The sequence below is a fragment of the Cutibacterium namnetense genome (assembly GCF_001642025.1).
Lineage (GTDB): Bacteria > Actinomycetota > Actinomycetes > Propionibacteriales > Propionibacteriaceae > Cutibacterium > Cutibacterium namnetense.
In genome coordinates this window covers 442,978-670,654 of the sequence record NZ_LWHO01000003.1, presented here as the reverse complement: position 1 = coordinate 670,654, position 227,677 = coordinate 442,978, and the positions used below count along the sequence as shown (strand labels likewise).

The window sequence follows — 227,677 nt, the reverse complement described above, 5'->3', positions numbered from 1 at the left end:
TGGCGAGCATTCCCCCGAGAATGCCTGCCAGTGACCCCGTGTTCACCATGCCGCACACACGGGCGTATACGCGGGCACGGCCACACCCCCACAAACACCACCCACCAGCCAGTTCGCCATGAACCCTATCTGTGCGGGAGAATGTCAGTATGGCAGATTCTTCGTCCCCTAATAACGGTCGCTCTGGCGGAGGCCGTCGAGGCCCGGACCGAAACGGATGGTCCAGCAAGTCTGGCGGACGCGGTGGTTGGAACTCCAAGTCTGGTGGCTGTCGCGGTGACGGTCCGTATCGTGGAGATAGGGGTCGTCGTTGGGACGATGACCGGAAATCGCGGCGCAGGGGTGACTCAGAGCGTGCGTGGCGTGACGACCGCAGCTCCAGGCGAGACTTCCGTGGCGATCGCCGGTGGGACAAGGATCGTCAAGACGGTCGCCGGGATTTCCGGAAGGATGGTCGCAAGGACGGGCACCGCTCCGGCAATCGCGATGATCGCTGCGGCAAGGACGATGCCGTCAATCCTACGCACACCCAAGCATATGATGAGCCGATGGCTCCGCTGGACTTCGATGAGAAGGCCCTTCCGGCGTCGGTGCGTGCTGAGCTGCGTGGTGTCCCGACTGATACCGCGCACATCATTGAGGGACATCTGGTTGCCGCTGCTGAACTTCTCGACGAGGATCCGGCTCAGGCTAACGCCCATGCTCAGGCGGCTCGTCGACGCGCCCCGCGACTACCCGTCCTACGTGAAGTGGCTGCCGAAGCCGCGTATCAGGCGGGCGAATATGCTTCTGCCCTCAATGACTACCGCGCGCTTCGACGGATGACTGGTAACGACAACTTCCTCCCAGTGATAGCCGACTGCGAGCGAGCGCTGGGACGCCCGCAGACTGCCCTTCGTCTCATCCGTGAGGGTCAGGGAGCAGATCTTAGCCCGGCCCAGCAGGTCGAGCTCGTGCTCGTCCAGGCCGGTGCACGTCGTGATCTTGGTCAGAGAGATGAGGCTGTTCGCTTGCTTCGCGACGCCGTCAAGAGTCTTAAAACACCAACTGAAGCAACCGCTCGACTGCACTACGCTTACGCCGAGACCCTGCTGGAGGACGGCGACACGGCTGGTGCTCGGACGTGGTTCGTCTCGGCCCAGAGCCACGATCCTGCCAATTTCCTTGACAGTCAGGCCCGCATTGACATCATTGATGGTCGGGAACCAAGCGGGGATCCTGATGACGGCATGATCTTCATCGAAGACGGAGATGAGGACGAGGGGACAGACCAGTGAGCGCTGCCCTCATCGACGGACATGACGCAGCCCTCTTCGACCTGGACGGGGTGGTCTACCTGGGGCCGGACCCGGTTCCGGAAGCTCCTGGCACCATTGCCGAATTGCGGCAGCGGGGCATTAAGATCGGTTTCGTCACCAACAATGCTGCTCGTTCCGCTGAGGTAGTTGCTCAACACCTGACCGATATTGGCATCCCGGCTGGTCCTAATGATGTCGTCACTTCAGCGCAGGCGATCACCGATCTTGCTGCCGGTGCATTACCTGCTGGCGCCCGGGTACTCATCGTCGGCACAGAGTCGTTACGCGACGAGGCGCGAGCGCGCGGACTGCAGCCGGTGGAGTCCGCTAAGGATGATCCGGTCGCTGTCATTCAGGGGTATGACTCACAGATCGCCTGGCCACTGCTTGAGGAGGCAGGATTCGCTTTGCAAGCGGGTGCCAAGTGGTACGCCGCTAACCCAGACATCACTCGTCCAACCGATCGCGGCATTGTTCCGGGCATTGGCGCTCAGCTTGACGTCGTCGCGTCTACCTGCGATGTCGATCCTGTTATCGCTGGGAAGCCTTACCGCCCACTGCTGGAGGCTACTATTTCCCGATTAGGGTCTACCTCACCAATCTTTGTCGGGGATCGCTTAGACACCGACATTCGTGGCGCGAATGCGATGAAAATTGACTCGCTATTCGTCTTCACCGGTGCTCACGGTGTCGCTGACCTGCTAGCTGCCGTTCCTGAGGATCGACCGCAGAATATTGCTGCCAATCTATCCGGGTTGCTTGGCCCCAAGCGAGAGGTCGATGTGTCCGGCGACCGCGCGCGTTGCGGTGGGAGCACCGTGTCGGTGCACGCCGGCCGAAAGGTCCGTGCGGAGAATATCCCCGATGATATTTTCGGGCAGCTCGATGCCTTGACGGCCATGATGGCCCTCGTCTACGAGTCGAATGTGACCATTCCCGACGAGGCTAGCCGGCTCTTCGACAAGCTTCACTGAACGGTGTTCAATTGATCCCAACGGCTGCCCTCTTGGGCGGCCGCGCTATCTCGTCATGGGAAGGAACCCGATGTCGTCACGCAATGGTTTCCAGGCCACCGACCTGGCCCTTATCGCGGTCTTTGCAGCTCTCATCGCTGTACTAGCCGTCATCCCACCGATGTTCATGGTGGGGGCGGTCCCTTTTGCACTTCAGATGATTGCCGTCATGTTGACACCGATGGTGCTGGGAAGTATCCGTGGCGGATGTGCGGTAGGCCTGTATATTCTCGTAGGCGCGCTGGGTCTGCCCGTCTTTAGCGGTGGAGGTAGTGGGGTCGGCGTCCTAGTGGGCCCCACTGGCGGGTTTCTATGGGGATGGCTAATCAGCGCTTTCGTTGCGGGTTCAGTAGCTACTTCCGTGCTGCGTCGACGCCCACGTAAGTCGATGCTGCCGGTATGGCTTTTTGTCGTCGTATTGGTAGATCTGGTGTGCGTCTACCTCGGCGGCATCTTCGGGCTAATGGGCTTCGCGAAGCTGAGCTTAAAGGCAGCCCTGACAGCCAATCTTGTCTTCTTTGGCCTCGATGTAGTGAAGGGGATCTTGGCCTGTCTCATCGCTACTGCGGTGCTGACTGCTTTTCCCCGCCTTATGCCGTGATTGAGTTCAACAATGTCGGCGTTGACGTTGACGAGTACGACGTTGAGGGCCGCCACCGTCGAGTGACGATTCTTAACACGATGAACCTCATCCTGCCCGAGCGTAGAGTTGCCGTTATCGGCCCTAATGGGGCGGGCAAGTCGACTCTTCTCAAACTCGTTAACGGGTTAGTCGAGGCGACGAGTGGCACCGTCACTGTCGATGGAATTAACCCCTCTCAGGATGGTCGTGCGGTCCGACGCCACGTCGGCTACATCTTTACTAATCCGATGAGCCAACTCGTCATGTCGACCCCAGTGGCCGACGTCGAACTGTCCTTGCGCCAGCGCATCCGTAACCGGACTGAGCGCCATAAAATGGCCATGCAGATCCTTGCCGATCAGGGATTGGACGCCGTCGCTGGACGCAGTGTGCACGCTCTATCAGGAGGAGAACGCCAATTGGTGTCCCTGGCGAGTGTGCTGGCTGTCGAACCATCAGTCATCCTCGCCGACGAGCCAACGACCCTGCTGGATCTGCGAAACCGGGAGATGGTGCGGCACGCGTTTGAACGCTTGGACCAGCAGATTCTGTGCTGCACCCACGACCTGGAATTGGCGGCTTCCTTTGACCGAGTGCTGGCTGTCGAAGACGGTCGAGTTGTCGACGACGGCGACCCGGGGGAGGTCATTGCCGGCTACCGGGCCCGGATGATGTCCGATCAAGGCGGTGTCCTGCCTCGACGCGGTGGACAGGATGAGCGTTGATGACGTCTGACGCTTCGGCCTTCTTAGGTGGGTACCGAGCTGGGAACAGCCCTGCACACCGAATGCCAGTCTGGTCGAAGTACCTACTCGTCTTACTCGTCGGCGTAACCCCGTTTTTCGTCAAGCAATGGTGGTTTTCCCTGAGCTGCCTGGTGCTGGCCGTTGTCATTGACCTGGTTGTCGCCAGGTTACCGGTGCGCACGGCCTTATCCATTGGCGTACCGCTATGGATCGCGAATGCTCTCATACTTGCGTATCACTGTCTTTTCACGACGTGGCAGCGCGGTGTGATTTATGTTGCCGGATTGCTGGCCTGTCTTTACATTGCTCGGCTGGTGACATGCACTACGGATCCCGGTGCGCTCATGGACACCATTGTGACCTTGGCTCGGCCACTACAGCCGTTGGGTGCTAAACCGGAGAAATTTGCACTCACCATCGCCTTAATGTGGACCACGATCCCGTACCTCGTCGGATCCATAGGCCAGGTCAGGGAGGCCGCAAAGGCACGTGGGCTGGAACGGTGTAGCTGGAGGTTCCTTATTCCGATGTTCGTAGGGGCTGTCGGTCATGCCCTAGAGATGGGGGAAGCCCTCAAAGCTCGGGGGCTGGGGGATGAAGACCCCTTCTAATATCCAATATCGAGATAGCAATACTCGCTAAGCAGGACGTGCTTTCCGATGACCTGCATTATCACATAGCCCTAATTACTCAATGCCTGCTACGTCGAAGGATGAGGTTACCGCCGATGGATGCGCCAAGTGCCTGAGAGGTGGCAATCTGTCCCCGTGAGACTCGACCAGGCCCTTGTTGAAGCCGGACTGGCACGTTCCCGCACCCTTGCCACACGCCTAGTGCGGGAAGGCAGAGTGGCGGTCAATGGGGCCGTCGTCACTAAACCAGCGATGAAGGTGCGCGCCTCTGACAAGCTGGTTGCTGACGAGGAGGTGTGGGTATCTCGCGCTGCACACAAACTCCTAGGTGCCCTAGATACCCTCGGCGTCCAAGTGCCGTCAAGAGTGCTCGATGCGGGGGCCTCTACCGGTGGGTTCACTCAAGTTGTGCTGTCGCGGGGAGCCGAACGTGTGCATGCCGTTGATGTCGGTCACGACCAGATGTCTGCGATACTGCGGAATGATCCCCGCGTCATTGTTCATGAAGGCTTGAACTTGCGCGATCTTCAACCTGCCGACCTGGCGGTTGATGGCGTTGTTGAGCCAGTGGAGCTCGTAGTCGGAGATGTCTCCTTTATCTCCTTGACGATGATCCTTGAACCCATGTCAGCTGTTGTTAGCCCAGACGGCCTCATGCTGCTACTGGTGAAGCCTCAATTTGAGGTTGGTCGCAAGGCCCTGGGGCCTCATGGCGTTGTCACGGCCCCTGCCTTGCGCTCTCAGGCTGTCGCTGGGGTCATAGCAGCGGCAGTAGATCTGGGCTGGCGTATGCGCGCCGAGTGCGATAGCCCGTTGCCCGGACAGGACGGAAACATTGAACACTTCATCCTGCTGGAACGTATGAGCCGATGACAGACATCTGGGGAGGCTAGGGCCGCTACTGTGGTCTTGTGAACGACACGAGCCCTTCCAGATACGTTGTCGTCGTCACCCATGCCACGCGGGACGACGCCTTTGACGCGGCTGCCGAATTCATTTCTGAAATGGCAGGGCGAGGCATTGGTTGCGCGGTTCCGGATGACCAGGTGGAGCCGATGTCGGCTAAGTTGCCACAGATCGGTCTTGAAGGCCTGGAGGATTTCGCCCACGAAGCCGAGGTGGTCGTCGTCTTTGGTGGCGACGGCACGCTATTGCGAGCTGCCGAATGGTCGTTACCTCGTCACGTTCCGATGATTGGCGTCAATCTTGGCCATGTTGGTTTCCTGGCTGAGTTGGAGCGCTCTGACATGGCGGATTTGGTGAATAAGGTGTGTTCGCGCGACTACACCGTCGAAGACCGCCTGGTGCTTAAGATCACAGTCACTGAGCATTCCGGGCAACAGCGGTGGGGTTCATTTGCCGTCAACGAGTTATCCCTGGAAAAGGCAGCCCGGCGGCGGATGCTCGACGTGTTAGCGTCTGTTGACGAGTTGCCGGTGCAACGCTGGAGTTGTGATGGGATCCTGGTCTCGACCCCGACCGGATCGACGGCCTACGCGTTCTCAGCTGGGGGGCCGGTCATGTGGCCTGACCTCGACGCCATGCTCATGGTGCCGTTGAGCGCCCATGCTCTTTTTGCTCGACCGCTGGTCATGAGTCCAGCCGCTCGAGTGGACCTCGACATCCAGCCAGATGGCTCGGAATCGGCGGCTTTGTGGTGCGACGGACGCCGATCGTGCACCGTAAGGCCGGGGGAGAGAATCACCGTCGTCCGTCACCCCGATCGCTTGCGCATTGCTCGTCTGGCCGCGCAGCCTTTCACCTCACGTCTGGTCAAAAAGTTTGAACTTCCGGTCAGCGGGTGGCGTCAGGGCCGTGGTCGTCATCACCCAGAGGAGACTTCGTGATACGTAGTGTGCGTATTCGTGGACTCGGTGTCATCGATGAGACGGTACTCGAGCCCTCATCCGCGCTGACGGCGGTCACCGGCGAGACCGGTGCCGGAAAGACCATGGTGGTGACCGGTATTGGTTTGCTGCTCGGCGATAAGGCTGACACCGGGTTGGTTCGGCATGGCTGTGATCGCGCCGTCGTCGAAGCCGTCCTTGACGCGCCTGATGACGGTCTCATCAGCGAGCTTGGCGGAACAGTCGAGGATGGCGAGGTGATCTGCGCCCGACACATCACGAGTCATCGCTCTCGAGCGCTGCTTGGAGGGGCTCAAGTTACCGCTAGCCAGCTGGCCCGCATCGTTGGGGATCAGGTGACCATCCATGGCCAGTCCGAGCAGGTGAGGTTGGTCGATGCATCGCGGCAGCTCGACGTCGTTGACCGGGCCGCCGGAGATGAATTGGCAGATGACTTGAGTCGGCATGCACAGCTGTGGGCGGAGTTTCGCGCTGCATCCCAGTGCCTTCACCGTCTCAACGAGGATCGCGCTGGGGCCGAGATGGAACGCGAGGTGCTCACGCGCCGGGTCGGCGAGGTTGATGCTGTTGATCCTAAGCCCCGTGAGGATGATGACCTCATTGCCGAGATGGCGGGGCTACAGGCTGCTCAGTCGATCCGAGAGTCCTTGAGAAAGGCTGATGTTCTGCTCAATGGGGCAGAGACGTCGACCGGTCCGCAGCCGGGAGCGCTTGCTTTGCTGGAACAGGCCGTACACGAGCTGGATGGCACGGGGGATGCTGATCCGCAGGCTGCGGAGCTGGCTGAGCGTGCCCGCCAGATGTCGTATGACCTCACTGACCTAGCTGCTTCGGTCGCTGGCCATGCCGCCCGGGCCGAGGCTGATCCCCAAAGGCTTGAGGAATTGGGGGGTCGGTTGGCAGCTATTCAGCGGCTGCTAAGGGCACGCACCACTACTCTCGACGATCTGATCGAAACCACCGCCGCAGACCGGCGACGACTTGCCGAGCTTGATCCTGCTGGTACCGATCTTGAGTCATTGGGACAACAGGTTGAACAACTGCGATCCGAGTTGAGGCGATCCGCTGACCACATAAGCGCGGTGCGCCGTCGCACGGCCGTCAGGTTAGCTGCCCAGGTGCGTCCTGAGCTGGCTGCGCTGGCGATGCCGCATGCCCAACTGGAATTTAGTGTCGAGCCTGCACCGATGGGGCCACGCGGTGCTGATTCGGTGACGATAATGTTGGCGGCTAACCCCGGTTCCGATCCGGTTCCGTTGGCCAAGGCCGCCTCGGGCGGGGAACTCTCTCGGGTGAGACTGGCCTTAGAGGTCGTCGCGGCGCAAACCCAGACTCCGCAGACTTTCGTTTTTGACGAGATCGATTCGGGCGTCGGAGGTGCGGTCGGTATTGAAATCGGACGGCGACTGCGTCAGTTGGCGCGACGCCACCAGGTCATTGTTGTTACCCACCTGGCCCAGGTGGCGGCATTCGCGGACACGCATGTCGTCATCACCAAGGCCTCTGACGGAGCCGTCACCAGTTCGGGGCTGCGCGAGGTCATTGGCGCGGATCGGGAAATCGAACTGTCACGGATGATGAGTGGCATGGTGGATTCGGAATCGGGGCACGAACACGCCCACGACCTGTTGCGTGAAGTTCGTCAGAGGGATTGACGACGGCCTTGGTTATGAGACAACCGGTCCAGCTTGAAAAAGCCACGCTTCAACCGGGGAGATGGCGTCTGACCTTGCAGGAGTTGTCAGGTGGATTCGTGGCGCAGATGGGATCTTGACCCAGAGGCCGGGTGATCAGTTAGGCTGGAGGCCCGTGGGTACCGACAATCACTGCAGCAAGCACGTTTTCGTCACCGGAGGGGTCGTCTCCTCCCTAGGAAAGGGGCTCACGGCCTCTTCCCTAGGGTCTCTTCTGAAGGCGCGTGGCCTCAAAGTCACGATGCAAAAGCTAGACCCCTACCTCAACGTCGATCCGGGGACGATGAATCCGTTTCAACACGGCGAGGTGTTCGTCACCGAAGACGGTGCCGAGACTGACCTCGACATCGGCCACTACGAGCGCTTCCTCAACGAGAACTTATCCGGACAGGCCAATGTGACCACTGGCAAGGTGTATTCCGCTGTCATCGCCAAGGAGCGCCGCGGTGACTACCTGGGAGACACGGTCCAAGTGATTCCTCACATCACCAACGAGATCAAGGAACGCATGTTGGCGATGGAGGAGGGCCATCCCGACGTCGTCATTCACGAGATCGGTGGCACCGTCGGTGACATCGAGTCACTTCCCTTCCTGGAGGCCGCCCGTCAAGTGCGTCACGAGATTGGCCGGGAGAATGTGTTCTTCTTGCACGTCTCGCTCGTTCCCTACATCAAGCCTTCTGGTGAGATGAAGACTAAACCCACTCAGCATTCGGTGGCCGCGCTACGCGAGGTCGGCATCCAGCCCGACGCCATCGTGTGTCGATCAGAGCGTCCGTTGGGCAAAGGCATCAAGTCAAAGATCGCCCTCATGTGCGACGTCGAGGGCCCGGCTGTCGTCTCGTGTCCGGACGCTCCGTCGATCTACCTCATTCCGAAGGTTCTACACCATGAGGGACTTGACGCCTACGTCGTGCAGAAATTGAGCTTGTTTTTCCGCGACGTTGACTGGACGACGTGGGACGATCTGCTGGATCGCGTCCGTAAACCTCGCAGCGAGGTGACGGTGGCCTTGGTCGGCAAGTACATCGATCTTCCTGACGCCTACCTGTCTGTTACCGAGGCCCTGCGTGCAGGCGGGTTCGCCAATAAGGCCAAGGTCAATGTGGTCTGGGTTGCCTCTGACTCGTGTGCTACCCCCGAGGGTGCCGCCCAGCAGCTAAAGGACGTCGACGCCATCTGTGTACCGGGTGGATTCGGTATTCGTGGTGTTGAGGGCAAGATTGGTGCCATCCGTTATGCCCGCGAACGCAAGGTCCCCTTCCTCGGACTGTGCTTGGGTATGCAGTGCGCAGTTATTGAGGTGGCTCGCGACCTAGCTGGCATTGAGAATGCCGCATCCAGCGAGTTCGACCCACAAACCCCAGATCCGGTCATCGCGACGATGGCAGAGCAGGTCGAGGCGGTGTCTGGTAAAGCTGATCTAGGTGGAACGATGCGTCTGGGGGCTTATCCGGCCAAGCTTGCCAAGGATTCCCTGGTTGCCGAGTTGTACGGCACGACGACAGTTACCGAACGCCACCGCCACCGTTACGAGGTCAACAACGCTTACCGCGACCGTCTAGAACAGGCTGGACTGCGCATTAGCGGCACCTCCCCAGATGGCGGTCTTGCCGAGTTCGTCGAACTGGATCGTCAGACCCATCCGTACTTCGTGGCTACCCAGGCTCATCCTGAGCTTAAGTCCCGTCCGACTCACGCCCACCCGCTGTTCCGGGGACTCGTCGCAGCGGCTGTCGGGCACGCTAAAGCGGTATCGAAGGATGCGGCCAAAGAGACCGCCAAGGAGGTTGACAAGTGAGTCAGGAGCGCTGGGATAAGGACGAGTGCTGGCAGGTCGTTGACCACCAGGTGAAGGCTGCGGGACGGGTGTGCGATTTCGTTGATGATGCGGTTCTTACCCCGTCGGGGGAGCGGATCAACCGTCAGTACACGAGCCACCCCGGTGCGGTCGGCATCATCGCCCTGGATGCCCAGGATCGTGTCGCGGTCGTAAGACAGTACCGCCACCCGGTGCGCATGGTGTTGGTCGAACCGCCGGCTGGCCTGCTCGACGTCAAGGGAGAGGATTTTCTAACGGCTGCCCAGCGTGAATTGGCCGAGGAGGCCATGCTGTCGGCCGATGATTGGCGGGTTCTCGTTGACGTCGTCACCACTCCGGGAGGATCCCAGGAGTCCTTGCGGATCTACCTGGCCCGAGGCCTCCACGAGGCACCGCGCCCTGAGGGATTCGTGCTAGAAGGCGAAGAGGTGTCGATGAAGGCTGGGTGGGAGCCGTTAGATGACCTCGTCGAGGCAATCTACGCCGGGCAATGTCAGTCTCCGACCCTCGTAACGGGTGTGCTGGCCTTGGAACTGGCTCGTCGCACTGGTCGCATTGACCAGCTGCGCCCGGCTCATTCGTCGTGGCCTATTCGGGAGCGCTCTGGCGGTCTTAATGGGGCTTTCGCTAAGTGACCTCGTCTATCGGTGGCCAGACTGAGGATTACTTGCGTCATCTTGTAGTGGAGCGAGGTCTGTCCGATAACACGGTGCAGTCCTACCGACGTGACCTGTTGCGTTACCAGGAATACCTCCGCTCGCGCGGGATCGGATCGTTAGCCGAGGTGACCCGTGTCGACGTCGAGGAATTTCGACGCCACCTGGACCAGATTGGCTTGGCCCCCGCGTCTGTTACGCGTTGTGTGGTTGCAGTACGAAATCTGCACCGTTTTGCAACGGGGACTGGTCAGGTCCAGACCGATGTCACTGCTGGGATTTCTCCAGGCACCCGTTCCCGTCGGCTCCCGAAGGCCTTGACAATGGATCAAGTTGAGGCATTGCTTGCCGCGCCTGATACCAGCACCGTTGAGGGGCTACGGGATGCCGCCCTGTTGGAACTGCTTTACGGTACGGGGGCACGGGTTTCCGAGGTCTGTGCCCTGGACGTTGATGACATCCGTCCTGTGCTGGATGACCCTGACCTCGGTTTGAGGCTCATTGGCAAGGGGGATAAGGAGCGCATCGTTCCGCTGGGCAGCTACGCCGCTCAAGCTGTGGATGCCTGGTTAGTAAGGGGACGTCCTGCGTGGGCTAAGGCTGGCAACGGCGAACATGCCCTACTGCTCAATACCCGCGGTCGGCGGCTGTCACGACAGTCAGCATGGGCTGTTATACGTCGTGCCGGTGAGGGCGCCGGGCTCGACGTCGAGCACCTATCCCCGCACAGTCTTCGACATTCCTACGCCACCCACCTATTAGACGGTGGTGCCGACGTCCGCGTCGTGCAGGAGTTGCTGGGGCATTCTTCCGTGACGACGACCCAGATTTATACCCTCGTGACGGCCGATCATTTGAGGGAGGTCTACCGCGCGTCGCACCCCCGGGCCATCTAAGGTCAGTGTTGAGGGTAGGTGTGGTTGTCGGTTGTGCCCACTATCGTTAATGCGAGCGCAGTATTGTCGCGACGTTGAGAGGAAGGTCAGCACGTGTCCGAGACAGCCACCGAGCCGTTGTTCCGCGTCCCTGGTCCGGGCCGGGAGGCCGAAGAGGCCGCCGAGAACTCGATCGGTCCGACCGGACGCCCGCTTCCTGATCTTCCCGAGCCGACGCCGATCCCTGACGGCCCGAAACATGCCACTGTCATCTCGATGTGTAACCAAAAGGGTGGTGTTGGTAAGACGACGACCACCATCAATCTGGGAGCGGGGCTGGCTGAGTACGGACGGCGCGTTCTGCTGGTGGACTTCGATCCGCAGGGCTCTCTCTCGGTGGGCTTGGGAATCAACCCCCATACTCTCGAGAACTCTATTTACACCCTGCTGATGTCGCCTCATGATGACATCTACGACGTCATCCAGCCCACCGAGACTGAGGGCATGGACCTGTTACCGGCCAATATTGACTTGTCAGCTGCTGAGGTGCAGCTTGTCAGCGAGGTGGCCCGCGAGCAGACCCTCAAGCGGGTTATTGACCGGGTTCGCAGCGAATACGACATGATTCTCATTGACTGTGCGCCGTCGTTAGGTCTGCTCACTATCAACGCCCTGACCGCTTCCGACTACGTCATCATGCCGTTGGAGTGTGAGTTCTTTGCCCTGCGTGGTATTGCTCTGCTCACCGACACCATTGAGAAGGTCCAGGACCGTCTCAATTCCGACTTGGAGGTCCTCGGCATCCTCGGAACCATGTTCGATCCGCGTACTGTGCACGCCCGAGAGGTCATGGAGCGGGTGGTGCAGGCTTTTGGTGACGTCGTATTCCACACCGTCATCAAGCGCACTATCAAGTTCCCTGAGACCACTGTCGCCGGGGAGCCCATCACGAGCTACGCTTCCTCATCCCCGGGGGCTCAGGCCTACCGTGATTTGGCGAAGGAGGTACTGGCTCGATGCCGCGCCGAGTGAGCTTGCCAGGGGCTAACGAGCTCTTCCGCCCAACGGTTGGTAGCCACGAATCCGAGTCGGTTGAAGCTAGTCAACAGCCTGAGGTACGCACACCGCGTAAGTCCTCTCAAGACGCCACCTCTGGTGGGAAGCGTGCCGGTAGTGGGCGTGTGCGCCATGATGAGAAGATCACCGTCTATGTCTCTACCGAGGAGCTCATCGCTCTGGAGACTGCGAGACTGACAATGAGATCCCAGGGCATTAATGCTGACCGAGGCAGAATCGTGCGCGCCTCAGTGGCGATGGCTCTGGCCGATTTTGAGGAGAACGGTGAGGAATCCGTTCTCGCGCATCTCCTCGCTACTGACTGAACACTTTAAGGATAGAAATATGAGTGACGAGCAAGGTATCCGGTTGCAGAAAGTGCTGGCCCAGGCCGGACTGGCGTCCCGCCGTGCCGCTGAAGACATGATCGCGGCTGGAAGGGTTGAGGTCAACGGTGAGCTCATCGTTGAGCAGGGACGACGTGTTGATCCTGAGCGCGATGAGATCCGGGTCGATGGCTCCCGCATCCCGACTGCGCGGCGTCACGTCTATTACGTACTCAATAAGCCGCAGGGAGTCGTCTCCACCATGGACGATCCGGAAGGCCGCCCTTGCCTGTCCGACCTCGAAGGGGTGCCGCGCGGTATCCGCCTGTTCCACGTAGGTCGGCTCGACACTGAGACCTCGGGCCTCATCTTGCTGACCAACGACGGAGAATTCGCTAACCGGATGGCCCACCCGTCTTACAAGGTTCTCAAGACCTACTTGGCCGATGTTGAGGGCCGCGTTGATGACAAAGTCATCCACCGCCTCTCGAAAGGGCTGACCCTCGAAGATGGCCCTGTCAAGCCCGACGCTGTGCGTCTGGTTCAGGCCGGCGACGAGCATTCCCTGGTCGAGGTGAGTCTTCATGAGGGCCGCAACCGGATCGTGCGTCGCATCATGGATTCAGTCGCCCACCCAGTGCGTCGGTTGTCTCGCACCGCAATCGGCCCGGTTCGATTAAAGCGGTTGGGGCGCGGCGATATGCGTGAGCTTACTCATGAGGAGTTGGGTCAGCTCCTCGACCTCATCGAACTGTGAGTTCTTGCGCATGGCTTCAATTGTCTTGAAGCGTCGCTCGGGTAACCTCAGGCAAGTGAGTTCGAACAAGTATCGTCCGGTCAGTGCCGCGGCACTAACCGTCGCCCTGTGCGTGTCGTCGCTGGCCCTCGCCTCCTGTAGCAAGTCGTCGTCGGATCCGAAGCCATCAGTGAGTGCCTCCAGTACTCCGGCTTCCGCTTCTGCCAGCGCCGAGGCTTCCTCCTCCCCGACGAAGAAGCCGACTATGGTCACTAACCTTGACCAGATTAAGGTTTCCGGCGAGGACGGCAAGGCGCCGAAGGTTGATGGAGCCTGGCCGCTGGTTATCGCTAAGACCGAGTCCAAAGTCCTCAAGGAGGGCAAAGGCGAGAAGGTCGACAAGAACGCCACTATCAAGGTGAATTATGTCGGTGTCAACGGTCGTACCGGCAAGGAGTTCGACTCTTCCTATAAGCGTGGCGCTGCCGCTACCTTCCCATTGGCTCAGGTGGTTCCTGGTTTCGCTAAGGGCCTTGCCGGAAAACATCAGGGTGACCGAGTACTCATCATGCTGCCTGGATCTGACGGCTATGACTCCCAAGGTGGTTCACCACAGGCTGGCATTATGAAGGGTGACTCCCTTATTTTCGTCGTCGATATCGTCGGCCTTCCTTTGTCGAAGGCCACGGGTGAGTCCGTCAAACCGGCTGCTGGTCTGCCCGCTGTCAAGGAGGTGCAGGGCGCTCCCGCGGTGACCATCGGCAAGGCCGTCAAACCGAACAAGCTCGTCGTCCAGCCCCTCATCAAGGGTAAGGGTCCTGCGGTCGCTGCTAATGACGCTATTGACGTCAAGTATCGTACCTATGCTTGGTCCTCTGGGAAGCTTATTGAGGACGGATACTCCGGGGAACCTGTGACTGGATCCATGAGTTCCGCCATTCCTGGGTGGAAGAAGGGATTGACCGGTCAGACCGTCGGTTCTCGGGTGATGCTCATCGTGCCGCCTGCGGACGCCTACCCCAGCGGCAGCACCAACCCGCTGGTAAAGAAGGGCGAGACCCTGGTCTACGTCATCGATATCCTCTCGGCTCAAAAGGAATCCTGAGTGACGATGGCTTTGCGCGAGACATGCCGGCCGATAGGTGTCTTAGAGCCGACGGGTCTCGCGCAGCGCCGCCACATCGAGAACTGCATCACTCCACCATCCCGTCGCTCCGCCAAGAGGCCCAGGATCTAAGCGGTGAATGCCCGCTGCAGGGGTGGGTGGAGTCAGAGACGCGTTGTTGACGAGCTCATGGGGATCAGCAACCTCAGGGAGTCCGAGAGAACGACAAAGCCATGCCACGACTCGGTGGTGATCGATACCTGAATCCGCGAGATCGGCTAGCCCCGCTGCTCCCGCCGACTTTGACAGGCGTATCCCTCCTGGACCGGTGACAAGGCCAGTGTGGGCGTAGTTCGGGGGGTCAAAACCGAGGAGCTCGGCCAACTGTGCTTGACGAGGGGCCGAGGACCATAAGTCTCGGGCTCGAACAATTTGATCAACCCCTTGCAGACCATCGTCGACGACTACCGCGAGGTTGTAGGCTGGCGTGCCGTCATTGCGCACCAGAACAAGGTCGTCCACCTGTCCCCGGGCGCGGCCACGAGCGAGGTCGGTTGCTTCGGCCGCGTCCAGGTGACTCGCTAGTCGGGTGGCTGGCATTCGGTTGGCTGCACGTTCGCATCTCTGCTGGGCGGTGAGGAGGCGGCAGGTGCCTGGATACGGGCGCCAATCGGCTTCATTGGGGGCGGTGGCGGCCGCCGCGATTTCCTTGCGGGTACAAAAACACGGGTAGGTTTCGAGCCCCGCTACTGCGTCGGCGTACAAGTCGAGACGCTCAGACTGTCGGATGACCGGGCCGTCCCAATCCAGACCCAGGGATTCCAGATCGCGCAACTGGGTTGAGGCGATGTCTCCGGCTGCGGCTACTCGCGCGTGATCTAAATCCTCGATGCGCACCACGAATCGACGATCCGTCGAACGGGCCAAGAGCCAGGCTGCTAACGCGGTGCGGAGGTTCCCCAGATGCAATGCTGAGGTTGGGGAGGGTGCGAAACGGCCAGCTGCGTGTACCGGACCGGAATGAATGGTGGCGAAATCGGTCACGGGCGGCAGTGTAGGCAACAATTGGGGTGACGGGACAGGTATGCCCCGTCCAGATGGGTAGGCTGGGACGCTGGAAGGAGGGTGCCGATGGCTGCACAGCGTTCGGAGAGGTTGGTTAACCTCGTCATCGCTCTTCTGGTCACCGACCGCCCCCTCACTCGCGCGCAACTGCGCGACATGATTGAGGACTACCGCAAGGTTTCCGAGGTGGCGTTTCAACGGTCCTTTGAACGGGACAAAGAGGAGCTGCGTCGGATCGGTATCACCGTCGAATCCGTCACCCTCGACACCTTCTTCGGTGACGAAGTCGGCTACCGCATTCCCCGTGCCGACGTGGAGCTTCCTCCCGTTCAGTTCACTCAAGCGGAGGCTGATGCTTTAGCGACCGCAGCCCGGGTGTGGCGTGAGTCTGTTCTCGACGAGTCCTCCACGTCTGCTCTTGTGAAGTTGCGTGCTGCCGGAGTTGAACCCGACACGGAGGCGGGTATTGCGACCCAGGTCGTCACCGGCGCAGATGCGCCATCGTTTTCTGATCTGTGGCGGGCCACCATCGATCGGTCCAGGGTCCGTTTCGGTTACCGAGGAGGAAAACACCGCACCGTAGACCCCTGGCGCATGGCTTTGCGACGTGGCCGTTGGTATCTCGTCGGGCGAGACGTCGACCGCGATGAGCCACGACTATTCCGGCTGTCGCGTATCAGTTCTGCCGTGACGACCGTGGGGGAACCTGGCACCGTTACAAGCCCCGAACCCGAGGTGATCGAGGCTCATCTTGATCGTCTCGAGCCACCTGAACCGGAAGAAGTTGACGTCACGATGGCCGTTGCCCCCGGAGTGCGTCTAGGGGTTATGACTACCCGCGCCGAATGGGATGGGCCAGTTCCCGACGGTTATGAGGTTGTTACCGGTGGGTTTGGTGGATACGACGAGGCTGCGACAGCCGTGCTGCGTGCCGGCGGTCGTATCATCCTGCTTGCCCCCCAACAGGCCCGCGCTGTATTAGCTGAGAGGATCAATGCCGTGTTGCGGTTGGAGGAGAACGCCTCATGACCGCTCGCACCGATACTGCCCGTCTGCTGGCGCTCATACCCTATCTGCGCTCCCACCCTGGGGTGGCCGTCACCGAGGTTGCCCGGGTATTTGGCGTCAGCACTGATCGGGTGATCGCCGATCTTAAGATTTTGTGGATGGTTGGTCTGCCCGGTGGGATGCCAGACGACCTCATCGACATCGACATGGACGCTGTCGATTCCGACGGCACGATCACCATCACTAATGCCGATGCTCTGCCACGGCCCATGCGTCTGACCCCCGACGAGGCGTGGTCCCTGCTGGCCGCTCTGCAAGTCATCGCCGATCTAGCTGACGACACCGTTCGCCCAGCAGTGGAATCCGCGGTGGAGAAGCTGCGCCAGGTCTGTCCGCAGGCCGGCCCCGATCCGGTGGAGGCCAGCGTCGAGGCCGATTACGATCCGCGGTCGGAATGGTTCACTGGGGCCTGCGCCAATAAGTGGCGCATTGAGATCATCCATCGACGCGGCGACGACCCCACTCCGCACACCCAGATCGTCGATCCCGTCCGTGTCGAGGTTCGCGACGGTCATCGCTATCTCGTCGGATGGTCGATGGCTCGCAAGCAGTGGCGCACGTGGCGGCTTGATCGCATCGTCACTGGCAGACGAGTTGGGCACGCTACGAATCACGGACGTCCGCCCAAAACCCTCGAATGGTTCTCTGATGTCGTGGACGAAGTGACGCTGACCCTTGCCCCGCGCGCGGGCTGGGTTGCTGAGTACCACCCGGTGCGCCATGTCGAGAAGGATGGGGACGCGTGGAAGGTGACTTTTGCCGTCGCCTCTGCGACCTGGCTTGCTGAGCTCATGGTGGGGCTTGGACCAGATGTTCTCGCCGTCGATCCGCCTCATGCTGCAGCTCCTGCCATTCAACTGGCGCGTGCTGCGGCTGCCGCAAATGGCATCGAGATTCCGAACCGCGAGGTGGTAGAGAAGTCCTGATGTGGTGGATCTGGGTGTTGGCCTTCGCGGTTGTGTTGCTTGTCGTGGAGATCGTTGTTGGTACGATCTGGTTATGGCGCAAGCTCGCGGCTGTTTTGGGTGAGGTTGAGCGGGCAGTCGGTCGACTCGATGAGTTGGCTCACATTCTGGCCCTTGCTGACACCACTGTTGGCAAGGGCACGAGAGCTCCCGAAGTGTCCTGATCATCGTGGTAGCCTGAACGCCGATCGTCGAGCTGGCGGCCTTCCTGTGTGGTACGGGGATGGGATGCCAGCCAAGTCTGGAAGGAGAGCCTCAATGGCTCCTCTGCTCATTGCGAATGAAGCGACCATCATCATCATTGTGCTTCTCGCACTCGTGCTCTTCGGTGGCTCCCGTATTGCTGGCGTCGGTAAGGGAGCTGGCCGCGCTATCCGTGAGTTCAAGGAAGAGACGGCGGGGCTGGACAAGGGCAAAGACGCGAAGGTCGAAAAGGACATCAAGGCTACCGAGGCTGACGTCGCCAAGGACGAGACCAAGCCAACTGAGTGACGTTTATGGCCACGGATACTCGGCAGCCCGGCGATGAGAATCACCGCCGGTTTGCCCGATTCCGTCCGCCCCAGGCTGGGGAGGGCGGCACGATGTCGCTCCTGGACCACATCCGGGAGCTCCGTTACCGGATCATCGTGTCGTTTATCGCTGTGGTCATCACGAGTTCCGTGGCCTTTGTCTTTTACCGTCCGCTGGTCGAGATCGTCATGTATCCGTATCAGCAGGCGAGCTTTGCCATCAAAGCAAAAAATCCGACGGCCTCCCTTCAGGTGGTCAATACTGGTGTTGCCGCTCCGTTCGTGCTGAATATGAGGGTGGCAATTGTTGCTGGACTCATCGCGGCGTGCCCTATCTGGCTCTATCAGGTCTGGGCCTTTATTGTTCCGGGTCTGCTTGTCAACGAGAAGAAGTGGGCTCTGCGATTCCTCGGGTCGGCTATCCCCCTGTTTCTAATAGGATCGGCACTGGGATATTGGGTGCTCCCTAAGGGCATCGCCTTGATGCTGAACTTCACACCTCACGGCATGGGTATTACCAACCTGCTCGACATGAATGCGTTCCTGGCCCTGGAGATTCACGTCATTTTGCTCTTTGGAGTGAGCTTCCTGCTCCCGGTGATCTTGGTCTTACTCAATCTGGTCCACGTTTTGTCGTCTGCGCAGCTGAAGTCGGCACGCAAGTGGTCCATTTTTGGCTTCTTCTGTCTGGGTGCTTTTGTGAACCCATCTGGGGACCCAATTTCTATGTGTGCCTTGGCTATTCCGCTGAGTGTCATGTATGTCATTGCGGAGTGGATTTGTCGCAGCAACGAGCGTAAGCGCTCGATCGACAAGATGGGTATCGATAAGTCTGAGTTCGACATTCAGATCGACTGAGTGGTGTCAGTCACGCACCGGCGTTCAGGATGCTGTTATTGCGCTCACTTGATTCATGGCTTCTTACGGTGAATGTGACCGGCTCGTTGCCAAGACTGGTGACGGCTTGCGGATATGTTCGCAGGCCGGCGTCGTCGCTCAACCCTCGTCGGGCTGCCTGACGGTCGTAACCTCCCGCTAGGTTGGAGGTATGAGCGAGACTCTCGACCGGTTCATCGCCGGGCTGTCCTTTGAACCTGACGACTACCAGGTGAAGGCCTGCCAAGATCTCGACGACGGCGCGGGTGTTTTGGTAGCCGCTCCGACTGGAGCTGGCAAGACGGTGGTGGGGGAGTATGCCACTGATTTGGCTCTGGCATCGGGGCAGAAGTGTTTCTACACCACACCCATTAAGGCGCTGTCCAATCAAAAGTTCCATGACCTTGTGGCCCGACACGGTGAAGACCAAGTAGGCCTGCTTACCGGTGATGTCACCATCAACTCGCAGGCGCCAGTCGTCGTCATGACGACTGAGGTGTTGCGCAATATGATCTATCGCAATTCTCACACCCTCAACACCTTGGGATGGGTGGTGCTGGACGAGGTGCACTACCTCGCAGACCGGTTTCGTGGCCCGGTATGGGAAGAGGTCATCCTTGGCCTCGATTCCCGCGTCAAGATCGTTGGTCTTTCGGCAACCGTCTCCAACGCTGAGGAATTTGGCGAGTGGCTCGACGAAGTACGTGGCGGTGTCCGGGTCGTCGTGTCCGAGCGTCGCCCGGTACCACTTACTCAACACGTGGCGGTGGCGCGGCATCTTCACAACCTCTTCGATTCGCGTCGTCCTACCGACGTCAACCCCGAGCTGGTCTCCATCGCCAAAGAAGAGGCCCGATTCCAGCGTGACGACTCCCGACGTCCCCGAGGGAGGTCTGGCAAAGGGAAACGCAACGTGTCCTATGGGACTGGCCGATTCGGCGGGGCCTCAGCACAGCGTCGGGGCCGTAGCGATCGACCTCGTGGTCCTCGCAACCAGCCGAGTCGGATCCAGGTGGTGCGTTCCCTTCATAAGGCCAGCCTGTTGCCGGCCATCATCTTCGTTTTCTCCCGGAGCGGGTGTGACGCCGCTGTCAGCCAACTACTTAATACCGACGTGGTGCTCACAAATCAGCAAGAAGCCCGTCAGCTACGTCGCATCGCTGAACACCACGGCGAAGGGTTGACCGATGAGGAACGCCGGGCGGTTGGCTGGAACCATTTCGTGGCAGCCTTCGAACGTGGCATTGCTGCTCATCATGCCGGTCTGCTTCCGGTGATCAAGGCGATCGTCGAGGAAGGGTTCGTGGCGGGATTGCTCAAGGTTGTCGTCGCTACTGAGACCCTCGCCCTGGGCATCAATATGCCGGCTCGCACCGTCGTGCTGGAGAAACTCGTCAAATATAACGGTCAGACTCATGCTGATATCACCCCCGGGGAGTACACCCAGCTCACCGGCCGTGCCGGACGCCGTGGGATCGACACCCAGGGGCATGCTGTCGTTTGTTGGCAGCCAGGTATGGATCCGCGGGCGGTAGCCGGACTGGCGTCGCGTCGTACCTACCCACTCAATTCGGCGTTTGTGCCGACGTACAACATGGCCGTCAACCTCGTCGGATCGATGGGGCGAGGTAAAGCACGTGACCTGCTGGAGCATTCCTTTGCGCAGTTCCAGATCGATCGCAGACTGGGGGGCTCGGCGGTTCGCAACCGGCAAGCCCAGGCTGACATCGACGCCTACCTTGAGGCGTCCCATTGTGAAAAGGGAGACTTCACCGAATATGCCCGGCTGCGGGAAGAGATTAGGGAGCTGGAACACCAGCAGGCAAGACTGCGCAAAGGTGAACGCCCTAGTCAGATCGCCGACTCGCTGTCCCGCCTCGATCCTGGTGACATCATTGCCGTGCCGTCTGGGCGTCACGCTGGGTGGGTCGTTGTCATCGACCCGGGCACCCACGGTAAACGGGGTCAGCGACCCCACCCCCTTGTCATGACCCCGGACCGGACGGTGATTCGTCTGGGTCATCAAGACATTGACGCCCCCGTCACGCGAGTGGCCGGTGTGAAAGTACCGCGCCATTTTCATCCCGGGAACCAGGCCGATCGACGCTGTCTCGGTAACGCTTTTGATCGGGTCCGTGACGGGCTGGGGAAGCCGGTGGAGCAGCCGCGTCGTGCTGCGGTGGATGCTGAGCTCGCCGACCAGATTGCCGAACTGCGCTCCCAGATGAAGGCTCATCCCTGCCATTCCTGCCCTGATCGCGAGTCCCATGCGCGTTTCGCTGAACGTGCCATGAGGCTTAACCGTCGCAGTGAGAGAGAGTTGGCGAAATCACGAGCGAAGGCGACCTCGATTGCGACCAAGTTTGAGCGAATTGTGTTGGTGCTGGAGGCTTTGGGATACCTCGGTGAGGGCGGGGAGACCGTCACCGACGCTGGCCGGATGCTTGCAGGGATCTACTCCGAACTCGACTTGGTGACGACTGAAGCAATTAGGCGAGGAGTTTTTGACAGCCTGGACTGTCCACAGCTGGCGGCGGTGTTGTCGACTATCGTTCACGAGTCGAGGCCGGGGGATCGGAGCCACCTTCACCGCATGCCTGATCGGGACAGTGAAGCGGCGGAGTCGCAACTGCGTGCAATCCGAGCCGAAATTGGTCTGCTCGAACGTGATCACCGCATTGAGCGCCCCCGAGACCTCGATATTGGGTTTGCCGAGGCCAGCTATGCCTGGGCTGCTGGTGCCGGTCTTGACACCGTCCTCGATGATATGAGCGCTGGTGATTTTGTGCGCCGGGTGCGTCAGGTGTGCGACCTGGCTGGACAGATCGCCCATGCTGGGGTTGGGGAGAACCTGGCCCACACTTGCCGCCAGGTGGTGGGTGCCATGCAGCGTGGAGTTGTCACCATGGACCGCGAAGAGGACTGAACCGTTCGCCCACTGAGGGGGATGCGCGCCCCAGTATCCTGAGGTTATGGCTGTGGCGGTACGTGTCATCCCGTGTCTGGACGTTAAGGATGGACGGGTCGTTAAAGGGGTTAACTTCGTTGGTCTGCACGATGCCGGTGATCCAGTGGAGCTAGCTGAAGAATATGGACGGCTTGGTGCCGATGAGGTGACTTTCCTTGATGTCTCCGCCTCGGCACAGGGGCGCGCCACCACTCGCGAGATGGTGACAAGGTGCGCTGAGACAGTTCTTGTTCCCCTCACCGTCGGTGGCGGGGTTCGCGGGGTCGATGATGTCGATGTCCTGTTGAGGTCGGGAGCTGACAAAGTTGGTGTCAACACCGCAGCGATTGCTCATCCCGGGATAATCGACGACGTTGCTGACCGGTTTGGTAATCAGGTCATTGTGTTGTCAGTCGATGCTCGCCGCGAGCCAGGTCAGCCGTCTGGTTTTGGGGCGACGACCCATGGTGGCAGCCGTTCGGCAGGGCTGGATGCCGTTGATTGGGCTCGCCAAGCTGTGGAGCGCGGGGCGGGTGAGATTCTGCTCAACTCGATGGACGCCGATGGTACGACTGACGGCTTCGATATTGAGATGATCGAGGCAGTAAGGGCAGCTGTTGGCGTTCCCCTCATCGCTTCAGGTGGAGCTGGAAAGGTCGCAGATTTCGTCGACGCGGTACGCGCCGGAGCTGACGCGGTGCTGGCAGCGTCAGTTTTCCACTATCACACCTTGACGATCGCGCAGGTTAAGAACGGCTTGCGCGATGCTGGCTTTGAGGTTCGTTGAGTGAACACTTACCGCATGCCCAGCTGGTGTGGTAGTCATAGCTCATGGACTGTCTTTTCTGCTCAATTGCTGCGGAGAATATCCCAGCGACGATCATTGACTCAGACGACGTCTCAGTCGCATTCCTCGACATCGAGCCTTTCCAGGATGGTCACACCCTCGTCATCCCGCGTAAACACGTCACGAGCGTCCTCGACGATGGTGGTGAGCTGGGGCGTATCAGTCCGATGGTTACGAGGGTGGCCCGTCGCCTGGTGGACTCTCTGGGGGCTTCTGGGGTCAACGTCGTCTCAAATGCCGGTGCGGTTGCCGGCCAAAGTGTCCAGCATCTGCATGTTCATGTTATTCCCCGGTACGACCGTGAGCCGGGCATCAACGCCATTCGATCGACTATGCCTCGTCGCCCCATTGAGGAGGTTGCTGCCATGGTGACTGGGGAACCAAATCGCAAGTAGCTCGTGATGTGCGCCGTTCGTCTGAAACTGTTGACCGTTGGTCGTGGCAGGTCGCCAAGCACAACGTCCTCGTCACTTGTGTGAAGGACCCCACACGGTGGTCGTCTCATTTCCCTGGCCCACCCAGCACAACTTGCCCGGGTACATATTGACGTAGCCTCCCCAGATTGAACAGATTGAGGGGACCTTCGACCTCATCCGATCTATTCATCTCCCCATGCTGTATGTCGGTGAGGGAATGGCTCATGCCCTCGGGGTGACCTGCTCATTGTGGGCTGCCGGTCTAACGATTGCGTGACCTGGCATCTCGACGCCGTTGTTCTGGTTGGCTCAAGGCTATGGGCGTCTCAGTGGAATCGCTGATGATCGCGGATACTCGGGCGTGAGAAGCTGGATGCGTTACTACAGATCTGAAACCCTTCGGAATCATCGAGCTTTTTCAATCCGGACAACTGGCCCTCAACCGTGGTGCCGCTGCTCTCGGGGCGAAGCCCTAGGTGACAACCCCTAAATACAGCCCAGACGACCTCAGTAAGGAGAGAAATAGGCCATGGCAAAGATTTACTACGACGGCGACGCCGACTTGTCCATCATCCAAAATCGTCAGGTTGCCGTCATCGGTTACGGCTCCCAGGGACATGCCCACGCTCTCAACCTGCGTGACTCCGGCGTCGACGTGCGTGTCGGTCTACGCGAGGGCTCCTCGTCTATCGCCAAGGCTGAGGCCCAGGGCCTGCGGGTATTGCCCATTGAGGATGCCTGCGAGGAAGCCGACCTGGTTATGCTACTCGCCCCCGACCAAAACCAGCGCCAGCTCTACGCTGAGCAGATCGCCCCGCACCTTAAGGACGGCGACGCCCTCTTCTTCGCTCACGGCTTCAACGTCCATTTCGGCTACATCAAGGCTCCCAAGGGCGTCGACGTTTGTATGGTTGCCCCGAAAGGCCCCGGCCACACTGTGCGCCGAGAGTACTGTGACGGTCGCGGAGTCCCGGTGCTGGTGTGCGTTGAGCAGGATGCCTCTGGCACCGCCTGGGATCTCACGAGGTCCTACGCGAAGGCTCTTGGTGGTTTGCGCTCCGGCGGCATCGAGACCAGCTTCCGTGAGGAGGCTGAGACCGATCTCTTCGGTGAGCAAGCGGTGTTGTGTGGTGGCCTGTCCCACCTTATTCAGGCCGGTTTCGAGACTCTCGTTGCCGCCGGTTACCAGCCGGAGATGGCCTATTTTGAGGTTTGCCACGAGATGAAGATGATCGTCGACCTCATCGTCGAAGGCGGTGTCTCCAAACAGCGCTGGTCAATTTCTGATACCGCCGAATATGGCGACTACGTGTCTGGCCCACGCGTGATCGACGACCACGTCAAAAAGAACATGAAGGCCGTCCTAGCCGACATCCAAACCGGTGCCTTCGCCAAGCGTTTCATTGACGATCAGGATGCCGGCGCTCCGGAGTTCAAGAAGCTTCGCGAGGAGGAGGCAAAGCACCCGATCGAGGCCACCGGTAAGGAACTTCGCAAGATGTATTCCTGGCTAGCGGCTACCGATGAGGACTACACCGAGGGCAGCGCGGCTTGCTGAGCAAGCTGCCCCGACAGTGAGGGGCCATGGATATCCACGGCCCTCACTTCGGTATCTCTTTGTTTGTCAGCCTCGGGCAGATAGTCGACATGCCACGATGGCCGCCATGTCGGGGGCGAGCTGAATCTCGGTGGCGTGCACCTTCGGATGGGTCAGCCAGCTCAGCCTGGTGGTATCGACGGTGCCGTTGATGTCGTGGGGAGGAAAGCCGTGGCTGGGGGGCATGTCGTCGATGACGACGAGGCCTCCAACCGAGACCGCCTTGAGGATCTCGTCAACGTCGCGCACCCGCGCGACCCGGATCGGCACCGAGAGCAGGCCGAAGGGACCGTGGTCGAGCAGGTCATCCCAGGTGCCCTCAAGGATCTCGATATCGAGGTCAGCTAAAACCTCGCGAGCTCGGGCACAGATTGTGGGATCTGGCTCATAGCTGACAACCTTGGTGCGTTTTCGTGCCCCCAGCCGCAGCCAGGCAGCTCCTGCCCCAGACCCCGTTTCGCACTCACCAATAGCACCATGTGCCCCGGCCGCTAGGGTGGCCATGAACCGGCCGGTCTCATTGCGGGTTGTGGTGAAGTAGCCCATTTCCAATGCGTTATGGAGAGCTTTCGTCACTGGCTCAGGTGTCTCGGGAATAGGCAGCACAGACCCATTCTGCCAGTTGGTGGCGTCGAACCATTGTGAGGGTGGTCAGCTGGCGGCCGATTGGGTCAGATGCGCTGGGTGATGTCAGCCGAAACAGTGTCGCGGCCACGTTGCCATCTTCGGGGTCAGCACCGCTGTCGCTGAGGGCGGTGGAGCTGTGCGACGTCGTCAGTTATGGGGAAACATACCCGGAAGGTCCACGATATGATTTATTGATTCACAGAATGGAACAGCTGCCAGGGCTTGGGTGTAGCGTGTGGCCATGAGTTTGCGCTTTGCTTCTGCTGACGATCTGACGTGGTCCTCCGACGAGCGGATCGCGCTGGAACATGCCAATCCACGATTTGGTGCGGTCCTTGCCGACCATATGGCCGTTGCCACCTGGCAGGCCGGTGAAGGGTGGGGCGACGACGCCGTGGTCAACTACCACGGACTTGATATCAACCCTGGCAGCGCTGTGCTGCATTATGCCCAGGAGATTTTCGAGGGCCTCAAGACTTACCGTCATGCTGACGGTTCTATCTGGCTTTTCCGTCCTGATCAGAACGGTGAGCGCTTTGTCCGATCGGCCGAGCGTCTCGCCTTGCCTACGCTGCCTGTAGAAGACTTCGTTACTGCTTGTGTGCGCATGGCGAAGGTCGACTCCCGTTGGGTCCCTGAGCCCGGTGAGGGTGGAGAGAAGTCCCTCTACCTGCGGCCATTCATGATCGCTTACCAGGACTTCCTCGGCCTTGCCGCGGCAAGTACCGTACTGTTTTCCGTCATCGGTTCTCCCGTCGGCGCTTACTTCGTCAGCGGGGTGAAGCCGCTGCGACTCCTCGTCGAGCGTAAGCAGGCTCGAACGGCCCCCGGTGGCACCGGTGAGGCGAAGTGCGGAGGCAATTATGCAGCTTCGTTGCACTCTCAGATCGAGGCCAAGGCTCGTGGCTGCAACGAGGTGCTCTTCGTTGATGCAGTCGAACATCGTTGGATTGAGGAGCTGGGGGGTATGAACTTCATGGCCGTCAGTAGGGACGGTCAGCTCGTCACGCCCGAGCTCACTGGCACCATCCTGCGTGGTGTCACCCGTAAGTCCATTCTGGAGGTTGCTCCCGACCTCGGTCTTGAGCCAGTAGAGCGCAAGATCGGTATTGACGAGCTACTTGACGGTGTACGCTCTGGCGAATTCCCGGAAGTTTTCGCTTGTGGTACCGCCGCGGTCGTTACACCGATCGGTTCTTTCTTGGACGGAGATACCGAGGTAAAGGTCTGTGAGCCCACCGGAAAGACCACGATGGAGATTCGTCGCCGTCTGCTAGATATCCAGTTCGGACGCGCCGAGGACACCCGCGGCTGGTTGAAGCGAGTCTGCTGACGAGGTGCACTATCATCGGGGCCGGCTCAGCGAACCGGCCCCGATGATGTGGTTCATGATCCGGCCGTGATGGTGTCAACGACGATGTCTTGAGGCTGGAAGGATTGCCCGACGGTGAAAGCGTCGGCCATGGCATCCTCGGCCCGCACAATGGAGCCAGGGGTGTCGGTGAGTAGGGTGGCCAATGGCTGGCCTTCGACAACGCGGTCTCCGGGACGAACTCGTAACATCACGCCGGCCGCAGCTTGCACCGGATCCTCCTTGCGGGCGCGTCCGGCACCTAAGCGCCAGGCGGCTAGGCCCACCGACATGGCGTCAATCCTGGTGATGACGCCAGTCTTGGTGGCGACGACGTCCTGCGAGTGGCGGGCCACCGGCAGTGGAGCGTCAGGGTCACCGCCCTGGGCGCGAACCATGTCGCGCCAGACATCCATCGCCTGGCCACTGGCCAGTACATCGGCCGGATCGATGACGTCCAATCCAGCCGCTTTCACCATGTGACGAGCTAGGGCGACGGTGAGCTCAACGACGTCGGAGGGGCCTCCGCCGGCCAACACCTCAAGGGATTCGGCGACCTCGATGCCGTTACCGCAGGCGTAACCCAATGGGGCGTCCATGCGGGTCAGTAGAGCGGTGGTATGCACCCCGGCAGCCTCACCCAGCCCGACGAGACGCCGGGCAAGCTCGCGGGCGTCCTCTTCGGTCTTCATGAAGGCTCCCGAGCCGGTCTTGACGTCGAGGACGAGACTGTCGGTCCCTTCGGCGATCTTCTTGCTCATGATGGACGAAGCGATCAGCGGGATGGATTCGACGGTGCCGGTAACGTCGCGCAGGGCGTAGAGCTTCTTGTCAGCAGGAGCCAATCCCGGCCCGGCCGCGCAGATGACGGCACCGACTTTCTCGAGCTGAGCGACCATCTCGTCGTGAGAGAGATCCGCTCGCCATCCGGGAATGGCTTCCATCTTGTCGAGGGTGCCACCGGTGTGGCCCAGACCCCGGCCAGATAGCTGTGGTACGGCAGCACCGCATGCGGCAACCAAGGGAGCCAGCGGCAACGTGATCTTGTCGCCCACGCCACCAGTGGAGTGCTTGTCGACGGTGGGGCGGGACAGCCCAGCGAAAGACATCCGCTCGCCCGACTCGATCATGGCGGTCGTCCAGGTCGACAACTCGGCGTCGTCGAGCCCCTGGAAATACACCGCCATCGCCATGGCAGACATCTGTTCGTCGGCGACGACGCCGTCGGTGTAGGCGCGGATAAGCCATGTGATCTGGTCGGAGTTGAGAGTCTGGCCTTCGCGCTTGGCACGGATGAGGTCGACGACGGAATACGTGCTGGTCATGGCGCAAGTATGGCAGGGCTTGCCCTCTTTCGGTGCATGGATGCTCCCGTTATGTCCCGACACGCCGATAGTCTTGACCCATGCGTATTGCCCGGTTTGTCACCGCTGGTTCCGACCCTGCCTTCGGGATCGTTGAGCTTGCTGCCGATCATGGAGATCATCCCGATACCATCGCCGTCATCACTGGAGATCCAGTGGCGGCCCCGGTTCAATACACCGGTGCCCGCCACGACCTCACTGACGTGCGGCTGCTCTCCCCGGTGATTCCACGGTCGAAGGTCATTGGGATTAGTCGCAATTACGCTGAGCATGCCAGCGAGCTGGGCAATGAAGTTCCTAGCCAACCGCTTCTTTTTGTTAAGCCGAATACCTCTGTCATTGGTCCCGACGAGCCCATTGTGCGACCGGCTGCGTCCTCCAACCTGCATTATGAGGGGGAGCTAGCGATCGTTATCGGACGGATTTGCAAGGATGTGCCAGAGCAGAGGGCTCAGGAAGTCATCTTTGGTTTCACGGTTGCCAATGACGTTACCGCTCGTGATCTGCAAAATTCTGACGGTCACTGGCTGCGCGCCAAGGGGGCTGACACCTTCTGCCCGCTGGGGCCGTGGATGGTCACCCACTTCTCTATCGCGGAAGCGTCTCACCGCCAGATTGTGACTCGACTTGGTGGTAAGGAAGTCCAGCACGGCAATACCGACCAGATGATCCACACCATCCCCAAGCTCATTTCCTATATCTCCTCGTTCATGACCTTGTTGCCGGGTGACGTCATCCTCACGGGTACCCCCGCTGGGGTTGGGCCGATGGAGCTTGGGCAGCGCGTGGAGGTTGAGATTGAGGGGATCGGGACACTTACTAACACCGTCGTGGGGGCCTGATGGCGACTCGCGGCGTGTCCCGTCATGTGATGGTGACCGACCCCGAGCCACGGGTCGATTACACCCGGGTCCTCGTTGATTCGGGTGCTGGCCCGGCTCCCGGACTGCTGGGGCTCATCGGATTGCTGTTGGGGTATGCCGTCGTCGTTCCGGGCCTGCTGTATGCCTTCCTCGGTGTTGGTTGGCTCCTCGAGGGTGCCGACGGGGAAGGGTTCGGCGCCTATTACCCGCGAGCAGCCGGGTATCACACCATCGGGGGACTGATAGCCACTCATCTGGCTCTAGCCAGCCTTATCGTCGTGGTGCTCGTGCTTGCTCACTACCTCAACCATCGTGCGCCGCGATGGGTGGCGTCGGTACAACCAGGAATCCGCTGGAGATTCGGGCTACTGGTGGGGCTTGTTGCTGTCGTGGTGCTCAATCTCACGCAGTTGCTGGTCCGAGGCGGGGCCAACGCCCATTACACCGTTACTCGGCACTGGTGGGTGTGGCTGTTGGCGATCATCATAACCTCGCCGTTTCAGGCGATCGCCGAGGAAATGTTCTTCCGTGGTTATCTCATGAACGTCATCTCGGGGTTGTCTGTGAACCTGTCGGAAAAGGCTGGACGCTGGACGTCGGTCGTCGTCTCCGCGCTGATTTTTGCCCTCATGCATGGCACGCAAAACGCGTGGCTTTTCGCAGATCGATTCACTTTTGGTCTGCTCGCCGGTTGGCTTGTCATCGTCACCGGAGGAATCGAGGCTGGCGCGGCAGCCCACGTCGTTAACAACCTTTTCGCCTTCGGCTATGCAGTCTTCCTGGGAGGGGTGTCTCAGGCTCGCGGCGTGACGGCGATGAGTTGGGTGGACGCTGCTTGGGACACTGGCGGCTTCTTGACGATCGCTCTAGCTGGATGGTGGATCGGAAATCTCATGGGGGTGGCCCGACGGACACCAGCGTGACAGGGCGGTTCGCTCTGATTTGCAAAGTTGGTGGATGGCCCGTTAGAGTTTCTCGACGTTGCGCCACCGAGGTTCACCGCGGTGGAACGACATTGGGGTATGGGGTAATTGGCAGCCCGACTGATTCTGGTTCAGTTAGTCCAGGTTCGAGTCCTGGTACCCCAGCGCGGGAGACCAGACCTATGAAGTTGCACAGGTAGCTGATGGGTTGCTAAGGTTTTCCAGCCTGGTTTGGAGACGAATTGGGAACAACAGAAGAAGGTTTTCAAAAACCGAACTCGACGGTAATTGATAACCCGATGGCCCCGTAGTGCAGCGGCCTAGCACGCGGCCCTCTCAAGGCTGAAACGGCGGTTCGAATCCGCTCGGGGCTACCAACGATAGATGGCCCGGATCTAGCAAGATCCGGGCCATTAGTCATATTGCTGTGCCTTACGAGATGTCATGCTCTAGGGGCGAGAATGCTGAAGAACTGCAGGGAGAAGCCCCCACTCCTGGTAGCTGCGCATCGCACAGCCTTCTTCACTGCGCCCGGCGCAGCACCTCCGATAAGCGCCCGCCAGCCGCGACGACGGCTGGAGCGTGAATACGTCCCGGCTGACGTGTAAGGCGCTCGATTGGTCCCGACACCGATACAGCCGCAATGACCTTCCCCGAAGGGGAGCGTACTGGGGCAGAGACAGACGCCACACCAGCCTCACGCTCACCGACAGATTGAGCCCAGCCGCGTTTGCGCACTGCTGCCAACGTGACCTCAGAGAAAGCAGAGTTACTTAAGCCGCGGCGGATTTTGTCGGTGTCTTCCCACGCCAGCAAGATCTGGGCGGCTGAACCGGCATCGACCGACAACACCGACCCGACCGGAATGGTGTCGCGAAGACCGGTGGGGCGCTCAGCGGCCGCTGCACAGACGCGGCTGCCGGCCTGACGTCGGTACAGTTGAGCGGATTCGCCCGTGATGTCACGCAGTCTGGCCAGGATCGGCCCAGAGGCCGCCAAGAGACGATCTTCCCCGGCGGCTGCGGCAAGTTCTGACAGCCTCGGGCCAAGAATGAAGCGGCCCTGTAGATCGCGTGCAACGAAACGGTGGTGTTCCAGAGCGCGGGCCAGGCGATGTGCCGTCGGGCGAGCCAGTCCAGTCATTTGGACTAGTCCTGCTAAGGAGGCCGGTCCGGTCTCCAAGGCTGCCAACACGAGGGCGGCCTTATCCAACACGCCAACACCACTTGATTGGTCCATATGCCGATATTAGCGTTCCAAATCTTGGCCGTCGAACCAGAACGACCATCAGGTACTGGCTTACTCAGCGTACTGACGGCGTCGCTGTTTTCAACGCTGAGTTCCGAGTGGAAGCCGCGAGTTTCACCCCCCGTTGTTTGGGGTACTAACCCGCTCTAGGGAGTCCCGTGGTAGCCGGGGCGTCGAAGACATCGCGGACCAGGTGGCGTAGCGCAGCGTCACGAGCCTGGGAGTACATGGATTTGGCCCCAGACACCACGATGTGTGACATCGTCATCGGCGCCGTATTTCTAGGATCTTGCCCGAGCGGCCGGATCGAGCCACAGGATCATCAGGCGACGACATATCGCGGCGCGCACGCGAAGCGGTTAGAAAGTCGGAGATGGACGTAAACCGCTGAGCCGATAAGGTAAGGTGACCCGCCGGTTCACTCAGGAGGAACACCGTGGCTTTGCCCGCCGTGACTAACCCAGCCGACACCCCTGGACTGGTCTTCCGGATGGGGGTGGGAACGCTGTACCCACTGGCTCGCATCCTGACGCGGTTTGACCATCATGGTGGCGAGAATCTTCCTGACCCCGGGCCAGCGCTCATTGTGAGCAACCACATCTCGAATTATGACCCAGTTGTCTTGGGAGCTTTCCTCGTCGCTAACGGACGATGGCCGCACTGGTTAGCGAAGAAAGAGCTTTTTTCGGTGCCGATTATCGGCTGGGTTGCCTCGGCTAGTGGGCAAATCCCGGTAGACCGGAAGGGCCCCAACCCGGCCAAAGTCCTCCACGACGCTAAGGCGGCTCTCGACAAGGGGATGACGGTCGTGATGTATCCCGAGGGCACCATCACCGCTGATCCTCTCCACTGGCCAATGACAGGACGCACAGGGGCTGCCCGCCTGGCATTAGAAACAGGTGTTCCCGTTATCCCAGTCGGACAATGGGGACCCCAGGAGGTCATGGGGTACAAGGAGATGACCTTCCCGAAACTGGTGCCGCGTAAAACCATGACGCTGTATTGCGGCACCGATGTTGAGCTGTCGGATCTACGAGGTCGTCGCGACCTCGCATCTGTCAGGGAGGCCACAAATCGAATCATGGACGCCATCGACGCCCAAGTCGCCCGGGCTCGGGGAGAGTTCCCACCACCGGATCGCTACGACATGCGCAAGGGGACACGCGTTCCCAAGTCCATTGCTCCCGCGCGGCCAGTCGTCGACCCTCACTGAGGTGCCGGCTCGGTAAGGTTGAGTGCCGTCATACGGAAAGGACCTCATATGAATCGCATCCACGTGGCCGTCATCTTCGGGGGGATGAGTTCGGAGCATTCGATCTCCTGCCTTTCGGCGGCGAACGTGGTCGCTGCGATTGACGCCGAACGATTCGATGTCACTGGTATCGGTATCAGCCCTGAGGGGGTCTGGGTGCGATACGGGATCGATGAAATTCTCGATCTTCCCAGTACCGGGCAGCTTCCTACTGTCGAAGTGGGAGATCGTCCTCTGGTGTCAGTCAAGCAGATGGTCGAGGGTACCTGCGTCGTCGATACCGAGGGCAATGCCGACTTAGTTCAGGTGGTATTTCCGATACTGCACGGACCATTTGGTGAAGATGGCACCATTCAGGGCCTGCTGGAGATGGCCGGGGTGCGGTATGTCGGGTGCGGGGTGGCAGCTAGCGCTAACTGCATGGACAAACATCTCACCAAGATGATCCTCGCGGAGGCTGGAGTTTTGGTCGGGCCATACCTTGTCGTGCGTGATCACGAGTGGCGCCAGGACAAGAATGGCGTCCTCAAGGCCGCATCGCGTCTGCAATATCCGCTATTCGTGAAGCCAGCCCGCGGCGGATCCTCGATCGGCATTTCCCGCGTGACAAGCCCGGAAGGGTTGGAAGCGGCCATCGAGACCGCCCGCGATCACGACAGCAAAGTCCTTATTGAGCAGGGGATTCATGGTCGCGAGATCGAGTGCTCTGTCCTTGATGGCCGTCATGGTGCTGCCCCTCGCGCCTCCCTACCTGGCGAGATTGTCGTCCATGATCCTGACGGCTTCTATGACTTTGAAGCCAAATACCTCAGTGGAGAACAGAAGGCCTCCGTTCAGTCCCGCGCAGAACTAGACGATGCGACCCGCATTCGGGTCCAAAACGTCGCGATCAAGGCGTTCAGGGTGCTCGGTTGTGAAGGGCTTGCTCGTATCGACACGTTCGTCACCCCGGACGGCGCCGTCTACGTGAACGAGCCCAACACCATGCCCGGATTCACCCGCAGCTCGGGGTTCCCACTTATGTGGCAAGCCAGCGGCATGACGTACGCCCAGATCGTCAGTGAGCTCATTGAGCTGGCCCTGGAAAGGCCCCTCGGCCTGCGCTGACTGGGGTGTATCTCACTGGCAAGCGTGCACTTGGGGCATTTTCTTGATGGCTGCCGAGAGATCGACTAGGGCATCCGCCTGTGGGGCATAGCTGGTCGGAACCGTCACCTCAACGTTGCCCGTCCTCCCAATAGTGGTGAATCGCCAGCCGTCGTCAATCTGCTCGGAGAACCATCCGACATCGTTGACGACGTCACAGGGCGACGTCGGTTGGAGGCCAGTAGGCTTGCCGACTCCGCAGCGCAGCACGATACGCGGATCACCCCAGACGGCCACGGTCGCGTCGTGCTTTTTGAGCGTCGCCCCGGCAACCGTTTGCGGTAGATCTGCCATGACTGCTCGACACCCCGCCGCAGCAGGCCCGCTGGGAGAGGGATGGGCGATCGGCTCCTCCTGACCAGAGCAGGCGGCGATCAGGAATAGGCCCGCTAGCAGTGTTGCGACCGGGGATGCATGATGGATGCGCACGCACTCACGCTAGCGTGCCTACTCTGACTGGTTGATAAGGAGAGCTCATGGCCACCACGGCGACCATTTCCCAGGTAGGGGAGTTCCCCCTCATCACCTCGATGGTCGACGACCTGACGATGGGTCAGGCCGTCGCCCTGGGCCCGGGCGACGACAGCGCAGTGTTCCAGGTAGACGGTTCCGCAGTCGTGTCGACCGACGTCCTCGTCGAGGAGGTTCACTTCCGGCGTCGGTGGTCAACGGCGACCGACGTAGGCCGCAAGGCCGTCGCTGTCAACGTTTCCGACATTGAGGCGATGGGTGCCGTCCCGGTCGCTCTCGTCGTGGGGTTTTCCGCTCCCGGTGATCTGCCAGCGTCGTGGGCTCGCGAATTTATGGCTGGGATGGCCGCTGAGTCCCAGAAGGCAGGAGTTAGCGTCGTCGGTGGGGACACCACGGGTGGCCCGGTTGTTAGCATCGCCGTGACGGTGATCGGACAGACCGCTGGTATGGCACCTGTGCGTCGCGACGGTGCTGTGCCCGGTGATGAGGTTGCAGTTATTGGCCAACTCGGTTTGGCAGCTGCCGGTCTGGTGCTTCTCGGACGCGGTTTCCGCTCCCCACGGGCCGTTGTGGCCGCTCAGCGTTGTCCCGAGGTCCCCTATGGTCAAGGGTTGGTGGCGGCCAAGGCCGGCGCACATGCCATGATCGACGTGTCGGATGGTTTGCTGGCCGATCTGGGCCATATCGCGCAGGCGTCGGGATTCGGCATGGATATTGACACCTCGAAGCTAGATATAGCTGAGCCGGTCCGCACCGTCGGTATGGCCACCGGAGTGGATCCGCTCACTTGGGTGCTTGCCGGTGGGGAGGATCATGCGTTGGCAGCGACTTTCGCTCCCGGTACTGTTCCAGATGGGTGGGTCGTCGTCGGGCGGGTCCTATCTCCCGACGAGGTGCCCGATCCCACGGTTCTCGTTAATGGCCAGGTCTGGCAGCACGAACGAGGTTGGACCCACTTCAGTTCCTGAGGTGAGAACGGCATTCACAGTGCCGTCGAGTATCGCGCCGCGATTACTAATCCGGTGACTCCCCGCCTCGCCTTTAGGCCAGTGATGACCACGGTTGATAACGTCGATGACATGGCGACCCGTGCGTCTTCCCCGGCGCGGCCCCGAAAAACGACGGCGAAAAAATCGTCGCGTGGCTCGGGCGCGCGCTCGAACGGAAGCAACAAGAAAACGTCGGCCAGCTCACGGAGCAGGTCGACGCCTCCCAGCGCGCCCACTTCCACCAACCCGGTGGCGCAGGTGCTGTCAGCGACGTGGTCAGGCATCGCGAGGGGATTGGGAAGCATGGTCCGTGGGATCGGTGGTCCTCGCGTTGAGCCTGATATCACTCATGATGGCACTGGCCTCGTGTTGTTGCTGCTATCTGCCCTCGTCGCGGCTGGTTTCTGGTTCGACCTGCCGGGCGGATTCGGCAATGGATTGCGAATGGGGGTCTCGACGATCTTCGGATCGCTGTCCTATGCCCTTCCTCTCTTCGCTCTAGCGGCGATGTGGCACACCTTGCGTCACCCAGCGACACTTGGGACCGGTGGACGTCAGGTACTCGGCTGGGTTTGCTTCTTTCTTGGTCTACTCGGGGTCATCAATATTGCCCACGGTCTGCCGCGCCCGGATCGTCCTGAGGCAGTGCGCGCCGCCGGTGGCATGCTCGGTTACATCTCCTCAAGCCTGTTCGCGGATCTGTTAACGAAGTGGGTCGCTTTACCGCTGCTCCTCGTCATAACGGCTCTAGGGGTGTTGTTGGTAGTGGGGCGGCCGTTAATCGACGGTGTAGCCCGCGTTCGTAACGCTTCGCGCCGTGCTGTAGTCGGGCCTCGTGAAATTGAGTCGCGGCGCGCCTATGACACTCCGCTGGTGGGGGATACCCTCGTCGATCATCATGATGATGAGGTCGTTACCCAAGAGATGGAACCTGTTAAGGAGCGCCGATCTCGAAAGGGCAAGAGCAGTTCCGAGCGCACGAACGAGAGCCTTGATGCAATCTTTGATGCCGAAATTGTGGACGAGACGTCGTCGTCCTCGGCCGAGGATTCCTTGCCGCTTGACATGCCGGCGGAGGATGAGCCCAAAGCGCGCACAACTGCCGGACTACCGCAGGGTTTCACGGTTCACGAGCACACCGAACTTGACCCGCCGGCCCATGAGCCGATACCGGCTCGGGTGGAACAGTTGCAGTTGTCCGGGGATATCGCTTACACCCTGCCTGCCTCGGAACTGTTACGTCCGGGTTCGGTGCCGCAGGCGCGTACTGATGCTTCCGATGCCGTCGTCTCCAAACTGTCAACGGTTTTCGATGAGTTTGGCATCCACGCTCAGGTGACGGGCTATTCCCGCGGCCCGACGGTTACCCGATACGAGGTCGAACTCGGTGCGGCCGTCAAGGTGGAGAAGGTCACTGCCTTGAGTAAAAACATCGCCTACGCGGTCGCTTCCCCCGACGTGCGCATCCTGTCGCCAATCCCTGGAAAATCTGCCATCGGCATTGAGATTCCGAACCGGGACAAGGAAATCGTCTCTTTGGGCGACGTGCTGCGTTCGTCAAAGGCTCGCAACGACCACAACCCGTTGGTCGTCGGGCTGGGTAAGGACGTCGAGGGCGGATTTGTTATCGCCAACGTGGCTAAAATGCCTCACCTACTGGTCGCTGGCGCCACCGGTTCCGGTAAGTCGAGCTTCGTTAACTCCCTCATCACTTCGGTCATGATGCGAGCTACTCCTGACGAGGTGCGGATGATGCTCGTTGATCCCAAGCGGGTGGAACTGACCCAATACGAGGGGATCCCACACTTGGTGACGCCCATCATCACCAGTGCCAAAAAGGCCGCCGAAGCCCTGCAATGGGTCGTGCGCGAGATGGATCAGCGTTATGACGACCTGGCTGCGTTCGGGTTCCGTCACGTCAAGGACTTCAATAAGGCTGTACAAGCCGGTGAGGTCACCTTGCCTCCGGGATCGGAGCGGGTCTTGGCCCCCTACCCGTACCTGTTGGTCGTCGTTGATGAGCTGGCTGATCTCATGTTGGTTGCTCCTCGAGACGTCGAGGATTCCATCGTTCGTATTACCCAGCTGGCTCGTGCCGCCGGCATTCATTTGGTGTTGGCTACTCAGCGTCCGTCGACCGACGTGTGCACCGGTCTCATCAAAGCTAATATTCCGTCACGGTTAGCTTTCGCGACCTCGTCAATGACTGATTCGCGAGTGATCTTGGACCAGCCGGGCGCCGAGAAACTCGTTGGCCAGGGCGATGGGCTCTTTCTGCCGATGGGTGCTTCGAAGCCGGTGCGTGTGCAGGGGTCGTGGGTATCTGACTCTGAGATTCACCAGGTCGTCTCCCACGTCAAGTCCCAGATGGAGGCCCATTATCGCGACGATGTTGCCGCGCCAACCGCTGAGAAGAAGGTGGCTGAAGACATCGGTGACGACATGGAGCTTGTGCTGGAGGCGGCGAAGCTCGTGGTCGAACTGCAGTTGGGATCGACGTCGATGCTGCAGCGTAAGTTGCGTGTGGGCTTTGCGAAGGCTGGTCGACTGATGGACATCCTCGAGACCCGTAACGTTGTGGGGCCGTCTGAGGGGTCTAAGGCGAGGGATGTTTTGGTCAAGCCTGATGATCTCGATGACGTGTTGGCCAATTTGCAGGCAGAGGGTTGAGCGATGATATGGGGAGGGCCCGAGCACCTGGTGCGGACCCTCCCCACATGAGGCCTGGATCACTCAGTGACGGGCAGAGGCTCCTTGTCGTACTTCTTCCATGCTTCGGGGTGGGAATCCGAGATGACGAAGATAAGAAGGATGATATTGACCACGAAGATGGCGACGAAAAGAACAATGCTGATTGTCAGCAGGGGCATAGATGGCTTCCCGTCGTTTGCGGCGGCGACAAATGCGAGGATCATCATGATCGCGGACGCGATGCCGCAGAGAGCCGGTGCCATGACCCACCATCCCGAATGATTGACGTCGTGGAGGCGGCGCACCGTTAGGGCCAGGCAAGGAATGATAATAGCGAGTAGCCAGACAAGGGGCAGCATCGCGAAGACGACGCCGGATGTCGAGATGGCGAAGGATTCGCTCCTGGACCTCGAAGTAAGGGCCGATAGGAGACCGGCGCCTTGCACCATGGCCACGAGTGCCTGTACCGCGATAGAGATGATGAGGTTGAACAGAACGACCCACCAGTATTCTGAGCGGGAGGCGCGACCTCGAAAAACCGCATAGTTTTTGAAGAACAACTTGATGGCCAGGCCGAAGTCGACGTAGGGGCGGCGATGATTCTCAGCTACTGGATCGCTGTACGGATTGGACATCTCGTAGGGATTGCTGGGCTGTCCGTAGGGATCACGTCCGGCCTCGCTAGGCCATGCGGGAGTACCGACTTCGTCGGGGCGGGGCGGATCGTTCGGCTCCGTCATGCGGACACCTCTTTCCATGTCGCTGATAATGGCAGGATACACGGTAACGTAAAATCTTTTTCGAACCCATCAGCTGGCGCAGGAACATGGGCGACCATACCGAAAACGCCGGGCACGAGGCATGATCATTCGTTGTGGAAGTGGGCGTAGCCGGGCTCGAACCGGCGACCTCCAGCGTGTAAGGCAGGCGCTCTGACCAACTGAGCTATACGCCCCAGGGCAGCTACTCTACCGATTTATCACGCGAAGCACACTTCACCGGGTGGTGAATCATCGCATGAGAGTTGTCGCCACGTCCCTGTAGAGTTGCTCGACGTGGCATTGGTAGACCTTCAGCAGACCGTTGAGGACCTCGACGCATCCCTGTCCTCGATTGAGAATGTTCTCGATCCCGAGGCTAAGAAAGCAGAGATCGTGGACCTCGAGAAGCAGGTGGCCGCTCCCAACCTCTGGGACGACCAAGAGAATGCACAGCGGGTGACTTCTCGGCTGTCGGCTCTGCAGGCTGAGATTGAACGCCTGGAACGGCTACGTGCGCGGATCGAGGATGTCCACGTGCTGCTTGAATTCGCGGCTGCTGACGACGATAAAGAGTCCCTAGCTGAGGCGACAACCGAGACGGTTGAGCTTCGTGAGGAGATTGATGCTCTCGAGGTGAGGACCCTACTGTCGGGGCAATACGATGAGCGTGAGGCCGTCGTAACCATTCGCTCCGAGGCCGGTGGCGTTGACGCCGCCGATTTTGCGGAGATGTTGCTACGCATGTACCTGCGTTGGGCTGAGCGTCACGGTTACAAGATTGAGATCCTCGACACCTCCTACGCTGAAGAGGCGGGCATTAAGTCGGCGACCTTCGTCGTTCATGCCCCCTTCGCCTACGGCACTCTTTCGGTTGAGCAGGGCACCCACCGTCTGGTGCGCATTAGCCCCTTTGACAACCAGGGACGCCGTCAGACTTCCTTCGCTGGCGTTGAGGTGCTGCCCGTCGTTGAGGAGACCGACCACGTCGATATCCCAGAGTCCGACCTGCGTGTTGATGTTTTCCATGCCTCGGGCCCTGGTGGGCAGGGCGTGAATACCACCGACTCTGCCGTTCGTCTGACTCACCTTCCGACCGGCATCGTGGTGAGTTGCCAGAATGAGCGCTCGCAGATTCAGAACAAAGCTGCCGCCTTGCGGGTCCTGCAAGCCAAGCTGCTTGAGAAGGCTCGGGAGGAGCAGGAAGCCGAGATGAACTCGTTGAAGTCGGAAGGTAACTCATGGGGAGCTCAGATGCGCTCCTATGTGCTGCATCCCTACCAAATGGTGAAGGATTTGCGTACTAACCATGAGGTCGGCAATACCGATGCCGTCTTCGATGGAGATATCGACGATTTCATCGATGCCGGTATTCGTTGGCGTCGCAAGAACGAAACTGACTGACGGGGCAAACGTGATCACCTTCGATAATGTCACGAAGACATATACTGGGCAGAGTCAGGCGGCCCTAGCTGACGTTAATGTCGACATCGACAAAGGGGAATTCGTCTTCCTTGTGGGTCAGTCAGGGTCAGGTAAGTCTACATTTATCCGACTTATCTTGCGTGAGTACCGTCCCACTCGCGGCACCCTGTATGTCGCGGGGAAGAACCTTAACCAATTGAGGCCGTGGAAGGTGCCCGCGTTGCGGCGCCAGATAGGCACGGTCTTTCAGGACTTCCGGCTGCTTCCAAGGAAGACGGTCTATGAGAACGTCGCCTTCGCGATGCAGGTCATCGGTAAGTCGACGAAGGAGATTCGCAACGTCGTCCCCGAGACCCTTGAACTGGTTGGCCTCGATGGCAAAGAGAAGCGGATGCCCGACGAACTCTCCGGGGGCGAGCAGCAGCGTGTTGCTCTGGCTCGGGCGTTTGTTAATCGCCCTAAGATCCTCATTGCAGACGAGCCCACCGGAAACCTTGATCCGGACACCGCAGTGGGCATCATGAAGGTGCTTGATCGCATTAACCGCACTGGCACAACGGTCGTCATGGCTACCCATGACTCGACGATTGTCGACCAGATGAGACGACGAGTGATCGAACTCGATCTCGGACATGTTGTCCGGGACGAGAACGAGGGCGTCTACCGCAATTCCTGACAGCCCCGACAAGAGACAGAACGAGGAAATACATGCGTCACACCTTGCGAGAGACGTGGTCTGGACTACGCCGCAACGCTGCGATGACCCTTGCCGTCATCGTCACGATGTGGGTGTCCCTGTCCCTGTTCGGAGCGGCCTTGTTGGCCACCCAACAGGTCGACCTGCTCAAAGGTAAGTGGTACGACAAAGTTGAGGTGTCGGTCTTTCTGTGTGTCGATGGTGTTTCTGGAGCTCAATGCTCGGGTGATAAAGCTGCCACCCAGGCCCAAAAAGACGCTATCCGTCAGGCCCTAGAATCAAACCCGCAGGTTTCCCGCGTCTACTATGAATCCAAGCATGAGGCGTTCGAGGAGTATCAGCGTATCTATGCCGGTTCTCCTGTGCGTGATGTTTTGACAGAGGACACCATCCAGGACTCGTACCGTGTCAAGCTGGTTAACCCTCAGCAGTACCAGGGGGTAGTAACGGAGGCTCAGAGTCTGCCGGGGGTGCAGTCGGTCGTGGACTTGCATAACGTGTTAGACCCGATATTCCTGTGGATGAATGCCTTGAGATGGGTTACCTTTGGAATGTCCGTGCTTCTGCTCGTTGCGGCAGCCTTGCAGATTGGCAACACGATTCGGATGGCTGCCTTCTCTAGGCGACGAGAATTGGGAATTATGAAACTCGTAGGTGCGTCCAACACCTATATCCTCATGCCGTTCCTCCTGGAATCTCTCATCGCAGGCCTTGTTGGTGCGCTGCTTGCCTGTGTGACCCTGGCGCTGGGCGCTGATTTGGTCGTCATGCGTAAGATGGCGCATTCGATTACGACGTTGGCATGGATCGGATGGCCCCAGGTTTGGAAGTCCATCGCGTGGATGGTCGTCGTAGCGGTCGTGTTGTCTGTGGCGCCAGCTTACGTTGCGACAAAGAAGTACCTCAGAGTCTGATGTCTTCGTATAGGATGGAAGATCCTGTGTCGAAGGAGGACTGTCATGCCCAGGGAGCAGGGGATTAAGGTCGTTGCGCGTAACCGTCGCGCCACCCATGACTACACCATCGGTGACAAATGGGAGGCTGGCCTCGTTCTGCAGGGAACTGAGGTGAAGTCCTTGCGGGCTGGCAAAGCCACGTTGACTGACGCTTTCGCTCAGGTTGACGAACGCGGTGAGGTGTGGATGTATAACCTTCACATCCCTGAATATGCTTTTGGAACATGGCGAAATCACGACGTGATGCGCAAGCGTAAGCTTTTGCTCAATAGACGTGAGATAGCCAAGCTCTCCCGCGAAGCGGACGGTGCGGGTAAAACGATCGTTCCCTTGCAGCTTTACTTCAAGGACGGCTACGCCAAGGTCGAGATTGCTGTTGGTGTCGGTAAGAGGGACTGGGATAAACGCCAGGCCATCCGCGAACGGGATGCCAAGCGTGAAGCTCAGCGAGCTCTGGCAAACAGGGTGCGTAGCCGTACTCGCTGAACCCTTGGTGGCCGCCGTCGCGCTATCTCGGCGCGGGGTGCCCGTTTTGATCACGATGTGAATCAGGGGTGTCCTCATGCACGATCACGTGTATAAATATTCATATGGGCGCAAGAGGATTCACTGTAGCTGTTGTCGGAGCCTCCGGATATGCGGGAGCCGAAGTCGTGCGCCTGCTATCAGGACACCCCGGGTTCACAATGGGGGATCTTGCCGCGCGCAGTCAGGCTGGGGCGACCCTGGTGCAGGTCATGCCCCACCTTGGCGGTGTGGCTCAAGGACGAGTTTTTTCCGATATTGACGTCGAGCGTCTCGCCTCCCACGATGCCGTCGTGCTGGCCTTGCCCCATGGAGTCTCCGGACAGATTGCCCAGGAGCTTGCTAAGACGAACCCTGACCTGGTCATCGTCGATGCCGGGGCGGACTTCCGGTTGTCATCAGCTTCAGACTGGCGCCATTGGTATGGCGGCGACCACGCCGGTACCTGGGCCTATGGACTGCCTGAGTTGCCACGAGCCGAGGGCGGCTCGCAACGTGACGTACTGTCGGGGACAACCCGTATCGCCGGACCAGGGTGCAATGCCTCTGCGGTCGCTTTGGGTCTGGCGCCCCTAATCGGCCTTGTCGACACCTCTCAATTGGCGGTCACCCTTATCGTTGGGACATCTGGGGCTGGAAAATCCAGTCGCCCAGACCTCACATTCTCCCGGATGAGTGGGGGAGCCCATCTCTATTCGGTTGGTAACGCTCATCGTCACATTCCCGAAATCCTGCAGTCACTTCGCATGGCGGGAGCTGAAGAACCGCACTTGAGTGTGAGCGCTGTGCTAGTGCCCATGACCCGTGGAATCCTTGCCGTGTGCACTGCACCTTCGCACGCTTCCACCGATGACTTACTCGAGCGGTTGCGCGAGCGTTATGACGGCGAGCCACTCATTCACGTCACTAACGCCTACCCCGACACCCATGACGTCGTCGGATCCGCCATGACGCACATCAATGCTGTGGGCGATCTCGAGAATGGCGTTTCCACCGTCGTTGTCGCTCTGGACAACCTTGTGAAAGGGACAGCTGGTGCCGTCATTCAATGTCTCAATTTAGCCTTTGGTCTCCCTGAGACCACAGGGCTGCCCCTTATCGGCCTCAATCCGTGACAGGAGGATTTATGTCAGTCACCTATCCGCTCGGATTTCGCGCCGGGGGTATCCAGGCTGGGCTGAGAACCACCCCAGCCGCGGACCTTGCACTCATCGTCAATGATGGTCCCGCCGACGCCGTTGCCGGGGTATTCACAACAAATCGCGTGTGTGCCGCACCGGTCCAATGGTCGCGTCAGGTCACTGCCGACCACAAGGCTCGTGCCGTTATTGCCAACGCGGCCGTCGCTAACGCCTGTACCGGGATTGATGGCTTCGCCGACTGTCAGTGCGAGGCCGAGCATGTTGCAACCCTTCTCGGGTGCAAGCCGCATGAGGTTGTTGTCGCCTCAACTGGAGTAATTGGGGTCCGGCTCGATATGCCCTCCATCCTGGTGGGGGCGAGCACTGCTCATGGCACCCTAGGCAGGGGAGATGAGGTCGACGCCTCAGCGGCACGAGCGATTATGACGACCGACACCGTTCCCAAGATGGCGACCGTTGATGCAGGCGGCGCGCGATTCGGTGGCATCGCTAAAGGCGCTGGAATGTTGGCTCCGCAGTTAGCGACAATGCTCGTCTTTCTTACTACAGACGCTGTCGTGGACCCCGAGGAGTTCCAGAATGTCCTGGCCAAGGTGTGTGATGTCACCTTCAGCAGGGTTGACTCCGATGCCTGCATGTCGACTAACGATGCGGTCATCGCCATGGCCTCGGGGGCTTGCGGTATCAGCCTGACGGGTGACGAGCTGACCGACGCACTCACCAAGCTGTGCGCCATCTTGGCTCGTCAGCTCGTCGCAGACGCTGAGGGATCCCGCCACGACGTCAAAGTGGCTGTCACAGGCGCTACTAGTACCGAGGCTGCTGTGGCGGTGGCCCGCGAGGTGACGCGATCCAACCTCGTCAAGACAGCTGTCGCAGGAAATGATCCCAACTGGGGACGCATCCTCGCGGCGGTCGGATGTGTTCGCGAAGATGTAGCCCCCTTCGATCCCGACCAGGTGGATGTGTCTATCAACGGCATCCGGGTTTGTAAGGCCGGAGGCATCGGAGAGGATCGCAACCTGGTCGATATGGGGCCACGAGAGGTCCACATCGATATTGAGCTGCACGCTGGTCACGCCGAAGCTGCGGTATGGACTAATGACCTGACCCGCCAATACGTCGAAGAGAACAGTGCGTATACATCATGACCCTTGCTCTTGACATCCCCCTCAATGATTCCCAGTTCTCAGCTCAGCGGAAGTCCGAGGTCCTGGTAGAAGCGCTGCCTTGGATCAGGCGGTTCCAGGGCCACACCGTCGTCGTGAAATATGGCGGCAATGCGATGGTTGATCCCGGCCTGCAGCAGGCTTTCGCTGACGACATAGTGTTTATGGCTTCAGTGGGGATTCGCCCGATCGTCGTCCACGGTGGTGGGCCCCAGATCAACGCCATGCTTGCTGAATCCGCTACCCCGATGGAGTTTCGCAATGGCTTGCGGGTGACATCTCCGGAGGTCATGGAAGTTGTCCGGATGGTGCTCGTCGGCCAGGTGGGCCGTCAGCTCGTCAATCGAATCAACGCTTATGCGCCGCTAGCAGCTGGCATGTCGGGCGAGGACTCTGGACTTCTTTCGGCCCGGAAGTCACGGGTGATTGTTGACGGCGAGCAGATCGATATGGGTTTGGTGGGAGACATCGTTGACGTCAACATCGATCTCATGACCTCTATGCTCGATCGTGGTCAAATCCCGGTCATTGCACCGGTGAGTCCTGAGGTTGATGCGGCCGGCCACCCGACCGGACAGGTTCTCAACGTCAATGCCGACACCGCCGCTACCGCGATCGCTCAGGCGCTACGTGCGGAAAAGCTCGTCATGCTGACAAACGTCGCTGGGATATATGGCACCTGGCCTGACCCCCACACTCTCATCTCCGAGGTCTCGGCGAGTGACTTGCGCGCCATGATTCCGCGTCTAGGAGAGGGTATGCGTCCGAAGGGGCAGGCTCTGCTTGATGCCATTGATGGCGGGGTCTCGAGTGCTGCGATTGTGGACGGACGCATTGAGCACGCCCTGTTGCTGGAGATTTTCACTACCAAGGGCGTCGGAACAATGGCACGCAGCGACGACTATGTCTGAGGGGCTGACGGTGACTAAACAACAGACGACCGGCGATTGGCGAAAGCGCTATCGCAGTGGTCTTCTCGGGGTGTTCGGCAGTCCTCAGCTGTGCCTAGACCACGGCCAGGGTTGCGTCGTCGTCGACAGTGACGGCAAGGAGTACCTGGACTTGTTGGGCGGAATTGCCGTCAATGCCTTGGGGTACGCTCATCCGGCGTGGGTCGAGGCGGTGAGCCATCAGGCACAGACGTTGGCCCACGTCTCAAACTTATTCACCACGGGGCCCCAGCTCGATCTCGCAGAGAAACTTCTCGCACTGGCGAACGCACCGGAAGGATCGGCGGTATTTCTCTCGAATTCTGGCACTGAGGCCAATGAAGCGGCCATCAAGATCTGCTTGGCTCGTAAAAGCGGACGCATCATCGCCCTTGACCATGCCTTCCACGGTCGTACTCTTGGTGCTCTTTCGTTAACCCACAAGATCGCTTACCGTCAACCGTTCGGCCCGTCGGCTGTCGATGTCACCTTTATAACCCCCGAGGACCCAGAAATATTAGCTGGCGAGCTAGAAAAAGGCGATGTTTCCGGGGTCTTTGTGGAGCCCATCCAGGGTGAGGCTGGGGTCGTCCCCCTAACGGATGAATACCTACAGCAGGTACGTGAGCTGACGGCCGGCCACGACGCCCTCATGGTCGTTGACGAGGTGCAATGCGGAATGGGACGTACCGGACGCTGGTTTGCGTACCAGAGCGCCCACATCACCCCCGACGTAATGACTTTGGCGAAAGCGCTGGGAGGTGGCTTTCCCATGGGGGCGACGATGACCTTCGGATCGGATGTGTCTGGGATCCTCGCCGCCGGGCAACACGGGACTACCTTCGGTGGCAACCCGCTAGCCTGCGCTGCGGCGCTAGCGGTCATCTCTACGATCGAATCCGAGAACCTACTGACTCACGTCGGTCAGATCGGTACCTTGATGTCGAGCGCGCTGCGCCAAAGTCATCCGCGCATTACCGAGGTGCGGGGGAGCGGTGCTCTCCTCGGCGTCCAGCTCGATTCAGATATCGCTTCCGAACTTGTCGTGGCTGCCCGCGGGGCCGGGTTCATTGTCAACGCCGCTAACCCATCGACACTGAGATTGGCCCCGCCCTACATCCTGACGGAGGCGGAAGCCCAGTCCTTCATCGTCGCCCTTCCTGGTCTCATCGACACGGTTTAAACCTGACACGACCGTCCCCGATGCCGTGGGAAAGCACAAGGGATTTGGATACGGTGTGAAGGGTGGTAGGTAAGCTGAAAGTCCCTGATTGAGGAGTTCTTTGTGACCACCGAACCGCACGATCATGCCCACAACAACGCCCAGGCCGATCGCCCGATGGCGCTGTGGGGCGGACGATTCTCTGGCGGCCCGTCTGAGGCGTTGGCGGCGCTGTCGGTTTCCACCCAATTCGATTGGCGACTAGCCCGCCACGACATTGCTGGGTCGAGAGCTCACGCTGGGGTACTTCATGCCGCAGGTCTCCTCGATGACGATCAGTACGAGGGGATGATTGAGGCTCTTAACGCCTTGGAGGAGGACGTTGTTTCGGGCCGTTTCGTGGCTCAGCCAGAGGACGAGGACGTCCATACTGCCCTGGAGCGCGGCCTCATGGAGCGTGCCGGGGAGGATCTGGGAGGACGGCTACGTGCCGGGCGTTCCCGCAACGACCAGATTATTGCTCTGCTGCGTCGCTACTTGCGCGAGGAGGCCCGCAGTCTTGCTGGGGAGCTTTTGGGGCTCGCTCATGTGCTAAGTCGACGAGCTGAGGACGTCGGTGACGCGGTTATTGTTGGTCGTACCCACATGCAGCATGCTCAGCCGGTGCTGCTGGCTCACCACTTGTTGGCCCACGCGTGGCCGCTGCTCCGCGACGTACAGCGTTTCCGTGACCTTGATGCGCGGATGGACTGTTCGCCATACGGGTCCGGAGCCCTAGCAGGATCATCATTGGGTCTGGATCCAGAGGCGGTTGCGCGTGATCTGGGGTTCTCATCGTCAGTCCCGAATTCCATTGATGGCACTGCGGCTCGAGACGTCGTCGCCGAGTTCGCCTTCGTTGCCGCCCAAGTCGGAGTCGATCTATCGCGGTTGAGTGAAGAGATCATCATCTGGAATACCCGCGAGTTCGGTTACGTCACTCTCGACGATTCCTTCTCGACGGGTTCGTCGATCATGCCGCAGAAAAAGAACCCGGACATCGCTGAGCTTGCCCGCGGCAAGGCAGGCCGTCTCATTGGCGATCTCGCCGGTCTTATGGCTTCCCTTAAGGGCATGCCGCTGGCGTACGCCCGTGACCTCCAGGAGGACAAGGAGCCGGTCTTCGACCAGATTGATCAGCTGCACCTGCTGCTGCCAGCTGTCACCGGGATGATGGACACCGCCGTGTTCAACACCGATCGAATGGCTGAGATGGCGGGCCAGGGGTTTTCGTTGGCCACGGACGTTGCTGAGTGGCTGGTGCGTCAGGGGGTGCCTTTCCGGGTTGCTCACGAGTTGTCCGGCGCTTGTGTGCGAGAGGCAGAGTCCCAGAATAAGGAGTTGGCCGATCTCACCGACCAGGAACTTGCCACGATCGACCCCCGCCTGACTCCGCAGGTGCGCGAGGTCATGACGGTTGAGGGTTCGGTGTGTTCCCGGGCCGGACGTGGCGGGACTGCGCCTGAGCGCGTCGCTGAGCAGATCACGGAGCTGCGTGAAGCTATTGCGGGCTTGGGTAGTTTCGGAGAGGTCGGAACTCGATGAATTGGGGACCCGATGACTCGTCGCTGCGGGTGACGAATGTGCAGCGAGACAGGGTTCTTGACCATATTAATGACGCCTATGCCCATGGCGTTATTGACGATATGGAGCGAGAACGCCGCATTGAGACTGCCCTATTGGCGCGAATCCGTTCCGAACTCGACGAGAGCTATCGCAATCTGCCGTCCTTCAAGCCCTCCGTTCCCGAAGGGATCAGGGCGCCGTTGCCGGACATCCCGAAGAAGAGGCCTACGACGGGAGTTGGGCTGTGCGGTCTGTCGGCCCTGATTAGTGGTCCGATTGGACCGGCCGCCGGTTTCGCGCTGACGGCTAAAGGGTCATGGGCGCACAGCAAGATCAAACTCCAGCTGGTGACCCAGATCGTGTTCTTCGCCTTCGTGACAGGCTTTGGTATAGGCCCGATGGGCTTTGGCTTGAATCACCGGAACGTGGGTTTTCTGTCACTGATCTGGATGGCAGTCACGATTGTGCAGGCAATTCGAGGGTTCCAAGGGCAAGACTGAGACACAGGTATCGCGGCTGCGGGCGGCACCTATGACCACGGTCTACCCCACAGTGCGTTCGGTTGGTTAGGCCATGCTGTCGGTTCATCCTGGAAACATGAACAGCTGGCAGACGCGGCAGACCCGAAAGGATGACTGGCTTGTCAGCGGCGTTGAACGTGATCAAGCCGTGGCCTATCTGCGCAATGCTTACGTTGACGGCCGACTCTCGCCCGACAACTTCGAGGGCAGAGTGACACGTGCTCTGGATGCGGTGACGCGTGCCGACCTCGACGCTACCCTAACTGGTCTAGCGGTTGTCGGTGGGCAGGTCCACGGTTCGCGTATCGCCGCAAGCGAGACGTTGGCGGCTGGCGTCATTGGACTGTCCCCGTTCTTCCTTGGCCCGCTGGGGCCGATATTGGGTGTGGTTATCTCGCCACGAGGATCCTGGATGCGTCGTCAGGTGGCCCAGCAAGCTAACTTCCAGCTTGTCGCGCTACTCCTGGGGGCGGTCGTGTTGGGAGCGGCCGTCAAGACGAACCTCATGATCGTGACCTTCCCATTCGTCGGCATGGCGTGGTTCGCAGGCACGATCATCCACGCTGCTAAGGCATTCGAGGGACATGAGTGGACGAACCCCGTTCTTCAGGCGATTCCGCTGAGGCTCTTCGACGATGGGCGACGGCGTGCGTGGATTCGGTAAATCGTGGTCGATGAGGTAGAATGAGCTGATACAACTCAACAGGGGGATGACTGGTTTCGACTTGGAATGGTTGTTCCAGGAGAAGCGGGCCGAGGACCCAGGGTCAACTCGTTAACGATCCTTGGAAACCAATAAGTGCCGAGAACACTCGCACTGACTTCGCTCTCGCTGCCTGATCAGTGATCGAAGGGTCAGCCCGGATGTAGCCTTCCGTCCGGATCCTGGCCTCGTTTAGAAGGCTTGCTGTACAGCCGTGGTCACGGAGGCGGTACGGGACTTTTCCGTGACTGGGCTTGTCTGCACCATGTCGGTGTGAGTGCAGGAGCCGAGCAACAACGACAGCATCGACTGCGCCCGGAGAATGTCTGGACGGTCTTTCAAGGACGCGGGTTCAATTCCCGCCATCTCCACATATAAAAAATCCCACCCCTAGTCAGGGTGGGATTTTTGCGTCTGGCTACGGGCTATGGCCGCATCGGCAAGTGTGCACAGTGTCACAGAGATGCGTCTTATGTGCCACGCTACGGTTGCATAGGGCGCGGTAGATATCGGGGGCTGTACGAAGTGCTGCCGGTAGGCGTATCGGTCTTGGAATTGCCGGGTGCTGTCGGTGATGGCTTCTCCTGTCATCCGGGTGCCGACGTCGGTGGCGGCGCGCAGCTGGACGGACTGTTTATCCGGCTTCCCGGTGGCGTAGATGGGTTCCATTCGGTCAAGTCCCGCGACTGGGCCAACTGGGTGAGCGCGGTTTGGAAGAGCCGCTCGAGCTGGCGGTCGCGTAGGACGAGCATCCCAACCGCAACCGATCGAGGGCACTTCTCGTCACACTGCCAGATCCGGGTCTTGTGCGCGCTTGTGGGATGTCAAGTCTCCGTCCCGTAGACGCAGCCACAGTGCGTCACCCCTGTACTTCTCGCTGACCAGGATCGAGCGGATGATGGTGTGGCTCCATTTCTTCCCACCCCGCGGCGTCGGTACCCGGTCGACATCGAGCACGGCCGTGATGACCCGTTACGTGCAGCGCTATCTCGTGGCAACATTCATGAAGCACATCGCCTTCACCGATTGGACGGTGAAGGTGCTGGCCTCTGTCGACGCCGAGTACACCCTTCCGCTGGATCATTGAAGGTAAGGACGAGCGCGGTCGCGAGAGCGACATCGCTCGGGCCAAGCGTAAGGTAGTCGAAGCTCTTGTGCGGTGCCTGGTTACCGAAGACCGCTATGCCGATCAGTAGTGGGGCTACCTCCTCGCCTAAAAAACCGACACCTTGTGCGCGGACCTTTAGGATGACGTGACGGTCTACTCGCAGTCGATCACCAACGGGCTCTGAAGCGTATGAGCAAAGAGGGATGGCCGCCCCAGTGGCGAACACGCGCCCAAGCCTGCCGCCGGACGCTACGCACACCGCTTTGCAGTGCCGGGGAGTGGTTCCGGGCGGCCGGGCCCGGCTGGGCTGATCACCCTGCTGTGGCGTTGGGGCGGCGTAGGCATGTCCGGATCCACCGATTCTGGGCGGGATGTGGGGTGTGGATGACCGACGGTAAGTAGTGCCACGGGTACTGCACGCGATGTCGATGGGAGGGAGCTCTGGGGGTGCAGGCCTGCGAGGCCGGGTTGTAATTAGTGGTCAGGCATGACTTTATACATGCACTGGCAAGGAAAGATAGCAACACCGTCGAGTACTGGCGGAAATGCAGGGACCACCCGTGTAAGGCTCAAACTATCCCCAAGATGGCGAGCCGATAAGATATGGCGCGTGCCTGCCCAACTGGATCGCATGCTCTACATCGACGACTCAGGGCGTCCAAAAGCGGGCTGTGTCGTATACGGGGAGGGGACTGTTTCGAGCCGTGGCCACGAACGGCGAGCCCGTCGACTTTGCTGTGATGAGGCGGGGCCTGTATCGGGTGCTGTTGGACTCGTTTGAACAGGAGTTTGTGCAGCGAGATGCACTGGGGGTTGATCTTCATGGACGGGACGAGAGCGATTCGACGTACCGGGTGCCTGCTACTTGGCGAGCGCGACGCATCGTGGAGGATCCGATCCCATAAGACTCCAAGACGTCGCAACTCATGCAGATGGCGGACCTAGTGGCGTGGATGGCCAACGTACATCCGGTCCCATCACTGAAGCTGATTGAGGGGGTGGGAGAAGTACATGTCGCCTTGTGACCCAAACCGGCTCCCGCAGATCATCGATGCATAGATACAGCAAGGCCCCGAGCACCACACGTGCGAAAAAGATCCACAATAACGATGCTAACCTGAGGGCCAGATGTGTTTCTTCGGCCGTGGGGCGGGTCTGTGACGGGCGCTCAGTTCGATTGATCAGCAGGGGAGACGTGGGCACTGCGCTCACGGGGGCCGAAGCTAGTTGACCAGGCCTGGCAGAGTGGCCCAACGGGTCAATCAGCCTCACAGCACGAGCAGTCCTATCGCGAGGATCCGTTGATGATCGCGCCTCGATACCCTGATTTTGGGTGGCACAATAGACACTGTGAGGCTCGCGAATCCTTTCAAAGCTGGTGACCTGCTGGTGGCGAGTCGCCAAATTGGCGAGGGTATTTTTCACGAGTCCGTCATCTGCCTCATCGACGTGGCTTTTGACGGCGTCCTCGGAGTCATCGTCAATCAACCATGCACAGCGGGAACTTTGCACAGGCAACTGCCTCGCTGGGTGCATCTAGCTACTCCGCCGCAGGATCTCTTCCTCGGCGGACCGATGTCACCAAGTGGGGCCATCTGCCTGGCTCGAGTGCAACGATCGAGTGAGGAACCTCCCGGATGGCGACGCGTTCATGGATTGACTGGGCTGCTCCACCTCGACACCCCGACCGAACTCGTAGAAGGCGCGTTTACTGACGTCCGGATTTTCGCAGGATATGCCGAGTGGGGACCCGGACAGTTAGAGGCTGAACTCATTCGGGGGGACTGGATCAGGGCCGTCGCTCACCCTGAGGATGTCTTCTCCTCTCAGCCGCGAGGCTTGTGGCGAGCCGTGCTGCGCCGTCAGAATGGTCCCGCTGCGTTGCTCGCAACGGCGACCAGCACCCCGTCTCTCAACTGATCGTCGGACAGAAGTATGGGGACTACCATGTCACCATCCCAGAACCCAGTTAGGAGGTCCATGGTGGACCCTGCCGGTAATCGTGGGCCGATTCTTGTGGTTGACGACGATGCGGCCCTAGCGGAGATGCTTCAGCTTGTCCTCGTCAAAAAAGGATTCTCGACAGTGTGGGTCTCCCACGGCAGCGATGTCATGGGCGTCTTTCGCGAGCGCAGACCCGCTCTGGTCCTCCTCGACCTCATGTTGCCCGGGCGCAACGGTATCCAGATCTGTCAGGACATTCGACGCGAGTCAGGCGTTCCAATCATTATGCTCACCGCCCGCTCCGACACCCCTGATGTCGTCCGGGGTCTTGGCGCTGGAGCCGACGACTACGTGTGCAAGCCGTTCCGGTCCGCCGAGCTCGTTGCGCGTATCCGTGCCCGGTTGCGCGCGCCCGTCGTCCCGCATGAGGCGGGCGAAGTCGTAACCGTCGGGGACTTGACCATTGATCCCGCCGCCCATGTGGTTCAGCTGGGAGGCGAGGAGATTTCGCTCACCCCGCTGGAGTATTCCCTACTGTTTACGATGGCTCAGCACCCCAACAAAGTCTTCACTAGGGAAACCCTGCTGCGTGAGATATGGGGATACACCAACAGCACCGACACCCGGTTGCTCAATGTCCACGTGCAGAGACTGCGCGCCAAGGTCGAGCGCAACGCGGATCGCCCCCAAATGATCGTCACCGTTCGGGGTATCGGTTACCGCATCAGCGCCCCTGAGGAGGAGAGCTGATTACCCCGACGCGGCGTGCCGGTCGTGGTCAGCGGCTGGGTTGGCGTTTATCGCGGCCGACTGTGCTGCAACGACTGTGGTGGTCTTCCCTGCCGCTACGCACGGTCACCATCACTGTGTCGAGTAGCCTCGTCATCCTCATTGTTGGTGGCTTCTTCCTCGTGCGTCAGGCCACGGCGGGTATTATTGACGCCAAGCACACCTCGGCCATCGCCGAGACGGCTGCGACTATCAATCGGATTCAGGAGCAATTGCGCGGCACTGATCTGCGCACGGTATCCCTTGACGAGCGCCTCAACCATCTTGCCGACGATGCCGCGAGCCAATCTGGTCGATATCACGTCCTCGTTCAGGGATCAGTTTCCGGCCTCACCTCCCAAGGCGTTTCCCCAGATTCGGTCCCGACGGACCTGACGGCCAAAGTAGGCGAATCCAACGGCATGTGGACTGCCCCCACGACAGTGCACTACATCGACCACGTCCGTCCGGACGTCCCTGGAATAGTCGTCGGGTCAACATTGTGGTCGCCGGAGGCCAGCCGATCCATCCCGGTGTATTTCATCTTTCCTGAGACCCAGGAGGTTGCCACCATCAAGCTGCTGCGCCGTAGCGTCATCAGCGTCGGTGCCCTCATGGCTCTGGCCATTGCAGTTACAACCTATTTGGCGACCCGCCACATCTCCCGGCCGATTCGTCAAGCGTCAATCACGGCATCGAAGCTGGCCGCTGGTGCCCTCGATGAGCGGATGGTGGTGCGCGGAACCGACGAACTGGCAACCCTGGCATCGTCCATGAACGACATGGCTGCTCAGCTGCACCGGCGCATCGATGAACTTGAAAGGTTGTCTAGTCTGCAGCAGCAGTTCGTCTCGGATGTGTCCCACGAGTTACGTACGCCGATGACGACGATGCGGATGGCCTCGGAAATGATTGAGGCCAACCCGGACGATTCAGTGCAAGTACGTTCTGTGGAGCTTATGCGCGCCCAGATGGAGCGGTTTGAACTGCTTCTCGTTGACCTGTTGGAGATTTCGCGGTTCGACGCTGGTGACGCCCAACTCGCCGTTGAGGACTGCGACATTAGCGAGCTGGTGCGATCCGAGATCATCGACGGCACACCGTTGGCCGATCGCCTAGGTGTTCCGATAATGCTCGTTGCCGAGGACGCGCAGACCGCGGAGGTAGATCCGCGCCGTATCAGCCGCATCGTCCGAAACTTGTTGTCCAACGCCGTCGAACACGCTGAGGGCAAGACGGTTGAGGTCACGGTGGCCGGTAACGACTGTGCGGTGGGAGTCGCTGTGCGTGATCATGGTGTCGGATTCGAGCCGTGTCAGGCCGAGAAAGTTTTCGGACGATTCTGGCGAGGCGACCCCTCACGGGTACGTACTGTGGGCGGCAGTGGCTTAGGACTGGCCATCGCCCGCCAGGATGCGAACCTCCACCACGGTTGGCTGACGGCTTGGGGGCGTCCAGGCCAGGGGGCCTTCTTTCGATTGGTGGTCCCCAGACAGCTCGGTGGAGTCATTGTCGAGTCCCCGCTTCCCGCATCTCCGAGCGATGTTGGCTATTCGGACGGTGAGGAGGAATGATAGCCCTAAGATCTTCCCGGTGTGCTGAGTCGCGCGATCGCGGCTGGTGTCGCATCACGGACGAGATTGTCCCAGGCACCAACTCTGCTTGACCCTTCCGCAGCAGCGGGCCGAACCACGAAACTAATGGATCGTGAATACACTCGAATCCTTGGCGGATCTGTTTCTGGGAGCATGCTGTCCCGGTTGCGCAGCGCCTGGAATCGGAATCTGCCAGGCATGTCTGGAAAGTGTGAATCCTGCGCCGCGAGTCATCCTTGACGGACCGCCCCCGATCATCGCGTGTATGGGTTACTACGGTCCGATCCCGGGAATCATCACGGCCCACAAGGATCGCGGTGCCACCTGGCTCACTGATCAACTCGGCCAATGGCTGGCCTGCGGATTGGCCCCCGCCGTGGCTGCCGCTCCCGGACACGTCGACGTTGTCCCAGTGCCGTCGTCGGGCCGGGCAGTAAGAAGACGAGGAGCTGACCACGCCGCCGACATGACTCAGTCGGCCTTGGAGTGGCTTTCGGTGCCTGATGCCACAATGACTCAGTTGCTGCATCGAACCCGTCGGGTGGCCGATCAGCTCGAGGTCGGCGATGAGCAGCGTAGCGCCAATCAACGAGGATCTATGAGGGCCGATCTTGGGAGTGGAGACGTGGTTGTCGTTGATGACGTACGCACTTCCGGGGCGACGGTCGAGGAGGCCTGCCGCGCCTTGACGCGGTCAGGACGGCAGGTGCTGGCCATCGTCGTCCTGGCTGACGCGGCGACCGCAATGCGATGGCCGTGATCATGATTAGTTTCTCGGCATGATCGCAATGCTGTCGGCATAGTCGCCGAGTACGTCGGAGCTTGCCAAATACCTGTTGGGAGCGTCCCGCATGGGCTAGCGTAGGTACATGGCACGACCGAACGGCACCAGGATCTCCAGTTGGAGGGTGGGGCGCGGTCGTGCTTTTTGTGTCAGCGTCGGAAAGACCGATGCAAACCCCAGCACAGGAGGTTGTCATGGAGGTCATCGTTTCGGGACGGCATTGCCACGTCAGTGACGACGTGCGCGCCCAGGTCGAGGACAGGCTCTCCGGGGTCGAAAAGCTGAAGGACCGGGTCCAGCGTGCCGAGGTGGTCTTCACCGCCCAAGGCACCAAGGGACCCAAGGACCAGGCTATGACGTGTGAGATCACGCTGCGCGCTAAGGGGCCGGTGGTGCGAGCCGTCGGGCAGGCAGAAGACAAGATGGTTGCCTTTGACATGGCCGCCGATCGGCTTCGCACCCAGTTAGTCAAAGCTGCGGATCGTCGTCGCAGCCGCCGGGGACTGCGTGTTTCGCAGGTCCTGGACGTTTTGCCTGAGGAGAGCACCGACGATGCCCCCGATATCATGGCCACTAGGAAGATCGCAGGTGACGTGGAAGTCACCGGGGATAGCCCCATGTACGTCAAGGAGAAGGTTTTCCAGGCCGTCCCCCTTACCCTGGCCCAGGCCCTCGATGAGATGGAACTGGTCGGTCATGACTTCTTCCTCTACCTTGATCAGGACTCTCAGCGGCCTAGCGTCGTCTATCGGCGCAAGAAGGGATACAACTACGGCGTCATCCATCTGGACCTTGACCACGAGTGATACCTACTGAGACTTCGACGTCGCGGCGATGCGGGTTCTCCTGCATCGCCGCTTGTCGTGCTGGGATGATCGGCCCTGCGAAGCCTCTGGTATCGGCATGACGGTGGTCTTGACGCCGCGCATCAATAAGGTGGATTGAGCTGCGGCATTCTTGGTTCGGCCGGGGACCCCCTAGGATAGGAGCGGTGGCTTCACTACGCCACTCGTCGGGCATATGCTCAGACGGTTACGATGTCTACTCCTTGAAGGACCCGCCCCGTGAACCTCATGGATCGCGTGCTGCACGCCGGTGAAGGCAAGATCATCCGCCGACTCAACCGCATTGTCGGCCAGGTCAACAGCATTGAGGAGGACTACGTCGCCATGGACGACGACGAGTTGGCGGGTCAGACCGCCGACTTCCGTCAGCGTCTCGACAACGGCGAGAGTCTGGATCGTCTTCTCCCAGAGGCCTTCGCGACGGTGCGTGAGGCCTCGAAGCGCGTGCTGGGTAAGCGCCACTTCGATGTTCAGATCATGGGCGGTGCAGCCCTCCACCAGTGCAACATCGCCGAGATGAAGACCGGTGAGGGCAAGACGCTGGTCGGCTTGCTTCCTGCCTATCTCGAGGGCCTGCTCGGTGAGGGTGTACACATCGTCACCGTCAATGACTACCTGGCTCGGGTGCAGTCAGAGCAGATGGGCCGTGTACACCGGTTCCTGGGACTGTCGATCTCCGCGATCTTGTCGGACATGCCGCCAATGGCCCGCAAGGAGGCCTATATGGCCGACGTCACCTATGGCACGAATAACGAGTTTGGCTTCGATTACTTGCGCGACAATATGGCTAATTCGCTTGGTGAGTGCGTGCAGCGTGGTCACCATTACGCGATCGTTGACGAGGTCGACTCCATTCTCGTTGACGAAGCTCGTACTCCGCTGATCATCTCCGGACCTGCCGAAGAGAACAAGCAGTGGTACCCGGAATTCGCCAAGATCGTCTCGCGACTCGAACGCGACGCCGACTACGAGGTGGACGAGAAGAAACGCACGGTCGCTGTGCTCGGGCACGGAATTACCGCCGTTGAGGAGAGGCTTGGTATCGAGAACCTTTACGAGTCGGCGAACACTCCGCTCATCGGGTATCTCAACAACGCCATCAAGGCCAAGGAGCTCTTCCACCGCGACAAGGATTACGTCGTCGTCGATGGTGAGGTCCTCATCGTTGATGAGCACACTGGTCGTACCCTTGCTGGCCGCCGTTACAACGAAGGCCTTCACCAAGCACTTGAGGCCAAGGAGCACGTCGAGATCAAGGACGAGTATCAGACTCTCGCGACGATCACCCTGCAGAACTACTTCCGCATGTATGACAAGCTCGCCGGCATGACGGGTACCGCTAAGACTGAGGAAAGCGAATTCCAGAAGATTTATGGTCTGGGCGTTATTCCGATTCCGACGAACCGTCCGATGATCCGAAAAGACCAGAAGGACCTCATCTACCGCACCGAGGATGCCAAGTTTGACGCCATCATTGCCGATGTCGTTGAGCGCCACGAGGCGGGTCAGCCGATCCTTATCGGCACGGCCTCGGTGGCCAAATCGGAGCTGCTTTCTGAGAAGCTCAAGCGGGCTGGTGTTCCGCACAAGGTGTTGAACGCCAAGCACCATGAGTCTGAGGCCGCGATCGTCGCCTTGGCTGGCCGCAAGGGGGCCGTTACGGTGTCGACGAATATGGCTGGCCGTGGCACTGACATTATCCTCGGCGGCAACCCGGAGTTCCTCACTGAGCTTGATCTGCGTGAGAAGGGCTTGGACCCGCTCGAGGACCAGGAGGCCTACCAGACTGCCTGGAACAACACCCTGGCCAAGTACGAGGAGCAGTCCAAGGCCGAGCACAACGAGGTCGAGGAGCTCGGTGGCTTGTATGTCATTGGGTCGGAGCGTCACGAGTCTCGCCGTATCGACAACCAGTTGCGAGGACGTTCCGGTCGACAGGGCGATCCCGGTGAGTCGCGATTCTATCTGTCGCTGCAGGACGAACTCATGCGACTATTCAAGCCCGAGGTCATTGATCGTGCCATGGTGACCCTCAAGATGCCTGAGGACATGCCTATCGAATCGAAGTGGGTGTCGCGCCAGATCGAGAGTGCACAGAAGCAGGTCGAGGCGCAGAACTTCGAGATGCGAAAGAACGTCCTCAAGTACGACGACGTTATGAACCGTCAGCGTCACGTCATCTACGGTGATCGGCGCAAGGTTCTAGAGGGTGCCGACGTCGAGGCTGAGTTGCGCGCCACAACTGATCGTGTTGTCGAGGCGGGCGTTCGCAAGTACACCGAGGGTTACTCGGAGGACTGGGACCTTGATGCGATGTGGAACGAGATCGGAACCGTATACCCGGTTGGTCTAGACCTTGACGAGTATGCTGATTGTCAGGACGTCGAGGAGCTCGTTGAACACTTCAAGGCCGACGCCCAGGAGGCCTATGATCGCCGCGAGTCCGAACTCGGCGAGGCAACTATGCGGCAGCTTGAACGTGAAGTCCTGCTGACGGTGTTGGATCGTAAGTGGCGCGAGCACCTCTACGAGATGGACTACTTACGCGAAGGCATCGGTTTGCGGGCTATGGCGCAACGTGATCCGTTGGTCGAATACCAGCGCGAAGGTGGCGACATGTTCAACTCGATGATGGACTCCTTCAAGGAGGAGGTCGTCGGGTTCCTGTTCAACCTCGAGATTGAAACCGGTCCGCAAGTCGGCCTGGTCACCGACGATGGAGGCAACCCGGTTACGGCTGACTCGATGCTCTCTAAGGGGAGTAGTCCTCGTCGAGCCTTGACCTATTCGGCGCCGGACGAGCAGGGTGAGGCAGAGACCACCTCGGAGCACGGGCAGACTCCTCGCGGTGAGGGGAACCGTGCTGCTAGAAGGTCCGCATCGTCGAAGAAGTCGAAAAATCGCCGCAACAAGAAGCGTCGGTGAGTGTTCGGCGGCGTCAGCCCTACGTGGCTGGCGCCGCCGCTGCTATCCCAGCCCGACGGTCTCACAGGTGATTTTCTTCGACGTCAACAACGTGGCCACCTTGGGGTTGAGGACCAGCTCAACGGCGTCGAGACGCCAGGCACGATCCTCCAGTACCAGGCGGGTGGCTAGCGGTAGCCTTCTACCTCTGAGGTCAAGCAGCCCCACGCCGTCGACCTGGCTGCTGTCGTAACTTACGCGTGGCTCACCAACGAGGAGCATACGGCTCCAACCCGGGCCGCGAGGCCAACGCCTCATCGTGGCAACTGCACGAGTGCTACTGGCCTTGACGAGCTGACTCATGGGCCGTCGTCCAGCCATTGTCTCTACGATGATGATGTGGACTGCGCGAGTGAGTCTTGCCGCTTCGTAACGCGCTTGTGAGTCATCTCCGTCGCGGCACAGGGTCGGCGCTGACGAGACGACGCATAGTTCGTCAGGCCACCAATCTCGGTCAAGCTCCAGGAAGATTCCGGAATGGTCTATTAGTGCCGAGTCCAGAGATATAGGCGAAGGTGTCGTCGTCATGGCCCTAAGGACAGCGCATGAGACACCTTGAGCGGAAGAGTTGTTTGGGAAATCTGTGGACAACTTTGGTGAACAAATCGTTTCACCATCCGGGATGTCGCAAACCAAGATGTGGTTCGTGTTACCACTTGAGTAGCGTGGGTCATGGATCTGGGACCACGCCGACCAAGGAGGGTTCAATTGTCGATGTCCACCATCGTCTTCATCCCGACTAATGCGCAACGGGCTCATCAACTCGTTGCTGCACCGCGAGAACGGGTGACGGCCTTCACAGTTACCGAAGAGTTGCAATCCATCCTTGACGTCACCGATCCGGAGGAAACCGAGCATGCCGCCATGGTCATCGGTTCTGTGTGGGGATTGACCCACACAGGCCGACGCTTGGTACTCGTCGCTCACGTCCGGCCTGAGCAGATCACCGGTCATGAGGAGGTCGACAACGGCGGAGTAACCCTGACCGGTCTTGAGCCTTCTCAGATCACCGCCTGGTTTGCTGATGACGACGACGCCCACTCGCGGGCGGCCGCGGCGGCAGTCAACGGTATGACTATTGACGACGCGTGGAACGACGTGACTATCCAAACCCTTATCGGTGAGCATGAGTTGTCATGGCATGACGTCACCGAAGAGCTTCCTGCGGTCAGCACCGACCCGGACGGTTTTCGTGGTCTCGAGTGATGCTGACCGCCTTGCCTGACCTGACGGGTTAGGCTCAGTGAGAGGCTAACCAGTCGTTACCAGCGTTCTGCTGCATGTCAAAGGCATCAGTGATGCGAGAAGCTGCGGCTTTTTCGAGTTTCTTACCAACTAAGGGCACCGATACCGTGAACGTCCCGGTATAGATGACCTCGGTTCCGGTGGCGTCCGGACGCACTGAGGCGTGGCCCTCCGCTTTCGCGGGCATGCCTTGGGGGACGATCTGGAGGGTACCTTCGCGTGACCCGTCGGGGTCGGCCGGTTGCCACGTCAACGTCTGCTTGGCGGTCAGAGTCGACCCGACGAACTTGGCGACCTGGCTGGGCGCTGGCATAGCTACGTCCAAACTCAGCGAATCCCCGTTAACAACGGCGTTGCTGGTGGTGGCACCGGCACGACGGTGGACGTCTTGCCACCATGCCGGATCAGTCATCATGGCGACGACTTGAGCGGGAGTTGCTTCGAAATGGGCCCGTGAATTGATGTTCATGCCACTATGATGCCGGAAGATTGCGGTACGTCTCACACAGCGCCTTTGCAGAGTGGTTCACGCGAAGCCATTGACCCTTGTAGAGTTCTCGCTGAGGACCACGTTGAGGTGGCCCCGTGACCATGACGAAGGTGACCTGATCGTGTCAGAGATGGATAACGTCATCCCGGCTCTCGTGGCAGCTGTGCAAAAGCAGCATGCTGTCGGAGATCACTACCGTGAAGAGGTGATTCGTCAAGCGATGGAACATCAGGTGCAGCTCGCGCTGCAGCCTGGGCCGGTTCGTGTCGACGTCGTCGTGGATCCGCCATGGTCAGACGGACAGATCAATTCTGTTCAGGTCGTGATGGATGACCGCCCTTTCCTTGTGGACACCGTGGTGTCCTGCTTGCTGAAGCACGGGTGGAGGGTCGAGGACGTCCGGCATCCGATCATCGGTGTGAAACGCGACTGCAACACGATTGAGACAGTCGGAGTGCCCGGTCGGGGAGGTTGTGCTCCGGAGTCGTGGATCCACATTGATGTTACGGCCCCGCTTGGTGTCGATATCGCACAGGCCGCCGAGCAGCTTCGTGACGATTTGTGTGCTTGCCTTGATCAGGTCGTTCGTGCCACCGATGACTGGGGGGCAATGCACGAGGCAATGCTGCGCACGGCTGAGCTCGTCAGCGCATCCCAAGGACCGGCTGATGATCGCGACTCGAGTCGTGAATTACTCGAGTGGCTGGCTGATGATCACTTCATGTACCTCTCCTATCAGGAATTTGCGGTCGATGGCGAGACGATGACTCCGGTCGCTGGTACTCATCTTGGCATCGCTGAGGATGGGCCGCGATTTGACGCCATTGCGCATAGTGACGATAAGGCGACCACTATCGTCACCAAGGACTCGGTGCGCTCGGCAGTACAACGCAATGGCTATCGCGACTACATCGGGGTACGGATTCGTGACGAGCATGGTGCCGTCGTTGCTGAGCACCGGTTCCTTGGCTTGCTGGGATCCCCGGCGTACACGGAGTCTGTGGCCCACATCCCGACCTTGAGGGCTAAGGCGTCTCGTATCCTCGCGCTGTCTGGCTATCACGCTAACTCCCATGGCGGAAAGGCGGTCGTCCGCACGATTGCTGAGTTTCCGCGTGACGACCTCTTCGAGGCATCTGCCGAGGAACTCGTGCCGCTTATCATGACCATCGTCGATTTACGGGAGAAGCAGCGCTTGCGCGCTCTGGTGCGGCGTGGCCCGTGGGGCCGTTTCTTCCACCTTCTTGTCTTTGTTCCGGCGGACCGTTTTGACGCCAGCACCGTCGGCGTCGTTGAAGGAATCGTGGCTAAGCGCACGGGGGCGGTAGAAGTCGACTCGACCACCATGATGGGGGAGTCCCCGCTGGTACGGATCACAGTGACAGCCAAGGTTGCTGACGGAGAGGTGCTACCGCCCATCGACGACGAGGAATTGCAGGCTGAACTTGCAGATGCCACCTCGAACTGGGATGACGAGTTCATCACTTTGGCTAGCGGCATTCCTAGCAACCGGCGGGGGATCGATTTCGGCCCCGAATACAAGCAAGAGTTCACCGCCAAGCAGGGAATCCTGGATTTAGAACTCCTCAATGGCCTGGCTCAGGATGATCTGGGGCTAGTGATGTACCGTCCCGATGACCCAGCCGATCCGTCCGATTTGCGGCTCAAGATTTTTAGCCAACGGGCTCCGATGACGCTTTCTCAGGTCATGCCACACCTGTCGAGTCTGGGCGTTCAGATTGTCGATGAGCATCCGCACCGCATCATCTTGCGCGGGCAAGAAGTGTGGCTGTTCGATCTTGGCCTGCAAACTCCCGGTGAACCATGGAAAGAGGCTGGACGGCGCCGTTTTACCGAGGCGTTTGCAGCGTCATGGAAGGGGGAGTGTGAGTCTGACACCTTCTCCGGATTGGTGACCGAGGCCGGACTGTCATGGCCCCAAGTAGCGATGCTGCGCTGTATCGCTCGGTATCTAAGACAGGTCGGTAGTCCCTTCTCGCAAACGTATATGGCGCGGGCTCTGCGGGCTAACCCGCACCTGGCAAGGGACCTAGTGGGGATGGTTGAGGCAAAATTCGATCCCACTGCTTTCGATGATGGAGATGATGCCGGTCCGCAGCGGTTGGCTAAAGTTGAGGAGCTGTCTCAGGGCTTCCTCGCTGACCTGGAGGACGTGGCTTCCCTTGACCATGACCGCATCTTGCGCACGATGCATGCCGTCATCAAGGCCATGATCCGTACGAACTGGTGGCAGAGCGATCGACGGGCGCTGGCCTTCAAGATCCGTCCTACCGATCTTGACTTTGCTCCGGCCCCGCGGCCTAAATTCGAAATTTTCGTCAACTCGCCACGAGTGTCCGGAACCCATCTAAGGTTTGGTGCCATTGCGCGTGGTGGCCTGCGGTGGTCCGACCGCCCCGAAGATTTTCGTACCGAAGTACTTGGCCTGGTCAAGGCACAGATGGTCAAGAACTCGGTTATCGTCCCGGCCGGCGCCAAGGGTGGATTTGTGCCTGCTCATTTACCCGATTCAACGACGAATCGCGCGGAATGGGCTGAGGAAGGCAAGGAGTGCTACCGCATTTTTGTGTCCTCCCTGCTGTCGTTGACAGACAATGTCGTTGAGGGCAGGGTCGTCGCCCCCGAGAACGTGGTTCGTCACGACGGTGATGACCCGTACCTTGTTGTCGCGGCCGACAAAGGCACGGCAACCTTCTCTGATACCGCAAATGCCATCGCCGCCGAACACGGCTTCTGGCTTGGCGACGCCTTCGCTTCTGGCGGTTCGCACGGCTACGACCACAAGGCGATGGGTATCACGGCCCGTGGCGCGTGGGAATCCGTCACTCGGCACCTGGCCGACCTAGGGATCGATCAGACTGCCGACGATTTCACGTGCATTGGCATTGGCGATATGTCGGGTGACGTCTTCGGTAACGGCATGCTGTTGAGTAAGCACATCAAATTGGTTGCGGCCTTCAACCATCGCCATATCTTCGTCGACCCGAGCCCGGATCCTGAGATCTCGTGGCAAGAACGTCACCGCCTCTTTGGGCTTCCTCGCTCGAGTTGGGACGACTACAACTCCTCTCTTATCTCCGAGGGCGGTGGCGTCTGGGATCGCACCTTGAAGTCGATTCCGGTGAGCCCGCGCATGCGCGAAGTGCTGGGAATTGACACTGCGGTGAGTCGGATGACACCCGACGACCTCATTTCCGCGATCCTGCGAGCCCCCGTCGATCTGTTGTGGAATGGCGGTATTGGCACGTATGTGCGCGCCACGAGTGAAACCGATGCTCAGGTAGGCGATCGTGCCAACGATCCGGTGCGTATCACCGCACAGGAGGTCCGTGCTAAGGCCGCCGGTGAAGGTGGAAACCTTGGCTGGACCCAAGCTGGCCGTATCGAGTATGCCCGTAATGGTGGCCGTATCAACACCGATTTCATTGATAACTCGGCCGGAGTAGATACCTCTGACCATGAGGTCAACATCAAGATCCTTCTCGATGCTGAGGTGGCGGCAGGCCGAATCAGCGAGAAGGAACGCGATGAACTGCTTCCGGCCATGGCGGATGATGTCGCTGCCCTAGTGTTGCGCCACAACCGTTCACAGAACCTGGCTTTGGCTAACGCGTTGAGCCCGTCTGGCCCAACCGCTGGAGTGTTAGAGGCGTGGATGTGCCAGTTGGAACAGTCAGGTCACCTCGATCGCGCTGTCGATACCATGCCGTCGACCACTGAAATGAACCGGAGAATGGCTGCAGGGCAGAGGCTCTCAAGCCCGGAGCTGTGCACTCTGCTGGCTTGGACGAAGATTGCCCTGTGTGATGCCGTGCTGGCGACGAACCTGCCGGAGGATCCTTTTGTTGCGGACCGCCTTGTGGGCTACTTCCCGCCACTTTTAAGGAAGAGATTTGCCGAGCAAATGCCGGCGCATCGGCTGCACCGCGAGATCATCACGACCGAAGCCGTGAACCGCTTCGTAGATTCGCAGGGTATTACGGCCTACTACCGGTTGCACCTACAAACCGGAGCAAACATTGCTCAGGTTATCCGATGTCAGCTAGCAGCGCGGTCTGTGTTCGGGCTCGGGAAGGTCGAGACGGACCTCACCCGTCTCGGCTTGGACGCTACCCGTACCGCCAAGATTCGACTTGCATTACGGAATCTTGCCATGCATGCCACGCGATGGTTCCTTAACCACGGTGGCGCTGACGACATCGCTGGCACTATTGAGACCTACCGGTACGGTGTAGCCAAGCTTATTGAGAACTTGTCGGAGCTGCTGCACGGCGACAGCGCAGATGCCTGGCAGGAGAAGGTTGACGAGGTCACCGAGCTGGGACTTGATCGTTCGGATGCTGCGGTTGTTGCCGCGTATGACTGGGGTCCAGTGTTGCTCAGCGTCGTTGAGATCTCGGAAGAGGGCCACCCCCTTGATGAGGTTGCTGATGCCTATCTGACGTTGGCTCGCCGCGTCGACATGATTCGCCTTACCCGGCTCGTCGAGCAGCTTCCACAGGATCGTCCGACGGATGCCAGAGTGCGGGCGAGTCTGCGGGAGGATCTGTTGCAAGTGATGTCAGACGCGACTCGACGCGCCCTTAAGGTTGGAACAGACAATGTTCTGGCACATGGCGGTCGTATTGTGGAGTCAATAGCGGCAAATCCGGATCTAGCACACTGCGTCGTGATGGTTAGCGATCTGCGGTCCGCCGTGGGCCAGGAGGTCACATTGTGAGAATTGATCTGCACACCCACTCCACAATCTCAGACGGGACGGACTCACCGATGCGCCTCATGATGAAGGCTGCCGGGAGCGGTCTGGACGTCGTCGCCTTGACCGATCACGACACCCTCGATGGGCTGGAAGAGGCTCAGGCAGCTGGACAGCGTTTTGGTGTGCGGCTGCTACCTGGCTTCGAGATGACGTGTCATATCGGTGGCCGGGACGTGCATCTACTCGGCTACGGTGCCCGTCCCAGCGATTCGGTATTAGGTAGGGAATTGCACCTCACCCGGGCGTCGCGAGCAGAACGTTTGGACGCCATCTGTCAGCGGCTGTCTGACGCTGGTATGACGGTGACAGTAGACGATGTGCACCGAGCCGCCGGGTCTGCTTCCAGCCTGGGGCGTCCTCACGTTGCAGATGCGATGGTGGCCAAGGGATATGTCGAGGACCGTGACGAAGCTTTCCGTGACTGGTTAGCAGACGGAAAACCGGCCTATGTGCCGAGACGCAGCGTGGCATTGGAAGAAGGCATCGATCTCATTCACAATGCCGGTGGTGTTGCTGTGCTGGCCCATCCGTGGGGAAGAGGAGCTCAGCAGGTTCTCACTCCACAGGTGATCGCATCCTTGTCGGCGTACCACCAATTGGACGGGATCGAGGTCGAGCATCAAGACCACGATCAGGCCGCCCGCCGGATGCTTTTTGATCTGGGTGGGCGGCTCGGATTGGTACGGACTGGTGCAAGCGACTACCACGGCTCGGGCAAAAAGGATCACGAGTTAGGGTGCAACGTCACCCGTGAGACTGCGTACCGAGAACTGGTGACGAGGATTCAGTTGCGCGGTGGGATTCTTCGCGTCAGGTGAGACTGCTACAGTGACCGACATGATGAGTGAGCCTGTGGTTGCCGCCTCGTGGTGGCGTCGCAGCGTGCGGCACTGACGATGTGACGGCCGCCTTACCTGGCGGCGTACCCTCGCTGCTAGGAGCGGCGAGGAAGGATTATCGATGACCAGCGACGTCCACGAGATTGGATCTAACGCCGCCACTGTGGCGCGTTCCCAGACCCGTAGCGACAAGGTCGAGGCTGATTTGGCGGTCCATCCCGACAAGTGGCGCATTCTTACGGGGGACCGTCCTACTGGCAGCCTGCATATCGGTCACTACTTCGGGTCGCTGGCGAACCGGGTACGCCTGCAGGACAAGGGCATTGAATCTTTCTTGGTCATCGCGGACTACCAGGTCATCTATGACCGCGACGGGGTCGGCGAGTTGCAGGCCAATGTCATGTCGAATGTGGCCGATTACTTGGCAATCGGTATTGATCCAGCTCGCACGACAATTTTCACCCACTCGGCGCTGCCAGCCCTCAATCAGCTGCTGCTGCCCTTTTTGTCCTTGGTGACTGACGCTGAGCTGCGTCGCAACCCGACCGTCAAGGACGAGTTGGCCACGTCAGAGCGTCCGATGTCCGGTCTTATGCTCACGTTCCCAGTGCATCAGGCCGCTGACATCCTTTTCTGCAAGGCGAACCTTGTTCCCGTCGGGCGTGACCAGCTTCCCCACATCGAGCAGACCCGCGTCATCGCCCGTCGTTTCGATGAACGGTATGGGCGCGTTGCGGCCTCCGAGCCGATCTTTCCCGAGCCCGAAGCGTTGCTCTCAGCGACCCCTCATGTTCTCGGCCTGGACGGTACCAAGATGAGTAAGTCGAAGGGCAACACCATCGAGCTTGGTATGACTGCAGACCAGACCGCCAAGCTCATCAAGAAGGCCAAGACCGACTCTGAGCGTCACATCACTTGGGATCCCGAGAACCGCCCGGAGGTTTCCAACCTGCTGCTGCTTACCGCGCTGTGCGAAAGCGGTGACCCGGTTGCCATTGCCGAACAAATTGGTGATGGTGGCTCTGGCACTCTCAAGAAACGTCTGACCGCTTCCCTTAACGACTATTTCGCTCCCATCCGGAAGCGTCGTGTCGAACTAGCAGCCGACAAGGGTTACCTCCATGAGGTGCTTCGCGATGGTAACGCGAAGGCTGCTGCAGTGGCGGACCAGACGTTGGCGCAGGTGCGCGAAGCTATGAAGATGGTGTACTGAAAGAATCGTTTTCTTAGCCTGATCGCGCACCAGTTCGCCAGCGTCTTTATGGCGCGGAACCTCGTTAGAAGGTGATGCCTCCTTCCTGGGCGTTGAGCTCGGGATGGCGTGCTTTATTGCGCTTGACGGCTGGCCAGATGAGAAGCATGACGGCGATGTAGACCAGGGAGGCTGCCAGCACGATTCGGTTCTGAGAATCGAGCACCATGAGGGCTGTTACCCCGGCCAGACTGACGATCCCGAAGATACCCGTGACCGGATAACCCGGCATATGGAAACCGGAATCCGTGATTAGACCTTGGTTCACCCGTCGGCGCAACACCAACTGACACCAGAAGATCGTCGCCCACGTCCAAATGACACCCACTGCAGCCGTGTTGATGGATATCTCGAAGGCACGCTCGGGAATGACGTATTCGAGTCCCACACCGAGTAAGAAAACACTGGCGGTCATGAGGATGCCACCGGCGGGTGTCTTGAACCGGTTGAGGGTACCAGCGAATTTTGGAGCTTCTCCTGCGGCCGCCAACGATTTGAGGACTCGCCCCGTGGCATACAGCCCGGAGTTCACCGAAGAGAACGCGGCAGTGATGACGACGATATTCATGGCGTCGCCTATCCACCCGACTCCCATGGCGGAGAATGCCGTGACGAAGGGGGATTCGTCGGCGGAGTATTTGTTGTACGGCAACAACATGGCCAGCAAGGCCAAGGACCCTAGGTAGAACACGACGAGTCGGAAGACGACCGCATGGACGGCTTTGGGAATAACTTTGCGGGGATTCTGGGTCTCCCCTGAGGCGGTGCCAACCAACTCGATGGTGGCATAGGCGAAGATGACGCCCTGGATTACCAGGACCAAGGGCAGAACTCCCTGTGGGGCGAATCCGCCGTCGAATCGCCATAGGTTCGACACTGCTGCCCGGTGGCCACCGACGTTGACATGGGAGGCCACTAGACCGATGGCCACGATGATGAACGCTGTCAAAGCCACGACCTTGAGTAACGCGGCCCAGAACTCGAATTCTCCGAAGGCCTTGACACTGATGAGATTGACCGACACGAGGATCGCCAAGGCGACGAGTGAGGGTATCCACATCGGTAGGCTGGGCCACCAAAATTGCAGGTAGGTACCGATGGCGGTCAGCTCAGCGATACCCGATGTCATCCAGTTCAGCATGTACATCCAGCCCACCGCGTAGGCCCAGCGGTCGCCGAGAAGTTCCCGAGCATAGGACACGAAAGAACCGCTCGAGGGTCGGTGAATGACCAACTCACCGAGTGCCCTCATGACGAGGAACGCGATGACTGCGCAGAACGCGTAGGAGAGGAGCACCGCTGGTCCGGCGCTGCGCAGGCGGCTCCCTGCGCCAAGAAACAGACCGACGCCGATCGCCCCACCAATTGCCATCATCTGGACCTGGCGATTGGTCAGGGTCTCGGCATAGCCTTGGTCGCCGCGATCGACGACCGGTTGGGTCTCCTCGATCGTGGAGGCTTGGGGATCAGCGCGAGTCGTGCTGATCCTGGGGCCTTGCGGAACATCATCATGGGACCGCTGGGTTATGTGGGTCATCATCGACCTTCCAGAACGACTGTTTGGGCTGTGCGCGGTGTTTCCGGCGAACCGAAAGCACCACGCATTTTGTTCAGTGTAGGGGGTGATGCGGTCACTGCGAGACCCCCTCCCGCCCGAATTCTGGATCAGATGTGATCGTTGCAGCCTATGTGGTGGTCAGTTGTGCAAGGCATTCCGGGCGCGTCGGCGTCTCGGCCGCGTCACGCGCTGGTCGCTGACCACACCGCGGTCGTGGCTGTCTACTGCGTGTCGATCCTGCTGCGCGGTATCTCGGGGCCGTTGGGCATCTGAGTCGGGCGCGGAGCCTCCGACTACTTTGCCGTTACGGCGGCGAATGCGCTTTCGGCGTACTCGGTCCCCATCGTTGGAATCATCGCGAGAGCGTCGCCGCGTGGCTTTCTCACGGTGGGGGCCACCTTGGCCGTGGCGGTGCTGCCGCCGGTTCTTGTCAGTATCGGTCACCCCGACACCGGCGATCTGGCCACCAGCGCCCTCGGGTATGTCGAGATCGGCGTACAGATGGGCAGAGGTGGAGTAAGTTTCGACCGGCTCAGAGAGCTTGAGATTAAGAGCCTTGTCGATGAGCTTCCAGCGGGCGACATCAGCCCAATCTACGAGGGTGACGGCGACGCCTTTGGCGCCGGCGCGGCCGGTGCGACCAATGCGGTGGACGTATGTCTTTTCGTCTTCGGGACACTCATGGTTGATGACGTGGGACACCCCGGTGACGTCAATACCACGGGCGGCGACATCGGTCGCTACCAAAATGCTCGCGTCATCGTGACGGAATTTCTTGAGGGCCTTCTCACGGGCGACCTGTGTGAGATCACCGTGGATAGCGCGGGCCTTGAACCCGCGGTCATTGAGGTCATCAGAAAGCCGCTGGCACGCACGCTTGGTGCGGCAGAAGATAATGACCTTCTCAACGTCATTGGCCTGAAGAATACGTCCAATGATTTCGATCTTGTCGAGGGGATGAGCCTGGTATACGAACTGCTGGGTGTCAGGGACAGTGGCCTGGGTGTCGGCTCCTTCGGCACGAACATGCACTGGACGGTTCAGCTGAGACCGTGCCAGGGTCATAATCGGGGCCGGCATAGTGGCTGAAAACAGCATTGTCTGGCGAGAGGTCGGAGTGCGTCCGATGAGATTTTCGACGTCGGGCAGGAAGCCGAGATCCAGCATTTCGTCGGCCTCGTCAAGGACGACGATGCGCGCATGGGACAGATCGAGGTCTTTGCGCTGGGATAGGTCGAGAAGGCGTCCAGGGGTGCCAACGACAATATCGATTCCTGCCTTGAGCGCGTCAATTTGCGGCTCATAGCCAACCCCGCCGTAGACGGTGAGGACGCGTGCGCCGCGGACAGAAGCGGCAGTGGAGATGTCCTTAGACACCTGCAGAGCCAGCTCCCGGGTAGGGCACATCACGAGTGCTTGCGGCTTGCCTTTGGTAGTGAGCTCTTCCCAACCTTCGTCACCCGGCAGGGTGATGCGCTGCAAGATGGTGATGCCGAAGGCGAGGGTTTTCCCAGTGCCAGTACGAGCCTGCCCAATGAGATCGGTACCCTCGACGGAAATCGGGATTGACATGGCTTGGATCGGGAAGGGAGAGACGATTCCCACCCCTTCCAACGCCTGGCAGATATCTTCTCGGACGCCGAGGTCGGCGAAGGAAGTGGGAACGGAAACAGTAGTCTCGGTCAGTGTCTTGGCCTTTTCGTGCGTGGGCCCGTCAAGGCCCGGTGTCGTTCATGTGGCGTCGTTCAAATGCCACGTCTGGTGTGGACCGGCGAGCATACGCGTTCGACACACCAGCGACCATGCTACCTCTCATGCCATTGACCCTCTAACCTGTTGGAGTGAGCGTCGAGGACACGAACCCCAGCCATACCGCCGTTGCGCCGGTTTTTTGGTCCGTTACAGCATCCTGTGCCTTGCATGGGTTCTCGGCGATCGTTGCCGGCATGCCGCTAGCTCCCGGGCTTGCAGAACGGTTCCTGATCGTCGATCGCAGTGCCGAGATACAGCACGTTCTGGCGGAGGCTAGGACTCGGCTCACGGACCGCGCTGCCCTCACAGAAGTTGAGCCTCTCATAGGTTCGGTGGGGGAGTACGTTCCTGCCCAGGCCTGGTCCCAAGTACTGTTGCGCGATTACATCTTGGTAGACCTTTTTGCTGACTTCCTGGATCGAGTTGAGTCAAATCTCGAGCCCCAGCTTCGTCCTGGATGTGGGTCCTTTGGCCCGTGGTTGGGGCGAGGTACTGGAAGCCGGGTGAGGTGGGACGCTGCAATGCGTCAGGTCATCGCAGCACAACGAGATAGGTCCGCTGACTCTCTTTTTGCGAGGCGGCTTGTAGGTGAGGTCTTGTCAGTTGCCCAGCGGCTCTTTGCTCGACATCAGAGCCTCACCTCTGCACTGACTCAAGCTGGGGGCGGTGAATTCGATGATCTTGATCTCATCAACGAGGTGATGGCTGACGTACTTGGCGCTCACGATCAGCGCATGATCGAGCTTGGCTTGGAGCCCTGAGGGCGCTTCAGGAGCTCTTGCGACATGGAGGCCCGGCGTCCCGCTGTGCTGTAGTAGCCCGCGTAGGCTTCCGCTATGCCTTCCTGGGTCACATCGCTCCAGGAAGGCATGACCGTCTTCGAGCGGCTTAGGGGGCTCAGGTGGCGGGCCAAACGTGGAGCACCTCGTACCCGGCAGCGTCGGGCGTGCTCTGGCCGGATTCCTGACTGCTCGATTTAACGAGAATCGCGTTCCAGGTTGTGACGTCGACAGCAGTAACCAAGGTGACAGAGGAACCAGTCGCGCTAGCCATGCGCACTAGTAGGTACAGAGCTCAACCAGTGTGTCTACCTAGGACACTCAGGTCAGAAGGTTCCGAATCCCACTTGACGGCTGTTGGGCTGGCCCAAATCGAGGTAGGCGATCCCACGAGCCGGAATGAGGACCTTGCGGCCCTTGGCATCAGTCAAGGCGAGAACGGCGTCGGGCTGGGCCAGGCTCTCTCTGAGCTGCTGTTCGATGGTCTCGGCGCTCTCCTGAGCGTCAATGCTGACTTCGCGTGCGGCGTTGGCGATGCCGATCTTGATCTCCATGAACACCAACCTACCGTTGGATCAAGAATCTCGGCGCCATAGAGCCACCGTAATGTTGTCGTGGCCGCCGCAATTATTGGCGTGGGCGATAAGTCCGTCCGCTACGTCTGCCGGAGAAGCGTGGCCGTGACCGTCGGTCTGGGCCTTCCTGATGAGGCTAGTCATGAGCCGGCCCAAATCATCGCTGTCCGGTACGTGATTCCACAACCCGTCGCTGCACACTAGCAACCATCCAGATTGCTGGGGGTGATAGGCCATGACTCGGGGTGTTACATCGGTAGCTGATGCACCGATCCATTTTGTGATGGCGTGGGCGCCGATCCCCCTCTCGGCTTCTTCTCGGGACAATCCGAGGTCCATTTGGGCCTGGGTCATCGAGTCGTCAATTGAGAGGCGAATGGCGTCGCCGCCGTCAGGAAACCAGTACGTACGGGTATCGCCAATATTGCCGACGATGATGTGATCTTGGGTAGCAATTGCGGCAGCGAGAGTGCACGCACCGATCGGATCCGGTCTACTGGCAACCGTCTCATGAGCTTTTCGGAACGTGCGTTTAAACAAGGTGACGATGCCGTCGTCGTTGGTCGGTATGCCCTGGTCCATCGTCGCTGTGAGGTAGTCGCGCGCAGTGTGGGAGGCGACTCTGGCGCATTCCTCGGCTCCCTCGGTCGAGGACACGCCATCAGCGACAACAAGGACAATGTGGCGTCCTGAGCTGTCGATACCGAGGGCCGCGGCGTCCTGATTGGTCTCGTGACGTAGTCCAATATGCGACGCACACGCGACATCTCCACGCGCCGCGGCTGCGTCAGTGAGATCCACCCGTGAGGTAGTGGCGGTATCGGGCGTCACGGTGTAGGACTGATCCGACTCATTCATGAAAGTCCTCGGGCTGAGCAGGTGTTTTCCGCGTGGACCCTGGGCCCGCGAATCATACTCACCATGATCGTGTGACAGTGGTTGATATACATCTACCGACACGTCCATAGCGAGCTATCCGGCGCGCGGATGTGCCCCATCGTGTGAGGCAGCAGTTCCACCTTCTCATATTTCAAGCCGTTACGGCTAGGAAATGGCTCCTGACAACGTTGTTCTGTGTCATCGACATTGGACTTCACCAACCCTGTCGGAAACACGTGGTGGGATGTGTGTCATGCACGGTTGGGATGGCCCTCAGACTCGAGCGCTCACCGATGACGCTGGCACAGTCCTCGTCATGGGAGGGCCGGGTACAGGGCGGACGAGTCTATGTCTCGAAATTGCAGCGCGGCATGTTGCCTCCGGGGGGCTGCTGTCTGGTGTCTTGGTGTTGGCTCAAACAAGGTCGTCAGCTCAGGCCTTGCGTACGGCGCTGGTCCGTCGACTCGGAGGTGCTCACTTAGAACCCCAGGTTATGACGGTCCACGCTCTCGCCCGTCGCATCGTTGCCTCTCCGTCGCAGCGGTTGCTCACGGCACCGGAGCAGGAATTTCGGATGAGAGAACTGCTCGCGGCGCGAGACATGTCTGACTGGCCGGACGAGTTACGGACCTGTGCGGGTACGGCTCAGTTTGCCTCTGATGTCCGGGTAATGGCAGCGCGTTTGCGACAGGAAGGATGTGACCCGCAAGACTTGACTGACGCGGGCATCACGTGGGGGGTGCCCGAATGGCGAGTATTGGGGCCCTTCCTGGCCGACTACTTGGACGTTCTTGATCTGGAAGGATCACTCGACTATGCCGAGGCTGTGCATCGGGCTCGAATTGCGTTAACTCGGCCCGGAGCCGCTATAGCGGTGCGATCACGGATCAAGCTTCTGATCTGTGATGACCTGACAGAGTGTGATCCTTCCCAGATTCGCCTCCTCGCTCAGATCGCGCGATGCCACGTCCCCTGTGTGTTGACCGCGGACCCTGACCAGACGATTTATGGGTTCCGCGGTGCAGCAGCGGAACGGCTTGACGACGTTATCGACGAGTTCCCCGATGTGTCGGTTCACCATCTGACAACGGATTACCGTAACAGCCAACATATCGCTGAGGTTGTTGAGAGCTTGCGAACTGGGATGCCTGTGGTGCCCTCATCGAGTCGGCTACGTCGCCGTGCCAACCACAGCATCTCCGCTAAGCAAGGAACGGTGGCGGCACTGCGAGGCTCTAGCATCACGCGATTGGTGAGAAACATTGCTGGCACACTCCGTCACGGCCATGTCGCTAACGGTGTGGCGTGGCGGAACATGGCAGTGGTCACACGCCACGGCGGTGAGCTAGGTGTGATTGCGACGATACTTGCGGCCGAAGGTATTCCGGTCCAGAGATCGCGTGATGAATATGCGTTGTCGGACATCCACGCCGTCACGCAGATCTTGAACGCGTTGGAGATTGCAGTGGCCCTCGCATCGGGGGCACAACCCAGTGATCGAGACGTTGCGACACTCCTGTCAAACCCACTAGCAGGGATCGATCGCAGCGTCGTTCATCGATTAGAAACCTGGTGTCGCTTGGTGCGCGGCGTCAACGTCGACTGGCCGCTGCTGGAAGAGCTGGGTGTTGATCCGACGGTCACGGTGGCTGAGGAGTCCGAGCGAGTTGACGACGTCAGTCGATCTGAGGATGCCAACAAGGGGGAACTCGCCACTGCACGCGAGGTGTACTCGGTGCCTCCAGGCTTACGAGCCCTCGCCCGGCCGCTAGCCATGATGGCTCAGCGGGTGCAACGTGCCGCGGATCGCTTGCGTGCTGGTGCCACTTGCCATGAAGCTTTGTGGGCCTTATGGCACGGGAGCTCGTGGGCATCATCGTTGCGTAGTCGGGCCCTGGCCGGAGATTCGACTGCTGACCGCGATCTGGATGGCTTGTGCTCGCTTTTTGACATGGCCGAGAGTGCTCAAACAATGGCGGGAATTGCAGGTGGTCGGCGTCTCATCGAAGTAGTGCGGCAAGAGCAGATCCCAGCTGATCGGGCACGTGAATCCGATGAGGATCGTGATGGTGTGAGCGTTGTGACGGCCCACCGCGTTAAGGGGCGCGAGTTCGACATCGTTGCTGTGTGTGGACTCGAAGAAGGTAATTGGCCGGCTGATAACCATACAGGGTCCCTTGTTCGTGCAGACCGCTGGTCTCCCGACGGCCTGGTAGCAGCTCCTGGATGGTCAGAAAACCTTCGGGCGGAAACCAGGCTATTGCTTGTGGCATGTTCACGGGCGCGCCAACAACTGCTGTTGTGTTCGGTCGAGTCTGCTGAGGAGGGGATACGTCCCTCTGGGCTAGTCACTGGACTTCCTCACCTCGAGGGCAATGCTGATTCGCTGAACTTCGCTAGTCTCGCTGAACTTGTCGGCGAGTTGCGTCGCGTTATCGGTGATGAGACTGAATCGCCGCTGGTTCGAGCCGAAGCCCAAACGCTGCTTGATGATTTGCGCAACGAGGAGTACCAAGGGCGGCGATTGGTGCCACAAGCTGACCCGGAGACCTGGTGGCGCCAAGGAGCCCCTCGCCAGGCTGACGTGGCCGGGGAGGTAGAGCTCAGCGCGTCCCATATTGGGGAATTGCTCACCTGCCCGAGACGATGGTTTATGACTCGCCGTGCCGGTGCCAGTAGCGGATCAGCGCTTCGGGCAAATATTGGCTCCCTTGTGCACCGGATCTGTGCAGAACATATGGATCAGTGGTCGCTACCTGACGCCCTGGCTGACTTGGAAGCGGCATGGCCTGAAATCGAGTTGTCGGCGGAATGGCAGCGAAGCGCTGAACTAGCGGACGCGAAAATGGCGGTGCAGCGCTTCGACGGCTGGTTGCAGTCGCGTCATCGTCAACTCATCGGAACCGAGGTGCAGGTGAATGGCACGATCGAGGTCCCGTCCGGTATAGCGCGGGTGCGCGGCAGTATCGATCGGCTCGAGCGCGACGCTGAAGGTGCGTGTTACGTGGTGGATCTCAAAACCGGGGTCAGCCAGACCGACGAGACAAAGCAATCCCACCGCCTACAAATTGGTGTCTACCAAGCTGTCGTCGCATCTGGTGGAGTCGAGGCCTTAGGTACGACCATGGTCAGCGGTGCGGAATTGGTCCATCTTCGGATCGGCGCAGGTAAAGGTCACACAAGTCCGAAGATCGAGTACCAAAGTGGCCTTGTTGATGTGCCTTGGCCTGACGGATCTGGGCCTGTTGACGGCTGTCGTAACTGGATTGAGGCCAGTGTCGATAAGGCATTGAGAATTGTTACTTCGGGTGAGTATCCCGCAGTTGCGAATAGAGGCTGCGGTCACTGTCCCGCTCGAGCAGGATGCCCCGCGCTGGTACCGATGGATCCGGCGACGGCAGGTTCTAACCAACGAAGGAATATCTCATGACGATCTTGACTGATAACGCCCCGGTTGAAGACGTCGACGTGGCAACGCTGCTCGGCATTCCCATTTCCGCCGAGCAAGAGCGAGCGGTTAAAGCTCCACTGAAACCCTGTGTGGTTATCGCTGGAGCAGGCACGGGTAAGACGACGGTGATGGCCGCTCGTGTGGTATGGCTGGTTGCTAGCAGACTAGTAAGCCCGGAGGAAATTCTGGGGTTGACATTTACCAACAAGGCAACTGCGGAATTATCCGAGCGCATTGAATCCAATCTCACTCGAGTAGGCCTGCTGAAGCCAGAACAGCCCCGTCCGACGGTGGTGACCTATGACAGTTTTGCGGGGACACTAGTAAATGATTACGGAGCCTGGGACGGTATTAACACGAGGGCGCATCTCATAACTGGCGCCCGGGCTTACCAGCTCGCGACAGAAGTTGTCATGGGGCTCGATAAGGCTCCGCTGGCCGCTACCCATATGGGGCCAACGTCCATAGCTCAAGCTGTAGTGAAACTGGCTGGGGCCATGGCCTCACACGATGCGAGTCCGGATAAGGTGAGGCGAGCTGATGCCCGGTGGCGTCAGATGCTCCTCGACGCTCCAACCAAAAAGGGAGGAGATAGATACGCTGATGTCGATAAATGGCTTTCGCGAGTAGATGAACGCGAAGAACTTCTCGATCTCGTCGCTGCCTATCAGGATCTCAAGAAAGAACGTGGTTTAGTCGAGTTTGGCGACCGTATGGTTCAGGCTCTCCATCTAGTAACTCATCACCAGCGGGTGGGGGAGGATCTGCGGGCTCGATACCGGGTTGTCCTCCTTGACGAGTACCAAGACACATCGTCGGCTCAGGCTGATGTGCTCGCTGCGCTGTTTTCGGGCCCAGACCCGGCTCATGGGATGGGTCACCCGGTGATGGCTGTGGGCGATCCGCTTCAGGCCATTTATGAATGGCGTGGTGCGGCCGCCAGCAATATCCTGGAATTTCACAGGCGCTTTCCAGATGGGGCGGGACAGCCGGCTCAGGTGCTCTCTCTTGCAACTAACCGCAGATGCGCCGATCAGATTATCAATGCGGCCAATGTGGCATCCGAAGAGTTGCGAAAAAGTCTGTCTTCGGCGATGGCGTCTGACGATGATGGGTCGGCCGACGATCGGGCGGAGGTGGCAGTCGGGCAGCCGCTCATCGCGCCCGAGGGGAATCGACCTGGCGAAGTAACGGTGGCTGCATATCCTGACTGGGCTAAGGAATGTCGGGCGTGCGCCGATATCTTGGTGGAAGCTAAGGAGCGTGGCGCCATCGCACGTTGGTCTGATGCCGCAATCCTTGTTCGGCGCAATTCAGACGTTGCCGACCTCTATAACTCCCTAACCACTCGTGATGTCCCGGTGCGATTGGCGAACTTGTCTGGACTGCTTCGGCTCCCGGACGTTGCTATGGTGGTCGCTCATCTTCGGTTGTTGGTGGATCGTCACGACGATGCCGCGATGGCGACTCTGCTTGCCGCACCACGTCTTGGACTCAGCACTGATGACCTGGCGGTGGTGTATCGACGCGCCCGCACTCTGGCGAAGTCTCGTGCTAAGGATGATGGGCTAGATCCCAATGATGTCGAGATCCACCTCTCTGACGCCGTGATGGAAGGACCACTAGGTGGGCAGGAACGACTGCAACGTGCGCTGAAAAGGGTGTGCGCCGAAATCGTCGAGGTTGACGCGCACCAGGGGGATAGCCCCGACGACTTGGTTCTGCGCATCGAGGCCATTACAGGACTTATCGACGATATGGCTGCCGACGATCCGCACCGGAGCGCAGCTCGGCGAGATCACCTGGATGCGCTTTGGAATGCGATACGCGAGGTTCGTCGCAGCGATCCCGCTATGACGACTGCAGGAATCGTCGCTTGGTTAGCGGCTGAAGAAGATGTTGGTGACGGGCTTCCGCGAGCCGCTACCGACGACCGAGACGCCGTAACAGTGTCAACGGTTCATGGGGCCAAAGGCCTGGAATGGCCGCTGGTCATCATCCCTGACATGGCTCAAGGCGTGTTTCCGTCAACGTCGACTCCAGACAACTTCACCTCGCAGGCTGCTGTCCTGCCTTCTTTCGCTAGAGGAGATGCCAGCGACATTAGCCATCCAGCGTCGGGAAGTGTCGCAGACACTAAAGCGTACGTAGCGGCACTCAAGGAGGATTCCCAGTGGGCTGAGGCCCGACTCGCCTATGTGGCCCTTACCCGTCCCAAAGAACGATTAGTGGTGTCGTGGCATCAATGGCGCCCACGTCGCAAGGGTAATTTAGGGCCAGGGCGGTATGCAGACCTTCTTGCCGACATGCTTGGAATGGCGTGGCCGGACTTCGGTGAACGTCTTGACGACGACGTTCAGACTGGCACGCCCTGGCCTGTGATCACTGAAGATGTGTACCACGCCCCCATCAACAATGATTCTCGGCCCATAGATGATCCTGGGCAGGCCGAGCGGGTGAAGGCCTGGCGGTCTGACGCTGAGGCTCTGCTCACAGATGCGAGACGACACATCGATCTGCAGGATGAGGTTGCGCTTCCACCTCGCCTGACCGCCTCGCAGCTGGTGAGGTTCCACGCCGATCCGCAGGCATTCCGGGATGATTTGCGTCGTCCAATGCCTCGGCCAGCTGACAGGGGAGCCGGAATTGGTACGGCATTCCACGAGTGGGTGAGTCAACGGCTCGCGCCAGCAGAGCCGATTCCACTGTTCGATGTCGAGGAGATCGCGGAGTTTGACGGGGAAAGCATTACCTCGCAGGTCATCGCGTCTCAGCCCGGTAGTGTCGCCGGTCATGTGCTTCAAAGCCTGTGCCAGGCCTTTGAAGAGAGTCGATGGGCGGGAGCCACCGTGCTGGCAATAGAAAAATCATTTGTCATGACGATCGGTGAAACGGTCGTGCGTGGTCGTCTTGATGCCGTCGTCGCTGACCCGGATCACCCTGGAGATGAGCTCGTCATTGATTGGAAGACTTCGCCACCTCGCTCAGCAGACCCACTCCAGCTATCCATCTACAGATTGGCGTGGGCGCAGGCGAGGGGTATCGACCCCTCAAAGGTGCGAGCAGTGTTCCATCACGTCGGTGCAAATGAGACTATCAGCGCCGAGCCTCTCTTAAATGCGGACCAGGTGGCAGCCATTTTGACGGCATCGTCGGACAGGGACGGGTCAGCGTAAAATGCGTCTGGCGCGTGACGATCAGATAGTTCATAACGGGCTGAGGGGGCGCCGTGAGTAGGACCAGTGATACCCAGATCGTCGGGCGACCGTTATTAGATCGCTGTCATGCCGATCGGGACGATAGCGAAGCAAATCGGGCTCGGTGGGATGATCCGGCTGCCCGATTATTGCTTATTGATCCCTATGACAAGGTCGTCTTAGCTCACGGCCGGGTGGTCGCGGTTCCGACTGAGGGCGAGCGCGACGATCAGCACGATCTACTGCTTGGTGTCATTGATGGTGTGCCCTGGTTCGCCCGGCGTACTAGTGAGCCGCGCCCGGAAGCTCGGAGTTTGCGCGCGGTTGATCTTGTTCCGGTTGATCGGGAACTCGTCATGTCGGCGGTTGCAACACTGGCCTGGCATGAGAGCAACCCGCTATGCCCGCGATGTGGACAGACCACCCGCATTACGAGCGGTGGGCCGGCTCGGGTCTGTCCCCAGGGTCATCACGTATTCCCACGTATAGACCCGGCAATTATTACCGCAGTTCTGGACGACGAGGACCGCATCGTCCTTGCCCGTCAACGTTCCTGGGAGCCGCATCGCAGGTCGGTGTTGGCTGGATTCGTCGAGGCCGGCGAGCCGGCAGAGCATGCTGTGGTGCGCGAAGTTGCCGAGGAAACAACTCTGACAATCACCTCGGCATGCTACATCGGATCGCAGGCATGGCCGTTCCCCCGATCGCTCATGTTCGGCTACGTAGCTCGGGCGACCGGAACCATCGATGTCGGCCACGATGAACTAGCAGAGGCTGATTTTCTCAGCCGTCAGGAAGTATCCGACCAGGTCGATGCCGGGTGTCTGCGGTTACCGCCGACCCTATCCATAGCAAGAGCTCTTATTGACGCGTGGGTGGAGAACCGACTCCCGGAGCCAGAGAGCGGGTTTGACCTATCAGCCCACTGAGGGTGAACAGCCCATCGACCTTGGAAGCTTGGTCTCATCAGAACGTGCGATTCTCTTCCCAACGGCGCTGTATCCCAGAACGTCGATCATTAGCTCTATCAATCGCCCGCTCCACAGACTCCCTTGTGCCCACCACGGTGAGGTGCTCACGTGCCCGCGTGATGGCGGTATAAAGCAACTCACGAGAGAGGAGGGGCGAGTCGGGCGGTGGCAGGACTACCGTCACGTCCTTGAACTGGCTGCCCTGCGCTTTGTGAATCGTCATGGCCTGCAGGGGTTGCAGCGATGGGATGAGGGAACAGGGCAACCGTCTGGGTGCTCCACCGGGTCCGGGTAGAGCCACCGTGGGGACGGGCCTTGTTTCAACGACGACGCCGCAGTCACCGTTATTGACTCCCAGCTGCGCAAGGTTGTGCGTCACTATCGCAGTTTCGCCGAGAGCCCACCGGCTTTGGTCAATGCCAGGCAAGACATCTGAAAGCACAGCAACCATACGCTGAGACCACTCAGCTACTCCGTATGGCCCCTCTCGGTGAGCGCACAACAACCGGTGGTCGTCGGCGAGTTTGAGAGTAGCAGCGTCGTCGCCGGCTAGGGCGAGCTCAAGCATTCTTGCCCCGGTGCGTGCAATCACCTCCGCTACCGCCGGAAGATCGGCCATGGTGATACTCGCCGGGTCAGCGTCGATCCACGTAATGCTGCGATGATCGCTGTCTCTAACGAGGCCGTCGAGGGAAGGTGAGCCATGTGTCACTTCAGCAGCCGTCGCCAATACGTCCAACGCAGCGCTCTTGTCTCCCTCGCGTACCGCCTCCGACAGTTGTGCGATATCTCCTCCCGAGCGGTGGTTGCGGGTGAGGATCGTGACAGGAAGCCGCGTGTGGAGGGCATCAGCCGACGAAACGATGTCAGCCAAGACACTACCGGCGTCCACCGAGACAAGCTGCCCCGGGTCCCCGACGAGGATCAGGCGGGTTCCAGGGCCGATTGCAGACAGGAGGCTAGCGGCTAGAGGCAGAGAAAGCATTGACGCCTCGTCGACAACGACGACTCCGAATGGAAGCTTGTGCTGCTCGTCATATCCGAATGAGGTTCCCGGCCCTTGCCATTTCAGCAGTGAGTGGACAGTAGTCGCGTCAGCAACAATTGGTTTCAGGTCATCAGGCATTCGTTTGGAGACCTGCGAAACTGAATCACGCAGGCGTGCGGCCGCTTTGCCGCTGGGAGCGGCAAGAGCCACGGCTCCAAGATGAGGGTCAGCCTGTTGCAAGGCAGCTAAGAGGGCACATACCGTGGTTGTCTTACCGGTTCCGGGGCCACCTGCAAGCACACTAATGCGGTGCGTAACTGCTGCGACGGCAGCATCGGCTTGGGCTGGATCCAGCGGGGTTCCGGAGGCTTCTAGCGCATCACGGACGCCGGAAACAACATCGTCGGCGAACACTGGGCCTTGGCTTGGTGGATCCGCAGCGAGGGCAGCGAGATCGCGAGCGACATCGTGTTCTGCTTGCCAGTATTTCTCTAGGTAGACCAGACCCTCGTCAAGACGAGCTGGCAACTGGTTGAGCGGATCATCACGACCAGCAATGACGGGACTAGCCTCTAACATCGACAGCCACTCGCTTGGATGTGGCCATTCCAATTCCGCGAAAAGGGCTGCCTGATCGCTGCTGTCGATGTCTGGAATAGCAGGATCAAGAATCTGACGACGGACGACGTCTGCGATCTCATGAGGGTCCCAGAAGACCGAACCGCGCCGAAGCTCACGGCACGATAAAGCGATGGCGAGGCTGACGTCGGAGTTGGTCTCGCCGCCGATGCGGCACACCAGATTGGCTAAATGAATGTCACTGGCTTCGAGGACTCCAGCTCGGGCGAAGGGCTCAAGCCGGGGCCCTGCTCCTACCGGTACGAGGTCAGTCATGGAGACCTCCCAATCGCTCGCTGATCGCCTCAATGAGTTCAGGCTTCGGATGCCAGGTAAAAACTCCGTCGGGCATCTCGCCGTCGGGTACTGGACGATCAGCCATACCTCGAACAAAAAGGTAGCCGATAGGGCCGAGATGGGTTGCAGGGTCGTACCCAGGCAGGCTCGATGCGAGGAATCGATGCAAGGCAGCCGAATACAACAATCCTTGCAGTGGGTAGTGAGAGCTGAACATCATGGCCCTCATCGCGCGTACGTCATACATATGAGGACTGAGCCTGTGGACTCCAGGAATCCGATTCGTTTTGTAATCGACAACTAGATGACGACCATCGGGTCGCCTCAGAACCGCATCGATCGAACCCGTGAGGAAGCCGCGCAGCGCTTTGTCACCATTGGGGACGTGAGCAAGTATTTCGCCGTAGCCGCTGATGGGGTCCTCGGGTGGCACCAGGCCCGGATCGCAGAGGAGAGACGCTAAATCTGTGATAGTTGCCGATTGTCCGGATTGGGTCATGGCAAGTTCGAAATTCATCTCTGCCAGTCGATCCGCCGGGGAAAAATCTGCCAGAGTCATTCCCGGGGCCAAGGGCCCGAGATCACTATGAAGTACTTGCTCCAAACCGGTGGCGAGCTCAGCTGATGGAACGTCTGGTAGAGGCGATGTGCGAAGGGTTCTACGGGTGATTGAAAGTACCTCACCGGAGAGGTCGGCAGCCGTGGTGTCGATGTATTCAAGGACCGTGTGAACCAGGGTGCCGAAGGAGGTTCCTCCGGGCAACCCACACAGACCGGGGGTCGTGTCATCGACAGACTCGCCGTCAACGGGTTCGTCGATGAGGGTGTTAGTCGTAGGTGCCGCTGCAGCTGTGTGGAGGTTGGCCGTCAGCCCTGAATATGAAGTTCGGACAAACGCGGTGTCGAGTGGTCGCGTTAGCGTCCTGGGGTTAGCGTAGGCACGAGCCTGGGCGCTGACCGTTCGGGTAAGGAGCTTCTGGTTAGCCGGAGCTATTGCTGTTGCAATCGGTCCGGAGTTGAGCCAGGGGAGAGTTCCCGGGTTGGTCTTGGCAGTGCCAAGGCCAAGCTCGCCCGTCGTACGGTCCATCTCGACGAGGCGTTGGAAGGCGGACCACTGATTTCGCCGATTGCAAGGAGACCACCATAGCCGTACAGCAGATCGGGCGCGGGTGAGGGCGACATATAGCAGGCGAAGGTTCTCGCCCCGCTCGTCCTCTTCGTGGCTCTCGAGTGCTATGGAACGATCGGTTGCCTGCGAACTGATGCTCAACACGCGCCGTTGCCCGTCGTGCCACACGATCGGACCACTGGCGCTCTTTCTCGGCGCCCATCCGTCGGCAATGTCAGGCAATAACACGACGGGGAATCCCAGCCCTTTTGCCTCATGGATGGTCATGACCCTAACAGCCTGTTGGTCACTATCAAGGCGACGGGGGTCGTCGTCTCCCGGTAGCTGCTGTTGCTCGCGGATCCACGCTGCGGTTGCCGCCGCCGTCAATCTTCCTTCACAGGCCGCAACATGCGCTTTTTGTGCCACCTGACGCAGATCGGTGACGTATCGCTCACCTCCTGCCATGCTCACCAGACGCACCAACACACCGGGGCGGTGAAGAGCAGCCTCAACCGTTCCCCACACCCCCGTCATCGTCCAGGTACTCGACCAGCGAGCCAGGTCAATCGCCAGATCAGAGCGCACCCGCGAATCGGATACTGCCAAATCGGCTGGCGTTGCACCGATGAGGTCAGACAGGTACAGCCTGGTTCGCAGCCTCTCATCGGTATTCTCGAGAGCCTCGAGCAAGGTTATGAGATCTTCGGTCGCTTGAGATGACCACACCGGTGAGGCGCCAGAGAATACTGCAGGCTGATGGGCCTGTGATAGCGCCGTCGCAAGTTCGGCACCCCTGCGACGTGTTCGCACCAGGATCGCGATGTCGTTGGGGCAAAGTGGCCGTTCCTCATCGTCGTCATCGGCAATGACCGTTCCGCCCTCGAGCATCATGACTACCTGATTAACGAGGTCTTCAGCGACGAATTGATCGGAGTCCGCCGTATCCTGCTGCGCGTCGGCAGGGGCTTGGAGGCAGCGGATCTGGAAAGGTTGAGACCAGTGGTAGCGCGGTCCATCGGTGGCCGCTGTCTTAATTCGAGATTCCTGATGATGGGCTGTTACCGGTTCCATTGGGACACCGTGGCCCAGCTGGGCGTTGCCAAAAAGAGTATTAACGGCCTCGACGATGGGCTTATCAGCTCGGTAGTTGACGTCGAGATGGAGGACATGGCTGGCAGATCGGGCCGCGTCTTGGTAAGCGTGGACGTCAGCCCCTCGGAAGGCATAGATCGACTGCTTTGGGTCTCCAATCAGCCAAAGGTTGCTGTGGCCATGGAAGGCTCGCCGCAGTATTTCCCATTGCAGGGGATCAGTGTCTTGAAACTCGTCAACCATGACGAGTTCAAACCGGTGAGCAAGTGTTGCGCAAGCTAGCGGGCCACGGTACGGGTCACGAAGAGCCCCGACAAGATCGCCAATAAGATCGTCGAAGGTATGAACTGCCCGTGATTTGGAGCGCCTTCGAACGTCTTCTCGTACTGACTGAGCCCACAGCACGTCTTGCGAGGACGTCTCTGCGCCCTCCTCGGAGGAGATCGGGACTTCGCCGTATTTCACCGCGACGTCTCGAGATAGCTTGCGTTTTTCGTGCACTGAGGGCGGCCAGTCACAGTCGAGATATTGGGCCAGGTAGTGGTCATCGGATACCTCGGTTGCTAGGGGGGTGAGATCAGTCATCAGTGCTGAGGACGGGTCGTGGTCTGACAACGCTCCTAACTCCACAAGCATTCGGGACGCGAATTCGTGGGTGGTAGTGATCACCGCTCTGTCGAAGGTGTCGAGAGCAGATTCCACACGTGCGAGTCCTTCCCGCCCAAGTTCGAGTAGCGACTCATCGCAGGGGTCAGAAGGCTCTCGGGAGCCTGCTAGCAGCAAGCGGGTGTTAAGAAGACGCTCGTAGACTCGTCCGTGCAACTCACGGGCAGCTGATCGGTTGAAGGTCACCAGAAGGAGGTTCTCCATGTGAACCATGCCAGTGGCGATAGCTTTCGCGCACACCGCTGAGATGGTCCATGTCTTTCCAGTCCCGGCGCTTGCTGCCAGCAGGACGGTCCCTTGCGGCAGCGGTTTAGTAATGTCAAAGGAGGCCTCGGTGGTCATGCCATCCTCCCCGAATTCAAAAACTGTGCCAACATCGGTTGCGAAGACTTAATCCTTTTAGACGCCAGCTTAATCGGATCGAAAAGCCATCCAGACAGTTCCTCCAAGGTGGTACCTAACTCATGGCAGCGGGCGTTGAGCTCACCCACATCGGGCCCCAAAAATGCCGCCCAGTTTGGATCCCGCTCCCGCGACCACTGCACCTGGAGGGAGCTGGCTCCAGTGCGGTAGTCGCTACTCGCCATGGGGGATAATCCGGCGAGCGCATGTGCCACTTTCACAGGCAATGGGATGAGTTGCTGGTTGCTCCACCAGGCGATTCGGGCGAGTCCAGCCAGGATGTCACGAGCATCGCCAGGCGCTGGGGCAGCTATCGGTAGGGGGTCGCCCTTCGGGACAAGGACTCCAAACCACCCGGGTTCCTCAGTTGCGACGGTCACAGCAAGCAGATCGACCCACAGGCCGAGGAGCGGTCTAGCATTCGCCCGGGACGCGACAGCGTGGACAATCTGATGGTTTCTCACACCGACTCGGCCGCGCAGGTGAACTGGATGCATGGGATCGACAATGAGTCCGTCAGACCATAGCAATTGGGGGCTGTTGCCCCCATCGAGATCGAGGTTAATTTCGATGAATTGCTCGTCTTGGTCACCGCGGAGCCGAATGGCCTTCTGGTAAATATCCGACGCTTCGTCAGCCAACTTGGTGACGATACGTTGGCCCAGGTGTCCGGGAGGAGTAGAGCCGCGGAGCCGTTCGGCATTGCTCGCGTCGTCTGGCAGACAACCGTGTTCCAAATCAGCCAGGATCCGGGAGCGTATCCAGTATTTGTCCAATGCGCTGGGTGCAAGTGGCAGGTCGACCGGAAGCTCGGTAGATCTTTCACTAGCTGGTGCCCCAGCCCGGGCTCGTAAGAGCGTTCGCGCCGGGTGAGACAGAGCGAGGGTGAGATCAGTAGGGGACATCCGGGATTCAGGCAATTCGGTCACCGGGGGCAAGATGACACGTCGAGGCCGAGGCCGTGATCCAGCATGACACTGTGCCGCTGCGGCCGCGGCGTCGTCGAATCCGCTCCAAGCGGTGCCACTGTGATCAGAGAATTCATCGACAGAGAATGGTTGCAAACCGTGAACAACGCGACGCGGTGTTGCGGACTGCAGCTCGAGAGCTTGGGAGAGGGTTGTCGTAAAGGGGCCTGGCAGCACGGGGAGGTTACTCACAGGGCTACGCGCCTGCCTTACGACGATCAGGAGGGTTCTGGCCGACACAGCGGTGTCGAGAAGGTCTTGTCGTGCTTTGACAGCCGGATCGAGACTTTGATCTCGCAAACCTCGAAGGGGATCGGCATGAATGATTTCTTGATCGGGGTCGACGACAATCACGACTTCGTGGTCGACAGGGGTAAGCTCACCTGGACGGCACACCTGAATCGATCCATCGAACCAGCTGTACCGCTCACGAGGGATGTTTGAGAGCCAGTTAAGGAGGTCGATGATCTCCTGGCGGTCAAACTCCCTGTCTTCTACGACGCCTTCCAGGCCCGTCAGCAGGGCGATAGTCTGTAGCGCCGATCGAGGAGCCTCAGCTGGAGCAGCAGTAAGGTTGTCTACGATCTGGTTAACCCGGCTTTTCCAGGTGGCAATCGAGGCAGGTGTTTCAGTGTCGAGAAAAGCCTTGCGCATGCGGGATACGAGTTCAGCGAGTTTCCCGACGAGGGGGATTGTTGTTGATCCGACGTCAGTAATCGGCGTAACTGTCCCCAGATAGGTTGGTGGCGTAGCCGACATCGCGATGGCGAGAAGCATCCTTTCGATGCCAGCCAGCCAGGTCGATTGCCTGATCCGGCCCAGCCCTACCTGTTCCCTTGCGGCAGGGTCAACTCCCCACCGGATGTCGGCCTGGCTCACCAACCGTTCAATGGCCTCCTGATCGTCATCGGAGAATCCGAATCGAGTCCGCACCGCAGGCATGGCGCACAGGCTGAGCAAGTCTCGTCCCGTGGCACGTGAGGAGGCCAAGCCCAAGACGGTCGTCACCGCTTCAGTGACGGGATTAACATGTTCACGTTGCGGAGGGGGCGTGAACCGTAACTGATGTGCGGGGTGATCGATGTCTGCTAAAGCCCCAGCAGAAAGAAGGTCGGCGGTGTCTTGGCGTCCGCAACATATGACGACGATGTCCCTGGGCTCTAAGGCTGGGTAATCAGCGAGAGCGGCGCATACCACATCGCGCACTACTTCGGCCTGGCGATCAGCTCCGTGACACTCGTGCATTTCGACTGCCGGCAGCTCCCCGCGGGCATCCGTAGTGCTGTGTGCTGTGTGGATAGCAGACGATGTCCACCGCGCGGTAGTGGCAGAGCGCACCCGGTCAAAGGTGTGCCACGGATCAGCGTCATCAACGTCATGATCGAGATGGACGATGGTGACATCACGTGATGCCGACAACGCCTCCGCTAAACTCACGTCGTGCTGAGCTACGGCCGTCGATGAAAACCACACGATTGGTGGCTCGGGCTGTGCTTGAGTGAGTATCGCGTCAACGAGGAGCTGGTGCCGGCTCACGGGATCAGGAACGTGGCACGGCTCGGCGAGGAGGGCACGCCACAGCGGGGCCCACCATGCACGAGCCGGATCCAACGGGTCACCTGCAAGGTCAGTGTCGCCCCGACGGGATGTGGGGGACGCAACGTCAGCCCAGGCAGTCAAAACCTCGTGCGAGTCGCGAGCTAGTGCGCAGATCGCGTCTGCGGCTTGTCGTGCAGTTGTCCATGCTGCGCGCGGCACCCCCTGTTGACGGCTGGCCTCCAGATGAGCTGAAACAACCTCAAAGCCAGGGCGATTGGTCTCAATGAGGCGGCAGATACGCAGGGCGAGGGGCCCGGGCTGCCACGGATCGGTTTCCCGCTCAATTCCAAGGAGATCTTCCTCGAGTCGCGCTCGTAGCCCCTGCGGTGTCGTTGCATCGATACCGGCGGCGATTCCACGGCGACAAGCAAGGGATTGCAGCAGGGACCGAGACTGAGCATTGCTGGGAGTAACCAGAGTCGGCCGGACGAATTGATCGGTGATCGGTTCCGATAAGGCTGCTACGACGGCGTCACTGACGTGGCGCCAGGAATGGACGACCTTCACCACACCGGCCATCGACGCACCTCCTCGTGATAGCTCGACCTACTGTCGAACTGAGTGGTCAGTCTAGTCGAACTGAGTGGTCAATCTAGGGGTAAGGCATGACAGGTTGATGGGCTAGCTGTGGCACATGAGCGGAACATGCACGATGACCACAGCGACATATTGCTGTCGGTCATGGGTCTTATGGTGATCGCTGTGAGAACCCGATCTGCAGCTACGATTCTGGCGGCACTGGATCCCGAACAGGTCAAGGTTGCGAAGACCTTCGATGTTCCGGTGTGTGTCATAGCTGGTGCTGGGACAGGTAAGACTCGTGCTATTACGCATCGCATCGCCTACGGTGCGGCGACGGGAAAGCTCGATCCACGTCGTACCCTCGCGGTCACTTTCACGACCAAGGCAGCCGGTACAATGAAGGGTCGACTTGCCGATCTCGGGGTTGTTGGTGTGCAAGCTCGCACTATTCATTCTGCGGCGCTGCGGCAGATCAAGTTTTTCTGGCCACGCGCATATAACTGTGAATTGCCGCCGGTGAGTGATTCCCGTTTCTCGATGGTGGCGGAGGCAACCCGTCGCATTGGCCTGGGCAATGACAAGGCGCTGCTGCGTGACTTGTCCGCCGAAATCTCGTGGGCAAAGGTCTCGAATGTGCCCACTGATCAATACGCGTCTTTGGCCAGGGCGGAAGGCCGGGTTGTGGCGGGGGTCTCGGCAACTGATGTAGGGCGTGTCCTGGCCGGATACGAGGCTGTGAAGAGGGAACGCTGCGTTATCGATTTAGACGATATTCTGTTATGCGCGGTAGGATTACTGGTTCAGCACCGTGACATCACCGAGGAAATTCGGACCCGGTACCAACATTTCGTTGTTGACGAATATCAGGATGTCTCTCCGCTGCAACACCGGTTGCTCGAACTGTGGTTCGGCGATAGAAATGACGTATGCGTCGTAGGGGATCCGCACCAGGCCATTCACTCCTATGCGGGTGCTCGAGCCGATTACCTCCTCAACTTCGTTGCTGATCATCCTGGCGCTAAACGTATCGATTTGGTTCGCAACTACCGCTCCACTCCTGAGATTATTCGGTTGGCCAATGAAGTTCTTGTCAACCGTATGACTCCAGCGGAGGCTCCGGAACATGGCAGGGGAGTTACATTGGTTTCGCGGGGGCGGTCCGGCCCCGAGCCTGTCTATCAAGCTCTCGGTGACGATGCTTCCGAGGCTGCAGCTGTAGCGATGTGGGTTGAGTCGCGCCATGCTGCTGGAATCCCATGGTCTGAGATTGCCGTTTTGTACCGGATTCATTCTCAGGCAGCCCATCTTGAGACCGCGCTAGCCCAGAGGTCCATTCCATATCTGGTGAAGGGTTCTGAGCGTTTCTATGAGAGGGCTGAGGTGCGACGCAGCCTTGACGCTTTGGTCCGGCTTGTTGCTGATGAGCCGGGTGCTGATCCAGTGCCAGCCTTTGATCGGATACTCACGGCTCAAGGCTGGTCGGCTACCGCACCCGAGGGAGAGGGCGATGTCAGGCAGCGGTGGGAATCGTTGCAAGTTCTGCACGACCTGGCGGTCTCGGTTGTTAACGATGGGACGACGACGCTGGAAGGGCTGGCAGCCATGTTTTCCCGTCGGGCTGCCACCCAGGAGGCACCGGTTGGCGACGGCGTTACTCTGGCGACCTTGCATGCATCCAAGGGGCTCGAATGGGATGTCGTAGCCCTTTATGGCATGAGTGACACGATGGTGCCCTTCGTCATGGCTGAAGCTCCGGCTGAGATGGCTTCGGAACGTCGTTTATTGCATGTTGGTGTGACTCGGGCACGACGAGACCTATGGGTTTCGTACTCGTGGTCTGGTGGGAATCGGGATCGGCAAGGGATCTCGCGATTCTTGCGTGGTCTGCCTGGCACGGGGGAGGTGACGAATAGGCCCCGGGAACATCGTCGGAGACGTCGTACCACGATCATTGTCTGCTCGGTATGTGGCAAGGCGCTTACCGCAGCCAGAGACCGGAAACTCGGCCATCACCTTGCTTGCGAGGTTGGGGTCGACCCAGATCTCGTCGAGAGGTTGCGGCACTGGCGCAGGGAGCGCGCGCAAGCCGATCGAGTGCCTGGCTTCGTCATTCTCACGGACGCCACCTTGCTGAGCGTTGCGGAAAAACGGCCTGATTCCTTGGAAGGTTTGTTGCAGGTTCCAGGAATTGGTAGACGCAAGGCCGATCTTTACGCGGCTGATCTGATCAAGGTGTTGCACGGCTCTTCGGACAACCAACAGTGACATCCAGGTTGGGCTGGCACCTCAATGCTGCGTTCGCCGGCAATGGTGCGCACATGGAAGGTCTTCGGCTGACGGGAGACCGTCGAATCGCGGATAGATAGTGCAGCATTTTCGATCCGATTGACGAGCCACTCGGTGACCGCAGGGTCGTGGCTGCCTTCGGTCATACTGCGAGCCATCGCCACCCAGTCAGGGTCGCGGGCGGCCATCGCCATGTCGGCACAATGCTGGCATCCAGGGCTGCCATCGTTGATGGGGCCGAGTACGGCCCAGTGATGACGTCCCCATGCGACGACCGACGGGATTGCCGCGCGATGACATTGCTCAGCTACGTCACGGCCTCCGAGGAGGGTCCGGGGGCAGATAACGACGACATGGACGTCAGGATTGGTATGCCCACTGACGCGACGAAGGTTGCGGGTGTTAGTAGGGCCAGGCGCTTTTACCCACGTTGCGACATCGATGCGTCGCGCGATAAGGCCTCGCACCAGATCGTCGGAGCAGCCATGATCGCTGACGACCGCCACGCGAAGATCGCAGGGTTCGGTGGCTACGCCCGCTTCATATAGATGACGCGCAACATCTGCTGGGACATCGACGCGCCCATCGGCGCTGGCCGTCGCACCGCGTAGCCGGAAGGAGCGGCCATCCGGAGCGAGGAGGCGCAACCCGCCTGAAACCGAGGTCCAAGGACAATCAAGTTCAACATGCATAGCCTGAGTGTTCCCAAGCTGTGGGTGGTTACGTAAGTTCCGGCAAGGAGACGGGCAACACTACGAAGAAGATGGGCAACAACTCGAACCACTCGGACAACACGTCATGGCGTTGGGACAACACATCGTCAGACATGCGGCCACAGCTGGCCCCGGTACGATACACACGGTAGATGAGAGCCCCCGGACCATCACGATGTGCCTTCCCCTGCACATCCGAGATCCGGGGGCTGTTTTCAATGTAGGGCAGGCGCTAGATCTCGTCAACTTCATGCGTCGCCCGTGGCGCCAAAAGTGTCCTTCTCGCCCGGCATGATGGATGCTATGGCTCACAGGGCAGTTCCGGACGAGATTATCGAGGCGCAAAACGGTAGGCCCGAGATCATCATTCGACGCAGTGCTCGTCGTCGTCGCACGTTGAGCGCCAGGATGGAGGGGACGTCCGTTCTCGTCATGGTGCCCCTAGGCATGAGTAAGGCTGGTCAGGACCGTCAAGTGATGGAGCTGGTGGACAAGGTGACGAAGTCCGATGCTCGCCGGCGACACCACGACAGCGACGAGGAACTGACCCGACGCGCCCATCGGTTGTGCCAGAAATATCTCAACCCGCGGGTAAATGACGTGGTTGAGCCGGCATCCGTGCGGTGGGTGTCCAATCAGAACACTCGTTGGGGTTCATGCACGCCGTCGACCGGTCAGATTAGGTTGTCTGACCGCATGATCGGATTCCCCGATTGGGTCATCGATCATGTCTTAGCCCACGAGCTTTGCCACCTCGTAGAGGACCATCACAATCAACGATTCTACGAATTGCTTGCCGGCTTTCCTAGCACCGAACGAGCGGAGGGTTTTCTGACTGGCTTTCAGTGGGCTATCTCTGGGGAAGCTAATAACACCAAAAACGATCCCGACAATAGCCCCACGGATCAGTCATCGTGACCCTGGTCTCGCAGCAGCTTTTCTAGCTCGGCGTCGAGATCGTCGCCGCCCTTCAAAGGTTCCTGGCGATCTCCCGAGACATAACCCAATGGATCGTCAAGGTCGGCGGCAGTGGGAACGAGGTCGGGGTGGTTCCAGACTTGGTCGCGGCCAACCGTTCCTCGGGCCTCACGCAGCGCCGCCCACAGATTTGCGGCGTCGCGCACCCGGCGGGGACGCAACTCGAGACCGAGTAAAGACTGGAAAAAGACCTCCGCAGGGCCGGACGTGGCACGACGACGCCGCACTGCTTCGGCAAGCTGATCGTGACTGGGAAGCCAGGTGCGAGCAACCTGGGAGGTGACCTCATCAACCCATCCCTCAATGAGCGCCAGCAAGGTCTCTAGACGCTGAAGCACACCCTCCTGCTCCGGCGTGCGGGTCGGTTCAAAGAGACGCCCCCGTAAACGCTCCGACATTTCCTGGGCTTTTTGCGGCGTCAGCTGGGAGAGGTCGTCAATGTCGATGGCATCTTCAATAGCCGAAGAATCGATGCGGATCTCGCGGGCATAATGTTCGACCAGGGCCAGCAGTTGCGGCCCAAGCCAGCTCACCGTGTTGAACAGGCGCTGACGAGCAGATTCACGCAGCACGAGATAAAGTTCTACGTCCCTGGGATCAAGGTCCAGGTCATTCCACGCGGCGGCGATGTTCGTGGGGAGGATGACGACTTGGGGTACCGGTAGCACCTGCAAACCAATCTCGGTGCCGGTAACTGTTGAGGTCGATAGCTCCCCAAATCCCTGAGCCAACTGGGCTCCGTACAGCATTGCCGACATCCTGCGTAGCACCGGGCCCATTATCTGGGTGAGTGCGGCCATCGGGTCGTTGGGGCCGCCCGGGGACATCAGCCCGGTCATCGCTTCTGTGAGGGAGACCAGCACTGGCTCGACGACGGACTGCCAGGACGGGAAGGTATGTTCAATCCACTCTGCACGGCTCCAGCACGCTGGCTGGACGTTTACCTGGGCGAACTCGCATTCGCGGTCGAGCCAGGTTTCTGCGAGACGGGACGCGTCGAGTAAAGCCGTGCGCTCCTGCTGGCCTGGCGCTGGGTCAGGGCCATAAGAAGCGGTGATGTGCCTAGCCATGTCTTTGATGTGAGACCAGTCGACTGGTCCATCACTCGGATTTGCCTCGGGCATGCCGAATCCCACCGAATTACCGGATCCGAACATCTGTGAGAACTGGGTCACAAATGAGGTGAGGTCACCGTTGGCGGGCAGGCCTAACTGCTGCATCATGCGGCGCAATTGCTCAGCCAGCTCCTCGGGGTCGGGTTGCCCAGGGTTCTGGGGTCCGTTGTTCATTCCCGTCTCCGTTCGCTCGTCGTGGTGTCTCAGCCAAGTCTAGGGCCGTCGCTGTCGTGGAAAAGTCATCGTCCGCGACGGCTAGCATGGCTACCATGTCCGAGCCGACCACGCCCCCGTCGCAGGCGCATGATCCTGGCGCATCCGCCAACCAGATATCAACGGTCGAGACTGAAATCCGACCAACAGTGCGTTTCCCTACTCGCTGGGCGGCGATCTCGTCGGCCCTCGTCGTGTTGCTATGCGTTCTGGCCCTAATTCTCGTTCCGACCCCGTTCGTCGCGCGGTCTCCCGGCCAGACCGTGAATTTGCTCTCGACGAACGAACGGGGCAAGCCAATGATTCAGATCGACGGCTTGACTACTCGGCACAGCGAGGGCGAGATGCGGATGACGACTGTCTCTATAACTCGTGCTGATTCACGTCTCAGCCTGGCCGAGGCGTTAGTCGCCCATCTGCGCGCAGACCATGACGTCCTCCAGCGGGAGGCTGTTTATCCGCCGGGACGTTCTCCTCAGCAGGTCGATGCTGACGAGTCCTACATGATGGACACGTCGCAGCGTGACGCCGCCGTGGCCGCTCTACGAGCTGCCGGTCAGCCTGTCGCTGAGATGCCCATGGTCAATGCTGTCAGTGCTGCTGGTCCGGCGCACGGAAAGCTGATGCCCGGAGACCTCATTGAGAAAGTGGATGGACAACCAGTGGCGTCCCTCCTCGATGTGGGCAAGGCCGTCCGGAAGCACGTGGTGGGGGACACCGTCGTATTTGTCGTTCTGCGCAATTCGGTTGCGAAAACTGTTGCGGTGACGAGCGTCTCGTCAGTAAGCGACCGACGCGCTCCGGCAGTTGGTATCACCATCGATACGGGCTACCGGTATAGCCCGACGATCACCTATAGCATTCCTGGAGACATCGTCGGCCCGTCTGCCGGGCTTGCGATGGCCCTGTCGATTTACCAAATGGTGGCCCCCAACGACCTCATAGGTTCGCTGCGGATCGCAGGAACTGGCAGCATTTCTCCAGACGGCAACGTCGTCGCTATTGGCGGCATTCAAGAGAAGGTAGCGGGAGCCGAGCGCGACGGTGCGAAGATCTTTCTTGTCCCGTCCGGTAACTGTCGCGACCTTAGCGGGGTTGAGACATCCATGAGACTGGTCAAAGTGTCGAGTCTCAAGGATGCCATCGCTGCTATCCAGAAAATCCGTGCCGGGGGAACGGGAGTACCACATTGCTAAGTGACCAGGACGTGGAGATGCAAGAGTCCCAGACTGCACCGGGAGCTTCAGAGTCGGCAGATGACGCCTTGATTGCGTGCTTGACCGAGATTGAGAGGTTTGTTGCGTCGTCGAGCCGGGGTGGTCCGCCTCGTCTATTCGCGTTGGTGCGTACTGTCGATCTCGTGAAGGCTGAGCCAGCGCTGGCCGGCCAGCTCGCCATCGGTAACCCTGACAGCTTGTCCAGTATCGAGCAGGACGACTTTCGCCCCGGTGAGGACCTTGCTCAGGCCCTTGCGACTACGACGTGGGGTGACGCTGTAGACGGGGCTGCCATCTGCGTCGAAAGGATCTTCCTACCGGACGATTGCGCTGACGAGATGCCTAACGATCCGGACAAAGCCGCAGCGTTTGTAGCTGCTCATCCGAAACGCCAAGAAGTTCGGGTGGTGGCCGGAGCGCTTCGAGATGGAAGCCACTACGGTGTCGCGCGTCTTGTCGAGCACCCCGACGAACTTCTTGGCTCGATCGACTTGGTGCCTGCCCTGGAATCAGCGGTGCTGGCGACGCTGCGCTGACGACTTGACGCGGAATCGCCTTGTGATCGGTAATGTGCGCGGTGGTGCCGCCTCATCTAGGAGACGATCATGACGGATCATCAGCCAGTCTGTGTTCAGGACCAGACCGACGACGGGCTGCGTTGCGCGCCTGGAAAGTATCAGCGCTCACCTCGCGGAACGATGAAGTGTCGGCCTGTGATCGTGGCGATCTTGCCGGGCATCCCGAAGCCGGTGTTGGAGACGGGCGTCGAGTACGCGAAGGCCATGGGCAGCAAGATTGTTTTCGCGCATGTGGCAACCGACCGAGTCTCCAGCCCGTCGAATCCTGACGCCAGCCATCCCCTTGACCCGATTGCGCAGCGGACTTCGATGGAAGCTGCCAAGTCAGCTATTTACAGCGCTCTCGACGCTTTCATGTCTGACTACCCGGAGGTGGATTGGGATCTGGTATGTCTGTCCGGCTTGCCGGATCAGCAGTTAGCGCATCTAGCTCACACCATCAACGCTGGATGTTTTGTCCTCGGTACCCGCAGGCCAGGGTTTCGTGCCGGTCTTCAGGAATGGCTGGATGGTTCGGTTGCGGTGCAGTTGGGACGCCGCCAGTTGCGGCCGGTCATCATCGTGCCGCTTCGAGGTGAGGACTGGGAACACCCGCTCTGTCCGTGATAGCAGCAGGATCGCGGGCCACTGCTTGTCGCTACCGCATCGGAGTTCCGGCATCTCTCGAAGGGCTTGGTGCTGGACTAGCGTCGGGGCGCGCCGTACGCACGTTCTTGCAGAACCGGCATGCGGTGGGATACGAATCCGTCCTCATAAAACGTCTGGTGGTCACCCGATACGTGTCGGTGTTGAGCCTTCAGCTGCGTTGGGAACTGATGCCCTCATACCGCGGCTTGAGCTGCACCACTAACTGGATCCCATGTCGTTAGAAATTGTGACAAGCCCCGGATGTGACGAAGGCCGGTTCGCAAGAATCTCTCCTTGTGAACCGGCCTTTAAGCGGTAGCGGGGACAGGATTTGAACCTGTGACCTCCGGGTTATGAGCCCGGCGAGCTACCGAACTGCTCCACCCCGCGTCGACTCGTCACACTATACAGATCACAGCGATGCAACACAAATCAGGTCCGGGAAGGCCCGTTCGGGATGCCCCAAAGAGTGGTGGATGCTCATTCCGGGACGCCTGATGAGATTGATCTCGAGGGTTCGCGTAAAGCGCACGGGAGGTCTATGCTCGCCGGCAAGGCACCGAGCCCAAAGGGGGCATGACGAGACGATGCGAGACCAGCTGAAAGCTGCAGGGTTAGCCGTTGCGGTAGCTTTGTCGGCCACAGGAATCGCCGGTTGCCAGTCGACTGACGACAACGTACTCACCATCGGGGCGACAGTGGCGCCTCCGACTCTTGATCTAGTGTCCAACGCGGCCGCGGCTATTCCGCAGGTTCTGCTCTATAACGTCTATGAGACCCTCATCCGGGTTGACGATTCGGGCAAGCTCGTCGGGTTGTTGGCGAAGTCGTGGACACTCTCTGATGACGGGCTCCGACTCACCTTTCACCTCGACCCCGATGCCCGATTTGCGTCCGGCGCCCGGGTGACTTCGGCTGCCGTTAAGGCTTCCCTGGAGCGTATGAGGGGTAAGTCAGCAAGTCCGGTGAACCAGGCTAGCCTGGCCGCAATTAAGGCTATTCGTACCCCGGATGACTCCACCGTCATCCTCGATCTATCGAACCGCGACAACTTCCTGCTGTTCAATCTGGCCAGTACGTCGGGCGTAGTCATCCATCCGGCGACGAAGGACCTAGCTACCCGGCCCCAAGGGTCTGGGCCGTATGTCGTCACTGAGTTCACCCCCGGGCACTCGGTGACCTTGTCTCCGTCTCCGCGCCCTTGGCACGAGGGGAATCGCCCCACCGTCCGCTTCGCTTACTACTCTGACCCGACGTCTCAGACGGCAGCTCTGCTGTCGGGGGATCTCGACGTGGTCTCCGACATGACGACCCCGCAGGCCTTATCCCGGTTTACTGGTAACCCCAATTACCGGGTGCTGCGTGGGACCACCAACGGCGAGGTCGTCCTCGGAATGAACAACACGTCGAAGGCCCTCGCAGACCGACGGGTGCGTCAGGCTATCCTCATGGCGATCGACCGGAAGGGTCTGCTTGACGTCGTGTGGAACGGGCAGGGAACTCTCATTGGATCGATGGTTCCTCCCACGGACCCCTGGTACACCGATCTGTCTCACACCTGGCCACATGATCCGGCGCGGGCGCGCAAATTGCTCGCTGAAGCCGGGTATGCCCACGGCCTCACGCTTAGGCTTCGTACCGCCGCGCTGCCCTACGCGACTGCAGCATCCAGAGTAGTGGCCTCTGAGCTCGCGCAGGTTGGCATCAACGTCGTCACCGACGAGCTAGAGTTTCCTGCCCGTTGGCTCGATGTGGTTTACACCCATGCGGATTACGACCTCACGATTGTCGCTCATGTTGAGGCTCGCGACATTGTCAACTGGGCCAACCCGGATTATTACTGGCGCTACCGCAATAAGGAGTTCAACCGTCTCATTGAGTCGGCGCGCACCGGTCCGGCTGATCGCGCCAACGAGACGATGATGCAGGCGAGCCGAATTCTGGCCACTGACGCTGCCGGCGGGTTCCTTTTCCTCATGCCGAAGATCACCATCAGTAAGTCCGGTATCGCCGGTTTGCAACGCAACTCGACGTCAATGAGTTTCGATCTGACTAAGGTGAGGAGGTCGAAGTGACCCTCTTCAAACGCGTCTTAATCCCTCTCGGGGAACTGCTGGTGTGGCTGATCGTAGCTTCTCTGGTGGTTTTTGCGCTGCTCAGTTTGCTACCGGGGGATGTCGCTCAGGTCATTCTTGGCGCTAATGCTGACCCCAAGGCTGCTGCTGTGGTGCGCTCCCGACTTGGGCTCGATCTTCCTTGGCCTCAGCGATATTGGGACTGGATCAGCTCCCTGGTGCGGGGCGACCTTGGCACCTCAATCGTCTCGGCCGAACCTATCGGCCCGCAGATTGCTTCTCGTCTTGCCGTGACCGGCTGGTTAGTTGGTTTGTCCCTGGCACTGGCTTTGCTGGTTTGCTTACCGGTAGGGGCTTATGCGGCCGTGCATCGTCGGGAAGGTCGCGGCTTTGTGGCTTCGGCGCTGTCTCAGATCTTGATGAGCATTCCTGCCTTCTTAGCTGGCATACTGCTCATTTTGCTGTTCGCGGTGACTCTCGGTTGGTTACCGGCTGGCGGCTACGTCCCCTTGCATGAGGACGCCGGTGAATGGGCGGCACACCTCGTCTTGCCAGTCTTGTCTCTTTCGATCGTTCAGGCAGCCGTCATGACGCGGTATGTGCGCAGCGCTTTCATTGATGTATTGGCCGACGATCACATGCGGACGGCACGGGCGGCCGGGTGGCGGCTGTGGCCGGCTCTGCATCGTCATGGGTTGCGCAATGCCTCGATTAGTTTGGCCACCGTGCTCGGACTTCAGGCCAGCGCGATGCTCGTCGGTGCCATCGTTGTTGAGGAAGTGTTCGTCATTCCTGGTCTTGGGTCGTATCTTCTCGACGCAGTTAGTACCCGCGACTTGCTCGTTGTGAGCGACGTCGTCATGGTCATTGTGGCCATTGTGATGGTCATCTCCTACTTCACGGATCTCATCGTCGTCGTTCTCGATCCACGCTTGCGAACGACAGTCCGCGGTGTCCAGGAGGAACATTCATGAGGCGAACAGGTCTGGTTATTGGATGTGTGCTGGTCGGACTCGTCGTCATCGCGGGGGTCGTTTCTGCGGTGTGGACTCCGCACGACCCTAACCTTGTCGTCCCAGCTGAACGGCTGATGGGGCCTAATGGGCAGCACTGGTTAGGAACTGACGGATTCGGTTCCGATATTGCCTCGCGGATGCTTGTGGGTGCCCGGACCTGCCTGCTCGTTGGCGTAGTCTCAGTGCTTATAGCGGCTGGTATCGGGGTGCCGTGGGGGATTACTTCGGCAATGTTGCCTCGTCCATGGTCAACATTCGTTGGACGCGCTGCAGATCTTCTCTACGCTTTTCCAGCCTTGCTGCTTGCCATTATCTTGGCCGCTGCCGTAGGCGGATCGACGCTGACGGGAATGGTCGCGATCGGGGTGTCGACGGTGCCAGTGTTTGCGCGAATCACGCGAACTGCCAGCCGCCAGATCCTTGCGCAGGACTACGTGGTTGCGGCGCGTAGCTCCGGGATGGCATGGAGGTCAGTGGCCTGCACCCACGTGCTTCCCAATATTGCCCCATTGATCGGGGTGCAGGCGTCTGTCTCCTATGGCACGGCGATCTTGGCCGAAGCTGCACTGAGCTACCTTGGTTTGGCGACACCGGCTACCGTACCGACCTGGGGACGTATGCTGCGGGACTCGCAGGTCTACCTTTTCGATTCACCCTGGTTGACTGTGGCACCAGCCGTGGCTATCGCGGCAGCCGTGATGGGATTTACCCTCCTTGGTGACGGATTGCGGGACTTCCTCGACCCGCGTTTGAGGGAGGTTCGTTGATGTCTTTGCTAGAGGTTAATGACCTAGTCGTCGACTTCGGACGGCACCGACACGTCGCCGTCGACCACGTAAGTTGGTCTCTGGACGCCGGTGAGCGGCTCGGGCTCATCGGTGAGTCTGGGTCGGGTAAATCCGTCACAGCCCTGGCGATTATGGGCCTGCTGCCGGGTAACGCACACGTGTCTGGTTCGGTGCGCTGGCGCGGTGAGGAGCTGCTAGGAGCTTCGGACCACGCCATGTCAGCCCTTCGGGGCAGCAGCATCGGAATGGTTTTTCAGGAACCCATGACGGCCCTGGACCCAACTATGAAGGTTGGTCGGCAGGTAGGCGAGGTGCCGCTATTGCACCGTTGTGTCACCCGCGGTCATGCCCGTCGACGTGTTCTTGAGATGCTTGAGCAGGTCGGTATTGAGGATCCGGCCAGGGTGGCGGATTCCTACCCGCATCAGCTCTCTGGTGGCCAGCGTCAACGGGTTTTGCTTGCTATGGCGTTGGTGAATTCACCAGATTTACTCATTTGCGACGAGCCAACGACTGCCCTGGACGTCACCGTGCAGTCTCAGGTACTGGCCACCATTGACGAGGTGCTCGACTCGGTTGGGGCTGCATGCCTATTCATTACTCACGACCTAGCAGTTGTCTCGCACATCTGTCGCGACCTCATCGTTATGACCTCGGGCAGGGTCGTCGAGGCCGGGTCAGCACGCGAGCTGCTGTCTGACCCTGAGCATCCGTACACTCGACGTCTGCTGCGAGCTGCCCGACTCGACCTTGTCGAGCCTGGGGCGACAATCGTGTTGGAGGATTGATGACCACTCAGATCGAGGTTGAGGATCTGCGCCTGCACCTGGGATCGCGCAAGAGAGGCATCAATGCTCTTGACGGCGTCTCGCTACATGTCGACGCGGGAGAGCGGCTAGGTGTGGTCGGGGGGTCGGGCGCTGGAAAGTCCACCCTGCTTAAAGTGATGATGGCACTACAGCAGCCAGATTCTGGGACTGTTCGTTTTAGGGGACAATCTCTCACTGATGCCCGTACCATCCGCGAGCTTCGGCGGTCCGCTGCGATGGTGTTTCAAGATCCACAGTCCTCCCTTGACCCTCGCATGAGTGTTGGGAAAGCGATCACTGAGCCGTTGCGGTCGCCGGTTGCACGACCAACGACTCGCCAACAGCGCAAGGACAGGTTGGCGAAGGCCATGACTGACGTCGGCCTTGATCCTGAATCTGCCAACCGCTTCCCACACGAATTCTCCGGTGGCCAGCGTCAACGCATCGCCATTGCTAGGGCCTTGGTTACTGAGCCTGATGTCTTACTTGCTGACGAACCCGTATCTGCGCTCGATGTGTCGGTGCGGGCCCAGGTCCTTAACTTGCTCAATGACCTGGTGAGGGAACGCGGTCTGACGATGGTCTTCGTGTCCCATGACCTGGGCGTCGTGCGACATCTGTGCGACACGGTTGTTGTCATGAGCAGCGGGCGGGTCATTGAGCGCGGTCCGCTCGCGGACGTGTATGGCGATCCGCAACATGAGGTTACTCAGGAGCTGTTGGCAGCGATCCCACGCATTCGCGTAGACGGTTCTACCGACTGACAATGGGGCGCGTCGGCCCACTTCGTCAATACTCTCACCCACCGCAACACTTTTACGGTATGGGTGAATGAGGCGCTTGATGAGGATGATCCCGTCAGTTGCGTTGCGATGGTTGTAGGCCGCGAACCTTGGATCTCCCCAATTACGATAATATTAAGCTTCCATCAATGAAGAGGCATATTTGAAGGGGAGTACGATGCAGTACATCGCCGACCGCAGCCGAGATGGCATGTCGGAGGAGCAGTGGCGCGAGGCCACTCGGTTCGACGGCACGGACTGGGGCTGGGTTATCATGAGCATCGGTATGGCGATCGGTGCTGGGATCGTCTTCCTCCCCGTTAAGGTGGGTCTTGTCGGGTTGTGGGTGTTCCTGGCCTCCTCTGTTATCGCCTATCCTGCGATGTACCTGTTTCAGCGGCTGTTCATCAACACCCTAGCTGAATCACCGAAATGCGAAGACTACCCAAGTGTTATCTCAGGATATCTGGGGAAGAACTGGGGATTCTTTCTCGGCGTGCTGTATTTCATCATGTTGGTGATCTGGGTCTTCGTGTATTCGACCGCTCTGACCAATGACTCCGCATCATTCCTGCATTCGTTCGGTCTTACGAAAACGGTGTGGTCCCACAGTCCTTGGTATGGATTAGCGGTAATCTGCATTATGGTGGCGATCGCATCTCGCGCTGAAAAAGTACTGTTCCGGATCTCGAGCTTCATGGTTCTCACCAAATTGTCGGTGGTGGTATTACTTGGCGTCATCATCGCAGGTCACTGGAGCTTGTCCAATATCGGTTCATTCCCCAGCATGGGATACCTGCTCAAGCAGACGGTGGTGATGTTGCCGTTTACGCTCACCTCGATCCTGTTCATCCAGACCCTCAGCCCCATGGTGATCTCTTATCGATCTCACTACGCTTCGATCGCCGTGGCTCGACATAAGGCACTGCGGTCGATGAACATCGCCTTTGGGGTGCTGTTCGTCACAGTGTTCTGTTACGCTATCTCGTTCAACTTGGCGATGGGGCACGACGAAGCTGTAAAAGCCTACGAGCAAAACATCTCGACCCTCGCCATGGCCGCTCAAGGCATGGGCGGAAACGCAGTAAAGATCATGTCCTTGTTGCTCAACATCTTCGCGGTCATGACGGCTTATTTCGGCGTCTTCTTGGGATTTCGAGAAGCCTGCAAGGGAATCGCGATGAATGTGTTGCATCGGATTATTCCCTCGGATCGAATCAATGAGAAGCTCGTCGGTTGGTGCATCCTTGTTTTTGCGATTCTGGTATCATGGGGAGCCATTCTAATTAATGCTCCTGTCCTGAGCTTTACTTCGATTTGCAGTCCTGTGTTTGGAATGATCGGATGTCTCATTCCAGCGTATCTTGTGTGTAGAGTACCGGAACTACACAAGTACAAAGGTCCAGGCTTAGTACTCATTATCGTTACCGGCATCCTTTTAGTTGTCTCGCCATTCCTGGCATTCAGTTGATTCTCTGACGAATTCCGAGGAAAGGACAAATCATGGCGCCTACTAAACTTACTGATGGGGGTTTTGACCGCCCCGAGTGCTTAAGTGCCCCACCGGCTACCGTCACCAAGCTGTCGCCGGGGGATGTCGATCAGCTTCTCGACGCCCTCCACGTCGGAGTGGTACCGGCTACCGGGTGTACCGAGCCGGTAGCCCTTGCCCTTGCGGCCGCCCGTGCTCGGCTGGCCTTGGGGCTGGGTGAGGAGCTGCCCGACGATCTGCGTATTGAAGCGCGAGTCTCACGGAACATCATGAAGAATGGCATGGCGGTCATGGTGCCCGGCACCGGGCTACCAGGACTGGAGATTGCAGCTGCGATTGGAGTGGTCGAGGGTGATCCGAATGCTGGCCTGGGGGTGCTTGCACAGGTAACCGAGGATGGTGCCCAGCGTGCTCGTCGGTTGGTGGACTGCGGTGCGGTCCGTCTGTCGGTGGCTGAAATGGACGACGATGTCTATGCCGAAGCTGTGCTGTTCGCTGGAGGGCACCGGGCCCGGGTCTGCATTGCGGGGGACCACACGAACGCGTACCTGGAGACTCGAGATGACGAGGTGTTGGTGAACCGGGAACGGCCAGCGGCCGACCATGTGAGTCCCACAGCAAAGTTCCTCCGTACTCTTACCTTGGCGCAGCTGGTCGATTTTGCTCACACTGTTGACCTCGGACGTATTGAGTTCATCGCTGATGCGGAACGTCTGAACAGCGCGTTGGTTGTCGCGGGCCGAGATAGTTCCTACGGCGTTGGGGTGGGGGCTGCGATGCTGGGAGCCATCGAGAGCGGACTTAGCTCGGACGACCTGTGTTCTATGATGACCGCCCAGGCCGCAGCCGCCTCGGATGCCAGGATGGGTGGCGCACCGCTACCGGCAATGACAAACAGCGGATCTGGTAATCAAGGAATTGTTGCTACCGTCCCGGTGATCGTTGCCGCTGATCGCACCCATGCCTCACGGGAACTGCGGCTACGGGCACTCACTTTGTCTCATGCCGTAGCGTTGTATGCGCACGCAGGCCTGCCAGTGCTGTCCGCATTCTGTGCTGCTGCGACGGCCGCGATGGGCGCGGCAGCTGGAGTGTGTTTCATCTTAGATGGCAGCTACGAGTCCATTGAGCGAGCGGTATCGTCCATGGCTGGAGACACTGTCGGCATGGTGTGTGACGGCGCCGGATGCAGCTGCGCGCTCAAGGTGGCGGCCTCGGTCAACGCCGCCGGGCGGGCCGTGGTGCTGTCGTTGGCGGGACGGCGGGTGCCAGGCACTAACGGGTTGGTGCATGACGACGTCGACGCCGGTCTGCGAGGCATCGGACGTTTGGCGACTCACGGGATGAAAGAGACCGACTCTGAAATATTATCGATCATGATGGCAAAATCAGACCGCCAACCGTACTGACCGCATGCCGGAGGTGAGAGATTCGGTGGTTATGGTCCTCCGTGTTAGGAGAGGGCGGATACTGAGTCGTCGCGGCCTCCGGCTGCTAGAGCCTGGGTTTGCTCGGAAGATATAGACAGCGTTTCCAAGTATCCGTGGGGATGATTCCACCCACTGAGACGTCCGCAACGGTTCAGCCCTACCCTCTCCATAAACTGGCGGTCATGAAGGCGCTCCTACTCGAAAACATCCATGATGAAGCCGTCCGAACGTTGAAAAAAGCCGGTTATCAGGTCGAGCGGGTGAGTGAAGCTCTTGATGAGGACGACCTCATCAGTGCCCTTGATGGAGTTGATCTGTTGGGTATCAGGTCACGCACCCGGGTCACCTCTCGGGTCGTTGAAGCCTGTGGCGACAGCCTCACTGCGGTTGGCGCCTTCTGCATTGGTACCAACCAGATGGATCTTGGTGCATTAGCCCAGGCTGGCATCCCTGCCTTTAACGCCCCTTATTCCAATACTCGTTCAGTCGTCGAGCTTGTGATGGCGGAAATCATTGCGTTGGCCCGTCGTCTCGGCGATCGTAACACGCAAATGCACAATGGCGTGTGGCGTAAGTCGGCAATTGGATCCCACGAGATTCGTGGACGCCGACTAGGAATTATCGGCTACGGCAATATTGGCCAGCAGCTGTCGGTTGTAGCAGAAACCATGGGGATGCAGGTCTTTTTCTATGACATCGCCGACGTCTTGCCCATGGGCAACGCTCACAGGTGTGAGTCCATGGAAGAGTTGCTGGGGAGCGTGGAGACGGTGTCCCTCCACATTGATGGGCGCCCCAGCAACAACAACCTTATTGGTGCTCGCGAATTCGCCATGATGCGACCGCGGTCCCTCTTCCTGAACCTGTCGCGAGGCAAGGTCGTCGACATCGATGCCCTCGTTGACAACCTACGCACTGGACACATCGCCGGTGCCGGAGTGGACGTCTATCCCGAAGAGCCGGCGTCCGGTAAGGAACCCTTCGTCTCCGCGTTGCGTGAGATGGACAATGTCATTCTCACCCCGCATATTGGCGGCTCCACTCAAGAAGCCCAGGTCGATATTGGTCGTTATGTCGCCGGGAAGCTCATCGACTATGTCGAGAATGGCGCCACCGGAATGAGCGTTAATCTCCCCGAGATCACCCCGTCGCCTCGCACCGGTGCTCGTATCGGGCACCTGCATCGCAATGTCCCAGGTGCTATGGCAACTGTGAACCGACTCGTTGCCGATCAAGGAGGCAACGTCACTTACCAAGCCTTGGCAACAAAAGGGGAACTTGGTTACTGCGTTCTCGACATTGCTGAGACCGACGGTGGGCTGCTCGCCAATGTCACGGGTCTCGAGGGGACGATTCGGGCTCGTATCCTCTGACTGAGGACGGGGAACGAGGGTCCTGATGACCGACGCTCACGGTTCGGGCTGAACCATGGCCAGCGCCTCGGTGTGAAGAAAACCGTTTGACGCCATGGCATTGCCCGACCAGGGGCCGTCCCTGCCATCGAGCCCGGTGAATTTACCGCCAGCTTCGGTGACGATGATGTCGAGGGCTGCCATGTCGTGGAGGCCGAGTTCGGGCTCGCATGCCAGATCGACGACGCCTTCGGCCACCATCATGTAGGACCAGAAGTCGCCAAAGGCCCGGGTACGCCACACCGACCGCATAAGTTCACCGAAACCGCGCCCTCGTCCGCTCTCCACCCAGCCGTGCAGAGAAGAATAGGACAAGAATGCGTCGTCGAGGCTACGTACATTTGAGACGTGGATCGGTGTTGCCGATGCGAGGGATTTGCCAGTCCATGCCCCCAGGCCGCGGGCAGCCCACCAGCGCCGTTTAAGAGCAGGAGCAGAGACCACGGATGCCACGATCTCGTCCTCGACGCTGAGGGCAATAAGAGTGGCCCACACCGCAACCCCACGTAGGAAGTTCGCAGTGCCATCGATCGGATCAATGATCCAACGGCGTGGTCCGTCGCCGGTATCGCCGCGCTCCTCGCCATGGACGGCGTCCCGGGAGCGCATCCGCGACAGTGTCCGGCGCACCGAATCTTCGACGGCGAGGTCAGCGTCAGTGACCTCGGAATGGTCAGGCTTGGTCGAGATCGTGAGGTCCCGTGCGCCGAAGCGGGACATCGTTAAAGAATCCGCGTTGTCAGCGAGGATGTGTGCCAGACGAAGGTCATCGGTATGGTTGGCCATACCCACACCATACTGGGATGAGCGCCACATCGAGCAGATGAGGCGGCTTTGCGAGTTCCGAAGAGTTTGCTGATGCGTGTTGAGTATGCGCACTGTGATTTCAGGTGCTGTAGTTCGCGGCCCCGTGACACCATTATTTATCTCAAGCTTGACGATGATGCCTTCGACTGCATCCAAAAGGGTTCCTTCGACACCCGATACGTGCCCCATTTGGGCTCGCAGGATAGGGAGGTAAACGGTATCGCCGCGTTTTGCGTCGTATGTCGCCGCTGAGATGTGCGAAGAATCGATAACCAGGACAGTCCCAAGGACTGCGTAATGCGTCTTGCCTTCTGCTCAGCGGGGGGCAGTAGCCCCCAATAGCCGGCGAAACGAATCCACCCGAGATTGCTGCACTCGCCCATCGGATACGGCGTCGTCGAGTGCGCACTCCGGGCTGCTATCGGTGTGATGGCATCCGCGGGGGCAATCGGCGCAAACGGCATCAAGCTCTTCGAATCCGGCCAGAGTGTCCTTGGCGTTGACATGGGATAGCCCGAATGATCGCACCCCTGGGGTATCGATGATCCAACCGCCCTCGGGCAACGGGATCGCTTCAGCGCTGGTAGAGGTATGTCGTCCTCGTCCAGTGACGCCATTGACGCGCCCAGTGACCCGGTTGACACCGGGGACCAGAGCATTAATAAGGGTTGACTTACCAACACCCGAATGGCCGACGAGAACGCTCACCTTGCCCGTGAGAAGCTGGTGTAACTCGGTGAGGTCTGTTCCCGGCCGACTTGTGGTGACGGGTATTCCCAGCTCCGAATACATCGCGACGAAGTCGTCACCGCAGGCGAGGTCAGCCTTAGTGAAGCAGAGGATGGGGAAGACTTCCGCAGCGTGGGCTGCCACCAGGATGCGATCGATCATGCCGGGACGAGGCGGGGGATCGGCAAGAGCGGTGACGACGACCACCTGATCGGCATTAGCGACGATAGGGCGTTCATAGGGGTCGGTGTCGTCTGCGGTTCGCCTGAGTACTGTGGCACGTTCTTCGGTGTGCACGATCCTGGCTAGGGACCCTTCGGTTCCAGATACGTCGCCGTCAAGCCGTACCCTGTCGCCAACAATGACAGACTTGCGACCGAGCTGCCGGGCTTTGGCGGCGGTCACGTCCACACCGTTGTCGAGACGACAGCGATAGCGGCCACGATCAATGGTGATGATGGTTCCAATCGGCAACAACGAGTGGTCAGGACGCTGCTTGGTTCGCGGCTTGGTGTGGCGCCTGGGCCGGTCATAGGAGGACCAGTCGCGCGTGTCAATTCCGGAGGAGGCTAAACGTCGAGGAGACACGTCAAACCTCCTGAATGAGATCAGCCCACATCTGCGGGAACTTCGGCATGGTCTTTGACGTGCAAGTGATGTCATCGAGCTCGATTCCGTCGATGGCAAGGCCAAGAAGAGCCCCGGCATGAGCCATCCGGTGATCGGCGTGGCATCCGAATTTTCCACCGTGCAGTTTGTCGGCGCCGTGACCAGCGATGTCTAGGCCATCGCTAGTGCGCCGGATCTCAACGCCTAAGTTGGCCAGTTCATGCTCGAGAGCAGCAAGGCGATCGGTTTCATGGCCGCGAATGTGCGCCACGCCACGGATACGCGAATGACCGCGAGCAAGACAGGCAGTAGCTGCGACGACTGGTGTAAGTTCGCTGACCTCATGGAGGTCGACGTCGAGAGGGCGCAGCCCTTGCCAGCCTTGAGCGCTGATAGTCACAGAACCGTCAACATAGGACACCGTCGCCCCCATCCTTTCGGCGATTCCCACGAACTGCGCCCCAGGCTGGGTGCTGTTTGCCGGCCACGACGGCACCGTCACAGACCCGCCGACAATTAAGGCAGCTGCGAGGAATACCGCGGCATTGGTGAGGTCAGGTTCGATGACGTCATCAAGAGCATGTATCGGCCCAGGGCGTACCACCCAGTGGCATGGTTCGTCTGAGACTACGGTGACGCCTCGGTCTGCCAGCATGGCGCAGGTCATGGCGATGTGAGGGGCCGACGGCAGCGACGCCCCATGATGACGAAGGTCAATTCCCTGCGGGAAACGGGCCGACGCCAACAATAGGGCCGAGATGAATTGGCTCGATGCCGCCGAATCAATCGTGACCTGTGGGCCGCCAAGACGGCCCGGGGCATCCAGGGAAAATGGCAGTCGGTGGGAATCAACTTTGACGCCGAGCTGGCCCAACCCATCGAGAACTGGCCCGATAGGGCGTCGAGAGGCTTGCTCGTCGCCCACAAACCGGGTCCGGCCAGGCACCAGGGCGGCCACGACGGGAAGGAACCTCATGACGGTACCGGCTAATCCACACTCAATCGGGCCGACGGGACGAGCCAGGCCTGGCACGACCCGAATGGAGGAGGGGCCGATGGGCTGGATGTCTGCCCCGAGCTGTCGCAACCCGGCCGACATGAGAGAGGAGTCTCGCGACGCCAAAGCGCCATCGAGGACGCTGGGCCCGTCACTGAGAGCTGCGAGGACAAGGGCGCGGTTTGTCTGGGACTTTGACCCCGGGACCACAACACGCCCCGCGAGGCGGTGTTCGGCTCGCGGGGCGGTCCACGGCTGCTGGTTAGTCAGCAATCTTCTTCTGAGCCTTCTTCGACTTTTTCTGGGCCTTCTTCTGAGTCTTAGCGGCTTCCTTTTGGGCCTTCTTCAGCCTCTTGCGGGCCGACCTCGACAGGTCGTCAACCGACGAGGCGATAGCCTTGTGCTGGTCGCTGGCCGCCGAGGAAACACGGCGCTGGGTGTCGGCCGCACGCCAGGCCAGGCTGGGGCGGCCTGCGGTGTCGCGGGAGGCCATCATTGCCCCACCAAGCAAAGCGACGTTGCGCAACAAGACGGCGCGAGCGGCGGTGCGCTCGTCTTTCGGTGAGGACTTGTCGGGGATCGAGGCGAGCACATGCGGGATCATCGTTGCAGCAACGACGCCGGCCCCAGTGCGACGAGCAAGGCCGGTTGCCATTCCTAGGCCGCCGAAGGCCTGGGCGGCGCCGGTGGCGCGGACGAGGGTCTTGGTGTCCTCAGGAATGTAGGCGCCGACAGACGCTGGCAGTGCGCGCTGCACCAGAGGGAGGAGACGGTCCGTGACCGGCTCGGCATCCTCCACAAAGGAATCGGGCTTCATCGCGGAGTTCGTCCCCTTAACGATGAAGTAACTGGCGAACATGGTCCGGCCCAAGCCTCGGATGATACTCATGGACATATGTCTACCGCGCCGAAGCCTTCCGCGGTAGCTAACTGGGCATAATTTTCGCCAGATGATGACGAGTTGCGGGAATACCGTAGCCTGACACGTGTGTTAACACACCATGACCGCTGCCCTTGCTCCCTCTCGTACTTTGCGGAGGCCTCGTTCCTCCCGGGGTCGGCGCTGTGCACTAAGCTGGGCCACGATGATCACACGTGAATCCGAGGCCAGGATGGATCGTCGCGTGGACGCGTCGGGCACCGTGGACGTCACTCAAGAGACCGATGCCCAGCGGGCGCAACGGTTCGAGCGTGACGCCCTTGAATACCTTGACCAGCTCTATGGCGCCGCGTTGCGCATGACTCGCAACCCGGCTGACGCAGAGGATGTTGTCCAAGAGGCCTATGCCAAGGCGTTTTCCTCGTTCCATCAGTTCCGGCCTGGCACGAACCTGAAGGCTTGGCTGTATCGCATCCTGACGAATACCTACATCAACTCGTATCGCAAGGCTCAGCGCCGTCCCCAGACGTCAGATGATCAGGACGTCGAAGATTGGCAGATCGCCAAGGCTGCCTCCCATGACAGCAATGGCTTGCGTTCTGCGGAGTTGGAAGCCCTAGATGGGTTGCCGGATCAGCAGATCTTAGACGCTCTGGACGGGTTGTCGAATGAGTTCCGCCAGGTCGTTTTACTGGCTGATGTCGAGGGTTTCGCATACAAGGAAATCGCTGAAATCATGGGCACTCCGATTGGGACCGTGATGAGTCGATTGAATCGCGCTCGCAAGCAGCTGCGTAAGCAGTTGGTAGACGTCGCAGGCGCCCGAGGGATCGGTCCTCGGGCCGGACAAGTAGATGAAGAGGACCTTGGTCGTCCCGAGATGGCCCCTAGCACAGACAAGGAGGGGTCACGATGACGCAGTTCGCTGATGACGAGGAATCCTGTTGCTGGGTCATCAATCACCTCCAGGAATTCCTTCACGGAGAAATGAGCGAGCACGGCGCTGATGCCTTCCGTCGTCACATCGCAGCGTGCGAAAGTTGCATGGATGAAGCTGACATGGAAGCTGCCGTCTCTCGAGCCCTCAAGCGGTGCAACCGCACGGTGGCAGCTCCCATGCAGTTGAGAAGTCGCTTGGTACAGATGCACGTCTCATACCGCTGGCAAGCTTGAGATCGGTTTGTGCTTCTGAGCATCAGGCAGCGGGCATAAACGAGTAAGACCCCCGTCCATGCGGACGGGGGTCTTACTATCCCAAAACTCAGGCGTTGGGACGCTTGCCGTGGTTGGCGCCCTTCTTGCGACGCGCACGACGCTTACGACCAGTCTTGCCCATGGCGCTCTCCTTCCTGAGGGGTCATAAACCTCCCTACTGATGAAGGAGGGTCCGCGCGGATGCGCGGCAACGACGATCAATTCTGCCGGATTGGGCGGTCTTGACCCAAATCGAAGCACTGAGTTTCGCAGATCCCGGTATCAGGTGGAGCTGGGTCGGCTTCTGTCACTAGAGTGACGGCATGCCTGCCCTCAACCGCATCGTCGCCGAACGGACTCGTCTCGATGACACCGATATCAGCTGGCTCGAGGACCTCGTTGACGACTGGCAAATGCTTGCGGATACGTCTTTCTCCGACCTCATCTTGTGGGTTCCAGATAGGGACCCAAACGTATTCTGGGCCGTTGCTCAGGTGCGTCCAGACACCGGTCCGACTGCTCTGGAGGACGACGTCGTCGGTGAATCTGTCGCCTATGACGACGAGAGCCTCGTCACTGAAGCCTTCATGAGCGCTGAGATGTGTGAGACCAGCGATAACAAGCTGTCTGCTGGCATTCCTGTTGATGTCTGGGCGATCCCGATCGTTCGCCATGGGGATGTCGTCGCCGTCGTTGAAAGGCACACCAACCAAATGGGGGTGAGGGCACCGGGTAACACCGAGGATAGCTACCTTGAAATCGCCGACATCCTCTCCGAGATGCTCCACCATGGTAGGTTCTCGCGCTTCCCAGGCTCTGATCGAGCGCTTGCTCCAAAAGTAACTGACGGCGTGATCCGCGTGGCCGCCACGGGCATGATTACCTTTGCCAGCCCGAATGCACTATCGGCATTCCGTCGTCTGGGGCTTGCTGGTGACCTGGATGGGGAATACCTCATTCCGATGGTGCGAGAGCTCTGCCCGAAGCTGCGTGAGGTCGGCCAATCGCTGACCTTGGACTTGGAAGGACGCTGGCTTACCGAGACTGATATCGAAAACTCCGAGGCCACGCTGCGGGCCCGCGTGATTCCGCTGCAGACCTGGCTCGACGATGTTGAAGTCTCGGCCGGCACATTGATCCTTATTCGTGATCTCACCGAGTTGCGAGACAGAGACCGTCAGCTCGTGACTAAAGATGCTACGATCCGAGAAATCCATCACCGGGTGAAGAACAATTTGCAGACAGTTGCCGCACTGTTGCGCATGCAGTCACGACGTATAAGTAACCCGGACGCCAAGGATGCCCTGAAACAGGCCATGGGCAGGGTATCGGCCATCGCTGTCGTCCATGAGATTCTCTCGCAGAACTTTGAGGAACAAGTGGCCTTTGACGAGGTTGCTGATCGTATCCTCCACATGGTGGGGGATGTGGCGGCCTCATCCGGGTCGGTGGTAGCGCGACGAGAGGGCAGTTTCGGTGATGTCCCTGCTGAGACTGCTACCGCACTATCACTAGCGACGACAGAATTATGTCAAAACGCCATCGAGCACAGCCTGGATTCATCCTCTGGGAATGTCATCGTGCGGCCACACCGTACCGATGACGCTCTTGTCGTAGACATTGTCAGCGACGGTAAACCGTTACCAGCAGGATTCTCGCTAGATGACCACCGCAGCTCGTTAGGGTTGTCGATCGTGACGACTTTGGTGCAGGACCTCGATGGCACGTTCACCCTGGAGAACAACTCTGACAGAGTCGGAACCTGTGCGAGGCTCGTCATCCCGCTTCAGCGGATGTGACTTCTACCGACCAGATGATGGCCACCGGCGGCGAGCTGTGAGCGGGTCAGGAACGACGCACGCGGGAGCGGGACTGACGGCGCTTGATCGCGCGCCTCTCATCCTCGCTCATGCCGCCCCACACGCCGTGGTCCTGGCCGGCTTCCAGAGCCCAGGCCAAGCATTCGGCGCGAACCTCGCACCGGGCGCAGACCTTCTTCGCCTCCTCGATCTGGGCAAGGGCCGGGCCAGTGTTTCCAATCGGGAAGAACAGCTCGGGATCCTCACTCAGGCAGGCAGCCCTGTGGCGCCAGTCCATGCCTCTTCGACTCCTTCTCCCCGGCGCAACCCAGGGCACGTGTGTGAATGCGGGTAGATGACCCATCGTGCCGCATGGCCGACGGGATGGCTATACGGCAGTAGGTAGCCATGAAAGTGTGGCAACCGTCGAATACTTTGACAAGAGCATCCACCGTAGGACGAACATCCTCGCACGAATCGCTCGGACGCGATGCACGTTGGTCCGGGCGAGCACGCTACAAGGAGTTCGCAGCCAGTTCGATTATGATACGTCTTCGGTCCACCCGCGCAGGAGCAAAAGCCATGATTCCGTCAAGTGAACACGACATGCGATCGTCTGCGCGTCCTGGCGGGATCCCGACGACCGTGTTGGTTGCCACTGCTGGAACTTGGATCAGCTCCGTGGCCTTACTCGTTGTGGCCATCAGGGTAATCGTGTCAGGTCGGAATATGTTCGGCGCTGGGGTCGGGGCCATGCTCATCATCTATGCGGGCCTCGTTGCCCTCGTCGGATGGTTGGCCGTCAAGGGCCGGCCCTCGGCCCAGGGATTACTTGTGGCGAGCGGCCTCTTGCACCTCGTGGTGCTGGTGTCCATGCAGCGTTCCGATGGGCCAGCGTGGTTCTGGGTCGTGGCTATTATCCCGGCAACAGTCGTTATTGCTTCATTGGTGCCGCGATCTCGGGCCTGGCTCAGAGGCTGACAACGGCTACCGAGCCAAGAACCAGTCTGTCTGTGAGAGTTGGTGTATGGCGCTCAATCATCCTCGTCGTCGAGCCTGGCAAGGAAGGTAGCAAGACGCTCCACCGGAACTTCAAATTCGGGGTTGAGGTCGACGAAATGACGCAACTCGTCGGCGAGCCAGGCGAAGGTAATGTCCTCTTCTCCACGACGGTCTTCTAGTTCCTCAATACCTCTGTCAGTGAAATACATGGGCCCATCATGCACCACGGGGCCATCTGGTGAGAGATGGCCCCGTGGTGCAGTCGTCGGGTCGCTCAGGCCAAAGCCTTCTCAAGCAACTCCTGCTCTTCTCGAACATGGACGCTGTGCTGCCCTACTGACGGAGCCGAGGAGGGCGGGCGGGTGACGGCGGTTAAGCTGTCAAGGAATCCTGGCAGCTTCTCCGACATGGCCCCAGGAAGATGGGTCAACATGTAATACCAGGCACCCTGGTTCTCTGGCTCTTCCTGGACCCAGCGGACGTCAGTGACGTTGGTGTAAGGCGCGAGTACCTCAGCCAACTCGTTGGCCGGTAGCGGGTAGAGACGTTCCATCGGGATGATGGCGAGCTGTCCGTCAAGACCAGCAGCCTTACGTTGCTTGACCAGCTCCCACCGCACCTTGCCAGAGCACAAGATAATTCTCGTAACGACCGACGGATCGGTAATCGACCGGTCAGGTAAGACCGGACTCCACGTACCGGTGGTGAAGTCTTCGGGATCCGAGGTTGCCATCTTGTTCCGCAGCATTGATTTCGGCGTTGCGATAATGACTGGACGATGCATATTGACGTACGCATGCTGGCGCAATAAGTGGCAGTAGCTTGCCGGGGTCGAGGGCTGGCAGACGGCCAAAGCGTCTTCACTGCAAAGATTGAGGAAGCGCTCTAAACGGGCCGACGAGTGATCAGGTCCCTGACCTTCGTATCCGTGTGGCAGCAGCAGTACGACTCCCGACTTTTGGCCCCACTTAGAGCCGGCCGAGGCGATGAACTCATCGATGATCGTCTGAGCACCGTTGGCGAAGTCGCCGAATTGGGCTTCCCACAGCACCAAAGAATCCGGGCGGGCAACAGAGTAGCCGTACTCAAATCCCATCGCTGCGTACTCGTTGAGCGGAGAATCGAAGACATCGAAGTGCCCCTGCTCACCTCCGAGGTGATTAATCGGGACGTAGAACTCACCGGTCTCGTGATCCACTAGCGCCGCAAAACGCTGGGAGAAGGTGCCGCGGCGGCTGTCCTGGCCGGCTAGGCGGACGTGTACACCGTCATGCAGGAGGGAGCCCAACGCGATCATCTCGCCAGTGGCCCAGTCAATGCCGCCCTCACGGATGTGCTTGGCGCGTCGTGCCATCTGTGGGGCGACCTTGGGGTGAAGATTGAAACTCTCTGGCAAGTTCTCGTGGGCCTGGGCGACGGCTTCCATCGTGTCAGGCTCGACATTGGTCTGGTGCAGGCCGCTGTGCTTGACCGGGTAGTCCGGCACACCGCTGTAGGGCTCAGGTGTCGAGGTGGCCTCGCGAACCTCCTTGAATACTGTCTCCAGACGGGAGCGGAACTTTGACATCACAGCCTCGGCGTCCTCGGTAGTGATATCGCCGCGACCAATGAGGCTCTCGGTGTAGAGCTTGCGGGGCGAGCGCTTCTTGGCAATGAGGTCGTACATATGCGGCTGGGTGAAGCTCGGGTCGTCACCCTCATTGTGGCCGCGCCGGCGATAGCACACCACGTCGACGACGACGTCGCGATGGAAGGTCTGGCGATAGCCGTAGGCAATATGAGCTGCGTGGACCACCGATGCGGGATCGTCTCCGTTGACGTGGAGGACCGGTGCGCCAACGGCCTTAGCGACATCAGTGCAATAGGTCGAGGAACGACCGTCGCGCGGGGAAGTGGTGAATCCAACCTGATTGTTGACGACGACGTGGATGGTGCCACCCGTGCGGTAGCCCCCAAGCTGGCTCATCTGCAGGGTCTCGTAGACGACACCCTGACCCGCGAACGCAGCGTCGCCGTGCATGAGGATGGGCAGCACCGGGAAGTCTTCGGGGTTACCGAGGGCGTCAAGCTTGGCCCGGCAAATACCTTCAAGAACTGGATCGACGGCCTCAAGGTGGCTGGGATTGGCAGCGACCGATGCCTTAATGGTGCTACCCGAGGCGGCGGTGAACTGGCCCTCGTCACCGAGGTGGTATTTGACATCTCCGGATCCCTGAGAATTCACTGGCTCGACATTGCCTTCGAATTCACGGAAGATCTGTCCGTATGATTTGCCGATGATGTTGGCTAGCACATTGAGCCGGCCACGGTGCGGCATGCCGATGCAGACCTCGTCAAGGCTGTCGTCAGCCGCGAGATTGCATAGGGCTGCCAGCAAGACGATGGCAGACTCGCCGCCTTCAAGGCTGAAACGCTTTTGACCGACGAATTTGGTCTGCAAGAAGGTCTCAAAGATCTCGGCCTCGTTGAGTTGATCGAGGATCTGCAGATGCATTTCCCGGGAGAGCGGCTGATGTTCCTTTTCGAATCGGTCTTGGAACCACTTTCGCTGCTCGTGGTCGGCGATGTGCATGTACTCGATGCCCATCTTCGAGGCGTACGAGTCACGTAGGATCGTGAGGATCTCGCGCAGGGTCATGGTGGCCCGGCGCTGACCAGCGAAATTCGCGATCGGGAAGGTACGGTCGAAGTCCCACAGTGTCAGCCCGTGGCTGTTGAGCATGAGGTCGTGGTGGAAACGAGGCCGGTACTCGATGGGATCGAGATCAGCCGAGAGATGGCCGAAGCGGCGCCAAGAGTTGATGAGCTCGATGACGCGTGCCTGCTTGCCGACTTGGTCAGCGCGGTTGGCCTGACGGTCGCTGGCCCACTGGACAGGGGCGTACGGAATACGGAGGGACTCGAAGATGTCTTCATAGAAGCGGTCGGCTCCCAGCAACAACTGATGTATGCGGCGCAGGAACTCTCCAGACTGAGCCCCCTGGATGATGCGGTGATCGTAGGTAGAGGTGAGCGTGGTCACCTTAGAGATACCCAACTCCGCCATTCGCGTGGGGGAGTTGCCCTGGTAGGCGGCGGGGTAGTCGATCGATCCAACCCCGAGGATCATGCCCTGACCAGGCATGAGGCGAGCGATGGAGTGATTGGTGCCAAAGCCGCCCGGATTCGTCAGAGAGGCGGTAACTCCCTTGAAATCGTCGATGGTCAGCTCATTGGTGCGGCCCTTCCGGACGATTTCCTCGTAAGCTCGCCAAAAATCGAGGAAGTCCATCTGCTCGGCGCCCTTGATAGCGGGCACGACCAACTTGCGCGACCCATCCGAGGCAACGACGTCGATGGCCATGCCGAGGTTGATCTGATGGTTTTCGATGAGGTGCGGTTTACCGTCAATCTCGGCATACGCATTGTTCATGGCGGGCACCGTTTTGAGAGCCTGAACCATGGCATAAGCCAGGATATGAGTGAAGGAAACCTTGCCGCCCTTGGCCTTCTTGAGGAAGGAGTTGATCATGGTGCGCTGCTCGATGACCAATTGCATCGGGACGTCACGCACTGTCGTGGCTGTCGGCATGGTTAGCGACTGATCCATGTTCTTGGCGGTGCGCATCGGTGCACCTTTCATCTTCATTACCGTCGGCTCGACGGTCTCGAGTTTGGCGCTATGCCGCGGTGCGTCTGCCGACATGGGAGGACGAGCAGGCTGCTTTTGGGGCTTTGGCGTCGGGTCGGGGGGCGTGTCTTTGGCCTTCGGGGTTGTGACCGGCGCGGGCTTGCCAGCAGGGGCAGACTGCGGCTTCGTGACAGGCTTGGGGGCCGATTCGCGGGGGGATTTCTCAGTAGCAGGCTGTTCGCTAGCGGCAGATTTAGTCACCGTGCCGGTGGACTTGGCTGCCTCCTGGCGAAAGAACGTAGCCCAGGCCGGATCGACTGAATTCGGATTGTTCTGGTATTGGTCACGCATCTCTTCGATGAGCCAGTCGTTAGCTCCAAAATCAGGAGAGTTGTTGGACTTGTCGTGTGGGGCGGGACTCACCACTGCCTTCTTCCGTCAAACCGTCGTCTCGAGCGCTCGCGGAACCTCTATACAGGCCCTTCGAGCTGCGCTGCTCTGTCTGTGTTCATTGACCCAGACGTGATGATGGTAGCCGGATTGACCATGTCATCCCAACAATTTAGACATATCGAGGAACAGCTGGACCCAACCTCTAAAATGTGATATAAGTCACGATCGGTCGGGTGTGGCGTGACGCGGTCTACCTAGCGTCGCGGTCGGCTGTGCGGGCAAGTGCATGCGCAGGCTCGCCACCAACGTTGCAATGCACGCTGCAAAGGTCATGACGACCAGCACATTGCGGCTAATAAGTAACCAGCCGATACTTGATGACCCTTCCAGGATCTTTGGGTAATACAGGGGATACACCTGCTGGGTCATGAAGGCGGTAACGGCCATCAGCGCGGCGACGATCCAGCACCACGTGCGCGCCCAGGACAGGGCGTCAGGATCACCAGGGGCCCTGGCCTCGGCCGAGACACGATCCAAGATCATTGCAGTCGGAGCGGCCCACCAGACGAAATACTGTGGAGACAGGGTCTTATTAGCCATGATGAGGGCACCAATGATGACGAGGTCTGCTATGACAGCGGTACGGTGATCAAGGCCGTTTCGCCGCCACGAGACAACAGCCCAACCGATGGCTAAGGCGATCGCGAACACCATGAGTCCGGTGGAGACGAGCTGCCAGCCAGCCACGCTCGGGCCGAAGACCTCATAAGCGTTATAGCTCGACATTCTGACGGTGTGGTCACCGTGAGGATTCCGGAAATAGTGGATCATCGGAATAGAGGCGGGCACCGACTCGATTTGCAAACCGCGGCCAGACTGCCACGTCAGCGGTGAGATGAGACGCTCCCACCCACCCGCGAGAAGTGAGCCCAGGGCGAGCCCAAAACCAGTAATAGCGAAGGCGATGAGACGCCGCACGGCGGCTCTATGCCGGGAGATCATGGGCAAGATAAGGAGGGCAGGCCACAACTTTGTTGCGGCACCCAATGCGATCATCGCGCCGCAGGCTGCCGGATGGCGTCGGTACCACAGGGCCGCCAGCCCCATGCAGACCGCGGGAACCATGTCGAAGCGATTCCACATAATCGGCCCGAGGAGGGGCACTAGAACGATCCACCACAGTGCCCCCGAGCGGTGGCCGTCATGCCACATCGCTACGGCCAGGATGGCGTCAAGTAGCAGCATCGTCGTCGAAAAGACCATCGGGAAGTACGCGTCGCCTCCGGCCCAATAGAGGGTCCGCATGAACCACACAACAGGCAGTGGGTACTCCGGTAGGACCGACGAATCTGGTTGTCCGCTCGACATCCACCACAGGTAGTACTGGACGTCACCGGTGATGTAGTTCGATGACGGCTGGATAAAGACGTGGAGCATGGCGAGTCGACCCACTGCCCATAGCGCAGCTGCGCTTGCAGCGGACAACAGCGCCGCTCGAGATCCCTGGCGATCTGTTTTGACGTCATGTGAGGACACGGACTGACACCCTATCTGGTTAATCCAGGTATGCCGTGATTGACATCTTTGAGCGCTCCCGGAGGGATTCGAACCCTCGCTCCCGCCTCCGGAGGGCGGTGCTCTATCCCCTGAGCTACGGGAGCCGGTAGGCCCGAAAGCCCCGACCATCTGTTGAGTGTAGCGCACTGATGGGTTGCTTGCCATTCAAGACCGCGAGCGTGAACACCCTGTGATCGTGTCGGTAGCCTCTGGCATGGTGGATATATGACGCACATGCACGTTGCTGGCTCGGTTCACGCCGATGTCGCGGCTGCCGGCCCGCAGTGGCTGACCTTGCCTGATGACGTTAACGCATTGGACCCTGCGCTTTGGTCAGCATCGGCTGATCGTGGCGACGATGGAATCGTTGAGGTGGCCGGGGCGGCTGTCACCGAGCTGGCGTCGCAATACGGATCTCCTCTTTACGTGCTCGACGAGTCCGACTTCCGGCAGCGGGCACGGACCTTCCGTGACGCTTTTTCCGGGTGGGACGTCTATTACGCTGGAAAGGCTTTTTTGACCCGCACAATCGCCTCATGGATCGATGAGGAGGGCCTGTTCTTGGATACCTGCACCGGCGGCGAGCTCATGACAGCCCTGCAGGGTGGGATGGATCCTACCCGGATCGGGTTGCACGGAAATAACAAGTCGGTAGACGAACTGAAGTTAGCTCTGAGCGCCGGGGTTGGGCGGATCATCGTCGATTCCTTAGATGAAATCACGCGTATCGAGCAATTGTGTCGGGAAAACGGCTGGCATGCCCGCGTCATGGTGCGAGTAACTGCAGGTGTCGAAGCGCATACCCATGAATACATTGCCACCGCCCACGAGGATCAAAAATTTGGTTTCTCAATCGCCAATGGTGCCGCGATGGTTGCCATGGTGAGGTGTCACACGAGCGACGTCATCGACCTGCTGGGTATTCACTCCCACATCGGTTCTCAGATCTTCGATACCGCTGGTTTTGAAGTGGCGGCTCGTCGCACGATGAAGCTTCTCGAGCAGTTCCGTCAGGCCACCGGGCGTGCCCTCCCTGAACTCGACCTTGGCGGTGGGTTCGGTATTGCCTATACCAGTCAAGATTCTCCGGCTACCGCTGAAAGCCTCGCTGAGGCCCTTCGCGAGATCGTCACCGTTGAAGCTCGGGGGAGGGGTATGGAGGTTCCCCATATCTCTGTGGAACCTGGCCGTGCGATTGTAGGACCGACGATGATGGCCCTTTATACCGTCGGCACCGTGAAACCAGTCGATCTGGACACCGGAGCCCAGCGGATTTATGTCTCCGTTGATGGCGGAATGAGCGACAATATTCGCCCTGCCTTGTACGCCGCAGAGTACTCGGCCGTTATTGCCAACCGGACGTCGAAAGTGGCGCCAATACTGTGCCGCATCGTAGGCAAGCACTGTGAGGCCGGCGACATCTTGGTGCGCGACGTCTACCTGCCCGGTGACGTCTCCCCGGGGGATGTTATAGCGGTGCCCGGAGCCGGGGCCTATTCCAGGTCGATGGCTTCCAACTACAACCATGTACCGCGTCCGGCGGTCGTGAGCGTCGACGAGGACCGGGGTGTGTCGGTGCTGCTACGCCGAGAAAGTATCGACGATCTCCTTGCTCTCGATTCAGGGCCGGTCCGTGCCGAGGTGCCGTGCCCATGACATATCGAACAGCCCTATTCACGTACCACTTTTAAATTTTCATCAGCTGACAACAACGAGATGAGGACGACATGACGAATACCACCGATTCCGCGTCAGTCCAGCCGATACGTGTGGCCTTGCTGGGGTGTGGGGTCGTGGGATCCCAGGTGGCCCGAATGATTGAGTCGAGGAGGGAAGATATCGCCGCTCGGGTGGGACGTCAGGTCGAGCTCGCTGGTGTCGCCGTCGCCCATCCTGATCGCCCGCGTCAGGGTCTCGACTCGCGTCTTTTCACCGATGACCCTGCGGCGCTCGTCAACCGAGATGACGTGGACATCGTCATTGAGCTCATCGGCGGCATCGATCCTGCTCGTCAGCTCCTGACAACTGCGCTGGGTAACGGGCATTCAGTCGTGACAGCGAATAAAGCTCTGCTGGCGGCTCATGGGACTGAACTGCACGCAGTGGCTGAGAGCAATGGCGTCGATCTGTACTACGAAGCCGCCGTGGCTGGCGCAATTCCGATCGTTCGTCCGTTGCGTGAATCCCTCGTCGGGGACCAAATCATTCGTGTTATGGGCATCGTCAATGGCACGACGAACTACATCCTCGACCAGATGACGACCACCGGCGCTGGTTTCGATGAAGCTCTTGCTCAGGCGAAGGCTAAGGGATATGCCGAGGCCGATCCGACGGCTGATGTAGAAGGGTATGACGCTGCAGCTAAAGCTGCACTGTTGTCGTCTCTCGCTTTCCATACTCGAATGCGCGGCGATCAAGTGTATCGAGAAGGCATCACTGCCATCACCCCAGATGACATTGCGGCTGCGCGCGACATGGATTGCGTTATCAAGCTGCTGGCTGTCTGTCAGGCGGGCCCTGACGGTATTTCGGCTCGCGTCCATCCAGCGCTCGTTCCTGTAACCCATCCCTTGGGGAGTGTTTCAGGTGCCTTCAACGCCGTATTTGTTGAGGCGCGTGAGGCTGGGCGTCTCATGTTCCTGGGTCCTGGAGCCGGGGGCTCTCCTACGGCATCGGCCGTCATGGGAGACCTCGTCACTGTGGCACGTAACCTCGTGCGGGGGGTTGCTGGCCCGCTTCAGGACGTCTATGGGGAATGCCCGATCTTGCCGATGTCCGAGGTTCACACTCGGTTCCACCTGCGGTTGCAAGTTCGCGACGAACCCGGTGTGCTCGCCGAAGTCGCAAAGATCTTCGCCAACCATGGTGTGTCTTTGCAAACCGTCCAGCAGTCTGCAGTGGAGGGCACTGCCCGTGTTGATGGGTGGTCAGCTACTCTCAAAATTCTCACCCACGAAGCCCGAGAATGTGACGTCGAGGATTGCGTCAGCGAACTCACCGGTCATCACTACGTCAACTCTGATCCCCGCGTCATCCGAGTGGAGGGAATGTGATCATGAAACAGCAGAACCGTCCCTTCGGCATCATTGAAACCTATCGTGACCGTCTTCCCTTGGACGGAATTGACCAGATCGTGACGCTCGGGGAGGGGGCGACCCCGCTGGTGCCTGCACCACGTTTGGGCGCCGAGCTCGACGCGACAGTGTGGATCAAGGTTGAAGGAGCCAACCCGACGGGGTCGTTCAAGGATCGTGGCATGACGATGGCCATGACCAAGGCCCTCGCTGACGGGTCGAAGGCTGTGGTGTGTGCCTCTACCGGCAATACCTCTGCCTCGGCCTCGGCTTACGCCTCCCGTGCCGGCATGACCCCGGTTGTACTCCTTCCCCAGGGCAAGATAGCAGCGGGCAAACTCGCCCAAGCCGTTGTTCATGGCGGCCGAATTATCCAGGTTCTCGGCAACTTCGACGACTGCCTGCGTATCGCCCGCGAGCTGGCCGAGAACTTCCCGGTCTCTTTGGTGAACTCGATTAATCCGTACCGCATCGAGGGACAGAAAACTGCTGCTTTTGAAATCGTTGACGTTCTCGGTGATGCTCCTGATATCCACGCTCTACCGGTTGGCAACGCAGGCAATATAACCGCCTATTGGAAGGGATATCGCGAGTACGCAGCGGATGGTCTATCCAGCCACACTCCGCGGATGTTCGGGTTCCAAGCCGCTGGTGCCGCCCCTCTGGTGCAGGGCCATGACGTCGATGACCCGGAAACGGTAGCTACCGCTATTCGTATCGGTCGTCCGGCTTCCGGCAATCTGGCTGTGGCTGCTCGAGACGAGTCCGGGGGACTCATCGAGGCCGTCACTGACGAACAAATTCTCGACGCCCAGGCTTTCCTGGCTGCTCAAGAAGGTATCTTCGTCGAGCCGGCATCGGCAGCCGCAGTGGCAGGTTTGCTCAAGTTGAAGTCCGAGGGACGCCTGGATCCGAACCAGCGCATCGTCATCACAGTAACTGGAAACGGTCTGAAAGACATCGACACTGCATTGAGTCGCACCACCTTGTCGACCGAAGCTGTGGAGGCATCGACTCATCAAGTTGCAGCCTTACTGGACTTCGATTCCTGAGGACTTGACGATGGTCGACAGCGTGCGGGTGCGTGTTCCCGCTACTTCTGCGAACCTTGGTTCCGGGTATGACTGCATGGGAGTAGCCCTGGATCTGTGGGATGAGGTTGGTGTCGAGGTGCTCGATCATCCCGGGGTGGTAATCGACGTGAGCGGGGAGGGGGCTGACACAGTTCCCCGTGACGAATCTCATCTGGTGGTGGCGACCCTACGTCAGGGCTTGGTGGAGCTGGGATATCCCCGCCCTGATGCGGGTTTGCATCTGACTGCCAATAATTCGATCCCGCAAAGCCGGGGTCTGGGATCATCGGCTGCGGCCATCGTGTCCGGGCTTGCACTGGCTTGGGGTCTAGCTCGACCTGGGGTGGTGCTGGATCGCAGTGCGCTTCTGACGATGGCTGCTGCTATCGAGGGGCACCCAGACAACGTCGCTCCCGCGATCTTCGGGGGTGCACAGTTGGCGTGGCTCGACGGCGAGGTGGTCAACCATATCGGCCTGGCCGTCAACCCGTCCGTTATGTTTCGAGTATGTGTTCCTGATCGCCTCGTACCAACGGCCTTGGCTCGGCAGGTCCTTCCCGAACAGGTCGGCCGCGGCGACGCCGTCCATCAGGTCCTGGCAGCCTCGCTGCTGGTTACTGCCCTGACGGCCTCGCCCGAGCATCTGTTGACGGCAACTCAGGACTGGATCCACCAGCCATACCGGCGCACTCTCATGCCGGAATCGGCAGCGCTGATGGACAGCTTGCGCGGACGTGGCGTCGCTACTGTCATTTCTGGCGCTGGGCCTACCGTTCTGGCTCTGGGGAGCCGTGATCAGCTCGATAAGGTGTCCGACGTGGATACTGCTGGGTTCGTGGTATATGACCTGGGTCTCGGTGCAGGTGCCCATTTCCTCTGATCCGTGGTATGAACACGAGCCGGTGCGTGCGTTATAGTGGTGTTGCAGCGCGCCGGATGCGCGCAAATCCCCTACTGACGATCGTCTCGTGACCGCTGCGTCACAGTATCGTCCTTGGGGGCCATGTCCTCGGCGTTCGAGGGCCTCGAACGCCACACCACGGCCGGCGGTCCCTGCTTGGCAAACCGTTCGGATTCCGTGGTGTCAGCCGCCCGACCTATAGTCGATTCCGACGGCAGGCCCGATGAAACCGCGCCCACCGGACGTCATACCGGCCGGGGCAGTTCGAAGGGACTTACGTGACTCAGACCTCACAGCCGGATGGATCCTTGGATCTGTCCACCAAGTTGCTCCCCGAGCTTCGTTCTATCGCTACTCAGATCGGAATTAAAGGAGCTCGCGGCATGCGGAAGGCTGACCTCGTCGCGGCTATCTCCGAGAGGGGATACCCGGGAGCCAGACGGCCAGCTGCACGTCAGAACCATGACCAGGAATCCCACACGCCCAGTGACGAGGGCCGTCCGCAGCGAACTCAGCGACGCCGTCGTTCCGAGTCCTATGAGGATCGCGAATCCAATCGCTCCGCAGATCGGGAAAAGACTCCGTCGGTCGGTGAGCTACTAGACGCTGCCGAAGCTCACAAGCAAGCGGAAGCGGCCAAAAAGCCTGACGATGAAGGTCAGGGTCGGGACGATAGCGGAGCTGATCGCCCGAGCCGTGAGCGTGGTGACCGCAGCCATCGCAGCGATTCACCTCGGCGTCGGGCCCGTAATAGTTCACGAGACAATTCCAGCGGTACTGCTGGCAACAGCAACGTCAACGACGAGGTTGGTGCCCGTCTCGAGGCGCTGTCTCGCGGTCAGCGTGGTGACCGCAACCAGTCGGATCGTGGTGGTCAGCACGATCGCAACGATGATCATGACTCTTCTCCAGATTCCGATGACGAGTATGGCCGGTTCTCGGAGTACGGCAATGGTGGGCGTCGTTCTCGCCGGCGTCGTCAACGGGACCGCCAGAACCGTCGCAAGCGCCCCAACGAGCGCTACTCTGATTCCGAGCCGAACGTGCGCGAGGACGACGTTCTTGTGCCGTGCTCGGGCATCCTCGACATTCGTGATCAGTACGCCTTTGTGCGTACTTCCGGATACCTGCCCGGAGCTAACGACGCTTATGTTTCGACGGCTGTGGTGCGTCGCCATCGCCTGCGGAAGGGCGACGTCATCGTTGGTCAGATGCGTGCCCACCGCGAGGGGGAGCGGCGTGAAAAATTCGCGCCACTGGTCAAGATCGAGCAGATCAATGGCGCTGATCCCGAGCAAATGAAGCAGCGTCCGGAGTTTTCTAAACTCACCCCGCTGTATCCACAGGAACGGCTGCGCCTCGAGGATGACCCCAAAAACATGACCGGGCGGATTATTGATCTCGTCAGCCCAATCGGTAAAGGCCAGCGCGGCCTCATCGTTTCGCCTCCGAAAGCCGGCAAGACGATGATCATGCAGTCGATCGCCAACTCGATCACTCGCAATAACCCTGAAGTTCACCTCATGGTTGTGCTGGTTGACGAGCGCCCTGAGGAAGTCACTGACTTCCAGCGCACGGTCAGTGGCGAGGTCGTCGCATCGACTTTTGACCGCCCTGCTGATGATCACACTCAACTGTCCGAGCTGGCCATCGAGCGCGCCAAGCGCTTAGTGGAGCTTGGCCACGACGTTGTCATTTTGCTGGATGGCATCACGCGGTTGGGGCGTGCCTATAACTTGGCTGCCCCCGCTTCTGGTCGGATTCTTTCCGGTGGTGTTGACTCAGCAGCCCTGTACCCGCCGAAGAAGTTCTTTGGCGCTGCTCGGAATATTGAGCACGGTGGTTCCCTGACTATCCTCGCCACCGCTCTGGTTGAGACCGGGTCGAAGATGGATGAGGTTATCTTCGAGGAGTTCAAGGGCACTGGCAATATGGAGTTGCGGCTACGCCGTGAGTTTGCCAATAAGAGGCTGTTCCCGGCTATTGACGTTGACGCGTCCGGTACCCGTCGCGAGGAGCTGCTGCTGTCGCGTGAGGAGACGGCGATTATGTGGAAACTGCGCAGAGTGCTGTCTGGCCTGGAAGGCTCTCAGGCTCTCGAAATGATGCTTTCGCGGCTGCGTAAGACTCAGACGAACGTGGAGTTCTTGTACACCATTTCCAAGACAACCCCGAATCAGGATTGATGTCGTTAAGTGGACCGGAGCGGATCGCCAGGTGTACACTGACACGCCGGTTCCGGTTCACGCCCGTTCGTATCAGACAGGCGACCCGGGGCGCGTTTGATAAGGAGATCACAACATGAAGCAGGGAATTCACCCCGATTACCGCGAGACGACCGTGGTGTGCACTTGCGGGAACACCTTCACCACCCGCAGCACTTCGCAGTCCGGCACCCTCAATGCTGATGTCTGCTCGAAGTGCCACCCGTTCTACACCGGCAAGCAGAAGATTCTTGACGCTGGTGGCCGCGTCGCTCGGTTCGAGCGCCGCTACGGCAAGAAGAACTGACGTCGTTTACACGTATTACCATGACGCCGGGCTGCTGCTCGGCGTCATGGTCATTTCGGGGGTTACAGCACCAGGCTCACTCAAGGCTGGTCAGGAGGGGCATGAGCGAATCTGCGCAACAGGCGATTGACGAGGTTCGTCGTCGCCTGCGGGAGGTCGAGGCCCAGCTGGCTGACCCTGCGGTGCTATCAGACCCCTCCGCTATGGGAAAGCTCGGTAGACGCCACGCACGTCTTCGCCACGTGGCAGCAGTAGCTGATCGCGTTGCCCGGCTGAGCGCCGATGTTGAAGCGGCTGGGGACCTCGCTGACGAGGATCCTGCCTTTGAGGAGGAGGCTGAAAGGCTGCGTGGCCAGTTGGACCTTGCCAATACAGAGCTCACTGAGTTGCTTGTCCCTTCTGATCCCCTGGATCAAGAAGATGCCTTAGTCGAGATTCACTCGGGTGAGGGCGGAGAAGAGTCGGCCCTCTTCGCTGCTGACCTCTTGCGAATGTATACCCGGTATGCCGAGCGGGTGGGGTGGCGTTTCCGCGAGCTCACTAGCGAACCGACGGATCTGGGCGGCTACCGCACGGTCGTGGTCGCCGTTGAGGGGATCCCGTCGCGCCCAGCCTACGGGTACCTCAAGCATGAAGGCGGTGTCCATCGCGTGCAGCGGGTACCAGTGACAGAGTCGGCGGGGCGCATTCATACCTCAGCAGTCGGAGTTCTTGTCATGCCCGATGTTGACGAGACCGAGGTTGATATTGATCCGGCTGATGTCCGTGTTGACGTTTATCGATCTTCGGGGCCGGGCGGTCAGGGAGTTAACACCACCGACTCGGCTGTCCGTCTGACTCACCTGCCTACCGGCATCGTCGCCAGCTGCCAGAATGAGCGCAGCCAGTTGCAAAACAAAGCTGAGGCGATGCGGATGCTGCGGGCGAAAGTCGCAGCCTCGGCGGCACAGCATGCCGCTGATGAGAATGATCGAATGCGCCGAGACCAAGTGCGTACTGTTGATCGATCGGCTCGGGTGCGTACATATAACTTCCCCGAGAATCGCCTGACGGATCACCGCATTGGGTACAAGTCCAGGAAGCTCGACCAAATTCTGGCTGGCGATCTGGGTGATGTTCTTGATGCTCTTCATGCCGATGAAGTGAGGCGTCGGATGGTACAACGCTCCGAAGGTCAAGAATCCTGATGGCAGATCCCAGCCCCTCCCTCCTATTGGCGCGAGCAACCCGTCAACTGGCCACTGGGAGGACTGAGACTCCGGCGGCAGACGCGCGTATGTTGCTGTGTGAAGCACTGGGAGTTCAACCGTCACAACTCATTCGTGTGGCGAGTGTTAATGCTGATGATGAAGATCGTTTCGACGAGATGGTGGACCGGCGTCGAGCTGGAGAACCCGCGCAATACATCGTCGGGCGTGCCTGGTTCCGTGGCCTTCGGCTGGAGGTCGGACCAGGAGTGTTTATACCCCGCTTAGAGACGGAGTTGGTGGCCGAACAGGCCATCCAGGAAGCTCGACGATTGGTGATGTCCGGAGCCTGCCCTAGCGTGGTTGATCTGTGTGCTGGCACAGGAGCCATTGCTCTTGCGGTGGCTAGCGAGGTCCCGGGCTGTCGGGTCAGCGCCGTAGAACTGGATGACGCTGCTGTGGTGTGGACCCGGCGCAATGTGTGCGGTTCCGGAGTCGAGGTTCTCGTGGGTGACGCTTTGCGGGTGCCTGACGATGGCCGGCGGTTCGACGTCGTCGTCACGAATCCGCCGTACCTGCGTCGTATCGATGCTCCGTCTATTCCTGACGATGTCACTGGACACGAGCCTGATTTCGCCTTGTTTTCTGGTGACGATGGGCTTGACCTACCACTGCGCCTCATCGAGCGAGCCGCCGAACTGCTGGTGCCAGGTGGCCTGTTCATCATGGAACACGACGACACCCAACGTGAGGAACTCATGGCGGCGTTAGCGACCTCCTATCTGTGGGAGCAGATCGAGGACCATGATGATCTGGCAGGTAGGCCGAGGTTCGTCACGGCTCGCCGACGGTGCAAGGATGGATGCCATGGATGAAACTGACCAAAAGATGGTCAATGCCGACGAGCTGACCGGGCCTGTCGCAGAGGCGTCAGTAGTACAAGAGACGTCGACGGTCAGCGACGATGAGCCAGCAGGAGACACCGCGGGAGAAGACTCCGGGGTCTGCCCGTTCATCCTCGACGTTGCTCATTCTGACGCCTGTGAGGACGCCCTGGAACAGGCTGCCGATGCCATCGCCGATGGCGAGTGCATCGTGTTGCCGACCGATACCGTATACGGCATCGGTGCTGACGCCCTTAACTCTTTAGCGGTGCAGCGTCTCCTGAATGCCAAGGAACGCGGCCGCGATATGCCGCCGCCAGTTCTCGTCAGCGATTCGGTCGCCTTGCCAGCCTTATGCGAGCACATTCCGGCAGCGGCAATGGCTCTGGCGGAGAAGTACTGGCCAGGAGGTCTCACCCTCGTCTTGCGCGCTCAAGAGTCTCTTGGCATGGATTTGGGCGAGACCAACGGTACTCTCGCCGTTCGTGTCCCCGATCAGGATCAGACTCGCGAGTTGCTGCGCATGACTGGGCCGCTTGCTGTCTCTAGTGCGAACAAGTCTGGCCATCCGGCGGCCTTGACTGCTCAGGAAGCTGCCGATCAGTTGGGTGTTGAGGTGGCCGTATACCTTGATGCCGGTCCAAGCCGGGTGGGGGAGCCCTCGACGATTATTGACTTCGTCTCGACGTCGGACGGGAAAGTGGTGCGTCAGGGTGCCCTATCGCTGGAGGCTGTCCGTGAGGTTGCCCCCGATGTTATGGGGCTGGAGTCGCCGGTTATGGACCAGGATTCGTCCGAAAATCATGGTTCTGACGTTGCTTCGTCGCAGACCGCGTCGACGCAGGCAAAGTCCGAGGGCTGACACTCGACATGCGTGAATACCTCTTGGTGATGCTGACATCGGGCTTGACGACCTATCTGCTGTCTGGCCTGTGTCGACAGGCGGCCCTCAGGTGGGGAGCTGTCGCCAAAGTGCGTTCACGTGATGTCCATACTGTCCCCATTCCCTACTTTGGTGGGGTGGCCATGCTGGGGGGAGTGGTATTGGCGTGTTTGTTGGCCCGCAACATGCCTTTCCTGGGTCGCCATCTTCTGGTTGCTGACGATGCATTCACGATCTGTCTGGCTGGTGTGGTGATCTGCTCGGTCGGCGTCGTTGACGACCTACTCGATCTTCCTGCCCTAGCCAAGGCAGCCGGACAGGTGCTTGCGGCCGGCATAGTAGTGACGGGCGGCGTGCGAATGTTCTGGATCCCGCTGCCGAACTCCATCATTGCTTTGGGGACGCCTACCTCAATCCTGGTGACAGTGTTCTTCATCGTGTTGTGCGCCAATGCGGTGAACTTCATTGACGGACTTGACGGCCTGGCATCCGGGGTGGTGGCAATCGGGTCGCTGGCTTTCTTCTCGTACACATACCTGTTGGCTCACGAACAGGACTTCGTCGTTGCAACGACGACCAGCCTCATCACAGCGGCGACTGCGGGGGCGTGCCTTGGTTTTCTGCCGCACAACTGGCATCCGGCAAGGATGTTCATGGGTGACTCTGGGGCCCTGCTACTCGGCCTACTACTAGCCACTTCAACAATTTCTCTGACCGGTCAGATTGATTCGACAGCTCTGACAGCGCGCGGAGGTGGTTTGGTTCCCGCTTACCTGCCAATTGTTGTACCGCTTATGGTGCTCGCCATCCCGTTCCTCGACCTCGTTATGGGATATATCCGACGGACGTGGCGGGGGACATGGTTTTTCGTCGCCGATAAGCAGCATCTTCACCATCGATTGCTACAACGAGGGCATTCCCATGTACGGGCTGTCTTGCTGATGTACCTGTGGACTACTGTGTTAACCTTTGGGACGGTGTTTATTGGTCTGGAACAGACCTGGTGGGCAGCTATCATCGTCATTGCAGGGCTCCTCATGTGCGTGGTGCTCACTATGGCGGATTCACGCCACCCAGCCGCCCAAGTTTGAGATGTCGACGCCGTCACGCCTCATGTGTTACCTTTCTCACGAAGGTAACCTCCGCGGGCACGCCGCCACTCGACCCACACCGTCGCGTTGCCGAGTTCAGATGCCCTGCGTATTCACCACAGGAGCCATCGTTCATGACTAGGGGGAGGGATGAGGAAATGCCAAGTCTCTCCACGAGTCATGCCTGCGCTGGCCGTCGTGCGCCGACGACCGCACGTGCCCTGTCCCGTGTTTACCGCAGCGGGCTGCTATGGGCTACAGTAACCGGCCTGCTTGTGACGTTAGCGACGCCCGTCATCGTTCGACCCCGCGTAGCGTCAGTACTTAGTGGTTTAGCTGGCACCGCCGTGGCCGTGGCGTTCTTGGCGTGCGGCCGTGGCGTTCATCTGCTCAACCGGAGCGGCTCTTGGCTTCTCGGTGTTGGACTCTTCGTCATTCAAGTTGGCGCTCTGGGTGGCCTTGGGGCTTTGATGTCTGAGTATCGCACTGGGTTTGCCCCGCTTCCGTGTGCATCAGCGATGATCGGTTGCTCGCTGGCCTGGACTGTCGGCGTGGTGCTAGCTAGTTGGCAGCAGCAGCGAATTTATGAGGATCAAGATCACGATCCGGCCGATGCTGAGTGTCGTCAGACCGATGGCGGTCTTCGATGAGTACTACTGGGGTTATGACTGCTATAGTCAGCATAGATATGGGCACGAACTCAATGACGCGAACGAATACCAGCTCCGCGCCGTCCGGTGACGGCGACGCTTGGGGCGTTTTGAGCTACGTCCTAGCTGGCATGCTGTTCTATGGTGGCATCGGCTGGCTGCTGTCAAGCCACTTTCATCAAGTATGGATGTTTGTCGTCGGCATGATCGTCGGCTTTGCAGCGAGCGTCTATCTCATTGTTAAGCGCTACGGGATCGTGCCTGACCAGAACAACGACCGGGAGGGTCAGTGAGCGGGATCGTGTCTCCTCTGGAGTTTCACACTCCAGGGCTTGAGGACTTCAAGTTCGGCGGGACTTTCGGGGTGGCTTGGATGGACAAGCCGTTCTGGCAAGCGATCATTGCTTTTCTTGTCGTCATCGCCTTCTGGGTGTGGATGAGCCGTGGCCTTAAGGTTGTACCTGGCAAGCGTCAGGTCTTTGGTGAGTGCTGCTACAACTTCATCCGTAACTCCCTGGTACGAGACACCATCGGTCACGGATTTGAGCCGTGGCTGCCGTATTTGGTTGCCCTCTTCAGCTTTGTCCTCATCAATAACTGGTTCGGCGAACTCTTTGTCTTCATGTTTCCGACCTTCTCTCATGTCGGGTACGTTTACGGCCTGACGATCGTTTCGTGGTTCGGTTACGTGATTGCCGGATTCAAGACCAAGGGGATTCGCTATCTCAAGGACTCGGTACTGCCCCCCGGCGTGCCTTGGTACCTGTGGTGGCTCATCATTCCGCTGGAGTTCCTGTCGAGCTTCATCACCCGTCCGCTGACCCTATCGTTGCGACTGTTTGCCAACATGTTCGCCGGCCACCTCATCATCATGATCTTTGTGGTAGGTGGCGGGTTCCTCCTCACCTACCCGTCCAGCATCATGTACAACGCCGCTGGCGGTCTGTCCCTGATTCTCAGCTTTGCGCTCTTTGCGCTGGAGTTGTTTGTGGGCTTTTTGCAGGCCTACGTATTCACCGTGCTGTCGGCACAGTATGTAGCATCCTCGATGTCTGAGGAACACTGACGGCATCCATTAAGACCTCGTCGTCAAACCGATCGGCGACGAAGACAACGCCCCCACAAGGGGCACAATCCGGAAGGAAACACCATGGTTCCCATGCTCATCGGTGGCTCGCTCAACGTGCTTGGCTACGGTCTGGCCTCCCTCGGCCCGGCTCTTGGCGTGGCGTGGATCTTCGCTGCCGTCATCAATGGCACCGCTCGTCAGCCTGAGGCTCGTCCGGCCATGATGAAGACTGCGTTTATTGGCTTCGCTGTGGTTGAGGCCCTCGCGTTGTTCGGCTTCGTCCTCGCCTTCATCGTTAAGTGAGCTTGGACGTATGAACATCCTCGAGATGGATCTTGGGCCGCTTGCTCCTGAGCATCCCATCGAGATCATCGTCGGAGTCATCCTTGTGTTGCTCCTCACTTGGCTCATCGCCAAGGCGGTTGTTCCCCGTTTCGAGAAGCTCTATGAGGAGCGCACTGAGACGATTCAAGGTGGGATCGAAAAGGCTGAGAAAGCCCAGGCTGAGGCTAAAGCGGCTTTAGAGAAGTATAAGGCTCAGCTGGCCAATGCGCGTGATGAGGCTGCTCAGATTCGTGACGATGCGAAGAGTCAAGGTGCGCAAATCGTTGCCGAGATGCGCGCCAACGCTCAGGCAGAGGCTGATCGGATCACCGAGCGTGCCAATGCTCAAATCCAGGCCGAGCGTGATCAGGCGGTGCGCGAGGTGCGTGCCGAGATCGGTGGGCTCGCGACCACCCTGGCCAGTCGGATCGTAGGGGAGTCTCTACAAGACGACCAGCGCGTCCAAGCGACCGTCGACCGCTTCCTCTCGTCGCTCGCTGATGAGCCCTCGGCGTCTAATTCGCGGACGGTGAATCGGGCATGACGATGGCGGTGAGCGCATCACAGCAGCTAGACGAGGTCGGGGATCGACGTGGTACAGGTACCGAGTTCGCTAACGAGATTTTCGCGGTCGTTGACGTCCTGAATCGTGAATCTGGCTTACGACGGGCAGTATCAGACGCAGGATCTGAAGCCAAGGCTCGTCAGGGGCTTATTGACGCGGTCTTCGCGTCGAAGGTCTCGCCCGATTGCAAGGAGCTTCTAGATGCGACAACCACCTGCAAGTGGCGGTCCCCGGCGGCACTGACCCGCGCCCTGGAGCGGCAGGCAATTCGTGCTGTGCTGCGTGAGGCACGGCAAGCTGACCGCTTCGAGGCGGTTACCGATGAGTTGTTTCATGTGAGCCGGCTCGTGCGTGGGCAGGCTGCGTTGCAGGTGGCACTGGGCGATCCCAACCGCTCGGTAGCGGATCGCCAGGAGCTGCTGGTGAAGTTGGTTGGAGGCCACGTGAGCGAGGACACCCTCGTATTGGCTCGCCGAGCTGTAGTGGCTTCCAACAGCACCTTCGAGCAAGTGATCGATGAGTACTTGCACATTGCCGCCGAGATGGCTGATCGCAAGCGTGCGATCGTGACGACTGCCAAAGCACTGACCGACGCCCAGCGCGCGGAAATGGTGAAGCAACTGGAACGGATTACGGGCAGCCCGATCGAGCTGTTTGAGGTGGTAGACCCGGCAGTGCTCGGAGGTGCGCTCATCAACCTCGGTGACGAGGTTATTGATTCGACGGTGGCCCACCGTTTGGACCAAGCCCGACGAGAACTGGGCTGACACACGTGACCCTCACCTTGGGTACGGGTTGGGGGAGCTTACAAGGAGACGCAATGGCGGAACTGACGATACGTCCGGAGGAGATCCGCGACGCCCTGGACACCTTCGTCCAGAATTACGAGCCGGAGACGGCGGTCCGTGAGGAGATCGGCACCGTCATCACATCTGGTGACGGTATCGCCCACGTCGAGGGGCTTCCCTCGGCCATGGCCAACGAGTTGCTGCGCTTCGAGAATGGGACGATGGGCATCGCCCTTAACCTGGAAGAGCGGCAAATCGGCGTGGTCGTGCTCGGCGATTCCGACGGTATTGATGAGGGATCGACTGTTCGTGGCACTGGGGAAGTGCTGTCCGTGCCGGTTGGTGAGGGGTATCTCGGTCGCGTTGTGGACGCAATGGGTAGCCCAGTTGACGGCCTCGGCGAGATCAAGGGTGTTGAGGGGCGGCGTGCTCTCGAGATCCAGGCTGCCGGCGTTATGGACCGTCAGGAAGTCCGTGAACCGCTGCAGACTGGTCTTAAAGCCATCGACTCGATGATCCCAATTGGTCGTGGTCAGCGTCAGCTCATCATCGGTGACCGCAAGACTGGTAAGACCGCCATTGCGATTGACACCATCATCAACCAGAAGGGCAACTGGGAGTCTGGCGATCCTAAGAAGCAGGTTCGCTGCATCTACGTCGCCATTGGCCAGAAGGGCTCGACGGTTGCGGAGGTCAAAAGTGCCCTGGAGAAGGCTGGTGCGATGGAGTACACCACCATCGTCCATGCCCCCGCCTCCGATCCCGCTGGCTTTAAGTACATCGCGCCCTACGCCGGTTCAGCTATCGGTCAGCACTGGATGTACCAGGGCAAGCACGTCCTGATCATCTTCGATGACCTGACCAAGCAGGCTGAGGCCTACCGAGCTATGTCGCTACTGCTGCGTCGTCCCCCGGGCCGTGAGGCTTACCCCGGTGACGTCTTCTACCTGCACTCCCGCTTGCTGGAACGTTGCGCGAAGCTGTCTGACGATCTGGGCGGCGGTTCGATGACCGGCTTGCCGATCATCGAGACCAAGGCCAACGACGTCTCGGCCTTTATCCCGACGAACGTTATCTCCATTACCGACGGCCAGATCTTCCTGCAATCGGATCTGTTCAACGCCAACCAGCGCCCGGCCGTTGACGTCGGTATCTCAGTTTCGCGAGTCGGTGGTGCTGCCCAGATCAAGGCGATGAAGTCGGTCGCTGGCACCCTGAAGATCTCCTTGGCCCAGTACCGCGACATGCAGGCCTTTGCGATGTTCGCCTCCGACTTGGACGAAGCTTCCCGTCGGCAGCTGGATCGTGGCGCTCGTCTTATGGAGTTGCTCAAGCAGGGCCAGTTCTCGCCCTACCCGGTAGAGGAACAAGTCATTAGCGTGTGGGGTGGTACCACCGGCAAGTTCGATGACATTCCGGTCGGCGATGTGCTGCGATTCGAGGGTGATGTTCTTGAGCACTTGCGCAGTCACAGCGACGTGCTCACGACAATCCGGGAGACCGGCACGTTCGACGATGGCGCGAAAGATGCGGCTGCTGCTGCCTTTGAAGAGGTTAAGAAGGGATTCAAGACCTCTGACGGGAAGGCACCGTCTGGTCATGAGGAGTTTTCTCCGATGGCCGATGAAAACATCGACCAGGCCAAGATCGTTCGCGCGAAGAAGGGCTGAGCCGTGGCGTCGAACCTGCGTGAACTGCGGGAGAGGCGGAACTCCGTCGCGACGACGAAGAAGATCACTCGCGCGATGGAGCTGATCGCCTCATCGCGGATTATCAAAGCGCAAAGCGCCGTTAAAGCAGCGAGTCCGTATTCACTGGAGCTGACTCGCGCGCTTTCGGCAGTAGCCGCCCACACTCACGAGGACCATCCGCTGACCTCGATAAACCCAGACCCAAAGCGGTCTGCAGTGCTGGTCATCACGTCGGATCGTGGCCTGGCTGGTGCCTACTCGTCAAATGCGATCCGGACCGCTGAGGAATTAACGACTACCCTCCAGCCGAAACAAGAGATCGCCACGTATCTGTGCGGTCGCAAGGCGGTGCAGTACTTTGAATTCCGCGGTCGCAAGATCGACCATCTATGGAGCGGTTTCTCTGATTCGCCGACCTACCGAGATGCCAAGGATATCGCAGACCGTCTTATTGATGATTTTCTGCGACCGACTGAGGAGGGCGGTGTCGACGAGATCCACATGGTTTATACCGAGTTCGAATCAATGCTGACCCAGACTCCGAAGGCAATCCGTCTGCTACCGCTGGCTGTCGTCGACCCGCAAGACACCTCAGAAGGGCAACTTGCCGAAGGTGACCCCGGCGTTGAAACCAGCGCTGAAGCGATCTTCCACGAGTACCGCTTTGAGCCTGATCCGGTGAGTGTGCTGGATAAGTTGCTACCGCTGTATGTCGCCAACCGCGTCCACTATGCCTTGCTGCAATCGGCTGCCTCGGAATTGGCTAGCCGGCAGCGCGCCATGAAGGCCGCCACCGACAATGCTGAGCAGCTCATTCAGACGCTGACCCGGCAGGCCAACCAGGCTCGTCAGGCCGCCATTACCCAGGAAATCACCGAGATCGTGGGTGGCGCCGCTGCCCTTGCAGAGTCCGCCCGACAGGAGTGAGAGAGAATATCATGACTGCGACAGCAATTACCCCCGAGACAAAAGACGAGGTGGTTGGCGTCGGGCGTGTTGTCCGCGTGATCGGCCCCGTCGTCGACGTCGAGTTTCCGGCTGGTCAGTTGCCGGAGATTCTCAACGCCCTTCACGTCGACACCGAGGTCATGGGGGAGACCCACACCATTACCCTCGAGGTAGCCCTGCACATTGGTGAGAATGTGGTGCGAGCTATTTCCCTTAAGCCGACTGACGGTATGCGCCGTGGCACTGAGGTGCGTGATACCGGCGCTCCGATCAGCGTGCCGGTTGGCGACGTCACTAAGGGCCACGTCTGGAATGTGACGGGTGACGTCCTCAATGCCGATCCCTCCACGATTGAGGTGACTGAGCGTTGGCCAATCCACCGCGATCCGCCGGCCTTCGATGATCTTGAGCCTGAGACCGAGATGTTGGAGACCGGTATTAAGGTCCTTGACTTGCTGACTCCTTACGTCAAGGGCGGCAAGATTGGTCTATTCGGTGGCGCTGGTGTGGGTAAGACGGTGCTCATCCAGGAGATGATTTACCGTATCGCCCACAACTTCGGTGGTACCTCGGTCTTCGCTGGTGTTGGTGAGCGTACTCGTGAGGGTAACGACCTCATCAACGAGATGGACGAGGCCGGTGTGCTCAAGGACACCGCCCTGGTGTTCGGTCAGATGGACGAGCCGCCAGGCACCCGTTTGCGCATCGCTCTGACCGGTTTGACGATGGCTGAATATTTCCGCGATATTCAAAACCAGGACGTGCTGTTGTTTATCGACAACATCTTCCGGTTCTCTCAGGCTGGTTCTGAGGTTTCCACTCTGCTAGGTCGTATGCCCTCAGCCGTGGGCTATCAGCCCAACTTGGCTGATGAGATGGGTCAGTTGCAGGAGCGAATCACCTCAACCCGTGGTCATTCCATCACCTCGATGCAGGCCGTCTACGTCCCCGCCGATGACTACACCGACCCGGCCCCGGCGACGACCTTCGCCCACTTGGATGCCACCACGGAGCTGTCCCGTGAGATTGCCTCTCGTGGCCTGTACCCAGCTGTGGATCCGCTGACGTCGACCTCTCGTATCCTCGACCCGCTGTATGTGGGCCAGGAGCATTACGACACCGCTACCCAGGTCAAGCAGGTCCTGCAGCGCAATAAGGAGCTTCAGGACATTATCGCTATCCTCGGCGTCGACGAACTGAGCGAAGAGGACAAGGTCACCGTGGCGAGAGCCCGCCGCATCCAGCAGTTCCTGTCGCAAAACACGTACACCGCCGAGAAATTCACGGGTGTTGCTGGATCGACAGTCCCGATTGCCGACACCATCGAAGGATTCCAGATGATCTGCCGCGGTGACGTTGACCACGTCCCCGAGCAGGCCTTCTTCAATGTTGGCAGCATGGATATGGTGATGGAGAACTGGGACAAGATGAAGAAGGAAGGCTGAGTCCTATGGACCACCCGCCGCTTCAAGTCAAGGTCGTCAGCGCCGATCGCGAGGTGTGGAAGGGGGAGTCGGTCAATATCATTGTCCGGACTACCGAGGGTGATATCGGCCTGCTCCCCGGTCACGAGGCTTTTCTTGCAGCCCTCGTGCCGTGCGCAGCCCAGATCATCACCACGGACGGTAACCGTGAGGTTATCGCCTGCGACGGTGGTTTCGTGGCTTTGGACAATGACGGACATGTCTCGGTCATCACCCAGTACGCCACCCGCGCTGAGGAAATTTCTGTCGATCAGGCGCAGCGGGATCGCGATAACCTGCAAAAGAAGCTGGATGAGCACGAGCGTTCCGAGCAAGACTCGGAGGTTGTCCAGGACCTCACATACCGTCTGCATTTGGCTCAGGCGCAGATAGCTGCCGCCCGGGTAGCCGAAAAGCAGCATTCCTGAGACACGTAGCTGAGGGTCGTTATAGGGAGAGGTACCTGTAACGGCCCTCGCTCGTATCATGCAGAAAGTTAGGCTAGCCTTCGTAGACTGCCGGGAGTGTGCCGAATAGCGTTAGATCATGCACGTGTCCATCGTTCAGTTCGGGCCTGACCTGATGCTGTCAATCTTGGCGATGGATGCTGTCATTATCGGCCTAATTGTGTGTTGTGCTGTTGTCTACATGATGTGGCTTCTTATTAGGCACCGCGCTCTCATGCGAAGACGCGGTGCTTTTTTATGTGCTCTTCGCGTGATGGGTGGCCCCAAACCAGGTGGCTGGATGATTGGGAGTGCTCGTTACGTGGGCGGGGCCTTTGAGTGGTACCGAGCCATTGACCCCCGCCACGTTCCGACGATCGTATTGAAACGCGGCGGGCTGACCATGGTGGGCCACCGTCCCCCGAACGCGGATGACTCCCTGGCTCTAGCCTCAAGCGCTTATGAAATTGTCACCCTTGATACCGGACGCAAGGGTCGGTCCTCGGTATGTCAGATCGTCGTTGATCCTGGAGTTGTCACAGGGCTGATGTCGTGGTTGGAAGCGGCACCTCCCGGTGGCGTGGGATACGCCACCGCAGGACACCTCGTCCGATCATTGTGCGCCGGACGACTTATCGGGCGTCTTTTTACTCGATGAGTCATTGCTCGGATTGCGTTGCCCTCCCGGAAGCCACAGCACTTCGTCGGAGGAATATTCGCCAGCCTTGTTTGCAGCTCGAGACAGGATGAACAGCAAATCGGAAAGGCGATTGAGATAGGTGATTGCGAGCTCATTGACCCCCCCAGGTGTGGTTGAGTCATGTGATGTTTCGGTCCCGTAAGCCTCGGCAGCTCGCCACGCAGCCCGCTCAGCAGTGCGGATAGCAGTGCGGCAGACATGAAGTTGAGCGCCCACGGGGTTGCCACCCGGAAGAATGAAGGACCTGAGAGTTGGCAATTGATCGCCGAATTCATCGCACCAGCGCTCTAGCCGATCGACACTCTCCTGCACAGTTCGTAGCGGTTCCCACTCTGGATTGGCAACAAGTGGATTGGCTAGATCCGCTCCGACGTCGAACAGTTCATTCTGGATGATGCCGAGAGCTTCCCGAACCTCTTGAGAGAGGACCTTCGTTGTGCTGTCGAGAGCGATCGCCAGGCCGATGCAGGCGTTGGCCTGGTCGACGAGGCCGTAAGCCTCGACGCGAAGATCCGACTTTGCTGTCACGGAATTGTCGACTAGGCGTGTTGAGCCATGGTCGCCGGTACGGGTGTAGATCTTGGAAAGAATGACCATGATCCCAGCCTACGGTTATTGCCAATACTCGGAGGGGGAACGGCGCATGGGGCTGGATGCGGTGAAGAGCCATTGCCCAACTGCTGTTGGTAGCCTTGCTGTCCCTGTCGCACCTGGTGCGGTGCTGCGATACACCAGTGGCGCAGGAGGGCATTCGTCAATTGTCGGCTAGATCCAGAAGCGTGCTGACGGCGTCGTCAAGCATGTGACGAGTGAGACGTCCGGTATTCGTGTTCTGACGGCTGACGTGGTAGCACCCCAACACGACGATGGCAGTTCCATCGGGTCGGACGAGTTGAGTGCGAGTGCCGTGGCCGAAACGCGGAGCGGGGCGGGGGACTTGCCATCCAAGACGACGGGCGGCTGCCAGGGTTGAGGTCCAGGCTATTTGGCCTAGGCACATCGCTGCATGCAGGGTGGTTAAACGCGCCAGCTCATCATCAAACCAGATAGCGCAGGTACGCTTTTCGTCGGGTCGAGGCCAGTTGTCTGGCGGCGCGCAGTGCACCGGGGCGATGATGCGACAGTCGCGAAGGGCGAGACCATCAGCCGCGTCAATACTGTGCGCCTGCGAAGCAATGCCGGCGTCATATAAAGCCCGGTAAAGCCAGTCTCCGGACTGGTCCCCGGTGAACATTCGTCCGGTGCGGTTAGCGCCGTGCGCAGCGGGAGCCAGGCCGATGATAGCCATGCGAGCGGATGGGTCGCCGAATGATGGTACGGGCCGTCCCCAATAGGGTTCGTGACGCCATTGAGCGCGTTTAGTGACGGCCGTGTCCTCACGCCACTTGACGAGGCGCGGGCACGCGCGGCATACCGAAATAGCGGCGTCGAGGTCCTCAAACTCGCCGCAGTGGGCAGCGATTCTTGCTACATCCTCGGCGTTTTTGGCGATGGGGGTGTCCGGTGATGCTGGGTCTCCTGGCCACCCAGTACCGGGCGTTACCGGTGACTCGAAGAGGTTGTCAGTATGTGGATGGGGGAGTGCTGTCATCGCTACTTCTCAATGATGCGGTCGTGCTGAGTGGGGTCTTGGTTGAAATGCTTGATGTGGTGGCGTCGGCTCATGACAGCTGTGACGACGAGGATCGCCGCCACTAAGGCGTTGGTCACGATGGCAGGGATGAGGCTCGTTACGGTGCCAACAGCGATGAGGGCGAGGATTGCCCCTAAACGTCTCCAGGAGGCATGGCCGGTGACCTTATGAGCCTGCCAGGCCTGGGCAGCAAGGTAGAGGATGGCTCCGCCGCAGGCTAGAGCCGCCAGGATAAGACTGCCAGAATGTGTGGGTTCGTCGATGACGATTTCGTCGGAGACGGCAAGGGGGATGAGTCCCAGAGCAAGTACTAATTGCACGGTGATAGACGTTGCTCCCGACTCTGCTGGGTTGTCATGCTCCTGGGGATCAGTTTCTAAGATGACCTCGATGTCCCAGATGTAAAGCCACCATAGGGCGAAGAATGTCACGATCGAGGCGACTGCGGCTGCCAGATTGAGTAAGTGGAACCCGGCTTGGTGAAGCCCGGTAACAATGCTGACGATCTGCTCACCCAGAGCCAAAATAAGGAAAAGCCTAATGCGCTCAAGCATGTGAGCGGTGTCGAACTGCCATTCCGTCGTATCAATGTCATTGTTGTGGCCCAAAGGGTGACGCAGGAGCATTCCCATCACCTCGACGATGACTGCCCCGAGCCACACCCACAGCCGAATACCCGGCTCGACGAATACACCGATAATCCATCCGATAGCCGAGACGCTGTGCCACACCATGACGTTGCGGGAGCGGACGTTCATCTCCGCCCGGCCGTGGATAGACCATGTGAGTGCTACTTGGCCCAACTGAGCGATGAGATATGGCGCAACGAACGCGAGGCACCCGGATCCATCCTCGAACGCCACGGGAATGCCGGCTGCCATGAAGATCCCGAAGAACAGCACGCACAGAATGGGACGGCGCGCGGACTTGTTCTCGGTGATGGTGCCGGTGGCAGAAAAGGTGGTGTGGGCCCATAGCAGGTAGAGCGGGACCCAGAGCACGACGGTTTCGACACCCCCGCGCCAGGACACGTCGTCGTGAAGCGTGCTTGCCAGCTGCCCGATAGCTGCGACGAAGACGAGGTCGAGCAACAGTTCAATGGCGGTGACTGCGGTCGTCCGCTCCGCCATACTGGCGGACCCGCCGTCCTCACCCGGTGTGATCGGCTCACTCATAGGCCCTCGATGCTATAGGTGTCATGTCACGTGCGTATTCCATTCGCAACGATACCGATCGCTACCGGGAGAGGGCTGACGACTCAACGAGATTATCCACAATTCCAATATCTATTGGACACTGTGTGTCTTGACCCTCGGCCCATCTGTATGATTGCATTTACGGATGCAAGGCGTTTCAAAGCTGGGGGAGAGATGATGAAAGAAGGCGGCATCGAGATTATCCCTGGCTTCGTCATCGCTGAAGCAGAATTGCGAGAGAGATTTTCACACAGTCCTGGCCCTGGTGGCCAAGGCGTCAATACAGCCGATTCCAGAGTGGAATTGATGTTTGATGTCAGGAATTCAGGTGCCGTCCCAGATCAGCTACGCCCGGTCATCATGTTGGCACTGAAGAATCGACTCGTAAACGGTGTGTTGACGGTTGCGGTTCATGATCAACGGTCTCAGCTTGCGAATCGCAAGCTAGCTCGCGCTCGTCTCGTCGGACTGTTGCAAACGGCGTGCATCCAGCCGCGGCGGCGTCGCGCCACCAGACGTACTAGTGGATCCCAGCGTCGCCGCTTGGAAGCTAAGAAGCGGCGCGGTGAGCTCAAGAGGAATCGTCAACGTCCGACTTGGTGACGAGGTGTTGTCTCCGACGGTGCAATATGCCCGTTGTGTGTGGGGGCAGTGCGAGGAGATGGTCCCAGGCGCACCGCGCGGTGTCGTTTCTGTAAAATGACATAATGTACCTTATCGGACAGTTGGGCTAGGGGCGCAACTAGTCCAGTTGAAAGCTGCGATGATGTTACCCTTAGCGCCCGCGCTCGCACGACCTCTGTTAGGCTTTTGGCCGCCTTGAGTAACGGGCTTTTATCCTGCGATTGGAGATTCACCGTGAAGAAGTCATACCTCGTAACCCCGCTCATTGCTGGCGCACTGATTTTGCCGACGGCACTGCCTGCCACGGCTGCTCAGGCTGATGTTCCTGCCTCCGCTGCTGTTTCGACCGTGAACAAGACGAAACTGACCGCTGATCAGGTCAAAGCCGAGCGTGCTGCACTTAACTCGCGCATTAACATGCTCCGAGAGACCCAGAAGGCCATCCCTGGGTCGGAGTACGCTGACCAGATTGAGGACCTCATCAAGACCGCTCTGGACCTCAGCGGTGCTATCGACACGATCGCTCACGGTGGCGTTCCGGCCTATGACCCGGCCACCATCGTGCCCCGTGTCCATCTCGCCATCGACGCTGCTGATGCTATCAAGACCGGCAACACCACATTGCAGCACAAGGTCAAGAAGGCCCACGTCGAGCTCGGTCTTGAGATTGCTAAGTCGGCGGTCGTCGCCATCAATCCGGCGAGCTCCGTCGCCCAGATCCAAGACGAGATCAAGGCTCTCAAGGCTCGTATTGACAAGGTTTCCGGCTACCCCGACCTTGGCAAGAAGGATACTGCGACCATCGCCTACAAGCAGACTCTGCGCAAGACGATCCACGACGTTCGCGTCGGACGCAACAAGAACATCGTTGGTAAGAAGGATCAGGCCGTCGTCGACACCCTGAACAAGGAAATCAGCAAGGCCGATAAGGTTCGTGCCAACGCGAAGTCCACGGTGGCTCAGGTTGACACCGCTGTCGATCAGCTTCGTGCCGCCTACCAGGCCGCTCTGGACGCCCCCGTCAAAGAGAAGAAGTGATCGTCACAGCTTCGTGACATCTCGCAAGGGCCGGCCATGAGGAGGAATCCCCGTGGCCGGCCTTGTACGTCCTTGTGTGTCCGTGCCCCATGCCAGATATAGAGGTGTGTCTTGCGGTGATGTTGCGGATACATTAGTGAGGTGCAGCTTGATATTCGCGGACCGGTGATGCGCGGTGAATAACTACTTGGTCGCGCGATCCTTCAACGTTCTGTACATCTGGATTGACACAATCCTGCTCTTAGCCTTTGTGTGCATACTGACGCGATTACGACGCTGGGCTGCTCTCGTCGTCGGGTTGCTCGGTGGCGTCCTCTACTTCATCGTCGACTACGGATTGTTCTATGTTCTGCTTGGAACACGTACCGTCATCGGGATGAGCATCGTGCCGCTGGAGTTCTGGCTGTCTTTCAGCTACGGCATCACGAACATGGCGTGGATGTGGCTATGGTTCGACGAGCCGGACAATCGTTGGGAATGGTCGATCCTTTTCCCTACCGGGTGGCTTACCAGTGCTTTGGTCAGTCAAGGGTTCGGGGGTGCTTTCCATAGTGTGCACATCGCGCGTCATGTCAGCAGCTATCACGGCATCATGGTCGTTTTCGCGCTTGCTGGGTACGCATGGCTTGCGATTCACAATTTGCGCCATCCCGATGAGCGCTATTCGATTCGCTCAGCGTTGACGATCGGCATCGGCATTCAGTTCACCTGGGAGGCAGTGCTGATGATCTCGGGCATCAGACCGTTAGCTTGGCACCCGCTTGTTATCGATTCCCTCATCGAGACGAATCTCGGCGCACCGTTCATGTTGCTCATCGTGAATGCTTGGCGCGTGCGCCACCCGAAAGGGTCTCTGGTTCCACTACCCCGCGCCAGACCATCGGCGTCACAGCGCAGAGCCATGTGAGGGGTCTGAAGCTGATCTGCAGGTCTGTTATCGCTATCTAGCGATAACATCGTTGTATGGCAATTAATGCTGTCGATGAACCCGACGCCGAACTCGATGACCTCACCCGTTTGGCGGCCTTCTTCAAAAGCCTCGGTGACCCCCACCGACTCGTCATTGTCAAACATCTGTTCTGTGGTGAACATCGCGTCACTGATCTGGTCGCACACCTCGGGCTGGCTCAATCGACGGTTTCGTCCCACGTCGCTACGCTGCGAGACGCTGGCCTATTGGCAAGTCATGCTCATGGCCGGGCGATGTATTACACGTTGGCGCACCCGAAACAAATTCGTCGTCTGATACTGCTAGCTGACACTCTGGTAGGTGACGGCGGCCAATACGCTGGGCAATGCGGCGAGCCGGACGTTGAACACTGTGATGAACCCGATGATGATCAAATCCGCGGCACTGAGAACGCAGCGAGGGCAGAATGTTGAGCAGCCACCAGCACGATCACGCCCTATCCTCTGACGCGGATTCCCGATACCTCGTCGCTGCGCTCACACTCCTGACGGCTTTCATGATCACGGAGATCGTCACAGCCGTCATCTCGGGATCGTTGGCGCTGCTGTCTGACGCTGGCCACATGCTGTCGGATATAGGCGCCATCGCCATTGCCTTGTGGGCTGCGAGACTCACTCGGCGCCGTCCGCAAGGATCGTGGACTTGGGGCTGGAAACGAGCCGAGATCATTTCGGCGGCGGTCAACGGCGTCACGCTACTCGTGGTGGCTATCGTCGTCGGGGTCGAGGCTGTTCGACGGCTGATCACTCCCCCTCCCGTCGGCGGAGGGCTGATTATGGTCATTGCCGCTGTCGGCGTCGTCGTCAATGTCGCGGTGGCCTGGCTGGTGGCACGAGCCAATCGCCGTAGCCTCAACGTTGAAGGTGCCTACCAGCACATCCTCACCGATCTGTTCGGGTTCATCGGCACCCTGGCGGCAGGCCTCATCATCGTGGTGACCGGGTGGACCCGTGCGGATGCCATTGCTTCCCTCATTATTTGTGGTCTTATGCTCCGCGCAGCGTGCTCCCTCCTTAGCCAGACAGGGCGGATACTTATGGAAGTTGCGCCTGCCTCCCTTGATCTCAATGAGGTGCGGCATCATCTTATGGACCTCGACCATGTGAGATCGGTTCATGATCTCCATGCGTGGACGGTGTCGAGCGACCTACCGGCACTCAGCGCCCACATCGTCGTTGAGGACTCCTGCTTCGCCGATGGTCATGCCCCCATCCTCTTGGCGCAGATCCAGCAGTGCCTGTCGGGTCACTTCGACCTCGACCATTCGACGCTACAGCTAGAACCGCCCCGGCATGCCGGCACCGAAAACCAAACGATGTGACGCGAGGGGTCCTAGCCCAAAGGCCAGGACCCCTCGGTCAGGTATGACTACTGAGCCGTAACGCAGGTCGCAGGGATCATGTCACGGAAAGATCAGAAGTTGATCATGTGTCCCTCGACGCCTTCGGCAGCGTCCTTGAGGGCCTCCGACAGCGACGGGTGCGCGTGGATGTTACGGCCGATCTCCTCAGCGGTGATGTCCCACAATTGTGCCAGGGTCAGTTCGGGAAGCAACTCAGACACGTCATGGCCAACCAGCGAGGCACCGAGAAGCTCCCCGTGGCGGGCATCGGCGACGATCTTCACGAAGCCGGTGCCATCACCCAGACCCCACGCCTTGCCATTAGCGGCGAACGGGAACTTGGACACCTTAACCTCGTAACCCTTCGCACGAGCCTGATCTTCAGAGTAACCGAAGGAACCAACCTGCGGCTGACAGTAGGTGGCGCGCGGGATCATGTCGTAGTTGATCGGCATGGTCTGCGCCCCCGCAATCGTCTCGGCGGCAACGACACCTTGAGCCTCGGCGGTGTGGGCCAGCATGAGCTTGGCGGTGCAGTCACCAATGGCGTAGATGCCATCAACGTTGGTGCGCATGAAGTCGTCAATCTCGATGGCACCACGCTCGGTGAGCTTCACGCCGGTGTTCTCCAGTCCGTAACCCTCAACGCGCGGGGCGAACCCAACGGCTTGCAAAACACGGTCGGCCTCAATGAGCTTGGAGTCCCCACCCTTCGACGGCGAGACGGTGACCTTGACCTTGTCACCGGAGTCATCAATGGAATCAACCTTGGTGGAGGTCAGCACCTTAATGCCGAGCTTCTCGTAGGCCTTAGCCAGCTCGGCCGAGACTTCCTTGTCCTCGTTCGGAACCATACGGTCGAGGAATTCAACAATAGTCACGTCGCAGCCATAGTTAGCCAGCACATAGGCGAACTCAGTACCGATAGCTCCAGAGCCGGCGATAACGATGGACCCGGGGACGGTGTCGGAAAGGATCTGCTCCTTGTAGGTGACGACCCGACCGGAGAGCTGGGTGCCCGGTAGAGTCTTGACGACCGAACCGGCGGCGATGATCGCGTTGTCGAAGGTGATCTCGTCGGTCACATTGCCGCCAGAGTCCTTAACGGAGATGGCCTTGGGGCCAGTGAACTCCCCCCAGCCGTTGAACTCGGTGATCTTGTTCTTCTTCATGAGGAAGTGGATGCCCTTGACCATGCGGGCAGACACCTCGCGGGAACGGCTGAAGGCTTTGCCGAAGTCGACGGTGATGTCCCCACCAATACCGAAGGTTTTGGCTTCTTTGGTGACGATGTGGGCTAGTTCCGCGTTGCGCAAAAGTGACTTGGTGGGGATGCAGCCAACGTTGAGGCAAACACCTCCCCAGTATTCCTTCTCGATGATGGCGGTCTTCTTACCGAGCTGGGCGGCGCGAATGGCGGCGACATAGCCGCCGGGGCCGGCTCCAAGGACAACGACGTCAAAGTGTGAGCTCATGGGTAACACTCTAGTGGGAACATCGGCCTGTGACGAAGATCTCACTGAAGAGATCTCAGCTGGCTCGCCTGACCAGTTTTCCCCGAGGGTAGGAACTCAGATCTGATATATCCTGGTCGGGAAACGAGTTGTCGTCGAAAGGATCTGCTGTGGACAACATCACCCCAGCTTCGGTTGGTCGCCTCATCCGCGACGCACGCAAGCAGCATGGAATGACGCAGAACCAATTGGCGGAGATCCTGAAGACCTCCCAGAGCGCTATTCACCGGGTGGAGTCAGGCACGCAGAACCTCTCCTTGGAGTACATCAACCGCATCGCGGAGGCGTTAGAGTCCCCCATCATCACCCAGCCGGGAAGCGGAACCATGAACTACCGCATTGAGGGTGGTCATCAGCTCTCGGGCTCGATCGAGGTGAGGTCCTCCAAGAACGCCGCCGTTGCGCTGTTATGCGCCTGCCTCATCAACAGGGGTCGTACCGTGCTGCGCGGTATCGCCCACATCGAGGAAGTTAACCGCATCCTCGAGGTGCTCACCTCCATTGGCGTCACCTACGAATGGTCTGCTGATGAGCGTGACCTCACCCTGATTCGTCCGGCTGAGCTCAACCTCGACGATATGGATGTTGAGGCTGCCCGGCGTACCCGAAGTGTCATTATGTTCCTCGGGCCATTGATGCGGTTCTACGACTCCTTCAAACTGCCTTACGCCGGTGGCTGCAACCTCGGTGCTCGAACTGTCGAGCCCCACCTGCAGGTGCTACGTGCTTTCGGTCTTGACGTCGTTGCTACCGAGGGCTTCTACCGGTGCCACGTCACCGATCGCACTGTTAAGGAGCGCCACATTGTCCTAACCGAGCGTGGCGACACTGTTACTGAGAATGCTCTACTGGCTGCTGCCCAGACCCCTGGCGTGACCGTGCTGCGTAATGCCAGTCCGAACTATATGGTTCAAGACCTGTGCGTGTTCCTATGCCAGCTCGGCGTGCAGATTGAGGGCATCGGAACGACGACCTTGCGAGTCCGCGGCGTCGAAGAGATCGACGTCGACGTCGAGTACGCTCCATCTGAAGACCCGATCGAGGCCATGAGCCTTCTCACGGCGGCGGTCGTTACCAAGTCGGAGCTGACGATCACTCGTTGCCCGGTCGAGTTCCTTGAAATTGAGCTGGCGATCCTGTCCGAGATGGGCTTGGACTTCGACCTCTCCCCCGAGTATGTCTCCCATAATGAGTTCACTCGTCTGGTGGACGTTACGGTGCGCCCCAGCAAGTTGCGGGCGGTAGCTGACAAGATCCACCCGATGCCTTTCCCGGGCCTCAACATCGACAACCTGCCGTTCTTTGCGGTGATTGCTGCAGAAGCAGAAGGCCAGACCCTCATCCACGACTGGTGCTACGAAAACCGTGCCATCCACTTGCTTGACTTGGGCAAACTCGGCGCTGACGTTCAGCTGCTCGATCCGCACCGTCTCATCGTGCGAGGTCCGACCCGTTGGCGTGGCCGTGAGCTCATCTGCCCGCCGGCCTTGCGCCCTGCTGTCTGTCTTCTGTTGGCGGCCCTAGCTGCTTCGGGAGAAACAACTTTGCGCGACGTCTACATGATTAACCGCGGTTACGAGGATCTCCCGACCCGGCTTGGGGCGTTGGGAGCCAAGATCACCGTCTTCCATGGCTGAGCTGCGGCGTCCTCGGGCCACCAGTCCAACTCGTCACCGGAATGGGCTACGGTGCGCTCGAGGACGGCATGTACGACACCAGCTGCCTTGCCGAGCGCGGCATCCAGTGGCTCACCCTTCACCAATCCTGCCGTGAGAACTGCGCTGGTGAGGTCGCCTGCACCGTTGAAGTGACGGTCAAGGAGAGGGCCGTGAGTCACGACGGCCTTCTCCCCTGTCACACCGACCATCGCGATGCCATCGCCATCATCGTCGTGGTAAGGCACCGAAGTGACGATGACAAGGCGCGGCCCGGTAAGACTTTGAGCCGCTCTGATGATGTCGTCAAGGGCGCGCGGCTCGGTCCCTGTCAGGATCCCCAGCTCGGCGAGATTTGGCACCACGACATCGGCGTGTTGAACCGCATCCTTCATCAAGGACACGGTCTCGTCTGGGACGTAGGCTCTGAGCTCGCCGTTTGGAGTCATGTCTGCCATGACGGGGTCACAGACCCATATCGTGTCGCAGTGGTGGGCACGGCACTTCTCTACGGTTCGCAGCACCGCTGGCCCGGTACGTGGTGTGAGGTATCCGGACAGCACCGCGTCAACATGTTTGAGTTCGCCATTGGAGTCAAGGGCGTTGACCATGGCGTCGATCTGCTCGGAATCGATGGGGATACCAGCGACGCTGGAACGTCCGTTGTGATTGGACAACAACGCTGTAGGCATCCCCCAGGCGCGCACTCCCATAGCTCGCATCACGGGAACAGCGATGCTGTTGCCGACGGTTCCTTGGACGACGTGGGACTGCAGCGATAAGACGGTGACGCTCACGCTAGGCCATGGTAGCGGCCACAGTAGCCACGTATTCGAACCTTCTTCGGAGCAGAATGGAGTGTTGTGAGAGCCATTGACCATCCATATTGTCACAGTCCGTTCATCGTGTTAGCCCATCGTGGTGGTGCTGGTATGGCCGTCAACAAGGGGATCGAGAACACCCTTGCTGCTTTTAGCCACGCCGTCGAGGTGGGATGTACCTATCTTGAAACTGATGTTCATGCGACCAGCGATGGAGTGCTGGTGGCATTCCACGATCCGATACTCGATCGCGTCACTGAGTCGAGCGGTGTCATCGCCGCCATGCCGTGGCACAAGGTAAAACAAGCCAAGGTCGGTGGCGAACCCATTCCCACCTTGGACGAGATTCTCGACGCCTTTCCCGAGGCGTTCATCAACATTGACATCAAGCACGATGGTGCCACAGTGCCGCTCGTTGACGTTCTTTCCCGTCACCGGGCCTGGCATCGGGTCTGCGTCGGGTCGTTTAGTAGTAGACGCATCCAGACCTTTCGTCGCCTCGTTCCGGAACGTACCGCGACTGCGGTGGGGCCAGTTGGAGTCGGCTGGGCTATCGTCGGCCCTCATAGCATGCAGAGGGCACGGTCTCGCGGGGACGCGTATCAGGTGCCGCATCGCCTGACCCGATATGGCGTCCCCTTGGTGACGCCGACCTTCATCGATGCTGCTCATCGTCTGGGGCGGGCCGTTCACGTCTGGACGATTGACGAAATCTCTGAGGCTCGCGAGCTGATGGATATGGGGGTCGACGGCATCGTTACAGATCGTCCTGACCTAATGTGTGAGTTTGCTCGCGTTCATCAACCGAAGGACGCGCCGACTCTCATTCCGCGATGATCCCGCTGTGATGGCTGATATTGACGACCGCCATCGTATGTCTACGAAGTGAACGTCCAATCCGATGGTCGGTCCTGCTCCCCGAAACTTGTGGCTTGTGGGATGCTGGGATTATTGAGGCCCAACCTGGGCCTGATGCCTACAAGCAGGAGGGAGCATCATGGCCGACCGTGCGCTACGAGGCATGGGTTTGGGATCCAAGAGTTTCGAGGATGAAGAAGGCGTTGAGATGGCCGAACGTCAGCAAATTGGCTTCGACTGTCAAAACGGCCATCACTTCGATCTCACCTTCTCTACCGAGGCAGAATTGCCGAGCTTGTGGGAGTGCCCGCGCTGCGGCGCTGAAGCGTTGCGTAGCGACGGCACTGATCCTCAGCGGAAGAAGCAGAAGCCGCAACGCACCCACTGGGACATGCTTACTGAGCGTCGCTCAATACCCGAACTCGAAGAACTACTTGCCGAAAGGCTGGACGAAATCCGTAAAGAGAACTGATCCTGCCGAGGCCGGGTGGCTCATGGCGAAATGCGCTCCGGGGACGCGAGCCACGGAGCGCATCTCATCTCGTCATGAGCGACGAGAACGACGCTCCTTGATGTCACCGGCGACCTTCTCGGCCCGATCCAAGGCCACGTGGCCAAGATCCTTGAGCTGATGGGAACGGTAATCAAGTCCCCACATCGTGGTGCGCAGCAACGCCTCAATGACGATGTCTTTGCTCATCTTGGAGTTGCCGTACTCACGCTCGATGAACTCGATCGGGGCCTCAGCGACAGTCATGCCCTTCTTGAGGGTGCGCCAGGTGAGGTCGAGCTGGAAGCAATAACCAGCTGAGGCAACGTCGTCAAGTCCGATGGCACGCAAGGTGTTAGCACGGAAAGCGTTGAATCCACCGGTGGGATCTTTGACGCCAATTCCCAGGCACATCCGCGTCCATAGGCCGCCGCCTCGAGAGATGAGTTCGCGGTATTTTGGCCAGTTGACTACCGAGCCGCCCCTGACGTAGCGGGACCCCTTGACCATGTCGGCGTGCTTAAGGGCTTCCAGCAGCAGCGGCAGCTGCTCAGGCTGATGGGAACCGTCGGCGTCCATCTCGACTAGGACGTCATAGCCGTGGTCAAGGCCCCAGTGGAATCCAGCCAGGTATGCGGCCCCCAAACCTTCCTTGCCCTTGCGGTGCATAACGTGAACGTGATCGTCAGCCGAGGCAATGTGGTCGGCAATCTCTCCGGTACCGTCCGGCGAATTGTCGTCGGCGATCAGGACGTCGACTTGTGGGTTGGCGCGGCGGGTCCGCGCGACGATGGTCTCAACATTCTCGGCCTCGTTGTAGGTCGGAATGATGACAAGGACCTTGTCGAGCCGGACTTCAGTGTCGGTGGCGGACATCCCTCTCCGATCTGTTGTGATTCGCTTGTGCGAGCATAGCGCGACGGCGTTGCAGCAACGACACCGCGATGGCCCCTGCTGCAATAACGAGGATGATGACCCGCAACCGCGGTGCAATTCGTACCCCCATGGTAAGACCGGACTCGAGAGGCATAGTCACCGTGAAGTGTGTATGGCCTCCCTCGTTAGTGCGCACCGCGACGGATCCGTCAGGGTTTACCAGCCCGGAGAAGGAATTCGTGGTTGAGACGACGATATGGCGTCCGGTCTCAATCGCTCTGGCCCTGGTGATCTGCCACTGTTGCGGTGTCTGAGCGGTGTCGATAAAAGACGAATTGTTGGATTGGACGACCAGGATCTTCGCCCCGTGGCGCACTGTGTCGGCGACCGTGCCGTCATGAGCCACTTCGAAACAGACCACCACGCCAACCGGGACCTTCTGACCGGCGATAGTGGCATCAAGGACACCTGGGGTCGTCCCGGGAACGGATTGTCGTCCGATGTTTCCTAACACGGGAATGAGCGGAAGGAAGAAGGACCGCGCGGGAATCCATTCGCCGAACGGCACCAGGTTGCGTTTGTGATACGTCGAAGTGGGCTGTGGTGACGACGGTGGCCACCACATCGATGCCGTCTGACGCTCATCCTTACCGGGACCGTCAGTCACAGCGCCAACCAGGATCGGTCGATTCGAGATAGCCAGCGCGCCCATGACGATCTGGTGACTCTCGAAATCGAGTACTGGATCGATATCGGTGGAATTCTCTGGCCATAACACCATGTCGGGGGCAGGGGTGCCAGACGTCTTTTGCTCCGCGACGGCCATGATCGTCTGGGAGAGGTGATTGTCGGTGACCGAGCGTGCATATCCCATCGCGTATGGGCCGGCGGTTCCGTCCACTCCCCCCTGCACCACCAGGACTCGCGCGGAGCGTTGGTGTGGAATATGACGGTGCGCGATAGTGACGCAGACAGTCCCCACCAAGGTGACGGCGAGAAGTTCCCCGAAGAAAGCGATGCTGGCGCGACGCCGACTGCCGTCCTGGGCTGAGACGAGATGGGCCAAGAGCCCCGCCGCCAGGGCCACGAGGAAGCTGGTACCGATGCTGCTCGCCCATCTGAGCACACCGACCCATGGCGTGTCGACAACGGTCCATGCCAGGCGTACCCAACCGAATCCACCCAGTGGGACGGCCGCGGCCCCAATCTCAGTGGCCGTCCACACCATTGCTTGCCACACCGGCGCCCCCGGTAAGACGCTGACACACCGAATCGCCCACCCGGCCAGCAGACACCACAACGCCATGACGGCGATAAGAAGTATTGCTACCGGCGGGCCCATGACGCCAACCCATGCAATGGTGGTGGTAAACAGACCGATGCCAAAGAGGTATCCCAGTCCGGCCGCGGCCCGACTGGTAGTGCTGCTCATCAGCACGATGGACGCGGCGAGACCGGGAATAACTAGGATCCACCAGTTCAGTGGCTGGAAGCCAGTACCGGTCGCGACGCCGGCGAAAACAGCGGCCGCGCCACGCAGCCACGAAGTGCGCCGCAGGTAACAAATCACCGGGTTCCCAGCATGCCGAGGTCGTCGAACACGGTGTCGAGGACGACGACTGTCTCTGTGCCGCAATGACCTTCTTTGCGAATACGTGTAAGCAACTGATCGAGGTGACTGGCGCTGGGCGCTTGGACTCGTGCCAAATAGGACGCCGCCCCGGCGATGGAGTGACAGCCCCGCACCTCGGGGAAGGTTCTCAGGACACCGGGTATTGTGTCGTCTTCTTCGGGATCGACGGGGTTGAGGAAGATGAACGCGGTGATACCCGCACCAATTGCCTCGAGGTCCAGGGTGGCGTGATATCCGGTGATAATCCCCTTGGCCTCAAGGCGTTTAACGCGTTGTTGGGCGGCTGAGGTCGATAGGCCGGTCTGGTGACCGAGCTCAGTCCACGACATCCGACCATCTTTCTCAAGCAGGCCGAGGATGTGACGGTCGGTGGCTTCGAGGATCGGCGATCGATCCTCGTCCTCCTCGTCGTGGTGCTTGGTCATGAATAGTTCCTCCCTGTCCCCAGTTCGACCCAATGGGATTTCAGCACGTGAATGGTTGATTCGGCGGGCAAATTTGGTGCGGCAAATCCTACCCGCGATGGTCGTCTCTCGCCGTCCAGGCACACCCTGTTCTCTAGGCTTGCGAGCCAGTCTTCGAGGTTAGCGACCTCCGAAGCGGACTGCCCAGGGGCGTCATGCCAGGCATGCAGCGGATCGTGGGAGGTCGGCACCCTCCCGCCCACGATCTTAAAGCGGTTACGCCAGTACATGAAGTTCGGTGCCAGGAAGGATAAACAAAGTACCGATACGTCTCGTTGCGCCCGGAAAGCCACTACTCTCTTTGGTGTGCGCATGATAGATCTCGCGGGCCTCGAACGCGTCTTAAAAGGTATGGCGGGCTGCCCCCGGGTGGTGTGTGCTGGTTCTGGTGCCACTCCCCTGGCTCTCCTTGACGTCGCTGACCAGTGTCTGGAGACGTGGCGATTGGCATGTGTCAACGCCCCGGTGGGCGTGCCGACACGCAAGGGAGTCACGCACGAGACGGTCTTTATTGGCCCCGGGACCCGCCACGCTGAGAGCCTTGAGTATGTGCCGTGCCGGCTGAGCCTTGCCCCACAGCTTTACGAGAACCGCTTCGCCCCGGATATTCTTCTCCTCCACACCAGCACACCTCGTAACGGGGTGGTGAGCATGGGTATTGAGGTGCAGGTTCTCCCTGCTGTATTGGAATCGGCGAAGCGCCGAGGAGCCACCATCATTGCCCAGGTCAATCCGAACATGCCCTATGTTTTCGGGGATGGAATTGTTGACGTCGGTGATATCGATATCGGAGTCCTTGTCGACACTCCGTTGCCGACGGCCACCATGCCGTCGCCCGGCCCGAGTGCGCAGCAGATTGGCAATCTTGTAGCATCCCAGATACCAGACGGAGCAACTCTTCAGGTGGGCATCGGCGCCGTTCCTGACGCCGTCGTGGCGATGCTGCCCGATAATCGAGCCTTCGGTGTGTGGACCGAACTACTTACCGACTCGATCCGCCTGCTTGAAGAGGCTCATAGCCTTGACGACCGCCCCATCACTGGAACGTTCGCCATGGGAACGCCTGCCCTTTACGAATGGTTAGATGAGAATCCGAAAGTACAGTTGCTGCGCTGCGAGAAAACGAACAATCCGAGTTTTATTTCAGCCCAGCCGAAAATGGCCAGCGTCAATGCGGCCTTGCAAGTAGACCTGTTCAGTCAAGTTAACGCAACCCGGGTGGGCGGAAAAATCCATTCCGGAATCGGAGGATCAACTGATTTCCTGGTGGGGTCAATGCACTCTCCTGGCGGACAGGCACTCATTGCCATGCCGAGTTGGCATCCCAAAGCTGACTGCTCAACGATCGTCGGACTCTTGGACTCCCCCGCGTCGGCGACCCAGCCCTCGGCTGTCATAACCGAACAAGGTATCGCAAATCTTTTCGGCAAATCTCAAGAGGAACAGGCGCGACAACTCATCGACAATGCTGCTCATCCTAACGCCCGGGGAGGTCTCTGGAGCGCGGCCAAAGAGCTATCCCTGGCCTGATACCTGGCCGTTACGTGGCCGGGACATTGACACCTAGCAACGCGGCGAGGACCGTGATGACGCCGCGCTCAGTGTTCGGCGGGGCAATGTACTTCGATGCCTTGACGATGTCGGGATGGCCGTTGGCCATGGCAAAGGACCACTTCGCCAAGGGCATCATCTCGAGGTCGTTGAGAAAGTCGCCAAAGATGGCGGTTTGGTCGGCAGTGGCGCCAAGATCGCGCTGGACGGCCTCGACGGCGCTGCCCTTGTTGACTCCTGGGTTCATGATGTCGACCCAGTTAGGGGTGGCGAGGATGACTTGGTGCTCGGGGGCGACGCGCCTCATCGTCGGATAGGTGACGTCCGAGGCCTCCCCGAAGTCGTAGATGGACAGTTTGATCACATCGTCGGTGTATTCGGTGAGGTCCTTGACGACCTTGTGGCTGTGGTAATAAGTCGCTACATGGGAGACGAAGGGCTCATCTCCGCGCTCAAGGTAAGCGATGGATTTAGTGGCGGCGACCAAACCGACGTCACGACTCTCGTCGCGAAGCTGCCGGACTCCTGTAATCACCTCGTGGGCCAGGCTAGGACTGATGATCGACGATGAGATATCAACTCCGTCACGGACGACGTAGGTTCCGTTCTCCGCGATAATCGGCATGCCCTGCAAGTGCGAATGGAACATCGTGGACAGCGTGGTGCATTGGCGACCTGAGGCTGGTACGAAGGCGATGCCACGATCTCGCATAGTCTCCAGCAGGGGCCATAGCTGCGAGGGAATGTTCCCGTCACGGTCAAGGAGGGTCCCATCCATGTCGGTGATCACCAGACGAAGGTCCTGCGCGGGAGCAGGAAACGGGGTTGGATTCGGCATGTCCACGTGGTCAGGATAGCGAAACTGTCACGCTGTGCTTGTGGTACAAGTACCGCACTGACTATGCGTGGGCGATGGCCTGCAGTGCAACGGGCCGATCGGAGTCCAAAGCATCTGTGGTGGCGTTCAGTATGCCTGCGGATTAGGCTCACCGCCGTGCCTTCATCGTCCCATGGCCGCACCGACAGCCGAAGAGCCCTCAGTTCTCGTCAGATGATGGCTTTGGAGGCAGCTCGGCTATACCATCTGCGGGGGCTAGATCAAGCTGCCGTTGCACAAGTCCTGCATGTGTCACGCCCCCAAGTTTCGAAACTTTTGGCGACCGCGCGCGAATCGGGATACATCCGCACTCATGTAGTTGATCCTCGCGAGTCCGACCGGGAACTCGTGCAGACCCTGACTCAGCGTTTTCGAATCGCTGGATTGCTGCTCGTCAGTCCCACTGGTCCGACGAGCAGCGACTTGCTCAACGCTTTGGGCTCAGGAGCCGCCCACCTGACGAACAACCTCGTTCTACCCGGTGAGGAGGACGTCTCGTTCTGGTGGTCTCAAACGGTGCAGGCCTGCGCGCTGGAAATGGCCCGCGCGCCGCTGCGGCCAAGAGCTTGGTATCAATGCGCGGGCACAGCTCCGGGCCACAACACCCATCTTTCGATGAAGTCGTTCATGGAACGCACGGACTTGGTAGTCCACCCCTGCCCGGTGCCATTGCTGCACCCCAGCGTCACGGCACGAGTGAGAGCCGAAAAATCTCCGGCGGCGCGGCAACACGAGAGTCGACGTGTTACTAGTGCGGTACTCATACTTGGTTCCTGTCGAGAGGACATGGAGCTGATCCGGCGCAGTGATCTGGTGACTTCGCAGGAGCGCGAACAGATCGATAGAAATGCAGTGGGACACCTATGTGGGCGATTCATCGATGCTGACGGGCGGGTAGTGGCCCCAACCTTGGGGCAACGCACCTCGAGTCCCACCCTGGCGCAGTTGCGTCGGAGTAAACGCACCGTGCTCATCACTTACGGGGCACGTCAGATCGAGTTCGTCCGCGCTGCGGCATTGGCAGGGTATGTGGACCACATCGTCACAGATGTCTCCACCGCCGAATTGCTCCTCAAATACACTTGACGACGGCCGCCACGTCGTGTTGTCGCCTCACATTGGCACGAATGTGCCACCGAAAGGACTGCGGCAGTCCTACAGTGATCCCCCTGAGCAAAGGAGTTCACATGGGCATTGCCGCTCTCATCGATCACACGCTGTTAGCCCCCGCTGCCACCTGCATCGGTGCCTACGTCAGGATCTCCCTCCTGACCAATGAGGAGGCACTGTGACTACCAAGGACACCACTGGCGTCAACGAGACGGACGTGGATCGCGGCATCCCGAACACGTCGTGGGGCCTCATCAAGGACCGCACCTTGCAGCTGCGTGACGGATACCTGAACCGCACCCCAATCTTCCAATTCATCCTGCTGTCGATATGTTTCCCGATGTGGGGCATGGCGGCGAGCATGAACGACATCCTCATCACCCAATTTAAGGCTGTGTTTTCCCTTTCGGATCTGGCCAGCGCATTCGTACAGTCAGCCTTCTACGGCGGATATTTCCTCATAGCCATACCCGCGAGCCGAGTCATTCGTCGCACCAGCTACAAGACGGGGTTGCTCATTGGGCTGAGTGTGTACATCCTCGGGTGCCTGTTGTTCTTCCCAGCTTCGCGCGTGGCGACATATACAGTATTCTTGGCTGCCCTGTTCTCCATCGCCGTTGGCCTCTCTTTCTTGGAAACTTCGGCGAACACTTACTCATCGATGATCGGCGATCGAAAGCACGCAACTCTGCGCCTCAATATTTCCCAGACATTCACGTCACTGGGATTCTTGGGCGGTGCTCTGATGGGAAAGTTCCTTGTATTCACCGATGGCGCTGCGCTGCATGAGCGCGTCGCCCATGCCCGGACGGTCGTGGAGCGCGAAGCTATCACCGCGGACGCCTTGGGGCGTACGCTCGGTCCCTACCGAGTCATCATCGCTATGTTGGTAGTACTCGTGGTACTCATCGCCATCACCCAATACCCGCACTCTAAGCCACTTCGCAACGACGCGGAAGAAGTGAAGGCCCCCATCGGTGAAACCCTCGCATACCTAGCGAAGAACCGTTTGTTCCGTGCGGGGATTCTTACACAGTTTCTCTACGTGGGCCTGCAGACGTCACTATGGACTTTCACCATCCGGTTAGCCTTGAATCTTGATCCGACGTTGAATGAGCGCACGGCTGCGAACTATCTGATCGCCGCATTCATTTCATTCTTCATTGGAAAAACTATCGCTAACCTGCTCATGACCCGAATGAATGAGAATAGCATCCTGATGGCTTATTCGTTACTCGGGGTGTTATGCATAACCTACATCGTCGCTGTGCCAAGCTTCACAACCGTCTACGCAGCGGTGATAGCATCGGCGCTATTGGGGCCAGGATGGGCGACGATATTCGCACGAAATCTCGACCTGATTGAAGATAAGCGCTACACCGAGACAGGTGGTGCGATCATCGTTATGTCGATCATCGGTGGTGCTGCCATTCCAGTGGTGCAGGGCTTCCTATCTGACACCACCGGATCCATGAGATTTAGTTTCATCGTGAACGCCTTCTGCTTCGCCGCAATCTTCGCGTTCTTCTTGGTAGTCGATCGTCGCGATCACAAAGAGATCTGTGACCTCGCACCAGCCGCTCTGAAAGAGGCATCCCATGCCAACCAGTGACAAATCGACTGAACTCGAGATTATCCTGTACCCCGAAGTGTGTGGGGACGGAAAGCGTGACATCCTCCAGGCTGGTGAATGGACCGTGACCGCCTGGCGCTACCCCACTGGGATCGCCGCCTTGCGGATCGCCAATTCCCGCGGGTACGTCGAAGCTCTCCCCTTCATGGGCCAGATTTTGTGGGATGCCGTGTTCGACGGCCAGTCGCTGCGAATGGATAACATGTTCGATATGCCGGTGCCAGCCCGGCAGATCGTTGAGACATATGGGTGTTTCGCTTTCCACTCTGGTCTGCTGGCTGCGGGATGCCCGTCTCCAGAGGACAATCACCCACTGCACGGGGAGTTTCCCTGTGCGCCAATGCGCTCGGCGAGACTTGTCACAAAACACGAACCCTGCGGTGTTTCTGCTGTCACCTTAGTCAGTGACTATGAGTACCGCATGGGCTTCGGGCGCCATTATCTTGCGCGGCCCACTGTGACCCTACGAACCAACTCAGCCATGTTCGACATCGGCCTTGAGGTCACCAATCTGTCGAACTATCAGTCGATGCCGTTGCAGTATATGTGCCATATGAACTATGCGTTCATTCCGGACGCTCGGATGAGCCAGTCTTTGCCCGACGGGGCCTTCCAGCTGCGCCGCAGCGTGCCGGACCACGTGACGCCAACACACCAGTGGCTCCGAATCAATGACGAAATTCTTGCTGGAAAGATCGATGCTGACTCGTTGGTCGGCGCGGAGGCATTCGATCCCGAGATCGTCTATTTTGCAGACGACTTGCCTCAATATGGCAAGACTGCCGAGTTTAGAATGCAGGCTCGTGCTCATCACGACTTCGTGACCCGCTTCCGTACCGACCAATTCCCTGTCGCTACTCGGTGGATACTTCACAACGCAGATCAAAAGGTGGCCGCATACGTGCTCCCAGGTACCAGTAGGCCTGAGGGACGCCTGGCTGCCGAAGCTGCCGGAACACTCATTCATCTGGATGCCGGGGCAACCCGCACCTTCTCCGTAACCACCGGCCTGCTCGCTCAAGGTGAAGCTGTTGGCCGAGAGGCGCAGTGACATGGATATCGCTGTTATTGGGTCCAACATGGTGGACCTCATCTCCTACATTCACCGTATGCCATCAGAGGGCGAAACCGTTGAGGCCCCGGAGTTCCGAATGGGATGCGGTGGCAAAGGCGCGAATCAGGCAGTGGCCGCGTCGCGTCTCGGTGCAGAGGTCGTGATGATCACTCGAGTTGGCAACGATGTGTTCGCTGACACCACGTTGGAAAATTTTCGCAAGAACGGTATCGATACCACCCACGTGTTACGCACCGATGCGAGCTCGGGGGTGGCACCGATCTTCGTCGATCCGGAGTCGCGCAACTCCATCCTCATCATCAAGGGAGCTAATGCTTATCTGAGCCCTGCTGACGTCGAGGATGCTCGTGAAGATATTGCCAAGTGTAAGCTCATCGTGCTTCAGCTGGAGATTCCATTAGACACGGTTTACGCCACAATCGAGTTGGGGAAAGTACTGGGAATACCAGTGCTTCTTAATCCGGCTCCGGTTGCACCAGAACTGGATCTTGAGCGGATCTGCGGAATTGAGTTCTTCATGCCGAATGAGTCTGAGCTGGAACTCATAACAGGAATGCCGGTGGATACCCTCGATGATGTTGGCAAGGCCACTGATGTACTGTTGGGGGCAGGCATCACGAATATCATTGTGACCTTGGGCTCGCGTGGTGCGATGTGGGCCCATGCGTATGGACGCGAAATCATTAAGGCTCCGGTCGTTCGCGCCGTGGATACGACGGGTGCCGGCGACGCCTTTATAGGTTGCTTTGCCAAAGAATGGGTAGATCACGGAGACGTGACGGCTGCGATCCGTGCCGGAAACAGGTATGCCGCCGATTCGGTCACGCGTCACGGAACTCAGACTTCATATGCTTTGGCCGATGGAAGTCTCCCAGCGGACTGAGATGACGGTGGAGCGGGAGGTTAGAAGTTGGGTTCCCTGGTGGGCGATATTTTTAGTTCTTAGAACAGCAGCCCGAGAATTTCGTGACGCAGCTCGCGGAACTGGGGATTGTCCGGGGTACGCGGCCGATCGAGCTCCACTGAGAAGTCTGCGACGACATGTGCTGGACGTGGAGAGAAGACCACCACGCGATCCGATAGCAGCAGAGCCTCCTCGACATCGTGGGTCACCATGATCCCGGTGAAACCTTGAGTCCTCCACAGCCTCTCCAACTCCCCTTGCAGTGTCGAGCGGGTGAGTGCGTCGAGCTTGCCCAACGGTTCGTCCAAGAGCAGGATCTCGGGTCGGGTGACGAGTGCTCGCGCAAGGGAAGCACGCTGGGCCATGCCGCCGGACAACTCCGACGGTAAAGCGTGCCGGAAGTTTTCGAGCCCAACCATATCGATCATCTCGTCGATCCGGCGGGTCCATTCTGGGCCGCGGCGGCCTTGGGCCGTCGGCCCTAGACCGACATTGCGTTCGACGCTCAGCCAGGGTAGCAGCGTCGGATCCTGGAAGACCAGGCCACGACGCGGATCGGGGCCCCTGACGACCCGACCATCCACATAAACCTTGCCATCGACTGGCATGTCGAGACCCGCGACCAATCTCAGCAACGTGGACTTGCCACTACCCGAGGGTCCGATCAGACTAACGAAGGTGCCGGGCTTCACAGACAGGTCCACCTCATCGAGCACCGGCAGTGGTTTGCCATGATTGCGAGATGCCTGGGTGACACCGACTAGATCAACCGCACCGGCCATGTTGCGCTGAAGTTTGTTCACCATCGTGTGAGATCTTTCTGCCAAGCGAGTACGCGATTGCGAATGGACAATTCGAGACTGAGCAGGCTGCCGCACAGGATCACCATGATGGCGATAGCTGCGTACATGGCGGGGTACGAACTCCACCCTTTCTTCCAGTTGATGTACCAACCGAGGCCGGAATTGACCCCCAAGGTCTCGGCGATAGTCAGTGTGACGAAGGCGGTGGGCAAAGCCATGAAGATTCCGGTAAAAATGTTCGGCAGGGCTGCCGGAAGACTCACCTTGAGCACCAGAAACCGCGTCGAAGCTCCCAGAGTCTGGCATACGTCGAAGTAGCTCTTGGGAATCGACCTGATACCAGCGTTGGTAAGTACCGTCATCGGGAACCATACTGTCAAGGCGACGAGGAATACCGCAGCCCAAAAAGTATTTGGGAAGGCGAGAAAGACAATGGGAATCCACGCCAGGGTCGGAACTGGGCCGATGTACTTGACAATAGGGTTGAACCAGTAGCCAGCCCGACGCGACCACCCCATCCACAACCCGGTGAGAAGTCCAGCAATCCCACCTATAAGCAATCCAACCAATAGCAATACTGCGGAATGGACGATGGATTGACCTAACAGGGTGCGGTCACCCCACGCCTCAGTGAGTAACTGACCGGGCGGCGGAACGTAGGGCGGTCTCAGCACTGCGGTCTTGGCGGTGAGGACGTCAAGTAACAGGGTGACGGCGCCCAATGCCACCCACCACCAGGTCCATAATCCCAGCCAACGCGAGACCCGCAGCCGGAAACCATCGGTCGCTCTGATCGACAGTGCCCACAAACCCACCATCACTACGACGACCAAACCTGTTGCTGCGGCCAACGGCTTTTGACCGTGGACGATGAAGGCTGTCGTGTCCGGAATCCACAAGATGACCGCAGTAGTCAGGGTCCACAAAGTCACCATAATCCCGACTAAAGGGTGGCTCGCTTTCCGGGCTCGATGACGTCGTGCCAACGCTGCCTCCACCTTGGGATCGGCGGCGAGGGCGACGTCCCGGTCACGGACCCGGGCTTTCTCCTCGGCAGCGGTCACCATGTGAGTCTCAACGTCGTGAAGGCCGTATCGGCTAGTTTGTGAGGATCGTCCGAGGAGTCCAGATAACCAGTCTTCTTGAACTTGACGATCCCCGGTAGTAGGGAGGCTTTGAGCTTGGTCACCGAAGGTTTCCATGAGTAGTTCTTGAGAAAGGTCTCGACGAGTTTTGCATCCCCGGTGGCGACATATTTGCCGTCAACTTCGATCTTGGCTACTTCGGCCTCGTGTCCATCGACATATCGAGACCCTTTGCACCAAGCCCTGATAAGCTGACGAGCCACGTCGGGCTCATTTTCGATGATGTTGCCGTTGATGGCGGTGCAGCAGCAGAAATCTTGGGCGTTCATACCGCTCATATTGTTGGCCAACTCCACCGCTGACCCGTCACGGATCGGCCCGTAGGCGATGGGGTCAGAGGTGGCAATGGCGTCGACCTGCCCCCGATGAAGCGCATCGCCTAGCACGGAGTTGTCCATCACCTTCCAGGTGACCTGTTTTGCCTCAGGAAGCGGATTGATACCGGCGTCTAGGAGGTCCATCGAGAAGAACATGGTGGCCGACGAGTGCATACTAGGGACACCGATAGTCGCGCCTTTGAGGTTAGCGACCTTGGTGAACCTAGAGTGCTTCAGTACTACCAGCCTCAAGCACCCACCGTGCAGGCCGGCGACAAACTTGACGTTCTGGCCCTGCTCGATGGGTTTGAGCCAGGAGTAGAAGATGCCGGATGCGGCGTCATATTGACAGGAGCTGTTCGACGACACCGTCCAGGCCAACATCATGTTGGGCAGCACGAGGGACGACATGTTGGACGCCGTCGTACGGGCGGCTGCCCTGGACACCACCATCGCCGAGTTGCCGCATGGGCTGCAGACCGGCGTCGGGGAGGGCGGTCGGCACGTCTCGGGCGGCCAGCGGCAACGGCTGGCCCTGGCCCGCGCCCTCATCCATGCCCCCGATGGTCTGGTTCTCATCGACCCCACCACGAGCATCGACGCCGCCACCACCGCCGCCATCGCCGAACGGATGGGTGAGCTACGAGCTGGGCGCACCACTCTCATCACCACGACCTCTTCCGCCCTGCTGGACCGCATGGACGAGGTGGTGCTGTTCGACGACGACGGTCACCTGGTCGCTCGTGCCCCGCACCGGGAACTGTTGGGTCACGACGGCTACCGGGAGATGTTGTCATGAGCACCCGGCACTGGTTGCCACTGGCCACCCCAGCGCAGGTCCGCCGAGAGGTCCACCGGACCTCGAAGGGGGTGCGCAGATACTTCGTCGCCGCCATCGTCGTGGTGGCGCTGGGAGCCATCCTCGATCTGGCGGTGCCGATGGCCACTGGGTGAATCATCGATGCTGCGCACACCCGCCAATCGCCGTCCGCGCTGCTCACACCGGCCTTGGCGATGGGGGCTGCAGTCGTCGGTTCGGGGATCTGCAACGGCGCCGCCCAGGCGCTCACGCCGTCCTTCTTCACGACCATCGTCACCCGCCTGCGGGAGGAGATGATTGCGGTCGGGCTGGGGCTGGACCAGCAACGGGTGGAGGGGGCCGGCACCGCCGACCTCGTCTCGCGAGCCTCCGACGACGTCACCGCGGTGCGGGATGCCGCCAACGGGGCGCTGCCACGGCTCGTCAACACCATGATCATGGTGATCGTGTCGGTGGGGGCGGTGGCAAGCCTGCATCCATCCCTCTTCATTCCCGTGGTGCTCGCTGGGGTGCTCTACGGGTTGGCGATCCGGGAGTTCCTGCGCACTGCGCAGCCGGTGTACCAGGCGGAGAGACGAGCCTCGACGACCCAGTCGCAACACATCCTGTCGACGATCCACGGGCTGGACGCGGTGCGCGCCTTCGGCGTGGAGGGCCTGCGCACGCACACGGTGGCCGACGGGTCGTGGCAGGCCGTGCGATGGAGTCTGCGTGGGCGATTCCTCGGCAACACCTTGGTGGTGCGACTTCTCGTCGGGGAGGCAGTGGCCACCATCGGCGTCGCCTGGACGGGGTATCTGCTCGTCATGACGAATCGGGTGAGCGTCGGCGCGGCTGCGACGGCGGTCCTGGTGCTGCTCCGATTGTTCTCCCCGGTGCGGTTCCTGCTGATGTTCCTCAACAATCTGCAGGCCGCCTGGATGTGTCTGCAGCGGGTGGTCGGGGTGATCTGTCTACGTCCTGAGGAACCTGTGGCCTCGGAACAGTCCATACCCACGACGCATGCTCATGCTGAGTCCGGGGGTCGAGGGCATGGTGAGTCCGAGACGACGGACCACGGCTGGCCGGCAGCACCGGAGAAGACCCGAGAAGAATCCCACCGCGATCACGACACTCACGACCCAGCCCTGCTGCGGCCGGGAGAGGCCCGCGAACGCGATCGTTGCCCGATAGAGCCGTATCCCCCGCAGCAGCACTCGCGAGGGTCGGCGTCGGTGCGGGTGGAGCAGGTGAGCTTCGGTTATCAGAACGGTCCAGACGTCCTGCACCAGGTGAATCTGGAGATTCCGGCCGGTCACACGACGGTGCTCGTCGGGGAGTCGGGGGCGGGCAAGTCCACTCTGGCCGCTCTGGTGGCCGGTCTGTTGGAGCCCCGGTCGGGCAGGATCGCCATGACGCCTGCCTCGGCCCGGACGGTGCTCGTCAGTCAGGAGATCCACATCTTCTCGGGCACCTTGCTTGACGACGTGGCGCTGGGCCTGCCGGTCCAGGCCGAGGACTGGCCCGACGAACGGGTGCGCGAGGCCGTCCTGGACGCCTTGGCCAGGGTCGGTGCCGATTGGGTCGACGATCTTCCCGAGGGTCTCGACACCGTGGTGGGTCGCTTGGGGACGCGATTGCCACCGGCGCGGGCCCAGCAGGTCGCGCTGGCTCGTGCCCTGCTGGCAGATCCTCCAGTCATCATCCTTGACGAGGCCACCGCGGAGGCGGGAAGCTCCGGTGCGGCCGTCCTGGACCGGCCTGCCACCGAGGTCGTGACAGGCCGGACTGCGCTGGTCGTGGCCCACCGATTGTCCCAGGTGGCGATGGCCGACGAGGTCGCGGTGATGGATGGTGGCCGGATCGTTGAGGTCGGGTCCCCCGAGCAGCTGCGTTGCGGCGCCGGTCGGTTCGCCCAGCTGTGGCAAATGTGGTCGAACCAGAGGCGCGTGTAAAGCGGCGTGGCAGCACAGCGCCGCACGCGCAGAATTACCACACCGGCATCGCCCTCGTCACCATCGTTGCCGTCACGACGTGGGCACCATCATGGCTTCAGCAGCCAGGCGGCGGCCAGGATCATCTCGCCGCCACCGCAGTTTTCCGCCCAGCTTTCTGCCCAGCCGGTCGGGCGGCACTGCAGGTCAGTGTCGGATCCTGGCGCGCCCACCTCTGCCCTCGTTGGAGCCACAGAACTGTTGCCCGCCAGACAACCTGGAATCGACGTGTGGCAATGATGTTGCCATCGGCCCCACATGCCACCCACAGTTGCAGCACCCATGGATCCTCGGAAGTTCTCCACGGAAAACGGATGTCCATGACGAAACTTCCGCAGCTTCCCGACTGCTTGAGCCCCCTCCTACCGCAGGCTCCCTCCTACGCAGGACGACGGCAATCTCATCCACCTACACATGCCCACTACGGTAGTGCACAGCACAGTGGATGCCATGCTGACGGCACCGCACCAAGATGCTCCCCCGACCGACATCACCCCCGGTGCCCAGCTGCGCACCCAGCACTTGTGTCGAGCTGACTCATGACGAGTTATCTACACCGCTGCCCTCACCTTTGACGTCAGGAAATAGATGAATGAGCAGACGACAGCTAGAAGTATCGGGATGATGAGCATCACCATGCTGATTCCATTCCCGTTGTGAGGCAGACTGATCCAGGTACACCATGCTGATGATCCAGTCACGATGATCGTCCAAGCAACCAGCGTGAGGACTCCAGAGATTCTTTCTCTCCGACCCAGTTGTCCACCAGAGAACTCATCAGTCCACTGCAATTCATTGGCAAATGATTCTCTTTCACCAATGCTGATCATTGTTTGCGCCACTATCCCAACGAGTGCAGTTGTGAGACCAACAGCAAGCCCTATTGATCTGAGCATGACGGCATCGTCGGGGTTTGAATTCGATTGAGGAAAAGCCGTTGGTGTTGACATGAGGAGTATGGAACGCATCAAGGACTGCTTCCTCGAGTCAAGATTCAGATACTCTGGAAGGGTGACAAAAAGAAGTTTTGATCGCAGCGAAGCAAGATATTTCCCAGCCGGGGTTTTCGATCCAACAAGAACCACAGATGCAACATCTGCTTCCAGTCTGCTTCCTGGGGTCACGGTAGCAGGCTGAAGTTTTTTGATCATTCCCGTGTCATTGACGACAGCGACACTGAACTTTCGTCCGGTGAAGTTGCTCGGCGGGAGCACCCGGTTCACTGACGCATTGTCCAGTACGACAGTGGTAGGAGAATCGTCTCCACACTCCTCAAGACGCTGCTCAGGTGCTTTGCTGCTCTTTTCCCAGCATGTCGCAAATTCCTCTGATATCGCCAGCACCTGCTCGCCATCATGTCCTGCCAACATTGCATATTTTTTGGGTGGGGCATTGGAGATCTGAGAATAACTTGATTGGATCAAATCAAACTCTGAATCTGGAACGCCTACCACTTGCAACACGTTCGATGTGGCATCGGATGTTGTATTGTCTGAAGCGGTTCTTTCCATCGCAAGAGCCCAGGAGAATGATCCAAACAAGAGAAATCCGACGAGTAACCCAGAGATGCGGCGACGACGTGATGTTGTTCTCGCGAATTTCGCTGTGATCGGGTTTAACCCCACAGTTCTGATATGGGCATCCAACCAAGGAATTGTGAGGAGTGACAAAAACCCCAGAGGTATTGCCGCGCCAGCTGAAACAAAGGGGAGTCTACCACATAAGATTGAAATCCCCATGTAAACCATCAATGCTCCAGAAAGCGCACCAACTGCACCTCCAATACGGAGCAGATTATTTTCCAGGTTCAGTGAGCGCCTCACTTTCTTCATGCGCCCAGATCGGTGCTCGGCTAGTTGTGTTGAGATCAGAGACACCAGCAGGGGGATCAGCACCAAGAAGAAGAAAACAAGAAGCAGCTCAGTCAGTTCGGGAAGTACTGGACTCCAGTATTCGCCAAAGAATAAACCTAACTTCTGAACATAAATTGGCTGCAACCCGTATACAATTAGTCCGCCAATGAGCAGAGCCATCGCCCTGGGAAGGAACAACGCACCGTGGAGTGAGCTCCATGCTTTTGATTGCGACATTCCCGCAGCGTTCAATCCATCAATTATTGGTTGAGAACTCCGCCGGAGAGCCACATCGAAAAGTATGATCAGACCACTTCCAAGTGCTAGTAAAACCCAGCGCAGGGACAGCAGGTTGCTTAGTATCCCGTAGATGGGGTTGGCATTCTGGTCGCCAAAATCATCGCCGATGATAGTAACTTGTGGGGGATTCGCCGAATCGATGGTCTTGGGCGTCGAATCCCCCAACCAAAGTGTGGGGGCATGCGGAAGCTCAGCGGGAACCGTCCGGCTGGCAAAGTCCAGCTCTGGGCTCAGCGGTTGAACGATGAGACCACTGATCCGAAGCAATGACGTGGAACCAGATCCAACGGAGACCGTGTCCCCGATCTGTACATTCAGGGATTGAGCCAAGTGAATGGATACCGCAATTTCTCCTCCACTGGAGGGGAAAGATCCTTTTGTAAGAATCCCAGGCGTCTTACCCCCGTGCACAGTGGTCCGCACAGTGGCAGTTGAAACGGAGTCATGCCCTGTGACGCGAAGGCTCTCGTCCAAGACTGGAGTGTAGCCACTTCGGCGAGCCACCTCCTCCTGATCCTTGGTCGCTCCGGTCATGGCATATCGATACCCACCTTGCGATGCAGAGACACTCGCGTTCAGAGCTTGGGTGAAGTGCGCATGCATGGAGGTGATCAGGAATACTGCGGCGCAGAACAGCACGATCACTACGCAGGTTGGAATCCAATCGCGTAGTTGTCGACGACAATAAAGGATGGGGATCTTACGGGAGACACTCATGCCGGAAGGTCTTTCTCCACTACTGCGGATCCGTCACCCACAAGGCGTATCAGTTGATCAGCAACAGATGCCACCTTTTCATCGTGCGTGGCGAGAACCACCGGTATTCTTGAGGTCTTCGAGATTTCGCGAAGCAGATGAGAGACATTGTCGGAGTTCTTCCGATCTAGAGCACCTGTTGGCTCATCGGCCAGGAGAACTGAGGGTGAGGAGGCGAGGGCGCGTGAGATGGCAACACGCTGTTTTTCGCCTCCGGATAGTGTCTGAATTCTGCGGTCCTCAAAGTCTTGGAGACCTACCATTGACAGCAGTGTATCCAATCGTGACCCAGAGACATCCACATTGTGCAGTTCACAGGATAGTCGAATGTTCTCGAGTACCGTCAAAAACGGCACCAACCTGTAGTCTTGATGTACTACGGAGAATCTTTGGGAACGCTTCTCTGGGAGTTCCTTCCCTTCAAGGAACAGCCTTCCAGACCGAACCTTCACCATGCCTAGGAGTGCAGAAAAAAGTGTGGACTTTCCACTGCCACTTGGTCCAACCACGGCTGTTGTCCCGATTGGGAAGTCGAGATCCACATGGTCAAGGACAGGACGTTCTGACCCTGGATAGGTAACTGTCAAGTTACGTACTTCTAGCATGGAAGGCTTTCCCCTAAAATTTTCACTCGTGACTATAGCAGAGATAGAAACCACTTGAACCGATCACCCATTCCTACGAGTCATCCCTGAGCAGCTGAGAGAAATCACCGATGTGTGTCATGCGATGTCGAACACTCTGCCCACCAGTTGCAAGATGATCATGGCTCACCGACTGCTTGAGCTTTCTCCTACCGCAGCATGACGGCAATCTCGTCCACCTGCACGATGTGCACCACGAGATCGCGCAGCACAGTGGATGCCATGCCGACGACATCGCGCCAAGACGCTCCCCCGACCGACATCGCCCCAGGTGCCCGGCTGCACACCCAGGCGCTGACGAAGGCCTATGGCTCCACCCGTGCCCTCGACCACGTCGACCTCACCATCCCCGCCGGCCAGTCGGTCGCCGTCATGGGACCGTCTGGCTCGGGCAAGACCACCCTGTTGCACTGCCTGTCGGGGATCCTCTCCCCCGATTCCGGCAGCATCGAACTGAACCTGCCCAGACGTACCGTCAACGTCGAGTCCCTCACCACCGAGGACCATGCCGGACTGCGACGTGAATCCCTCGGGTTCGTCTTCCAGCAGGGCATGCTCGTCGCCGAGCTCACTGCCGTGGAGAACACGGCACTGCCCCTCATGCTCAATGGCACACCGAAGGACGAGGCCATCCGCCATGCCGCCCAGTGGCTCAGCTCCATGGGGTTGGCTGGCATGGAGGAGCGCCGCATCGGTCAGCTCTCCGGGGGCCAGGCACAGCGAGTCGCCATTGCGAGGTCGCAGGTGATCAACCCAGCGATCGTCTTCGCCGACGAGCCCACCGGGGCCCTCGACTCGGCCACCGCCATCGAGGTGATGTCCATCCTGCTCGCGGCCACCGGACGCGGACGCACCCTTGTCGTCGTCACCCACGACGAGGACGTCGCCCGGCGCTGCCAACGCATCGTGGGGCTGCAGGATGGCCGGATCGTCTCCGACGAGCTGCGTCAACCCAATGGGAGGTGGTGACCATGACGTCCACGTCTGCTGCCGTCGAGCAGCCTAACCCGACGATCACCGTCCCCGAACCGCTGAAGGTCGAACCCAGGCGTCCAGCGACTCGGCAGATCCTCGCCATGACCCTGCGCGCCTCGATCTCCGATCGCTCCACCTGGCGGCTGCCCGTGATCGCTTTCGGCGTCATCTCGACGATCATCCTCGACGTCACCGGTGGGGCCGTGATGATGTGGCACATCCGCGGGGACAATGCCGCTTTCTACCGGGTGACCTCGACGATCGCCGTGGTACTGCTGATACTTCCCCTCATGACGCTGGCCTCCTCGGCAGCGAAGCTGTCGGCAAGACGCCGGGACGATCGACTGTCGTCGTTGAGACTCATCGGGGCGTCGGCGCATCTGCTACGAGTGATGACCCTGGCCGAGGCCGGGCTGCAGGCCCTCACCGGTGCGATCCTCGGCATCCTGGGATACCTGCTCTGCGTTCCAGCCCTGGGGCGGTTGTCGTTCAACGGTGAGGTCATCGGAGCACGTTCGGTGCTGCTCGGCCCCGTCCCCGTGATCGGGGTCATCGCGGCTCTGGTGCTGCTCGCCCTCACGAGTTCTGCCATCGGACTGACCTGATCCGACGGCAGCCTTGATGTCCTCATCGCCCACCGTGCGGTGCAGAGAAACGTCGAGCCCGGCGTCAGCGAAGAATCCCTTCTCCTTAGCGACGATGGCTGGCGCGTCACACACGTCACCGCCAAAGACCAAATTGATGTGTCGCTTACCACCGGTCCCGGCTCCGGCAGTCGACTTGCCACGGTGGTAAGCAATGGGCCCGGCTATGCCGGCTCCAACTGCGAGTCCCGTGACGGCGGAGATGCCAATCCCGGTGAGCAGCGCGCGGCGAGAAACAGTGGCAGATCCGGGTTTAGTGGCGCCGGAATCCGTCTGGACGATAGCTCCGGAAGGCAACACCACAGGTTCTGAACTGTCAGAGAACGAAGCGGACTGTGCTGAATCCTGGTCTGTCATGAGATGTCCCTTGGTGGGAGATCAGCTCGATGCTGGAGTCGCGTCAAGCATGTGCTGAAGGCTAGGACGAGCCCAGATCACGTCACAAAAGTATCTCGGATACCGATATGATATATCACTATCTAGGACGGACTCGATCTGCGAAAACACTGTCTACCGAGTCCAATGAGCTAAGGTCTTGGCCCATCGGAAGATCGCTGGACAGGTAGGCAGATAGAAAGTACGGCTCGGTGATCGCGAACCGAAACGGGGGTCAACCGGCGACCAAGGAAGACCTGATCTCCAGTGAGTCATGATGCGAGCCGGCCGTCAATCGATGACGGCGTTTCACGAACACAAGCCCGCTCGCGGAACCTTAAAACGTCGGGCTGACAGGATTTGAACCTGCGACCCCTTGACCCCCAGTCAAGTGCGCTACCAAACTGCGCCACAGCCCGTTTCGGATCACTCGGTGACCCGAGGAAATACAGTAGCGTACTTCCGTTGCTCCGACAAAACGGGTCACTTCCTCTGTCGCTTTACCCGAGGTCGAATCTCCACATGGACGGGTGAACCGGCGAAGCCGAAGTCCTCACGCAGCCGCCTGATAATGAACCGCACATATCCTTGGTCGAACGCCCCCGATGTGAACAGGGCAAAAGTCGGCGGACAGTTGTGCGCTTGGGTACCGAAGAGGATCCTCGGTTGTTTTCCTCCCCGTACCGGGTGAGGGTGGGCAGCTGCAAGACGGCCGAGGAATGCATTGAGCTTCCCCGTCGAAACACGCGTTTCCCAGCCTCCTGCGGCCGTCTCGATAGCCTTCTCAAGCTTGTCAACGTTGCGGCCGTTGAGCGCCGAGATGTTGACCCGCGGCGCCCAGGAATAGGCCTGAACGTCGCGCTCGATCTCGCGCTCCAAATAGCGGCGGCGCTCTTCATCGGTCAGATCCCACTTGTTGTAGGCGATGACCATTGCCCGCCCCGCATTCTCGACCATCGTGAGGATGCGAAGGTCCTGATCGCTGATCGACTCCGACGCGTCGATGACGACCACGCACACCTCGGCACGCTCGATGGCGGCCTGGGTGCGCAGTGAAGCGTAGTACTCGTGTCCGGAAGCCTCCTTCACCCTCTTGCGCAAACCGGCGGTGTCAATGAATTGATAGACGGTGCCACCGACAGTGACTAGCTCGTCAACGGGATCAACCGTCGTCCCAGAAACATCCGAGACGACTACGCGGTTCTGACGCGCTATCCGGTTCAGAAGGGACGACTTGCCGACGTTCGGCTTGCCCACAATGGCGACCCGACGCGGCCCGTTCGATGATTCGTAGCTAGCTCGATCCTTGGGCAGGACAGCAATGAGTGCATCGAGAAGGTCACCTGAACCGCGCCCGTGCATGGCGGAAACGGGGTGGGGCTCCCCCAACCCTAGGTTCCACATCGCGGTAGCGTCAGGCTCACCGCGACCGTCATCGACCTTGTTAGCAGCAACCACGACGGGCTTGCGAGACTGCCTTAGAACCTGGACGACGGCCTCGTCTTCGTCCGTGGTGCCCACGTTCGCGTCAACGACGAAGAGAACGGCGTCAGCGGTCGAGATAGCCAATTCAGCCTGCTCAGCAATCATGGCCGCCATGCCAGAGGCGTCGGAGGCCCAGCCGCCGGTATCGACGAGGACGAACTGGCGGCCAGACCACTCAGCGTCATAAGACACCCGGTCACGGGTCACACCTGGGACATCCTGTACGACAGCTGCTCTGCGGCCAAGAATACGATTGACGAGGGTGGATTTACCAACATTAGGCCGACCGACGACGGCAACAACAGGCTTCGGGAGAGCCTCCTCGATGCCGTCGCTGGGGCCGGTGACGAACTCGGGCGAGTCGGACATGAGGACACACTCCTGCTAGGGGACTAAACCACGGTACACGGTGTGACGTTAGTAGAAATAATGCTCAGCGCAGCGAAACGGGCACCAGATCAATGACGGTGTCAATGACCTGATCCAAATCGAGATGGGTGGAGTCCACCACAGTGACCCCCTCAGCCGGCTCCTCAAAGGTCGACACAGTGGAATCGTCCCGGTCACGACGCACGATCGAATCAATGACCTGAGCCATGTCGACCTTCTCCCCCAACTCAGCCTGACGCCGTGCGATGCGGACGGCCGGGTCAGCCACCAGAAGCACTCTGACCTGCGCGTCGGGGCACACCACCGTCGTGATGTCGCGTCCCTCCATCACGATACGACCGCGGTCAGCCGCGACCTGACGCATGCGAGCAGTCAGGGCATCACGAATCGGCTGAATCGTCGCCACCGCCGACACCTTGGCACTCGTCTGCGGATCTCTAATTTCCGCGGTGACATCCTCCCCATCGATCACGACGCGGCTACCGATAGCCGAGGTATCAACCTCGAGGTGGCAGGCCCGAGCCACCTCAATGGCATCACGAGGGTTGACAGTCGGGTCAATACCCAGATGAGCAACGCGGCAAGCCACTGCTCGATACATCGATCCGGTGTCGAGGTGAGCTAGCCCGAGCCGGTTCGCGACCCCACGAGAGGTCGACGACTTGCCGGACCCGCTGGGCCCGTCGATGGCGATGACGAGAGGTGAGGTTGACACGTTCTGCCTGCCTTACGATGGCGATCTGACAGGGGTGAGGATATCGGCATCCACCGACAAGTGTCAGGATCGCACCGACCAGCCGTGATCGCGCATCGACGCGGTCAACTGCGCGGCGCGATTCGGGGCAACGTCAATGGATAAGAAACCAACCTCGCGGGCTGGATTATGTTCCACCGACAAGTCTTCGACGTTGACCCCAGCAGCCTCAACATCGGCAAACAATCGCGCCAAGGCACCCGGGGTATCCGGAATCTCGACGATGACGGCGGTCGTCTCCACCATCTGGTGCCCGTGTTTACCTGCCACTTTGCGGGCACCGGCCTGACCAACGCTGAGGAACTCCTCTAAGCGTTGCGAATCGTTAAGACGAGACAGTAGGTCATCGAGGTCATCACGAATCGCTTCTAATTGGCTGCGGACCTCAACTCGGTTGGAGCTGAGGATCTGCCGCCACATTGCCGTCTGGGAGCGGGCGATTCGGGTGACGTCGCGGATGCCGGATCCTGCGAGGCTCAGGTGCTCAGGACGAGCATGGCGCAAATTTGCGGCAGTGAGGATACTCATGAGATGGGGCAGGTGGGACACCTCTGCGACTGCCCGGTCATGCTCGTGGGCATCCATACTCACCACCCGAGCACCGCAGGCTTGGGCCACAGCGACGACTTGTTCCACGTCATCATGACGGTTGTCGGGGCGAGGGGCCACCACCCAGGTGCGGTTGATGAAAAGCTCACTGGAGGCTGTCAATGGGCCGGTGTATTGGGTTCCCGCCATGGGGTGGGAACCCACATAGCGAGACATGTCGACGCCATGCCCGGCAGCCAACGTGGTCAACTCGGCCAACACCGCCCCCTTCACTGAAGCGGTGTCGGTGACCACGGCTTGGGGATGTCGCGTCAAGCGGTCAACGATCGTCTGTGCGACGACGGCTGGTGGGGTCGCGATGACGATCATGTGATACGCGTCGTCAGCCAGGTCATCGAGACTGCCAGCTCCGCGCCCGGCAGCGACGAGGGCATTGCTGCGATCGATATCCCACAAATGGACATCGATCCCCGCCCTTACCAGGGCCTTACCGATGGATGCCCCAATAAGGCCAACACCAACGATAAGGACCGGACCGTTCAAGGTCGGCTCGACGCGATCAGGATTCGTCACGGTCGGCTTCCACGATGGTTGTAGCGTCGAGACGTCGGAAGTGGCGACGCGTCGAGGCATGGCGATCAAGCAGACCTACCTCAAGGTCTGTGAGCTCGGCGTCAAGGACGGGTCCCGCAGCTCGTACGACCCCGGATATCGTCGCGTCATTGGGCAGCTCGAGGGAGCGCTCATTTGTTGCACCTAACAGGACGGGCCCGGTGCCAGCACAGACGGAACCATCGAAATCAATCGTGTAGAGGCGATCCTCTGAGGGGACCAAGCCAAGTTCGGCGACCGCGACCTGAACTTCATAGGGCTTAATGTCGGGGCGGGAAAATACCTTGCCAATAATCTGCGAATACATGCTGGCTAAGCTGCGCCCGGTGACGTCAAGGCGGTCGTACGCATAGGCGTGCAAATCGGCATAGCGGATACCTGCTACTCGCAGTCCCTCTGCCTCGTGGAATGGTCCGACGGCTGCGAACGCCAGCCGATCGTGGATTTCAGCGACTGACCTCATGCCCTTGGGAAGATCGGCTCCATGTTGACGCGCTACCAGCGCGATCCCCTCAGCACATCGAGCGACGACGACGGCGTCATCTCCATCGCGAATGGAATCTGAGACAAACTTGGAACGATCAGCTTTCCACTCACTGGGCGGAACATAGCCCGGAAACGTCATGATCGGCCCTCCTCACGATCGGACTCGGCAGTGATCTGGTCGACTACCCGTTTCGCCAGTACCGCCACCTCCTCGGTGGGGATACGGGTCACACCGTGGGAATCTGCGCACGCCACTGTCGGGTATAGGCCGCGCGACAGATCGGGTCCCGACCGAGACGACGCGGTGTCATCGCTGATAGCCGTGTCCAGGGCGCGGATAGCCAGGGCCACGGATTCATCCCGATCCATCCCTGCTCGGTAGCCCTTGTTGAGGACCCCGCTTGCAAATAAAGCTCCGGACCCCACACAGGCATGAGAATGTTCCTCAGTTCGTCCGCCAGTGCCGTCATAGGAAAAGATCCGGCCGCGATGGGCCAGATCATCCCAGCCCGCCAGTAGCGGCGTGACAGCGAGTCCTTGAGCCATCATCGTTCCATTGGAACGGACCAAACTAGACAGTCTGGTTGCGCGGCCATCCATGCTGATCCGCTGGCCTTGAATTTTCTCGAGATGATCGACTTCAGCTTGAAAAAGACGAATCATTTCTCCTGCTAGACCGGCTGCTCCGGCGACACCGATAGCGCACCGATGATCGGTACCGAGGATGCGATCGATGTCGCTCTGACGAAGATGCCTTGCCATCGCAGAGCCGAGGTCAGCGGCTATGACAACTCCTCCGCTGTAGCGAATTGCGAGCACAGTTCTGCCGTGCCTCAGCAGCTCGGGGACGCTCGTGTCGACTGTTGTCGGGGGCAACAGTTCAGGAGCGACTCGGCGTAGAAACACGGCGAAGGAATCGATGGTCGTGCTCGACATGAGGCAGTCCTCATCGACAGCGGACAATGGCAACGGCATGACCCTCCTCGCCACGACGACTACTCGAGTTGTCCAGCCTAGCTGACCGATTTGGGCTCAGACTCAGATGCGGATACCATCGGTATCCGATACCGGTGGTACCGCCGCCGAACAGATCTGGATTCCTCGAAAGATGACAACTGTGATGCCTGCCGCAGTAGAACGACCTCATCGCGATGAGGTGAGAAACAGAATACTTACCGCAGCCGCCCAAAACTTTGAACGGGACGGCTATGCCGGCGCAAGCTTGCGACGCATTGCTTCGGACGCCGGGTTCACCAAGGGTGCGGTGTACTCCAACTTCGGGTCGAAGCCCGATCTCTTTGGTCAGGTTTGCGCTGCCCGCTTGGCTAGCGGAGAGAGGGATGTGGTCGACGCCCTCTCCCCCATTCTCTCCAGCAGCGGACGTCCTGACGATGTCATGCACAGCGTCAGCGAGAAGCTCACGGAGATTCTCCTGGAAGATGCCCCGTGGCAAGTGATTCTCGCCGAGTTTCGCGCCCTCGCCCGTCGTGACGAGGAGATCGCTGAGGCTTATTCGAAACTCCAAACACAGCGGATCAGCCAGCTGGTCGAATTGACGAACCAGTACGGTGTACTCGGCCGCGTCGAGTCCGCTGAGGCTGTTAACCCGCGCAGTCTCGCGGTGGTTGTCCTCAGTTTGGTCAACGTCCTCGCCTTGGAGTTTTCTGCAGCCAGCGCGGTTATTGACCGGCGGGTCATTACCGATGTCATCGAACGTGCAATCAGGGGGTTCCTTCAGTGATGCGCTTGTCGAAACGTTCTCCGGTCGACACTCAGGCTGTCGAGGACGCCTCGGGGGTGGTGCTCCACGCCCGCGATCTCAGTGCCCAAGGGCGTCAGGGAATGATTTTTGGCCCCCTCGATATGGATCTGGCGCCGCGCCAGCTGGCCGTGATTCATGGTCCTGCTGGCGCCGGCAAGTCGGCGCTCCTGTTAGCTTTGTCCGGACGATTTCGTCGAACGAAGGGTACCCTCATCATTGATGGTATTGACGCCATGGCTGAGCCCTACCGGGCCCTCCAGCGGACCTCCGTGGCGCGAATCGCCGAATATGTTGTACCTGAGGACCGTCTGACCCTCAACGAATCCGTCGCTGAGCGATGTCACCTCGATGCCGTCAACCTCAAGAAGGCCGAAGATAGGATACGTCAGATCGAAGAGATCGTCGGGTTTCGCATCGATCGCTCCTGCGAATTCGAGCAGCTTGAAGCCATCGAGCGTGCCGTCGCATCTGTGGCCCTCGCCATGCTCAGGGAGACGAAGGTGGTCGTTATCGACGACGCCGATGTCATGGTGCCGCATATTCAGCAAAAGCTGCTGTTCGAGATGTTTTCGAAGCTCACTGAACTCGACGATTCGACGATTATCGCGGCGACTTTGGACGATGACATGGCCCCGCCTGGTTCCCTTGATATAGAACTGCCGGCGCACAAGCGTCGCCATGCCGTCAAAGATCTCCATACTAACGAGGATTTTGATGGTAATTCCCGAGACCCTGAAGCTCCCGAGGTGACTCAGATTCCTCGCAAGGGTGAAGAAAGCGTGCATTTTGCGGCCGCTAAAGAGGCCAATGGCCTATCCGATACGAAGTCCGACAATAATCCCCTGACGGAAAATGACCGCCCCGACGACTCCCCCCGGAGATAACGCATGCTCACTCGATTCATAAGGCTCGTACAGTTCGAGTTCCGGCGTTTTAAAGGACGCTCCAAACTCGGCCTAATATTCATTCTTGTCATTCCGCTGCTCTACGGTGGCATTTATCTTCACGCGAACTGGGATCTGTATTCCAACACCGACAAGGTAAAGATCGCTGTTGTCAGTCACGATAAGCCGGCAACATTCGGTGGACGCACGGTTAATGCCGGTCAAGAGTTTCAGAACACTCTGAAGAAGAATCCACGGTTTGACTGGAGTTTTCTAGGCACCGACGATGATAAGGCCTATCAGGGGCTTCGGGACGCTGAGTACTTCATGGTTATTGAGGTGTCTGAGAATTTCTCGGCGAACATCGTGTCTGCTGGTGACTTCAAACCCGCGCGAGCGACGCTGAAACTTCATCGTGACGACGCCAACGGATTCATCATCGGCTTGTTGACCTCTCAGGTGCAGACTTCCTTGGAGCAGGCCCTGGATCAGAGTGTCTCTGAAACGTATTTCAATGCACTCTTCGTGAACCTCGGCACCATTAAACAATCGCTAGCCAAGGCATCAGACGGATCTGCACAGCTCGATAACGGGCTGAAGACCCTCGACGCTGGCGTCACAGAGATGAACAATAAAGTGTTGGGCGCGACGAAGGCCGCTGGTGATTCCACCGCGACCGTCAACCAGGTAAATTCCGCCTTGGCAAATGCTGATTCAGCCGCTGCTAAAACGTCGAGCGCGGTCTCCCAGACTCGGGTCGGTGCGCAGGCGATTACCGGCGCAGCTCAAAGCGTCATGGCTGATTCTCAAGCTATCAATTCAGCCATGGTTCCGCTTATCAATAACGTGACAAAGAATCTTCCTGCCCTGCAAAAGCAGGCTGGGAATCTCGTGTCGGCGACAGCCACCCTACAGAATCCTAATGGGGAGTCAGTCATTAAGATTCAGCACAACGTTACAGGGGCCATTAGTAAGGCATCTGCTCTTGTAGCAAAGCATCCTGAACTCGCTGACGATCCAGATTATGTGGCCTTAGTAAAGCAGATTAATGGCGCTGCAAGTTCTACCACCACTGTGTCCTCTAACATCGCGGCAGTAGCTAATGTGTCGGCCGGCCTTAACATTAGCCTTAACCAGCAGAATGCGGACACTCTAGCGGATAACGCCACTGCGGCACTAGGCCGACTCAACAAGGACGCTCAACAAGTCAACAATGGTTTAGAGACAATTAACGGCGCCATGGACACCGCTGATTCGGCCGCTAAGGACCTCAATAAGTCCGTCAATGACGCCACTGCCGCTGGGCGGACCTTCACCGCGAAGGCTCCTCAGATTGCGTCCGGCGTCATGCAGCTGAGCAATGGACTAGGCCGACTCAAAGCCGGTTCGGACGCTCTGTCCAAGGGTGCGTCACAGCTCCATCAAGGTCTTGACTCCGGTGCCAAGCGGGTCCCCGGCATGTCGGACGACCAGCGCGCGAACCTAGCCAATGTCATGAGCTCCCCAGTCGACATCGAGCAGACCATCCTCCACTCCGCGAAATACTACGGTCGTGGCCTAGCACCGATGTTCTTCTCGATTGCCATGTGGATTGCCTGCATTTCGACGTTCCTGGTTGTACGTACCTTTTCCGGGCGCGCTATGACTGGTAGGGCGAACAGTTTGTCGATTGCGCTAGTTGGGTTCGGTCCGCTAGCAGTCATCGCCCTAGCCGGCGCATACATCATGGCCTTTGGCGTCTGGCTAGCCCTTGGTCTGGACCCGGTCCATCCTTGGTACTTCATAGGATTCGTGACACTGACATCACTGGCGTGGATGATGTTGGCCTTCTGGATGAGGCTTCTTTTTGGATCGCCCCAGACGGCTATCTTCCTTATCCTTCTCGTACTCCAGCTGCCTACCTGCGGCGGGACCTTCCCCGTGACGATGCTGCCCTCCGTCTACCAGAAGCTCTCGGTCATCATGCCGATGAAGTATTCCGTGGATGCTTTCCGGGTGCTTATCTCGGGTGGACCGATGTCGACATTGGCTCTTGGATTCGCCGTGGAGGGCGGGGTCCTCGTCATCTCGACGATTATCACCTTGGCTCTTGTCCACCGCCACAAGTTGTTCCGTATGCGTGACCTGCATCCGCCGATGATCACTTCGACCTCTACTGCCGACTTTGCGTTCTCGGTAAGACCGCGATGAATGACGAATTGGCGTCTCCGCCGGTACGGCGTGCGCTGGTCGCTGACGTTGTTTGCGTGATTCTCTTCGCGACCATGGGGAGGGCCAGCCATGGCGAGGCGCTGTCACCGGGAGGTCTGCTTCGAACCGGTACCCCCTTTGTGCTGGGTCTCGCCGTGGGATGGGTGATCGTCGTGACGGCGCGTATCGCGGCTCTGCGGTGGCTGGCTGGAGTGGTGCTGTGGGCATCGACCCTGGTCGGCGGGATGATGGTCCGTTACTTCACGGGCCAAGGTATAGCGGTGACTTTCGTCGTCGTCGCGGCAAGTTTCTTGGCTCTCACCCTCATCGGGTGGCGAGCCGTAGTGATAGCCATCCGAGCGCTACGACGCAAGAAGCACGCTTGACGGCAGGGCCGGCGGGTTATCCCGCCGGCCCTGTTCTAATGCCAGACAACGATCTTCAGGTCGTCACTTCTCCTCTTTAGGTAACCGCCACTGGTCGTGCTCAGTGATGTTGCGCGGACGCGGGCCGTGATAATCAGGGCCATAGGCTCCCGGAGCTGGGCGCCGCTTACGCATCGGTGCCACCACCCCCGGCGCAAGACGCCGTGAAATGACCAGGAATCCGGTGTGGCCAGTCGTGCCATGCGCCGGACGAATAGCTAACCCTTCGGCGTGCCAGTCACGTGTCGTCGTCTCAGTAGCCGATGGCTCAGTCCATCCACCATCTGCACGGAGAGTATCCATGACTCGACCCATCTGGGTCGTTGTTGCGACATAGCAGCACAACACACCGCCAGGAACCAAGACTTTACCTACCGTCTCGACGCATTCCCATGGCGCCAGCATGTCTAGGATGGCCCGATCGATTGGCTCCGAGCTGATACCCGTGACTAGGTCGGACACCTTAAGATCCCAGGTAGACGGGACTTCCCCGTAAAAGGACTCGACGTTCTTGCGAGCGACATCAGCGAACTCCTGACGCCTCTCGTAGGAATGTAGGCGTCCCCGTGGGCCGATAGCGCGTAGCAGCGGGATCGACAATCCCCCGGATCCAACTCCTGCCTCAAGTACTCGGGCCCCGGGGAAAATGTCGGCCCACATGGTGATCTGGGCTGCTTCTTTGGGGTAAATAATGGCGGCTTCGCGCGGCATCGAGACGGTGAATTCGCTCAGGATCGGGCGCATAGCCAAAAAGTTCAAGCCACCGACAGAAGTGACGACGACTCCCTGAGGCCCTCCGATGAGATCGTCATGGCGTACTGCTCCCTTTGTGGTGTGGAACACGCCACCATGCTGTAAAACGATCGAATGCTTACGACCCTTTGGGTCGGTCAGGGTGATCCGTTCGCCAGCCCGTAGAACTCCCCCACCGCCATTCGCTACCGGGGCCGCTGGTTCGTCGGCGAGATGCCAGAGGCTGACCACATCAGCCAACGACAAACCTGACAAGTCGGGACGATGAACCCGCCGTGGACCCGGCCCAACCTCCGCCAACCCCGTGACGGTCAGCACCGCCGCGCCGGCCATAGTCGCCGAAGTAGCGCCCTTCGGGGAGTCCTCGATGGCTAGGCAGTCAGCGATGTTGACACCAAGACGCTTAGCGGCAAGAAGATACGGGTCTGGGGCGGGTTTCGCGGTCTTTGGGGTGACATCATCGAAGGTCACCACAGTGTCGAAGGGATTACCGATCTTGTCAGCCATGGCCTCCAAAACCGGCTCGATAACAGCATGAGCGGAACCGGTGACGATCGCCATCGGAATACCGGCCGCGCGAATCTCGGCGAGAAGGCTCAAGACGCCGGGACGCCAAGGCACCTCACGTTCCCGATTAAACCGCGAAACCATGGTGATGAGCTCATGTCGGACGTCATCAACGGTCAGTGCCCCACCTAGGTCGGCAGCCATGGCCTCGCAAACGTCAGTCAGCGGGCCGCCAGTAAACTTATTGGCCTGCTCAGGTTCCCATATGACCCCGTGCGAGGCGAGAATCGCCAACTCGGCCTCAACCCACCGGGGCTCAGTGTCGACGAGAGTACCGTCGAAATCCCACAAGACAGCGGCGAAAAAACGGTCGGCGGTGGCGATGTGCGTCTCAGTTGGCATTGAAATAATTAGCCTCCGGGTGATGGACGACGAAGATGTCGGCGGGCTGTTATGGACGGAGTCGGGGCTCCTGCGACATCTCAGCGCCGATTCTCGTCGGGTCGAGTAGTTTCACCACCTTGGCGCGATTTTCGAGGGTCGGACAGGCGGCGTAACCGAAACTGTACCGGTAGCCGCGGCAGGTCTGGTGATCGATGGTGTCGCCCCGCGCCTCAACCTGGGACGCGGGCTAGCCTTGACGCCATGCGACTTCGACACATGAACCGGCCATGGGTCGTCGTGGCCTTCGGCGGCTGGAATGACGCCGGATCGGCTGCTACTCAGGCGGCGACTCTCATCGCTGAATACTCTGAAGCAAGAACATGGCGCACGATTGACGGGGAGGCCTTTCATGACTTTCGCCAAACCCGTCCCGCCATCACCGTCATGAACGACCTCGAAATCGTTAATTGGCCGAGTACTGCCATCCGGATCGGGAGATGGCAGGGCCGCCCTATCGTTGTCGTCGACGGGCCGGAGCCGAGTTTGCGCTGGCGGACTTACTGCTTTCGGCTGCTACGACGGCTACGTAAGCTCAAGCCAGCTGGCCTCATTGTGCTCGGCGCGATGGCCACCGATGTGGCCCACACACGACAGCTCCCGGTCATGGTCTCTGCCACTGATCCCAACGTCATCAGCGAATTAGGGGCAGAGAAACTCGAATACGACGGACCCACCGGCATCCCGTTTGTCCTTGTAACCGAGGCACGTCGTCAAGGAATGAATGCCATTGGCCTATGGGTGGGAGTGCCGCAGTATGCTTGCGAGTCGCCTTGTCCGCCCGCGACACAGGCCCTCTTGATGCGGATTGAGGAACTCACTGGGATTGCGCTGCCACAAGCTGGGCTCGAAGAAAATAAACGAGATTGGGCGGCCGCAATCGATGAGGCGTTGGTCGACCATCCTGACCTGGCCGAATACATCGCAGCGCTGGAAACCGAGCAGGACGCCTCCCTCTCAGAGGGACTGACGGGCGATGTCCTCGCAGTTGAGTTCCAGTCTTACCTACGCCATCGCGGACACTAAATTCAAGCTATTAGTGAGCACGCACTTGCGCAGACAAAGCCTGGTTGCGTAGTGAGGTGACAACCTGATCAGGATTGTCGGAACGGTAGACGGCGGATCCTGCCACGAAGGTATCGGCTCCTGCTTCGGCGGCGCGTTCGATGGTGTCAGCTGAAACGCCACCGTCGATTTGCAACCAGATATCCGTACCTGCCGCGTCGATGAGCTTGCGAGCCTTGCGTATCTTGGCAAGCACCGGATCAAGGAAATTTTGTCCACCAAAACCTGGTTCGACTGTCATAAGGAGGATTTGGTCAAACTCCGTCAAGATATCGGCGAGCTGCTCGACTGGGGTTGCCGGGCGCAGAGCCACCGATGCCCGAGCCCCCATCGACCGAAGCTCACGAGCGAGCTTGACTGGTGCGGTAGCAGCCTCTAGGTGGAAGGTGACCGATTGGGCTCCCGCCGCAACGTACTGCGGTGCCCACCTGTCGGGATCTTCGATCATGAGGTGAATGTCAAACATGAGGTCGGTGGTTGGACGCAACGATGACACGAAGGGTGCCCCCATCACGAGATTCGGCACGAAGTGACCATCCATGACGTCAATGTGTATTCCGTCAGCTGACGGGATCCGTCCTACCTCACCAGCGAGGTTGGCCAGATTAGCGTTGAGGATTGACGGTGTGATGCGAACTGTCATGGTGTCAGCCTAAGGGTTGACACCACTGGCATGGCGAAACGTTACGGCGTCCGAGCCCTGGTTGACGACGCAGGGTTGCCGTCGAAGTGGACCTGCATCATTTGGCGGTCTAGCTTGGCGCGCACATACTCGGTGGCAACGTCGGTCGGCTTTGAGGTTACCAACCACTGTGTTCGGTTCATGGTGTGGCTGCCTCAAGTTCAGCAGCCACACTCCCGGTCTCACTTCGCGGCGATACCCAGTGCGTCGAGAGCTGACTTCAGCGTGGACTGGGCTGTTTTGGCATCTCGCGCAGTCGTCTGAATCAACTGATCATCCTTGAGCCAAACATATGCCTGGTAAGAAGGCACCTCAGGTCCGTTGTCATTCGAGGTTGCGGTGGTGTAAAGGGATGCTCTCTTAGAGATAGCTTCGTAACCCTTGATTGGGGTTACCTTCATAGTGGTCTTCGTTTTGTGGCCCTGCAATTCCATTGTCACATGACCGCACTTAGAAAACTGCTCGTTCTCGGCTCCGTACATTTTCTTCTGGCGGTTCGACATGGCCGCATTGAAGTTCACGACGATTGGCGCCGACTGGGTGCCAGCAACTGCAGCAACGACGTTCTTGATCTCACTGCTAGTAACGCCAGTAGTACTCTGCTTGAGGATCGTTCCGCAGTCAGCGGGGGAAATCTTCGCCTGACTGATGACCTTGGTGACTTGGTCCACCTGGGTGGCGAGCTGGGGGCTATCCACGACGGTGAACGTCTGGTTATCAATCTTCCTATCCGAGATGGCCTTGGTGAAGTCATCCTTGCTGAGGCGCTTAAGTGCCTCAGACTGCTTGTGCTCCGTGGGCGTTTGCGAAGCCGTGGCCGACGCGCGTCCGGAGGTGGCGCTAGCGGACGTATCGGTGGATGATGAATTACCTCCACACGCGGCAAGACCAATGGTCATCACGCCAGCCATGCCGAATAGACAGGTCTTCATCAGTGTTGTGGGCATCCCGGGATCTCCTAAAATAGATGTGCAGTATGTAATCTGATGTTTGCAAAGGGTAACTTGAGTGCTCCCCCGGTCACGGTGATCTAATCATAGGATGGCTATGGGTCAGACTCGGTGCGAACTGTCGTTGCTCAAGGCGTTTCGGGCTCATTGCGTTTGCGCAACAGTGCACAGAACATGGCATCGGTGCGGTGGCGGTGTGGCCATAGCTGGACGGCATTGGAGTTTCCAGACGCGGCGGTGTTAGGAATGTCAGGAAGTAGGGCAGGAGCGTCGATGATGTCGACAGGCAGGGTTGCACGCGCAAAATCAATGATGTCGATGGTTTCGGCGCGATGCGGTGAACAAGTGACGTACCCAACGACACCACCAGGTTGAGCAAGATTGACCGCTGAGACAAGAAGTCGACGCTGGAGTTGAGCCAACTCCCGGACATCAGTGGGGGTACGACGCCACCGGGCATCTGGGCGTCTACGTAGGGAGCCCAGACCGGAGCACGGAACGTCAGCAAGAACGGCGGCAAAGGACTGCGCTGGCAGTGGCGGGCGTGTGCCGTCGGCAGTTATCACGCGATGGTCGCCCGGGATGGTCTTGAGGGCTTTCGCAACGAGATCAGCACGATGCTCATGCAGTTCCACTGCGGTCAACCTGGTGTCATGCTGGCTTGCGAGTCCAGCCAGCAGCGCAGATTTTCCGCCCGGGCCGGCACACAGGTCAAGCCACTGGCCGAAACAGCCGTTGGCCTCAGCCGCACGCAGCAAGGCCAGGATGACGAGTTGGGAACCCTCGTCTTGTACACCAGCCCGACCCTCACGCACCGCCGCGACATCGGACGGGTTTCCGGGACGCACAACTCCCCACGGGGAATACCGAGTTGGGGTGCCGGGCATAAGTTCCTCGCGCTCGGCGAGCCCGGGACGAACAACCAAGGTGGGGACCGATGGCTCGTTGTCGGCGAGCAAGGCGGCTTCCAGCTCGTCAGCGCCCAGACGGTTCTGAAAGGCTTTGACGATCCAGGTGGGGTGAAGAGTACGCAACGCCATAACGTCGACGGCATCGCATCCGCCGATTTCGGTGGCCCACTCCTCGAGGCTGTGGCTACTGATACGACGCGATACCGCGTTGACAAGCCCAGTGACGCGCTCACCAATGACCTGCCCAGCCAGATCGACTGATGACGCTACGGCCGCCCTCGTTGGTACCCTCATGGCCAGGATTTGATGCGCTGCCATGCGCAGCACCACCCGAACTCCGGGCTGAAGTTTGGCGGGAGCTCGGTTGGAAGCTGCCGCAATGATGCGGTCCCAGGTGCCCGTCCCACGGGAAGTTCCATCCACTAGCTCAGTGGCGAATGCCGCATCCCGCCCGGTCATTCTGGCAGCACGCAACTGATCTGCTAGGGCCAGGTTGGCATAGGAGCCATGGGTCTCCACTGCTAAGAGAGCGGTATAGGCCAGTCGTCGCGCTGGGTCAGCCTTACGGCACTTCTGATGCGAACGCTGATTCATCGCAGCCTAGTTCCGGCGTCGATGTCGGCCCCTCGAGCCCAGTCAGCCCCACTCATGACCTTCTTACCGAAAGCTTGCACCTGCAACAGCTCGAGGGGCTGCGAGCCAGTACCGAGGAACAACTGCTTGCGGGTTGCGACGAGTTGACCAGGTTGGGCCGTTGCTACGGTGCTCGGTACGCGGTCCCCGGCCTCAAAGCAACGGGTACGCAGAATCTTGAAACGCTTATCGCTTAACTCAGCCCACGCTCCTGGCGCCGGGGATGCGCCTCGGACGAGGTGGTCAATCTCCTCGGCAGCAGAGGTGACGGCAATACGGACATCACCAGGGTGGATTTGTGGAGCGATTGTCACTCCTTCGACAGATTGTGGCGTCGGTTCGACTCCAGCCTCAATGTCCTTAAGGGTGTCAATGACAAGAGGCGTCGCAGTACGAGCTAGCTCGTCAAGAAGCTCACCGGCCGTTGTCGTCGAGCCAATAGGAACCATCATGGAGCGGTACACTGGCCCAGCATCAAGGCTTTCAACCAGCTGAAAGACGCAAGCACCCGCCTCTTCATCACCCGCCATGATAGCCCGCTGTATGGGAGCGGCACCGCGCCACCTCGGCAACAGGGAAAAGTGAAGGTTGATCCAGCCGTGTCGTGGTGTTGACAGCAGATCGACGGGAATGAGACCTCCATAGGCAACGACGACTGCTGCGTCGACGTCGAGGGATGCGACGGCATCGTGACCCTCGCCCGACTTCACGCTTGTCGCCTTGATGACGGGGATCGCGAGTTCCTCGCCAACCTTGGCGACCGGGCACGGACGCGCAGAACGGTGACGTCCGACTGCTGCGTCAGGCCGGGTCAGAACAGCAACAACTTCGTGACCGGGATTGGCTACCAAAGCCGTGAGCGTCGGGACGGCCACGTCTGGGGTACCAGCAAAAAGAAGTCTCACACCGCAAGCCTATCGACCTCACAACAGGTTAACCGGGTCGATGACGACACGCAGACTACCTGGCTCGCGGCTCATGGTGTGCTTGGAACGTAGCCGGAACAGGCCCTGGGAAAGCTCGGTAACAGGCATCGTGCCACGAGGACGGACGATGATCCGATCCCGTTGCGATTCGCCGGCGCGACGTGGTTGTGGAGCTGGGCCAAGCACCTCAAGGTCTGTCCCGAACCACTCGCCTAGTCGCTGTGCTGCGGATGCCACCGCTTTCGGATCACCGTCGACAATTCCGCAAGGCACCGCGGGCGGGAAACGTGCTTCCCGACGATCGGTGAGTTCACGTGCCGCCCACCCGGCGGGGTCATTTCGAACCATAGCCTGCAAGGCGGCGTCTTCCGAAGGGCCGACGACAACCGCCCGTCCGCCATCTCGTACTGATCGGACCAAGGCCAAGATTGCCATCCAGCGATCAACGGTCTGTTCCACTGCCGCCAGGCCAGGCCTCGACAAGGAGGACACCGCGTCCAGGATGACAGCGCAGGCATAGCCCGATTCCGGCGCGGGTTCAGCGCCTGGGGTGGCAACAACTAATCGGGGATCCGAATCGACACTGTCGCGAACGTGAGCGCCGGACGAATCAACTACGGGAACATCTGGAAACGCCCGTCCCAATTCTGCGGCTGTCGTCGTTGCCCCCACAATGCCTGACCTCACTTCAGTGGAGCCGCATTCTGGGCAGTGCCACGAAGATAACTGACTGCCACACCAGGTGCAACGGAGATGGACCCCAGATTCAGTACGCCGTCCCACGACCGGTCCACCGCACGAAGGGCATCGCACTGATGTTCGGCAGCGTGCGCATGACGGGGAGACGAGATCGCCAACTCGCGGAACAGAAACCAGAACAGGGCCACGCAACAGTCCATCACGAATGGTCGTCATGGCAAGATCGGGAAGCCGAACTGACCGCGCCAACGGGTCACGTTCCATAGCGACATCAGAGTCACCGGGAATGCGAACTGGCGCGCAAACTGCCCGCATAGTCGGGCGGTCCGCGCCGATTCCGACGAGCCATCCTGACCCTAGCCACGAAGCGCTGCGCACCGAGCAGGAATAGCTCGCCAATAACAAAGCACAGTGATCAATCTGGGCTCGCAGTGCAGCGACATCGCGGGTATTTGGGTACGGAGCTCGCGGCTCGTCATGAAGGTCGGACCCTTCATCCCAGACGGCGATCAACCCCAGGTCCGCCAGCGGCGCCATGACGGCCGAGCGGGTTCCCACAACGACCTTCGCTGCGCCACGAATGACTGCCAGGTAATGACGCCAGCGCGTTGACGCAGGTTGATCAGCGTGGAGCACCGCGACGGTTCCTGCACCCAAGACAGCCTGGAATCTCGCCTGCAGGATGACGACGTCCTCCACCGTTGGGCAACACACCACCGCGCTGCGTCCAGACGCTAAGGTGGCACAGACCGCTTGCAGTAAACCGTTGCTCCAATCCCCGAGGCGATCCTCATCCCCTGGGCCACAAACCGGACTGACCCGCCAGTGAGCTCGAGGGCGTTGCCCAGCCTTGAGCAATGTGAGGAAGTGTTGGCCCCGATCGAGGGTCATCAGGGTCCCCAACGGCATCGTCGGCGTCGGCGTTGGCCACGGCGGAGGATCAGCGGCCTCCGTCGTGGCGTGCCGGGCAGGGATAGCCCATCTGAGTACCTCGTCCTGGGTGCCTGCCCAGTGGTCAGCCACGTGACGGGCTAAGTTGAGCTGAGCTGGCGTAGCAACAACCTGGTTAGACACCAGCTTTTCAATCGGTGCCAACTTGACCCCAGGTTCTTGCTCATGATCAACCGCTACCACGACGCCGTCACATAGCCGACCGGCGAGTTTGGCCCGCACTCGTACGCCTACCTGGACTCGATTAACGAGGTCGTCAGGGATCAGGTAATCGAAAGGGCGGTCAAGGTGGGCCAGACCGGAAGACAGGACGACATGGGCGATCCATGACGTTGTCTCCAACAACGGTTCGGTCATAGGGCAGATACTACGGCCCGCTACCGACGGTGTCGCGGTGCGTTCTCTCAGAGACGTGCGGCCGAAGCCAAGGCCTCGGCGCGGTCCGTCAGCTCCCAGGTAACCCCGGGAAGCTCACGACCGAAGTGGCCACCAGCGACGAGCTGGGAGTAGATCGGCCGTAACAGGTCGAGGTCCGCGATGAGCGCACCGGGACGCAGGTCAAAGACCTCGCCGACAGCGTGCTCGATAACAGTTTCGGGCACGTGATTGGTACCAAAGGTGTCAATACGGAATCCCACGGGGTGGGCAGCACCGATGGCGTAGGCCACCTGGCACTCGCAACGATCGGCCAGCCCGGCTGCGACGACGTTCTTGGCTACCCAGCGCATCGCATACGCTGCGGAACGATCGACCTTAGACGGATCTTTACCCGAGAAGGCACCTCCCCCATGGCGTGCCATCCCGCCATAGGTGTCGACGATGATCTTGCGACCGGTCAGTCCGGCGTCACCCATGGGGCCGCCGATAACGAATTTGCCGGTCGGGTTAACGAGTACCCGCATGTCTTTATGATCGAGGTCGTAACGCTCCAGCACCGGGTCAATCACGAGGCGACATAGATCGGGGATCATCGTGGCATCCAGGTCAACTCCCGCACGATGCTGGCTTGACACGACGACGGTGTCCACCGCCACGGGTTTATCGTCCTCGTTGTAACGAATCGTCACCTGGGTCTTGCCATCAGGGCACAGATAGTCCAGCACACCGTCCTTACGGACCTTCGTCAGCTGCAAGGACAGCGCATGAGCCATGTCGATAGGCAGCGGCATGAGAGAAGGAGTCTCGGTGCACGCATAGCCGAACATTAAGCCCTGATCCCCGGCGCCCTGGGCGTCAATGAGATCCGTGGAACCATGACGAGTTTCATAGGCCGCGGTCACCCCTTGGGCAATGTCAGGGCTCTGCGCATCGATCGCGACCGAGACACCACACGAAGCTCCGTCAAAACCCTTGGAGGACGAGTCATAACCGATGTCAAGAATACGGGAACGGGCAATGTCGGCGATGTCGACGTAGGCCTCGGTGGTGACCTCGCCACACACCATCACCTGTCCGGTCGTTACGACGGTTTCCACGGCAGCGTGGGAGTGGGGGTCCTCGGCCAACATGGCATCAAGGACAGCGTCGGAAATGGCGTCGGCAATCTTGTCCGGATGGCCTTCCGTCACTGATTCCGATGTAAACAGACGAGTAGGCATGGCGTTTCCTGTCCGCGCGGCCACAAGCCGCGCATTGTGTTACTGAGTAGCCAGCAGCGCGTGGACCTCGTCGAGGATGGCAACAGCCGCCTGCGACTTCGATCCGGTAATGCGACGGCCTGGCCCCTGCTGGTGGACCATGGTCACATCGGTGCCGACCTTGCCGAACACCTTTCCGCCGCTCACGTCGTTAACGACCACAAGGTCGCAACCTTTACGTGCGAGTTTGGCCTGGGCCAGCTGCAAGAACTGGTCACGGTCTGGTGCCGTCTCGGCGGCAAATCCGACGACAACCCTGTTCTGTACCGATTGGGAACAGATGCGGGCCAAGACGTCGGGAGTCTGGTGAAGTTTGAGGGACATCGTTGTACCTGTGGCGTCGTCCCCCTCGTATTTCTTGATCTTGGTGTCAGCAGCCACCGGCGCGAAGTCAGCGGCAGCAACGGCTTGGATGACAACATCGGCCTGTCGGGCCAGGTCGTTCATGACTTCGGCAAGGTCTTCAGTGCTATCAATGCGGGTAATCTGCACATCCGACGGCATAGCGACGTCAGCATGGGCAGCGACAACGTGGACATCAGCTCCACGAGCAGCGGCAACTTGGGCGATAGCCCTGCCCATTCGACCTGATGACGAGTTACCGAGGTAACGTACCGGGTCGATGGCTTCCCGAGTGCCCCCCAGGGAGACGACGACGCGTCTTCCAGCGAAATCCTGCTGGGCCATCGCGGCGGCGCACTCAGGCGCAGTAATGAGGAGGTCGACGAATTCTGCAATCTCATCGGGGTCAGGTAGACGTCCCGGGCCCGAATCACGACCAGTAAGGCGTCCCGAAGCTGGATCCTTAACGACGATGCCATGGCGACGTAGAGTCGCGACGTTATCGACGGTCGCAGCGTTGTGCCACATACCGGTGTGCATAGCGGGTGCGAGCAGTACCGGTGCTGACGTGGCCAGAATCGTCGTCGTCAGGAGATCATCGGCGTGGCCCCTCGCAATACGCGCCATGAGGTCGGCAGTTGTTGGAGCTACCACGACGATGTCGGCGCGCTCAGCCAAGCGGACATGCTCCACACTGGCAACGTCGTCGAATACCTCGGTGTGGACCGGATGCCCACTCAGCGCTTCCCACGTCGGGCGTCCGACGAATTCGAGGGCAGCCCTAGTGGGAACAACGTGGACCTCATGGCCGGCTTCGGAGAGGAGCCGCAAGAGCAGGCATGCCTTGTAGGCGGCTATCCCTCCCCCGACACCGAGAACGACGACACTCACGTCGGCCCCAGATCAGGCGTTTGGATCAGCGAGGTCAGCGAAGGGATCATCCAACTCAATGGCCGGGGCCTCTTGGGCAGCAGCGGCCTGGGCGGCGATTTCCTCGGCATCCATTTCATGGGCCTCGACGACGCCCGCCTGGATCTCGCGCATGGCGATGGAGAGCGGCTTCTCCTGGTTGGTGGTTTCCACCAGCGGGCCGACATTCTCCAGCAGGCCTTCCGCCAGTTGCGAATAGTACGCATTGATCTGACGGGCGCGCTTCGCCGCGAAGAGGACGAGGCGGTATTTCGAGTCGACGTGCTCGAGGAGCTGGTCAATGGGTGGGTTGACGATGCCTTCAGGCGTGGTCTCGGTCAAGGAATGTCCTCCAGATACGGTCATAGACTCAGTAAGTCTACCAGATGAGCAACGGCGCGGTCTACGGTGTCGTTGACAACAACCGCGTCAAACTCATCGGCGTTGGCCAGCTCAACCTTTGCGGTCGCCAGACGCTGTTTCTGCTGCTCTGGTGTCTCCGTGCCGCGACCGACCAGACGGTGGACTAGCTCGTCCCAAGAGGGAGGCGCGAGGAAGATCTGGGTTGCTTGCGGATAGGTCTCGCGCACCTGGCGAGCTCCCTGCAAATCGATCTCCAAGACGACGATGCGATTATCAGCAACTGCGCGCTCGACCAGACCGCGTGGCGTACCGTACCGGTGGCTGTTATGAACAGTTGCCCACTCAAGTAACCCATCGTCGTCAATAAGCTTGTCGAACTGTTGCGGAGTGATGAAGTCGTAATCGATCCCATCACGCTCAGTGGGACGCGGCGGACGGGTAGTCACTGACCTGGAAACGACAATCTCTGGATGACTGCGGAGCAACGCCCCTACCACCGTTCCCTTACCGACTGCAGTAGGCCCGGAGACGACGGCCACCGTGACCGGGCCGGGATGACGAAGGCCGCGGGCCTGAGGGATGACGGGGTCGCTACTCATATGAACACCTTAATGGTCCATAGCGACGCAGTTGTACCGAGGGACGATCGTTTCAACAGCGGCGGTCGAACTCAGCGCGCAGTCCGGCAATCTGATGACGTCCAAGGCCCCGGATACGCCGGTTAGGAGCAATCTCGAGACGCTCCATAATTTCAGCAGCGCGCTTGTCTCCGACTCGTGGTAAAGCTTTGAGTAAATCGACGACCTTGACGTGAGCAAGCACCTCGTCGTTAACGGCCGTATCAAGGGCCTCAGACAGCGTCATGTTCCCAGAGCGAACTTTCGCTTTGAAGTCAGCGCGGACTCTTCTAGCCCGTGTCGCTGCTTCACGAGCAGCCGAAAGCTGTTCAGGTGAAAGAGTGGGTATGGACACGAGCCCCTCCGATCAGGTGTGCAGCACCTCCGCGCGACAGCGGGAGGTCTCCACCGGGGACCCCGATGGAGACGTTCGGCACATTAGTCTGCTTAGCCGTCGGTTGCGTCTGTTTTGTCGAGATCTGTAGCTAATTCGTCAACTTCGGAGGTGAGATTTTCTCCATCGGTCACATCGGTACCAGCAGCGGAGTGCTCAGCATCACTGGCATTTCCGCTAGCCAAGTCCACATTGCCCACTTCTGCAGGGGAAAGATCGCTGTGTGCCCCGCCAGACATAGATTCAGCATCGTCAATTTTGCTGGACGGCTGCTCGATGTCCTCGTCTGACACTGGCAAGCTGGAAGAAGCCGCGTCGTCAGACGGTAGATCTTCGGCGCGGGCAGGCTCATGAGCGATGACCGCACCAAGAAGCCCGTTGAGGAAGGGGGCCGAATCGTCAGTCGAGAACTCCTCGCTCAACTCGATTGCCTCCGAGATCACCGCGGGATTCGGGGTATCTGTATGCAAGATCTCGAACGCGCCAAGGCGGGCGAGGATACGGTCCACCCGCGGCATTCGGGCCAGTGTCCAGCCTTCAGAAAGGCAATCAGTCAGGATCGAATCAAGGCCAACCTGGGTGGCTGCCACACCACGGACCAAATCAGCCGCGAATGGCCTCACCGGATTGGTGAAGACACCTGGACGAGCTGCAAGGACCTCAAGGGGGTCGGTACCCATGAGGTCCGCTTCGAACAGAATGTCGAGAGCCTGTTTACGGGCTTTCGACCGGGTCGAGAGGTCCGCGTGCTTCTTGATGTCCCCGCTAACGCGCTTGACCTCGAGGTCGCCGATCCACTCGATAGGGCCCTCGTCGTTAGGCGTGGGAACCGTATTCGCGCTCACTTCTCGGAGATGCGGCCGAGGTAATCGCCGGAACGGGTGTCGACCTTGACCTTTTCACCCGTGGTGATGAACAGCGGCACCTGAATCTCACGGCCAGTCTCGAGAGTCGCAGGCTTAGTGCCACCAGTGGAGCGGTCGCCCTGTAGACCAGGCTCGGTGTAGGTGATCTCCAGCTCAACCGAGGCTGGCAGATCAATGTAGAGCGGGTTTCCCTCGTGCAGAGCCACAGTTGCCGTCTGGTTCTCGAGCATGAAGTCCTTGGCGTCACCGACGACCTCGGTCGGGATGGGCAGCTGCTCGTAGGTCGACTCGTCCATGAAAATATAGGTGTCGCCATCCTGGTAGAGGTACTGCATGTCGCGACGATCAACTTCAGCCGACTCAATCTTGACGTCGGAGTTGAAAGTGCGATCAACAACTTTCCCGCTCAGCACGTGCTTGAGCTTGGTACGCACGACGGTGTTGCCCTTACCCGGTTTGTGGTGCTGGAACCAGATGACCGTCCACAGCTGGCCGTCGAGGTCGAGAACGGTGCCGTTCTTGATGTCATTGGTGGAGATAACCACGGGTCGGGCCCTTTCGGAATCGTCGGATGGGAGATGGACGGGTGGTGGCGGCAAGTCACGTTGCCCATCCTCGGCAAGTGTAGCGGAATCCCAGTGTGACCGGTTGCCCAGGAGAGCGTCGCCTCAGCCAACGACAGTATCGATTGGTGAGGTTTTACCCGATGTCCTACCCACAACGGATGGTCCTCGTGCTGGGCAGGTAGATACCTAGTGAAGATCACAGCGTTACCGTCCGTTCACCGTGAGGCCGCCCCGCTACCCCACGACGACGATACCGTGAGGTCATGCACGACCTCGATCCCAGCCAGCTGCAGGTCAGTTTCGACCCCGCCACGGATTCCGACCAGCACTCGTTGCGTGAATTTATTGACCTGGTGGCTGATGCCGGATACGTCGTCGACTCGGATGAGCATGGCGACGACCCCGAACTTATCGCCCCGGACGGCTCAGCTGTGGAAACCTGGCACGAGGATTATCCGTACCCGAATCTCATGGATCGTCGCGAGTACGAAACTCAAAAGAGGCTATTGCAGATTGAGCTACTGAAACTCCAGTACTCCATCGACGATACCGGCGAGCGTCACGTCATCGTCTTTGAAGGTCGCGACGCCGCAGGCAAAGGTGGGGCCATTAAGAGATTCAGCGAACACCTCAACCCGCGTCGTTGTCGCGTTGTAGCCCTCGACAAACCGTCAGATCGCGAACTGGGCCAATGGAATTTCCAGCGTTACATTCAGCACCTGCCTACGACCGGAGAAATCGTGCTGCTTGACCGCTCGTGGTACAACCGCGGTGGCGTCGAACGGGTCATGGGGTTTTGCACCGATGAGGAGCATCGAATTTTTCTTCGGCAAGCCCCGATCCTCGAAGAGATGATGATCGAATCGGGCATACATGTCACGAAGTTCTGGTTTTCGGTCACCCGGCAAGAGCAGCGCACCCGGTTCGCAATTCGTCAGCTCGATCCGGTACGCCGCTGGAAGCTCTCCCCTATGGATTTGTAGTCGCTAGGGCGCTGGGACGATTACACCCGTGCCAAAGAAGAGATGTTTGCCGCTACCGACACCGATGCTGCGCCGTGGATATGTGTCAAGTCCAATGACAAAAAACGCGCGCGTCTTAATGCGATGAGGTACTTCTTGTCGCAATATGATTACGAAGGTAAAGATGTGGATGTCGTCGGACAGCCTGATCCGAGGTTAGTGCGTCGAGCCCGAGACATGGTTGGAGACTAAATGGTGTTGCCTCGACGAGAATGGGCGGTAGCGGCCTTGGTCACCGGGCTCATGGCTAGTGGATGCGCCACCACGCCGCCGCCTGACGACACCGCTGTACCTCTCCCTGCGACCTCAACAAGCACGTCGACGGCCTCCGCCGTGCCATCACGCTCAACCGTTGGACCCACGCCTGCAAAGGTGACGTCCGCTACGCCCACGAAGATAGCCGCCACCCAGCCATCGATCCATCGCAGCAGCAACGGATCACTGACTATCACTGTCTCCGGGGACCTGCTCTGGCACCCTTCCACGTGGCGCACAGCGCGGGAAGATGGCCACGGAAAGAACGATTTCGCGCCGATGTTCGGAACTGTTGCGCCTATCCTGCGCAACGCCGACGTGTCGATCTGCCACGAGGAGGTACCCGTCGCCCGCACAGGTTCTCAGTACTCCGGCTATCCAGAGTTCGCAGTGCCCGCTGAGATCGCCAAGGCGATCGCTGCTGTCGGATTCGACGCCTGCAGTACCGCCTCGAACCACTTTTTCGACCGTGGCATGCCAGGTGTGAAGGCCACCCTTGACGCTCTGGACGCCGCGCATGTTCAGCATTCCGGCACAGCCCGAACTAAGCATGAGGCTGATACCCCCCCCCGTCATTGTGAGCAAAGGCCTCAAGCTGGGCCTGGTTTCGGGGGCTTATGGCCTCAACGGATCGACCCCTCCCAAGAGCACACCATGGGCGTGGAGTGACATCGAGGCAGACCACCTCATCAAGAGGGCAGAAGCGGCAAAGAAGGCTGGCGCGGACATTGTCATCGTCGCGGCTCACTCTGGCCTCGAATATCACCATGAGCCGACCGAGGAACAGATTCGGCTAGCACAGCGCCTTACCGCGTCTCCCGCCGTTGACATGGTTTACTGCCACCATAGCCACGTCGTTGAGCCATGGACGCGGATGAACGGCAAGATCGTCATGTATGGGCTGGGGAATCTCGTTGCCCAGCAATCCTCTAACATGCCCGGCACCGACGAAGGGGTCGTCGGTCGGGTCACCTTCACGGTGCGATCTGGGAAGGTCTCGACGACGAAGGCTGAGTACATTCCGATCCTTATTGGTTCTAAGAACGACGGTCCGATCCGAATTCATGCCGTCGATACTGAGCTTAAGTCGGGCATAGGGAATAAGGCGAAGCTCAAGAATGCCCAACGAGATGTTTCCCGGACCGTCGAGTCACTTGGGGTCAACGGCGTTAGCGAAGCCTAAGTCCCAACTGACCCGCTGCTGCGTTTCCCAAGTGCTGGTGTAACTAAACACGTGCCATTCCGTGGGAGAACTCGCTAGTTAGGAAAGGCTACGTCGAACCGGCGAAAGCCCGTAGCGTTCGGAATTGACATCCGAACGCTTTACCTTGCTAAACACCGGTCGTAGCACTCGGCCAGTGCGGCTTCGTCCGGATCGACGATCATGGCAACCTGACCGGGCTTGTGAATACCAACAAACCGCAGCACCCGACGTCCGGTCTGCGGGTCTACCCTGGTCTTCTTGTCCAGGTTGATCATCTCGCGCAGGTCTGCCCAAGCGACCTCGTCACAGGTAACGGGCAAACCGATAGCAGACAAGATAGCTCGGGTACGCGTAACGACTTCGTCGGGCAGCCCCAAGTACCGGTGCGATAGCTCCGCCGCGAAGACCATGCCGACCGCGTCAGCCTCACCATGACGCCATGTGAAATGCTTGTGCGCCTCAATAGCGTGGGCCAAGGTGTGGCCATAGTTGAGCCTCTCGCGTCCGACTTCGCTGCCCGAGGACGTCCGCTCCTGCAGATCCGCGCTCACCACACCAGCTTTGACGGTAATCGCACGCGTTAACATCTCAACGAAAGTCTGGGAGGTGACATCGAGGCCCGCCCGCGGATCGTCAGAGATGAGGTCGAGGATCACCGGGTCCTCGATGAACCCGCATTTGACAATCTCAGCCAGGCCGGAACGCACCTCTCGCACTGGCAGGGTCCTCAGCAGATCCGTGTCACACAGAACACCGATGGGTTCGTGGAAGGCGCCGACAAGGTTTTTTCCGGCAGGAATGTTGATGCCGGTCTTGCCACCAATCGCGGCGTCGGCCATAGCCAGCACCGTCGTCGGAACTTGGATGACGTCAATCCCTCGCATCCACGTGGCGGCTAGAAATCCCGCAACATCGGTAGTGGCTCCCCCGCCAAACCCGACGATGATGTCTTCACGGGTTATGTTGGCCTCAGCCAGCCTGCGCCAACCATCAACGAGAACCTCGGGGGTTTTGGCGGCCTCGGCGTCGGGAATCTCGATGATCACGGGGTCGTCAATACCAAAGCGAGGTACCAGATGTACCAGGGTCTGCGGACATACCACGGCTGCTTGGCGTCCTGCAACCCAGTCAGCCAGCTCATGGATCGCTCCTGAATCGATCCTCACCTGGTAAGGCTTGACCGTGGCAACCTCAACGAGGTTCACGCCTCCCCCTCTAACTCGGCTAGTTCGGACACGATGACGTCGACGACTTGTTCCGGTGCCAGCGTGTCGGTGGCCACCCGTATCGTTGCGGGGCGCTGGTAGACAGCCTGCCTCTCCTTCATGAGGCGCACCAACTGCGAATGCACCTGGCTTCCCAACAAGGGACGGCCGGTGTCCTTGAGCCCGACTCGATCTGCGGCAGTACGAGCCGAGACGTCCAACCAGACAACGCACACTTGATCCAGAGCCTTACCGACCTCGACGTCAACCGGAGCACCCCCACCCAAGGACACCACGCCGCCGCGCTCAAGGGCTGCAAGCGTCTCTCGTCTCTCGACCTTGCGAAAATACGGCTCCCCCTCAGCCAGGAAAATCTCCGGAATGTCGCGTCCCTCAGCCTGCTCGATCAAGGCATCAACATCGACGAACTCTTCCCCAAGACGCTGGGCCAGCAACGCCCCGACGGTCGACTTACCTGATCCGGGGGCCCCGATGAGAGCAATCACGGCGCCACCGTCAAACCGCGCTCAGCGAGACGACCCAGGTAGGCCTGCGCATTGCGACGAGTCTCAGCCACCGAATCCCCGCCAAATTTCTCCAAGGCGTACTCAGCCACCACTAATGCGACCATGGCCTCAGCAACCACGCCGGCGGCGGGAACCGCACACACGTCGGAACGCTGATGGTGAGCCTTGGCGGCCTCGCCGGTGGTCACGTCGACGGTCGGCAATGCCCGCGGCACAGTGGCGATTGGCTTCATGGCTGCACGTACCCGTAGTACTTGACCAGTCGACATGCCTCCCTCGGTGCCACCGGCATGGTCACTCATCCGATGAATACCGCCCTCGGTCGGCTCCATCCAGTCATGAGCCTGTGATCCTCGGCGTCGAGCCAGGTCGAAGCCCTCACCGAGCTCGACTCCTTTTATAGCCTGAATACCCATGAGGGCTCCGGCTAGGCGAGCATCCAGCCGGCGATCTGCCTGGCTATGCGATCCCAGCCCGGCCGGTAGGCCGTAGGCCAGCACCTCGACGACGCCTCCTAGGGTGTCGCCTTCCTTGCGGCAAGCCTCGATTTCCGCAACCATACGCTCGCTCGTGGCCGGGTCGGCACACCGCACTGGATCAGCATCGATACGATTCCGGTCACCCGGCCTCGGACGTAGATTATTAGGAGCCGTGACAGGCCCCAGGGACACCACGTGGGAAAGCACCTCGACGTCGAGGGCCTGCTTAAGGAAGGCCTTCGCAATCGCCCCCAACGCGACTCGGGCAGCAGTCTCACGAGCAGAGGCACGCTCGAGGATTGGCCGGGCCTCATCAAAGTCGTACTTCTGCATGCCAGCTAGGTCGGCATGACCTGGGCGGGGTCGCGTGAGTGCAGCTCCCCGGGCCTGACTAGCCAGCTCTTCGGAGGCTACCGGCCCAGGAGCCATGACAGTGCGCCACTTCTCCCATTCCGAATTGCCGATCCGGATCGCTATGGGATCGCCCAAGGTCTCCCCGTGTCGAAATCCGGCAATCAACTCCAACTCGTCAGTCTCGAAAGACATACGGGCCCCTCGCCCCGCCCCGAGACGGCGACGTCGCAACTCCTCGGAAATCTCTACGGCTCCGACTCGGACGTGGGCTGGGATGCCCTCCATCGTCGCGACAAGAGCAGGGCCGTGGGACTCCCCGGCGGTAAGGAAACGCAGCATAAGATCTAGTCTTTCAAAGGCGGGCACGGTCGGCTATAGCGTTCTGCGCTGTGGTTCTCAAGATGTTTATCGGCACCTGATGACCAGTCATGAGTTGCACCTGGCCGACTGCTTGTCCAGCGAGCAGGTCCAGACCATCAATGACGGTTGTACCAGCGGCTTCGCCAGCCACGCCCAAGGGGGTCGGCCACGGGTCATAGACGACGTCAAAGACCGCATCAGCTCGAGCTGCGAGATCCTCCGCACGTTTCATCAGGGACCCGGCCGGAACCGTTGAGACCAGCAGGTCACACCGCGCGGGCTCCGACTCAAAAGGTAACCAAGCGACGTGAGCACCAAGGTCGTTAGCAAGCTTAAGGATCTGCGCCGACCGCTCGCGCGAGCGCGACATCACGACGACTTCGCTGGCCCCCATCCCAATGGCAGCCGCAAGAACAGACCGGGCCGTTGCACCCGCCCCCAGCATGACAACCTTCTCAACCTTAGCCACCCCCCTGGCACGAAGCGCAACCCCTGCCCCCGTGACGTCGGTATTGCGGATAATGGCCTTCCCGTCGCGACGAACCCAAGTATTCGCCGCCCCCAACACGTCGACCGTCGCGTCAGTCTCCCCCAACTCGATCACATCAACCTTGTGAGGCATCGTCACCGATAGCCCTCGCCAGGAATCGTCGAGGCTGACGACAAAGGCTCGTAGACCGCCGGGTTCAACGTCAATGGCTTGGTAAGACCAGTCCAGACCGAGTACCTGGTACGCAGCGTGGTGGATTGCTGGGGACAAGGAGTGAGCCACCGGGTGGCCAATCACCGCGCAGCGCATCGTCAGTCCTCCTAGATCAGCACGTCCCGGCCTAGCACTTACCCTTGTGGGCCTGACACCAAGCGTGGAACTTCTTGACGTTCTTCTCGTGCTCGGCCAGCGTTTTCGAATAAGCGGTCGTTCCCTTGTCCGGATCGGTGACAACCCAGTACAGGTAGTCGGTCTTGATCGGGGTGACGGCCGCCTCCATCGACGCCGTACCGGGATTGCTGATGGGCGTCGGCGGGAGCCCGTTGACCAAGTAGGTGTTGTACGGGGATTGTTTGGCGCGCTGCTCGCTAGTTGTCGTCAATTTTCCCTCAGCGTGATTGGCATAAAGCACCGTCGCGTCGGACTCCAGCTTCATCCCCTGATTGAGCCGGTTGTAAATGATCCCGGCCACGATACGCATGTCCTTGGGCTTCTTGGCCTCCTTCTCAAGGGTGGAGGCTACGGTGAGCGCCTCATACGGGGTGCGCTTGATGGCCTGGGCCTGCCCGATGAAGTTCATGGTGTTGACCTGCTTGGCAAACTGATTCGTTTGCATCTGCAAGATCTCCAGCGGAGTTGGATTTGATCCCACTTCGTAGGTGTCGGGAAAGAGGAAGCCCTCAGGGTGCCCGTTGGCCCAGGCTGGCAGGCCTAGCTTCGCAGTTTGCTGATACGCAGACTTGAAGCTGCTGGCTGGCATCGTAGTGCCCTTGGCCATGATCCCGAACTGTTGCTCTGCACTTAAGCCCTCAGGCAAGGTGACGCGAGTGCGCTGGATATTGTCCGCGTTACCCAAGATAGACACGGCCTTTGCAGCGTTCATATGGGTCTTGAGCTTGTACTGGCCGGCCTGAATAGTAACGTCGGATTCTGACTCGCGGAGGGCTTTGTTGTACGCCTTCGTTGACTTGACGACGTCGTTATTGAGCAGGATCGAGCCAACCTCGCTGACTGATGCGCCAGCAGGCACCCGAACCAAAATATCTTTGTCACCATCTCCGAGATAATCGTCAGCAGACTTGTAGGAGATGTAACCGTCATAAACTTTCACACCGACGAAGACGCACCCGCCGACGAGCACGGCCAAAGATAGGATGACGGCGACGGCGCTGCGAAGCTTGTACCAGAACTCTGCCTTGGGGTCGTCGTGCTCGTTGAACGGTCCGCTCACGAATCTACCCCTCCTGCCGTCGTCTCCGACCGGCCTGATCGAACTTGCTCCAACACGTGCTCCAGTATGGCCACGGCAGCAGCCTGATCAATCACGCTACGCTGTTTACGCGCGCTGCGCCCAGCTTCGTGAAGTGCCCGGGCCGCCGTACGCGTCGTCATTCTCTCATCTATCCAGCGCACCGGGATCGGGCTAATGGCCTCGGCCAACTCATGTCCGGCATTCCGGACGTCTTGTGCGGCCAGTTGCTCGGTCCCGTTAAGGGCCACAGGAAGCCCCATGATGACCTCAACCGGTTCGTATTCGGCAACGATCTCAGCCAAGCGCTGCACGGGATGGTCAGCGGTCTGCACCGTCTCAACGGGGAAGGCCAGAATCGCGTCGCGGTCGCTCGCGGCCACACCAATTCGTGCCTTTCCCCAGTCGACGGCAAGCCTGACACCGCGCACAGACGTGTCTGGACGTTCGGCGGGGTTCACAGCGCAGTCAACTCAGCGTTAACGGCGTGCAGAGCGGCGTCGATACCGGTGGGATCGTTGCCAGCTCCCTGGGCCATGTCGTCCTTACCGCCCCCACGGCCACCAATTGGAGCAATACCAGCCTTAATAAGAGCACCTGCTTTGGCGCCGGCAGCGCGTGCCGACTCGGTGGTGGCAACGATCATGGCCGGTTTGTCACCGGTGCCACCGATAAGGGCGACGACGGCGGGACGATCCTTGACACGGGCACGGATCTCAGCAGCGAGGGTACGCAAGTCGCTGCCCACGACACCCGGAACCTTGGCAGCAACGAGGTCGAAGGATCCGGCTGGAGTAGCTCCGGCAACGATGTCATCGACCTGGCCCATGAGCTCACGAGTTCGGGCAGCGGCGAGCTTGCGCTCGGCCTCCTTGAGGTCGGCCGCGAGTTTCGAGACACGGTCTGCGAGCTGGTCGGGCTGTACCTTGAGTATTCCGGTCAACTCGTTGACGAGCGCCCGTTCGGCCGCCATGTGGTGGAAGGCATCAGTGGAAACGAGGGCCTCGACGCGACGAGTACCCGAACCAACTGACTGCTCCCCCAGCAGACTCAACATGCCGATACGGCCGGTGGAGGCGACGTGGGTTCCACCGCACAGCTCGCGCGACCACGGGCCAGCCAACTCGACGACACGCACGATTGGCGGGTACTTCTCGCCGAACATGGCCATCGCTCCCATGGCTTTGGCATCCTCCAACGGCATCTGGGTATCAGTGACCTCGAAGTCGTCATGAATGGCGACGTTGCAACGCTCTTCGATCTCTTCTTTCAGAGAGTCTGAGAGGCCCTTGGTAGCGGAGAAATCGAAACGCAGATAGCCAGGCTTGTTGTAGGAGCCAGCCTGGGTGGCTGACGGTCCCACAAGCTCGCGCAAAGCGGCATGGATGACGTGGGTAGCGGTATGGGCCTGGCAGGCTCCAAAACGGGTGGCCGGATTGACCTGGGCTGTCACCCGGTCGCCAACAGCAAGATCGCCGTCGAGACGCACTTTGTGGACGATCAGGCCTGGTACCGGACGCTGCACGTCAAGAACTTCCAAGTCGAACCCATTAGCGCGAATAATGCCGGAGTCAGAATCCTGGCCGCCCATCTCGGCATAGAACGGGGTCTCGGCCAACACGACCTCGACGACGGATCCGGACTCAGCAGCCGTCACGGAGGCACCGTTGGCGATGATGCCGGTAACGGTGGTCTCCACCGTCAGATCGGTGTAGCCGAGGAACGGGGTCTCGCCAAGGGCACGAACTTGGGAATAGGCCTCCGGATCCGTGAGCAGGCCCTTCTTTGCCTTAGAGTCAGCCTTGGCGCGGGCACGCTGCTCGGCCATGAGGGCGGTGAACTTATCGCGATCAACGTCCAGTCCTTGTTCGGCCGCCATTTCGAGAGTGAGGTCGATCGGGAACCCGTAGGTGTCATGCAGCTGGAAGACTTTTTCCCCCGAGAGGACCTTTGACCCGGCAGCCTTAGCATCGACCACCGCTGCATCTAGCATCGCGGTGCCTGCGCTGAGCGTGCGGCGGAAGGTGGCCTCCTCAGCTGTCGCGGCGCCAATGACGCGATCCCACTGGGTCAGGACATCGGGGAAGGAATCAGCCATAAGATCACGGGAGACCGAGAGCAACTCAGGCAGTACTGGATCCGCCACACCAAGCAGACGCATGGCACGAACAACGCGACGCAGCAGACGACGCAGCACGTAACCACGGGCCTCATTACCAGGGGTAACTCCATCGGTCATGAGCATGAGACCGGAACGGACGTGGTCGGCAACTACGCGTAGCCGCACGTCGTCATCGTGGTTAGCGCCATACCGCTTGCCCGACATTTCGGAGGCCTTCTCAATGACAGGAAACACCTGGTCGGTCTCGTACATGTTGTCGACGCCTTGCAGCAGGTAGGCAATACGTTCGAGACCGGCACCGGTATCGATGTTAAGGCTGCGCAACGGACCTGTGATGTCGAAGTCGTCCTTAGCGCGCACCGCTGAAAGATCCTCGGTCTCGAACACGAGGTTCCAGATCTCAAGGTAACGGTCCTCATCTGCTTCTGGTCCGCCGTCGGGGCCATAAGCCGGGCCACGGTCGATGTAGATTTCCGAGCACGGACCACCCGGGCCCGGAACCCCCATGTGCCAATAGTTATCCTTCAGAGAGCGGCCCTGAATATGTTCGTCGGGGACACCCGCAGCACGCCACGCCTCACGCGCCTCCATATCACCCTCGGGATAGTCAGGGTGGAACCCAGGGCCAAGAACCGTCACCCAGATGCTGGCCGGGTCGAAGCCCAGTCCGCCTTGTTCTGCCGGCTTAGTGACGAGCTCCCATGCGTACTGAATGGCCTCATTCTTGAAGTAGTCACCGAAGGAGAAATTCCCCAACATCTGGAAGAAGGTGCCATGACGGGTGGTCTTGCCAACTTCATCAATGTCCAAGGTACGCACACACTTTTGGATGCTGGTAGCCCGCTTCCAGGGGGAGGGCTCAGCACCCATCAGGTATGGCTTGAATGGCACCATGCCGGCGTTAACGAATAGCAAGGTGGGGTCGTTGTAGAGCAGGGAGGCGCTCGGCACGACAGTGTGACCCTTACTCTCGAAGAAGTCGACGAAGCGCTGTCCGATCTCCGCTGTTCTCATGCCTAGCCCTTCTTGACGTGGTCGCTGTGTGTGGCCCGTAGGAACCGTCCCGTGTCGAGACGCCGCAGCTTAACCCTACCCGCACGCGCGGCAGGCTACACCTCACCGCGCCACAGCTGTCTGGGGCGCGTACTCGGGTTCTCTGCCAGATCAGTCCTGGTCGCTGCTGTCCTCGGTCGCAGGAGCGCGGTGACTTACCTCGGCAGAACTAGTCGTATTCTCAACCTGGGATCGACGCGCCCGACGCTTCGGACGACGAATCGTCCGCCGCACTCCCTCACCAAAGGCCGCGGCCTTGACCATCGGCGTCCCGACAGTCTGGGTAAAGGTTTGGGCTAGCTCGGCAGCCTGGCCAGTAACGATGGTACCGTGCCCAGAAATTGTGTGGATGTCCTCGATCACCTGATCGAGTTTGGAAATCTCACCATTGGTAATGACGACGGTTCCTTTGAGCTCCTCGAGAATCGGCACAGTGGACTCGTCGACGTCACGAACAGTTCTGCGCACCTCGTCAAGGACGCCGCCGAGTTTGAGCAGCGGAACCGCGCATAGTGCGACGAGCGCTACCGCCGCGAGCGCCGCGACGAATCCGGCTATTTGTCCCAAGGTCATGACTTCTTCTCCTCAGTATCTCGCCCCAGCAGCACCCGCAGCTGGCTCAGACGTTGTGAGATGGCAGCCTCATTGCCATGATCGGTCGGATCGTAATACCGGGCCGAGGCGATGTCGTCTGGCAGATATTGCTGCTCGGCAACCCCGTGCGGGAAATTGTGGGCGTAACGATATCCGACCCCATGACCTAGATCGTGAGCCGAGGAGTAGTGAGCGTCACGCAAATGGGCGGGGACTTCGCCTCCTTTTCCAGCGCGCACATCAGCCAGGGCCCCATCGATAGCAGTAATGATGGCGTTGGATTTCGGAGCAGTGGCTGCAGCGATGGCAGCTTGGGCCAAGCTAAGACGAGCCTCGGGCATCCCGATCAATTGGACGGCCTGGGCTGCCGCGATACAGGTCTGGAGCACACTTGGGGCGGCCATTCCGATGTCTTCACTAGCGAGAATGACCAGACGCCGCGCAATAAATCTAGGGTCCTCCCCCGCTTCAATCATCCGGGCCAGGTAGTGCAGTGCAGCGTCAACATCCGAGCCACGCACGGACTTGATGAAAGCACTGATGACATCGTAGTGCTGGTCGCCGGCACGGTCGTAGCGCACTGCGGCACGATCAACTGCGGTGGAGACGATCTGACTCGTGATCGTGACAGTACCCGCCGCACTCGCCCCGGCAGCGGCCTCCTCAAGGTAGGTGAGGGCGCGTCGTGCATCTCCCCCGGCCAGTTGCAGCAGGTCAGCGCGAGCATCGTCCTCCAGGACATAGAATCCGTCGGATTCAGTTCGCAGGCCACGCGGATCACTCAGGGCGCGATCGAGCAACGATGAGACGTCAGCTTCGGTGAGCGGCTTGAGGGTCAGCAACAAGGAACGCGACAACAGTGGGGAGATGACCGAAAACGACGGGTTTTCGGTGGTCGCGGCGATAAGGGTCACGGTGCGGTTCTCCACTGCCGGGAGCAAGACGTCCTGCTGAGCCTTAGAAAATCGGTGTACCTCGTCGACGAAGAGAACGGTCGGCTTTCCCACAGCCAGCTGACGTCGGGCAGTCTCGAGTTCCCGACGGACGTCTTTAACCCCCGCCGTTACAGCTGAGATCTCCACGAAACGTCGGTTCGTGGCGTGGGAGACGACCGAGGCGATCGTCGTCTTGCCAACCCCGGGAGGGCCCCACAAGAACACGCTCATGGCACCGGTGCCCTCAGCCAGACGGCGCAGGGGTGAACCGGGAGTCAACAGATGTTGCTGACCGACGATCTCGTCAATAGTTCGTGGGCGAAGTCGAACTGCCAGTGGCGCGTTGGGGTTGGGAATATCCAGGGACCCACCACTGGTCGCGTCAGATTGCGCCGACGTGACGTTGCCGAAGAGATCCTCACTCACTGTGGCACCATATCGCCGCATTGCGACAGCGTGCCGCTTACCCATGTTCGCGCGGCAGCGTCCGGGCGGCGACTGATACAGCCGCCGCCCATCATCACCATCGGGTCGTCACTTTGTAGACTTCTCTGCCTCCTCGGCGTGACCGCCGGAAGGTTTCTTCGGCTTAGTATCCACGCCGGCCTCGCGCCGCTGGGCCGGGGTAATTGGGGCAGGAGCAGCCGTCAGCGGGTCATAGCCGTTTCCAGTCTTCGGGAAGGCAATGACGTCACGGATGGTCTCAAAGCCGCCAAGCAGCATGACTAGACGATCCAGGCCGAAAGCGATGCCACCGTGTGGCGGTGCACCAAATTTGAAGGCATCCAGTAGGAAGCCGAACTTCTCCTGAGCCTCCTCGGGGCCAATACCCATGACGTTGAAGACCCGCTCCTGGACGTCACGACGATGGATACGGATAGATCCACCGCCTACCTCGTTGCCGTTGACGACGAAGTCGTAAGCGTAAGCCAGAGCTGAACCAGGATCGGTGTCGAAGGTGTCCATGCACTCAGGGGTCGGGCTGGTGAAGGCGTGGTGGACGGCAGTCCAGGCTCCAGCGCCAACGGCAACGTCACCGGAAGCCTCGGCTTCCTTGGTGGGTTTGAATAGCGGGGCGTCGACCACCCAGCAGAAGGCCCAGTCGCAAGGATCAAAAAGTCCGCAACGACGGCCGATCTCCAGCCGAGCGGCACCGAGCAGCTCCTGAGAGGAGGTCTTCGGGCCAGCAGCAAAGAAGATGGCGTCGCCGGGCTTAGCGCCGACCTCCTGGGCGATGCTTGCCTTCTCCTCCTCAGAGATGTTCTTGGCAACGGGGCCGCCCGGCACTCCCTCGTCAGAGATCGTGATGTAAGCCAAGCCCTTGGCGCCGCGGGTGCGCGCCCACTCCTGCCAGGCATCGAACTGACGACGCGGTAGGGAGGCTCCACCGGGCATCACGACGGCACCGACGTAAGGAGCTTGGAAGACCCGGAACGGAGTGTTAGCGAAGAAATCGGTGACTTCGGTTATCTCGTTGCCGAAGCGCAGATCTGGCTTGTCAGAGCCGTAGCGATCCATCGCCTCGTGCCAGGTGATACGGGGCAACGGCGTCGGCATGTCGACGCCGATGATCTTCCAGCAGGCTGCCATCGTCTCCTCGGCCAGCGCAATGACATCATCCTGGTCAACGAAGCTCATCTCGACGTCAAGCTGAGTGAACTCAGGCTGGCGATCGGCACGGAAATCCTCGTCACGGTAGCAGCGAGCGATCTGGTAATAGCGTTCCATGCCCGAGACCATGAGCAGCTGCTTGAACAGCTGAGGGCTCTGTGGCAGGGCGTACCAACAGCCCGGAGCCAAACGAGCCGGAACCAGGAAGTCGCGGGCACCCTCAGGGGTGGAGCGGGTTAGGGTCGGGGTCTCAATGTCGTAGAAGTTGTGACGATCCAGCACCTCACGAATGGCGTGAGTTACCCGAGAACGCAGCACCAGGGCCTCATGCTGACGCGGACGGCGCAGGTCGAGGTAGCGGTATTTCAGGCGGGCGTCTTCGCCGACACTGACATGCTCGTCGATTTGGAAGGGCAGCGGCGCCGAGGGGTTGAGTACCTCGAGCTCGGAAATAGCAACCTCAATCTCACCGGTAGGCAGATTCGGGTTGGCATTACCCTCTGGACGGGCCTCAACGACTCCCGTCACCTTGATGCAGTATTCGTTGCGCAGGTCGTGGGCGCCCGAGGACTCCAGGATCTCGTCGCGGATGACGACCTGGGCCAGACCTGAGGCGTCACGAAGATCGATGAAGGCGACGCCACCGTGGTCGCGTCGGTGCCCAACCCATCCGGCGAGAGTCACCTCCTTGCCGATGTCGCTGGCCCGTAGGGTTCCTGCCTCATGGGTTCGCAGCACGTTTCATCCTTCCGTTGTCGCAGGCCACGCATAGACAGTACGGGCCGCAAAACAGCATACCGACGGGTCATGACCGTCGCCATCCGCGTCCCAGATGCCCGTGGATAGTCCCCGATAACATCCCGGATACGGCACACGCCGTGGCGATCGCAACCGCCACGGCGTGTGCCGTACCTTCGTATCACGCTTGGATTTCGGGGAACCATTCTTCGATCTGCTTACGCATGGCCTCATTTCCGCCAGAACGCTTGTTGTGCTTGAGGATCCAATCGCGGATCGACCCACCGGCAAGTTCATTAATGGCATTACGCGCGGTCTGCGGATCGTTGAGGACTTTCTTGAGCATGGAAACCGCTTCGTCGCTGGTGCGGTAAAAATACGGGTAGTCCTCCGGGACCGTCTTACGTGCCCAGGTGGTATCTGGGAAGACGCCGATAGCGCCAGCGACGAGAGCCTCAAGGTACTCGAAGCCATAGGCCTCGTTCTTGGCCGTGGCCAGGAAGGCCGTCATGCGGGCCAGGGACTCCCAGTACTCCTCGCGCTGACCAAAAAGGGGGCCAACTGACGCCCATTTTGGCGACGACATCTTCATCGCCATGACGCTAGCGAGGTCGCGCTGACTCAGACGGGCCTCCATCCTGACGTCCATATCTGCGGCAACGCGGCTCATAACGTCGAGGAATAGCTTCGGACGTTTGGCGTCCATAAGGTGAATCGCCGGGTAGAGAACCGTTGGGATCTCGGGATCAACGTGCTCGCGGGCGAGGTCATCACGAATGCCAGGCTGGACCCAGGCGACTCGGGCCTGGTGAGCCAGCGGGGAGATCGTCCAGCGGCGGACGAGCTCAGTCACCTCACCCGCAGTACGTTCACCAGAGCACAGTGTCGGGAAGAGGGCGTAGGCAAGGCCCATAGCCGCGAAGTTCACCTTGTGGTGGTAGTGGGATGGGGGCAGCCACTGAAGGTTAAGGATCTTGGGCTCGGCACCCTCGCGGTGCATAGTTTGGAAGACACCAACCGAATCGATGACGTCGAGGTTGATAACAAGGGTTTCGAGCGGTTCGAGGCTGGTCAGCTTCCTGGCCTCGAATCCATCGCACTGACGATCCTCGTAGTTCACGACAACGGCGCCCGGGTACATAGCGAGAAGCCGCTCAACGAGGGCGGTTCCGCCCCCGCGCGCAACAAGTCGACCTTGGTCGTCGACGATAGGGCCATCATCGAGAAAACCCATCTTGATTGCGATGGTCATATGTCATCTCCCGTTATCCGTGCGCGTCAGGCGCGGCCATGCGCCAAACTTGTGAATGCGACTCTATCGCTAGCCGTGGCACCACGGTAGGCGAACCGGCTTCTCCTGCGGCAAAACGTGTTAGCCGTAGGCGGTCAATCCAGTGAGCGTGCTCTGCAAGGCAGGTCCCTCCCGAGCGATGAGTTCTGCTGCCGGAAGGTTCGCCAAAGATTGCAGCCCAACGACATAGCGAGCCGTGAAAATCCCCAGCAATTGCGAGAGTCCAAGAGACGCCCGTACCCCTGCTTCTTCTGCGCCGAATTGGGGAATGAGTAGATCGACAACTGGGGCCAAAATCTCCTCGGTATAAAACCGGCACAGCATGTCGAAGGCGTCGGGCTGGGTGAGAAGCGCCTGCGCCATACCTTGCATTTGCGGATCCGGCCCTCCTAGACCGAGGTGACCATCCCACGCATCGATGAACGCCCTCACCAAGGCCTCCCCGAGATGATCCGGGTCGGTTCGGGAACACACCTCAGCGATGATCCGATGCGGACCATTAGGAAGGGACATCGCCTCGTTGTAGAGCGATTGCTTGGATCCGAAGTAATAGCCCACGAGCGAGGTGTCCACCCCAGCTTCGCGGGCTATGGCCCTCAGACTCACTGACTGGAAGTCACCGGCCAGAAATAAGGAGCGGGCTGCGGCCAAGATTGCGGCCCTAGCAGCCCCAGCCTCAACCCGCGGACCACGCCGGGACGATCGTGCGCATTGTGACTGGGACATGCCATGACCGTACTCCCCACGACTTGGCTGAAAAAGGGGCCCCTACTGCTGCGAAGCGATTTCCACGGTGATGAAATGGGGACATGGACGCACACAACGGCAATGCGATTCCACCGGACGCGCAAGACCTTCGGATGGGTCTTGACGTCGGATCAACGACGATCAAGGCCGTCATCCTCGATGCCGACGAAAACATCCTCTTCGAGGACTATAGACGTCACCACGCCGATATCACCGGCGCTATGGCCTCTCTGCTCGGCGATGCCGCCGATGCCCTTCCCGGCGCAAAGGTGCGTGCGACCGTTACCGGATCGGCGGGGCTGGGGACCGCAGAGGCTTTGGGTCTTGCCTTCATTCAGGAGGTCATGGCTGAGACGGCCGCCGTCCAACACTGGAATCCCGACGCCGACGTGCTTCTCGAACTCGGCGGCGAGGACGCCAAGATCACCTACCTCAAGCCGGTTCCCGAACAGCGCATGAATGGTTCGTGCGCTGGTGGCACTGGTGCCTTCATCGACCAGATGGCTACCCTGCTGCACACCGACGCCCCCGGGCTCAATGACCTCGCCTCCCGGGCTGAAACCATCCATCCCATCGCCTCGCGCTGCGGCGTGTTTGCTAAGTCCGACCTCCAACCCCTCATCAATGAGGGGGCCCGGCACGAGGACCTGGCTGCCTCGGTCCTGCAGGCTGTAGCCACCCAGTGCATTGCCGGCCTGGCGTGTGGCCGCCCAATTCGAGGCAAGGTCATTTTCCTTGGCGGTCCGCTGCACTTCATGCCCAGTCTGCGCGACGCTTTCTCGCGTATCCTCGAGGGCAAGGTTGATGCGTACATCACCCCGGACCGTGCTCAGTTATACGTGGCTATGGGAGCGGCTCTGACGTCAACGTCTGAGCCAGTAGATCTCGCGGAAACCGCGAAACGTTCACGACACGCTCGCACTCCAAACGGGATTTCCCAGTCCATGCCGCCGCTATTCCGTAACGAGGAGGAGCTAGCCGAATTCAATCAGCGGCATTCTCGCGCCAAGCTACCGCGCCTGCCTTTACATGACGCTCGCGGCAACCTTTTCTTGGGCATCGACGCTGGATCAACGACAATCAAGTCAGTTCTCCTTGACGAGTCCCTCAACATCGTCGCCTCTCACTACGCCTCTAATGAGGGTGACCCGGTCAGCGCAGCGGTGCGAATCCTCGCCGACCTCTACGACACCTTGCCAGCGGCGGCCACCATTGCCCGCACCTGCACCACTGGGTACGGTGAGGGGCTCGTCAAGGCTGCGCTGGGGGCTGAAGACGGCGAAGTCGAAACCATGGCCCACTACCGAGCTGCCGATCATTTACTTCCGGGGGTGACCGCGATCATTGACATTGGCGGTCAGGACATGAAGTACTTGCGCGTTATCGATCAGGTCATCGACTCCATCTCTGTCAATGAGGCGTGCTCGTCGGGGTGTGGCTCCTTCCTACAAACCTTTGCTGCGGGCATGGATACCGATATCGAATCATTCGCCTCCATGAGTCTGCTATCTCAGCATCCGGTAGATCTGGGTAGTCGCTGCACCGTCTTTATGAATTCGTCAGTCAAGCAAGCACAAAAGGAGGGAGCCTCCCCCGCTGATATTGCTGCCGGACTCTCCTACTCTGTGGTCCGCAATGCCTTATATAAAGTCATCAAGCTTACTGATCCAGCGCAACTGGGTGACAAGGTCGTCGTTCAGGGAGGAACATTTCTCAACAATGCGGTACTGCGGGCCTTTGAAAAGCTCACCGGCCGCGAGGTCGTCCGTCCCGCCGAAGCCGGCCTGATGGGAGCCTATGGGGCTGCCCTGACGGCTCGCGCCCGATTCCATGCCGCAGAGCCCACCACCTCCGACGGCTTACGGGAGCGCGCCGAACTCGACGGTTTCGCCGTCGAGACCCACCGCGACGACTGCACCTTGTGCCAAAATCACTGCCAGCGCACCATCGCTACCTTTTCCGACGGTCGCGTTTTCGTTTCTGGCAACCGTTGCGACCGTGGTGCCGAAGTCGATAACCGCAAGATGGCCAGGATGGCGAAGTCTGAGCTGCCCAACGTGTTCGAGGCCAAGTACAAGAGGCTCTTTGGCTACCGACGTTTGACGGCTAAGAAGGCTTACCGTGGTGACTTGGGCCTGCCTCGCGCATTGAACATGTACGAAAACTACCCGTTCTGGTTCACGACTCTGTCAGCACTCGGCTACCGTGTCATGATCTCGGGACGTTCCTCCCATGCCCTGTTCGAAAAAGGCATGGAATCGATCGCCAGCGAAAATATTTGTTATCCTGCCAAGCTCAACAACGGCCACGTCGAGGACCTTGTCCAGCGTGGGGTGACCCGGATTTTCGATCCCTGTATCCGCTTTGAACAGGTCAGCGTGGCAGACGCCGATGCGCACTTCAACTGCCCCGTGGTTGCCTCGTACCCCGAGGTCATTAGGGCCAACGTCGAAAGCCTACGAGACAAGAATGTCGAGCTTATCTCGCCCTTTCTGTCACTAGCTGATCCCGACAAGCTCGCTAAGCGGCTGGCCGAGATCTTCTCTGATGATGGTGTCACCGTCGATGAAGCCCGCCGCGCCATTGCCAAAGGCCTGGAGGAAGATCGGGCTTTCCACGACGACATCCGGGCGATGGGCGAGGACGCCTTGACCTATATGGCCGATCACAACGTCCCTGGAATCGTACTGGCAGGCCGTCCTTATCATGTCGATCCGGAAGTCCATCACGGGATCCCAGAGATGGTTAATTCCTTGGGAATGGCGGTATTAACCGAGGACTCGGTGGCCCATCTGGGAGCCGATCTGCTGGAACGGCCGCTGCGCGTGCGCGACCAGTGGATGTTCCACTCCCGCCTCTACCAGGCCGCAGCGTTCGTCGGATCACGTCCCGACCTTGAGCTAGTTCAGCTGAATTCATTCGGCTGCGGCCTCGATGCCATCACCACTGATCAGGTGCGCGAAATCCTGGCCGCCCGTGACCGCATCTACACCACCCTCAAGATCGACGAGGTATCGAACCTGGGAGCAGCTCGCATCCGGATGCGCTCGCTGCAGGCCGCATCGAAGGAACGAGCCCGCCATAACCGCAAGCTTGTAACCCATCCGCTATCGGACGACCGGGTGCCCTTCACAAAAGAGATGAAAGCTACCCACACCATTCTGGTGCCACAGCTGGCCCCCTACCAGACTTCCGTCGCAGAGGCCGCTCTGCAGGCCTCTGGGTATCGGGTCGAGGTGTTGAAGCACGCCTCCCGAGAGAACATCGATTATGGCCTATCGGTGGTCAACAACGATGCTTGTTTCCCGGCCATCGTCGTCATTGGGCAACTCGTGTCGGCGCTGAAATCCGGCAAGTATGACCTTGACCACACCACCCTCTTGCTCACTCAGACCGGCGGCATGTGCCGAGCCACCAACTACATCGGCTTGCTACGCAAGGCTCTCAAAGACGCTGGGTTCGGCAATATTCCGGTCATCGCAGCCTCGTTGCAAGGAGTCGAGGACAACCCGGGCTTCTCCTTGACTGCCCCGCTCATCCACCGCATGGTGCAAGCCATCACCATCGGAGACCTGCTGCAGAAGGTGCACCTTCGCACCCGTCCTTACGCAGCGGTCCCAGGATCGGCCGATGACCTCATGCACCGCTGGACGACCATAGCCCGCGAACATTTCCTGAACGGTGGACATTCCCCAACTTGGGGACGCCGCACCTCCTACAGGGCCATGATCAACGGCATCGTTGACGATTTCGAACATCTCGAATTGATCGACGGGCCACGTAAGCCGCGGGTCGGCGTGCTAGGCGAGATCTTGGTGCAATTTCATCCTGACGCCAACAACCACATCGTCGAAACCATCGAATCCGAGGGCTGTGAGGCCGTCCTGCCAGGCCTAATGTGGTTCGTTTACAACTGCCTGTCTGCTGGCGACTACAACTACCAGACCTTCGGTACCGACAAGTGGAGCCGTCACGTCAAAAAAGCTTTCCGGAGCCTGCTCATGCAGTACCAGAAGCCGGTCACCGCGGCATTGCGCAAGTCCACTCGGTTTGAAGTCCCGACCCCAATCACTGAACTCATGGCTGACGCCCAGCGCATCGTTCAGCTCGGTAACCAGGCCGGTGAGGGATGGTACCTCGTCGGTGAGATGGTCGATATGATCCGTGAGGGCGTACCGAATATCGCTGTTGTGCAGCCCTTCGCGTGCCTACCAAACCACGTCACCGGGCGTGGTATCTTCCGCGAGATCCGCCGTCAGTTCCCGGAGGCCAACGTGGTGTCTGTCGATTATGATCCCGGGGCCTCTCAAGTTAACCAGCTCAACCGCATCAAATTGATGGCCGCTACCGCTCGAGATCGCAACGTTGCCGAGGAGCTTGACGCCAGCCAGGCAGTGCGCCCGGAAACTGACGAGAAGATCCCAACCTCACCGCAGACAGTGCCACCCTCAGATCTCAGCGGGAAACCGGCTATGGAACTGTCTGCACATCTGTGAGGGGCCCTTGGGAACCGGTGCTATCGTCACCGTCATGAAGCTGGTTGGCACGCGTCCGATCCGGACCAATCGGCTGGTGCTCCGCCGATGGTCGGTTGACCATGCCCAACAGATGTACGACAACTGGGCTAGTGACACCGAGGCCACCCGGTTTGTGACCTGGCCGCCGCATCCCAACGTCGACGCGACCCGATCGCTGCTGACCGGTTGGGTACACGACTACGACGACCCCGCCACCTTCAATTGGGCAGTGTGGCTGGATGATGTCATCATCGGCCAGATTGCTGCGGTCAACGTTGATAGGAGAGTCAACCTCGCCGAGCTGGGCTACTGCTTTGGCAGACGCTGGTGGAATCATGGCTACGCGACCGAAACGGTCAAAGCGGTGATGTCTTACTTGTTCGACATCGCCCAGGTCAACAAGGTCGAGGCTCGCCACGATCCGGCGAACATTGCCTCCGGGAGAGTAATGGAGAAGGCGGGAATGGTCACCGAAGGGTTGCGGCGAGCCTGCGTGATCGGTTCGTGCGGCCCGCGAGCCTCCCAGTACCACGGCTTGTTGCGCAGCGAATGGAGAGGTCAGCAGCGCTGATGACTGATCGTCGTGAGATGACGTGCCGACGCTCGCGCGCTGGCTTCCTCGTCCTCGCCTCGCTCGCCTCGCTCACCTGGGCCTTCGCTGGGGTGCTCAACCCGGCCATGAGCCAGCTGCACGCATTCGTCTCGGAGTATTCTGCGCGCGATCAACCGTGGCGTTACCTCTTCCAGACTACCGATGTGGTGATGGGGACCTCGCTGTGTTTGGCAGGTCTGGCAACTCTTGCGTGGGCCCGACACCGTCCCCTCGGGCGTCAGGGGTGGTCAGGAATTGGCTTCGTCGTAGGAGGGCTCTTCAGTGTCCTCGATGCCCTAGTTACGATGGACTGCTCTCCTACTCGTTCCCCGGCGTGTATGGCTGCTGAAGAGGCCGGACACGTCAGTGCGAGCCATATAGTCCACGTCGGGACTTCAACCGTTGTCGTCATCGGATTTGCGCTACCGATCCTGCTGCTCAACTCGACCATGACGAGATTCCGCGGGTTCGGTCTGGTGGTGGCGTGGGCTTGGGTGATTTTCACCCTCCTCAACGGCATTGGCGCGATGGACTGGTTCAACGGCACCCCGATGAACTACACCGGAATCTGGCAGCGACTCAGCTTGGGACTGGGAACGCTGTGGTGGCTCACTCTGGCCGCCGACGACGTCATCACTGCACGTGCTCGAAACCACGTGCCGTCCTGCTGAGATCCCTGTCGACGCCGCGGGAGCCCAGCAGCCCTGGAACCCCCGTGGCCTGAGGTCACCAGGTGCCGATCACACCGGGATGAAGGTCCTCGGTAGGCGGGTTCCACGACGCCGCATCAGCCTCGACCTGATCGCCTGACCGAATGTCCTTAACGGTGTCGGCGTCACGGTGGTCGGCGTGTTTGACGCCCGGAAACCACACGAATGGGATGCCCCGACGATCGGCGTGCTTGATCTGTTTTCCGAACTTGTCAGCTTTCGGAGCTACTTCGCATGGGATGCCGCGGGAACGCAGGGCGACAGCGACAGCCTCCGACGTAGCACGATCCTCTTCCGCATTGACGGCAACCAGAACCGCCGAGGGCACCGAGCGCGAGGACGACAGCTCGCCACGGGACAGGATCGGCGCCAGCAAGCGGGTCAGGCCTAGAGAGATGCCCACCCCTGGGTAGGCATGTTTACCGTCGGAAGCGAGGGACTCGTAGCGACCGCCCGAGCACACTGAACCCATAGATTCGTGGCCGGTGAGCTCGGTCTCGTAGACGGTTCCGGTGTAGTAGTCCAGCCCTCGGGCGATCTTAAGGTTGACAACCATGCGCCCGGGAACCGCCTTGTTGACAGCGGTGACTACCCGATTGAGGGAGTCCAGCCCCTCCTCGAGCATCTCGTTGGACACCCCCAGCTCACGTACCTTGGCGATGAAGGAGTCGTCGGCCGATCGGATAGAGGCCAGAGCGACGCACTTGGCCGCGACGTCGTCAGAAAGGCCCAACTCATTGATAAGCAGCTCGCGGACGGCGTCCGGGCCGATCTTGTCGTACTTGTCGACCTGCTGTAGCACTGCCATCGGATCCTCGATGCCGAGCCCGCGATAGAACCCCTCGGAAAGCTTGCGGTTGTTAACGTGCATGGTGACAGTCGGAAATCCCAGCTCAGTGTGCAGCCGCTCAAGCGCTGAAAGCATCACTAGTGGGGTCTCGACGTCGTGGTGCTCAGCAAGGGTTTGGTCTCCAACAACATCGATATCTGCCTGGGTGAACTCGCGGTAGCGGCCCTCCTGCGGACGTTCGCCACGCCACACTTTCTGAATTTGGTAGCGACGGAACGGGAAGTACAGATGTCCGGCATTCTCAAGTACGTAACGTGCGAAGGGGACGGTCAGGTCGAAGTGCAGGCCGAGGCGATCCTTCTCACGACGCGTGTCGTGCGGGTCGGCGTGCAGCCGGTCAACGACGTAGACCTCTTTGTCGATCTCTCCCTTACGGGTGAGCTGCTCCATCGGCTCGACGGCGCGGGTATGGATCGGTGCGAAGCCATGAAGCTCGAAGGTCTCCTCAAGAATCCGAGTCACATGGTTCTCCACCATCTGTCCTGAGGGCAGGAACTCGGGAAAACCGGACAGGGGCTTGAGACGTGCCATGAGGGAATCCTTCGAAAATTGAGTACAACAGCGGGTTACCCCGCAGGCTTCATTGTGCCAGCCTGTAGGCGATTGGGCTCATTCACATGCAGTTAAACCTAGCGACGGCTCAAGAACGGATTGGTCAGACGCTCATTGGCTATCGTCGTTGGTCCACCGTGGCCGGGGAGTAGATGGGTGGAATCATCCAGGGGCCAGACGACGTCGGAAAGGCTGCGTGACATCTGAGCGGGGTCGCCACCTGGCATGTCGGTGCGCCCGACAGATCCAGCAAAGACGACGTCTCCTGACATGACGATGGGACCGAATTCAGCGTCGACCACACGAATCATGGATGAACCGGGGGTGTGGCCTGGTGCGTGCAGGAACTCCAGATCGAGGTGAGCGAATTGGTGGTGGGAGAAGGGTTCGACGTCGACGACTTCTTCTGGTTCACGCAGGGTCGTCGACCCATACCACTGTTCGATAAGTGGGCGGGCGAAGTCGGAGAGGCCGGCCATCGGGTTGCTGAGGAGGTGGCGGTCGTCACGAGGACACAGCACCGGGATGCCGTACTCGTCCCCAATCTGCCGGGCAGCACCAATATGGTCGATGTGGCCGTGAGTCACGCCGATCGCTGCTGGAACAAGGTGATGGGTTTTCAGGGCGTCGCCCAGGAACTCCTCAGCTCCCATGCCAGGGTCGACGATGACGCAATCAGACCCCTGTTCGCGCGCTAGTAGGTAGCAATTGGTCTGAAAAGGACCCGTGATAAAGGACGCAATGAACACGTTTGCCACTTTATCGGGCAAGATGGATCGTATGAGTCACGCACAAGCTCCGCAGTCCTTCGGCCGCGTCGATGATGACGGCACCGTTTACGTCCGTACTCGCGACGGGGAAAGGTCTGTCGGCCAGGTGCCGGACTCCACTAGCGAGGAAGCCCTTGAATTCTTCGTGCGCCGCTACCACGCCCTCGAGACCGAGGTGTCGCTGCTGGAATCACGAGTGAACTCAGGCACCGCCTCGCCGGAGGAGGCACGGTCAACAGCCAGTAAGCTCGTTACGTCTATTCGTGAAGCCAATGCCGTTGGCGATCTGGAATCTCTCGCGGCCCGAGTGGAGGCCTTGAACCCCACTATCGATGCTAAAGCGGAGACCCGTCGTGAGGAGCGCGCTGAAGCTAAGGCCCACGCCAAGCAGGCCAAAGAGGAGATGGTCGCTCAGGCAGAGGCCATTGCTGCCGGTAGTGACTGGCGCGGCGGCATTGGAAAGTTTCGCGATCTGCTTGACCAGTGGCGTCGTCTCCCTCGTATCGACAAGGCGACCGACGACGAGTTGTGGCACCGTTTCTCCGGTGCTCGCACCACATTTACCCGACGCCGCAAGCAGCACATGGCCCAGCAGAACCACCTACGCGAGCGCGCTCGCGTGATCAAGGAACGCATCATCGAGGAGGCTCGTCCACTGGCCGAATCGACGGCTTGGGGCGAGACCTCTCGCCAGTTCCGAGACCTCATGAGTCAATGGAAGGCCGCCGGCCCTGCTCCCCGCGAGGTCGACGACAAGCTCTGGAAAGAATTCCGCGCTATCCAGGACACGTTCTTCGACGCCCGAGCCGCGGCCCAGAGCCAACAGGACGAGGAATACCGTGGTAACCAGGAAATCAAGGAAGAGCTCCTTGGCAAGGCTGAAAAGGACATCCTGCCCGTCGAGGACATTGAAGAAGCCAAGGTTAAGCTCCGCGCTTTCCTCGAAAAGTTCAACGAGGTTGGTCGCGTTCCTCGTGACGCCATGAAGCGTATCGACGCTCGCGTCCGTGACTTGGAGCGTCAAGTCCATTCCGCTGAGGAAGCCGAGTGGAAGCGCACCGATCCACAGGCTCGCGAACGTGCCCGCGCCACCGTCGATATGTTCAAAACTCAGATCAGCAAACTGAGTGTTCAGGCTGAGAAGGCTGAGACCGCTGGCCGTACTAAAGACGCCGAAGCGGCCCGTGAGTCGATCAAGACCTACCAGACCTGGCTCGACGAAGCTCAGAAGGCGCTCGACGAGTTCAGTGCCTGATGACCGCGGCCCCGGCCCTGAGACACTTTCCAGGGCCGGGGCCATTAGCGCATCGGGACAATCTTTAGGATTTTACCCGGAAGACGTCGTAAACCCCTGAGATCCGACGGATCGACTCAGTGAGGTGCTTGAGGTGAGTCGGGTCGGGGGCTTCGAAGGTGAGCCGCAACCGGGCGAGATGAGACTTTGACGCGCTCATATTGGCTGAAATAACGCTCACCCCCTGCTCGGCGAGAACTCGGAAGGTATCGAGTAACAGACCGGCACGATCGAGTCCCTCAACCTGGATGGTGACCCGATAGCCCGCCTGCTGATCGTCAGACCACGACACCGAAACGATGCGCTCCGGGTGCTCGAGAAGGTTCTTAGCATTGGAACAGTCAGTTCGATGCACTGAAACGCCGTCATAGCGCGTCACGAACCCCATGATGGGATCGCCAGGTAGCGGGGTACAGCACCGGGCTAACTTGACGAGCATATCGGGGTCACCATCGACCATAATCCCGCTTTCGCTACCGCGATGACGCGGTGCCTTGACGCCGACCGCCAATTCTTCCTCGACGTCAGCGGTAGTTTCTTCCGGGCCGCCCCCTAACGCGATGAGCTTCTCGACGACGGACTGCGCACCGACGTTGTGCTCCCCGACCGCCGCATACAGGGCGTTGATACCGGGCACCCTAAGGTCGTCGGCCACAGCGGTGAGGTATTCGACAGTCAGCAAAGACTGCAACGGCACACCAGCTTGGCGTAACTGCTTTGCGATGGCGTCCTTGCCGGCTTCTATGGACTCTTCGCGGCGCTCCTTAGTGAAGTAAGACTTGATCTTGGAACGGGCACGAGGAGAGGCAATGAACCCCAGCCAGTCCCGACTGGGACCAGCGTCAGGCGCGTTTGACGTGAGGATATCGACGACATCGCCGTTGGTGAGTTTGGTATCGAGCGTGACAAGTTTGCCGTTCACCCTGGCACCAATACAGCGGTGGCCAACCTCGGTGTGGACAGCATAGGCGAAGTCAACCGGAGTGGCGCCCTGGGGAAGGCTCATGACGTCGCCTTTGGGGGTGAACACATACACCTCGCGAGAGTTGATCTCGAAACGCAGCGAATCGAGGAACTCGCTGGGATCAGACTCTTCCTTGGACCACTGATTGAGCGATTGCACCCACGAAAGATCTGTGCCGTCAGGCTGAATCCCTCGGCCAACGGCATTGGGATTTTCCTTGTACTTCCAGTGAGCTGCCACACCATACTCGGCGCGCCGATGCATCTCGTGGGTGCGAATCTGTAACTCGACCGGCTGACCGCCTGGCCCCAGCACCGTGGTGTGCAAGGACTGGTACATGTTGTACTTGGGCATTGCGATGTAGTCCTTGAACCGACCAGGAAGAGGGTTCCATCGCACATGCATAACACCCAGAGCTGCGTAACAATCGCGCGGAGTATCGACGAGGATGCGCAGACCGGTGAGGTCGTAGATATCGGAGAAGTCCCTGCCGCGCACTACCATCTTTTGATAGATCGAGTAATAGTGCTTCGGTCGTCCGTAGACGGTGGCTTTGATACCCGCCTCGTCAAGGTCCTGACGAACGATTGAGATGACGTCTTTGAGCTGGGCTTCCCGCTGCGGAGCCCGCTCCGCAACCATATGGACGATCTCGTCGTAAAGCTTTGGGTTAAGGGTGGAAAAGCACAGATCCTCCAGCTCCCACTTGATGGCGTTCATGCCCAGGCGGTGGGCCAGCGGAGCGAAAATCTCAAGGGTCTCCTTGGCGATACGGTTCTGCTTGTCGGGACGCAAAAACCCCAGCGTGCGCATATTGTGCAGCCGATCTGCCAGCTTGATGACGAGAACTCGAATATCTCGGCTCATCGCGATAACCATCTTGCGAATGGTCTCAGCCTTCGCAGAATCCCCATATTGGACCTTGTCAAGCTTGGTGACCCCATCAACGAGGAGGGCGACTTCTTCACCGAAATCGGCAGTGAGCTGTTCGTTGGTGTAGGAAGTGTCCTCGACGGTGTCATGCAGGAGGCCGGCGCATAGAGTCCGCTCGTCCATGCCGAGCTCAGCGAGGATCATCGTCACCGCGAGCGGATGTGTGATGTAGGGATCACCAGACTTACGAGACTGCCCGCGGTGATAATGCTCAGCAGTGCGATACGCCCGATCAATGAGGGCAGTATCAGCCTTCGGATGGTTGGCCAGCACTACCGATATCAAAGGATCGGTGACGCTTTGGGTCGGGGCTGATGATTTCGGTGTCCCCCACCGCACAATGCGCTCGCGCATCCGCATGCGGGGCTGGGGACGCTGCTGACCAGGTTTCGGCTTGCCCAGGCTTCCCTTACCCGAACCGTACGGGCCATAGACGCTGTCGTCGGTCATCGGGTCACCTCCTAGCAAGTTAGATTCCTCATTCTAGTGGCACTGCACACCTCGCCGTCCGCTGAGTGCGCTGTGCTAGGGGCTTGTAGCACCAACGCCTAGATCCGCTGCTCTCAGCGCACCAGGTCGCTGTCAGGTTGTGGTTCATGAGGGCGTGGAACCGCTTTGCGCACGACCACGATGACGTCGCCGGCCTGCAACTGGCCCACCGAGGAATCGTAAAAGTTGCGCAGTACGTCGTTTCGAATGACCGCCAGTACCCGTTCATTTTGAATATCGGCTGGACGTGCGCCCACCTCGCTTCTGGAAACCATCCTCTGAACAACCTCCATACCTTTGGAGCTGGACAGCAGATCGTCTACAACGGTGCCGACGTGCGGGTTGACCGATGACAATCCGAGCAATCGTCCCACTGCGTCAGCAGAGGTGACGACAGCATCGGCACCAGACTCGCGCAGCAACGGGAGATTCTCGTCCTCTCGACCAGAAACGACGATGTGGCAGCGCGGGTTGAGCTGGCGGACCGTCAGGGTCGTCAGAATCGCCGAGTCATCTCGATTGAGGGTAATGACGACCTCCCGCGCTTTACTAATCTCAGCTCGCCTTAAGAGATCGCGACGAGTGGCGTCTCCCTCGAACGCCGCCAACCCAGACCGGTTGGCCTCAGCCACTGCCGAGGGACGGGAGTCAATCACGACAATCTTCTCAGCCGGGACGTCGTGGTTACGCAGTGTATTGACCGCGCTGCGGCCTTTCGTGCCGTACCCGATAACGACGGTGTGGTTCCTCATGCGCTTCCTCCAGGCACTATCGAGCAGGCCGCGTCGCCCCTCACTGGCCAACATCTCGAGGGTGGTGCCAACTAACAGCACCAGGAAAGTAATGCGCAGCGGCGTAATGATGAAGGCGTTAATAAGCCGCGCATGCGGGGCGACCGGGGTGATGTCACCGTAGCCGGTGGTGGTGACGGTGACCGTTGAGTAATAAAAGGCGTCAATGAAAGAGACGCCGTCTCCAGCGGTCGTATCAACGTATGACTTCCGATCGACCCACACAATCAGCGTACTAACCAGCAGCAATACCGCTGACCAGACCAACCGCTTAATCAGTTCTCGAAATGGCTCGGTCGCTTTAAACGGAAGCTTGACTAGAGCGGTCTGCTCGAAGATGCTGTGACGCCCCGCGGATCCGGATGATTCCGAGACCATGATCAGACTGTGAGGACTGCGTCGACAGGACCGATTCCGGCGCGATCAAGCTTCTCGCGACCTCCCAGGGCCGACAGCTCTAAGAGTACCGATACACCGACCAGCTCTGCACCCAGCTGCTCCACAAGGGAGGCGGTAGCGCGAACTGTGCCGGCAGTCGCGAGGACGTCATCGACGATGAGCACCTTGGACCCCGGCGGCACCGCATCCTGATGGACTGTCAGGGTTTCCGAACCATACTCCAGCACGAAAGATTGAGAATAGACCTCACCCGGAAGCTTCCCGGGCTTGCGGACGGGAACAAATCCCGCTCCCAGGGAAAGAGCTACCGGCCCGGCGAACATGAACCCACGCGCTTCCATACCGACGACGACGTCCACGTCACGAGCAGCAGTGTCGACGAGCTCGGAGATCGCAGCCGCGTAACCATTAGGATTTGCCAGTAGCGGAGTGATGTCCTTAAAAGTGACCCCGGGCTCCGGAAAGTCCGGGACATCCCGAATCAGGCTAGCAATCAGGTCCTTACGATAGGTCATTTCTTCCTCTCGGCACGGGTGGCACGACGTGGCTGGTGACGACCATTCTCGGTAATGGTCGTCACGTCGCGTGGACCTTCCCCAGCAACGGTCTCAGCGATCACCTGAGGAGTCTTCTGAGCAGCCCGCTGCCGGCGACGCAGAACGCGGGCGGTGTGCTCCTTCATAGCCGGCTCATGCTCACTCAGCTGAGTGAACACCGGGGTTGCAATGAAGATCGAGGAGTAGGCACCGACGATCATTCCGACGAACAGAGCCAGACCAAGGTCTTCCAGCGGGCCGGAGCCCAGCACAAAGACACCAGCGAAGAGCAGCGCGGCGACCGGTAACACGCCGACGATGGTGGTGTTAATGGACCGCACCAGTACCTGGTTAACAGCTCGGTTAGCTCCCTCAGCAAAGGTGTAATCGCGCTTGTCGATGCCCTGGACGTTCTCGCGCACCTTGTCGAAAACCACGACGGTGTCGTACAAGGAATAGCCCAGAATCGTGAGGACACCAATGACTGTCGACGGTGAGACCGTGAATCCAACCAGCGCATAGATGCCGATAGTGACGATGAGGTCGTGTAAGA

199 protein-coding genes, 6 tRNA genes, 1 other RNA gene and 9 pseudogenes (1 of these 215 cut by a window edge) are annotated in these 227,677 nt (G+C 59.6%); 128 read left to right on the top strand and 87 right to left on the bottom strand.

Going from position 1 to position 227,677, the window contains the following annotated elements:
• The first annotated feature begins 149 nt into the window (after positions 1-149).
• The 14 genes from A5483_RS06695 to A5483_RS06630 all read left to right on the top strand — a co-directional run bounded on the left by A5483_RS06695 (position 150) and on the right by A5483_RS06630 (position 13,365).
• Positions 150-1,277 (top strand): tetratricopeptide repeat protein, encoded by a 1,128-nt coding sequence (locus A5483_RS06695; RefSeq protein ID WP_063811295.1) that lies wholly within the window; start codon positions 150-152, stop codon positions 1,275-1,277.
• A complete protein-coding gene (locus tag A5483_RS06690) occupies positions 1,274-2,272 on the top strand; it encodes an HAD-IIA family hydrolase (protein WP_063811294.1) in 999 nt (332 codons plus the stop codon). Before A5483_RS06695 ends, A5483_RS06690 begins: the two co-directional genes overlap by 4 nt.
• A gap of 55 nt (positions 2,273-2,327) precedes the next feature.
• Positions 2,328-2,912, top strand: coding sequence for a biotin transporter BioY (locus tag A5483_RS06685; RefSeq protein ID WP_193790449.1), 585 nt, complete (start codon positions 2,328-2,330; stop codon positions 2,910-2,912).
• On the top strand, positions 2,909-3,658 hold the full coding sequence (locus A5483_RS06680; protein WP_002548655.1) for an energy-coupling factor ABC transporter ATP-binding protein: 750 nt from the start codon (positions 2,909-2,911) through the stop codon (positions 3,656-3,658). The genes A5483_RS06685 and A5483_RS06680 overlap by 4 nt, the downstream gene beginning before the upstream one ends.
• The gene (locus tag A5483_RS06675; RefSeq protein WP_042842541.1) at positions 3,658-4,290 is read left to right on the top strand and encodes an energy-coupling factor transporter transmembrane component T family protein; all 633 of its coding nucleotides are present in this window, start codon (positions 3,658-3,660) and stop codon (positions 4,288-4,290) included. The genes A5483_RS06680 and A5483_RS06675 overlap by 1 nt, the downstream gene beginning before the upstream one ends.
• 156 nt (positions 4,291-4,446) lie before the next feature.
• On the top strand, positions 4,447-5,184 hold the full coding sequence (locus A5483_RS06670; protein ID WP_081474412.1) for a TlyA family RNA methyltransferase: 738 nt from the start codon (positions 4,447-4,449) through the stop codon (positions 5,182-5,184).
• Positions 5,185-5,222: 38 nt separating this feature from the next.
• A complete protein-coding gene (locus A5483_RS06665; protein ID WP_002548825.1) occupies positions 5,223-6,158 on the top strand; it encodes an NAD kinase in 936 nt (311 codons plus the stop codon).
• The gene (gene recN / locus A5483_RS06660) at positions 6,155-7,834 is read left to right on the top strand and encodes a DNA repair protein RecN (RefSeq protein WP_063811292.1); all 1,680 of its coding nucleotides are present in this window, start codon (positions 6,155-6,157) and stop codon (positions 7,832-7,834) included. The genes A5483_RS06665 and recN overlap by 4 nt, the downstream gene beginning before the upstream one ends.
• A 154-nt stretch (positions 7,835-7,988) precedes the next feature.
• Positions 7,989-9,674 carry a CTP synthase gene (locus A5483_RS06655; RefSeq protein WP_063811291.1) on the top strand — a complete coding sequence of 562 codons (1,686 nt, stop codon included), beginning with the start codon at positions 7,989-7,991 and terminating at the stop codon, positions 9,672-9,674.
• Positions 9,671-10,330, top strand: coding sequence for an NUDIX domain-containing protein (locus A5483_RS06650; RefSeq protein WP_002548640.1), 660 nt, complete (start codon positions 9,671-9,673; stop codon positions 10,328-10,330). Before A5483_RS06655 ends, A5483_RS06650 begins: the two co-directional genes overlap by 4 nt.
• Positions 10,327-11,247, top strand: coding sequence for a site-specific tyrosine recombinase XerD (locus tag A5483_RS06645; RefSeq protein WP_002548550.1), 921 nt, complete (start codon positions 10,327-10,329; stop codon positions 11,245-11,247). Before A5483_RS06650 ends, A5483_RS06645 begins: the two co-directional genes overlap by 4 nt.
• Before the next feature lie 93 nt (positions 11,248-11,340).
• Positions 11,341-12,258 (top strand): ParA family protein, encoded by a 918-nt coding sequence (locus tag A5483_RS06640; RefSeq protein WP_002548388.1) that lies wholly within the window; start codon positions 11,341-11,343, stop codon positions 12,256-12,258.
• Positions 12,243-12,608, top strand: coding sequence for a hypothetical protein (locus A5483_RS12120; protein WP_002548613.1), 366 nt, complete (start codon positions 12,243-12,245; stop codon positions 12,606-12,608). Before A5483_RS06640 ends, A5483_RS12120 begins: the two co-directional genes overlap by 16 nt.
• A 19-nt stretch (positions 12,609-12,627) precedes the next feature.
• Positions 12,628-13,365, top strand: a complete 738-nt coding sequence (locus A5483_RS06630) for a pseudouridine synthase (protein WP_002548912.1) — start codon at positions 12,628-12,630, stop codon at positions 13,363-13,365.
• On the opposite strand, the gene A5483_RS12390 is transcribed toward A5483_RS06630, so the two are convergent.
• A complete protein-coding gene (locus A5483_RS12390) occupies positions 13,285-13,572 on the bottom strand; it encodes a hypothetical protein (RefSeq protein WP_306417279.1) in 288 nt (95 codons plus the stop codon). The genes A5483_RS06630 and A5483_RS12390 overlap by 81 nt on opposite strands.
• Here A5483_RS12390 and A5483_RS06625 point away from each other — a divergent pair.
• Positions 13,478-14,449 (top strand): FKBP-type peptidyl-prolyl cis-trans isomerase, encoded by a 972-nt coding sequence (locus tag A5483_RS06625; RefSeq protein WP_334339013.1) that lies wholly within the window; start codon positions 13,478-13,480, stop codon positions 14,447-14,449. The two genes, A5483_RS12390 and A5483_RS06625, sit on opposite strands and share 95 nt — an antisense overlap.
• A gap of 42 nt (positions 14,450-14,491) precedes the next feature.
• Here the strand turns inward: A5483_RS06625 and gluQRS are convergent, their stop codons facing one another.
• A complete protein-coding gene (gene gluQRS, locus A5483_RS06620; RefSeq protein WP_063811341.1) occupies positions 14,492-15,535 on the bottom strand; it encodes a tRNA glutamyl-Q(34) synthetase GluQRS in 1,044 nt (347 codons plus the stop codon).
• 45 nt (positions 15,536-15,580) lie between these two features.
• Between gluQRS and A5483_RS06615 the strand changes: the two genes are divergently transcribed.
• The 9 genes from A5483_RS06615 (at position 15,581) to ilvC (ending at position 24,703) form a co-directional block, all read left to right on the top strand.
• Positions 15,581-16,543 (top strand): helix-turn-helix transcriptional regulator, encoded by a 963-nt coding sequence (locus tag A5483_RS06615; RefSeq protein WP_002548812.1) that lies wholly within the window; start codon positions 15,581-15,583, stop codon positions 16,541-16,543.
• Positions 16,540-17,508, top strand: coding sequence for a WYL domain-containing protein (locus A5483_RS06610; protein ID WP_002548680.1), 969 nt, complete (start codon positions 16,540-16,542; stop codon positions 17,506-17,508). Before A5483_RS06615 ends, A5483_RS06610 begins: the two co-directional genes overlap by 4 nt.
• The gene (locus tag A5483_RS06605; RefSeq protein ID WP_002548602.1) at positions 17,508-17,711 is read left to right on the top strand and encodes a hypothetical protein; all 204 of its coding nucleotides are present in this window, start codon (positions 17,508-17,510) and stop codon (positions 17,709-17,711) included. The genes A5483_RS06610 and A5483_RS06605 overlap by 1 nt, the downstream gene beginning before the upstream one ends.
• Before the next feature lie 94 nt (positions 17,712-17,805).
• Complete coding sequence (locus A5483_RS06600) at positions 17,806-18,039, top strand: Sec-independent protein translocase subunit TatA/TatB (RefSeq protein WP_002548799.1); 234 nt, start codon at positions 17,806-17,808, stop codon at positions 18,037-18,039.
• A gap of 5 nt (positions 18,040-18,044) precedes the next feature.
• Positions 18,045-18,917 (top strand): twin-arginine translocase subunit TatC, encoded by an 873-nt coding sequence (gene tatC, locus A5483_RS06595; protein WP_042842542.1) that lies wholly within the window; start codon positions 18,045-18,047, stop codon positions 18,915-18,917.
• Between the two features lie 190 nt (positions 18,918-19,107).
• Positions 19,108-21,861, top strand: coding sequence for a DEAD/DEAH box helicase (locus A5483_RS06590; RefSeq protein WP_002548470.1), 2,754 nt, complete (start codon positions 19,108-19,110; stop codon positions 21,859-21,861).
• A 46-nt stretch (positions 21,862-21,907) separates the two neighbouring features.
• A complete protein-coding gene (gene hisF / locus A5483_RS06585; RefSeq protein ID WP_002548368.1) occupies positions 21,908-22,669 on the top strand; it encodes an imidazole glycerol phosphate synthase subunit HisF in 762 nt (253 codons plus the stop codon).
• Between the two features lie 44 nt (positions 22,670-22,713).
• Positions 22,714-23,124 (top strand): HIT family protein, encoded by a 411-nt coding sequence (locus A5483_RS06580; protein ID WP_002548693.1) that lies wholly within the window; start codon positions 22,714-22,716, stop codon positions 23,122-23,124.
• Positions 23,125-23,674: 550 nt separating this feature from the next.
• The gene (gene ilvC, locus A5483_RS06575; protein WP_002548831.1) at positions 23,675-24,703 is read left to right on the top strand and encodes a ketol-acid reductoisomerase; all 1,029 of its coding nucleotides are present in this window, start codon (positions 23,675-23,677) and stop codon (positions 24,701-24,703) included.
• 66 nt (positions 24,704-24,769) lie between these two features.
• Here the strand turns inward: ilvC and A5483_RS06570 are convergent, their stop codons facing one another.
• Entirely contained in the window at positions 24,770-25,348 is a 579-nt protein-coding gene (locus tag A5483_RS06570) for an O-methyltransferase (protein ID WP_042842543.1), read from the bottom strand.
• 262 nt (positions 25,349-25,610) lie between these two features.
• Between A5483_RS06570 and A5483_RS06565 the strand changes: the two genes are divergently transcribed.
• Positions 25,611-26,702 (top strand): branched-chain amino acid aminotransferase, encoded by a 1,092-nt coding sequence (locus A5483_RS06565; protein WP_042842674.1) that lies wholly within the window; start codon positions 25,611-25,613, stop codon positions 26,700-26,702.
• A 53-nt stretch (positions 26,703-26,755) separates the two neighbouring features.
• On the opposite strand, the gene A5483_RS06560 is transcribed toward A5483_RS06565, so the two are convergent.
• On the bottom strand, positions 26,756-28,045 hold the full coding sequence (locus tag A5483_RS06560; protein WP_063811290.1) for a thymidine phosphorylase: 1,290 nt from the start codon (positions 28,043-28,045) through the stop codon (positions 26,756-26,758).
• An 80-nt stretch (positions 28,046-28,125) separates the two neighbouring features.
• Here A5483_RS06560 and A5483_RS06555 point away from each other — a divergent pair, with 80 nt between their 5' ends.
• The 4 genes from A5483_RS06555 to A5483_RS06540 all read left to right on the top strand — a co-directional run bounded on the left by A5483_RS06555 (position 28,126) and on the right by A5483_RS06540 (position 30,247).
• Entirely contained in the window at positions 28,126-28,926 is an 801-nt protein-coding gene (locus A5483_RS06555; RefSeq protein ID WP_063811289.1) for a fumarylacetoacetate hydrolase family protein, read from the top strand.
• Positions 28,926-29,870 (top strand): CPBP family intramembrane glutamic endopeptidase, encoded by a 945-nt coding sequence (locus A5483_RS06550; RefSeq protein WP_063811288.1) that lies wholly within the window; start codon positions 28,926-28,928, stop codon positions 29,868-29,870. Before A5483_RS06555 ends, A5483_RS06550 begins: the two co-directional genes overlap by 1 nt.
• A 93-nt stretch (positions 29,871-29,963) precedes the next feature.
• Positions 29,964-30,035, top strand: a tRNA-Gln gene (locus A5483_RS06545).
• 136 nt (positions 30,036-30,171) lie between these two features.
• A tRNA-Glu gene (locus tag A5483_RS06540) sits at positions 30,172-30,247 on the top strand.
• A 145-nt stretch (positions 30,248-30,392) separates the two neighbouring features.
• On the opposite strand, the gene A5483_RS06535 is transcribed toward A5483_RS06540, so the two are convergent.
• Both A5483_RS06535 and A5483_RS12550 read right to left on the bottom strand, forming a co-directional pair.
• Entirely contained in the window at positions 30,393-31,109 is a 717-nt protein-coding gene (locus A5483_RS06535) for an IclR family transcriptional regulator (protein WP_002548921.1), read from the bottom strand.
• A 145-nt stretch (positions 31,110-31,254) separates the two neighbouring features.
• A complete protein-coding gene (locus A5483_RS12550; protein WP_255262727.1) occupies positions 31,255-31,386 on the bottom strand; it encodes a hypothetical protein in 132 nt (43 codons plus the stop codon).
• Positions 31,387-31,608: 222 nt separating this feature from the next.
• On the opposite strand from A5483_RS12550, the gene A5483_RS06530 reads away from it, so the two are divergent.
• Both A5483_RS06530 and A5483_RS06525 read left to right on the top strand, forming a co-directional pair.
• Positions 31,609-32,331 carry a lysophospholipid acyltransferase family protein gene (locus A5483_RS06530; RefSeq protein ID WP_176607851.1) on the top strand — a complete coding sequence of 241 codons (723 nt, stop codon included), beginning with the start codon at positions 31,609-31,611 and terminating at the stop codon, positions 32,329-32,331.
• A gap of 48 nt (positions 32,332-32,379) precedes the next feature.
• Positions 32,380-33,477: a D-alanine--D-alanine ligase family protein gene (locus A5483_RS06525; protein WP_002548564.1), complete on the top strand. Its 1,098-nt coding sequence runs from the start codon at positions 32,380-32,382 to the stop codon at positions 33,475-33,477.
• Positions 33,478-33,489: 12 nt separating this feature from the next.
• Here the strand turns inward: A5483_RS06525 and A5483_RS06520 are convergent, their stop codons facing one another.
• The gene (locus tag A5483_RS06520) at positions 33,490-33,945 is read right to left on the bottom strand and encodes a DUF3515 domain-containing protein (RefSeq protein ID WP_002548871.1); all 456 of its coding nucleotides are present in this window, start codon (positions 33,943-33,945) and stop codon (positions 33,490-33,492) included.
• Positions 33,946-33,992: 47 nt separating this feature from the next.
• On the opposite strand from A5483_RS06520, the gene A5483_RS06515 reads away from it, so the two are divergent.
• Positions 33,993-34,955 carry a thiamine-phosphate kinase gene (locus tag A5483_RS06515; protein ID WP_063811287.1) on the top strand — a complete coding sequence of 321 codons (963 nt, stop codon included), beginning with the start codon at positions 33,993-33,995 and terminating at the stop codon, positions 34,953-34,955.
• A 14-nt stretch (positions 34,956-34,969) separates the two neighbouring features.
• Here the strand turns inward: A5483_RS06515 and A5483_RS06510 are convergent, their stop codons facing one another.
• A complete protein-coding gene (locus A5483_RS06510; protein ID WP_042842675.1) occupies positions 34,970-35,260 on the bottom strand; it encodes a hypothetical protein in 291 nt (96 codons plus the stop codon).
• A gap of 19 nt (positions 35,261-35,279) precedes the next feature.
• Here A5483_RS06510 and A5483_RS06505 point away from each other — a divergent pair, with 19 nt between their 5' ends.
• A complete protein-coding gene (locus A5483_RS06505; protein WP_063811286.1) occupies positions 35,280-37,646 on the top strand; it encodes an FtsK/SpoIIIE family DNA translocase in 2,367 nt (788 codons plus the stop codon).
• 59 nt (positions 37,647-37,705) lie between these two features.
• Here A5483_RS06505 and A5483_RS06500 read toward each other — a convergent pair whose 3' ends face one another.
• Complete coding sequence (locus tag A5483_RS06500) at positions 37,706-38,407, bottom strand: DUF805 domain-containing protein (protein ID WP_002548794.1); 702 nt, start codon at positions 38,405-38,407, stop codon at positions 37,706-37,708.
• 141 nt (positions 38,408-38,548) lie between these two features.
• Positions 38,549-38,622: transfer RNA gene (locus A5483_RS06495), tRNA-Val, on the bottom strand.
• Between the two features lie 100 nt (positions 38,623-38,722).
• Here A5483_RS06495 and prfB point away from each other — a divergent pair.
• The 19 genes and pseudogenes from prfB to secA all read left to right on the top strand — a co-directional run bounded on the left by prfB (position 38,723) and on the right by secA (position 59,228).
• Positions 38,723-39,829, top strand: a complete 1,107-nt coding sequence (gene prfB, locus A5483_RS06490; protein ID WP_193790447.1) for a peptide chain release factor 2 — start codon at positions 38,723-38,725, stop codon at positions 39,827-39,829.
• A gap of 10 nt (positions 39,830-39,839) precedes the next feature.
• The gene (gene ftsE / locus A5483_RS06485) at positions 39,840-40,526 is read left to right on the top strand and encodes a cell division ATP-binding protein FtsE (protein WP_063811284.1); all 687 of its coding nucleotides are present in this window, start codon (positions 39,840-39,842) and stop codon (positions 40,524-40,526) included.
• Positions 40,527-40,558: 32 nt separating this feature from the next.
• On the top strand, positions 40,559-41,461 hold the full coding sequence (gene ftsX / locus A5483_RS06480; protein WP_206598484.1) for a permease-like cell division protein FtsX: 903 nt from the start codon (positions 40,559-40,561) through the stop codon (positions 41,459-41,461).
• 45 nt (positions 41,462-41,506) lie between these two features.
• Complete coding sequence (gene smpB / locus A5483_RS06475; protein ID WP_063811283.1) at positions 41,507-41,989, top strand: SsrA-binding protein SmpB; 483 nt, start codon at positions 41,507-41,509, stop codon at positions 41,987-41,989.
• A gap of 98 nt (positions 41,990-42,087) precedes the next feature.
• On the top strand, positions 42,088-43,143 hold the full coding sequence (gene argC, locus A5483_RS06470; protein WP_063811339.1) for an N-acetyl-gamma-glutamyl-phosphate reductase: 1,056 nt from the start codon (positions 42,088-42,090) through the stop codon (positions 43,141-43,143).
• An 11-nt stretch (positions 43,144-43,154) separates the two neighbouring features.
• The gene (argJ, locus tag A5483_RS06465; protein ID WP_063811282.1) at positions 43,155-44,321 is read left to right on the top strand and encodes a bifunctional glutamate N-acetyltransferase/amino-acid acetyltransferase ArgJ; all 1,167 of its coding nucleotides are present in this window, start codon (positions 43,155-43,157) and stop codon (positions 44,319-44,321) included.
• Entirely contained in the window at positions 44,318-45,250 is a 933-nt protein-coding gene (gene argB, locus A5483_RS06460) for an acetylglutamate kinase (RefSeq protein ID WP_063811281.1), read from the top strand. Before argJ ends, argB begins: the two co-directional genes overlap by 4 nt.
• A complete protein-coding gene (locus tag A5483_RS06455; protein ID WP_063811280.1) occupies positions 45,243-46,451 on the top strand; it encodes an acetylornithine transaminase in 1,209 nt (402 codons plus the stop codon). Before argB ends, A5483_RS06455 begins: the two co-directional genes overlap by 8 nt.
• A 102-nt stretch (positions 46,452-46,553) precedes the next feature.
• A complete protein-coding gene (gene argH, locus A5483_RS06450; protein ID WP_206598483.1) occupies positions 46,554-48,014 on the top strand; it encodes an argininosuccinate lyase in 1,461 nt (486 codons plus the stop codon).
• Positions 48,011-48,535, top strand: coding sequence for a DUF1707 SHOCT-like domain-containing protein (locus A5483_RS06445; protein ID WP_063811279.1), 525 nt, complete (start codon positions 48,011-48,013; stop codon positions 48,533-48,535). The genes argH and A5483_RS06445 overlap by 4 nt, the downstream gene beginning before the upstream one ends.
• Before the next feature lie 97 nt (positions 48,536-48,632).
• Positions 48,633-49,234: pseudogene (locus tag A5483_RS06440) on the top strand (DUF1707 SHOCT-like domain-containing protein).
• A gap of 28 nt (positions 49,235-49,262) precedes the next feature.
• Positions 49,263-49,633: a transfer-messenger RNA gene (ssrA, locus tag A5483_RS06435) on the top strand.
• A 521-nt stretch (positions 49,634-50,154) separates the two neighbouring features.
• Positions 50,155-50,346 (top strand): hypothetical protein, encoded by a 192-nt coding sequence (locus A5483_RS06425; protein WP_063811277.1) that lies wholly within the window; start codon positions 50,155-50,157, stop codon positions 50,344-50,346.
• A gap of 1,362 nt (positions 50,347-51,708) precedes the next feature.
• Positions 51,709-52,287 carry a YqgE/AlgH family protein gene (locus A5483_RS06415; RefSeq protein WP_193790454.1) on the top strand — a complete coding sequence of 193 codons (579 nt, stop codon included), beginning with the start codon at positions 51,709-51,711 and terminating at the stop codon, positions 52,285-52,287.
• Between the two features lie 63 nt (positions 52,288-52,350).
• Positions 52,351-53,061, top strand: coding sequence for an MtrAB system response regulator MtrA (gene mtrA / locus A5483_RS06410; protein WP_002548563.1), 711 nt, complete (start codon positions 52,351-52,353; stop codon positions 53,059-53,061).
• Between the two features lie 89 nt (positions 53,062-53,150).
• Positions 53,151-54,653, top strand: coding sequence for an MtrAB system histidine kinase MtrB (mtrB, locus tag A5483_RS06405; RefSeq protein WP_277619690.1), 1,503 nt, complete (start codon positions 53,151-53,153; stop codon positions 54,651-54,653).
• 286 nt (positions 54,654-54,939) lie between these two features.
• Complete coding sequence (locus A5483_RS06400) at positions 54,940-55,434, top strand: ComF family protein (RefSeq protein ID WP_042842682.1); 495 nt, start codon at positions 54,940-54,942, stop codon at positions 55,432-55,434.
• A 218-nt stretch (positions 55,435-55,652) separates the two neighbouring features.
• Positions 55,653-56,264 carry a ribosome hibernation-promoting factor, HPF/YfiA family gene (gene hpf, locus A5483_RS06395; protein ID WP_370803998.1) on the top strand — a complete coding sequence of 204 codons (612 nt, stop codon included), beginning with the start codon at positions 55,653-55,655 and terminating at the stop codon, positions 56,262-56,264.
• Positions 56,265-56,522: 258 nt separating this feature from the next.
• Positions 56,523-59,228: a preprotein translocase subunit SecA gene (gene secA / locus A5483_RS06390; protein WP_479405402.1), complete on the top strand. Its 2,706-nt coding sequence runs from the start codon at positions 56,523-56,525 to the stop codon at positions 59,226-59,228.
• Positions 59,229-59,270: 42 nt separating this feature from the next.
• On the opposite strand, the gene A5483_RS06385 is transcribed toward secA, so the two are convergent.
• The gene (locus tag A5483_RS06385; protein ID WP_042842553.1) at positions 59,271-59,795 is read right to left on the bottom strand and encodes an Rv3235 family protein; all 525 of its coding nucleotides are present in this window, start codon (positions 59,793-59,795) and stop codon (positions 59,271-59,273) included.
• A 180-nt stretch (positions 59,796-59,975) separates the two neighbouring features.
• Between A5483_RS06385 and A5483_RS06380 the strand changes: the two genes are divergently transcribed.
• Positions 59,976-60,473, top strand: a complete 498-nt coding sequence (locus A5483_RS06380; RefSeq protein WP_002548453.1) for a DUF6912 family protein — start codon at positions 59,976-59,978, stop codon at positions 60,471-60,473.
• 34 nt (positions 60,474-60,507) lie between these two features.
• On the opposite strand, the gene A5483_RS06375 is transcribed toward A5483_RS06380, so the two are convergent.
• Positions 60,508-60,981, bottom strand: coding sequence for a DUF2505 domain-containing protein (locus tag A5483_RS06375; RefSeq protein WP_063811273.1), 474 nt, complete (start codon positions 60,979-60,981; stop codon positions 60,508-60,510).
• 52 nt (positions 60,982-61,033) lie between these two features.
• Between A5483_RS06375 and A5483_RS06370 the strand changes: the two genes are divergently transcribed.
• From A5483_RS06370 to trpS, 3 genes are all read left to right on the top strand, one after another.
• A complete protein-coding gene (locus tag A5483_RS06370; RefSeq protein ID WP_063811272.1) occupies positions 61,034-65,743 on the top strand; it encodes an NAD-glutamate dehydrogenase in 4,710 nt (1,569 codons plus the stop codon).
• A gap of 2 nt (positions 65,744-65,745) precedes the next feature.
• A complete protein-coding gene (locus A5483_RS06365; RefSeq protein ID WP_277619689.1) occupies positions 65,746-66,600 on the top strand; it encodes a PHP domain-containing protein in 855 nt (284 codons plus the stop codon).
• A 142-nt stretch (positions 66,601-66,742) separates the two neighbouring features.
• Positions 66,743-67,834 (top strand): tryptophan--tRNA ligase, encoded by a 1,092-nt coding sequence (gene trpS / locus A5483_RS06360; protein WP_063811271.1) that lies wholly within the window; start codon positions 66,743-66,745, stop codon positions 67,832-67,834.
• 64 nt (positions 67,835-67,898) lie between these two features.
• On the opposite strand, the gene A5483_RS06355 is transcribed toward trpS, so the two are convergent.
• Positions 67,899-69,413, bottom strand: coding sequence for an amino acid permease (locus A5483_RS06355; protein ID WP_042842556.1), 1,515 nt, complete (start codon positions 69,411-69,413; stop codon positions 67,899-67,901).
• A 156-nt stretch (positions 69,414-69,569) separates the two neighbouring features.
• Positions 69,570-71,003: a DEAD/DEAH box helicase gene (locus A5483_RS06350; RefSeq protein ID WP_233500915.1), complete on the bottom strand. Its 1,434-nt coding sequence runs from the start codon at positions 71,001-71,003 to the stop codon at positions 69,570-69,572.
• A 374-nt stretch (positions 71,004-71,377) separates the two neighbouring features.
• Between A5483_RS06350 and A5483_RS06345 the strand changes: the two genes are divergently transcribed.
• Positions 71,378-71,944, top strand: a complete 567-nt coding sequence (locus A5483_RS06345; protein WP_241497689.1) for a ferritin-like fold-containing protein — start codon at positions 71,378-71,380, stop codon at positions 71,942-71,944.
• A 136-nt stretch (positions 71,945-72,080) separates the two neighbouring features.
• Here the strand turns inward: A5483_RS06345 and A5483_RS12030 are convergent, their stop codons facing one another.
• From A5483_RS12030 to A5483_RS06335, 3 genes are read right to left on the bottom strand one after another with little or no spacing between them, the layout of a single operon-like run.
• Positions 72,081-72,236 carry a hypothetical protein gene (locus A5483_RS12030; protein ID WP_161485340.1) on the bottom strand — a complete coding sequence of 52 codons (156 nt, stop codon included), beginning with the start codon at positions 72,234-72,236 and terminating at the stop codon, positions 72,081-72,083.
• A 52-nt stretch (positions 72,237-72,288) separates the two neighbouring features.
• Positions 72,289-72,516, bottom strand: coding sequence for a DUF3107 domain-containing protein (locus A5483_RS06340; RefSeq protein WP_002548813.1), 228 nt, complete (start codon positions 72,514-72,516; stop codon positions 72,289-72,291).
• Positions 72,517-72,537: 21 nt separating this feature from the next.
• Entirely contained in the window at positions 72,538-73,395 is an 858-nt protein-coding gene (locus A5483_RS06335; protein WP_063811268.1) for a PP2C family protein-serine/threonine phosphatase, read from the bottom strand.
• Positions 73,396-73,660: 265 nt separating this feature from the next.
• Between A5483_RS06335 and A5483_RS06330 the strand changes: the two genes are divergently transcribed.
• The 3 genes from A5483_RS06330 to nudC are packed head-to-tail and all read left to right on the top strand — an operon-like array spanning position 73,661 to position 80,993.
• Entirely contained in the window at positions 73,661-76,846 is a 3,186-nt protein-coding gene (locus A5483_RS06330; RefSeq protein WP_063811267.1) for an ATP-dependent helicase, read from the top strand.
• Positions 76,843-80,043 (top strand): ATP-dependent DNA helicase, encoded by a 3,201-nt coding sequence (locus A5483_RS06325; RefSeq protein WP_063811266.1) that lies wholly within the window; start codon positions 76,843-76,845, stop codon positions 80,041-80,043. The genes A5483_RS06330 and A5483_RS06325 overlap by 4 nt, the downstream gene beginning before the upstream one ends.
• A gap of 53 nt (positions 80,044-80,096) precedes the next feature.
• Positions 80,097-80,993, top strand: coding sequence for an NAD(+) diphosphatase (gene nudC / locus A5483_RS06320; RefSeq protein ID WP_063811265.1), 897 nt, complete (start codon positions 80,097-80,099; stop codon positions 80,991-80,993).
• Positions 80,994-81,030: 37 nt separating this feature from the next.
• On the opposite strand, the gene recD is transcribed toward nudC, so the two are convergent.
• Genes recD through A5483_RS06305 form a run of 3 tightly spaced genes read right to left on the bottom strand, consistent with a single transcriptional unit; the run spans position 81,031 to position 89,295 of the window.
• A complete protein-coding gene (recD, locus tag A5483_RS06315; RefSeq protein ID WP_063811264.1) occupies positions 81,031-82,917 on the bottom strand; it encodes an exodeoxyribonuclease V subunit alpha in 1,887 nt (628 codons plus the stop codon).
• Positions 82,910-86,149: a UvrD-helicase domain-containing protein gene (locus A5483_RS06310; RefSeq protein ID WP_063811263.1), complete on the bottom strand. Its 3,240-nt coding sequence runs from the start codon at positions 86,147-86,149 to the stop codon at positions 82,910-82,912. Before A5483_RS06310 ends, recD begins: the two co-directional genes overlap by 8 nt.
• Complete coding sequence (locus A5483_RS06305; protein WP_063811262.1) at positions 86,146-89,295, bottom strand: exodeoxyribonuclease V subunit gamma; 3,150 nt, start codon at positions 89,293-89,295, stop codon at positions 86,146-86,148. Before A5483_RS06305 ends, A5483_RS06310 begins: the two co-directional genes overlap by 4 nt.
• 147 nt (positions 89,296-89,442) lie before the next feature.
• On the opposite strand from A5483_RS06305, the gene A5483_RS06300 reads away from it, so the two are divergent.
• A complete protein-coding gene (locus A5483_RS06300; RefSeq protein WP_063811335.1) occupies positions 89,443-91,563 on the top strand; it encodes an ATP-dependent DNA helicase UvrD2 in 2,121 nt (706 codons plus the stop codon).
• On the opposite strand, the pseudogene A5483_RS12385 reads toward A5483_RS06300, so the two are convergent.
• A pseudogene (locus tag A5483_RS12385) lies at positions 91,509-92,471 on the bottom strand (hypothetical protein). The gene A5483_RS06300 and the pseudogene A5483_RS12385 overlap by 55 nt on opposite strands.
• Positions 92,472-92,588: 117 nt before the next feature.
• On the opposite strand from A5483_RS12385, the gene A5483_RS06285 reads away from it, so the two are divergent.
• Positions 92,589-93,215 carry a M48 metallopeptidase family protein gene (locus A5483_RS06285; protein WP_063811334.1) on the top strand — a complete coding sequence of 209 codons (627 nt, stop codon included), beginning with the start codon at positions 92,589-92,591 and terminating at the stop codon, positions 93,213-93,215.
• Here A5483_RS06285 and A5483_RS06280 read toward each other — a convergent pair.
• Positions 93,203-94,564, bottom strand: coding sequence for a zinc-dependent metalloprotease (locus tag A5483_RS06280; RefSeq protein ID WP_063811260.1), 1,362 nt, complete (start codon positions 94,562-94,564; stop codon positions 93,203-93,205). The genes A5483_RS06285 and A5483_RS06280 overlap by 13 nt on opposite strands.
• Before the next feature lie 86 nt (positions 94,565-94,650).
• Here A5483_RS06280 and A5483_RS06275 point away from each other — a divergent pair, with 86 nt between their 5' ends.
• The 3 genes from A5483_RS06275 (at position 94,651) to A5483_RS06265 (ending at position 97,004) form a co-directional block, all read left to right on the top strand.
• On the top strand, positions 94,651-95,799 hold the full coding sequence (locus A5483_RS06275; RefSeq protein ID WP_063811259.1) for a YlbL family protein: 1,149 nt from the start codon (positions 94,651-94,653) through the stop codon (positions 95,797-95,799).
• A 17-nt stretch (positions 95,800-95,816) separates the two neighbouring features.
• Positions 95,817-96,356, top strand: a complete 540-nt coding sequence (locus A5483_RS06270) for a PPA1309 family protein (RefSeq protein WP_193790445.1) — start codon at positions 95,817-95,819, stop codon at positions 96,354-96,356.
• Between the two features lie 162 nt (positions 96,357-96,518).
• Complete coding sequence (locus tag A5483_RS06265; RefSeq protein WP_176607854.1) at positions 96,519-97,004, top strand: universal stress protein; 486 nt, start codon at positions 96,519-96,521, stop codon at positions 97,002-97,004.
• A 337-nt stretch (positions 97,005-97,341) separates the two neighbouring features.
• Here A5483_RS06265 and A5483_RS06260 read toward each other — a convergent pair.
• Positions 97,342-97,415: transfer RNA gene (locus A5483_RS06260), tRNA-Met, on the bottom strand.
• A gap of 197 nt (positions 97,416-97,612) precedes the next feature.
• Between A5483_RS06260 and A5483_RS06255 the strand changes: the two genes are divergently transcribed.
• The 8 genes from A5483_RS06255 to serA all read left to right on the top strand — a co-directional run bounded on the left by A5483_RS06255 (position 97,613) and on the right by serA (position 106,790).
• The gene (locus tag A5483_RS06255; RefSeq protein WP_063811256.1) at positions 97,613-99,100 is read left to right on the top strand and encodes an ABC transporter substrate-binding protein; all 1,488 of its coding nucleotides are present in this window, start codon (positions 97,613-97,615) and stop codon (positions 99,098-99,100) included.
• The gene (locus A5483_RS06250) at positions 99,097-100,074 is read left to right on the top strand and encodes an ABC transporter permease (RefSeq protein ID WP_063811255.1); all 978 of its coding nucleotides are present in this window, start codon (positions 99,097-99,099) and stop codon (positions 100,072-100,074) included. The genes A5483_RS06255 and A5483_RS06250 overlap by 4 nt, the downstream gene beginning before the upstream one ends.
• The gene (locus A5483_RS06245; protein ID WP_063811254.1) at positions 100,071-100,883 is read left to right on the top strand and encodes an ABC transporter permease; all 813 of its coding nucleotides are present in this window, start codon (positions 100,071-100,073) and stop codon (positions 100,881-100,883) included. The genes A5483_RS06250 and A5483_RS06245 overlap by 4 nt, the downstream gene beginning before the upstream one ends.
• On the top strand, positions 100,883-101,692 hold the full coding sequence (locus A5483_RS06240) for an ATP-binding cassette domain-containing protein (protein ID WP_063811253.1): 810 nt from the start codon (positions 100,883-100,885) through the stop codon (positions 101,690-101,692). The genes A5483_RS06245 and A5483_RS06240 overlap by 1 nt, the downstream gene beginning before the upstream one ends.
• Positions 101,692-102,477, top strand: a complete 786-nt coding sequence (locus tag A5483_RS06235; RefSeq protein WP_002548369.1) for an ABC transporter ATP-binding protein — start codon at positions 101,692-101,694, stop codon at positions 102,475-102,477. Before A5483_RS06240 ends, A5483_RS06235 begins: the two co-directional genes overlap by 1 nt.
• Positions 102,478-102,706: 229 nt before the next feature.
• Positions 102,707-103,966 carry an SLC5/6 family protein gene (locus A5483_RS06230; RefSeq protein ID WP_063811333.1) on the top strand — a complete coding sequence of 420 codons (1,260 nt, stop codon included), beginning with the start codon at positions 102,707-102,709 and terminating at the stop codon, positions 103,964-103,966.
• Between the two features lie 32 nt (positions 103,967-103,998).
• Positions 103,999-105,396 carry an L-cysteine desulfidase family protein gene (locus A5483_RS06225; RefSeq protein ID WP_153023080.1) on the top strand — a complete coding sequence of 466 codons (1,398 nt, stop codon included), beginning with the start codon at positions 103,999-104,001 and terminating at the stop codon, positions 105,394-105,396.
• A gap of 203 nt (positions 105,397-105,599) precedes the next feature.
• Positions 105,600-106,790 (top strand): phosphoglycerate dehydrogenase, encoded by a 1,191-nt coding sequence (serA, locus tag A5483_RS06220; RefSeq protein WP_063811331.1) that lies wholly within the window; start codon positions 105,600-105,602, stop codon positions 106,788-106,790.
• Between the two features lie 36 nt (positions 106,791-106,826).
• On the opposite strand, the gene A5483_RS06215 is transcribed toward serA, so the two are convergent.
• The 4 genes from A5483_RS06215 to A5483_RS06200 all read right to left on the bottom strand — a co-directional run bounded on the left by A5483_RS06215 (position 106,827) and on the right by A5483_RS06200 (position 110,866).
• Positions 106,827-107,615: an inositol monophosphatase family protein gene (locus tag A5483_RS06215; RefSeq protein WP_042842564.1), complete on the bottom strand. Its 789-nt coding sequence runs from the start codon at positions 107,613-107,615 to the stop codon at positions 106,827-106,829.
• Between the two features lie 336 nt (positions 107,616-107,951).
• Entirely contained in the window at positions 107,952-108,953 is a 1,002-nt protein-coding gene (gene rsgA, locus A5483_RS06210; RefSeq protein WP_063811252.1) for a ribosome small subunit-dependent GTPase A, read from the bottom strand.
• A 1-nt stretch (position 108,954) separates the two neighbouring features.
• Positions 108,955-110,244 carry a 3-phosphoshikimate 1-carboxyvinyltransferase gene (gene aroA, locus A5483_RS06205; protein WP_063811251.1) on the bottom strand — a complete coding sequence of 430 codons (1,290 nt, stop codon included), beginning with the start codon at positions 110,242-110,244 and terminating at the stop codon, positions 108,955-108,957.
• Positions 110,234-110,866 carry a DoxX family membrane protein gene (locus A5483_RS06200; RefSeq protein WP_002548647.1) on the bottom strand — a complete coding sequence of 211 codons (633 nt, stop codon included), beginning with the start codon at positions 110,864-110,866 and terminating at the stop codon, positions 110,234-110,236. Before A5483_RS06200 ends, aroA begins: the two co-directional genes overlap by 11 nt.
• Positions 110,867-111,056: 190 nt before the next feature.
• Between A5483_RS06200 and A5483_RS06195 the strand changes: the two genes are divergently transcribed.
• Positions 111,057-111,767 (top strand): sigma-70 family RNA polymerase sigma factor, encoded by a 711-nt coding sequence (locus A5483_RS06195; protein WP_063811250.1) that lies wholly within the window; start codon positions 111,057-111,059, stop codon positions 111,765-111,767.
• A complete protein-coding gene (locus A5483_RS06190) occupies positions 111,764-112,024 on the top strand; it encodes an anti-sigma factor RsrA (RefSeq protein WP_002548482.1) in 261 nt (86 codons plus the stop codon). Before A5483_RS06195 ends, A5483_RS06190 begins: the two co-directional genes overlap by 4 nt.
• Positions 112,025-112,112: 88 nt before the next feature.
• Here the strand turns inward: A5483_RS06190 and A5483_RS12705 are convergent, their stop codons facing one another.
• Entirely contained in the window at positions 112,113-112,187 is a 75-nt protein-coding gene (locus A5483_RS12705; RefSeq protein WP_369797015.1) for a 50S ribosomal protein bL37, read from the bottom strand.
• 181 nt (positions 112,188-112,368) lie between these two features.
• Between A5483_RS12705 and A5483_RS06185 the strand changes: the two genes are divergently transcribed.
• The gene (locus tag A5483_RS06185; RefSeq protein WP_002548777.1) at positions 112,369-113,844 is read left to right on the top strand and encodes a sensor histidine kinase; all 1,476 of its coding nucleotides are present in this window, start codon (positions 112,369-112,371) and stop codon (positions 113,842-113,844) included.
• 46 nt (positions 113,845-113,890) lie between these two features.
• Here the strand turns inward: A5483_RS06185 and A5483_RS06180 are convergent, their stop codons facing one another.
• On the bottom strand, positions 113,891-114,142 hold the full coding sequence (locus A5483_RS06180; protein ID WP_002513444.1) for a WhiB family transcriptional regulator: 252 nt from the start codon (positions 114,140-114,142) through the stop codon (positions 113,891-113,893).
• Between the two features lie 284 nt (positions 114,143-114,426).
• Between A5483_RS06180 and A5483_RS06170 the strand changes: the two genes are divergently transcribed.
• Complete coding sequence (locus A5483_RS06170; protein ID WP_002548458.1) at positions 114,427-114,825, top strand: hypothetical protein; 399 nt, start codon at positions 114,427-114,429, stop codon at positions 114,823-114,825.
• 53 nt (positions 114,826-114,878) lie between these two features.
• Here A5483_RS06170 and A5483_RS12115 read toward each other — a convergent pair whose 3' ends face one another.
• The 4 genes from A5483_RS12115 to A5483_RS06150 all read right to left on the bottom strand — a co-directional run bounded on the left by A5483_RS12115 (position 114,879) and on the right by A5483_RS06150 (position 120,510).
• Positions 114,879-115,055 (bottom strand): DUF6104 family protein, encoded by a 177-nt coding sequence (locus tag A5483_RS12115; RefSeq protein ID WP_042842566.1) that lies wholly within the window; start codon positions 115,053-115,055, stop codon positions 114,879-114,881.
• Between the two features lie 65 nt (positions 115,056-115,120).
• Positions 115,121-118,882 carry a multifunctional oxoglutarate decarboxylase/oxoglutarate dehydrogenase thiamine pyrophosphate-binding subunit/dihydrolipoyllysine-residue succinyltransferase subunit gene (locus tag A5483_RS06160; protein ID WP_063811249.1) on the bottom strand — a complete coding sequence of 1,254 codons (3,762 nt, stop codon included), beginning with the start codon at positions 118,880-118,882 and terminating at the stop codon, positions 115,121-115,123.
• A gap of 186 nt (positions 118,883-119,068) precedes the next feature.
• Positions 119,069-120,286: a glycosyltransferase family 87 protein gene (locus A5483_RS06155; protein ID WP_063811248.1), complete on the bottom strand. Its 1,218-nt coding sequence runs from the start codon at positions 120,284-120,286 to the stop codon at positions 119,069-119,071.
• A 152-nt stretch (positions 120,287-120,438) separates the two neighbouring features.
• Positions 120,439-120,510 (bottom strand) — tRNA-Arg (locus tag A5483_RS06150).
• A gap of 121 nt (positions 120,511-120,631) precedes the next feature.
• On the opposite strand from A5483_RS06150, the gene lysA reads away from it, so the two are divergent.
• From lysA to A5483_RS06045, 21 genes are all read left to right on the top strand, one after another.
• Positions 120,632-122,062 carry a diaminopimelate decarboxylase gene (gene lysA / locus A5483_RS06145; protein ID WP_063811247.1) on the top strand — a complete coding sequence of 477 codons (1,431 nt, stop codon included), beginning with the start codon at positions 120,632-120,634 and terminating at the stop codon, positions 122,060-122,062.
• A 71-nt stretch (positions 122,063-122,133) separates the two neighbouring features.
• Positions 122,134-123,459 (top strand): homoserine dehydrogenase, encoded by a 1,326-nt coding sequence (locus A5483_RS06140; protein WP_063811246.1) that lies wholly within the window; start codon positions 122,134-122,136, stop codon positions 123,457-123,459.
• Positions 123,456-124,532, top strand: a complete 1,077-nt coding sequence (gene thrC, locus A5483_RS06135) for a threonine synthase (RefSeq protein WP_042842568.1) — start codon at positions 123,456-123,458, stop codon at positions 124,530-124,532. Before A5483_RS06140 ends, thrC begins: the two co-directional genes overlap by 4 nt.
• 10 nt (positions 124,533-124,542) lie before the next feature.
• A complete protein-coding gene (gene thrB / locus A5483_RS06130; protein WP_002548366.1) occupies positions 124,543-125,433 on the top strand; it encodes a homoserine kinase in 891 nt (296 codons plus the stop codon).
• A gap of 299 nt (positions 125,434-125,732) precedes the next feature.
• Positions 125,733-127,640, top strand: a complete 1,908-nt coding sequence (gene rho / locus A5483_RS11330; protein WP_082864003.1) for a transcription termination factor Rho — start codon at positions 125,733-125,735, stop codon at positions 127,638-127,640.
• A gap of 115 nt (positions 127,641-127,755) precedes the next feature.
• Positions 127,756-127,965 (top strand): 50S ribosomal protein L31, encoded by a 210-nt coding sequence (gene rpmE, locus A5483_RS06120; protein ID WP_002513455.1) that lies wholly within the window; start codon positions 127,756-127,758, stop codon positions 127,963-127,965.
• Positions 127,966-128,066: 101 nt separating this feature from the next.
• Positions 128,067-129,152 (top strand): peptide chain release factor 1, encoded by a 1,086-nt coding sequence (prfA, locus tag A5483_RS06115; RefSeq protein ID WP_002548585.1) that lies wholly within the window; start codon positions 128,067-128,069, stop codon positions 129,150-129,152.
• A complete protein-coding gene (gene prmC, locus A5483_RS06110) occupies positions 129,152-130,027 on the top strand; it encodes a peptide chain release factor N(5)-glutamine methyltransferase (RefSeq protein ID WP_063811245.1) in 876 nt (291 codons plus the stop codon). Before prfA ends, prmC begins: the two co-directional genes overlap by 1 nt.
• Positions 130,011-130,898: an L-threonylcarbamoyladenylate synthase gene (locus A5483_RS06105; RefSeq protein ID WP_042842569.1), complete on the top strand. Its 888-nt coding sequence runs from the start codon at positions 130,011-130,013 to the stop codon at positions 130,896-130,898. The genes prmC and A5483_RS06105 overlap by 17 nt, the downstream gene beginning before the upstream one ends.
• A gap of 8 nt (positions 130,899-130,906) precedes the next feature.
• Positions 130,907-132,010, top strand: a complete 1,104-nt coding sequence (locus tag A5483_RS06100) for an MraY family glycosyltransferase (protein ID WP_063811244.1) — start codon at positions 130,907-130,909, stop codon at positions 132,008-132,010.
• Positions 132,011-132,168: 158 nt separating this feature from the next.
• Positions 132,169-132,660 (top strand): hypothetical protein, encoded by a 492-nt coding sequence (locus A5483_RS06095; RefSeq protein WP_063811243.1) that lies wholly within the window; start codon positions 132,169-132,171, stop codon positions 132,658-132,660.
• A 14-nt stretch (positions 132,661-132,674) separates the two neighbouring features.
• On the top strand, positions 132,675-132,953 hold the full coding sequence (locus A5483_RS06090) for an AtpZ/AtpI family protein (protein WP_063811242.1): 279 nt from the start codon (positions 132,675-132,677) through the stop codon (positions 132,951-132,953).
• The gene (atpB, locus tag A5483_RS06085) at positions 132,950-133,726 is read left to right on the top strand and encodes a F0F1 ATP synthase subunit A (RefSeq protein ID WP_063811241.1); all 777 of its coding nucleotides are present in this window, start codon (positions 132,950-132,952) and stop codon (positions 133,724-133,726) included. The genes A5483_RS06090 and atpB overlap by 4 nt, the downstream gene beginning before the upstream one ends.
• A gap of 84 nt (positions 133,727-133,810) precedes the next feature.
• Positions 133,811-134,032, top strand: a complete 222-nt coding sequence (gene atpE / locus A5483_RS06080; RefSeq protein ID WP_002548392.1) for an ATP synthase F0 subunit C — start codon at positions 133,811-133,813, stop codon at positions 134,030-134,032.
• A 10-nt stretch (positions 134,033-134,042) separates the two neighbouring features.
• Positions 134,043-134,597, top strand: coding sequence for a F0F1 ATP synthase subunit B (locus A5483_RS06075; RefSeq protein ID WP_063811240.1), 555 nt, complete (start codon positions 134,043-134,045; stop codon positions 134,595-134,597).
• Complete coding sequence (locus A5483_RS06070; protein ID WP_002548652.1) at positions 134,594-135,385, top strand: F0F1 ATP synthase subunit delta; 792 nt, start codon at positions 134,594-134,596, stop codon at positions 135,383-135,385. The genes A5483_RS06075 and A5483_RS06070 overlap by 4 nt, the downstream gene beginning before the upstream one ends.
• Before the next feature lie 53 nt (positions 135,386-135,438).
• Positions 135,439-137,076 (top strand): F0F1 ATP synthase subunit alpha, encoded by a 1,638-nt coding sequence (atpA, locus tag A5483_RS06065; RefSeq protein WP_002548442.1) that lies wholly within the window; start codon positions 135,439-135,441, stop codon positions 137,074-137,076.
• Between the two features lie 3 nt (positions 137,077-137,079).
• Positions 137,080-138,024 carry a F0F1 ATP synthase subunit gamma gene (locus A5483_RS06060; RefSeq protein ID WP_002548496.1) on the top strand — a complete coding sequence of 315 codons (945 nt, stop codon included), beginning with the start codon at positions 137,080-137,082 and terminating at the stop codon, positions 138,022-138,024.
• An 11-nt stretch (positions 138,025-138,035) separates the two neighbouring features.
• Positions 138,036-139,490: a F0F1 ATP synthase subunit beta gene (gene atpD, locus A5483_RS06055; RefSeq protein ID WP_002548393.1), complete on the top strand. Its 1,455-nt coding sequence runs from the start codon at positions 138,036-138,038 to the stop codon at positions 139,488-139,490.
• 5 nt (positions 139,491-139,495) lie between these two features.
• On the top strand, positions 139,496-139,936 hold the full coding sequence (locus A5483_RS06050; RefSeq protein WP_002548600.1) for a F0F1 ATP synthase subunit epsilon: 441 nt from the start codon (positions 139,496-139,498) through the stop codon (positions 139,934-139,936).
• 118 nt (positions 139,937-140,054) lie between these two features.
• Positions 140,055-140,612, top strand: coding sequence for a DUF2550 domain-containing protein (locus A5483_RS06045; protein WP_063811239.1), 558 nt, complete (start codon positions 140,055-140,057; stop codon positions 140,610-140,612).
• Here the strand turns inward: A5483_RS06045 and A5483_RS06040 are convergent.
• The 3 genes and pseudogenes from A5483_RS06040 to A5483_RS06030 form a co-directional block, all read right to left on the bottom strand.
• The gene (locus A5483_RS06040; RefSeq protein WP_002548411.1) at positions 140,568-141,251 is read right to left on the bottom strand and encodes a cob(I)yrinic acid a,c-diamide adenosyltransferase; all 684 of its coding nucleotides are present in this window, start codon (positions 141,249-141,251) and stop codon (positions 140,568-140,570) included. The genes A5483_RS06045 and A5483_RS06040 overlap by 45 nt on opposite strands.
• A gap of 157 nt (positions 141,252-141,408) precedes the next feature.
• Complete coding sequence (locus A5483_RS12545; protein ID WP_002548715.1) at positions 141,409-142,245, bottom strand: uracil-DNA glycosylase; 837 nt, start codon at positions 142,243-142,245, stop codon at positions 141,409-141,411.
• Positions 142,246-142,382: 137 nt separating this feature from the next.
• Positions 142,383-143,417 (bottom strand): annotated as a pseudogene (locus A5483_RS06030) (low temperature requirement protein A); the annotation flags it as partial.
• Positions 143,418-143,660: 243 nt separating this feature from the next.
• Here A5483_RS06030 and arfB point away from each other — a divergent pair.
• The 5 genes from arfB to A5483_RS06005 all read left to right on the top strand — a co-directional run bounded on the left by arfB (position 143,661) and on the right by A5483_RS06005 (position 147,436).
• Entirely contained in the window at positions 143,661-144,086 is a 426-nt protein-coding gene (gene arfB, locus A5483_RS06025; RefSeq protein WP_063811237.1) for an alternative ribosome rescue aminoacyl-tRNA hydrolase ArfB, read from the top strand.
• 255 nt (positions 144,087-144,341) lie between these two features.
• Positions 144,342-145,145: a CAMP factor pore-forming toxin 4 gene (gene camp4, locus A5483_RS06020; RefSeq protein WP_063811236.1), complete on the top strand. Its 804-nt coding sequence runs from the start codon at positions 144,342-144,344 to the stop codon at positions 145,143-145,145.
• A gap of 175 nt (positions 145,146-145,320) precedes the next feature.
• Positions 145,321-146,052, top strand: coding sequence for a hypothetical protein (locus A5483_RS06015; protein WP_063811235.1), 732 nt, complete (start codon positions 145,321-145,323; stop codon positions 146,050-146,052).
• A gap of 56 nt (positions 146,053-146,108) precedes the next feature.
• On the top strand, positions 146,109-146,528 hold the full coding sequence (locus A5483_RS06010; protein WP_002548422.1) for an ArsR/SmtB family transcription factor: 420 nt from the start codon (positions 146,109-146,111) through the stop codon (positions 146,526-146,528).
• Entirely contained in the window at positions 146,522-147,436 is a 915-nt protein-coding gene (locus A5483_RS06005) for a cation diffusion facilitator family transporter (protein WP_002548716.1), read from the top strand. The genes A5483_RS06010 and A5483_RS06005 overlap by 7 nt, the downstream gene beginning before the upstream one ends.
• Before the next feature lie 92 nt (positions 147,437-147,528).
• Here the strand turns inward: A5483_RS06005 and lpdA are convergent, their stop codons facing one another.
• Positions 147,529-148,932: a dihydrolipoyl dehydrogenase gene (gene lpdA, locus A5483_RS06000; protein WP_063811234.1), complete on the bottom strand. Its 1,404-nt coding sequence runs from the start codon at positions 148,930-148,932 to the stop codon at positions 147,529-147,531.
• A gap of 149 nt (positions 148,933-149,081) precedes the next feature.
• On the opposite strand from lpdA, the gene A5483_RS05995 reads away from it, so the two are divergent.
• Entirely contained in the window at positions 149,082-150,608 is a 1,527-nt protein-coding gene (locus A5483_RS05995; RefSeq protein ID WP_002548668.1) for a helix-turn-helix domain-containing protein, read from the top strand.
• Here A5483_RS05995 and pdxY read toward each other — a convergent pair.
• Complete coding sequence (gene pdxY / locus A5483_RS05990; RefSeq protein ID WP_082864002.1) at positions 150,545-151,423, bottom strand: pyridoxal kinase; 879 nt, start codon at positions 151,421-151,423, stop codon at positions 150,545-150,547. The genes A5483_RS05995 and pdxY overlap by 64 nt on opposite strands.
• A gap of 66 nt (positions 151,424-151,489) precedes the next feature.
• Here pdxY and A5483_RS05985 point away from each other — a divergent pair, with 66 nt between their 5' ends.
• Complete coding sequence (locus tag A5483_RS05985; RefSeq protein ID WP_002548605.1) at positions 151,490-152,284, top strand: glycerophosphodiester phosphodiesterase family protein; 795 nt, start codon at positions 151,490-151,492, stop codon at positions 152,282-152,284.
• Positions 152,285-152,444: 160 nt separating this feature from the next.
• Complete coding sequence (locus A5483_RS05980) at positions 152,445-152,777, top strand: RNA polymerase-binding protein RbpA (RefSeq protein ID WP_002548372.1); 333 nt, start codon at positions 152,445-152,447, stop codon at positions 152,775-152,777.
• 72 nt (positions 152,778-152,849) lie between these two features.
• Here the strand turns inward: A5483_RS05980 and A5483_RS05975 are convergent, their stop codons facing one another.
• The 4 genes and pseudogenes from A5483_RS05975 to A5483_RS11890 form a co-directional block, all read right to left on the bottom strand.
• Positions 152,850-153,671 carry a polyprenol monophosphomannose synthase gene (locus tag A5483_RS05975; protein WP_063811233.1) on the bottom strand — a complete coding sequence of 274 codons (822 nt, stop codon included), beginning with the start codon at positions 153,669-153,671 and terminating at the stop codon, positions 152,850-152,852.
• Entirely contained in the window at positions 153,652-155,241 is a 1,590-nt protein-coding gene (lnt, locus tag A5483_RS05970; protein ID WP_063811232.1) for an apolipoprotein N-acyltransferase, read from the bottom strand. The genes A5483_RS05975 and lnt overlap by 20 nt, the downstream gene beginning before the upstream one ends.
• Positions 155,238-155,729, bottom strand: coding sequence for an Lrp/AsnC family transcriptional regulator (locus A5483_RS05965; protein WP_002548877.1), 492 nt, complete (start codon positions 155,727-155,729; stop codon positions 155,238-155,240). The genes lnt and A5483_RS05965 overlap by 4 nt, the downstream gene beginning before the upstream one ends.
• Positions 155,726-156,038, bottom strand: a pseudogene (locus A5483_RS11890) (methionine biosynthesis protein MetW); the annotation flags it as partial. The gene A5483_RS05965 and the pseudogene A5483_RS11890, both read right to left, overlap by 4 nt.
• 42 nt (positions 156,039-156,080) lie before the next feature.
• On the opposite strand from A5483_RS11890, the gene A5483_RS05960 reads away from it, so the two are divergent.
• Complete coding sequence (locus A5483_RS05960; protein WP_063811231.1) at positions 156,081-157,298, top strand: acetyl-CoA hydrolase/transferase family protein; 1,218 nt, start codon at positions 156,081-156,083, stop codon at positions 157,296-157,298.
• Positions 157,299-157,308: 10 nt separating this feature from the next.
• Here A5483_RS05960 and A5483_RS05955 read toward each other — a convergent pair whose 3' ends face one another.
• Entirely contained in the window at positions 157,309-158,157 is an 849-nt protein-coding gene (locus A5483_RS05955) for an HAD-IIB family hydrolase (RefSeq protein WP_042842576.1), read from the bottom strand.
• A 213-nt stretch (positions 158,158-158,370) separates the two neighbouring features.
• Between A5483_RS05955 and A5483_RS05950 the strand changes: the two genes are divergently transcribed.
• The 4 genes from A5483_RS05950 (at position 158,371) to rbsK (ending at position 162,897) form a co-directional block, all read left to right on the top strand.
• The gene (locus A5483_RS05950) at positions 158,371-159,282 is read left to right on the top strand and encodes a sugar-binding transcriptional regulator (protein WP_063811230.1); all 912 of its coding nucleotides are present in this window, start codon (positions 158,371-158,373) and stop codon (positions 159,280-159,282) included.
• 202 nt (positions 159,283-159,484) lie between these two features.
• The gene (fucP, locus tag A5483_RS05945; RefSeq protein ID WP_063811229.1) at positions 159,485-160,918 is read left to right on the top strand and encodes an L-fucose:H+ symporter permease; all 1,434 of its coding nucleotides are present in this window, start codon (positions 159,485-159,487) and stop codon (positions 160,916-160,918) included.
• Positions 160,905-161,990, top strand: coding sequence for an aldose 1-epimerase family protein (locus tag A5483_RS05940; RefSeq protein WP_063811228.1), 1,086 nt, complete (start codon positions 160,905-160,907; stop codon positions 161,988-161,990). Before fucP ends, A5483_RS05940 begins: the two co-directional genes overlap by 14 nt.
• 1 nt (position 161,991) lies before the next feature.
• Positions 161,992-162,897 (top strand): ribokinase, encoded by a 906-nt coding sequence (rbsK, locus tag A5483_RS05935; protein ID WP_063811227.1) that lies wholly within the window; start codon positions 161,992-161,994, stop codon positions 162,895-162,897.
• A 59-nt stretch (positions 162,898-162,956) separates the two neighbouring features.
• Here rbsK and A5483_RS05930 read toward each other — a convergent pair whose 3' ends face one another.
• Genes A5483_RS05930 through A5483_RS05920 form a run of 3 tightly spaced genes read right to left on the bottom strand, consistent with a single transcriptional unit; the run spans position 162,957 to position 165,567 of the window.
• Positions 162,957-163,724, bottom strand: a complete 768-nt coding sequence (locus A5483_RS05930) for an ABC transporter ATP-binding protein (RefSeq protein WP_063811226.1) — start codon at positions 163,722-163,724, stop codon at positions 162,957-162,959.
• Positions 163,718-164,788 (bottom strand): ABC transporter permease, encoded by a 1,071-nt coding sequence (locus A5483_RS05925; protein WP_063811225.1) that lies wholly within the window; start codon positions 164,786-164,788, stop codon positions 163,718-163,720. Before A5483_RS05925 ends, A5483_RS05930 begins: the two co-directional genes overlap by 7 nt.
• On the bottom strand, positions 164,782-165,567 hold the full coding sequence (locus A5483_RS05920; RefSeq protein WP_241497688.1) for an ABC transporter substrate-binding protein: 786 nt from the start codon (positions 165,565-165,567) through the stop codon (positions 164,782-164,784). The genes A5483_RS05925 and A5483_RS05920 overlap by 7 nt, the downstream gene beginning before the upstream one ends.
• Here A5483_RS05920 and A5483_RS05915 point away from each other — a divergent pair.
• The 4 genes and pseudogenes from A5483_RS05915 to A5483_RS12540 form a co-directional block, all read left to right on the top strand.
• Positions 165,536-165,982 (top strand): annotated as a pseudogene (locus tag A5483_RS05915) (ATP-binding cassette domain-containing protein); the annotation flags it as partial. The gene A5483_RS05920 and the pseudogene A5483_RS05915 sit on opposite strands and share 32 nt — an antisense overlap.
• Positions 165,979-166,137, top strand: a complete 159-nt coding sequence (locus A5483_RS12375) for a hypothetical protein (protein ID WP_241497679.1) — start codon at positions 165,979-165,981, stop codon at positions 166,135-166,137. The pseudogene A5483_RS05915 and the gene A5483_RS12375, both read left to right, overlap by 4 nt.
• On the top strand, positions 166,138-167,937 hold the full coding sequence (locus A5483_RS05910) for an ABC transporter ATP-binding protein (RefSeq protein WP_241497687.1): 1,800 nt from the start codon (positions 166,138-166,140) through the stop codon (positions 167,935-167,937). It abuts the gene before it with no gap.
• A gap of 453 nt (positions 167,938-168,390) precedes the next feature.
• Entirely contained in the window at positions 168,391-168,519 is a 129-nt protein-coding gene (locus A5483_RS12540) for a hypothetical protein (RefSeq protein WP_277619685.1), read from the top strand.
• A gap of 8 nt (positions 168,520-168,527) precedes the next feature.
• On the opposite strand, the gene A5483_RS05905 is transcribed toward A5483_RS12540, so the two are convergent.
• Complete coding sequence (locus A5483_RS05905) at positions 168,528-170,846, bottom strand: hypothetical protein (protein ID WP_153023078.1); 2,319 nt, start codon at positions 170,844-170,846, stop codon at positions 168,528-168,530.
• Positions 170,843-171,427: an ABC transporter ATP-binding protein gene (locus tag A5483_RS05900; RefSeq protein ID WP_161485339.1), complete on the bottom strand. Its 585-nt coding sequence runs from the start codon at positions 171,425-171,427 to the stop codon at positions 170,843-170,845. Before A5483_RS05900 ends, A5483_RS05905 begins: the two co-directional genes overlap by 4 nt.
• A gap of 324 nt (positions 171,428-171,751) precedes the next feature.
• Here A5483_RS05900 and A5483_RS05895 point away from each other — a divergent pair, with 324 nt between their 5' ends.
• Together A5483_RS05895 and A5483_RS12370 are read left to right on the top strand one after the other, a co-directional pair.
• Positions 171,752-172,498 carry an ABC transporter ATP-binding protein gene (locus tag A5483_RS05895; protein WP_063811329.1) on the top strand — a complete coding sequence of 249 codons (747 nt, stop codon included), beginning with the start codon at positions 171,752-171,754 and terminating at the stop codon, positions 172,496-172,498.
• A 2-nt stretch (positions 172,499-172,500) separates the two neighbouring features.
• Positions 172,501-173,103: pseudogene (locus A5483_RS12370) on the top strand (ABC transporter permease family protein); the annotation flags it as partial.
• A gap of 48 nt (positions 173,104-173,151) precedes the next feature.
• On the opposite strand, the pseudogene A5483_RS12700 reads toward A5483_RS12370, so the two are convergent.
• The 7 genes and pseudogenes from A5483_RS12700 to prcB form a co-directional block, all read right to left on the bottom strand.
• Positions 173,152-173,505, bottom strand: a pseudogene (locus A5483_RS12700) (hypothetical protein); the annotation flags it as partial.
• Between the two features lie 363 nt (positions 173,506-173,868).
• A tRNA-Pro gene (locus A5483_RS05885) sits at positions 173,869-173,942 on the bottom strand.
• A gap of 64 nt (positions 173,943-174,006) precedes the next feature.
• Complete coding sequence (gene der, locus A5483_RS05880; protein ID WP_002548710.1) at positions 174,007-175,377, bottom strand: ribosome biogenesis GTPase Der; 1,371 nt, start codon at positions 175,375-175,377, stop codon at positions 174,007-174,009.
• Positions 175,378-175,441: 64 nt separating this feature from the next.
• The gene (gene cmk, locus A5483_RS05875) at positions 175,442-176,113 is read right to left on the bottom strand and encodes a (d)CMP kinase (protein WP_002548641.1); all 672 of its coding nucleotides are present in this window, start codon (positions 176,111-176,113) and stop codon (positions 175,442-175,444) included.
• A gap of 63 nt (positions 176,114-176,176) precedes the next feature.
• A complete protein-coding gene (locus tag A5483_RS05870; RefSeq protein WP_082864000.1) occupies positions 176,177-177,334 on the bottom strand; it encodes a prephenate dehydrogenase in 1,158 nt (385 codons plus the stop codon).
• Positions 177,261-177,941 carry a proteasome subunit alpha gene (gene prcA, locus A5483_RS05865; protein ID WP_176607856.1) on the bottom strand — a complete coding sequence of 227 codons (681 nt, stop codon included), beginning with the start codon at positions 177,939-177,941 and terminating at the stop codon, positions 177,261-177,263. The genes A5483_RS05870 and prcA overlap by 74 nt, the downstream gene beginning before the upstream one ends.
• On the bottom strand, positions 177,935-178,774 hold the full coding sequence (prcB, locus tag A5483_RS05860) for a proteasome subunit beta (protein WP_002548639.1): 840 nt from the start codon (positions 178,772-178,774) through the stop codon (positions 177,935-177,937). The genes prcA and prcB overlap by 7 nt, the downstream gene beginning before the upstream one ends.
• A 145-nt stretch (positions 178,775-178,919) precedes the next feature.
• On the opposite strand from prcB, the gene A5483_RS05855 reads away from it, so the two are divergent.
• The 4 genes from A5483_RS05855 to A5483_RS05840 are packed head-to-tail and all read left to right on the top strand — an operon-like array spanning position 178,920 to position 183,021.
• Positions 178,920-179,540, top strand: coding sequence for a TetR/AcrR family transcriptional regulator (locus tag A5483_RS05855; RefSeq protein ID WP_063811328.1), 621 nt, complete (start codon positions 178,920-178,922; stop codon positions 179,538-179,540).
• Positions 179,540-180,445, top strand: coding sequence for an ATP-binding cassette domain-containing protein (locus tag A5483_RS05850; protein WP_063811221.1), 906 nt, complete (start codon positions 179,540-179,542; stop codon positions 180,443-180,445). Before A5483_RS05855 ends, A5483_RS05850 begins: the two co-directional genes overlap by 1 nt.
• A gap of 3 nt (positions 180,446-180,448) precedes the next feature.
• Complete coding sequence (locus A5483_RS05845; RefSeq protein ID WP_063811220.1) at positions 180,449-182,635, top strand: YhgE/Pip domain-containing protein; 2,187 nt, start codon at positions 180,449-180,451, stop codon at positions 182,633-182,635.
• The gene (locus A5483_RS05840; protein ID WP_063811219.1) at positions 182,632-183,021 is read left to right on the top strand and encodes a DUF3054 domain-containing protein; all 390 of its coding nucleotides are present in this window, start codon (positions 182,632-182,634) and stop codon (positions 183,019-183,021) included. Before A5483_RS05845 ends, A5483_RS05840 begins: the two co-directional genes overlap by 4 nt.
• A gap of 63 nt (positions 183,022-183,084) precedes the next feature.
• On the opposite strand, the gene A5483_RS05835 is transcribed toward A5483_RS05840, so the two are convergent.
• Complete coding sequence (locus tag A5483_RS05835; RefSeq protein WP_063811218.1) at positions 183,085-184,722, bottom strand: HAD-IA family hydrolase; 1,638 nt, start codon at positions 184,720-184,722, stop codon at positions 183,085-183,087.
• A gap of 258 nt (positions 184,723-184,980) precedes the next feature.
• On the opposite strand from A5483_RS05835, the gene A5483_RS05830 reads away from it, so the two are divergent.
• Positions 184,981-185,787, top strand: coding sequence for a proteasome assembly chaperone family protein (locus A5483_RS05830; protein ID WP_042842582.1), 807 nt, complete (start codon positions 184,981-184,983; stop codon positions 185,785-185,787).
• 10 nt (positions 185,788-185,797) lie between these two features.
• Here the strand turns inward: A5483_RS05830 and rpe are convergent, their stop codons facing one another.
• The 12 genes from rpe to efp all read right to left on the bottom strand — a co-directional run bounded on the left by rpe (position 185,798) and on the right by efp (position 197,251).
• Positions 185,798-186,469, bottom strand: a complete 672-nt coding sequence (rpe, locus tag A5483_RS05825) for a ribulose-phosphate 3-epimerase (protein WP_002548670.1) — start codon at positions 186,467-186,469, stop codon at positions 185,798-185,800.
• Between the two features lie 221 nt (positions 186,470-186,690).
• A complete protein-coding gene (locus A5483_RS05820; RefSeq protein WP_002548719.1) occupies positions 186,691-187,455 on the bottom strand; it encodes a hypothetical protein in 765 nt (254 codons plus the stop codon).
• Positions 187,456-187,586: 131 nt separating this feature from the next.
• A complete protein-coding gene (locus A5483_RS05815) occupies positions 187,587-188,963 on the bottom strand; it encodes an RsmB/NOP family class I SAM-dependent RNA methyltransferase (protein WP_002548587.1) in 1,377 nt (458 codons plus the stop codon).
• Entirely contained in the window at positions 188,960-189,907 is a 948-nt protein-coding gene (gene fmt / locus A5483_RS05810) for a methionyl-tRNA formyltransferase (protein ID WP_063811217.1), read from the bottom strand. Before fmt ends, A5483_RS05815 begins: the two co-directional genes overlap by 4 nt.
• Positions 189,908-189,925: 18 nt before the next feature.
• On the bottom strand, positions 189,926-191,935 hold the full coding sequence (locus A5483_RS05805) for a primosomal protein N' (protein ID WP_063811216.1): 2,010 nt from the start codon (positions 191,933-191,935) through the stop codon (positions 189,926-189,928).
• Between the two features lie 47 nt (positions 191,936-191,982).
• Entirely contained in the window at positions 191,983-193,176 is a 1,194-nt protein-coding gene (gene metK, locus A5483_RS05800; RefSeq protein WP_002548431.1) for a methionine adenosyltransferase, read from the bottom strand.
• A gap of 39 nt (positions 193,177-193,215) precedes the next feature.
• Positions 193,216-194,448, bottom strand: coding sequence for a bifunctional phosphopantothenoylcysteine decarboxylase/phosphopantothenate--cysteine ligase CoaBC (gene coaBC, locus A5483_RS05795; RefSeq protein ID WP_063811215.1), 1,233 nt, complete (start codon positions 194,446-194,448; stop codon positions 193,216-193,218).
• Positions 194,449-194,460: 12 nt separating this feature from the next.
• The gene (gene rpoZ / locus A5483_RS05790) at positions 194,461-194,808 is read right to left on the bottom strand and encodes a DNA-directed RNA polymerase subunit omega (protein ID WP_002516821.1); all 348 of its coding nucleotides are present in this window, start codon (positions 194,806-194,808) and stop codon (positions 194,461-194,463) included.
• Between the two features lie 20 nt (positions 194,809-194,828).
• Positions 194,829-195,428, bottom strand: a complete 600-nt coding sequence (gmk, locus tag A5483_RS05785; RefSeq protein ID WP_002548746.1) for a guanylate kinase — start codon at positions 195,426-195,428, stop codon at positions 194,829-194,831.
• 52 nt (positions 195,429-195,480) lie between these two features.
• Positions 195,481-195,801 carry an integration host factor, actinobacterial type gene (gene mihF / locus A5483_RS05780; protein ID WP_002548876.1) on the bottom strand — a complete coding sequence of 107 codons (321 nt, stop codon included), beginning with the start codon at positions 195,799-195,801 and terminating at the stop codon, positions 195,481-195,483.
• Between the two features lie 92 nt (positions 195,802-195,893).
• Complete coding sequence (gene nusB / locus A5483_RS05775) at positions 195,894-196,685, bottom strand: transcription antitermination factor NusB (protein WP_063811214.1); 792 nt, start codon at positions 196,683-196,685, stop codon at positions 195,894-195,896.
• Positions 196,682-197,251, bottom strand: coding sequence for an elongation factor P (efp, locus tag A5483_RS05770; RefSeq protein WP_002548452.1), 570 nt, complete (start codon positions 197,249-197,251; stop codon positions 196,682-196,684). Before efp ends, nusB begins: the two co-directional genes overlap by 4 nt.
• A gap of 284 nt (positions 197,252-197,535) precedes the next feature.
• Here efp and ppk2 point away from each other — a divergent pair.
• A pseudogene (gene ppk2, locus A5483_RS05765) lies at positions 197,536-198,486 on the top strand (polyphosphate kinase 2).
• On the opposite strand, the gene A5483_RS05760 reads toward ppk2, so the two are convergent.
• On the bottom strand, positions 198,483-198,701 hold the full coding sequence (locus A5483_RS05760; RefSeq protein ID WP_042842583.1) for a hypothetical protein: 219 nt from the start codon (positions 198,699-198,701) through the stop codon (positions 198,483-198,485). The pseudogene ppk2 and the gene A5483_RS05760 sit on opposite strands and share 4 nt — an antisense overlap.
• Between A5483_RS05760 and A5483_RS05755 the strand changes: the two are divergent.
• Positions 198,667-199,732: pseudogene (locus A5483_RS05755) on the top strand (CapA family protein). The gene A5483_RS05760 and the pseudogene A5483_RS05755 overlap by 35 nt on opposite strands.
• Positions 199,733-199,872: 140 nt before the next feature.
• Here A5483_RS05755 and A5483_RS05750 read toward each other — a convergent pair.
• From A5483_RS05750 to A5483_RS05695, 12 genes are all read right to left on the bottom strand, one after another.
• Positions 199,873-200,958 carry a 3-dehydroquinate synthase family protein gene (locus A5483_RS05750; protein WP_002548489.1) on the bottom strand — a complete coding sequence of 362 codons (1,086 nt, stop codon included), beginning with the start codon at positions 200,956-200,958 and terminating at the stop codon, positions 199,873-199,875.
• Entirely contained in the window at positions 200,955-201,464 is a 510-nt protein-coding gene (locus A5483_RS05745; protein WP_002548677.1) for a shikimate kinase, read from the bottom strand. The genes A5483_RS05750 and A5483_RS05745 overlap by 4 nt, the downstream gene beginning before the upstream one ends.
• The gene (gene aroC, locus A5483_RS05740) at positions 201,461-202,657 is read right to left on the bottom strand and encodes a chorismate synthase (protein WP_063811213.1); all 1,197 of its coding nucleotides are present in this window, start codon (positions 202,655-202,657) and stop codon (positions 201,461-201,463) included. The genes A5483_RS05745 and aroC overlap by 4 nt, the downstream gene beginning before the upstream one ends.
• A 13-nt stretch (positions 202,658-202,670) precedes the next feature.
• Positions 202,671-203,477: a shikimate dehydrogenase gene (locus A5483_RS05735; RefSeq protein ID WP_063811212.1), complete on the bottom strand. Its 807-nt coding sequence runs from the start codon at positions 203,475-203,477 to the stop codon at positions 202,671-202,673.
• Between the two features lie 31 nt (positions 203,478-203,508).
• A complete protein-coding gene (mltG, locus tag A5483_RS05730) occupies positions 203,509-204,618 on the bottom strand; it encodes an endolytic transglycosylase MltG (protein WP_002548764.1) in 1,110 nt (369 codons plus the stop codon).
• A complete protein-coding gene (gene ruvX / locus A5483_RS05725) occupies positions 204,615-205,097 on the bottom strand; it encodes a Holliday junction resolvase RuvX (RefSeq protein ID WP_002548938.1) in 483 nt (160 codons plus the stop codon). Before ruvX ends, mltG begins: the two co-directional genes overlap by 4 nt.
• Positions 205,094-207,772: an alanine--tRNA ligase gene (gene alaS / locus A5483_RS05720; protein ID WP_063811211.1), complete on the bottom strand. Its 2,679-nt coding sequence runs from the start codon at positions 207,770-207,772 to the stop codon at positions 205,094-205,096. Before alaS ends, ruvX begins: the two co-directional genes overlap by 4 nt.
• Positions 207,773-207,922: 150 nt before the next feature.
• On the bottom strand, positions 207,923-208,384 hold the full coding sequence (locus tag A5483_RS05715) for a DUF948 domain-containing protein (RefSeq protein ID WP_002548455.1): 462 nt from the start codon (positions 208,382-208,384) through the stop codon (positions 207,923-207,925).
• On the bottom strand, positions 208,381-209,787 hold the full coding sequence (locus tag A5483_RS05710; protein WP_042842700.1) for a replication-associated recombination protein A: 1,407 nt from the start codon (positions 209,785-209,787) through the stop codon (positions 208,381-208,383). The genes A5483_RS05715 and A5483_RS05710 overlap by 4 nt, the downstream gene beginning before the upstream one ends.
• An 87-nt stretch (positions 209,788-209,874) precedes the next feature.
• On the bottom strand, positions 209,875-211,689 hold the full coding sequence (aspS, locus tag A5483_RS05705) for an aspartate--tRNA ligase (protein WP_002548459.1): 1,815 nt from the start codon (positions 211,687-211,689) through the stop codon (positions 209,875-209,877).
• Positions 211,690-211,870: 181 nt separating this feature from the next.
• Complete coding sequence (locus tag A5483_RS05700) at positions 211,871-212,941, bottom strand: hypothetical protein (RefSeq protein ID WP_002548618.1); 1,071 nt, start codon at positions 212,939-212,941, stop codon at positions 211,871-211,873.
• Between the two features lie 120 nt (positions 212,942-213,061).
• Positions 213,062-213,706 carry a TetR/AcrR family transcriptional regulator gene (locus A5483_RS05695; RefSeq protein ID WP_479405401.1) on the bottom strand — a complete coding sequence of 215 codons (645 nt, stop codon included), beginning with the start codon at positions 213,704-213,706 and terminating at the stop codon, positions 213,062-213,064.
• A gap of 83 nt (positions 213,707-213,789) precedes the next feature.
• Between A5483_RS05695 and A5483_RS05690 the strand changes: the two genes are divergently transcribed.
• Genes A5483_RS05690 through A5483_RS05680 form a run of 3 tightly spaced genes read left to right on the top strand, consistent with a single transcriptional unit; the run spans position 213,790 to position 219,507 of the window.
• Positions 213,790-218,223 (top strand): acyl-CoA dehydratase activase-related protein, encoded by a 4,434-nt coding sequence (locus A5483_RS05690; protein ID WP_063811210.1) that lies wholly within the window; start codon positions 213,790-213,792, stop codon positions 218,221-218,223.
• Positions 218,224-218,257: 34 nt separating this feature from the next.
• The gene (locus A5483_RS05685; RefSeq protein WP_063811326.1) at positions 218,258-218,815 is read left to right on the top strand and encodes a GNAT family N-acetyltransferase; all 558 of its coding nucleotides are present in this window, start codon (positions 218,258-218,260) and stop codon (positions 218,813-218,815) included.
• On the top strand, positions 218,815-219,507 hold the full coding sequence (locus A5483_RS05680) for a DUF998 domain-containing protein (RefSeq protein WP_002548581.1): 693 nt from the start codon (positions 218,815-218,817) through the stop codon (positions 219,505-219,507). Before A5483_RS05685 ends, A5483_RS05680 begins: the two co-directional genes overlap by 1 nt.
• Positions 219,508-219,562: 55 nt before the next feature.
• On the opposite strand, the gene hisS is transcribed toward A5483_RS05680, so the two are convergent.
• Together hisS and A5483_RS05670 are read right to left on the bottom strand one after the other, a co-directional pair.
• Entirely contained in the window at positions 219,563-220,927 is a 1,365-nt protein-coding gene (hisS, locus tag A5483_RS05675) for a histidine--tRNA ligase (RefSeq protein ID WP_002548672.1), read from the bottom strand.
• A 98-nt stretch (positions 220,928-221,025) separates the two neighbouring features.
• Positions 221,026-221,697, bottom strand: coding sequence for an MBL fold metallo-hydrolase (locus A5483_RS05670; protein WP_002548736.1), 672 nt, complete (start codon positions 221,695-221,697; stop codon positions 221,026-221,028).
• Between A5483_RS05670 and A5483_RS05665 the strand changes: the two genes are divergently transcribed.
• On the top strand, positions 221,675-222,973 hold the full coding sequence (locus tag A5483_RS05665) for a DUF349 domain-containing protein (protein WP_176607841.1): 1,299 nt from the start codon (positions 221,675-221,677) through the stop codon (positions 222,971-222,973). The two genes, A5483_RS05670 and A5483_RS05665, sit on opposite strands and share 23 nt — an antisense overlap.
• Before the next feature lie 64 nt (positions 222,974-223,037).
• Here the strand turns inward: A5483_RS05665 and A5483_RS05660 are convergent, their stop codons facing one another.
• The 4 genes from A5483_RS05660 to secF form a co-directional block, all read right to left on the bottom strand.
• Positions 223,038-225,359: a RelA/SpoT family protein gene (locus tag A5483_RS05660; protein WP_002548846.1), complete on the bottom strand. Its 2,322-nt coding sequence runs from the start codon at positions 225,357-225,359 to the stop codon at positions 223,038-223,040.
• A 113-nt stretch (positions 225,360-225,472) separates the two neighbouring features.
• Positions 225,473-226,567: a potassium channel family protein gene (locus A5483_RS05655; RefSeq protein ID WP_063811209.1), complete on the bottom strand. Its 1,095-nt coding sequence runs from the start codon at positions 226,565-226,567 to the stop codon at positions 225,473-225,475.
• A 2-nt stretch (positions 226,568-226,569) separates the two neighbouring features.
• Complete coding sequence (locus A5483_RS05650; RefSeq protein ID WP_002548984.1) at positions 226,570-227,103, bottom strand: adenine phosphoribosyltransferase; 534 nt, start codon at positions 227,101-227,103, stop codon at positions 226,570-226,572.
• On the bottom strand, positions 227,100-227,677 hold the end of the coding sequence (secF, locus tag A5483_RS05645; RefSeq protein WP_063811208.1) for a protein translocase subunit SecF. The gene runs 598 nt beyond the window's last position; only the last 578 of its 1,176 coding nucleotides appear in the window; its start codon lies beyond the right edge, outside the window; the stop codon is at positions 227,100-227,102. Before secF ends, A5483_RS05650 begins: the two co-directional genes overlap by 4 nt.

Bases quoted from the DNA above. Each gene is read 5' to 3' on its own strand.
- A5483_RS05835 (WP_063811218.1), bottom strand. From the start codon at position 184,722: ATGCCAACTGAGACGCACATCGCCACCGCCGACCGTTTTTTCGCCGCT.
- A5483_RS05650 (WP_002548984.1), bottom strand. From the start codon at position 227,103: ATGACCTATCGTAAGGACCTGATTGCTAGCCTGATTCGGGATGTCCCG.
- A5483_RS06500 (WP_002548794.1), bottom strand. From the start codon at position 38,407: ATGACGGAGCCGAACGATCCGCCCCGCCCCGACGAAGTCGGTACTCCC.
- A5483_RS05850 (WP_063811221.1), top strand. From the start codon at position 179,540: ATGCGCTTGTCGAAACGTTCTCCGGTCGACACTCAGGCTGTCGAGGAC.
- A5483_RS06070 (WP_002548652.1), top strand. From the start codon at position 134,594: ATGACGATGGCGGTGAGCGCATCACAGCAGCTAGACGAGGTCGGGGAT.
- A5483_RS06180 (WP_002513444.1), bottom strand. From the start codon at position 114,142: ATGGACTGGCGCCACAGGGCTGCCTGCCTGAGTGAGGATCCCGAGCTG.
- A5483_RS06040 (WP_002548411.1), bottom strand. From the start codon at position 141,251: ATGGTCATTCTTTCCAAGATCTACACCCGTACCGGCGACCATGGCTCA.
- A5483_RS12540 (WP_277619685.1), top strand. From the start codon at position 168,391: ATGCCCACTACGGTAGTGCACAGCACAGTGGATGCCATGCTGACGGCA.
- A5483_RS05830 (WP_042842582.1), top strand. From the start codon at position 184,981: ATGAACCGGCCATGGGTCGTCGTGGCCTTCGGCGGCTGGAATGACGCC.
- A5483_RS06155 (WP_063811248.1), bottom strand. From the start codon at position 120,286: ATGCTCCACGTCTTTATCCAGCCGTCATCGAACTACATCACCGGTGAC.
- A5483_RS05655 (WP_063811209.1), bottom strand. From the start codon at position 226,567: ATGGTCTCGGAATCATCCGGATCCGCGGGGCGTCACAGCATCTTCGAG.
- A5483_RS05955 (WP_042842576.1), bottom strand. From the start codon at position 158,157: ATGCCGAATCCAACCCCGTTTCCTGCTCCCGCGCAGGACCTTCGTCTG.
- A5483_RS06630 (WP_002548912.1), top strand. From the start codon at position 12,628: ATGAGTGACGAGCAAGGTATCCGGTTGCAGAAAGTGCTGGCCCAGGCC.
- A5483_RS06265 (WP_176607854.1), top strand. From the start codon at position 96,519: ATGAAGTGTCGGCCTGTGATCGTGGCGATCTTGCCGGGCATCCCGAAG.
- tatC (WP_042842542.1), top strand. From the start codon at position 18,045: ATGGCCACGGATACTCGGCAGCCCGGCGATGAGAATCACCGCCGGTTT.
- gmk (WP_002548746.1), bottom strand. From the start codon at position 195,428: ATGAGTAGCGACCCCGTCATCCCTCAGGCCCGCGGCCTTCGTCATCCC.
- A5483_RS06225 (WP_153023080.1), top strand. From the start codon at position 103,999: ATGGCGCCTACTAAACTTACTGATGGGGGTTTTGACCGCCCCGAGTGC.
- trpS (WP_063811271.1), top strand. From the start codon at position 66,743: ATGACCAGCGACGTCCACGAGATTGGATCTAACGCCGCCACTGTGGCG.
- A5483_RS06340 (WP_002548813.1), bottom strand. From the start codon at position 72,516: ATGGAGATCAAGATCGGCATCGCCAACGCCGCACGCGAAGTCAGCATT.
- A5483_RS06100 (WP_063811244.1), top strand. From the start codon at position 130,907: ATGCGTGAATACCTCTTGGTGATGCTGACATCGGGCTTGACGACCTAT.
- A5483_RS06105 (WP_042842569.1), top strand. From the start codon at position 130,011: ATGGATGCCATGGATGAAACTGACCAAAAGATGGTCAATGCCGACGAG.
- prmC (WP_063811245.1), top strand. From the start codon at position 129,152: ATGGCAGATCCCAGCCCCTCCCTCCTATTGGCGCGAGCAACCCGTCAA.
- atpA (WP_002548442.1), top strand. From the start codon at position 135,439: ATGGCGGAACTGACGATACGTCCGGAGGAGATCCGCGACGCCCTGGAC.
- A5483_RS06270 (WP_193790445.1), top strand. From the start codon at position 95,817: ATGCAAGAGTCCCAGACTGCACCGGGAGCTTCAGAGTCGGCAGATGAC.
- atpE (WP_002548392.1), top strand. From the start codon at position 133,811: ATGGTTCCCATGCTCATCGGTGGCTCGCTCAACGTGCTTGGCTACGGT.
- A5483_RS06510 (WP_042842675.1), bottom strand. From the start codon at position 35,260: ATGCCTGACCACGTCGCTGACAGCACCTGCGCCACCGGGTTGGTGGAA.
- A5483_RS06385 (WP_042842553.1), bottom strand. From the start codon at position 59,795: ATGACGACGACACCTTCGCCTATATCTCTGGACTCGGCACTAATAGAC.
- A5483_RS05685 (WP_063811326.1), top strand. From the start codon at position 218,258: ATGAAGCTGGTTGGCACGCGTCCGATCCGGACCAATCGGCTGGTGCTC.
- A5483_RS05905 (WP_153023078.1), bottom strand. From the start codon at position 170,846: ATGAGTGTCTCCCGTAAGATCCCCATCCTTTATTGTCGTCGACAACTA.
- prcB (WP_002548639.1), bottom strand. From the start codon at position 178,774: ATGCCGTTGCCATTGTCCGCTGTCGATGAGGACTGCCTCATGTCGAGC.
- A5483_RS06255 (WP_063811256.1), top strand. From the start codon at position 97,613: ATGCGAGACCAGCTGAAAGCTGCAGGGTTAGCCGTTGCGGTAGCTTTG.
- A5483_RS06355 (WP_042842556.1), bottom strand. From the start codon at position 69,413: ATGATGACCCACATAACCCAGCGGTCCCATGATGATGTTCCGCAAGGC.
- A5483_RS12120 (WP_002548613.1), top strand. From the start codon at position 12,243: ATGCCGCGCCGAGTGAGCTTGCCAGGGGCTAACGAGCTCTTCCGCCCA.
- A5483_RS06565 (WP_042842674.1), top strand. From the start codon at position 25,611: ATGAGTTTGCGCTTTGCTTCTGCTGACGATCTGACGTGGTCCTCCGAC.
- A5483_RS06695 (WP_063811295.1), top strand. From the start codon at position 150: ATGGCAGATTCTTCGTCCCCTAATAACGGTCGCTCTGGCGGAGGCCGT.
- A5483_RS06590 (WP_002548470.1), top strand. From the start codon at position 19,108: ATGAGCGAGACTCTCGACCGGTTCATCGCCGGGCTGTCCTTTGAACCT.
- A5483_RS05840 (WP_063811219.1), top strand. From the start codon at position 182,632: ATGAATGACGAATTGGCGTCTCCGCCGGTACGGCGTGCGCTGGTCGCT.
- A5483_RS12550 (WP_255262727.1), bottom strand. From the start codon at position 31,386: ATGACGATGTCACACATCGTGGTGTCTGGGGCCAAATCCATGTACTCC.
- A5483_RS06330 (WP_063811267.1), top strand. From the start codon at position 73,661: ATGTGTGTCATGCACGGTTGGGATGGCCCTCAGACTCGAGCGCTCACC.
- prfA (WP_002548585.1), top strand. From the start codon at position 128,067: ATGAGCGAATCTGCGCAACAGGCGATTGACGAGGTTCGTCGTCGCCTG.
- metK (WP_002548431.1), bottom strand. From the start codon at position 193,176: ATGCCTACTCGTCTGTTTACATCGGAATCAGTGACGGAAGGCCATCCG.
- A5483_RS06010 (WP_002548422.1), top strand. From the start codon at position 146,109: ATGGCAATTAATGCTGTCGATGAACCCGACGCCGAACTCGATGACCTC.
- A5483_RS06525 (WP_002548564.1), top strand. From the start codon at position 32,380: ATGAATCGCATCCACGTGGCCGTCATCTTCGGGGGGATGAGTTCGGAG.
- A5483_RS06685 (WP_193790449.1), top strand. From the start codon at position 2,328: ATGGGAAGGAACCCGATGTCGTCACGCAATGGTTTCCAGGCCACCGAC.
- A5483_RS06285 (WP_063811334.1), top strand. From the start codon at position 92,589: ATGATGGATGCTATGGCTCACAGGGCAGTTCCGGACGAGATTATCGAG.
- A5483_RS06235 (WP_002548369.1), top strand. From the start codon at position 101,692: ATGACCACTCAGATCGAGGTTGAGGATCTGCGCCTGCACCTGGGATCG.
- A5483_RS06445 (WP_063811279.1), top strand. From the start codon at position 48,011: ATGAATTGGGGACCCGATGACTCGTCGCTGCGGGTGACGAATGTGCAG.
- A5483_RS05895 (WP_063811329.1), top strand. From the start codon at position 171,752: ATGCCGACGACATCGCGCCAAGACGCTCCCCCGACCGACATCGCCCCA.
- A5483_RS06050 (WP_002548600.1), top strand. From the start codon at position 139,496: ATGGACCACCCGCCGCTTCAAGTCAAGGTCGTCAGCGCCGATCGCGAG.
- A5483_RS12375 (WP_241497679.1), top strand. From the start codon at position 165,979: ATGAGCACCCGGCACTGGTTGCCACTGGCCACCCCAGCGCAGGTCCGC.
- ilvC (WP_002548831.1), top strand. From the start codon at position 23,675: ATGGCAAAGATTTACTACGACGGCGACGCCGACTTGTCCATCATCCAA.
- A5483_RS06400 (WP_042842682.1), top strand. From the start codon at position 54,940: ATGGGTTACTACGGTCCGATCCCGGGAATCATCACGGCCCACAAGGAT.
- A5483_RS05700 (WP_002548618.1), bottom strand. From the start codon at position 212,941: ATGACCATCGCAATCAAGATGGGTTTTCTCGATGATGGCCCTATCGTC.
- A5483_RS06325 (WP_063811266.1), top strand. From the start codon at position 76,843: ATGACGATCTTGACTGATAACGCCCCGGTTGAAGACGTCGACGTGGCA.
- alaS (WP_063811211.1), bottom strand. From the start codon at position 207,772: ATGAGAACAGCGGAGATCGGACAGCGCTTCGTCGACTTCTTCGAGAGT.
- A5483_RS05925 (WP_063811225.1), bottom strand. From the start codon at position 164,788: ATGGTGACCGCTGCCGAGGAGAAAGCCCGGGTCCGTGACCGGGACGTC.
- A5483_RS06095 (WP_063811243.1), top strand. From the start codon at position 132,169: ATGCCAAGTCTCTCCACGAGTCATGCCTGCGCTGGCCGTCGTGCGCCG.
- A5483_RS06560 (WP_063811290.1), bottom strand. From the start codon at position 28,045: ATGACCAGCACGTATTCCGTCGTCGACCTCATCCGTGCCAAGCGCGAA.
- serA (WP_063811331.1), top strand. From the start codon at position 105,600: ATGAAGGCGCTCCTACTCGAAAACATCCATGATGAAGCCGTCCGAACG.
- A5483_RS06310 (WP_063811263.1), bottom strand. From the start codon at position 86,149: ATGACCACCGAGGCCTCCTTTGACATTACTAAACCGCTGCCGCAAGGG.
- ftsX (WP_206598484.1), top strand. From the start codon at position 40,559: ATGCGTCACACCTTGCGAGAGACGTGGTCTGGACTACGCCGCAACGCT.
- A5483_RS06245 (WP_063811254.1), top strand. From the start codon at position 100,071: ATGAGGCGAACAGGTCTGGTTATTGGATGTGTGCTGGTCGGACTCGTC.
- A5483_RS06275 (WP_063811259.1), top strand. From the start codon at position 94,651: ATGGCTACCATGTCCGAGCCGACCACGCCCCCGTCGCAGGCGCATGAT.
- A5483_RS05975 (WP_063811233.1), bottom strand. From the start codon at position 153,671: ATGTCCGCCACCGACACTGAAGTCCGGCTCGACAAGGTCCTTGTCATC.
- A5483_RS06215 (WP_042842564.1), bottom strand. From the start codon at position 107,615: ATGGCCAACCATACCGATGACCTTCGTCTGGCACACATCCTCGCTGAC.
- A5483_RS05950 (WP_063811230.1), top strand. From the start codon at position 158,371: ATGATGGCTTTGGAGGCAGCTCGGCTATACCATCTGCGGGGGCTAGAT.
- A5483_RS06335 (WP_063811268.1), bottom strand. From the start codon at position 73,395: ATGAATGAGTCGGATCAGTCCTACACCGTGACGCCCGATACCGCCACT.
- A5483_RS06455 (WP_063811280.1), top strand. From the start codon at position 45,243: ATGTCTGAGGGGCTGACGGTGACTAAACAACAGACGACCGGCGATTGG.
- A5483_RS06240 (WP_063811253.1), top strand. From the start codon at position 100,883: ATGTCTTTGCTAGAGGTTAATGACCTAGTCGTCGACTTCGGACGGCAC.
- A5483_RS06090 (WP_063811242.1), top strand. From the start codon at position 132,675: ATGACTGCTATAGTCAGCATAGATATGGGCACGAACTCAATGACGCGA.
- lysA (WP_063811247.1), top strand. From the start codon at position 120,632: ATGACGCACATGCACGTTGCTGGCTCGGTTCACGCCGATGTCGCGGCT.
- A5483_RS05690 (WP_063811210.1), top strand. From the start codon at position 213,790: ATGGACGCACACAACGGCAATGCGATTCCACCGGACGCGCAAGACCTT.
- aroC (WP_063811213.1), bottom strand. From the start codon at position 202,657: ATGCTGCGTTTCCTTACCGCCGGGGAGTCCCACGGCCCTGCTCTTGTC.
- A5483_RS06530 (WP_176607851.1), top strand. From the start codon at position 31,609: ATGGGGGTGGGAACGCTGTACCCACTGGCTCGCATCCTGACGCGGTTT.
- hisS (WP_002548672.1), bottom strand. From the start codon at position 220,927: ATGGCACGTCTCAAGCCCCTGTCCGGTTTTCCCGAGTTCCTGCCCTCA.
- A5483_RS06555 (WP_063811289.1), top strand. From the start codon at position 28,126: ATGCGTATTGCCCGGTTTGTCACCGCTGGTTCCGACCCTGCCTTCGGG.
- A5483_RS05965 (WP_002548877.1), bottom strand. From the start codon at position 155,729: ATGACCAAGCACCACGACGAGGAGGACGAGGATCGATCGCCGATCCTC.
- A5483_RS06280 (WP_063811260.1), bottom strand. From the start codon at position 94,564: ATGAACAACGGACCCCAGAACCCTGGGCAACCCGACCCCGAGGAGCTG.
- A5483_RS06200 (WP_002548647.1), bottom strand. From the start codon at position 110,866: ATGTCCATGAGTATCATCCGAGGCTTGGGCCGGACCATGTTCGCCAGT.
- rpe (WP_002548670.1), bottom strand. From the start codon at position 186,469: ATGACAGTTCGCATCACACCGTCAATCCTCAACGCTAATCTGGCCAAC.
- A5483_RS06140 (WP_063811246.1), top strand. From the start codon at position 122,134: ATGACGAATACCACCGATTCCGCGTCAGTCCAGCCGATACGTGTGGCC.
- A5483_RS06615 (WP_002548812.1), top strand. From the start codon at position 15,581: ATGGCTGCACAGCGTTCGGAGAGGTTGGTTAACCTCGTCATCGCTCTT.
- argB (WP_063811281.1), top strand. From the start codon at position 44,318: ATGACCCTTGCTCTTGACATCCCCCTCAATGATTCCCAGTTCTCAGCT.
- A5483_RS05805 (WP_063811216.1), bottom strand. From the start codon at position 191,935: ATGACCGAACCGTTGTTGGAGACAACGTCATGGATCGCCCATGTCGTC.
- rbsK (WP_063811227.1), top strand. From the start codon at position 161,992: ATGGATATCGCTGTTATTGGGTCCAACATGGTGGACCTCATCTCCTAC.
- A5483_RS05735 (WP_063811212.1), bottom strand. From the start codon at position 203,477: ATGCGCTGCGCGGTGATTGGCCACCCGGTGGCTCACTCCTTGTCCCCA.
- A5483_RS06045 (WP_063811239.1), top strand. From the start codon at position 140,055: ATGCACGTGTCCATCGTTCAGTTCGGGCCTGACCTGATGCTGTCAATC.
- A5483_RS06005 (WP_002548716.1), top strand. From the start codon at position 146,522: ATGTTGAGCAGCCACCAGCACGATCACGCCCTATCCTCTGACGCGGAT.
- A5483_RS06075 (WP_063811240.1), top strand. From the start codon at position 134,043: ATGAACATCCTCGAGATGGATCTTGGGCCGCTTGCTCCTGAGCATCCC.
- A5483_RS05695 (WP_479405401.1), bottom strand. From the start codon at position 213,706: ATGTCCCAGTCACAATGCGCACGATCGTCCCGGCGTGGTCCGCGGGTT.
- smpB (WP_063811283.1), top strand. From the start codon at position 41,507: ATGCCCAGGGAGCAGGGGATTAAGGTCGTTGCGCGTAACCGTCGCGCC.
- A5483_RS05940 (WP_063811228.1), top strand. From the start codon at position 160,905: ATGCCAACCAGTGACAAATCGACTGAACTCGAGATTATCCTGTACCCC.
- A5483_RS06230 (WP_063811333.1), top strand. From the start codon at position 102,707: ATGTCGGAGGAGCAGTGGCGCGAGGCCACTCGGTTCGACGGCACGGAC.
- der (WP_002548710.1), bottom strand. From the start codon at position 175,377: ATGTCCGACTCGCCCGAGTTCGTCACCGGCCCCAGCGACGGCATCGAG.
- arfB (WP_063811237.1), top strand. From the start codon at position 143,661: ATGAAAGAAGGCGGCATCGAGATTATCCCTGGCTTCGTCATCGCTGAA.
- A5483_RS06515 (WP_063811287.1), top strand. From the start codon at position 33,993: ATGGCCACCACGGCGACCATTTCCCAGGTAGGGGAGTTCCCCCTCATC.
- hisF (WP_002548368.1), top strand. From the start codon at position 21,908: ATGGCTGTGGCGGTACGTGTCATCCCGTGTCTGGACGTTAAGGATGGA.
- A5483_RS06185 (WP_002548777.1), top strand. From the start codon at position 112,369: ATGCCTGCCCTCAACCGCATCGTCGCCGAACGGACTCGTCTCGATGAC.
- A5483_RS05920 (WP_241497688.1), bottom strand. From the start codon at position 165,567: ATGTTGGCCTGGACGGTGTCGTCGAACAGCTCCTGTCAATATGACGCC.
- A5483_RS05710 (WP_042842700.1), bottom strand. From the start codon at position 209,787: ATGCGGCGATATGGTGCCACAGTGAGTGAGGATCTCTTCGGCAACGTC.
- A5483_RS12545 (WP_002548715.1), bottom strand. From the start codon at position 142,245: ATGACAGCACTCCCCCATCCACATACTGACAACCTCTTCGAGTCACCG.
- A5483_RS06195 (WP_063811250.1), top strand. From the start codon at position 111,057: ATGATCACACGTGAATCCGAGGCCAGGATGGATCGTCGCGTGGACGCG.
- A5483_RS05715 (WP_002548455.1), bottom strand. From the start codon at position 208,384: ATGACCTTGGGACAAATAGCCGGATTCGTCGCGGCGCTCGCGGCGGTA.
- A5483_RS05855 (WP_063811328.1), top strand. From the start codon at position 178,920: ATGCCTGCCGCAGTAGAACGACCTCATCGCGATGAGGTGAGAAACAGA.
- rpmE (WP_002513455.1), top strand. From the start codon at position 127,756: ATGAAGCAGGGAATTCACCCCGATTACCGCGAGACGACCGTGGTGTGC.
- A5483_RS05980 (WP_002548372.1), top strand. From the start codon at position 152,445: ATGGCCGACCGTGCGCTACGAGGCATGGGTTTGGGATCCAAGAGTTTC.
- hpf (WP_370803998.1), top strand. From the start codon at position 55,653: ATGGAGGTCATCGTTTCGGGACGGCATTGCCACGTCAGTGACGACGTG.
- A5483_RS05930 (WP_063811226.1), bottom strand. From the start codon at position 163,724: ATGGTGAACAAACTTCAGCGCAACATGGCCGGTGCGGTTGATCTAGTC.
- A5483_RS12030 (WP_161485340.1), bottom strand. From the start codon at position 72,236: ATGGCTAGCGCGACTGGTTCCTCTGTCACCTTGGTTACTGCTGTCGAC.
- A5483_RS05845 (WP_063811220.1), top strand. From the start codon at position 180,449: ATGCTCACTCGATTCATAAGGCTCGTACAGTTCGAGTTCCGGCGTTTT.
- A5483_RS05820 (WP_002548719.1), bottom strand. From the start codon at position 187,455: ATGCCCACAACACTGATGAAGACCTGTCTATTCGGCATGGCTGGCGTG.
- thrB (WP_002548366.1), top strand. From the start codon at position 124,543: ATGGTCGACAGCGTGCGGGTGCGTGTTCCCGCTACTTCTGCGAACCTT.
- A5483_RS06605 (WP_002548602.1), top strand. From the start codon at position 17,508: ATGTGGTGGATCTGGGTGTTGGCCTTCGCGGTTGTGTTGCTTGTCGTG.
- A5483_RS06375 (WP_063811273.1), bottom strand. From the start codon at position 60,981: ATGAACATCAATTCACGGGCCCATTTCGAAGCAACTCCCGCTCAAGTC.
- A5483_RS05660 (WP_002548846.1), bottom strand. From the start codon at position 225,359: ATGACCGACGACAGCGTCTATGGCCCGTACGGTTCGGGTAAGGGAAGC.
- A5483_RS06600 (WP_002548799.1), top strand. From the start codon at position 17,806: ATGGCTCCTCTGCTCATTGCGAATGAAGCGACCATCATCATCATTGTG.
- A5483_RS06345 (WP_241497689.1), top strand. From the start codon at position 71,378: ATGCCGCTAGCTCCCGGGCTTGCAGAACGGTTCCTGATCGTCGATCGC.
- atpD (WP_002548393.1), top strand. From the start codon at position 138,036: ATGACTGCGACAGCAATTACCCCCGAGACAAAAGACGAGGTGGTTGGC.
- A5483_RS06170 (WP_002548458.1), top strand. From the start codon at position 114,427: ATGATTCCGTCAAGTGAACACGACATGCGATCGTCTGCGCGTCCTGGC.
- A5483_RS06425 (WP_063811277.1), top strand. From the start codon at position 50,155: ATGATGGTGTGGCTCCATTTCTTCCCACCCCGCGGCGTCGGTACCCGG.
- A5483_RS05815 (WP_002548587.1), bottom strand. From the start codon at position 188,963: ATGAATCAGCGTTCGCATCAGAAGTGCCGTAAGGCTGACCCAGCGCGA.
- A5483_RS05680 (WP_002548581.1), top strand. From the start codon at position 218,815: ATGACTGATCGTCGTGAGATGACGTGCCGACGCTCGCGCGCTGGCTTC.
- lpdA (WP_063811234.1), bottom strand. From the start codon at position 148,932: ATGAGCTCACACTTTGACGTCGTTGTCCTTGGAGCCGGCCCCGGCGGC.
- A5483_RS06350 (WP_233500915.1), bottom strand. From the start codon at position 71,003: ATGTCAATCCCGATTTCCGTCGAGGGTACCGATCTCATTGGGCAGGCT.
- A5483_RS06305 (WP_063811262.1), bottom strand. From the start codon at position 89,295: ATGGCCGGTGTGGTGAAGGTCGTCCATTCCTGGCGCCACGTCAGTGAC.
- A5483_RS05960 (WP_063811231.1), top strand. From the start codon at position 156,081: ATGATAGATCTCGCGGGCCTCGAACGCGTCTTAAAAGGTATGGCGGGC.
- A5483_RS05870 (WP_082864000.1), bottom strand. From the start codon at position 177,334: ATGCCTCGACGCGTCGCCACTTCCGACGTCTCGACGCTACAACCATCG.
- A5483_RS12115 (WP_042842566.1), bottom strand. From the start codon at position 115,055: ATGTATTTCACTGACAGAGGTATTGAGGAACTAGAAGACCGTCGTGGA.
- argJ (WP_063811282.1), top strand. From the start codon at position 43,155: ATGTCAGTCACCTATCCGCTCGGATTTCGCGCCGGGGGTATCCAGGCT.
- A5483_RS06505 (WP_063811286.1), top strand. From the start codon at position 35,280: ATGGTCCGTGGGATCGGTGGTCCTCGCGTTGAGCCTGATATCACTCAT.
- A5483_RS06535 (WP_002548921.1), bottom strand. From the start codon at position 31,109: ATGGACCAATCAAGTGGTGTTGGCGTGTTGGATAAGGCCGCCCTCGTG.
- A5483_RS06610 (WP_002548680.1), top strand. From the start codon at position 16,540: ATGACCGCTCGCACCGATACTGCCCGTCTGCTGGCGCTCATACCCTAT.
- A5483_RS06190 (WP_002548482.1), top strand. From the start codon at position 111,764: ATGACGCAGTTCGCTGATGACGAGGAATCCTGTTGCTGGGTCATCAAT.
- A5483_RS06675 (WP_042842541.1), top strand. From the start codon at position 3,658: ATGACGTCTGACGCTTCGGCCTTCTTAGGTGGGTACCGAGCTGGGAAC.
- A5483_RS06580 (WP_002548693.1), top strand. From the start codon at position 22,714: ATGGACTGTCTTTTCTGCTCAATTGCTGCGGAGAATATCCCAGCGACG.
- A5483_RS06550 (WP_063811288.1), top strand. From the start codon at position 28,926: ATGGCGACTCGCGGCGTGTCCCGTCATGTGATGGTGACCGACCCCGAG.
- recD (WP_063811264.1), bottom strand. From the start codon at position 82,917: ATGACTGACCTCGTACCGGTAGGAGCAGGGCCCCGGCTTGAGCCCTTC.